The organism is Streptomyces sp. NPDC032161, assembly GCF_040636995.1.
In the GTDB taxonomy this organism is placed as follows: Bacteria; Actinomycetota; Actinomycetes; order Streptomycetales; family Streptomycetaceae; genus Streptomyces.
Window position 1 is genome coordinate 171,477 of record NZ_JBEZVN010000005.1, and the last position, 230,686, is coordinate 402,162.

At 72.1% G+C, this 230,686-nt stretch carries 190 protein-coding genes, 2 tRNA genes, 7 pseudogenes and 1 riboswitch (2 of these 200 only partly in view); of the genes and pseudogenes, 114 read left to right on the forward strand and 85 right to left on the reverse strand.

The window, feature by feature from the left end; all coding sequences use genetic code 11:
* Positions 1-253: the beginning of a hypothetical protein gene (locus AB0E67_RS14980; RefSeq protein WP_362025947.1), read on the reverse strand. Its footprint begins 680 nt before the window's first position; the window shows 253 of its 933 coding nt (coding positions 1-253); it begins with the start codon at positions 251-253; its stop codon lies off the left edge, out of view.
* Between the two features lie 738 nt (positions 254-991).
* Here AB0E67_RS14980 and AB0E67_RS14985 point away from each other — a divergent pair.
* The 14 genes from AB0E67_RS14985 to AB0E67_RS15050 all read left to right on the forward strand — a co-directional run bounded on the left by AB0E67_RS14985 (position 992) and on the right by AB0E67_RS15050 (position 14,609).
* Positions 992-1,987, forward strand: coding sequence for an ATP-binding cassette domain-containing protein (locus tag AB0E67_RS14985; protein ID WP_362025950.1), 996 nt, complete (start codon positions 992-994; stop codon positions 1,985-1,987).
* Positions 1,984-2,838, forward strand: coding sequence for an ABC transporter permease (locus AB0E67_RS14990; protein ID WP_362025953.1), 855 nt, complete (start codon positions 1,984-1,986; stop codon positions 2,836-2,838). The genes AB0E67_RS14985 and AB0E67_RS14990 overlap by 4 nt, the downstream gene beginning before the upstream one ends.
* A 6-nt stretch (positions 2,839-2,844) precedes the next feature.
* Positions 2,845-3,648: an ABC transporter permease gene (locus AB0E67_RS14995; protein WP_362025956.1), complete on the forward strand. Its 804-nt coding sequence runs from the start codon at positions 2,845-2,847 to the stop codon at positions 3,646-3,648.
* Positions 3,645-4,961, forward strand: a complete 1,317-nt coding sequence (locus AB0E67_RS15000) for an MCE family protein (RefSeq protein WP_362025958.1) — start codon at positions 3,645-3,647, stop codon at positions 4,959-4,961. Before AB0E67_RS14995 ends, AB0E67_RS15000 begins: the two co-directional genes overlap by 4 nt.
* Entirely contained in the window at positions 4,958-5,989 is a 1,032-nt protein-coding gene (locus AB0E67_RS15005) for an MCE family protein (protein ID WP_362025961.1), read from the forward strand. Before AB0E67_RS15000 ends, AB0E67_RS15005 begins: the two co-directional genes overlap by 4 nt.
* The gene (locus AB0E67_RS15010; protein WP_362025963.1) at positions 5,986-7,005 is read left to right on the forward strand and encodes an MCE family protein; all 1,020 of its coding nucleotides are present in this window, start codon (positions 5,986-5,988) and stop codon (positions 7,003-7,005) included. Before AB0E67_RS15005 ends, AB0E67_RS15010 begins: the two co-directional genes overlap by 4 nt.
* Before the next feature lies 1 nt (position 7,006).
* The gene (locus AB0E67_RS15015) at positions 7,007-8,149 is read left to right on the forward strand and encodes an MCE family protein (RefSeq protein ID WP_362025966.1); all 1,143 of its coding nucleotides are present in this window, start codon (positions 7,007-7,009) and stop codon (positions 8,147-8,149) included.
* Positions 8,146-9,450 carry an MCE family protein gene (locus AB0E67_RS15020; protein WP_362025969.1) on the forward strand — a complete coding sequence of 435 codons (1,305 nt, stop codon included), beginning with the start codon at positions 8,146-8,148 and terminating at the stop codon, positions 9,448-9,450. The genes AB0E67_RS15015 and AB0E67_RS15020 overlap by 4 nt, the downstream gene beginning before the upstream one ends.
* Positions 9,447-10,703, forward strand: a complete 1,257-nt coding sequence (locus tag AB0E67_RS15025) for an MlaD family protein (RefSeq protein ID WP_362025972.1) — start codon at positions 9,447-9,449, stop codon at positions 10,701-10,703. Before AB0E67_RS15020 ends, AB0E67_RS15025 begins: the two co-directional genes overlap by 4 nt.
* Entirely contained in the window at positions 10,700-11,218 is a 519-nt protein-coding gene (locus tag AB0E67_RS15030; RefSeq protein ID WP_362025975.1) for a hypothetical protein, read from the forward strand. Before AB0E67_RS15025 ends, AB0E67_RS15030 begins: the two co-directional genes overlap by 4 nt.
* A 19-nt stretch (positions 11,219-11,237) precedes the next feature.
* Positions 11,238-11,897 carry a hypothetical protein gene (locus tag AB0E67_RS15035; RefSeq protein WP_362025978.1) on the forward strand — a complete coding sequence of 220 codons (660 nt, stop codon included), beginning with the start codon at positions 11,238-11,240 and terminating at the stop codon, positions 11,895-11,897.
* 76 nt (positions 11,898-11,973) lie between these two features.
* Positions 11,974-12,504 (forward strand): hypothetical protein, encoded by a 531-nt coding sequence (locus AB0E67_RS15040; RefSeq protein ID WP_362025981.1) that lies wholly within the window; start codon positions 11,974-11,976, stop codon positions 12,502-12,504.
* Positions 12,505-12,544: 40 nt separating this feature from the next.
* Positions 12,545-13,351, forward strand: a complete 807-nt coding sequence (locus tag AB0E67_RS15045; RefSeq protein WP_362025984.1) for a nuclear transport factor 2 family protein — start codon at positions 12,545-12,547, stop codon at positions 13,349-13,351.
* A gap of 37 nt (positions 13,352-13,388) precedes the next feature.
* Positions 13,389-14,609 (forward strand): lytic transglycosylase domain-containing protein, encoded by a 1,221-nt coding sequence (locus AB0E67_RS15050; protein WP_362025986.1) that lies wholly within the window; start codon positions 13,389-13,391, stop codon positions 14,607-14,609.
* A 64-nt stretch (positions 14,610-14,673) separates the two neighbouring features.
* Here the strand turns inward: AB0E67_RS15050 and AB0E67_RS15055 are convergent, their stop codons facing one another.
* On the reverse strand, positions 14,674-15,741 hold the full coding sequence (locus AB0E67_RS15055; protein WP_362025989.1) for an ATP-dependent DNA ligase: 1,068 nt from the start codon (positions 15,739-15,741) through the stop codon (positions 14,674-14,676).
* 97 nt (positions 15,742-15,838) lie between these two features.
* On the opposite strand from AB0E67_RS15055, the gene ligD reads away from it, so the two are divergent.
* From ligD to AB0E67_RS15070, 3 genes and pseudogenes are all read left to right on the forward strand, one after another.
* Complete coding sequence (gene ligD / locus AB0E67_RS15060; RefSeq protein WP_362026452.1) at positions 15,839-16,849, forward strand: non-homologous end-joining DNA ligase; 1,011 nt, start codon at positions 15,839-15,841, stop codon at positions 16,847-16,849.
* Positions 16,846-17,925, forward strand: coding sequence for an ABC transporter permease (locus AB0E67_RS15065; protein WP_362025992.1), 1,080 nt, complete (start codon positions 16,846-16,848; stop codon positions 17,923-17,925). Before ligD ends, AB0E67_RS15065 begins: the two co-directional genes overlap by 4 nt.
* Positions 17,926-18,345: 420 nt before the next feature.
* Positions 18,346-19,296: pseudogene (locus AB0E67_RS15070) on the forward strand (multicopper oxidase domain-containing protein); the annotation flags it as partial.
* A gap of 317 nt (positions 19,297-19,613) precedes the next feature.
* Here AB0E67_RS15070 and AB0E67_RS15075 read toward each other — a convergent pair.
* Both AB0E67_RS15075 and AB0E67_RS15080 read right to left on the reverse strand, forming a co-directional pair.
* Positions 19,614-21,884, reverse strand: a complete 2,271-nt coding sequence (locus tag AB0E67_RS15075; protein ID WP_362025995.1) for a DEAD/DEAH box helicase — start codon at positions 21,882-21,884, stop codon at positions 19,614-19,616.
* Between the two features lie 208 nt (positions 21,885-22,092).
* Entirely contained in the window at positions 22,093-22,875 is a 783-nt protein-coding gene (locus AB0E67_RS15080; protein ID WP_362025998.1) for an IclR family transcriptional regulator, read from the reverse strand.
* A gap of 117 nt (positions 22,876-22,992) precedes the next feature.
* Here AB0E67_RS15080 and AB0E67_RS15085 point away from each other — a divergent pair.
* Both AB0E67_RS15085 and AB0E67_RS15090 read left to right on the forward strand, forming a co-directional pair.
* Positions 22,993-23,190, forward strand: a pseudogene (locus AB0E67_RS15085) (hypothetical protein); the annotation flags it as partial.
* 23 nt (positions 23,191-23,213) lie between these two features.
* Positions 23,214-23,327: pseudogene (locus AB0E67_RS15090) on the forward strand (alkanesulfonate monooxygenase); the annotation flags it as partial.
* Between the two features lie 37 nt (positions 23,328-23,364).
* Here the strand turns inward: AB0E67_RS15090 and AB0E67_RS15095 are convergent.
* The gene (locus AB0E67_RS15095) at positions 23,365-24,231 is read right to left on the reverse strand and encodes a hypothetical protein (protein WP_362026000.1); all 867 of its coding nucleotides are present in this window, start codon (positions 24,229-24,231) and stop codon (positions 23,365-23,367) included.
* 417 nt (positions 24,232-24,648) lie between these two features.
* Between AB0E67_RS15095 and AB0E67_RS15100 the strand changes: the two genes are divergently transcribed.
* Both AB0E67_RS15100 and AB0E67_RS15105 read left to right on the forward strand, forming a co-directional pair.
* Positions 24,649-24,903 (forward strand): WhiB family transcriptional regulator, encoded by a 255-nt coding sequence (locus tag AB0E67_RS15100; RefSeq protein ID WP_360110945.1) that lies wholly within the window; start codon positions 24,649-24,651, stop codon positions 24,901-24,903.
* Positions 24,904-24,985: 82 nt separating this feature from the next.
* The gene (locus tag AB0E67_RS15105) at positions 24,986-25,492 is read left to right on the forward strand and encodes a tetratricopeptide repeat protein (protein WP_362026003.1); all 507 of its coding nucleotides are present in this window, start codon (positions 24,986-24,988) and stop codon (positions 25,490-25,492) included.
* Positions 25,493-25,604: 112 nt separating this feature from the next.
* Here AB0E67_RS15105 and AB0E67_RS15110 read toward each other — a convergent pair whose 3' ends face one another.
* The 4 genes from AB0E67_RS15110 to AB0E67_RS15125 form a co-directional block, all read right to left on the reverse strand.
* Positions 25,605-26,579, reverse strand: a complete 975-nt coding sequence (locus AB0E67_RS15110) for an acyl-ACP desaturase (RefSeq protein WP_362026006.1) — start codon at positions 26,577-26,579, stop codon at positions 25,605-25,607.
* 141 nt (positions 26,580-26,720) lie between these two features.
* Entirely contained in the window at positions 26,721-29,072 is a 2,352-nt protein-coding gene (locus AB0E67_RS15115; RefSeq protein ID WP_362026009.1) for an excinuclease ABC subunit UvrA, read from the reverse strand.
* Positions 29,073-29,265: 193 nt separating this feature from the next.
* On the reverse strand, positions 29,266-29,457 hold the full coding sequence (locus AB0E67_RS15120; protein WP_362026012.1) for a hypothetical protein: 192 nt from the start codon (positions 29,455-29,457) through the stop codon (positions 29,266-29,268).
* A gap of 25 nt (positions 29,458-29,482) precedes the next feature.
* A complete protein-coding gene (locus AB0E67_RS15125) occupies positions 29,483-30,334 on the reverse strand; it encodes a helix-turn-helix transcriptional regulator (protein ID WP_362026014.1) in 852 nt (283 codons plus the stop codon).
* A gap of 222 nt (positions 30,335-30,556) precedes the next feature.
* Between AB0E67_RS15125 and AB0E67_RS15130 the strand changes: the two genes are divergently transcribed.
* Positions 30,557-30,961 (forward strand): ATP-binding protein, encoded by a 405-nt coding sequence (locus AB0E67_RS15130; protein ID WP_362026017.1) that lies wholly within the window; start codon positions 30,557-30,559, stop codon positions 30,959-30,961.
* Between the two features lie 131 nt (positions 30,962-31,092).
* Here AB0E67_RS15130 and AB0E67_RS15135 read toward each other — a convergent pair whose 3' ends face one another.
* The gene (locus AB0E67_RS15135; protein ID WP_362026020.1) at positions 31,093-31,506 is read right to left on the reverse strand and encodes an SsgA family sporulation/cell division regulator; all 414 of its coding nucleotides are present in this window, start codon (positions 31,504-31,506) and stop codon (positions 31,093-31,095) included.
* 184 nt (positions 31,507-31,690) lie between these two features.
* Between AB0E67_RS15135 and AB0E67_RS15140 the strand changes: the two genes are divergently transcribed.
* Positions 31,691-32,860 carry an oxidoreductase gene (locus tag AB0E67_RS15140; protein ID WP_362026023.1) on the forward strand — a complete coding sequence of 390 codons (1,170 nt, stop codon included), beginning with the start codon at positions 31,691-31,693 and terminating at the stop codon, positions 32,858-32,860.
* Positions 32,861-32,938: 78 nt separating this feature from the next.
* Here the strand turns inward: AB0E67_RS15140 and AB0E67_RS15145 are convergent, their stop codons facing one another.
* Positions 32,939-33,235 carry a YciI family protein gene (locus AB0E67_RS15145; RefSeq protein WP_351519968.1) on the reverse strand — a complete coding sequence of 99 codons (297 nt, stop codon included), beginning with the start codon at positions 33,233-33,235 and terminating at the stop codon, positions 32,939-32,941.
* A gap of 74 nt (positions 33,236-33,309) precedes the next feature.
* On the opposite strand from AB0E67_RS15145, the gene AB0E67_RS15150 reads away from it, so the two are divergent.
* Together AB0E67_RS15150 and AB0E67_RS15155 are read left to right on the forward strand one after the other, a co-directional pair.
* Positions 33,310-33,987 (forward strand): endonuclease V, encoded by a 678-nt coding sequence (locus AB0E67_RS15150; protein ID WP_362026026.1) that lies wholly within the window; start codon positions 33,310-33,312, stop codon positions 33,985-33,987.
* A gap of 102 nt (positions 33,988-34,089) precedes the next feature.
* Positions 34,090-34,233, forward strand: a complete 144-nt coding sequence (locus tag AB0E67_RS15155) for a hypothetical protein (RefSeq protein WP_199883095.1) — start codon at positions 34,090-34,092, stop codon at positions 34,231-34,233.
* A gap of 30 nt (positions 34,234-34,263) precedes the next feature.
* Here AB0E67_RS15155 and AB0E67_RS15160 read toward each other — a convergent pair whose 3' ends face one another.
* On the reverse strand, positions 34,264-35,286 hold the full coding sequence (locus tag AB0E67_RS15160) for a peptidoglycan-binding protein (protein ID WP_362026029.1): 1,023 nt from the start codon (positions 35,284-35,286) through the stop codon (positions 34,264-34,266).
* Between the two features lie 281 nt (positions 35,287-35,567).
* Here AB0E67_RS15160 and AB0E67_RS15165 point away from each other — a divergent pair, with 281 nt between their 5' ends.
* From AB0E67_RS15165 to AB0E67_RS15190, 6 genes are all read left to right on the forward strand, one after another.
* Positions 35,568-36,371: a GH25 family lysozyme gene (locus tag AB0E67_RS15165; RefSeq protein ID WP_362026032.1), complete on the forward strand. Its 804-nt coding sequence runs from the start codon at positions 35,568-35,570 to the stop codon at positions 36,369-36,371.
* A gap of 183 nt (positions 36,372-36,554) precedes the next feature.
* Entirely contained in the window at positions 36,555-37,580 is a 1,026-nt protein-coding gene (locus AB0E67_RS15170) for a peptidoglycan-binding protein (protein WP_362026035.1), read from the forward strand.
* A gap of 486 nt (positions 37,581-38,066) precedes the next feature.
* A complete protein-coding gene (locus tag AB0E67_RS15175; RefSeq protein WP_362026037.1) occupies positions 38,067-39,212 on the forward strand; it encodes a CaiB/BaiF CoA-transferase family protein in 1,146 nt (381 codons plus the stop codon).
* Positions 39,213-39,292: 80 nt separating this feature from the next.
* Positions 39,293-40,435: an acyl-CoA dehydrogenase family protein gene (locus tag AB0E67_RS15180; RefSeq protein ID WP_360110989.1), complete on the forward strand. Its 1,143-nt coding sequence runs from the start codon at positions 39,293-39,295 to the stop codon at positions 40,433-40,435.
* Between the two features lie 80 nt (positions 40,436-40,515).
* Entirely contained in the window at positions 40,516-41,730 is a 1,215-nt protein-coding gene (locus tag AB0E67_RS15185) for an acetyl-CoA C-acetyltransferase (RefSeq protein ID WP_362026040.1), read from the forward strand.
* A gap of 32 nt (positions 41,731-41,762) precedes the next feature.
* The gene (locus tag AB0E67_RS15190; RefSeq protein WP_362026043.1) at positions 41,763-43,970 is read left to right on the forward strand and encodes a 3-hydroxyacyl-CoA dehydrogenase NAD-binding domain-containing protein; all 2,208 of its coding nucleotides are present in this window, start codon (positions 41,763-41,765) and stop codon (positions 43,968-43,970) included.
* A gap of 34 nt (positions 43,971-44,004) precedes the next feature.
* On the opposite strand, the gene AB0E67_RS15195 is transcribed toward AB0E67_RS15190, so the two are convergent.
* The gene (locus AB0E67_RS15195) at positions 44,005-44,739 is read right to left on the reverse strand and encodes a MerR family transcriptional regulator (RefSeq protein ID WP_362026046.1); all 735 of its coding nucleotides are present in this window, start codon (positions 44,737-44,739) and stop codon (positions 44,005-44,007) included.
* 181 nt (positions 44,740-44,920) lie between these two features.
* On the opposite strand from AB0E67_RS15195, the gene AB0E67_RS15200 reads away from it, so the two are divergent.
* Entirely contained in the window at positions 44,921-45,397 is a 477-nt protein-coding gene (locus AB0E67_RS15200; RefSeq protein ID WP_362026049.1) for a macro domain-containing protein, read from the forward strand.
* 54 nt (positions 45,398-45,451) lie between these two features.
* On the opposite strand, the gene AB0E67_RS15205 is transcribed toward AB0E67_RS15200, so the two are convergent.
* Positions 45,452-45,880, reverse strand: a complete 429-nt coding sequence (locus AB0E67_RS15205) for a hypothetical protein (protein WP_362026050.1) — start codon at positions 45,878-45,880, stop codon at positions 45,452-45,454.
* 294 nt (positions 45,881-46,174) lie between these two features.
* Positions 46,175-47,428 carry an MFS transporter gene (locus AB0E67_RS15210; protein WP_362026455.1) on the reverse strand — a complete coding sequence of 418 codons (1,254 nt, stop codon included), beginning with the start codon at positions 47,426-47,428 and terminating at the stop codon, positions 46,175-46,177.
* A 314-nt stretch (positions 47,429-47,742) separates the two neighbouring features.
* On the opposite strand from AB0E67_RS15210, the gene AB0E67_RS15215 reads away from it, so the two are divergent.
* Complete coding sequence (locus AB0E67_RS15215; protein ID WP_362026053.1) at positions 47,743-48,681, forward strand: oxygenase MpaB family protein; 939 nt, start codon at positions 47,743-47,745, stop codon at positions 48,679-48,681.
* 101 nt (positions 48,682-48,782) lie between these two features.
* Here AB0E67_RS15215 and AB0E67_RS15220 read toward each other — a convergent pair whose 3' ends face one another.
* The gene (locus tag AB0E67_RS15220; RefSeq protein ID WP_362026056.1) at positions 48,783-50,270 is read right to left on the reverse strand and encodes a M1 family metallopeptidase; all 1,488 of its coding nucleotides are present in this window, start codon (positions 50,268-50,270) and stop codon (positions 48,783-48,785) included.
* A gap of 214 nt (positions 50,271-50,484) precedes the next feature.
* Here AB0E67_RS15220 and AB0E67_RS15225 point away from each other — a divergent pair, with 214 nt between their 5' ends.
* The 3 genes from AB0E67_RS15225 (at position 50,485) to AB0E67_RS15235 (ending at position 55,658) form a co-directional block, all read left to right on the forward strand.
* The gene (locus tag AB0E67_RS15225) at positions 50,485-52,425 is read left to right on the forward strand and encodes a Xaa-Pro dipeptidyl-peptidase (RefSeq protein WP_362026059.1); all 1,941 of its coding nucleotides are present in this window, start codon (positions 50,485-50,487) and stop codon (positions 52,423-52,425) included.
* A 143-nt stretch (positions 52,426-52,568) separates the two neighbouring features.
* Entirely contained in the window at positions 52,569-53,888 is a 1,320-nt protein-coding gene (locus tag AB0E67_RS15230) for a M14 family metallocarboxypeptidase (RefSeq protein ID WP_362026062.1), read from the forward strand.
* A gap of 132 nt (positions 53,889-54,020) precedes the next feature.
* Positions 54,021-55,658, forward strand: coding sequence for an ABC-F family ATP-binding cassette domain-containing protein (locus AB0E67_RS15235; RefSeq protein WP_362026064.1), 1,638 nt, complete (start codon positions 54,021-54,023; stop codon positions 55,656-55,658).
* A 112-nt stretch (positions 55,659-55,770) separates the two neighbouring features.
* Here the strand turns inward: AB0E67_RS15235 and AB0E67_RS15240 are convergent, their stop codons facing one another.
* Complete coding sequence (locus AB0E67_RS15240) at positions 55,771-58,161, reverse strand: Tex family protein (RefSeq protein WP_362026067.1); 2,391 nt, start codon at positions 58,159-58,161, stop codon at positions 55,771-55,773.
* Between the two features lie 296 nt (positions 58,162-58,457).
* Here AB0E67_RS15240 and AB0E67_RS15245 point away from each other — a divergent pair, with 296 nt between their 5' ends.
* Complete coding sequence (locus tag AB0E67_RS15245; protein WP_362026069.1) at positions 58,458-59,420, forward strand: GlxA family transcriptional regulator; 963 nt, start codon at positions 58,458-58,460, stop codon at positions 59,418-59,420.
* A 155-nt stretch (positions 59,421-59,575) separates the two neighbouring features.
* Positions 59,576-60,211 (forward strand): DJ-1/PfpI family protein, encoded by a 636-nt coding sequence (locus AB0E67_RS15250; protein WP_362026072.1) that lies wholly within the window; start codon positions 59,576-59,578, stop codon positions 60,209-60,211.
* 49 nt (positions 60,212-60,260) lie between these two features.
* Here the strand turns inward: AB0E67_RS15250 and AB0E67_RS15255 are convergent, their stop codons facing one another.
* Positions 60,261-61,055: an enoyl-CoA hydratase-related protein gene (locus tag AB0E67_RS15255; protein WP_362026075.1), complete on the reverse strand. Its 795-nt coding sequence runs from the start codon at positions 61,053-61,055 to the stop codon at positions 60,261-60,263.
* Between the two features lie 84 nt (positions 61,056-61,139).
* Here AB0E67_RS15255 and AB0E67_RS15260 point away from each other — a divergent pair, with 84 nt between their 5' ends.
* Entirely contained in the window at positions 61,140-61,853 is a 714-nt protein-coding gene (locus AB0E67_RS15260; protein ID WP_362026078.1) for a DUF308 domain-containing protein, read from the forward strand.
* 131 nt (positions 61,854-61,984) lie between these two features.
* The gene (locus AB0E67_RS15265) at positions 61,985-62,440 is read left to right on the forward strand and encodes an ATP-binding protein (RefSeq protein ID WP_362026081.1); all 456 of its coding nucleotides are present in this window, start codon (positions 61,985-61,987) and stop codon (positions 62,438-62,440) included.
* A 99-nt stretch (positions 62,441-62,539) separates the two neighbouring features.
* On the opposite strand, the gene idi is transcribed toward AB0E67_RS15265, so the two are convergent.
* The 4 genes and pseudogenes from idi to galE form a co-directional block, all read right to left on the reverse strand.
* Positions 62,540-63,133 carry an isopentenyl-diphosphate Delta-isomerase gene (idi, locus tag AB0E67_RS15270; RefSeq protein WP_351525772.1) on the reverse strand — a complete coding sequence of 198 codons (594 nt, stop codon included), beginning with the start codon at positions 63,131-63,133 and terminating at the stop codon, positions 62,540-62,542.
* Positions 63,134-63,279: 146 nt separating this feature from the next.
* Positions 63,280-63,786 (reverse strand): annotated as a pseudogene (locus tag AB0E67_RS15275) (N-acetyltransferase); the annotation flags it as partial.
* A 129-nt stretch (positions 63,787-63,915) separates the two neighbouring features.
* Positions 63,916-64,857: a cation diffusion facilitator family transporter gene (locus tag AB0E67_RS15280; protein WP_362026084.1), complete on the reverse strand. Its 942-nt coding sequence runs from the start codon at positions 64,855-64,857 to the stop codon at positions 63,916-63,918.
* Between the two features lie 167 nt (positions 64,858-65,024).
* Positions 65,025-66,014 (reverse strand): UDP-glucose 4-epimerase GalE, encoded by a 990-nt coding sequence (galE, locus tag AB0E67_RS15285; protein WP_362026087.1) that lies wholly within the window; start codon positions 66,012-66,014, stop codon positions 65,025-65,027.
* Positions 66,015-66,533: 519 nt separating this feature from the next.
* On the opposite strand from galE, the gene AB0E67_RS15290 reads away from it, so the two are divergent.
* The 18 genes from AB0E67_RS15290 (at position 66,534) to AB0E67_RS15375 (ending at position 86,582) form a co-directional block, all read left to right on the forward strand.
* Positions 66,534-68,216, forward strand: a complete 1,683-nt coding sequence (locus tag AB0E67_RS15290) for a DUF5941 domain-containing protein (RefSeq protein ID WP_362026457.1) — start codon at positions 66,534-66,536, stop codon at positions 68,214-68,216.
* The gene (locus AB0E67_RS15295; protein WP_351525151.1) at positions 68,213-68,950 is read left to right on the forward strand and encodes a phosphocholine cytidylyltransferase family protein; all 738 of its coding nucleotides are present in this window, start codon (positions 68,213-68,215) and stop codon (positions 68,948-68,950) included. The genes AB0E67_RS15290 and AB0E67_RS15295 overlap by 4 nt, the downstream gene beginning before the upstream one ends.
* A complete protein-coding gene (locus AB0E67_RS15300) occupies positions 68,938-69,999 on the forward strand; it encodes an iron-containing alcohol dehydrogenase family protein (RefSeq protein ID WP_362026090.1) in 1,062 nt (353 codons plus the stop codon). Before AB0E67_RS15295 ends, AB0E67_RS15300 begins: the two co-directional genes overlap by 13 nt.
* Positions 69,977-70,756: a CDP-alcohol phosphatidyltransferase family protein gene (locus AB0E67_RS15305; RefSeq protein ID WP_362026092.1), complete on the forward strand. Its 780-nt coding sequence runs from the start codon at positions 69,977-69,979 to the stop codon at positions 70,754-70,756. The genes AB0E67_RS15300 and AB0E67_RS15305 overlap by 23 nt, the downstream gene beginning before the upstream one ends.
* 8 nt (positions 70,757-70,764) lie before the next feature.
* Positions 70,765-71,637 (forward strand): glycosyltransferase, encoded by an 873-nt coding sequence (locus AB0E67_RS15310; RefSeq protein WP_362026459.1) that lies wholly within the window; start codon positions 70,765-70,767, stop codon positions 71,635-71,637.
* 121 nt (positions 71,638-71,758) lie between these two features.
* A complete protein-coding gene (locus tag AB0E67_RS15315; RefSeq protein ID WP_362026095.1) occupies positions 71,759-72,688 on the forward strand; it encodes an ABC transporter permease in 930 nt (309 codons plus the stop codon).
* Positions 72,681-73,466, forward strand: a complete 786-nt coding sequence (locus AB0E67_RS15320; protein ID WP_362026098.1) for an ABC transporter ATP-binding protein — start codon at positions 72,681-72,683, stop codon at positions 73,464-73,466. Before AB0E67_RS15315 ends, AB0E67_RS15320 begins: the two co-directional genes overlap by 8 nt.
* Positions 73,467-73,918: 452 nt before the next feature.
* Positions 73,919-74,839, forward strand: coding sequence for a squalene synthase HpnC (hpnC, locus tag AB0E67_RS15325; RefSeq protein WP_362026462.1), 921 nt, complete (start codon positions 73,919-73,921; stop codon positions 74,837-74,839).
* A complete protein-coding gene (gene hpnD / locus AB0E67_RS15330; protein ID WP_362026101.1) occupies positions 74,836-75,789 on the forward strand; it encodes a presqualene diphosphate synthase HpnD in 954 nt (317 codons plus the stop codon). Before hpnC ends, hpnD begins: the two co-directional genes overlap by 4 nt.
* A 112-nt stretch (positions 75,790-75,901) precedes the next feature.
* The gene (gene hpnE / locus AB0E67_RS15335) at positions 75,902-77,290 is read left to right on the forward strand and encodes a hydroxysqualene dehydroxylase HpnE (RefSeq protein ID WP_362026103.1); all 1,389 of its coding nucleotides are present in this window, start codon (positions 75,902-75,904) and stop codon (positions 77,288-77,290) included.
* On the forward strand, positions 77,287-78,390 hold the full coding sequence (locus tag AB0E67_RS15340; RefSeq protein ID WP_362026106.1) for a polyprenyl synthetase family protein: 1,104 nt from the start codon (positions 77,287-77,289) through the stop codon (positions 78,388-78,390). The genes hpnE and AB0E67_RS15340 overlap by 4 nt, the downstream gene beginning before the upstream one ends.
* Before the next feature lie 108 nt (positions 78,391-78,498).
* Entirely contained in the window at positions 78,499-80,499 is a 2,001-nt protein-coding gene (gene shc, locus AB0E67_RS15345) for a squalene--hopene cyclase (protein ID WP_362026109.1), read from the forward strand.
* Entirely contained in the window at positions 80,499-81,158 is a 660-nt protein-coding gene (locus AB0E67_RS15350; RefSeq protein WP_362026111.1) for a 1-hydroxy-2-methyl-2-butenyl 4-diphosphate reductase, read from the forward strand. Before shc ends, AB0E67_RS15350 begins: the two co-directional genes overlap by 1 nt.
* 5 nt (positions 81,159-81,163) lie before the next feature.
* Entirely contained in the window at positions 81,164-82,183 is a 1,020-nt protein-coding gene (gene hpnH, locus AB0E67_RS15355; RefSeq protein ID WP_351525453.1) for an adenosyl-hopene transferase HpnH, read from the forward strand.
* 183 nt (positions 82,184-82,366) lie between these two features.
* Complete coding sequence (gene dxs, locus AB0E67_RS15360) at positions 82,367-84,268, forward strand: 1-deoxy-D-xylulose-5-phosphate synthase (protein ID WP_362026114.1); 1,902 nt, start codon at positions 82,367-82,369, stop codon at positions 84,266-84,268.
* Complete coding sequence (locus tag AB0E67_RS15365) at positions 84,265-85,662, forward strand: aspartate aminotransferase family protein (protein ID WP_362026116.1); 1,398 nt, start codon at positions 84,265-84,267, stop codon at positions 85,660-85,662. The genes dxs and AB0E67_RS15365 overlap by 4 nt, the downstream gene beginning before the upstream one ends.
* Positions 85,663-85,770: 108 nt before the next feature.
* On the forward strand, positions 85,771-86,379 hold the full coding sequence (locus AB0E67_RS15370) for an XRE family transcriptional regulator (RefSeq protein WP_362026119.1): 609 nt from the start codon (positions 85,771-85,773) through the stop codon (positions 86,377-86,379).
* Between the two features lie 35 nt (positions 86,380-86,414).
* Positions 86,415-86,582 carry a DUF6126 family protein gene (locus AB0E67_RS15375; RefSeq protein WP_351525450.1) on the forward strand — a complete coding sequence of 56 codons (168 nt, stop codon included), beginning with the start codon at positions 86,415-86,417 and terminating at the stop codon, positions 86,580-86,582.
* Between the two features lie 26 nt (positions 86,583-86,608).
* On the opposite strand, the gene AB0E67_RS15380 is transcribed toward AB0E67_RS15375, so the two are convergent.
* A complete protein-coding gene (locus AB0E67_RS15380; protein ID WP_362026123.1) occupies positions 86,609-87,418 on the reverse strand; it encodes a tyrosine-protein phosphatase in 810 nt (269 codons plus the stop codon).
* Between the two features lie 227 nt (positions 87,419-87,645).
* On the opposite strand from AB0E67_RS15380, the gene AB0E67_RS15385 reads away from it, so the two are divergent.
* From AB0E67_RS15385 to AB0E67_RS15395, 3 genes are all read left to right on the forward strand, one after another.
* A complete protein-coding gene (locus AB0E67_RS15385) occupies positions 87,646-89,742 on the forward strand; it encodes an alpha-galactosidase (protein WP_362026126.1) in 2,097 nt (698 codons plus the stop codon).
* A gap of 296 nt (positions 89,743-90,038) precedes the next feature.
* Positions 90,039-90,193: riboswitch (cyclic di-AMP (ydaO/yuaA leader) on the forward strand.
* A 5-nt stretch (positions 90,194-90,198) separates the two neighbouring features.
* Positions 90,199-91,113, forward strand: a complete 915-nt coding sequence (locus AB0E67_RS15390; RefSeq protein ID WP_362026129.1) for a LysM peptidoglycan-binding domain-containing M23 family metallopeptidase — start codon at positions 90,199-90,201, stop codon at positions 91,111-91,113.
* Positions 91,114-91,325: 212 nt separating this feature from the next.
* On the forward strand, positions 91,326-92,171 hold the full coding sequence (locus tag AB0E67_RS15395) for an SGNH/GDSL hydrolase family protein (RefSeq protein ID WP_362026132.1): 846 nt from the start codon (positions 91,326-91,328) through the stop codon (positions 92,169-92,171).
* Between the two features lie 175 nt (positions 92,172-92,346).
* Here the strand turns inward: AB0E67_RS15395 and AB0E67_RS15400 are convergent, their stop codons facing one another.
* The 6 genes from AB0E67_RS15400 to AB0E67_RS15425 are packed head-to-tail and all read right to left on the reverse strand — an operon-like array spanning position 92,347 to position 98,535.
* Positions 92,347-93,225, reverse strand: coding sequence for an STM4011 family radical SAM protein (locus tag AB0E67_RS15400; protein WP_362026134.1), 879 nt, complete (start codon positions 93,223-93,225; stop codon positions 92,347-92,349).
* An 8-nt stretch (positions 93,226-93,233) separates the two neighbouring features.
* Positions 93,234-94,610, reverse strand: a complete 1,377-nt coding sequence (locus tag AB0E67_RS15405; protein WP_362026137.1) for an STM4012 family radical SAM protein — start codon at positions 94,608-94,610, stop codon at positions 93,234-93,236.
* Positions 94,607-95,422 (reverse strand): STM4013/SEN3800 family hydrolase, encoded by an 816-nt coding sequence (locus AB0E67_RS15410; protein ID WP_073781544.1) that lies wholly within the window; start codon positions 95,420-95,422, stop codon positions 94,607-94,609. Before AB0E67_RS15410 ends, AB0E67_RS15405 begins: the two co-directional genes overlap by 4 nt.
* A 37-nt stretch (positions 95,423-95,459) precedes the next feature.
* The gene (locus AB0E67_RS15415) at positions 95,460-96,620 is read right to left on the reverse strand and encodes an STM4014 family protein (RefSeq protein ID WP_362026140.1); all 1,161 of its coding nucleotides are present in this window, start codon (positions 96,618-96,620) and stop codon (positions 95,460-95,462) included.
* Entirely contained in the window at positions 96,601-97,572 is a 972-nt protein-coding gene (locus AB0E67_RS15420; protein ID WP_362026143.1) for an STM4015 family protein, read from the reverse strand. The genes AB0E67_RS15415 and AB0E67_RS15420 overlap by 20 nt, the downstream gene beginning before the upstream one ends.
* A gap of 6 nt (positions 97,573-97,578) precedes the next feature.
* Positions 97,579-98,535 carry an STM4015 family protein gene (locus tag AB0E67_RS15425; protein ID WP_362026146.1) on the reverse strand — a complete coding sequence of 319 codons (957 nt, stop codon included), beginning with the start codon at positions 98,533-98,535 and terminating at the stop codon, positions 97,579-97,581.
* A 198-nt stretch (positions 98,536-98,733) separates the two neighbouring features.
* Here AB0E67_RS15425 and AB0E67_RS15430 point away from each other — a divergent pair, with 198 nt between their 5' ends.
* Positions 98,734-99,060: a hypothetical protein gene (locus AB0E67_RS15430; RefSeq protein WP_362026149.1), complete on the forward strand. Its 327-nt coding sequence runs from the start codon at positions 98,734-98,736 to the stop codon at positions 99,058-99,060.
* Positions 99,061-99,262: 202 nt separating this feature from the next.
* Entirely contained in the window at positions 99,263-100,264 is a 1,002-nt protein-coding gene (locus AB0E67_RS15435; RefSeq protein WP_362026152.1) for a DUF6745 domain-containing protein, read from the forward strand.
* A 197-nt stretch (positions 100,265-100,461) separates the two neighbouring features.
* Here the strand turns inward: AB0E67_RS15435 and AB0E67_RS15440 are convergent, their stop codons facing one another.
* Positions 100,462-101,073, reverse strand: a complete 612-nt coding sequence (locus AB0E67_RS15440; protein WP_242433792.1) for a TetR/AcrR family transcriptional regulator — start codon at positions 101,071-101,073, stop codon at positions 100,462-100,464.
* A 116-nt stretch (positions 101,074-101,189) separates the two neighbouring features.
* Between AB0E67_RS15440 and AB0E67_RS15445 the strand changes: the two genes are divergently transcribed.
* From AB0E67_RS15445 to AB0E67_RS15475, 7 genes are all read left to right on the forward strand, one after another.
* The gene (locus AB0E67_RS15445) at positions 101,190-101,639 is read left to right on the forward strand and encodes a TIGR03618 family F420-dependent PPOX class oxidoreductase (protein WP_362026156.1); all 450 of its coding nucleotides are present in this window, start codon (positions 101,190-101,192) and stop codon (positions 101,637-101,639) included.
* A gap of 130 nt (positions 101,640-101,769) precedes the next feature.
* Positions 101,770-103,077, forward strand: a complete 1,308-nt coding sequence (locus tag AB0E67_RS15450) for an MBL fold metallo-hydrolase (protein ID WP_362026159.1) — start codon at positions 101,770-101,772, stop codon at positions 103,075-103,077.
* Positions 103,078-103,486: 409 nt separating this feature from the next.
* The gene (locus AB0E67_RS15455) at positions 103,487-105,517 is read left to right on the forward strand and encodes an ATP-binding protein (RefSeq protein ID WP_362026162.1); all 2,031 of its coding nucleotides are present in this window, start codon (positions 103,487-103,489) and stop codon (positions 105,515-105,517) included.
* 7 nt (positions 105,518-105,524) lie between these two features.
* Positions 105,525-105,959, forward strand: coding sequence for a roadblock/LC7 domain-containing protein (locus tag AB0E67_RS15460; RefSeq protein WP_362026165.1), 435 nt, complete (start codon positions 105,525-105,527; stop codon positions 105,957-105,959).
* A gap of 2 nt (positions 105,960-105,961) precedes the next feature.
* Positions 105,962-106,333, forward strand: coding sequence for a DUF742 domain-containing protein (locus tag AB0E67_RS15465; RefSeq protein ID WP_107430453.1), 372 nt, complete (start codon positions 105,962-105,964; stop codon positions 106,331-106,333).
* A 463-nt stretch (positions 106,334-106,796) separates the two neighbouring features.
* Positions 106,797-107,363 carry an ATP/GTP-binding protein gene (locus tag AB0E67_RS15470; RefSeq protein WP_362026466.1) on the forward strand — a complete coding sequence of 189 codons (567 nt, stop codon included), beginning with the start codon at positions 106,797-106,799 and terminating at the stop codon, positions 107,361-107,363.
* Positions 107,360-107,947 carry a GAF domain-containing protein gene (locus AB0E67_RS15475; protein WP_362026167.1) on the forward strand — a complete coding sequence of 196 codons (588 nt, stop codon included), beginning with the start codon at positions 107,360-107,362 and terminating at the stop codon, positions 107,945-107,947. The genes AB0E67_RS15470 and AB0E67_RS15475 overlap by 4 nt, the downstream gene beginning before the upstream one ends.
* A gap of 12 nt (positions 107,948-107,959) precedes the next feature.
* Here AB0E67_RS15475 and AB0E67_RS15480 read toward each other — a convergent pair whose 3' ends face one another.
* The 5 genes from AB0E67_RS15480 to AB0E67_RS15500 all read right to left on the reverse strand — a co-directional run bounded on the left by AB0E67_RS15480 (position 107,960) and on the right by AB0E67_RS15500 (position 116,115).
* Complete coding sequence (locus AB0E67_RS15480; RefSeq protein ID WP_362026170.1) at positions 107,960-109,870, reverse strand: DUF2264 domain-containing protein; 1,911 nt, start codon at positions 109,868-109,870, stop codon at positions 107,960-107,962.
* Between the two features lie 64 nt (positions 109,871-109,934).
* A complete protein-coding gene (locus tag AB0E67_RS15485; protein ID WP_362026173.1) occupies positions 109,935-112,361 on the reverse strand; it encodes a polysaccharide lyase 8 family protein in 2,427 nt (808 codons plus the stop codon).
* Positions 112,362-112,383: 22 nt separating this feature from the next.
* Complete coding sequence (locus tag AB0E67_RS15490; protein WP_362026176.1) at positions 112,384-113,817, reverse strand: M60 family metallopeptidase; 1,434 nt, start codon at positions 113,815-113,817, stop codon at positions 112,384-112,386.
* A gap of 154 nt (positions 113,818-113,971) precedes the next feature.
* Positions 113,972-115,066 carry a LacI family DNA-binding transcriptional regulator gene (locus tag AB0E67_RS15495; protein ID WP_362026179.1) on the reverse strand — a complete coding sequence of 365 codons (1,095 nt, stop codon included), beginning with the start codon at positions 115,064-115,066 and terminating at the stop codon, positions 113,972-113,974.
* Positions 115,067-115,128: 62 nt separating this feature from the next.
* On the reverse strand, positions 115,129-116,115 hold the full coding sequence (locus AB0E67_RS15500) for a hydroxyacid dehydrogenase (protein ID WP_362026182.1): 987 nt from the start codon (positions 116,113-116,115) through the stop codon (positions 115,129-115,131).
* Positions 116,116-116,456: 341 nt separating this feature from the next.
* On the opposite strand from AB0E67_RS15500, the gene AB0E67_RS15505 reads away from it, so the two are divergent.
* The 6 genes from AB0E67_RS15505 (at position 116,457) to AB0E67_RS15530 (ending at position 124,725) form a co-directional block, all read left to right on the forward strand.
* Entirely contained in the window at positions 116,457-117,467 is a 1,011-nt protein-coding gene (locus AB0E67_RS15505; RefSeq protein WP_362026185.1) for an ABC transporter permease subunit, read from the forward strand.
* A gap of 85 nt (positions 117,468-117,552) precedes the next feature.
* Positions 117,553-118,413, forward strand: coding sequence for a carbohydrate ABC transporter permease (locus tag AB0E67_RS15510; protein ID WP_362026469.1), 861 nt, complete (start codon positions 117,553-117,555; stop codon positions 118,411-118,413).
* Between the two features lie 51 nt (positions 118,414-118,464).
* Entirely contained in the window at positions 118,465-120,138 is a 1,674-nt protein-coding gene (locus AB0E67_RS15515; protein WP_362026188.1) for an extracellular solute-binding protein, read from the forward strand.
* Complete coding sequence (locus AB0E67_RS15520) at positions 120,135-121,601, forward strand: M1 family metallopeptidase (protein WP_362026190.1); 1,467 nt, start codon at positions 120,135-120,137, stop codon at positions 121,599-121,601. The genes AB0E67_RS15515 and AB0E67_RS15520 overlap by 4 nt, the downstream gene beginning before the upstream one ends.
* A complete protein-coding gene (locus AB0E67_RS15525; protein WP_362026193.1) occupies positions 121,598-123,814 on the forward strand; it encodes a right-handed parallel beta-helix repeat-containing protein in 2,217 nt (738 codons plus the stop codon). Before AB0E67_RS15520 ends, AB0E67_RS15525 begins: the two co-directional genes overlap by 4 nt.
* Positions 123,815-124,035: 221 nt before the next feature.
* On the forward strand, positions 124,036-124,725 hold the full coding sequence (locus AB0E67_RS15530) for a hypothetical protein (protein ID WP_362026196.1): 690 nt from the start codon (positions 124,036-124,038) through the stop codon (positions 124,723-124,725).
* Positions 124,726-124,901: 176 nt separating this feature from the next.
* Here the strand turns inward: AB0E67_RS15530 and AB0E67_RS15535 are convergent, their stop codons facing one another.
* Positions 124,902-125,804: a transketolase gene (locus AB0E67_RS15535; protein WP_362026199.1), complete on the reverse strand. Its 903-nt coding sequence runs from the start codon at positions 125,802-125,804 to the stop codon at positions 124,902-124,904.
* A gap of 53 nt (positions 125,805-125,857) precedes the next feature.
* Positions 125,858-126,559, reverse strand: a complete 702-nt coding sequence (locus tag AB0E67_RS15540) for a transketolase (protein ID WP_362026202.1) — start codon at positions 126,557-126,559, stop codon at positions 125,858-125,860.
* A gap of 126 nt (positions 126,560-126,685) precedes the next feature.
* Between AB0E67_RS15540 and AB0E67_RS15545 the strand changes: the two genes are divergently transcribed.
* Positions 126,686-126,762, forward strand: a tRNA-Pro gene (locus AB0E67_RS15545).
* Between the two features lie 415 nt (positions 126,763-127,177).
* The gene (locus tag AB0E67_RS15550) at positions 127,178-130,192 is read left to right on the forward strand and encodes a BTAD domain-containing putative transcriptional regulator (protein WP_362026205.1); all 3,015 of its coding nucleotides are present in this window, start codon (positions 127,178-127,180) and stop codon (positions 130,190-130,192) included.
* A 79-nt stretch (positions 130,193-130,271) separates the two neighbouring features.
* On the opposite strand, the pseudogene AB0E67_RS15555 reads toward AB0E67_RS15550, so the two are convergent.
* Positions 130,272-130,848: pseudogene (locus tag AB0E67_RS15555) on the reverse strand (GTP-binding protein); the annotation flags it as partial.
* Between the two features lie 520 nt (positions 130,849-131,368).
* Here AB0E67_RS15555 and AB0E67_RS15560 point away from each other — a divergent pair.
* Positions 131,369-132,001 carry a class I SAM-dependent methyltransferase gene (locus AB0E67_RS15560; RefSeq protein ID WP_362026208.1) on the forward strand — a complete coding sequence of 211 codons (633 nt, stop codon included), beginning with the start codon at positions 131,369-131,371 and terminating at the stop codon, positions 131,999-132,001.
* 57 nt (positions 132,002-132,058) lie between these two features.
* Here the strand turns inward: AB0E67_RS15560 and AB0E67_RS15565 are convergent, their stop codons facing one another.
* Positions 132,059-132,364 carry a hypothetical protein gene (locus AB0E67_RS15565; protein ID WP_362026211.1) on the reverse strand — a complete coding sequence of 102 codons (306 nt, stop codon included), beginning with the start codon at positions 132,362-132,364 and terminating at the stop codon, positions 132,059-132,061.
* Between the two features lie 157 nt (positions 132,365-132,521).
* The gene (locus AB0E67_RS15570) at positions 132,522-133,409 is read right to left on the reverse strand and encodes a DUF2510 domain-containing protein (protein ID WP_362026213.1); all 888 of its coding nucleotides are present in this window, start codon (positions 133,407-133,409) and stop codon (positions 132,522-132,524) included.
* Positions 133,410-133,547: 138 nt separating this feature from the next.
* On the opposite strand from AB0E67_RS15570, the gene AB0E67_RS15575 reads away from it, so the two are divergent.
* The 5 genes from AB0E67_RS15575 to AB0E67_RS15595 all read left to right on the forward strand — a co-directional run bounded on the left by AB0E67_RS15575 (position 133,548) and on the right by AB0E67_RS15595 (position 138,267).
* A complete protein-coding gene (locus AB0E67_RS15575) occupies positions 133,548-134,327 on the forward strand; it encodes a crotonase/enoyl-CoA hydratase family protein (RefSeq protein ID WP_362026216.1) in 780 nt (259 codons plus the stop codon).
* A gap of 103 nt (positions 134,328-134,430) precedes the next feature.
* Complete coding sequence (locus AB0E67_RS15580) at positions 134,431-135,165, forward strand: FCD domain-containing protein (RefSeq protein WP_362026219.1); 735 nt, start codon at positions 134,431-134,433, stop codon at positions 135,163-135,165.
* 167 nt (positions 135,166-135,332) lie between these two features.
* The gene (locus tag AB0E67_RS15585) at positions 135,333-136,100 is read left to right on the forward strand and encodes a (Fe-S)-binding protein (protein WP_362026222.1); all 768 of its coding nucleotides are present in this window, start codon (positions 135,333-135,335) and stop codon (positions 136,098-136,100) included.
* Positions 136,097-137,638: a LutB/LldF family L-lactate oxidation iron-sulfur protein gene (locus tag AB0E67_RS15590; RefSeq protein WP_362026225.1), complete on the forward strand. Its 1,542-nt coding sequence runs from the start codon at positions 136,097-136,099 to the stop codon at positions 137,636-137,638. The genes AB0E67_RS15585 and AB0E67_RS15590 overlap by 4 nt, the downstream gene beginning before the upstream one ends.
* Entirely contained in the window at positions 137,635-138,267 is a 633-nt protein-coding gene (locus AB0E67_RS15595; protein ID WP_362026228.1) for an LUD domain-containing protein, read from the forward strand. The genes AB0E67_RS15590 and AB0E67_RS15595 overlap by 4 nt, the downstream gene beginning before the upstream one ends.
* 119 nt (positions 138,268-138,386) lie before the next feature.
* Here AB0E67_RS15595 and AB0E67_RS15600 read toward each other — a convergent pair whose 3' ends face one another.
* The gene (locus AB0E67_RS15600) at positions 138,387-140,288 is read right to left on the reverse strand and encodes a DUF2264 domain-containing protein (protein WP_362026230.1); all 1,902 of its coding nucleotides are present in this window, start codon (positions 140,286-140,288) and stop codon (positions 138,387-138,389) included.
* A 247-nt stretch (positions 140,289-140,535) separates the two neighbouring features.
* Here AB0E67_RS15600 and AB0E67_RS15605 point away from each other — a divergent pair, with 247 nt between their 5' ends.
* Positions 140,536-141,354 carry a sulfite exporter TauE/SafE family protein gene (locus tag AB0E67_RS15605; RefSeq protein ID WP_362026233.1) on the forward strand — a complete coding sequence of 273 codons (819 nt, stop codon included), beginning with the start codon at positions 140,536-140,538 and terminating at the stop codon, positions 141,352-141,354.
* 140 nt (positions 141,355-141,494) lie between these two features.
* On the opposite strand, the gene AB0E67_RS15610 is transcribed toward AB0E67_RS15605, so the two are convergent.
* Positions 141,495-143,024, reverse strand: coding sequence for an amino acid permease (locus AB0E67_RS15610; RefSeq protein ID WP_362026236.1), 1,530 nt, complete (start codon positions 143,022-143,024; stop codon positions 141,495-141,497).
* 122 nt (positions 143,025-143,146) lie between these two features.
* A complete protein-coding gene (locus tag AB0E67_RS15615; RefSeq protein WP_362026239.1) occupies positions 143,147-144,154 on the reverse strand; it encodes a hypothetical protein in 1,008 nt (335 codons plus the stop codon).
* 476 nt (positions 144,155-144,630) lie between these two features.
* On the opposite strand from AB0E67_RS15615, the gene AB0E67_RS15620 reads away from it, so the two are divergent.
* On the forward strand, positions 144,631-146,085 hold the full coding sequence (locus tag AB0E67_RS15620; protein WP_362026242.1) for an FGGY family carbohydrate kinase: 1,455 nt from the start codon (positions 144,631-144,633) through the stop codon (positions 146,083-146,085).
* A 337-nt stretch (positions 146,086-146,422) separates the two neighbouring features.
* Here AB0E67_RS15620 and AB0E67_RS15625 read toward each other — a convergent pair whose 3' ends face one another.
* Positions 146,423-147,025 (reverse strand): hypothetical protein, encoded by a 603-nt coding sequence (locus AB0E67_RS15625; RefSeq protein ID WP_362026244.1) that lies wholly within the window; start codon positions 147,023-147,025, stop codon positions 146,423-146,425.
* 80 nt (positions 147,026-147,105) lie between these two features.
* Between AB0E67_RS15625 and AB0E67_RS15630 the strand changes: the two genes are divergently transcribed.
* Positions 147,106-147,900: a cobalt-precorrin-6A reductase gene (locus tag AB0E67_RS15630; protein WP_362026247.1), complete on the forward strand. Its 795-nt coding sequence runs from the start codon at positions 147,106-147,108 to the stop codon at positions 147,898-147,900.
* Here AB0E67_RS15630 and cobF read toward each other — a convergent pair.
* Positions 147,869-148,624, reverse strand: coding sequence for a precorrin-6A synthase (deacetylating) (gene cobF / locus AB0E67_RS15635; RefSeq protein WP_362026250.1), 756 nt, complete (start codon positions 148,622-148,624; stop codon positions 147,869-147,871). The two genes, AB0E67_RS15630 and cobF, sit on opposite strands and share 32 nt — an antisense overlap.
* A gap of 285 nt (positions 148,625-148,909) precedes the next feature.
* Positions 148,910-149,446 (reverse strand): DUF309 domain-containing protein, encoded by a 537-nt coding sequence (locus AB0E67_RS15640; RefSeq protein ID WP_362026253.1) that lies wholly within the window; start codon positions 149,444-149,446, stop codon positions 148,910-148,912.
* A gap of 108 nt (positions 149,447-149,554) precedes the next feature.
* On the opposite strand from AB0E67_RS15640, the gene AB0E67_RS15645 reads away from it, so the two are divergent.
* Entirely contained in the window at positions 149,555-152,188 is a 2,634-nt protein-coding gene (locus AB0E67_RS15645; RefSeq protein WP_362026256.1) for an AAA family ATPase, read from the forward strand.
* A gap of 49 nt (positions 152,189-152,237) precedes the next feature.
* Positions 152,238-152,311, forward strand: a tRNA-Pro gene (locus tag AB0E67_RS15650).
* A 611-nt stretch (positions 152,312-152,922) separates the two neighbouring features.
* Here AB0E67_RS15650 and AB0E67_RS15655 read toward each other — a convergent pair.
* From AB0E67_RS15655 to AB0E67_RS15670, 4 genes are read right to left on the reverse strand one after another with little or no spacing between them, the layout of a single operon-like run.
* Positions 152,923-154,623, reverse strand: a complete 1,701-nt coding sequence (locus tag AB0E67_RS15655) for an ABC transporter family substrate-binding protein (RefSeq protein WP_362026258.1) — start codon at positions 154,621-154,623, stop codon at positions 152,923-152,925.
* A gap of 14 nt (positions 154,624-154,637) precedes the next feature.
* Positions 154,638-156,764 carry an ABC transporter ATP-binding protein gene (locus AB0E67_RS15660; protein WP_362026261.1) on the reverse strand — a complete coding sequence of 709 codons (2,127 nt, stop codon included), beginning with the start codon at positions 156,762-156,764 and terminating at the stop codon, positions 154,638-154,640.
* Positions 156,761-157,717 carry an ABC transporter permease gene (locus AB0E67_RS15665; RefSeq protein WP_362026264.1) on the reverse strand — a complete coding sequence of 319 codons (957 nt, stop codon included), beginning with the start codon at positions 157,715-157,717 and terminating at the stop codon, positions 156,761-156,763. Before AB0E67_RS15665 ends, AB0E67_RS15660 begins: the two co-directional genes overlap by 4 nt.
* Position 157,718: 1 nt before the next feature.
* The gene (locus AB0E67_RS15670; protein WP_362026267.1) at positions 157,719-158,702 is read right to left on the reverse strand and encodes an ABC transporter permease; all 984 of its coding nucleotides are present in this window, start codon (positions 158,700-158,702) and stop codon (positions 157,719-157,721) included.
* A 703-nt stretch (positions 158,703-159,405) separates the two neighbouring features.
* On the opposite strand from AB0E67_RS15670, the gene AB0E67_RS15675 reads away from it, so the two are divergent.
* The 3 genes from AB0E67_RS15675 to AB0E67_RS15685 all read left to right on the forward strand — a co-directional run bounded on the left by AB0E67_RS15675 (position 159,406) and on the right by AB0E67_RS15685 (position 162,353).
* The gene (locus tag AB0E67_RS15675) at positions 159,406-159,633 is read left to right on the forward strand and encodes a hypothetical protein (RefSeq protein WP_362026270.1); all 228 of its coding nucleotides are present in this window, start codon (positions 159,406-159,408) and stop codon (positions 159,631-159,633) included.
* Positions 159,634-160,142: 509 nt separating this feature from the next.
* Positions 160,143-161,978, forward strand: coding sequence for a glycoside hydrolase family 15 protein (locus AB0E67_RS15680; protein ID WP_362026272.1), 1,836 nt, complete (start codon positions 160,143-160,145; stop codon positions 161,976-161,978).
* Between the two features lie 219 nt (positions 161,979-162,197).
* Positions 162,198-162,353 carry a hypothetical protein gene (locus AB0E67_RS15685; RefSeq protein WP_362026275.1) on the forward strand — a complete coding sequence of 52 codons (156 nt, stop codon included), beginning with the start codon at positions 162,198-162,200 and terminating at the stop codon, positions 162,351-162,353.
* A gap of 22 nt (positions 162,354-162,375) precedes the next feature.
* On the opposite strand, the gene AB0E67_RS15690 is transcribed toward AB0E67_RS15685, so the two are convergent.
* From AB0E67_RS15690 to AB0E67_RS15700, 3 genes are all read right to left on the reverse strand, one after another.
* The gene (locus tag AB0E67_RS15690) at positions 162,376-163,182 is read right to left on the reverse strand and encodes a hypothetical protein (RefSeq protein WP_362026278.1); all 807 of its coding nucleotides are present in this window, start codon (positions 163,180-163,182) and stop codon (positions 162,376-162,378) included.
* Between the two features lie 205 nt (positions 163,183-163,387).
* Positions 163,388-163,621, reverse strand: coding sequence for a hypothetical protein (locus tag AB0E67_RS15695; protein ID WP_362026281.1), 234 nt, complete (start codon positions 163,619-163,621; stop codon positions 163,388-163,390).
* On the reverse strand, positions 163,618-164,175 hold the full coding sequence (locus tag AB0E67_RS15700) for a TetR/AcrR family transcriptional regulator (protein ID WP_362026284.1): 558 nt from the start codon (positions 164,173-164,175) through the stop codon (positions 163,618-163,620). The genes AB0E67_RS15695 and AB0E67_RS15700 overlap by 4 nt, the downstream gene beginning before the upstream one ends.
* Before the next feature lie 211 nt (positions 164,176-164,386).
* Here AB0E67_RS15700 and AB0E67_RS15705 point away from each other — a divergent pair, with 211 nt between their 5' ends.
* Positions 164,387-165,538, forward strand: coding sequence for an oxygenase MpaB family protein (locus tag AB0E67_RS15705; RefSeq protein ID WP_362026287.1), 1,152 nt, complete (start codon positions 164,387-164,389; stop codon positions 165,536-165,538).
* Here AB0E67_RS15705 and AB0E67_RS15710 read toward each other — a convergent pair.
* The 3 genes and pseudogenes from AB0E67_RS15710 to AB0E67_RS15720 all read right to left on the reverse strand — a co-directional run bounded on the left by AB0E67_RS15710 (position 165,486) and on the right by AB0E67_RS15720 (position 166,565).
* Positions 165,486-165,782, reverse strand: a complete 297-nt coding sequence (locus AB0E67_RS15710) for a hypothetical protein (RefSeq protein WP_362026290.1) — start codon at positions 165,780-165,782, stop codon at positions 165,486-165,488. The two genes, AB0E67_RS15705 and AB0E67_RS15710, sit on opposite strands and share 53 nt — an antisense overlap.
* A gap of 157 nt (positions 165,783-165,939) precedes the next feature.
* Positions 165,940-166,230: pseudogene (locus tag AB0E67_RS15715) on the reverse strand (DNA-binding response regulator); the annotation flags it as partial.
* Complete coding sequence (locus AB0E67_RS15720) at positions 166,218-166,565, reverse strand: ATP-binding protein (protein ID WP_362026293.1); 348 nt, start codon at positions 166,563-166,565, stop codon at positions 166,218-166,220. The gene AB0E67_RS15720 and the pseudogene AB0E67_RS15715, both read right to left, overlap by 13 nt.
* A gap of 520 nt (positions 166,566-167,085) precedes the next feature.
* Between AB0E67_RS15720 and AB0E67_RS15725 the strand changes: the two are divergent.
* The 3 genes and pseudogenes from AB0E67_RS15725 to AB0E67_RS15735 form a co-directional block, all read left to right on the forward strand.
* Positions 167,086-168,060, forward strand: a pseudogene (locus AB0E67_RS15725) (ABC transporter ATP-binding protein); the annotation flags it as partial.
* Between the two features lie 142 nt (positions 168,061-168,202).
* Entirely contained in the window at positions 168,203-169,162 is a 960-nt protein-coding gene (locus tag AB0E67_RS15730; protein ID WP_362026296.1) for an ABC transporter ATP-binding protein, read from the forward strand.
* Positions 169,163-169,440: 278 nt separating this feature from the next.
* Complete coding sequence (locus AB0E67_RS15735; RefSeq protein WP_362026472.1) at positions 169,441-170,448, forward strand: PP2C family protein-serine/threonine phosphatase; 1,008 nt, start codon at positions 169,441-169,443, stop codon at positions 170,446-170,448.
* Positions 170,449-170,501: 53 nt separating this feature from the next.
* Here AB0E67_RS15735 and AB0E67_RS15740 read toward each other — a convergent pair whose 3' ends face one another.
* From AB0E67_RS15740 to AB0E67_RS15760, 5 genes are all read right to left on the reverse strand, one after another.
* Entirely contained in the window at positions 170,502-171,002 is a 501-nt protein-coding gene (locus tag AB0E67_RS15740) for an NUDIX domain-containing protein (RefSeq protein WP_360110072.1), read from the reverse strand.
* A gap of 172 nt (positions 171,003-171,174) precedes the next feature.
* Positions 171,175-172,074: a hypothetical protein gene (locus AB0E67_RS15745; RefSeq protein WP_362026300.1), complete on the reverse strand. Its 900-nt coding sequence runs from the start codon at positions 172,072-172,074 to the stop codon at positions 171,175-171,177.
* Positions 172,071-173,084 (reverse strand): SPFH domain-containing protein, encoded by a 1,014-nt coding sequence (locus AB0E67_RS15750; RefSeq protein WP_362026303.1) that lies wholly within the window; start codon positions 173,082-173,084, stop codon positions 172,071-172,073. The genes AB0E67_RS15745 and AB0E67_RS15750 overlap by 4 nt, the downstream gene beginning before the upstream one ends.
* 113 nt (positions 173,085-173,197) lie before the next feature.
* Entirely contained in the window at positions 173,198-174,022 is an 825-nt protein-coding gene (locus tag AB0E67_RS15755) for an SDR family oxidoreductase (protein ID WP_362026306.1), read from the reverse strand.
* Between the two features lie 221 nt (positions 174,023-174,243).
* Positions 174,244-174,903 carry a TetR/AcrR family transcriptional regulator gene (locus AB0E67_RS15760; protein WP_362026309.1) on the reverse strand — a complete coding sequence of 220 codons (660 nt, stop codon included), beginning with the start codon at positions 174,901-174,903 and terminating at the stop codon, positions 174,244-174,246.
* A gap of 163 nt (positions 174,904-175,066) precedes the next feature.
* Here AB0E67_RS15760 and AB0E67_RS15765 point away from each other — a divergent pair, with 163 nt between their 5' ends.
* Positions 175,067-175,945 (forward strand): phosphatase PAP2 family protein, encoded by an 879-nt coding sequence (locus AB0E67_RS15765; RefSeq protein ID WP_362026312.1) that lies wholly within the window; start codon positions 175,067-175,069, stop codon positions 175,943-175,945.
* Here AB0E67_RS15765 and AB0E67_RS15770 read toward each other — a convergent pair.
* Together AB0E67_RS15770 and AB0E67_RS15775 are read right to left on the reverse strand one after the other, a co-directional pair.
* Positions 175,934-176,560 carry a PadR family transcriptional regulator gene (locus AB0E67_RS15770; RefSeq protein ID WP_362026315.1) on the reverse strand — a complete coding sequence of 209 codons (627 nt, stop codon included), beginning with the start codon at positions 176,558-176,560 and terminating at the stop codon, positions 175,934-175,936. The genes AB0E67_RS15765 and AB0E67_RS15770 overlap by 12 nt on opposite strands.
* Before the next feature lie 62 nt (positions 176,561-176,622).
* Entirely contained in the window at positions 176,623-178,638 is a 2,016-nt protein-coding gene (locus AB0E67_RS15775) for an NADPH-dependent 2,4-dienoyl-CoA reductase (RefSeq protein WP_362026318.1), read from the reverse strand.
* Between the two features lie 244 nt (positions 178,639-178,882).
* On the opposite strand from AB0E67_RS15775, the gene AB0E67_RS15780 reads away from it, so the two are divergent.
* Positions 178,883-179,413, forward strand: a complete 531-nt coding sequence (locus AB0E67_RS15780) for a DoxX family membrane protein (RefSeq protein ID WP_362026321.1) — start codon at positions 178,883-178,885, stop codon at positions 179,411-179,413.
* A gap of 99 nt (positions 179,414-179,512) precedes the next feature.
* Here AB0E67_RS15780 and AB0E67_RS15785 read toward each other — a convergent pair whose 3' ends face one another.
* Positions 179,513-181,018: a metallophosphoesterase gene (locus AB0E67_RS15785; RefSeq protein ID WP_362026324.1), complete on the reverse strand. Its 1,506-nt coding sequence runs from the start codon at positions 181,016-181,018 to the stop codon at positions 179,513-179,515.
* 36 nt (positions 181,019-181,054) lie between these two features.
* Between AB0E67_RS15785 and AB0E67_RS15790 the strand changes: the two genes are divergently transcribed.
* On the forward strand, positions 181,055-183,418 hold the full coding sequence (locus tag AB0E67_RS15790) for a hypothetical protein (RefSeq protein ID WP_362026327.1): 2,364 nt from the start codon (positions 181,055-181,057) through the stop codon (positions 183,416-183,418).
* A 111-nt stretch (positions 183,419-183,529) separates the two neighbouring features.
* On the opposite strand, the gene AB0E67_RS15795 is transcribed toward AB0E67_RS15790, so the two are convergent.
* Entirely contained in the window at positions 183,530-183,802 is a 273-nt protein-coding gene (locus AB0E67_RS15795) for a twin-arginine translocase TatA/TatE family subunit (protein ID WP_362026330.1), read from the reverse strand.
* A complete protein-coding gene (locus tag AB0E67_RS15800) occupies positions 183,802-184,866 on the reverse strand; it encodes a sporulation protein (protein ID WP_362026333.1) in 1,065 nt (354 codons plus the stop codon). Before AB0E67_RS15800 ends, AB0E67_RS15795 begins: the two co-directional genes overlap by 1 nt.
* A 445-nt stretch (positions 184,867-185,311) precedes the next feature.
* Between AB0E67_RS15800 and AB0E67_RS15805 the strand changes: the two genes are divergently transcribed.
* A complete protein-coding gene (locus AB0E67_RS15805) occupies positions 185,312-186,307 on the forward strand; it encodes an ABC transporter substrate-binding protein (protein WP_362026336.1) in 996 nt (331 codons plus the stop codon).
* Between the two features lie 127 nt (positions 186,308-186,434).
* Here the strand turns inward: AB0E67_RS15805 and AB0E67_RS15810 are convergent, their stop codons facing one another.
* Positions 186,435-187,610, reverse strand: a complete 1,176-nt coding sequence (locus tag AB0E67_RS15810; protein ID WP_362026339.1) for a M20 family metallopeptidase — start codon at positions 187,608-187,610, stop codon at positions 186,435-186,437.
* Positions 187,611-187,760: 150 nt separating this feature from the next.
* Between AB0E67_RS15810 and AB0E67_RS15815 the strand changes: the two genes are divergently transcribed.
* The 3 genes from AB0E67_RS15815 to AB0E67_RS15825 are packed head-to-tail and all read left to right on the forward strand — an operon-like array spanning position 187,761 to position 196,790.
* Positions 187,761-195,020, forward strand: coding sequence for an amino acid adenylation domain-containing protein (locus AB0E67_RS15815; protein ID WP_362026342.1), 7,260 nt, complete (start codon positions 187,761-187,763; stop codon positions 195,018-195,020).
* A 7-nt stretch (positions 195,021-195,027) separates the two neighbouring features.
* The gene (locus AB0E67_RS15820; protein ID WP_351520932.1) at positions 195,028-195,240 is read left to right on the forward strand and encodes an MbtH family protein; all 213 of its coding nucleotides are present in this window, start codon (positions 195,028-195,030) and stop codon (positions 195,238-195,240) included.
* Positions 195,241-195,299: 59 nt separating this feature from the next.
* Complete coding sequence (locus tag AB0E67_RS15825; protein WP_362026475.1) at positions 195,300-196,790, forward strand: DHA2 family efflux MFS transporter permease subunit; 1,491 nt, start codon at positions 195,300-195,302, stop codon at positions 196,788-196,790.
* A gap of 200 nt (positions 196,791-196,990) precedes the next feature.
* Here the strand turns inward: AB0E67_RS15825 and fes are convergent, their stop codons facing one another.
* Both fes and fhuB read right to left on the reverse strand, forming a co-directional pair.
* Positions 196,991-198,250 carry an enterochelin esterase gene (gene fes / locus AB0E67_RS15830; protein WP_362026345.1) on the reverse strand — a complete coding sequence of 420 codons (1,260 nt, stop codon included), beginning with the start codon at positions 198,248-198,250 and terminating at the stop codon, positions 196,991-196,993.
* A gap of 301 nt (positions 198,251-198,551) precedes the next feature.
* The gene (gene fhuB, locus AB0E67_RS15835; protein WP_362026478.1) at positions 198,552-200,864 is read right to left on the reverse strand and encodes a Fe(3+)-hydroxamate ABC transporter permease FhuB; all 2,313 of its coding nucleotides are present in this window, start codon (positions 200,862-200,864) and stop codon (positions 198,552-198,554) included.
* A 178-nt stretch (positions 200,865-201,042) separates the two neighbouring features.
* Between fhuB and AB0E67_RS15840 the strand changes: the two genes are divergently transcribed.
* The 5 genes from AB0E67_RS15840 to AB0E67_RS15860 all read left to right on the forward strand — a co-directional run bounded on the left by AB0E67_RS15840 (position 201,043) and on the right by AB0E67_RS15860 (position 205,947).
* Positions 201,043-201,942, forward strand: a complete 900-nt coding sequence (locus AB0E67_RS15840; RefSeq protein WP_362026348.1) for a 2,3-dihydro-2,3-dihydroxybenzoate dehydrogenase — start codon at positions 201,043-201,045, stop codon at positions 201,940-201,942.
* Between the two features lie 135 nt (positions 201,943-202,077).
* On the forward strand, positions 202,078-203,292 hold the full coding sequence (locus tag AB0E67_RS15845) for an isochorismate synthase (protein WP_362026351.1): 1,215 nt from the start codon (positions 202,078-202,080) through the stop codon (positions 203,290-203,292).
* Positions 203,289-205,067: a (2,3-dihydroxybenzoyl)adenylate synthase gene (locus AB0E67_RS15850; RefSeq protein ID WP_362026353.1), complete on the forward strand. Its 1,779-nt coding sequence runs from the start codon at positions 203,289-203,291 to the stop codon at positions 205,065-205,067. Before AB0E67_RS15845 ends, AB0E67_RS15850 begins: the two co-directional genes overlap by 4 nt.
* Before the next feature lie 11 nt (positions 205,068-205,078).
* Complete coding sequence (locus tag AB0E67_RS15855; RefSeq protein ID WP_362026356.1) at positions 205,079-205,711, forward strand: isochorismatase family protein; 633 nt, start codon at positions 205,079-205,081, stop codon at positions 205,709-205,711.
* A 5-nt stretch (positions 205,712-205,716) separates the two neighbouring features.
* Entirely contained in the window at positions 205,717-205,947 is a 231-nt protein-coding gene (locus tag AB0E67_RS15860) for a phosphopantetheine-binding protein (protein WP_362026358.1), read from the forward strand.
* A gap of 132 nt (positions 205,948-206,079) precedes the next feature.
* On the opposite strand, the gene AB0E67_RS15865 is transcribed toward AB0E67_RS15860, so the two are convergent.
* Genes AB0E67_RS15865 through AB0E67_RS15875 form a run of 3 tightly spaced genes read right to left on the reverse strand, consistent with a single transcriptional unit; the run spans position 206,080 to position 208,473 of the window.
* The gene (locus AB0E67_RS15865; protein ID WP_362026361.1) at positions 206,080-206,883 is read right to left on the reverse strand and encodes an SDR family NAD(P)-dependent oxidoreductase; all 804 of its coding nucleotides are present in this window, start codon (positions 206,881-206,883) and stop codon (positions 206,080-206,082) included.
* 59 nt (positions 206,884-206,942) lie between these two features.
* Complete coding sequence (locus tag AB0E67_RS15870) at positions 206,943-207,764, reverse strand: SDR family NAD(P)-dependent oxidoreductase (protein WP_362026364.1); 822 nt, start codon at positions 207,762-207,764, stop codon at positions 206,943-206,945.
* Complete coding sequence (locus AB0E67_RS15875) at positions 207,682-208,473, reverse strand: GntR family transcriptional regulator (protein ID WP_362026367.1); 792 nt, start codon at positions 208,471-208,473, stop codon at positions 207,682-207,684. Before AB0E67_RS15875 ends, AB0E67_RS15870 begins: the two co-directional genes overlap by 83 nt.
* 352 nt (positions 208,474-208,825) lie before the next feature.
* Here AB0E67_RS15875 and AB0E67_RS15880 point away from each other — a divergent pair, with 352 nt between their 5' ends.
* The 3 genes from AB0E67_RS15880 (at position 208,826) to AB0E67_RS15890 (ending at position 213,922) form a co-directional block, all read left to right on the forward strand.
* Positions 208,826-211,012, forward strand: coding sequence for a thiamine pyrophosphate-dependent enzyme (locus AB0E67_RS15880; protein WP_362026370.1), 2,187 nt, complete (start codon positions 208,826-208,828; stop codon positions 211,010-211,012).
* 37 nt (positions 211,013-211,049) lie between these two features.
* Positions 211,050-212,411, forward strand: coding sequence for a 2-oxo acid dehydrogenase subunit E2 (locus tag AB0E67_RS15885; protein ID WP_362026373.1), 1,362 nt, complete (start codon positions 211,050-211,052; stop codon positions 212,409-212,411).
* A 179-nt stretch (positions 212,412-212,590) separates the two neighbouring features.
* Complete coding sequence (locus tag AB0E67_RS15890) at positions 212,591-213,922, forward strand: MFS transporter (RefSeq protein ID WP_362026376.1); 1,332 nt, start codon at positions 212,591-212,593, stop codon at positions 213,920-213,922.
* A gap of 133 nt (positions 213,923-214,055) precedes the next feature.
* Here AB0E67_RS15890 and AB0E67_RS15895 read toward each other — a convergent pair whose 3' ends face one another.
* The 13 genes from AB0E67_RS15895 to AB0E67_RS15955 all read right to left on the reverse strand — a co-directional run bounded on the left by AB0E67_RS15895 (position 214,056) and on the right by AB0E67_RS15955 (position 228,025).
* Positions 214,056-214,718, reverse strand: coding sequence for a dienelactone hydrolase family protein (locus AB0E67_RS15895; RefSeq protein WP_362026379.1), 663 nt, complete (start codon positions 214,716-214,718; stop codon positions 214,056-214,058).
* A 72-nt stretch (positions 214,719-214,790) separates the two neighbouring features.
* Complete coding sequence (locus AB0E67_RS15900) at positions 214,791-215,507, reverse strand: DUF6390 family protein (RefSeq protein WP_362026382.1); 717 nt, start codon at positions 215,505-215,507, stop codon at positions 214,791-214,793.
* A complete protein-coding gene (gene hypE / locus AB0E67_RS15905; RefSeq protein ID WP_362026385.1) occupies positions 215,508-216,611 on the reverse strand; it encodes a hydrogenase expression/formation protein HypE in 1,104 nt (367 codons plus the stop codon).
* Positions 216,608-217,711 carry a hydrogenase formation protein HypD gene (hypD, locus tag AB0E67_RS15910; RefSeq protein ID WP_362026388.1) on the reverse strand — a complete coding sequence of 368 codons (1,104 nt, stop codon included), beginning with the start codon at positions 217,709-217,711 and terminating at the stop codon, positions 216,608-216,610. The genes hypE and hypD overlap by 4 nt, the downstream gene beginning before the upstream one ends.
* Positions 217,708-218,004 carry a HypC/HybG/HupF family hydrogenase formation chaperone gene (locus AB0E67_RS15915; RefSeq protein WP_362026391.1) on the reverse strand — a complete coding sequence of 99 codons (297 nt, stop codon included), beginning with the start codon at positions 218,002-218,004 and terminating at the stop codon, positions 217,708-217,710. Before AB0E67_RS15915 ends, hypD begins: the two co-directional genes overlap by 4 nt.
* Positions 218,005-218,051: 47 nt before the next feature.
* On the reverse strand, positions 218,052-220,631 hold the full coding sequence (hypF, locus tag AB0E67_RS15920) for a carbamoyltransferase HypF (protein WP_362026394.1): 2,580 nt from the start codon (positions 220,629-220,631) through the stop codon (positions 218,052-218,054).
* A 2-nt stretch (positions 220,632-220,633) separates the two neighbouring features.
* Positions 220,634-221,161, reverse strand: coding sequence for a hydrogenase maturation protease (locus AB0E67_RS15925; RefSeq protein ID WP_362026396.1), 528 nt, complete (start codon positions 221,159-221,161; stop codon positions 220,634-220,636).
* Between the two features lie 146 nt (positions 221,162-221,307).
* Positions 221,308-222,780: a hypothetical protein gene (locus AB0E67_RS15930; protein ID WP_362026399.1), complete on the reverse strand. Its 1,473-nt coding sequence runs from the start codon at positions 222,778-222,780 to the stop codon at positions 221,308-221,310.
* A complete protein-coding gene (locus AB0E67_RS15935; protein ID WP_362026402.1) occupies positions 222,777-223,463 on the reverse strand; it encodes a DUF6084 family protein in 687 nt (228 codons plus the stop codon). The genes AB0E67_RS15930 and AB0E67_RS15935 overlap by 4 nt, the downstream gene beginning before the upstream one ends.
* A complete protein-coding gene (locus AB0E67_RS15940; RefSeq protein ID WP_362026404.1) occupies positions 223,460-224,158 on the reverse strand; it encodes a DUF5947 family protein in 699 nt (232 codons plus the stop codon). Before AB0E67_RS15940 ends, AB0E67_RS15935 begins: the two co-directional genes overlap by 4 nt.
* Positions 224,155-225,135: a NifU family protein gene (locus tag AB0E67_RS15945; protein ID WP_362026407.1), complete on the reverse strand. Its 981-nt coding sequence runs from the start codon at positions 225,133-225,135 to the stop codon at positions 224,155-224,157. The genes AB0E67_RS15940 and AB0E67_RS15945 overlap by 4 nt, the downstream gene beginning before the upstream one ends.
* A 1-nt stretch (position 225,136) precedes the next feature.
* Complete coding sequence (locus AB0E67_RS15950) at positions 225,137-226,909, reverse strand: nickel-dependent hydrogenase large subunit (protein ID WP_362026409.1); 1,773 nt, start codon at positions 226,907-226,909, stop codon at positions 225,137-225,139.
* Between the two features lie 60 nt (positions 226,910-226,969).
* Positions 226,970-228,025: a hydrogenase expression protein HypE gene (locus AB0E67_RS15955; RefSeq protein WP_362026481.1), complete on the reverse strand. Its 1,056-nt coding sequence runs from the start codon at positions 228,023-228,025 to the stop codon at positions 226,970-226,972.
* 251 nt (positions 228,026-228,276) lie between these two features.
* On the opposite strand from AB0E67_RS15955, the gene AB0E67_RS15960 reads away from it, so the two are divergent.
* The 3 genes from AB0E67_RS15960 to AB0E67_RS15970 all read left to right on the forward strand — a co-directional run.
* Complete coding sequence (locus tag AB0E67_RS15960) at positions 228,277-228,597, forward strand: hydrogenase maturation nickel metallochaperone HypA (RefSeq protein ID WP_362026412.1); 321 nt, start codon at positions 228,277-228,279, stop codon at positions 228,595-228,597.
* Between the two features lie 4 nt (positions 228,598-228,601).
* The gene (gene hypB / locus AB0E67_RS15965; RefSeq protein WP_362026414.1) at positions 228,602-229,594 is read left to right on the forward strand and encodes a hydrogenase nickel incorporation protein HypB; all 993 of its coding nucleotides are present in this window, start codon (positions 228,602-228,604) and stop codon (positions 229,592-229,594) included.
* Between the two features lie 900 nt (positions 229,595-230,494).
* On the forward strand, positions 230,495-230,686 hold the 5' end (the start) of the coding sequence (locus AB0E67_RS15970; protein ID WP_362026417.1) for an extracellular solute-binding protein. It continues 1,137 nt past the right edge of the window; 192 of the gene's 1,329 nt are visible here — the first part of the coding sequence; its start codon is at positions 230,495-230,497; its stop codon lies off the right edge, out of view.

The window sequence follows — 230,686 nt, forward strand, 5'->3', positions numbered from 1 at the left end:
TGGCGCCCACCGGCACGGTCGTGCTGCCGAGCTTGATGGAGCCGCTCGCGGAGTGCGAGGAGACGCAGACCGCAGTGTCGTTCAGCCCGTCGGCGGCCAGCATGGCCGGCGCGTCCACCGGGCACCGGGTGAAGGGTGCCCAGTGGCCGTTGAGGCCCGTGGCGGCGGTGGCCGATCCCACGGACGCGAAGGCGGCGAGTGCGGTGAAGGAGGCCAGCAGCCCCAGGCGCGCCCGTCTCGAACCAGATCTCATGTCGTCCCCTTTTCGGGCAGCCGCCACCGGGCGGCCACATAAGCGGAGTTGCTCGGGTCTTTCTGTGACACACCCAAACCGGCACCTTTTCGGGCCAGGTGTCACGGGTGCACAGACCATCGGTGTGCGGTACGGGTGCCGGAGTCCGCGGCGAACAATGCCGAAACGGACGTCCCTTTCACCGAGCCGTGAGGTTACTGGCGGGAAACACCGCCGCACAATCCTGTTGTCCGAGATTGTTGCCCCGTGACCGATTCCTCGTTCCCGGATGAGTGCGCCACGAGGGCGACTTGTCATTCGGTGCGCACCCGTGTGATGGCAGAACCGGCCATCGAGACGGTCTTTCGCCGGTGCGGAGAACTTGTCATCCCGTGACAGTTCCCCCCGGTTTCCTGCTCAATTCGTGCGAAGAACACGAGGGGGGTGGCGCGGGCCGGCGAAAACTTGGAGAGCCGGTATTGCCCGGTCAGGTTACCCAGCCGTAACGTCGCCCCCGTAGGCAACTCGGCCACGATGTCCGACGGTTGCTCCCTCTCGGAACGCGCGGGCCCGGCCCGGTCCCGCCGCTGGGGTTGCGCATCCGTCGACAAGGCGTACGCGGGAGTTTGTCATCGCATGACAAACGGGCCGGCTCCTGAAGAAATGGCTGTTCAAGGGCTTGTCCCGGCGGTCCTGATGAACTTAACGTGCGCCCCTCGGTGCACTTCTGTCACTTCGTGAGTGCATGCAGGAGGTGGGATGGGAATCGAAGTCGTCGTCGAGGGCCTTACCAAGTCTTTCGGCAAGCAGAACATCTGGCAGGACGTGTCGCTCACACTGCCTGCCGGTGAGGTAAGCGTGATGCTCGGCCCGTCCGGCACCGGAAAGACGGTTTTCCTCAAGTCCATCATCGGACTGCTGAAACCGGAGCGGGGACGCGTCCTCATCAATGGTGTCGACATGGTGAACAGTCCCGAGCGGGACATCATGGAGACGCGCAAACTGTTCGGGCTCATGTTCCAGGACGGCGCGCTTTTCGGCTCGATGTCGCTGTTCGACAACATCGCCTTTCCGCTGCGCGAGCACACTCGCAAGAGGGAATCCGAGATCCGGCGCATCGTCATGGAACGGATCGACGTCGTCGGTCTGCTGGGCTCCGAGGGGAAACTGCCCGGAGAGATCTCCGGAGGGATGCGCAAACGCGCCGGGCTGGCCCGGGCCCTCGTGCTCGACCCGCAGATCATCCTGTGCGACGAGCCGGACTCAGGACTCGACCCGGTCCGCACCGCCTATCTCTCCCAGCTCCTCATCGACCTGAACGCGCAGATCGACGCGACGATGCTGATCGTCACCCACAACCTCGACATCGCGGCCACGGTCCCCGACAACATGGGCATGCTCTTCTGCCGCAACCTCGTCACCTTCGGTCCGCGTGAGGTCCTGCTGACCAGCGACGAACCGGTCGTCTCCCAGTTCCTCGCGGGGCGCCGGGAAGGGCCCATCGGCATGTCCGAGGAGAAGGACGCGGCCACCCTCGCCGCCGAGCGACGGGGCGCCGAGGGCGGCGGATCCGCCCCGGCGCCGGGACCGCGCACCGTGGTGCCGCAGTTGGAGCCCTCGCCCGGGATGCCGGTCCGCCGGGCCGTCCAGCGCCGCCGCGAGCGGGTCCTCGGCATGATGGGCCAGCTCCCCGAGGCCGCCCGCACGGCCATCATGAACAGCTACGCCCCGGCCGCCGGCGGTGCCAGGCCATGACCGCCGACCTTCCGGTGCGGCCCCCGGGGCCGCCCGCCACCGACGCCCCGCCGCCGGACCCGGTGCCGGTGCGCAGACCGCCGACACGGCTGCTGGCGCCGCTGCGCGAGACCGGGAAACTCTTCGCGCTCGCCCTGTCCGTCACCCGGTCGGTCTTCCGAAGGCCGTTCCAGGTACGGGAGTTCGTCGAGCAGTTCTGGTTCATCGCCAGCGTCACCATCCTGCCCGCCGCCCTCGTCTCCATCCCGTTCGGCGCGGTCATCGCCCTCCAGGTCGGGTCGCTCACCCAGCAGCTCGGCGCCCAGTCCTTCACGGGCGGCGCCAGCGTCCTCGCCGTGATCCAGCAGGCCAGCCCGCTCATCGTGGCCCTGCTCATCTCCGGCGCGGGCGGCTCCGCGATCTGCGCCGACCTCGGCTCGCGGAAGATCCGCGAGGAACTCGACGCCATGGAGGTCATGGGCGTCTCACCCGTCCAGCGCCTGGTCGTCCCGCGCGTCCTGGCCACCATGGGCGTGGCCGTCCTGCTCAACGGACTGGTCTCCGTCGTCGGCACCCTCGGCGGCTACTTCTTCAACGTGATCATGCAGCACGGCACGCCCGGCGCGTACCTCGCCAGCTTCTCCGCGCTCGCCCAGCTCCCCGACCTCTACATCAGCGAGGTCAAGGCGCTGATCTTCGGCTTCATCGCGGGCATCGTCGCCGCCCACCGCGGCCTGAACCCGCGCGGCGGGCCCAAGGGCGTCGGGGACGCGGTCAACCAGTCCGTCGTCATCACCTTCATGCTGCTGTTCTTCGTGAACATGATCCTCACGGCGATCTATCTCCAGATCGTCCCCGCGAAGGGGAGCTGAGAGACGATGTCCATGCTCGGCCGGCTGGATCGCTCCGGCGACCAACTCACCTTCTACATACGGGCGTTGATCTGGATCCCGCGCACCCTGCGGCGCTACCTCAAAGAGGTGCAGCGGCTCCTGGCCGAGGTCGCCTTCGGCAGCGGCGGACTCGGCGTCGTCGGCGGGACCATCGGCGTGATGATCGCCATGACCCTCTTCACGGGGACGGTCGTCGGCCTCCAGGGCTACGCCGCCCTCAACCAGATCGGCACGTCCGCGTTCACCGGCTTCATCTCCGCCTACTTCAACACCCGCGAGATCGCCCCGCTCGTCGCCGGACTCGCGCTCTCCGCGACGGTCGGCGCCGGGTTCACCGCCCAGCTCGGCGCGATGCGGATCAACGAGGAGGTGGACGCCCTCGAAGCGATGGGGGTGCGCTCCATGCCGTACCTCGTCACGACCCGGGTCATCGCCGGAGTGGTCGCGATCATCCCGCTCTACGCCATCGGGCTGCTCTCGTCGTACGTGGCGTCCCGTTACGTCACCGTCCTGTTCAACGGACAGTCGGAAGGCACCTACGACCACTACTTCAACCTCTTCCTCTCCCCGGACGACGTGCTGCTGTCCGTGTTCAAGGTGCTCGTCTTCAGCGTGATGGTGATCCTCGCCCACTGCTACTACGGCTTCCGCGCCGAGGGCGGGCCCGCAGGGGTCGGCATCGCCGTGGGCCGGTCGGTGCGCAACGCCATCGTGCTGATCAGCGTCACCGACTTCTTCCTCTCGCTCGCCATCTGGGGCGCCACGACGACCGTGAAGGTGGCCGGATGACGAAGACGACGCAGACGACGAAGACAGGGACGACCCGCCGCCGGATCGCCGGGATCGGCTTCCTCCTCGTGCCCGTCGCGCTCGTGTGGACCTCGGTCGCGGTGTACAACAAGGACTTCACCCACGACGCCACCGTGACCGTGCGCACCGGCACCGTCGGCAACGAGATGCACCGGAACGCGGACGTGAAACTGCGCGGCGTCGTCGTCGGACAGGTCCGCGCCATCGACGCGGACGGCGAGGGGGCCCGGCTCACCCTCGCCATCCGGCCCGAGGAGCTGGACCGCATCCCGGCGGACGTCACCGCCCAGATGCTGCCCACCACCCTCTTCGGCGAACGATTCGTGGCCCTCGTACCGCCCGAGACCCCCTCCGCGCGGAGCCTGAAGGCGGGCGACACCATCCCGCAGGACCGCTCCGGCAACGCCATCGAACTGGAGCAGGTCCTCGACAACGTCCTGCCGCTGCTCACCGCCGTACAGCCGCAGAAGCTCTCCGCCACCCTCACCGCCGTCTCCCAGGCGCTCCAGGGCCGCGGCGAGAAGCTGGGCGAGACCCTGGTCACGCTCGACGCCCACCTGAAGAAGCTCAACCCCCAACTGCCCACGCTCAATGCCGACATCAAGGAGCTCGTCAGGGTGAGCGCCGTGTACGCGGACGCCGCCCCGGACGTCCTCGACGCACTCACCGACTTCACCACCACGAGCGGCACCCTCGCCGAACAAGAGGCCGGACTCGCCGACCTGTACGGATCGACGACCGCCTCGGCCCAGGACGTCACCGCCTTCCTGAAGAAGAACAAGGACAACCTCATCCGGCTCTCCGCGACGAGCCGGCCGACACTGGAGACCCTCGCCACGTACTCCTCCGAGTTCCCCTGCACCCTGCGCACCCTCGCCACCTTCGTCCCGGCCATGGACAAGGCCCTCGGCAAGGGAACGAACCAGCCCGGACTGCACGTCACGCTCAAGACCGTGCCCTCCAAGGGGAAGTACGTGGCGGGCAGGGACACCCCCGTCTACGACGCGACCGGCGGACCGCACTGCTACTCCCTGCCCTACATCGGCGACACCGCGCCGACCGCGGACGTCCGCACCGCGCACCGGGACCCGTCGGCCCGCTCCGGCCCCCGAGCCCCCGAAGAGGTCCCGGCGGCCGACGCGTCGCTCGGCATGCCCAACTCCCGGCAGGAGAGCCTGCTCGTCAACGAACTGGTCGCTCCCACACTGAAGGTCCAGCCGCGGGACCTGCCCGAGTGGAGCAGCGTGCTCATCGGCCCGGCCTTCCGCGGTGCGGAGGTGAAGCTCAAGTGAAGCGCCGCTCCCTCGCGGGACCGCTCGCGAAATCGATCGTCTTCGTCCTGGTGACGACACTGGCCACCACCGTGCTGGCCCTGTCCGTCGCCAACACCGGCGTCGGCGGGACCAGTTCGTACAAGGCCAGGTTCACCGACGTCACCGGGCTGGTCGTCGGCGACAGCGTCCGGATCGCCGGGGTCAAGGTCGGACAGGTCGAGTCCATCGAGGTCGCCGACCGCAGGCTCGCCGAGGTCGGTTTCACCGTACGGAAGGGGCGCGGGCTCCCGGCGTCGGCGACCGCGTCGATCAAGTACCTCAACATGGTCGGCCAGCGGTACATCGACCTCGACCGGGGCGCCGGGCCGGTGGGCGAGAGCCTCGCCGCCGGCTCCACCATCCCGGTCTCCCGCACCACGCCCGCCCTCGACCTCACCCAGCTCTTCAACGGCTTCCAGCCGCTGTTCGAAGGGCTCTCCCCGCCCGACGTCAACGAACTGGCCGGTTCCATCGTCCAGGTGCTCCAGGGCGAGGGCGGCACCGTCGACAGCATCCTCCAGCACGTCGGGTCGCTGACCGGCACCATCGCCGCCAAGGACAAGGTGATCGGCGAGGTGATCGAGAACCTCAACACGGTCCTGAAGACCGTCAACGACCGGGAGGCGGGCTTCGACGACCTCGTCGTCACCCTCCGCAAGCTCGTCAGCGGATTCGCCGGGGACCGCCAACCGCTCGGCCGCGCGGTCACCGCCATGGGCGCCCTGACCACCGTCACCGCCGACCTGCTCGACGACGGCCGGGGGCCCCTCAAGGACGACATCCGGCAGCTCGGGCGCCTCTCCGACCGGCTCGCCGACAACACCCCGCAGATCGAGAACTTCCTGCGCAGGACGCCCGCCAAGATGGCGGCCATCAGCCGCACCGCCTCGTACGGCTCCTGGCTCAACCTCTACCTCTGCGAGGCGAGGGTCACCGGTGTGACGACCAGCGACGGCAGCGCACCGCCCACCGGCATCGCCATCACCCAGCCGAGGTGCCTGTCATGAGGATCAAGCCCGTGCGCGAACGCAACCCCGTCCTCGTCGGCGCCGTCGGGCTGCTCGTCCTGGCCCTCGTCGGGCTCGCCGCCTTCCGGGCCGACTCGCTGCCGTTCATCGGCGGCGGCACGACGTACACCGCCGCGTTCACCGAGTCGGCCGGTCTGACCGAGGGCGACGAGGTACGGATCGCCGGGGTCAAGGTCGGCGAGGTCACCGGAGTCGCCCTCGACGGCGCCGAGGTGAAGGTGACCTTCCGGGTGCGGGACGCCTGGATCGGCGACTCCAGCACCGTGGGCATCGCCATCAAGACGCTCCTCGGCGAGAAGTACCTCGCGGTCGACCCGCTCGGCGACGGGCCGCAGGACCCGCACGAACGCATCACGACCAGCCGCACCACCTCCCCGTACGACGTCACCCAGGCGTTCGACGGCCTGGGCGAGACCATCGGGGAGATCGACACCCGGCAGCTCGCCAAGAGCTTCGAGACGATCTCGGCCACGTTCAGGAACTCCCCGCCGAACGTCAAGAGCGCCGCGAACGGACTCTCCGCGCTCTCCAGGACCGTCTCCGAACGCGACGCGCAGCTCGCCACCCTCCTCAGGAGCAGCAAAAGGCTGACGAAGACCCTCGACGGCAAGAAGAGCAGCTTCGAGACCCTGCTGGAGGACGGCAACCTGCTCCTCGGCGAGATCCAGGCCCGCCGCGACTCCATCCACCTGCTGCTCACCGGCACCCGCGACCTGGGCACCCAGCTCACCGGTCTCGTCGCCGACAACAAGAAACAGCTCGGGCCGACGCTCCACGCGCTCGGCCGGGTCACCGCGGTCCTGCAGAAGAACCGCAAGAGCCTCGACAAGGTGCTCGCGCTCGCCGGTTCGTACAACCGGCTCGTCGGCAACACCCTCGGGAACGGCCGCTGGTTCGACAACTACGTCTGCGGCGTCGTCCCGAAGAACTACCTGCCCGCCGGCACCCCGCCGGCCACCGGATGCATGCCTCCCCGGCAGGAAGGCGGCCACTGACATGAGACCGACCCGCATCGTCGGCGTCGGCGCCGGGCTCGCCGTCATGGCCGTCGCCGCCACGACCGGGGTGATGGCCCTGGACGACCGGGGCGGCACCACCGTCACCGCGTACTTCGACCGGGCGACCGGCGTCTACGCCGGATCCGACCTGCGGATCCTCGGCGTGAAGGCCGGCCGGGTCCAGTCGGTGCGGCCACGCGGCAAGGAGGTCGAGGTCGTGCTGCGCGTCGACAAGGGCGTCAAGGTCCCGAAGGACGCCCATGCCGTCGTCGTCGCTCCCAGCATCGTCGCCGACCGGTACGTCCAGCTCGCCCCCGCCTACACCGGCGGACCGCTGCTCGCCGACGGCACCGAACTCCCCGCCGCGCACAACGCCACCCCCGTCGAGGTCGACCAGCTCTACGCGTCCATCACCGAACTGGCCGACGCGCTCGGCCCGGACGGCGCCAACGCGCAGGGCGCGCTCGCCGGACTCCTCGACACCGGGGCCAAGAACCTCAAGGGCAACGGCAAGGACATCGGGAACTCCATCGAGCAGTTCGGGAAGGCGACGAAGACCCTCGACAAGAGCAGCGGGGACCTCTTCGAGACGCTGTCCTACCTTCAGTCGTTCACCACCATGCTGAAGGACAACGACGGCGAGGTGCGCGACGCCGAACGCCAACTGAACTCCGTGACCGGCTTCCTGGCCGACGACAAGAAGAACCTCGGCGCCGCGCTCAAGGAACTCGGCACGGCGCTCGCCCAGGTCAAGACCTTCATCCAGGACAACCGCTCCGCGCTCAAGAAGAACGTGGACGCGCTGGTGCCGCTCACCCGGACCCTCGTCGACCAGCGCGCCTCGCTGGCCGAGTCCCTCGACGTCCTTCCCCTCTCGGCGGGCAACGTGCTGAACGCGTACGACCCGAAGAACCGCACGCTCAACGGCCGCACCGACCTCAACGAACTCAGCATGGGCGGTCCCCTCACCCAGCCGGCCGCCGGTCTCCGGGGGCTCTCCCCGGTGGGCACCGAACGGCAGCGGGCGCTGCCCTCGCTGCCGCTGCCCGCGGTGGGCACGGTCTACGGCACGCCCGACAAGAACGGGAGCGCCGATGCGTCCGTTCACGACGCGGGGAAGCGGAAGGGGACGGGCCGATGAGCGGAGGACTCCGCGGATCCCGGACCCCCGCGGCGGCCCGGGCCACCACACTGGGCGTGCTCGGAGCCGTCTGCGCCCTCGTCCTCACCGGCTGCGCGGCTCCCCGGTTCCCGGGCATCGAGCAACTGCCCCTGCCCGGCGGCGCGGACCTCGGCGACCACCCGTACGAGGTCACCGCCGACTTCGGGGACGTGCTCAGCCTCGCCCCGCAGTCCTCGGTGAAGGTCAATGACGTCTCCGTGGGCCGTGTCACCAGGATCTCGCTCGTCCCGGGCAGCTGGCACGCGAGGGTCACCATGCGGGTCAACGGGGACGTCGAACTCCCCGCCAACGCCTACGCGCACCTCGAACAGTCCAGCCTCCTCGGCGAGAAGTACATCCAGCTCTCGCCGCCCGCGCGAGGCACCGCGCGCGGCACCCTCGCCGACGGCGACCGGATCCCGCTCACCCGCACCAATCGCAACCCCGAGGTCGAGGAGGTGTTCGGCGCCCTGTCGATGCTCCTGAACGGCGGGGGCATCAACCAGCTGAAGACCATCACCACCGAACTCAACAAGGCGATGGCCGGGAACGAGCCCAGGATCCGCTCGATGCTCCACCGGGTCGACACACTCGTCACCGACCTCGACGCGCACCGGGAGGACATCACCGAGGCCCTCGACGGCGTCAACCGGCTCTCCACCACCCTCGCCACCCGCAAACAGCAGGTGGGCAAGGTCCTCACCGACCTCAGCCCCGGCATGAAGGTCCTGGAGAAGCAGCGCGGTTCCCTGCTGACCATGCTCCGGGCCCTCGACACCCTCTCCACCGTCGCCGTCGACACCATCGACAGGAGCAAGGACGACACGATCGCCGACCTGAAGGCCATCGCACCCACCCTCAAGGCGCTCGCGGACTCCGGGAACGACCTGCCCGACTCCCTCCAGGTCCTGCTCACCTACCCGTTCACGGACGAGGTGCTGCGCGGGGTGAAGGGGGACTACCTCAACGTGTACCTGGACCTGACCGCCGTGCCCGGCACACAGATCATCCCGGCGTTCGACCCGGACGCGGTGACGGCACCAGCGGCGAGGGCGGCCGTGCCGTCGGCCGACGCGGCACTGCCACTGCCGCTCCCCTCGGTCACGGCACCGGCCACGGTCTCCGGGACACCGGCCCCGGGCAGGCCCGGCACGACCGCCCCGACCGCGACGGCCCCGGGCACGCCCCGGACAACGGCGCCCGGCACACATCCGCCGGCGTCGCCGGACGGCCCGTCGGCCTCGGACGAGGCGTCGCCCTCGGAGGGGAGCAACCGGTGATCACCCTCGCCATCAGGCTGAAGAACATCGCGTTCCTGATCATCGCGGTGCTGGTGCTCGGCTACCTCGGGGTCCGGTACGCCGGCCTCGGCCACTACGTCGGCCTGCGCGACTACTACACCGTCACGGTCCAACTCCCCAGGACGGGTGGCCTGTTCACCCACTCCAACGTCACCTACCGAGGAGTCTCCGTCGGACGGGTCGGTCCCATCGAACTCACCGACGACGGCGTCGCGGCCGAACTGCGCATCGACAACTCCGCACCGCCCATCCCCGACGGCCTGAAAGCCGTAGTGGCCAACCTGTCGGCGGTCGGGGAGCAGTACGTCGACCTGCGGCCGACCCGCTCCGGCGGCCCCTACCTGGCGAACGGCTCGGTCATCCTGCAGGCCGACACCACCGTCCCGGCCCCCGTGACGAACGTCCTCACCAGCATCGACGGCCTCGCCGGATCGGTCGACCTGGAGTCGCTGCGCACCGTGGTCGACGAGTTCGGCGCCGCGTTCACCGGCCGGGGCGACGACCTCCAGGTCCTTCTGGACACCGGGAGCGACTTCGTACGGGCGGCCGACGACGCGCTGCCCACCAACACGAAGCTCATGGCCGACGGACAGGTGGTACTGCGCACACAGGCCGAACAGGGAGAGGCGCTCAAGGGGTTCGCCTCGGGTGCCGAGGAACTGGCGGCCCAGCTCAAGGGGTCGGACACGGACCTGCGGAAGCTGATCGCCGCCGCCCCCGACGCCACCGGGCAGATCAGCGGCCTGCTGCGCGATCTCGACCCCGCCTTCGGCGTCGTCGTCGCGAACCTCCTGACCACGTCCGAGGTGGCGGTGACCCGGCAGCGCGGCATGGAGGAACTGCTGGTGAAACTGCCCGCGGTGGTGGCGGCCGGGGCCAGCGCGATCGACGAGGACGGCGCCAGGTTCGGCATGTCCGTCACCTTCTTCGAACCGCTTCCGTGCACCGCCGGATACGGCGGCACCACCTACCGCAACGGTCTCGACACGTCGAAGGGCCCGGCGGTCAACACCAAGGCGCGCTGCACCGCCTCACCGGGCACCGGCATCAACGTGCGCGGCAGCGCGAACGCGCCGAAGGGCGGTCCGCTGCCGAAGCCCGCCAGACCCGGCTCGCTGCTCCTCGGGGCCGATGCCGGAGGGGCGCTCCCCGGCGCGCTCGGGTCCGTCGGGGACCCGGAGCCCGCCCCGAGGGGCTTGGCCGGGCTGCTCGGACTGGAGGCCGGCCGATGAGCACGCGTGCAAGGACCATGACCGCCTGGGCGGCCGTACTCGTCGCCGCGCTGGTCTGCGCGCTCGGCGGCTGGTCGTACGCACGGGCGCGGGGCGACGACACACTCGCGTACGCGAAGAACCGCGATGCCGCCCTGGCGGCGGGCAGACACCACCTCGCCCGGCTGAACAGCCTGGACGGCAAGGACGCCCGGAGCGTGGACGAGGGATTGCGGCAGTGGCTCGACGCCACCACCGGCCCCCTGCACGACCAGCTCGCCCGTACCCGGAAGAAGGACGCGAGCGAGCTGCGCAGGAGCGGTGGCACGGCGCGCGGCACCGTCACCGACGCGGCGCTCACCGCCCTCGACGAACGGGCCGGCACCGCCGAGCTGATCGCGACCGTGGACGTCCGGATCACCCCGCGCACCGGTCGGCCGGGCACCGAACGCAAGCGCTTCGAGGCCACGCTCGCCCGGACCGGGGGCGGCTGGAAGGTCAAGGCGCTGACGGCGATCGCGGCCGGTGGCGCATGAGGAGCGGGGGAGGACGGCGATGGTGAGCACGGACGAACGGGTCGGGAACCGGGACGCGGACGTGGATGACGGGAGCGCGGCGGGCGCGGACGCGGCGCCGGGGAACGCGTCGGACGAGACGGCCGGTGCGGACGAGGCGGACGACGCGAAGGGACCGGACGGGGCGCCCCGGTCCGCCCGCCGCCGGATCCTCGCGGGCTCGGCGGTGCTGCTGACCGTCGCCCTGCTCGCCGCGGGCGCCGGGCTCTTCGTCGAGGCCCGGCAACTGCGGGACACTCCGGCCACCGACAACCTCGCGCTGACCGACTCCGCGGCGACCACCAGGGTCATCGGTGACGTCAGCAACGCGCTCGGCACGGTGTTCTCCTACGGTCCGCGGGAGACCGACGCCACCAAGGAGTCCGCGAAGCGGTACCTCGACGGGAAGGCGCTCCAGCAGTACGCGGCGTTGTTCGGCCAGGTCGAGAAGCAGGCCCGGGACCAGGAACTGACCCTCACCACCCATGTCGTACGGGCCGGGGTCACCCGGCTGACCGGCACGGGTGCCCATCTGCTGGTCTTCCTCGACCAGGTCTACGAGCGCCGGGGGAGGGCCGCCACCACGGCCGCCGCCCAGCTGTCCGTCACCGCCGAACTGCGGGGCGGGCACTGGCGGATCGTCGACATCGCCGCCAGATAGCCGCCGGACGGCCACCGGGACGGCACCGCGTGGCATCCACCGCTCAGCTCAGTTCAGCCGCAGGGGAGAGACAGCAATGGCACGGGTACGGACGAGGAAGAACCCGCTGGTGATGGCGGCGCTCGCGCTCGCGGTCGTGGCGGCCGGGGGCGCGGTCCGGGGCGGCTGGTCCTGGTACGGGGCCGCGCACGAGGAGTCGGTGGCGTACGCGAGGACGCGCGACGACGCCCTGGCCGCGGGGGAGCAGGCCGTGCAGAACATGAACACCCTCGACCACCGGAAGCTGAACGAGGGGCTGGACGGCTGGGAGGACTCCACCACCGGCGATCTGCACAAGCAACTCGTCGACGGGCGGAGCGGGTTCGAGAAGCAGATCCGGGCGGCGGAGACCGTGAGCACCGCGAAGGTGCTGTCCGGCGCGGTCACCGAACTCGACGAGCGGGCCGGCAAGGCGTCGGTGATGGTCGCGTTGCGGATCACCGTGACCGCCCCGAAGGCCGAGCCCGCGGTGAAGGAGAGCCGGATGCTCGGGCAGCTCACCCGCACGCCCGAGGGGTGGAAGCTCAGCGCCCTCGGCCAGGCACCGGTCGGCAACACGGCCGGCTGACGCCCCGGCTCCCCACCCCGTCACCGAGAGGACCCCGGACATGTCGACCACCCGTCACCTCGTCAACCGCCGACGCCGTCTGGCCGCCGTCGCCGCGGAACGCGGGGGAGCCATCGCCCCGCCGCGCGGGCCCGCGGGCCCGGACGCGCCACGCGCCGATCCCGACCGCCTTCCGGTCACGGAGGACACCGGCGCGGACGGCGTGCCGGACGACACCGATCCGGACACCGCCACCACGGACGACGCCTCTCCGGACGGCACGGGGACGAGGGAAGCGCGCCGGGGAGGAACGAGCCGGGAGAGCAGAGGACCGGGATCCGGCCGGGTGCCCCGCCTCCGGGTCGGTCTCCCCGCCGTCCTCTGCGCCCTCACCGTGCTCCTCGGAGCCTTCGCCGCCTGGGCCTTCGGCCAGGCCGCGAGCCTGCGCGACGAACCCGCACGGCAGAACACCGCCCTCACCGACATCGGCCGCACCAGTGAGGTGAAGGGGCAGATCGCCGAGGCGGTCGGCGCGGTCTTCTCGTACAACTACGCCGCCACCGCCAAGTCCGAGCAGGCGGTGCGGACCTACCTGGTCGGCAAGGCGGTCCAGCAGCACCGCGACATGCTCGCCCAGGTCCGCGCGCAGGGACCGAAACAGAAGCTCGTCCTGACCACCACCGTCACCGACAGCGGTGTGGAAGTCCTCGACGGCGACCGGGCCAGGCTGCTGATCTACGCCGACCAGAGCAACACCCGTACCGGCACGTCGGAGGAGAGGACCTATGCGGCGGCGATGTTCGCCGTGGACGCCGTCCGCCGCGACGGCACCTGGCGGATCTCCGCCATCGACACCTTCGCGCAGTGACTCGGCGGCTCATCGATCCGGGGAGAGGGGAGCACACATGAGGTTCACCGGCACCACCCGCCGCAGGATCGGCGGCACCGCGGCCGCGGTCGCCGCCATGGCCGCGCTCACCGCGTCCCAGGCGCCGACGGGCGTCCGTCACGAACACACCGCGAAGGAGCGTCAGGAGACCACCGAGGAGGTCAGATGGTCCCAGGCGCCCAACGACGACTCCTACCACACCGAACTCCCGCCGCTCGCGACGCCGCAGCCGCCGGTGCCCGGCGCGAAACGGAGCCCGGCCGCCGCACGGACCTGGGCCGAGGCGGGCATCCCCACCACGGTCCTCGCCGCCTACCGCAAGGCGGAGAGCACGCTGCGCCGCACCGAGCCCGGATGCCGTCTGCCGTGGCAGCTGCTCGCGGCGATCGGCAGGGTCGAGTCCGGGCACGCGGGCGGCGGGCGGGTCGACGTGCACGGCACGACCCTCACCCCGATCCTCGGACCGGTGCTCGACGGCGCGGGCTTCGCCGAGATCCGGGACACCGACGACGGCGTCTACGACGGCGACCGCAGGTACGACCGCGCGGTGGGACCGATGCAGTTCATCCCGTCCACATGGGCCCACTGGGGCAGGGACGGGAACGGCGACGGCCGCCGCGACCCGAACAACGTGTACGACGCCGCCCTCGCCGCCGGGGCCTACCTGTGCGCCGGTGCGCGCGACCTGTCCGTGAAGGCCGACCTGGACCGTGCGGTCCTCGCCTACAACCACTCGGACACCTATCTGCGCACCGTGCTGTCCTGGCTGGAGTTCTACCGCAAGGGCGTCCACCCGGTGGCCGACGGCAAGGGCGTCGTCCCCCGGAGCCCCGGCGCGGGCGGCCCCGAGAAGCCGAAGCGGCCGGTCGGCGGACCCGGGTCCCCGGGCGGCGGCATCGTCGTGGGCCCGCAGCCCGGCGGCTCGCCCGGTCCCTCGTCGTCCGCGTCCCCGGGACCGTCCGTCACCCCGACCGGCTCACCCGGACCCACCGGGAGCCCGGACCCCACCGGTCCGACCGCGTCGCCCCGCCCCACCGACGGCGGACCGTCCTCCCCGGACCCCGGCACCACCCCCGGCCCCGGCACGACGGACCCCGGCCCCGGCTGCCCCACCGGCTCGGCCTCACCGGACCCGGGCGAATCGCCGGAGGCGACGCGGAGCCCGTCCCCGGATCCCGGGTCCGGTCCCGGCGAGGAACCGTGCCGCACCCCGTCGGACCCGCCCTCCGCCGACTGACGGCACCTCGTCCCCTCCCGGGGACGTTCGCCCCGAGGCGAGCGTGGCCGGGAGGGCAACGGGCTCACCGGCCACGGGCCGGCAGCACCTCGGCCAGGTCGTACCGCACCACCTCCTCCAGCTGCGCGTACGTGCAGCTCTCCGGAGTGCGGTCCGGCCGCCACCGGCGGAACCGGGTGGTGTGCCGGAAACGGTCGCCCTCCATGTGGTCGTACGCCACCTCGCAGACCCGTTCCGGCCGCAGCGCCACCCAGGTCCGGTCCTTCTTCCCCGACCAGCGGCTCGGCGCCCCGGGCAGTCGGGCGGTCTCGTGCGCCTCGGCGTCCGCCCACGCCGCCCACGGGTGTCCGGCGAAGCCGACGCGCAGCGGCTCCAGCTCCTCGACCAGTTCGGCGCGGCGTCTCGCCGAGAACGCCGCGCAGACCCCGACGTGCTGCAGGACGCCGCCGGAGTCGTACAGACCGAGCAGCAGCGAGCCGACGACCGGTCCGCTCCGGTGGAGGCGGTACCCCGCCACCACGCAGTCGGCGGTGCGCTCGTGCTTGATCTTGTACATCACGCGGGTGTCGGGGCGGTACGGCAGGTCGAGCGGTTTGGCGACCACGCCGTCGAGCCCCGCGCCCTCGTACCGCTCGAACCACACCTCGGCGACCGCGGGGTCCCTGGTCACCGGGGCCAGATGGACGGGCGGTTCGGCGGCGGACAGCGCGGCCTCCAGCACGGTGCGCCGGTCGGACTGGGGCAGGGAGAGCAGCGAGTCGTCGCCCGCAGCCAGGATGTCGAAGGCGACGAGACTGGCCGGGGTCCGCTCGGCGAGCAGCCGCACCCGGGAATCGGCCGGATGGATCCGTTCACCGAGCCGGTCGAAGTCCAGCCGGCCCTCGTACGCGACCACGATCTCGCCGTCGATGACGCAGCGCGGCGGCAGATTGTCCCGGACGGCCGTGACCAGCTCGGGGAAGTAGCGGGTGAGCGGCTTCCCGGTGCGGCTGCCGATCACCACCTCGTCGCCGTCACGGAACACGATCGCCCGGAAGCCGTCCCACTTGGCCTCGTACTGCATGCCCGGCGGAATCTTCGCGACGGACTTGGCGAGCATCGGCTTCACGGGCGGCATCACCGGCAGGTCCATGGTCCGATTCTCACCCGGGGGTGGCATTACTTCTCCCGATATGCGGCATAAGTGACCCCCGCCTACCGTGATCGTCATGGGCGCAGCGGGCAGAGCGGTGGAACTGGAAGCCGGGGGACGGACCGTACGGCTGTCCAGTCCGGACAAGATCTACTTTCCGGAGCCGGGCTACACCAAGAGGGACGTGGCGGAGTACTTCCGCGCCGTGGGCCCGGGCATCACCCGTGCCCTGCGGGACCGGCCGACCACGCTCCAGCGCTTCGTGGACGGCGTCGAGGGCGAGTTCTTCTACCAGAAGCGGGCCCCGAAGAACCTTCCCGACTGGATCCCCACCGCCCGGATCACGTTCCCCAGTGGCCGCCACGCCGACGAGATCTGCCCGGCCGGACCCGCCGCCGTCCTCTGGGCGGCCAACCTCGGCACGCTCACCTTCCACCCCTGGCCGGTCCGGAGCGCGGACACCGACCATCCGGACGAACTGCGCATCGACCTCGACCCGCAGCCCGGAACGGACTACGCCGACGCGGTGCGGGCCGCCCACGAACTGCGCTCCGTCCTCGACGACCACGGCCTGCGCGGCTGGCCCAAGACCTCCGGCGGCCGGGGCGTCCACGTCTTCGTGCCCATCGCGCCGCGCTGGACCTTCACCGAGGTCCGGCGTGCCGCCATCGCCACCGGCCGCGAACTGGAACGCCGGATGCCGGACCGGGTGACCACCGCCTGGTGGAAGGAGGAGCGCGGGGAGCGGATCTTCGTGGACTTCAACCAGACCGCCCGCGACCGCACCATCGCCTCGGCGTACTCCGTGCGCCCCCACCCGCACGCCCCGGTCTCCGCCCCGCTGCGCTGGGACGAGATCGACGACGCCGAACCGCGCGACTTCGACATCCGGACCATGCCGAAGCGCTACGCGGAGGTCGGCGACGTGCACGCGGACATGGACGAGCACGCCTTCCGGCTCGACGCCCTGCTGGACCTGGCCGACCGGGACGAGCGCGAGCGCGGCCTGGGCGACCTGCCGTACCCGCCGGAGTACCCGAAGATGCCCGGCGAGCCGAAGCGCGTCCAGCCGAGCCGGGCCCGGAGCGACGAGGACGGCGCCGCATGAGCGCACCCGACCTGGAGCCCTCCGCACCGCACGGGGCACATGGCCGGCCGCTGAGTGCCCGTCAGAAGTGGGCCGTGTACAAGAAGTCCCCGTACCTTCCCGCCACCGTGCTGCTGCTCATCCTCGCGGCCGCCGCCGGGCTCTTCGCGGGTTCCTACAGCTACGCGATGGCCAACCCGACCCCGCACCGGATCCCGGCCGCGGTGGTCAGCCGTCCCGAGCCGGCGCGGGGCGAGGCGTTCGTGGCCGCCATGAACAAGGCGCTCGGCGCCTCGCTCGTCATCCACACCTACCCGACCCGGGCACGGGCCCAACAGGCGCTGGAGCGCCAGGAGGTCTTCGCGATCATTCGCGCGGGCGGCCGGGGAGTCGCCCTGGACGTGGCCGGTGCCGCGGGAGCCTCCGTCGCCGAGCTGCTCACCGAGGTCGCGGCGAAGGCCGGCGCCGAGACCGGGGTGCCGATCACGGTCCGGGACGTCAAACCGTTGCAGAGGGGCGATCCGCGCGGTCTCGCCCTCTTCTACATCTCGCTGGCCGCGGTGATCGTCGGCTTCGTCGGCGCGATCCAGCTGAGCGTGCACGCGCAGGCGCTGGTGCCGCTGGAGCGGATCGCCTTCACCGTCGCGTACTCGCTGCTCGGCGCCTTCGCGATCGCCGCGGTCGTCGACTGGCTGATCGGCGCCCTGGACCTGCCGTTCCTCCACTCCTGGCTGATCCTGGCGTTCACCATGTTCACCTCGGGCATGGTCTTCAACATGTTCAACACCCTGATGGGGCGTTGGGCGATGCTGCCCACCTGGGGCGTGATGGTCCTGCTGGGCAATCCGTCCTCCGGCGGCGCGGTCTCCTGGCCGCTGCTGCCGTCGGTCCTCGGGCACATCGGCCGCTGGCTGCCTCCCGGGGCCTCGGTCAACGCCCAGCACACCGCCGTCTACTACCGGGGGCACCAGTTCCTCTTCCCGTATCTGGTGCTCGGTGGCTGGACGCTGGTGTCCTGCACGGTGTTCTGCGTGTGGCGCCACCGGCATCCGGCCGCCCGCGACCACATGCCCCGGCACGCGGCCACGGGCGGCTGAACCCGTCCGGCGACGCGTACGGCGGCTCCCGCCCCGGCGCCGCCGTCCGGCCCGGCCCGGCCGGGCCCCGGCGTGCCGCGCGGGAGCCGTCCGCACGCGTCGGGCGTCGTGCCGGCGGACGAGGCCGGGAGTGTCGCAGGCCGCGGTGGCGGACGGTGCGCGCTCCGTCCGGGTGCGTACGAGCGGGAGATCCCCGGGAAACGGTGTGGGCCGTCCGAGGGGCAGCCGCGCCCCGCCTACCACGGCAGCCCTGGAAGCCGCCGCACGCCCCGTAACCTCCGTTGTCTCCGCACTTTCCGCGGTTCCCCGATCCGGGCCGGTTCCGGGCCGGGGCCGTTCCCCTGCGATCCGGGGCGGCCCCGCGATCCGGCCACGTTTGCACACACTTCGTAAATTCCGTAACGCAGTGGGGAGTTCGGCATGGACAGAAGGAGCTTCAACCGGAGGTTCCTGGTGGGCGGCGGGGTGGCGGCCGCAACCGGGGCGGCATCGTTGTCCCTCGGCGCGATCGAGGCGAGCCCGGCGCAGGCCGTGCCGCGGACCGCCCCGCCCGGCGGCGCCACACGCCGCCTGCGGATGTACGCGGAGAAGCTCCCGGACGGACGGATGGGGTTCGGCCTGCGGAAGGGCAGGGCCACGGTCCCCGGACCGCTCGTCGAGCTCAACGAGGGCGACACCCTGCGGATCGAGCTGCACAACACCACGGACGTGCCGGTCAGCCTCCACCCGCACGGCGTGGACTACGACATCGCAAGCGACGGCACCCGGCTGAACAGGAGCATGACCGGACCGGGTGGCACCCGTACCTACATCTGGCGCACCCACGCCCCGGGCAGGCGCCGGGACGGCACCTGGCGGGAAGGCAGCGCGGGCTACTGGCACTACCACGACCACGTCGTCGGCACGGACCACGGCACCGAGGGCATCCGGAAGGGACTGTACGGTCCCCTGGTCGTCCGCCGCAGGGGTGACGTCCTGCCGGACAGGACCATCACCATCGTCTTCAACGGCACGACGGTCAACAACGGCCCGGCCGGTCAGGCCCCCGACTTCCGTGCCACGTTGGGGGAGCGGCTCGAAGTCGTGATGATCACCCACGGCGACTACTTCCACACCTTCCACCTGCACGGACACCGCTGGGCGGACAACCGGACCGGCCTGTTCACCGGCCCGGACGACCTGAGCCGCGTCATCGACACGAGGACCGTCGGCCCGGCGGACTCCTTCGGCTTCCAGGTCATCGCGGGCGAACGGGTGGGAGCGGGGGCCTGGATGTACCACTGCCACGTGCAGAGCCACTCGGACCTGGGCATGGCCGGACTGCTGCTGGTCGCCGAGCCGGACGGCACGGTTCCGGGCTACGATCCGCACGGCCCGGGGCCCCACAGCACGCCCGCACCGGAGAAGACCCCGTCGGGCGCCGCTCCGGGCAAGGGCGCACCGGGCACGGCCACGCCCGGCAGCACCGCCACCCCTGGCAAGACCGCCGCCCCTGGCAAGACCGCCGCCCCCGGCAAGACCGCCGCCCCCGGCAAGCCGGACACCGGCGCGGCGGGAGCCGCCGCGGCCACCCCCGGCGCGGCCTCCGGCACGGCGGCCCCCGGTGGGCCGACCGCGGGCGGGGCCGCCCACGCCCCTGCCGCGCACGGCTCCTGACCAGGCGTCACACGGCTTCTGACCCGGCCAGGTCAGCCGACTCCCGTCGCGGGGCCGGTGGTGTCGACGGCCTCGGCCGTCCCGGCCGGTGAGGAGGCTTCGGCGGTGTTCGCCGGGTCGGCCGCCCGTGACGCCAGACGCCGCTGTTCCTCCTCGACGATGCGACGGGCGAGCGACCCGTCCGACACGTCCACGGCGTCCGGCGTCGTCTCGGCGACGTCACTGCGCCGCGCGTACAGGTCGAAGAGCCGCTCCTTGCGGGCCAGGATGTCCAGCATCCGCTCGTCGACGCTGTCGGTGGCGAGGAGGCGGTGCACCCGGACGGTCCGTATCTGCCCCATCCGGTGTGCGCGAGCCACCGCCTGATGCTCCATCGTCGGTTTGATCTGCGGTTCGCAGAGGATGACGACCGACGCGGCCTGGAGGTTGAGGCCCGTGCCACCGGCCTGGATCTGGCTCAGCAGGACCGCGTGGCCGTCGGCGGCGGTGAAGCCGTCGACGATGTCCTGCCGCCGGGCCGCCGGGACACTTCCCGCCAACGGTCCGAACACCTCCCCTCCCAGGGCCTGCCCGACCGTGCGGAGCACCTCGCCGAAGTACGAGAACACCACGACCTTGAGCCCGTTCTCCGCCGCCTCGGCGACCAGCTCGCGCAGCCGGTCCAGCTTCGCGGAGGTGCCGGGCCGGGCGTACGCGGCGCGGCGCATCCGCATGAACTGCCCCGTGTCCACCGCCTCGCGGTAGGCGGCGAGGTCCTCCTCGCTGAACTCCTCCCACTCGTCGACCTGCACCAGGGCGGGCAGTTCCGTGAGCACGTCCTCCTGGTTGCGTCGCAGGTAGGCGGGGGCGACGGCCCTGCGGAACGCCTGCGAGCCCGCGGCCCCGTGCGTGGTGCGGACCGAAGGGGCCAGTTCGGGCTGGAGATGGCGGACCAGGCTGCGGAACTCCTCGACCCGGTTCTCCATCGGCGTACCGGTCAGGAACAGCACCCGTTCCGTGCGTCCCGTCCAGCCGGACACGGCCCGGGAGCGGCGGGTCTCCGGATTCTTGACGTAGTGTGCCTCGTCGACCACCAGCATGCCGGGACGCACACCGCAGTCCCGGGGACCCGGCAGGGTGTGGAGGGCGTCGAACGTGGTGACGGCGACGCCGCCGCTCTCCCGCCACTCGGCGAAGGCGCCGTGCCGCTCGGGGCCGTGCACCGGCAGGGCCCGCAGGGTGGAGCGGGCCCTGACCTCGCGCGCCCAGTTGATCAGCACGCTCGCCGGGCACACCACCAGGAAGTGCGTCTCGCCGTGCGCCGCGAGATGCGCGAGCGCGGCGATGGCCTGCACGGTCTTGCCCAGCCCCATCTCGTCACCGAGGATCACCCGCTTCTGAGCCAGCGCGAACCGGGCCCCGAACGACTGGTAGCCGCGCAGCGAGACCCGCAGACGGGCGTCGTCCAGCCGCAGACCGCGCACCCGGTCGGCGATCCCCGCCGGGATGAAACCCTCCGCCGCGTCCCGGTCGGGGCCGCTGCCCGACAGCTCGGCGATCAGGCTGTAGTACTCGGCGGACCGCAGCTCGAAGTCGACCCAGGCCGCGAGGCCCGTGTCGGCCTCTCGCAGCAGATCGGCCGACACCTGCCCGAACAGCAGGGGCAGTCCGCGCGCCGCAGCCTCGTCGACCTCGTCCCGTACCGAGACGGCGGCCGCCAACGCGCGGGCACGGGCCTCCCGTCCGCCCAACAGCAGGCGCAGCCGCCCCCGCGTGGGCCCCGCCGCGACCGTCAGAGGCTCCAGCCGCGCGATGAGCCGCCCCGCCGCGTCCACCGCCCGACGGACGTCGGGACCGGCCTCGACCAGCCGGTGCAACGCGGTGACCAGCGCGGTCGTGGGCTCGTCCGGGGTGTCCACGTCGATCCGCACCGCGACGGTGTCCCGTACGGCGTGGGCGATCTGGCCGGCCGCGGCCAGCGCCTGATCGGCCGTCTGCGCGCCTACGCCGGAGATCTGACGCAGCTCGTAGCGGTTCGCCTCGTGGACCTCGCCGACGGTGGTGAAACCGGCCTGCTCCACGGCGCCGAGCCGCAACCGGCCCTCGGTGACGTCCTTCAGCCGGGAGACCGGGATGGCGGACAGTTCGCGACGGACGAGGCCGTCGAGCAGCGGGTTCAGCGCCGCGCGCACGGCGTCGACGGCGCCCGCGTGATCGGCCAGCACCGCGCGCGCCGTGACCAGCAGTCGTTCGGCCCGCTCCAGCAGTTCCCGGGCGGACCGCCCCGTGGGTGCCCCGGCCTGTGCCGGTCCGGCCTCTGTCATCTGCGTCGTTCCTCTGTCCGCGCGGCCGGGCCGCCGTCCCGCCCGGTACCTGCCCCGGCGCCTCATATCGTGCCACGCGCCGCCGACAGGGCCCCGGCCCCGGTGGGGACGACGCCCCGGCGAGCGGGAGGCCGTCAAGGGCACGAGGGCCCGGCGGCTACGAGGCTCTGTCGGGTCCGAGGCCCCGGTGGGCACTAGGCCGAGGCGCTCAGGAGGCGGGCGGGCGCCGTTCCGCCGGGGACAACAGCAGCACCTCCAGCGCCCGCGCGCAGGACCGCGCCCGCGACAGGAACCACTCGATGCGCGCGTCCGTGATCAGCGACGGAGTGGCCCGGACCGCGAGCGCGAAGCGTGCGTACCCGGCACCGTCCAGCACCGGGACCGCCAGCGTCCGGACCCCGTACGCCGACTCGCCGTCGTCGAGCGCGTGGGCCGCCGCCCGCACCTTCGCCAACTCGGCCTCCAGTGCTGCCGGTTCGACGATCGTGCGATCGGTGAACGCGGGCAGCGGGGGCAGGGACCCGGGCCCGCCCTCGCCCGGCCGCGCCCACGCCAGCAGCACCTTGCCGAGCGCGGTGGAGTGCAGCGGCCTGCGCAGCCCCGTCGACGGCGTGACCGAACCACCGGCGACGATCACCGCGTGCGGGCCGCTGCGCAGCGCCAGGTCCGCGGTGGCGCCCGTGCGCTCGGCGAGATCCGCCAGCTCGGGGGCGGCCAGATGCAGCCCCCGGCGGTGGTACGAGAGCCGTCCCAGCTCGGTCACGGCGGGGCCGAGCCGGTATCGGGACGTGCGGGCGTCCTGCTCCAGGAATCCCGCACCGAGCAGGGTGCGGGCCAGCCGGTGCGCCGTGGAGACGGGGAGCCCGAGACGGCGGGCGAGATCGGAGGCGCTGAGATCGGGACCGTTGTCGTGGAAGCAGTGCAGCACGTCCAGGGCGCGTCGCACCGCCTGCGCACCGCCGGGAGCACGCACTGCCGCGGCCTCTTCCATATCGGTTCACACTCCGTTCGTCGCACGGATCGGGACGGGGTGGGGGACGGGACGGGATCGGTCGGGGGGAGGGAGCATAAAGTTGCCACATTACGGGATTTGAATGTGCGAGTCCCACTGCCTCGAAACACCACGTTCACACCAAATCCCACATCGTGGGAAGCGAGTGGTGGCCCCGCCGAGGTCCGTGGCACGCTCTGGTTCACCCGCTGCCCCGTACCCACCGCGACCGGCATCGCCGCCGACCGGTGCCGCCTCACCGAGGAGTTCGCCCCCGACGGCATCGAGGCGCGCTCCCTCCAGGACGCGGCCCCCGCCGCCTGTCCGGCCGTCCCCGTGCACACGAACACGTCGACGTCTTCCTGACCTGGGGCGAACCCCCGCACCTCCGCAAGGAGAAGCCGGCCGAGTCGCGGGCCCGTGCCGCCGCACACGGCGCCCACAGGATCGGACCGGCGGCCGATGCCGTGGGGCATGGGCCGCCGGGAGTCACTCGGCCGCGAGATCCAGCACCGACCAGTCCGTGCCCCTCCGCTCCCGGACGTGGATGCGCGAGCCGCGGCAGATCGTGGTGAAGCGCGCCAACGGGACCCCGTCGGACCGGACCAGCCGCGCGGTCCCCGGTTCCGGCTCGACGGCGGTCTCCGTGATCCTGCCGCGGGTCAGCCCGTCGTCGCCGTGCAGGAACATGACGCTGTCACCGTGCAGCGCGAGGGCCCACACCCTGCTCATCCCCGTCGGCCGCACCCGCACCCGGCCGTCGGAGCGGACCTCGACGAGCGGGTGACGTGTGTGCGGGCAGGCCCACGCCGTCGTGCCGTCCACATTGAGGGCGACGCAGTCCGACATGTCCATCAGGCCGGGTCCGGGGCGGAAGGCCCAGAGCGGCTCGCCGGTGCTGCCCCACCGTCGCAGACCGGGATGGCTCAGCGGATCGTCCCCGTACACCCCCTCGTCGAAGTGGCCCACCCACAGCTCCCCGGACGCGTCGGCCATCAGGTGCTCGATGGCGTCGCCCAGGCGGAACGCCCACGACGGCCGCCCCAGTGCGTCGAAGACCTGCGCCTGTTGTTCACCGGGTCGGCTGCGGGCGTCCGCGAGCACGAAACCGCCGTCCGGCAGGACGTCCAGCATCGGCCGGCGCGGTCGCACCGCACTGAGGCGGGTCTCGTACACCCGGCCGTCGGCGGCGGTGACGACAACGGCGTCGTACGGATCGTCAGTTCCGTTTCCCGGCGCGCGTTCGCCCAGCAGCCAATGGACATGGCCACGGGCGTCGACGGTGCTGTGGAAGAGGGGGAGACGTGCGTATGCGCGGGGCAATCGGGCATACGGGATCAGGCGGACGGAATCCATGGTGCTCCTCGGCGAATGGCGCGAACAGGTCGGCAGCGGGGGATCAGCCGGGACCGGTGGCGCGTTGGCCGGGGGCCGTGACAAGGAGCGCTTACGCGGCATGAGCCTTTCTGCTGGTCATGGGGAAGATCATCCACGGGACCGCGCACCCGTGCAACGCGGTGGCTCATACGCGCCGTTCGTGCGTCGTCGCCGCAGGCTCTCGGCCCGGGTGCGACGTGTCGGGGGTTTTTCCGGGCCGGGCCGGGCTGTACCCTCCGGAGGGCCCGACGGCCGACGCGCGACCGACGCGGATGCGGCCGGGCCCTCGGTCCGGGCGCAGTTCGCGAAAACCGGAAGGTCGGCCGGAAAGCACCGGCGCGCCGCATTGATGGCGCGTTGATCGGTTGTTTATCGGGGTCGGGCACTGTGGGTGCCATGCTGATCAACACCGCTTCCGACCCCGCACTCGCCTGGCAGGAGACAGCGTTGTGCGCGCAGGCGGGACCCGAGTTCTTCTTTCCCGCCCCCGGCAGCTCCACCCGCGAGGCCAAGCAACTCTGCAACGCCTGCGAGGGACGGGTGGCGTGCCTGGAGTACGCCCTGGCCAACGACGAGCGTTTCGGCGTGTGGGGCGGCCTCTCCGAGAAGGAGCGGGAACGGCTGCGCAGAAGCGGACGCAGGCGGGCCTGAGCACGCCCGGCCCCGGCTGCGGGGCGGGGCGCGCTCCCGGGCCGGTGGGCCGCTTTCCCGAACCGCCTGCGAAGGTGGGCGCATGAACGGGAACGAACACGACCGGGACACCCTGCTCGCCACGGCCGTACGGCTGCGCGTCGAAGGCCGCCCCGAGGAGGCCCGCAGGCTGCTGCTGGCCCTCTGCACCGCCCACCCCGCCGACGCGGAGGTGGCCTACCAGACGGCGTGGGTCCACGACGTGCTCGGTCTGGAGGCCGAGGCCGTGCCCTTCTACGAACGTTCCCTGCGCGGCACCGGGCTGTCCGAGGAGGACCGCCGGGGCGCGCTGCTCGGGCTGGGCAGCACCTACCGGGTGCTCGGCCGGTACGACAGGGCCGTGGAGGTGCTGAGCGGCGGCGTCGAGGAGTTCCCGGACGACGGGGCGCTGCGGACCTTCCTCGCCATGGCCCTGTTCAACACCGGCGAGCACGACGCGTCCGCGCGCCTGCTGCTGGAGCTGCTGGCCGCCACCAGCGAGGACCCGTCCGTACGGCAGTACCGGAGCGCGATCGAGCACTACGCGCGCGATCTGCGCGCGACGGTGTGAGCCCGGTGCCGGGGACCGGCCCCGGCCGCCGGGGGCCGACCGGGGCGGCACACCGTCCCCCGGGCCGCCCCCGAGGAGGCCGGGACGGACGGGCGGAAGGACCGGCCGGGGATCAGGCCCCGGCGCGCGTGGCCATCCGCGCCTTGCGGGCGGCGAGCTTCTCGTCGAACTTCGCCGCCTCGTCGTCCAGGCCGCCCATGTACAGGCCCAGTTCCTCCTGCGCCCGCAGGCCCTCGGGGCCCAGACCGTCGATCTGGAGCACCTTCAGGTAGCGCAGCACCGGCTGCAGCACGTCGTCGTGGTGGATGCGCAGGTTGTAGATCTCGCCGATCGCCATCCGCGCGGCGGCCCGTTCGAAGCCCGGGATCCCGTGGCCCGGCATGCGGAAGTCGACGACGACGTCGCGCACGGCGCGCATCGTCTCGTCCGGGGCGATCTCGAACGCGGCGGCGAGCAGGTTGCGGTAGAACACCATGTGGAGGTTCTCGTCGGTCGCGATGCGCGCCAGCATCCGGTCGCAGACCGGGTCGCCCGACTGATGGCCCGTGTTGCGGTGCGAGACGCGGGTGGCCAGCTCCTGGAACGCGACGTACGCCACGGAGCGCAGCATCGAATGGCGGTTGTCGGACTCGAAGCCCTCCGACATGTGCGCCATCCGGAACCGCTCCAGCTCGTCCGGGTCCACGGCCCGCGAGGTGAGCAGGTAGTCGCGCATCACGATGCCGTGCCGGCCCTCCTCGGCGGTCCAGCGGTGCACCCAGGTGCCCCAGGCGCCGTCACGGCCGAAGAGGGAGGCGATCTCGTGGTGGTAGCTCGGGAGGTTGTCCTCCGTCAGCAGATTGACGACGAGGGCGGTCCTGCCGATGTCGGTCACCTTGGACTGGTCGGCCCGCCACTCCTCGCCGTCCTCGAAGACGCCCGGGAAGTTCCGCCCGTCGGAGAACGGCACGTACTCGTGCGGCATCCAGTCCTTGGCGACCTTGAGGTGGCGGTTGAGCTCCTTCTCGACCACCTCTTCCAGGGCGAACAGCAGCCGGGCGTCGGTCCACGCCTTGGAACTGCCGAGGTGGGGAGCGGTGATCGTCACGGGGGACTCCTGGGGACGGGAGGTTTACCTACGGATACGTAGGTTACGAGACCGTAGGTTAAAGCGGCGGTAAGGCTGTCGCCAAACTCGCCCCCCGAAGCCCCCGCGAAGCCTCTCCTCGAACTCCCTTCCGACCGCTGGTCAGGAGGCGGGCGTCCCAGTCGCGTCGGCCGGCGCGGGGCCCGGGAGAGGCCCCGCACCGCGGCCCGGATCCAGGCCCGGGTCCCGGCGCAGATGGGCTGCGGTGAACGAGGTGGGGTGGTCGAGCAGTCCCGCGGGCGTTCCCCGGTAGAGGATCTCGCCCCCGCTCCGTCCGCCGTCGGGCCCGAGGTCGATCACCCAGTCCGCGCGCCTGAGCACGTCCAGGTCGTGTTCCACGCAGATCACGCTGTTGCCCGCGTCCACCAGCCGGTCCAGCAGGTCGACGAGTGTGCCGGTGTCCGCCATGTGCAGCCCGGTGGTCGGCTCGTCGAGTACGTACACGACGCCGGTCCGGTGCAGTCGGGTGGCGAGTTTGATGCGCTGGCGCTCGCCGCCGGAGAGCGTGCTGAGCGAACGGCCCAGGGGGAGGTACGCCAGGCCGACGTCGTCGAGCGCGCCCAGTCTGCGCGCCAGGGCCGGGTCGTCGAAGAGGCGGGCGGCCGGTGCGGCCGTCATCTCCAGCACGTCGACGATGGACGCGCCGCCGACCCGGTACCGCAGCACCTCGTCGTCGAAGCGCCGGCCCTCGCACACCGCGCAGGTGGTGGTCACCGGGTCCATGAACGCGAGATCGGTGGTGATCACCCCCCGGCCCGAGCAATTCCCGCACGCCCCGGATGAGTTGAAGCTGAACAGGCCCGGATCGACGTCGTTCTCCCGGGCGAAGATCCTGCGGATGGGGTCCAGTGCGCCGAGGTACGACGCCGGGGTCGAACGCGACGACGCGGTGATCGCGCCCTGGTCGACGACCACCGCGTCCGGGTACGCCCGTGTGAACACCTGCGAGACCAGTGTCGACTTGCCGGATCCGGCCACTCCCGTCACCACCGTCAGTACACCTCGCGGGAACGCCACGTCCACGCCCTTGAGGTTGTGCAGTCTGGCCCCGGTCACCGGCATCCATCCGGTGGGGGACCGGAACGTGTCCTTGATCCGTGCCCGGCGGCGCAGGCAGCGTCCGGTGAGCGTGTCCGCTTGGCGCAGCCTTTCCACCGGACCCTCGAAGACGACGCGTCCGCCGTCGGCGCCGGCCCGCGGGCCCATGTCCACGACGTGGTCCGCGACGGCCAGCACGTCCGGGTCGTGCTCGACGACGAGGACGGTGTTGCCCCGGTCGCGCAGCCGGACCAGGAGGTCGCACAGTCGGCCGACGTCGCGCGGGTGCAGGCCCACGCTCGGCTCGTCGAGGACGAAGGTCAGTCCGGTCAGCGAACTGCCCAGGTGCCGGACCAGCTTGAGCCGCTGCCCCTCGCCGCCGGACAGTGTGGAGGTCTCGCGGTCCAGGCTGAGGTAGCCGAGACCGATGTCCACCAGTTGCTCCAGCCGTTCGCGGGCGGCCGAGGCCACCGGGCCGGCCACCGGATCGTCGATCGCGGCCAGCACCTTCACCAGGTCGGCGACCTCCATCCGGCCGTAGTCGGCGATGGAGAGGCCGTCGATCCGAGTGGCGAGCGCCGCCGCGCTCAGCCGGGCGCCGTCGCAGGAGGCACAGACCGACTCCGTGGTGAAGCGCGCGGCGGCCGCGCGCCGCCGCTCCGAGAGTCCCTCGGTGTCCCGGTTCAGGTGGAGCCGGGTGAAGCGCTCGACGATGCCCTCGAACCGCACCTCGGCCTCGGACGACTTCACCTCCACCCGCACGGTGAACCCTTGGCCGTGCAGCAGGAGCCGCATCTCCTCCTCGGTGAAGTCGCGGAGCGGTTTGTCGTTGTCGAAGGCTCCCGACCTGGCGTACAGCTGCCACTCCCAGCCGCCCACCGAAAGTCCGGGCAGCAACAGCGCGCCCTCGTTGAGGGACCTGCTGGGATCGATCGCCCGGTCGATGTCGAGACGCACCGTGCGTCCGACGCCGTCGCACTCCGGGCACATGCCGTCCGGTTCGTTGAAGGAGTACGCGGTCGCCGGGCCCGCGCTCGGTGTCCCGTGCCGGGAGAACAGCACCCGGATCACCGACCAGATGTCGCTCGCCGTGCCGACGGTCGAGCGGACGTTGCCGCCGATCGGCCTCTGGTCCACCACGATCGCCACGGACAGGTCGTCGATCGAGTCCACCCGGGGCCGCTCGTACTTCGGCAACCGGTTGCGGATGAACGAGCCGAAGGTCGCGTTCAGCTGGCGTTGGGACTCCACGGCGATCGTGCCGAAGACGAGCGACGACTTGCCCGACCCGGAGACTCCGGTGAAGACGGTGATGCGCTCCTTGGGAATGGAGAGGGAGACATCGCGCAGATTGTTCGCGCGTGCTCCGGTGACGACGATGTGCCGGTCCGTGTTCCGGCGGGCGGGGTGATCCATGCGGCCGAAGCTAACCGCGATACCGGACATCTACTGTCTGGTTTCCGGGGAGATCGGCGTCGGTGTCCTCCCGGAGGCCCGGCCGGCCCCGCGGGAGGGGTGCTCAGAGCTGTCGGCGTACTCGGAGCGATCGTGCTCGCCACGGGGGCGCCACGCGGTGCCGCGGTACGGGCGGGGCGGACGGGCCGGAGGGTCAGAGCAGGTGGTCCGCCGCCCCCGACTTGACCGCCGCGATCAGCGCCCGCAGCGCCTCCACGGAGTCGGTGACATGGACGTCGGTGTCCGTCGTGGAGCCGATGTACGCGCGGCCCCGGTCGTCGAGTCCGAAGCGGAAGCAGTTGGCGCCCTCGCTGCAGAAGGGGTCGTCCCAGTGGATCTCGGTCATGGTCTGTCCTCTCGGCGGTGCCGGGTCAGAGGTCCCGGGCTATGGTTCGGATGAGGTCGCGTGATTCCCCGACCGGGAGCGCGAGTGCTCGCAGGCGCTCCAACAGGCCGCGATATCGGCGTAGTTGCATGTCGGAGTCCAACAGCGTCGAGCCGTGCGAGGAATCGAGCTGCACAGTATCGAGCTGGGGTACCCGGGCGCCCGCGTAAGTGAACGACTGTCCCGCGCCGGGCAGTCCGCCGGCGGTGAACGGGATGACCCGGACCGTGATCAGGTCCCGCTCCGACTGATCGAGGATGTGGTCCAGTTGTGCGCGGGCCACCTTCGGGCCGCCGAACTGCATGCGCAGAGCCGCCTCGTGGATCACCGCCTCGTACGACGGGGGCCGGTCCCGGTTCAGCACGTCCTGACGGCGCAGCCGCAGGGCGAGCCGGGCGTCCAGATCCGGTCCGGGCAGCGGGGGGTCGGCCATGGCGAAGAGCGCCCGTGCGTGCTCCTCGGTCTGCAGCAGGCCGGGGACGTGGGTGGTGGTCGAGGTGATCAGCTCGACCGCGTGGTGCTCGAGTTCGGCGATGTCGAGCAGCCCCGGGAGCAGCAGTCCGCGATGCTCCTCCCACCAGCCCCCGGCCCGCTCCCGGGCCATCTCGGCGAGCAGATCGACCAGAGAGGTGTCGGGGCAGCCGTAGTTGAACGCCAGGGTGCGGACCCGTTCGGGGCTGATGCCGAAGCGGCCCGATTCGATGTTCGGGATGCGGGTGCGGTCGACGCCCAGCAGGGCGGCGGCCTGCTGCACCGACATCCCCGACTGTTCGCGCAGCTTGCGCAGTTCGGCCCCTAGGCGTTGCTGTCGCGCGGTCGGGGTGCTTCTGGGTGGCACGGTGGAGGTTCCTTTCAGGGGGAGCGGTTGAACGAAATGACTGGAACCGGGCAAGTGGTAGCACTGTGCTCCAGTGTGCGCTACCGTCGGTAGTGCAAGTCTCACACGGGGCTACCGACCCCGGTTGTGATCGTCAGCGCAATTACCGGAAATGTGAGCATCTTGATGAAGGGCGCATCGCGTTGCCTCCCGGCTCCCGTACCGGTCGGCCCTCGACCGCCGATGGTGGACAACCTCAGTTACTCGTTCGCATTGCCGGGCGGCGCGTTCTGCGCCGGCGTCGCACGCGGAGCCGTGGGCGAACTCCTCGAACGGCACGGCCTCGCGGAACTCCGTGAGACGGCCGTGCTCGCCGCCTCCGAGCTGGTCGCCTCCGCCTACCGGTTCACCCCGGACCAGGAGATGCTGCTACGGGTCCACTGGCAGTTCGACGCCCTGCGCGTGATCCTCTACGACCAGCATCCGCCCCACGGCTCGGTCGAGAAGTCCGAGAAGTGCCGCGAGCGCCGCAGCGAGAGCATGTGGTTGCTGGCGGCGGCGGTCGACTCGCACGGAGGAGACTGGGGGCTCGCTCCCGCGCTGACCCCTTCCGGCGGCTGCAAGGCGTGGGCGTTACTCCAACGCTGACGGCACGTCGACCGCCCCCGCCCCCGCCGTCCGGATCCGGTCCGGACTCCGAGGGCCGGTGGGACCGCGCGCGACGGGACGGCCGGGCGACGCGGTGGAACGAGGCGCCCGGACGACGAGGGCCGAACCGGTCAGGTTCCGTCGAACAGATCGGTCAGGTCCCGGTCGAGGTCCAGGAACCGGTGCTCGTCGCCGGCCGGCACCAGCTGCTGCGCGCGTTCGAGGAACAGCCGCAGCTCCGCGGTGCGGACGTGGACCATCGCGATCCCCTCGACGGCGTGGAACTCCAGCACCGTGCGGTCGTATCCGTACGGCCTGATGCGCACGTCCCCGAGCCCGGCGGCCCCGTCCATGCCCGCGGCGAGCAACTCCCGGGAGAACTCCCAGGAGACGTCGGCGCCCTCCAGGGTCGCCTTCGCCGGGAACGCCATGCTCACGGCGAACGGATCTCTCCGGTCGTACCGCAGAGTGGCCGGAAGGGTCTCCATCCGCGGAGCGGAAGCGACCATGCGGGCCTGCACGGACTGTTCGATGACGGTGGACAAGACCTTGCTCCCTTTCTCGGCCAGATGAACGGTTCCCGGCACAGACAGAGACGGCGGATCACATGACCGCGTGCACAGAACGGCGGGGTGAGTTGTGTCACTGGGCGCCGGGCACCGGTCGGGTACCCGATTCGCGGCTCGGCACCCTGGACGGAGTGCGGCCCGCGGGTTAGCTTCCGGCGCCATGAGAGCCGAAGGAACGACGAGACGACTGATGTCATGGGGACTGTGCGTGGCGGCGCTGGCCGCCGCCCTGGCCGCACCGGAGGCGGCCGCCGCACCGGAGGCGGCCGCACGGAACGCCGGGGCCGTGCGGGGAACCGCGGCCACGCCGGATCCCGAGGCGTCGCCCGGGGAGCGTCGCCGACCCGGTGAACGGCCCGTCTGGACGCTCACCGCCACCGGAACCGATGCCCGCTTCCGCGGTCTCGCCGCCGTGAGCCGACGTACCGCCTGGGTCGCCGGATCCCGGGGGACGGTGTTGCGGACCACCGACGGCGGGCGCCACTGGCACGACGTGTCACCGCCCGGCGCGGCGGGGGAGGGCCTGGAGTTCCGCGACATCGAGGCGTTCGACGCCCGGCGCGCGGTGGCCCTGTCCATCGGGGAGGGAGAGGCGTCCAGGGTGCTGCGCACGGACAACGGGGGAGCGACCTGGACGGAGTCGTTCCGCAACACCGACGCCCGCGCCTTCTACGACTGCCTCACCTTCTTCGACAGGCGGCACGGACTGGCGATGAGCGATCCCGTCGACGGGAAGTACCGCATCCTGTCGACCGAGGACGGCGGCCGGAACTGGCGGGTGCTGCCCACCGAGGGCATGCCGCGGGCCCAGGAGAGCGAGGCGGCGTTCGCCGCCAGTGGCCAGTGCCTGGTCGCGTCCGGTCCCGAGGACGTCTGGCTGGCGACCGGGGGCGCCGCCACCGCGCGCGTGCTGCACTCCGCCGACCGGGGCCGGACCTGGACCGCGACCGGGGCGACGATCCCGGCGGGCGATCCGGCGCGCGGCGTGTTCGGGCTGGCGTTCCGGGACCGCCGCCACGGCATCGCGGTCGGCGGCGACCACCGCGCGGGACAGCCGTCGCCCGACGCCTCGGCCGTGACCGGCGACGGGGGCCGCAACTGGCGGCGGTCCGTCCTGCCCCCGGCGGAATACCGCTCGGGCGTCGCCTGGCTGCCGCACAGCAGATCGCACGCCCTGGCGGTCGGGCCGACCGGAACGGATCTCACCCCAGACGGCGGACGCACCTGGCGCACGGTCGACACGGGGTCGTACGACACCGTCGACTGCACACCGGACGGCGGCTGTTGGGCCGCGGGCGAGCAAGGTCGCGTGGCGCGCTCGGGGACGTAGGCCCCCTCCTCGTACCGCCGCCCGCCACCCTCCGCGCGGGCGTCCGGCATCCGGCCGCGGGTGGCGGGCGGTCCTCCGTTACGGCAGCTCCTGCCGGTACGGGGCGAGTTCCTCCGAGGTCTTCGTCGCGATGAACTCGGTGATCCGGTACGCGCACACGTCCCCCGCCACGAACGGGTCCTCCGCCGCGATCTCCTCGATCCGGGCGACGTCGTCCCCGACCGCCAGGATCACACCGCCGTCGCGCGGGTTCTTGCGTCCCGAGGCGATGAACACCCCGGCCGCGTACTGCCGCTCCAGCCAGGCGACGTGGTCCGCCAGCAGTGCGTCCACGCGTTCCAGCGGGGCGGTGTAGGTCAATTCGAGTATGAACATGATCGCCAGGCTACGGGACGACCGCCGACGGGGCCCGGCCGTGCGCCGGGGCGGCTCGTACACTCGACAGCACCATGACAATGTTCCCGACACCCGTCGGCGAGACCGAGGCCCGAGCCGTCCAGGACGCGCTGCGCGCCCGGGTGGTGCTCGACGAACCCGGACCCCGGCCCGGGACCGGCCACGTGACCGGAGTCGACGTCGCCTATGACGACGAGCGCGACGTCGTCGTGGCGGCGGCGGTGGTGCTCGACGGCGCGACGCTCGACGTGGTCGCCGAGACCACCGCCGTCGGCCGGGTCGCCTTCCCTTACGTCCCCGGGCTCCTGGCCTTCCGCGAGATCCCGACCGTGCTCGCCGCGCTGGAATCGCTGACCGTCGATCCCGGGCTCGTGATCTGCGACGGGTACGGCCTGGCCCACCCGCGCCGCTTCGGTCTCGCCAGCCACCTCGGCGTGCTCACCGGACTCCCCGTGATCGGTGTGGCCAAGAACCCGTTCACCTTCACGTACGAGCAGCCCGGGCCCCGCCGGGGCGACTGGTCGCCGCTCCTCGACGGCGAGGAGGAGGTGGGCCGGGCGCTGCGCACCCGGGACGGCGTCAAACCGGTCTTCGTCTCGGTCGGACACCGCACCGGCCTGGACAACGCCTGCGCCCACACCCTGCTCCTCGCCCGTGACTTCCGTCAGCCGGAGACGACGCGCCGTGCCGACGCGCTGTGCCGTCGGGCGCTGCGGGAGGCAACTTCCTGACGCCGTGTCATATGGCTGAGGCGGCACACCGATCGCACGTGGACGCCGGTTGAGTACGCGTACGGATGTGGCCCGGCGATCATGACGGGCAGACTGGTACGCGTGACCGAACATCGAACGTCTACGCGACCAGGGACCGTGTACCTCGCCCAGCGCCGGGTCGCGGTGGGCATGACCCTCGGGATCGTCGCGGGGGTGGTCTGGGCCGTCTCGATGATCTGCACGCTGGTGACCTGGGCGCTGTGACACGCACGGTGTCCGCCCGTTCCGGCGCGGCTACTTGTGCAGATCCGGGCCCTGGGCGTTGAGCAGGGCGCGCCAGGTGGCCTCGTCGCCGACGCCCGTCACGGGCAGGTTCCGGGATGCCTGGAACTCCTTCAGCGACCGCATCGTCGACAGGGTGTACGTGCCGGTGCTGTCGGTCGCCACCCCCGCCCGATGGAGCAGGTACTGCACCGCCATGACGGCCTCGGGCTCCCGCGCGCGGGAATCGACCGTGGTGATCAGCAGCGGCCAGGTGTCCTTCCCGACCTTGCCGTCCGCCGTCAGGGCGTGGGCCGTCTGGAAACTCTTGACCGCCTCCGCGGTGGCCGGTCCGTAGTCGGCGTCGACCTTCACGTCGTAGCCGTGCGCCCGTAGCAGCAACTGCACCGTGCGGGCCTTCCACAGCACGTTCCCCTTGCGCGCCAGCGGCCAGTCCGTGCCCTCCGACGGCTGGTCGGACACTTCCGCGACCGCCTTGGCGTCGCCGCTTCCCGCCGTCGGCCCCGGCCACCACGCCGTCCAGCCCACGGCCAGCAGCAGAAGGAGCGCCGAGGCCGCCGCGACGGTCCACGCGACGCGGGAGCGGCCCCACCGGCCGGTTCCCGAACCGCGCCCGGGGGCCGGTGCGGTGCCCGGACCGCCGGACGCGGGCTCCGCGTCCTTCCTCTCCGCCGGTGTGTACCCGCCCGTGGCGGTGGTCGCCGGGGCGGGACGGGTCCCGGCCCTCGGACGCCTCCTCGGCGACGCGGAACCGGCCGCCGCTTCGGCCAGGGCATGGGCCCGGACCAGTTCGTCGGCGGGTGCCCCCAGCGCCGTGTGCAACTGCTCGACGATCCGGCACGGGGCGTTGGAGGAGTGTGCGGGATTCAGATACCGCGACAGGGTGGTCTGGTCGATCCTCAATCGCCTGGCGAGCGACTGCTGGGTGGGCTTCTCGCGGCCGTCGCGCGCGGAGGACTCCCACCAACTCCTCAGCAACTCCGCGAGATCCCGCCCCGGATGTTCGTCGTCGTTCGTCACGGTGCTGTCCGTCATCGGCACTTCCCGACTCTCTGTGTGCATAACCGCAGTTCAGTGGCGCGCATGGTGGCTCTGCATAGGCGCATCGATTCGCGGGACGCAGATCGTAGTGAAACGCCCGGGCGGTGCTGCACAGTTGAGGAGCGGCCGGCCCGGCGGGCGCCGCGACCCCACCCCGTCATCGGCCCCTCGAAGGGCCGCTCCCACCTGTGCGTTCGTGGCCGACGGGGGTGCCCGAGGTCTTCTCATCCGACGAACATGAAGGTCTGAATATGCCTCAGTCATCACCCGTTCGAGTGCGTCTCGCACTGACCGGAACCCTGGTGGGAGCGGCTCTCGTCGCGCTGGGGCTGATCACCCCGGCCGTCGGTGCCGCACCGCCGTCCGCCTATCCGGTCGACGGGGTGGACACCAGTCACCACAACCACGAGTGGAAGGGGCGGGGCGGGCCGACGGAGATCGACTGGCGCCAGGTGGCAGCCGCGAACGACTTCGCCTTCCTCAAGGCCACCCAAGGGGTGTCGGGCAAGGACTCGTGGTTCGCCCGCGACTACGCCTCGGTCTCCGGGACCTCGTTGTTCCGCGCCCCGTACCACTTCTTCCACCCGAGGAGCACGGCCGACGGGGCGGCCCAGGCGAGGCACTTCGTCGCGACCGTCCGGGCGGCCGGCTACCGGGGGGACCGGGCGGGCGAACTGCCGCCGGTGCTGGACGTCGAGAAGCTGCCCGCAGGCGGCGGCAGGGAGGTGTGCCCGCAGCACCTCCGTATCCAACAGGTGCGGATCTTCCTCCAGGAGGTGCGGAAGGCATTCGGCGTCACCCCGATCGTCTACACCCGGGCGTCCTTCGTGAAGGAGTGCATGGGCGACAAGGGGGAGGTGTTCGCCGGTCATCCGCTGTGGCTCGCCCGCTACGGCAGCGGCTCCGACGAACCGCGGCAGGTGCCGGGTGCCGGGCGCTCGTGGTCCTTCTGGCAGCACACGCGGACGGGAACCGTTCCCGGGATCGAGGGGCCGGTGGACCGTGACGTCTTCCGCGGCGGCCGGTCCGAACTGACGGCGCTGGCGAAGGGCGGCGCGCCACGGACGGAAGGCCGCTGATCCCGGCACAAGCGGTTCGCTGGCCACCAACCGACGGCGCAGGTACGGGAAGTGACGGATCATCACATTCGTCGGCCGCAGTCCTTGCGCCGCTGTCCCCCGTGCGGCACACCAGGCTCGTCCACCCGCACGACATCCGTCTCCGGGCCCTTCCGGGCCGCCTCGTCATCCAAGGAGTGACCCATGAACGCACCGTCCACCCGCACCCGTCGTGCTGCCGTCCGGCTCGCCGCCGGCATCGCGGCCCTGGCCGTCCTCACCGGACCGGCCGCCTCCCTCGCCACCGCGGGCGACCGCCCGGTGGCGGCCCGGGGCGGCGGAGAAGCGGCGTCGCAGCCGGCCGCGGCCGACTGGCCGATCCTGAAGGCGGGGAGCAAGGGCGCGGGCGTGACCGCGCTCCAGCACCTGCTCACCTTCCGGGGCCAGGCCGTGGCCGCCGACGGGAACTTCGGACCGGCCACCACGACCAGGGTGAAGGCCTTCCAGAAGGCGCAGCGGCTCACCGCGGACGGCGTCGTCGGGCCCGCCACCTGGACCAGACTCGTCACCACCCTGCGCGGCGGCGCGAAGGGCGCGGCCGTGAAGGCGGCCCAGACCCTGCTGAAGGCGTGCGGTCAGGCGGTGACCGTCGACGGCACCTTCAGCGCGACGACGACGGCGAAGGTGAAGGCGTTCCAGAAGGCGGCCGGTCTCACGGCCGACGGCGTCGTCGGCCCCCGGACCTGGGCGGGCCTGCTGAACGGCGGAGCGCCGGCCGGTGACCGGGCGGGCCTCGCCAAGCAGATCCTGGCCCAGAAGCAGATCACGCTGGCCACCGTCCATCCGGGCGGCAGGCACGCCGGGTCGACGGCGCGGCAGAACATCGTCGACACCGCCGACGGCAAGGGTGCGCTCACCAGCCCGTGGGGCGACAAGCCCAACCGGCGGGTCCCCCTCGACCCCCGGATGCTGGGCGGGCTGCTGAAGCTGCGCACCCAGTACGGCTACCGGCTGTCGGTCTCCGAGATCGTCGGCGGCGACCACAGCGGCAACTCCCGGCACTACGCCGGGATCGCCTTCGACATCACGCACATCAACGGCCGCCACGTCGGCAGCGGCGCTCCGCACAAGCAGTTCATGGCCACGTGCAGGAAGCTCGGCGCACAGGAGGTCCTCGGCCCGGGCGACCCCGGGCACGGCCGCCATGTGCACTGCGCCTGGTCCCGCTAGGGCGTGTTTCGAAAGTAGCGTCGTCCGCCCGAAGGGCGGGGCCTGCGGCGTCCGGTGCGGTGCATCGCAAGGCGGAGGGTCGTCCTCGTACTGGGCGTACGAGGACGATCCTCCGCCTCGCGATCAATGGGGTCTTCCCTGTTCGGGCGGAGCCGAGAACTGGGGAAGCGCCGGACGCCGCACGGCCCGGCCCCCGGCCGGACGACGGCACTTCGAGGACACGGCCCAGGAGGAAGCCCGGACCCGCCGGGACGGAGGCCGCGGCCCACTGGGAGCGAACGGTGTCCGGCAGCCCGCCGCGGGGCTGCCGGACACCGGCATGCCGTCGGGGTGGCGGTGGTCGTGGCGATGTGCGGCCGGGCGGTGTCCATGAGGGAGGATCCGGGGAGGACCAAGCGCTTGCTCGGCCGGAGGGCTTGTGCGCGGAGTGGTGCGTTCTTAGCATCATCGCTGTTACATCAGTTGTGTCATACCGCTGGGGGCCCGATGGCGACGACCGGGTACGGATCACACGGCCCATTGACGGGCGTGCGCGTCCTGGAGCTCGCGGGCATCGGGCCCGGGCCGTTCGCCGCGATGCTCCTGGCCGATCTGGGGGCCGACGTCGTCCGCGTGGACCGGCCCGGCGGGCCGGGGCTCGGCATCGACCCCGCGTACGACCTGACCAACCGCAACAAGCGGTCCGTCATCGTCGATCTCAAGGCCCCGGACGGGCCCGGGACGGTGCTCGACCTGGCCGCGCGCGCCGACATCCTGATCGAGGGGTACCGCCCGGGCGTCGCCGAACGCCTCGGGGTCGGCCCGGACGCCGCGCTCGCGCGCAATCCGAAACTCGTCTACGGACGGATGACGGGCTGGGGGCAGGAGGGTCCGCTCGCCGAACGGGCCGGGCACGACATCGCCTACATCGCCCTCACCGGCACCCTTTCCCTGATCGGCAAGCCCGGCGAGCCGCCCGCCGTCCCGGCCAACCTGGTCGGTGACTACGCGGGCGGCTCGCTCTATCTCGTCGTCGGTGTCCTCGCCGCGCTCCAGCACGCCCGTACCCCCGGCGGCCGGGGCCAGGTCGTGGACGCGGCGATCGTGGACGGCGCCGCCCACCTCGCCACGATGATCCACGGCATGCTGGCGGCGGGCGGCTGGCAGGACCGGCGCGGCTCCAACCTCCTGGACGGCGGCTGCCCCTTCTACGGCACGTACGAGACCGCCGATGGCGAGTACATGGCGGTCGGCCCCCTGGAGCAGCGGTTCTACGACGAGTTCAGCACGCTGCTCGGCATCGACGGGGAGGCCCCGGAGCGGTCGGACGTCACGCGCTGGGACGAACTGCGCGCCCTCGTCGCCGATCGGTTCCGGGCCCGCACCCGCGCGGAATGGACCGAGGTGTTCGCGGGCACCGACGCCTGCGTCGCACCCGTCCTCTCGCTCCGCGAGGCCCCGCACCATCCGCACCTGGCCGCCCGCTCCACCTTCGTCGAGCACGAGGGCCTCACCCAGCCGGCCCCCGCGCCCCGCTTCTCCGCCACACCCGTCGCCGTACACCGCGGGCCCGCGCGGCCCGGCGCGGACACCGAGGCCGTCGCCGCCGACTGGGACGTCCCCGGGCTCGGCGGGGGCGCGCCCCCGGCCTGACGGGACGACGACACCCCGGCCCCGGCGGAGCCGGACGGCCCGGCCGAACCACGACCACCACCGGCCCCAGGAGGCCCGCAGTGCAGCGGCAGATCTTCACCGAAGAACACGACGCGTTCCGCGAGACCGTCCGCACCTTCCTCGACAAGGAGGTGCTCCCGCACTACGAGCAGTGGGAGAAGGACGGCATCGTCTCCCGCGAGGTGTGGCGGGCGGCCGGACGGCAGGGGCTGCTCGGCCTCGCCGTGCCCGAGGAATACGGAGGCGGCGGCACCACCGACTACCGCTACAGCGCCGTCCTCGCCGAGGAGTTCACCCGGGCCGGAGCCCCCGGCCTCGCCCTCGGACTGCACAACGACATCGTGGGCCCCTACCTCACCGGCCTGGCCACCGACGAACAGAAGCGGCGCTGGCTGCCCGGCTTCTGCAGCGGCGAGACCGTCACCGCCATCGCCATGACCGAACCCGGGGCGGGCTCCGACCTCCAGGGCATCCGCACCACCGCCGAGGACAAGGGCGACCACTGGCTGCTCAACGGATCGAAGACGTTCATCTCCAACGGCATCCTCGCCGACCTCGTGGTCGTCGTCGCGAAGACCACCCCCGAAGGCGGTGCGAAGGGCCTCTCGCTGATCGTCGTCGAGCGTGGTGCCGAGGGCTTCGAACGGGGCCGCAACCTCGACAAGATCGGGCAGAAGTCCCAGGACACCGCCGAACTCTTCTTCAACGACGTCCGCGTCCCCAAGGAGAACCTGCTCGGTGAACGCGACGGCGCGTTCATCCACCTGATGACCAACCTGGCCCAGGAACGGCTGGGCATAGCGGTCGCCGGGATCGCCGCCGCCGAACATCTGCTGGAGATCACGACCCGGTACGTCAAGGAGCGCGAGGCGTTCGGCCGGCCGCTCTCCAAGCTCCAGCACATCCGGTTCGAGATCGCCGAGATGGCCACCGAGTGCGCCGTCACCCGCACCTTCGTCGACCGGTGCGTCGTCGACCACTCCGACGGCGGGCTCGATGCCGTGCATGCCTCGATGGCCAAGTGGTGGGCCACCGAACTCCAGAAGCGCGTCGCCGACCGCTGCCTCCAACTCCACGGCGGTTACGGCTACATGGCCGAGTACCCGGTCGCCAGGGCGTTCACCGACGGCCGCATCCAGACCATCTACGGCGGCACCACCGAGATCATGAAGGAGATCATCGGCCGGTCGCTGCTCGCCTGACCCGCCCCGTCCGACCTCCCGACGGCCTACCGGCCGCCCCTCGGTCCCCGTCGACCGACCACCCTCGAAAGGCTGCTGACTTGAGCACCGAAGCGTACGTCTACGACGCGATCCGCACCCCGCGCGGCCGCGGCAAGGCCGATGGAGCCCTGCACGGCACCAAGCCGATCGACCTCGTCGTCGGCCTCATCCACGAGATCCGCGCCCGCTTCCCCGGCCTGGACCCGGCGGCCGTCGACGACATCGTCCTCGGCGTGGTCAGCCCGCTCGGCGACCAGGGCTCCGACATCGCCCGCATCGCCGCCATCGCCGCCGGACTCCCGGACACCGTCGCGGGCGTCCAGGAGAACCGGTTCTGCGCCTCGGGCCTGGAAGCCGTCAACCTGGCCGCCGCCAAGATCCGCTCCGGCTGGGAGGACCTCGTCCTCGCGGGCGGTGTCGAGTCGATGTCCCGCGTCCCGATGGGCTCCGACGGCGGCGCCTGGGCCATGGACCCGATGACCAGCTTCCAGACCGGCTTCGCCCCGCAGGGCATCGGAGCCGACCTCATCGCCACCATCGAGGGCTTCTCCCGGCGCGATGTCGACGAGTTCGCCGCGCTCTCCCAGGAACGCGCCGCCGAGGCGTGGAAGGAGGGCCGGTTCGCACGCTCCGTCGTCCCCGTCAAGGACCGCAACGGTCTCGTCGTCCTTGACCACGACGAGCACATGCGGCCCGGCACCACCGTCGACACGCTCGCCGGCCTCAAGCCGTCCTTCGCCACGATCGGCGAGGCGGGAGGCTTCGACGCGGTCGCGCTGCAGAAGTACCACTGGGTCGAGAAGATCGACCACGTCCACCACGCGGGCAACTCCTCAGGCATCGTCGACGGCGCCGCGCTCGTCGCGATCGGCAACAAGGAGGTCGGCGAACGGTACGGGCTCACGCCACGCGCCCGGATCGTCTCCGCCGCCGTCTCCGGCTCCGAACCCACCATCATGCTGACCGGTCCCGCGCCCGCCACCCGCAAGGCCCTCGCCAAGGCCGGACTCACCATCGACGACATCGACCTCGTCGAGATCAACGAGGCGTTCGCCGGTGTCGTCCTGCGCTTCGCCCGGGACATGGACCTCTCCCTCGACCGGATCAACGTCAACGGCGGGGCCATCGCGATGGGCCACCCGCTCGGCGCCACCGGCGCGATGATCCTCGGCACCCTCATCGACGAACTGGAGCGCCGCGACCGGCGGTACGGGCTCGCCACCCTGTGCGTCGGGGGAGGCATGGGCATCGCCACCGTCGTCGAACGTCTCTGACCGTCCCTCCTCTCTTACGGAGAAGAACCGCAATGACCGAGAGCACGACCATCCGCTGGGAACAGGACGAGACCGGCGTCGTCACCCTGGTGCTGGACGACCCCGACCAGTCGGCCAACACGATGAACCGGGCGTTCAAGGACTCCATCGCCGCCGTCGCGGACCGCGCCGAGGCCGAGAAGGACTCCATCCGCGGCATCATCTACACCTCCGCGAAGAAGACCTTCTTCGCGGGCGGCGACCTCAAGGACATGATCAAGGTCCGTCCCGAGGACGCCCAGCGGGCGTTCGACACCGGCACCGCCATCAAGAACGCGCTGCGCCGCATCGAGACCCTCGGCAAGCCCGTCGTCGCCGCCATCAACGGCGCGGCGCTCGGCGGCGGCTACGAGATCGCGCTCGCCGCCCACCACCGCGTCGCCCTCGACGCCCCCGGCTCCCGGATCGGCCTGCCCGAGGTCACCCTCGGCCTGCTGCCCGCGGGCGGCGGTGTCACCCGCACCGTACGCCTCATGGGCATCACCGACGCGCTGCTGAAGGTCCTCCTCCAGGGCACCCAGTACACCCCGCGGCGCGCCCTGGAGAACGGTCTCGTCCACGAGGTCGCCACCACCCGCGAGGAGATGCTCGACAAGGCCCGTGCCTTCATCGACGCCCATCCCGAGTCCCAGCAGCCCTGGGACGTCAAGGGGTACAGGATCCCCGGCGGCACCCCGTCGCACCCGAAGTTCGCCGCGAACCTCCCCGCCTTCCCGGCCAACCTGAAGAAGCAGCTCGCGGGCGCCCCGATGCCCGCGCCCCGCAACATCCTGGCCGCCGCGGTCGAGGGCTCACAGGTCGACTTCGAGACCGCGCTGACCATCGAGGCCCGCTACTTCACCGAACTGGTCACCGGCCAGGTCGCCAAGAACATGATCCAGGCGTTCTTCTTCGACCTCCAGGCCGTCAACTCCGGCGCCAGCCGCCCCAAGGACGTCGAGGAACGAAAGGTCCGCAGGGTCGCCGTCCTCGGCGCCGGAATGATGGGCGCCGGCATCGCCTACTCCTGCGCGCGCGCAGGCATCGACGTCGTCCTCAAGGACGTCTCCGCCGAGGCCGCAGCCAAGGGCAAGGCGTACAGCGAGAAGCTCCTCGACAAGGCGCTCTCCCGGGGCCGCACCACCGAGGCGAAGCGCGACGAGCTGCTGGCCCGCATCACCCCGACCGCCGACCCGGCCGACCTGGCGGGCTGCGACGCCGTCATCGAGGCCGTCTTCGAGGACACCGCGCTCAAGCACCGTGTGTTCCAGGAGATCCAGGACGTCGTCGCACCGGACGCCCTGCTCTGCTCCAACACCTCGACCCTGCCCATCACCGTCCTCGCCGAGGGCGTCGAGCGCCCCGCCGACTTCGTCGGGCTGCACTTCTTCTCGCCCGTGGACAAGATGCCGCTGGTCGAGATCATCAAGGGCGGGAAGACCGGCGACGAGGCCCTGGCCCGCGCCTTCGACCTGGTCCGGCAGATCGGGAAGACCCCGATCGTCGTCAACGACTCCCGCGGCTTCTTCACCTCGCGCGTCATCGGACAGTTCATCAACGAGGGCGTCGCCATGGTCGGCGAGGGCGTCGAACCGGCGTCGATCGAGCAGGCCGCCGCGCAGTCCGGCTACCCGGCGAAGGTCCTGTCCCTGATGGACGAGCTGACCCTCACCCTGCCCCGCAGGATCCGTGACGAGACGAGGAGGGCCGTCGAGGAGGCCGGTGGCACCTGGGACGCGCACCCGGCGGACACCGTGATCGACCGCATGGTCGACGAGTTCGGGCGCCCCGGACGCAGCGGCGGCGCGGGCTTCTACGAGTACGACGAGAACGGCGGGCGCATCCGCCTGTGGCCCGGACTGCGGGAGCACTTCGGCCGCCCCGCGGATCCGGCCGCGGGCGGGTCCGACGCCCGTCCCGGCACCGACGTCCCCTTCGTCGACATGCAGGAGCGGATGCTGTTCTCCGAGGCGCTGGACAGCGTGCGCTGCCTGGAGGAGAACGTCCTCACCTCCGTCGCCGACGCCAACATCGGCTCCATCATGGGCATCGGCTTCCCGCCGTGGACCGGTGGCGTGCTCCAGTACGTCAACGGGTACGAGGGCGGCCTGCCCGGCTTCGTGGCCCGCGCCCGGGAACTCGCCGAACGGTACGGCGACCGCTTCCTGCCGCCCGCGCTGCTCGTGGAGAAGGCCGAGAGGGGCGAGACCTTCCACGACTGACCCGCCGCGCGGGTCCCGCCCCCGCGGGCCGTGTTCACTCCGCCGTGAACGCGGCCCGCAGCTCCTCCTTCAACGACCGCTGGAACGCGGTCACCAGTGCCTGGATCACCATCGGCTGCATATGGGCGGACAGCGACTTCATCGCCGCCACGTGCTCCGGATCCGACTCCCGCTCCCGGTACGGGCCCCACACCTCGTCCCGGAACAGCCGGGTCAGCTCCTGCGCGGCGGACCGGGAGTGCTCCAGCAGCACCGTCCGCGCGGCCAGGATCGTCTCGTGCGCGATCGGCACCCCGAGCAGTTCGACCCCGAGCCTCAGCAGCCCCGGGTCCACCCGGTACCCGCCGTCGACCGGCTCCGCGCGCTCCAGCACCCCCATCGCCGCCAGCCGCGCGATGTCCTGTTCGTCCAGTGCCCGGCCCGCCCGGCGCTCCAGCTCCGCGCGCGTCGCGTCCTCCGCCGAGTCCGGCGCCCAGGACGCCACCAGCGCCCGGTGGATCGCCAGGTCCTGGGCACTGAGGTCGGGCGGCAGCTGTTCCAGGTAGCGTTCGATCGCGGCCAGCGTCATGCCCTGGTGCTGGAGCTCCTCGATGAGCGCGAGCCGGGACAGGTGCTCGGCCCCGTAGCGCCCGACCCGGCGCGGCCCGATCACCGGGGGCGGCAACAGTCCCCGGGTGCTGTAGAAACGTACGGTGCGCACGGTGACACCGGCGCGGGCCGCCAGCTCGTCGACGGTGAGCGTCGTCGGATCCTCGGTCCCGGTCGCCATGTCTGCTCCTCGCACTCCGGCCCGGCGGTGAACGGCCGAACCCGCCCGCAACGGTTCAACAGTATTGCTGTCTCACCATCCTTGTGAAAGTGCCCGGTGGCCGTGTGGCGGGTGGTGCGCGGGCCCGCGGCGCTCCCGCCGCCCCGCGTGCGATGTCGGTGCCGGCCCGTATGGTGCCCCCATGTCGGAGATCACGTACATCCGGGGCGACGCCACCGCGCCGCAGGGCAGCGGCGTCAAACTGATCGCGCACGTCTGCAACGACCTCGGCGGCTGGGGCAAGGGCTTCGTCCTGGCGGTCTCGCGCCGCTGGCCCGAACCGGAGGCGGCCTACCGCCGCTGGCACCGGGAGCGGGCGGGCAACGACTTCGCGCTCGGCGCCGCGCAGTTCGTCCAGGTGAGCCCGTACATATGGGTGGCGAACATGGTGGGCCAGCGAGGGATGCGCAGGGGCAGCAAGGGAGTTCCGGTGCGCTACGAGGCGATCGACACGGCGCTGGGGTCCGTGGCCGACCGGGCGATCGCACTGGAGGCGTCGGTCCACATGCCCCGGATCGGCTGCGGGCTGGCGGGCGGCACATGGTCCAGGATCGAACCGCTGCTGGAGAACCGCCTGCTGAGCCGGGGCATAGCGGTCACGGTGTACGACCACGACTGAGCCACCGGGCCCGGCCCCGCCGCGGCGGGGCCGGGTGCCGCGCCATCGGCCGGTTCAGCGCTCGGGGCGCAGACCGAGGACGATCGGCCAGTCGTCCCCGTCGGCGGCCACGTCGTCGGGCGCGCGGTCCGGGCCCGCGGTGAACACCGCGGTCAGCGGAGGCGTCAGCGCGTACCGCTCGGCGTCCACCGCGCATTCCGCGCGCAGGACCATCGCCGCCTCGGGGTCGACCGCCGAGCGGTCGGGAAAGGCCGACGCGTCCACGTCGACCTGGCCCAGCGCGAACGGGTACACGGCGACGGCGACCTCCAGGCGGTCGCCGTCCAGTACGTGCTCGACCCAGCCGTCGGTCGGCAGCAGGTGGAAGGCCCCGTCGCCCTCGTAGCAGTAGTCGCCCAGCCGTGCGACGGCGCGCTCGCCGGGCGTGCCGTCCGGGTCGACGACGAGCGTCACGACGGGCACGTCCGGCTCGTCGGGATTCACGCCGGAACGAACGAGGAGCCGGGCCACGGGACGACCTCCGAAGACGGGTGCGGCGTACGAGCCCTCAGTAGAACACGGCGGTCCGGGGGCGGGGCCGGTGGCCGGGGGCCACGGCCCGTCAGGCCAAGGGCTGTCCCGTAATCCCTGGCGGGCGTGCGACGACAGCTGCGGCACCTCGCCGTGTTGTCGGAACGCCCGCATACATCCAGTGTGCGGGCGCCTACATCCAGTGTGCGGGCGCCCCTCCGCCTTGCGATGCACCGCATCCGACGCCGCGTGCCGATTCGCCAGGGATTACGGGACAGCCCTTGGGCTCGCGGCCCGGTCGCCCGTGTTCCGGGGCGCTTTCCCACGGCGCGGGAGCAGCAGCGGGGTGGCCAGCAGGAGCACTCCGGCGAGCGCGATCGCGGTGCGGGCACCGGCGACGGCGGCGAGCAGACCCCACAGGGCGGTCAGGGCCGCGATGACGCCGCTGCTGCTGACCGACCACGCGGACAGGGTGCGGGCGACCCGGTCGGGGGCCGCGTGGTCGAGCCGGTGGGTGGCCAGCACCGGATTGAACAGCCCGCAGCAGGTCACCAGGCCCAGTTGGACGCCGATGACGAGCACGATCCCGGGGGCGCCGGGCTGGACGAAGGCCAGGCCGGCCGGCCAGACGGCGCGCAGCGTCCCAGCGGTGAGGAGCACCCCGTGCCGCCCGAAGCGGGCCACGAGCCGGGGCGCCAGGCGCGAGCCGACCAGGCCACCGACGCACGGGGCCGCGAACGCCAGGCCGTACTGCCAGGGGGCGAACCCGAGGCGGCCCAGCAGCAGTACGGCGAGCACCGGCTCGGTGGCCATGATCAGGCCGTTGACCACGATCGTGTTGAAGAACAGCGGGCGCAGCACGGGGTGGCCGAGGATGTGCCGCCAGCCCTCGACCAGGTCGCCCGCTCGCGGGCGTGGCGCCCCGACCCGCGCGATGTGCGGTTCCGTCCCGCCGATGGCGCGGATGCAGAGTGCCGAGAGCAGATGGCTGACCGCGTCGGAGACCACGGTCACCATCGGGCCGAACAGCCCGATCGCGGCCCCGCCGAGCGGTGGTCCGACCACGGTCGCGGTCCACGTCGTGGACTCGAACCGGCTGTTCGCGACGAGCAGGTCCTCCCGCGGCACGAGCACCCTCAGATACGCGCCGGCGGCCGCGTTGAACGCGATGCCGGACGCCGCGACGACGACGGAGACGACGAGGAGCTGGGCGAAGCCGAGCAGGCCGAGCGCGAACGCGACGGGGACGCTCAGCAGCGCCGCGAACCGGGTCAGGTCCATCGCCACCATGACGGGACGCTTGCGGCGGAACTCCACCCACGGACCCAGCGGCACCGCGACCACCGCCCCGACGGCCCGGCCCGCCGCGGACAGCGCCGCCACCTGGGTCGGATCGGAGTGCAGCACGAGAACCGCGATCAGGGAGAACGCCCCGAAGCCGAACCCCGAACCGTACGAGCTGACGGCGTACGCCGCCCACAGCCACCCGAAGCGCCGCCCCAGCGCCCGCCCGTGCACCATGCCCACATGCCTCTCGTCGATCCGCACAACCAGACGTTGACGACCGGAATCCAAGCGGGAGGCGAACGAGGAGATCAAACAACCGGGGAGCTGGACGACACAACCGAAGGTTGTGCCGTCCATGACCGGCGTGGATCCCCGAGCCGTGCGCACCGTCGCGGACGCGGGGCGCTTCCGGCACGCCCTACGCGTCGACGGCCCGTGCCCGTCGCGTGTGCACCCGGGAGGGGGCCACCCCCGGGGGGACCGCATACTGGTTCGTACCGGGACCGGGCGCCCCAGCCGTACGCCCGGCCGACCGCCGGGAGCACCGTATGAGCACTTCGCCGGCACGCGGCGCCGACCCCGCCCCCGCGCCGCACGACCCCCTCCCTCCGCCGCCCGGGGGCGTGCTCTGGAGCATCTCCGGGGACGTCCGCACCCTGCTGATGCTGCCCGCCGCCCTTGCCCTCCAGGTCGCCCATCCGGCGGTCGGCGCGGGCGTCGACGAGTACTCCGTCTTCCGCACGGACCCGTGGGGACGCGGTGAGAGGTCCCTGCGCTCGCTCCAGCTCTGGGTGTACGGGGGAGAGGAGGCCGCCGAGGAGGGGCGCAGGCTCCGCCGGCTGCACCGGACCATCCAGGGGGTCGACAGCCGGGGCCGCCGCTACCACGCGCTGTCGCCCGCCACCTACGCGTGGGTGCACGCCACCGGCTTCCCCGTCTACCGGCATGCCGCGCGCTACCTGCTGAGGCCGTTCACCGAGGCGCAGGAGCGGGCCCTGTACCGGGAATGGCTCCAGGTGGGCAGGGTTCTGGGCATCCACGACCGGGACATGCCACAGACGATCGAGGAGTTCTGGCCGTACTTCCGCAAGACGCTCGACGAGGAGATCGAGCGGACCGTCGTCGTCGACGATCTGCTCGCGACCGACCGGCCCGTACCGCCGCCGGACCGGGGGCCGTTGCCGCTGCGGCCGGCGCTCCGGGCGCTGTGGCCGGTGCTGTTCCCGCCACTGGCCCGGTTCCGCCGCTTCGTCACCGTCGGCCTGATGCCGCCGGAGGCGCGGGAGGCGATCGGACTGGAATGGACGGACGCGCAGGAGCGGAGGCTGCGGAGGCTGGGCGCGGTGGTGCGGCGCGTCGTGCCCGTGCTCCCCGAGAGTCTGCGCTATCTGCCGTACGCGCGCCGGGCGCGGGCGGCGCACCGGGCGACCGTGCGCGGTGACCGGGCGCATCTCGGACAGCGGGTCGCGCCGCATCGGCCGACCTGATCACGGGCCGGTCCGGTCCGTTCCGTGCGCGGGTTCCGTCGCCCACCGGGAGGAAGAGGGCGACGGAACCCGGAGCACGGTTCGGGCGGCCGGACGGACCGTCAGCGGTGGTCGTGGACCGTGTTCGTCGCGGCGATCTTCTTCCACGACGCGGGCCGCTCGGCCTTCGTGGGAGCCTGCGCCAGGCGCGTCCCGGCCGGGGCCCCGGGCCGCGACGGCTGGTACAGCCAGGTGTCGAAGAAGCCGGCGAGGGGCGTGCCCGAGACCCGCTCGGCGTAGGCCACGAAGTCGCCCACGGACGCGTTCCCGTACGCGTGCTCGGCGGGCCAGCCCTTGAGCAGTTCGAAGAACGTCTCGTCGCCCAGCTTGTCGCGCAGCGCCTGGAGCGCCAGCGCCCCGCGGTCGTAGACGGCTCCGTGGAACTGGTCGTCGGGGCCCGGGTCGCCCGGCTTCACGGTCCAGAAGGGATCGTCCGCGGGGTGCAGGGCGTAGGTGTGGTCGGCCAGTTCCCGCGCGGTGCCCTCGCCCTCCTTCTCCGACCACAGCCACTGGCTGTACCGGGCGAAGCCCTCGTTGATCCAGATGTCCTTCCAGCCCTTGACGGACACGCTGTCGCCGTACCACTGGTGCGCCAGTTCGTGGACGACCACCGAGACGTTGGAACCGTTCGAGAACTGCTTCGGGCTGTAGAACGGCCTGGTCTGCGTCTCCAGCGCGAATCCGCTCGTCACGTTGGGGGAGTAGCCGCCGAGCGCGTCGAACGGGTACGGACCGAACACCTCCGTCAGCCACTCGGCGACCTCGGCGGTCCGCTCGATGCTGGCGCGCGCCGCACCGGCGTTGGCGCCGAGGTCCTTGCTGTACGCGTTGACGACCGGCAGCCCGTCCGTCGTGGTGTCCGTGGTGATGTCGAACTTCCCGATCGCCAGTGTCGTCAGGTACGTGGCCTGCGGCTTGCTGGAGCGCCAGTTGAAGCGGGTCCAGCCGAGCTTCGAACTCTGCGACTGGAGCGTGCCGTTGCTGATCGCCTGGGTGCCGTCCGGCACCGAGACCGAGATGTCGTACGTCGCCTTGTCCAGCGGGTGGTCGTTGCTGGGGTACCACCAGACGGCCGACTCCGGTTCCTGCGCGGCCACCGCGCCGTCCGGTGTACGGACCCAGGACGTCCAGCCGTTGACCTTCGCCTCGGAGGGCTTCCCGGCGTACCGCACGACCACCGAGACGGCCCTGTCCTTCGCCAGCGGCGACGCCGGAGTGATCTCCAGCTCCTGTTCGCCGCTCCTGGCGAACGCGGCCTTCCTGCCGTTCACCCGCACCTCGGACACGTCCAGCGCGAAGTCCAGGTTGAAGCGGGACAGCGCCTGCGTGGTCGTGGCGAGGATCGTCGCCGTGCCCTCCAACAGGTCGGTGGCGGGCTGGTACTTCAGCCGCAGGTCGTAGTGGGACACGTCGTAGCCGCCGTTGCCGCTGGCCGGGTAGTAGGGGTCGCCGATGCCCGGGGCGCCCACGGTTCCCCCGGCGGCCGAGGCCGGGACCGCCAGCAACAGGGAGGCCGCGAGGGCGCCGGGGGCGATGAGTCTGCGGTGCACGAATGCTCCAAGTCGTCGGTTCCGGACGGTTTTCTGAGTGCTTGCCAGGACCCTAAGCAGGGACCTTCCTGTTAGTCATGTCCATGGTCGCCGTTGTCACACGTTCGCCATTCCGCCGACATGCCGGCCCGGCGGCGTCCCCGGCCCGGTCACGCCAGGCTGATCAGCGATCGCCCTCTGTCGCAAGGGAGTTGACCGAGGGTACCTTCCGCCCATGCCGATTCGTGCGCGGGGCACCCGCTTGACGTACCGATCGCTGATGGTGGCGGCCCTCGCCGCCCTGACGACCACGCTGCTCGCACCGGCGGGCGCACAGGGCGCCGAGGCCGGCGCCGTCACGGGCCGGGAGGCCGGACCGGCCGCCGACGGACACCCGCGGAGCGGATCGCCGGTGAGCAGGCCCGTCCACTCGTACGAGAACGCCGTCCGCGAGTCCGTCTGGGTCGACACCGGACTCGACGGCGACGGGGACGGAAGGAACGACCGCGTCGCCGTCGACATCGTCCGGCCCCGCGAACCCGCCCGGCAGGGCCGCAGGATCCCCGTCATCATGGACGCCAGCCCCTACTACTCCTGCTGCGGCCGGGGCAACGAGAGCCAGCTCAAGACGTACGACGCCGACGGCAGGCCCGTGCAGTTCCCGCTGTACTACGACAACTACTTCGTGCCGCGCGGCTACGCCTTCGTCGCCGTCGACCTGGCCGGCACCAACCGCTCCGACGGCTGCGTCGACGTGGGCGGCCCCTCCGACGTCACCTCCGCCAAGGCCGTCATCGACTGGCTGAACGGCCGCGCCCGCGGCTACACCACCCGCACCGGCCAGCGGCGCGCCACGGCCGACTGGTCCAACGGCCGCACCGGGATGATCGGCAAGAGCTACGACGGCACCGTCGCCAACGCCGTCGCGGCGACCGGGGTGGACGGACTGCGGACCATCGTCCCGATCGGCGCCATCTCCTCCTGGTACGACTACTACTTCTCCCAGGGCGCCCCGCTGTACGACGGCGGACCGGACCGGCTCGCCGACGGGGTGGAGAGCCCCGAGGCGCGCGGCCGCTGCGCCGCCGTCCAGCGCCGGCTCGTCGAAGGCGCGCCCCGCACCGGGGACCGGACCCGGCTGTGGGCCGAACGCGACTACGTGAAGGACGCCCGCAAGGTACGGGCCAGCGTCTTCGCGGTGCACGGCATGCAGGACCTCAACGTCCGCACCAAGCACCTCGGTCAGTGGTGGGACGCGCTCGCGGCCCGGGGCGTGGAACGCAGGATCTGGCTGTCGCAGACCGGACACGTCGACCCCTTCGACTTCCGGCGGGCCGAGTGGGTCGACACGCTGCACCGCTGGTTCGACCACTACCTCCTCGGTTACGACAACGGCATCGAACGCGAACCGATGGCCGACATCGAACGCAGTCCCGGCCAGTGGTCCACCGACCGGGTCTGGCCGCCGCGCACCACCCACGCAGTCACCGTGCGCCCCGGCCCCGGAGCGGCGCCCGGCGTCGGCACCCTGGGGCTGCGCCCCGCCCGCCCCGGCGCCACCGAGACGTTCACCGACGACCCCGCGCTGAACGAGCTGGAATGGGCCGCCGACGCGGACCGCCCCACGGCCGCCAAGGCCGCCTTCCGTACCCCGCCACTCTCCCGGGACCTGCGGCTGTCCGGATCGTCCACGGTGACCGTCACCGCCACCCCGACCACGTCGAGTGCCCATCTCTCCGCCGTCCTCGTGGACCTCGGCCCCGACACCATCCGCGACTACGGCGCGTCCGGAGAAGGCATCACCACGCTCCCCGGACGCACCTGCTGGGGTGCGAGCACCACCGGCGACAGCGCCTGCTTCAAGGAGACCCGGGCCGACACGGCCACCGTCGACCGGACCGTGTTCAGCCGGGGCTGGGCCGACCTCGGCACCCACGCCTCCGCCGGGCACGGCCGCCCGCTCACCCCGGGCCGGGCCCACACGATCACCCTCCGCCTCGCCGCCACCGACCACGTCGTCCCGGCCGGACACCGCCTCGCCCTGATCGTGGCCGGAACCGACCGGGGCCTCATCGAGCCGCCGGACTCCACCCCCACGCTCACCCTCGACCTGGCCCGTACGTCCGCGTCGCTCCCGCTCGCCGGCGGCACCGCCGGCCTCGGGGCCGTCCCGTAACCCGCCGATCCAGCACGGAGCGCAGGACAGCCCCCCGTACGCGCCACCGCGGGTCCCGACCCGTGGCAGCCACCCCCCGCAGCCCGCCCCGAAGGCGTGACGCCACCGCGTCCCGCCGGCCGCACCCAGGGAGGAAGCCGCCCATGACACCCCGTATACCGACCGCGCGCCGACTCGGCCGCCGACACCTGGCCCTGGCCGCCGCCGCGGCCCTGCTCGCCACGCCCCTGGCCGCCGTCCCCGCGGCGGCCGCCCCGAGCGCCCCGGCCGCTCCGCCCCGCACCGGATTCGAGACCAGCGGCGGGGCCCGGTGGACGAGCCGGGCGGAGGAGCAGTCCTTCCTGGCCGCCGTCGACCGCGACAGCGACCGGGTCTCCGTCGAACGGATCGGCACCACGCGGCAGGGCCGCCCGCTCCAGCTCGTCCGGATCGGGAACCATCGCCCCACGGCCCACACGATGCTGCTGATCTGCAGCCAGCACGGCAACGAACCCTCCGGCCGCGAGGCCTGCCTGACCACCGTCCGCGATCTGGCCCACGCCCGGGACCGGCGGACCCGCGCCTTCCTCTCCCGCACCACCGTCCTCGTCGTGCCCACCGCCAACCCCGATGGGCGCGCCGCCGACACGCGCGGCAACTCCGACGGCGTCGACATCAACCGCGACCACATCGCGCTGCGGACCGCCGAGGCCCGCGCCATGGCCGCCGTCATCCGCGACCACGAGCCGGACGTGATCTACGACCTGCACGAATACGGGGCCACCCCGCCCTACTACGACAAGGACCTCTTCGTCCTGTGGCCCCGCAACCTCAACACCTCCGACCGGATCCACGGCGAGTCGGGGATCCTGGCCGAGGACTACGTACGGCCCGCCGCGCTGAAGGACGGCTACAGCAGCGGCCTCTACGGCATCTGGACCGACCCGGTCACCGGAGATCCGATCAAGCAGACCGCGGGCGACGGACAGGAACGCATCCTGCGCAACACCTCCGGCATCAAGCACGCCGTCGGCCTGCTCATCGAATCCCGTGTCGACGCGCTCGACGACGCCGAGAAGGCCGACCCGGCACTCAACAAGCGGCGCCGTGTCGACTCCCAGCTCACCGCGCTCGGCGGCCTGTTCGCCTTCGCCGACGAACGGCGCGGCCGCATCGTGGCCGCCACCGCGGCCTCCCGCGCGGCGGGGTTCAAGGACCGGGGCCCGGTCTTCCTCGGCGGCGCCGACAACGAGACGCCCGACGCGGGCCAGGTCCTCCAGGACCCGCCGTGCGGATACCGGCTCACCAAGGACCGGTTCGACGAGGTCGAGGACGAACTCGTCCTGCACGGCGTCACGGCACGGCCCGACGGCGACGGAGCGTACGTACCGCTGAGACAGTCCGCCCGCAACCTGATCCCGCTCCTCCTGGACGAGCGGGCGGCCCACCACCTCACGGACGGACGGCCCGACACCAGTTGCTGACCCGGCCCCGGGGGGACGCACCTCGTCCCCGTTATGTTCTTCGCGGTCCTGCAAGAGGGCCGCTGGCCTCCGGGCCCCGCCCGCGGCCGAACGACGGCAGTGTCGAGGACAGCCCTTAGGATCGGCATCCTGATGACTGCCACACTCGTCGCCAAGGACCTCACCGCCGCGCACGGCGACCGCACCCTCTTCGCCGGGCTCGACCTCGTCGTCGCGCCCGGTGACGTGATCGGTCTCGTCGGAGTCAACGGCGCCGGCAAATCGACCCTGCTCCGGCTGCTCGCCGGGCTCGACCGACCGGAGCGGGGGGAGCTGCGGCTCTCGCCGCCCACCGCCACCGTCGGCCACCTCCCGCAGGAGCCGGAGCGGCGTCCGGGCGAGACCGTGCGGGAGTTCCTGGCCCGCCGCACCGGCGTCGCCGACGCCCAGCGGGCGATGGACGAGGCGACACAGGGCCTCGTCGACGGGGCGCCCGGCGCCGACGACGCGTACGCCGAGACGCTGGAACGCTGGCTGGCGCTCGGCGGCGCCGACCTCGACGAGCGCGCCGAGGAGGTCGCCGCGGACCTGGGTCTCGCCGTCGGCCTCGACCTGCCGATGACCGCGCTCTCCGGCGGCCAGGCGGCCCGCGCCGGCCTGGCATCCCTGCTCCTCTCCCGCTACGACGTCTTCCTGCTCGACGAACCCACCAACGACCTGGACCTCGACGGTCTGCAACGGCTCGAACGCTACGTCTCCGGTCTGCGCGCGGGCACGGTCGTCATCAGCCACGACCGCGAGTTCCTGACGCGCACGGTCACCAAGGTCCTCGAACTCGACCTCGCCCAGCAGGCGATCAACCTGTACGGCGGCGGATACGCGGCCTACCTGGAGGAGCGCGAACGGGCCCGCAGGCACGCCCGTGAGGAGTACGAGGAGTACGCCGACAAGCGCGCCGCCCTGGAGGACCGCGCCCACACGCAGCGCACCTGGATGGACAAGGGCGTGAAGAACGCCCGGCGCAAGGCCGGCGACAACGACAAGATCGGCCGCAAGTTCCGCAGCGAGGCGAGCGAGAAGCAGGCGGCGAAGGCCCGGCAGACCCAGCGCATGATCGAACGGCTCGACGTCGTCGAGGAGCCGCGCAAGGAATGGGAACTGCGGATGGAGATCGCAGCCGCGCCCCGGTCCGGCTCGGTCGTAGCGACCCTGCGCGAAGCACGCGTGGCACGGGGCGACTTCGTCCTCGGCCCGGTGTCCCTCCGGATCGACTGGGCGGACCGGGTCGCGATCACCGGCGCCAACGGGGCGGGCAAGTCCACCCTCCTCGCCGCCCTCCTCGGACGCCTCCCGCTGGACTCCGGGCACGCGGCGCTCGGCTCGGGCGTGGTGGTCGGCGAGGTCGACCAGGCGCGCAAGCTGTTCCACGGCACGGAGTCGTTGCTGGACGCGTTCCGCGCCGCCGTACCCGACAGCGAACCGGCCGAGGTCCGCACGCTGCTCGCCAAGTTCGGTCTGCGCGCGGACCATGTGCTGCGCCCCGCGACGACCCTCTCGCCGGGGGAGCGCACCAGGGCCGCGCTCGCCCTCCTCCAGGGCCGGGGCGTCAACCTCCTCGTACTCGACGAGCCGACGAACCACCTCGACCTGCCCGCCATCGAGCAGCTGGAATCGGCGCTGGACTCCTACCCGGGCACGCTGCTCCTCGTCACGCACGACCGGCGGATGCTGGAGGCGGTGCGGACGACACGGCGCATCGAGGTGGTGGACGGCAGGGTGAAGGAACTCTGACCGTCCGGCCCCGGGGCCGCCGCTCCCGACCCCGCTCCGACGGGGCCCGGGCGGCGGGCCGGGGCGGAGGCGGGAGCGTGCGGGACCGCGCGCCCCGCCCCTGCCCGGGGCATCAGCGCTTGCGGCCGCCGTCCCGGTCCGGACCGGTCAGCCCGGCCCGCCGCAGGGCGTCCGCCATCGCGCTGTTCACCGGCGCCGGCGCCGGGCGGGCGGAGCCGCCACCGCGCCGGTCGCGGTCCTGACCGCCCTGACGTGGGCGCGGCGGCCGGGCACCCTGGCCACCCCGCTCGCCGCGTTCCCGCCGGGACCCGCCGCCCTGGCCGGACGCCCCCGCCTCGTCGTCGAGCCGCAGCGTCAACGAGATCCGCTTCCGCGGAATGTCGACGTCCATGACCTTGACCTTGACGATGTCGCCCGGCTTCACGACATCCCGCGGGTCCTTCACGAACGTCCGCGACATCGCCGACACGTGCACCAGACCGTCCTGATGCACCCCGATGTCCACGAACGCGCCGAACGCCGCGACATTGGTGACGACACCCTCCAGCACCATGCCGGACGCCAGGTCGCCGATCTTCTCGACGCCCTCCTTGAAGGTGGCCGTCCTGAACGCGGGCCGCGGGTCGCGCCCCGGCTTCTCCAGCTCCTTCAGGATGTCGGTGACCGTCGGCAGACCGAACTTCTCGTCCACGAAGTCGTCGGCACGCAACGACCGCAGCATCCCCGTGTTGCCGATCAGCGAGGCCACCTCACCGCCCGTCCGCTTCGCCATCGCCCGCACCACCGGGTACGCCTCCGGGTGCACGCTCGACGCGTCCAGCGGGTCGTCGCCCCGGATGCGCAGGAAGCCGGCGCACTGCTCGTACGCCTTCGGGCCCAGCCGCGCCACGTCCTTGAGCGCCCTGCGCGACCGGAAGGGCCCGTTCGCGTCACGGTGCGCGACGATGTTCTCCGCCAGCCCCGCGCCGATCCCCGAGACCCGCGAAAGCAGCGGCGCCGAGGCGGTGTTGACGTCCACACCGACACCGTTCACACAGTCCTCGACGACCGCGTCCAGCGACCGCGACAGCTTCACCTCGGACAGGTCGTGCTGGTACTGGCCGACCCCGATCGACTTCGGGTCGATCTTCACCAGCTCCGCGAGCGGGTCCTGGAGGCGCCGCGCGATCGACACCGCGCCGCGCAACGACACGTCCATGTCGGGAAGTTCCTGCGAGGCGAAGGCCGAGGCCGAGTACACCGACGCGCCCGCCTCGGACACCATCACCTTCGTGAGCTTCAACTCCGGGTGCTTCTCGATCAGTTCACCGGCGAGCTTGTCGGTCTCGCGGGACGCCGTGCCGTTGCCGATCGCGATCAGCTCGACGTCGTGCGCCCGCGCCAGCTGCTCCAGCCGTGCCAGCGCCTGGTCCCACCTGTTCGCGGGGACGTGCGGGTGGATGACGTCCGTGGCGACGACCTTGCCGGTCGCGTCGACGACCGCGACCTTCACGCCCGTACGGAAACCGGGGTCGAGCCCCAGCGTGGCGCGCGTCCCGGCCGGTGCGGCGAGCAGCAGGTCGCGCAGGTTCGACGCGAAGACCCGCACCGCCTCGTCCTCCGCCGCCGTGCGCAGCCGCAGCCGCAGGTCGATGCCGAGGTGCACCAGGATCCTGGTCCGCCAGGCCCAGCGCACGGTCTCGCCCAGCCACTTGTCGCCCGGGCGGCCCTGGTCGCTCACTCCGAAGCGCCGGGCGACGACACCCTCGTACGACGACGGTCCGGGCGTGTCCGAGGGCTCCTCCGGCTCCATGACCAGATCGAGCATGTCCTCCTTCTCGCCCCGCAGCATCGCGAGCACCCGGTGCGAGGGCAGTTCGGTGAACGGCTCGGCGAAGTCGAAGTAGTCGGCGAACTTCGCGCCCGCCTCCTCCTTGCCCTCGCGCACCTTCGCCGCCAGCCGGCCACGCGTCCACATCCGCTCGCGCAGCTCGCCGATCAGGTCGGCGTCCTCCGAGAACCGCTCGGTGAGAATGGCGCGGGCGCCCTCCAGCGCGGCGGCCGGGTCCGCGACGCCCTTGTCCGCGTCGACGAAGGCCGCGGCAGCGGCGAGCGGCTGCACCGACGGGTCGCCGAGCAGCCCGTCGGCGAGTGGTTCGAGTCCCGCCTCGCGGGCGATCTGCGCCTTGGTGCGTCGCTTGGGCTTGAACGGCAGGTAGATGTCCTCGAGGCGCGCCTTGGTGTCGGCGGCCCTGATCCGGGCCTCCAGCTCCTCGTCCAGCTTGCCCTGCTCGCGCACGGAGTCGAGGATCGCCGACCGGCGGTCCTCCAGCTCCCGCAGGTACCGCAGCCGCTCCTCAAGGGTGCGCAGCTGCGCGTCGTCGAGCATCTCGGTCGCTTCCTTGCGGTAGCGCGCGATGAACGGCACGGTCGATCCGCCGTCGAGCAGCTCGACGGCCGCCTTCACCTGCCGCTCGCGTACGCCGAGCTCCTCGGCGATCCTGCCTTCGATGGACGTCGTCACGGTTCTACCGACTCGCCTTCTCGTACGGGCTGTACTGGTCGCACGGACTGTGCTCACGGGGCCGGGGCCCCTTCGTCTGCATTGTGCCGGGTGGCCGGGCGCCGTGTCGCCCGGCCACCCCCGACGCGCGTCGGCCGGTCGTGTCCGGCGCCTGCCGATGAGTGCGGGCAGACCGCGAGGGCGGGAGAACCGTACGGCCGAGGAGGACCGGGGGAACCGGGGACGTCCGGGCCATGGCAGGAAAGGTGGGGGATATGTCATTGCGGTCATGGGAGCTGCCGCGAAGGATGGTGGGCATGACGCAGCGATCCGTACTCGTCGTCCTCTTCGACGGCGTCCAGAGCCTCGACGTGACCGGCCCGGTGGAGGTCTTCGCCGGGGCCTCCCGCTTCCTCGGGGCCATGTACGACCTGCGCACCGCGTCCGTCGACGGCTCCCCGGTCCATACGAGCAGCGGCCTCGTCCTCGTCCCGGACACCGCCCTCGCCGACGCGGAGCCGCCGCACACCCTGCTCGTCCCCGGGGGCGAGGGCACCCGCGTCCCCGCCCCGGCTCTCGTCGGCTGGCTCCGGGAGCACGCCCCGCGCGCCGAACGCCTCGTCTCCGTCTGCACCGGAGCGCTGCTGCTGGCCGAGGCCGGACAGCTCGACGGGCACCGGGTCACCACCCACTGGACCGTCTGCGAGCACCTGGCGCGCACCCACCCGGCCGTGGAGGTTGACCCGGACCCGATCTTCGTCCGGGACGGCAGGCTGGCCACCTCCGCCGGGGTCACCGCGGGCATCGACCTCGCCCTCGCGCTCGTCGAGGAGGACCACGGCCGGGAGGTCGCCCTCACGGTCGCCCGCCATCTCGTGGTCTTCCTGCGCAGACCCGGCAACCAGTCCCAGTTCAGCGCGCAGCTCACCGCCCAGACCGCCCGGCGCGAGCCGCTGCGCGAGGTACAGCACTGGATCACCGAACACCCGTCCGCCGACCTCACCGTCGAGGCCCTGGCCGCCCGTGCCCGCCTCTCGCCCCGTCACTTCGCCCGCGCCTTCCGGGCCGAGACGGGCCTCACACCGGGCCGATACGTCGACCGGGTACGTCTCGAACACGCCCGCCGACTGCTGGAGGACACCAGCGACGGAGTCGCGGGCATCGCGCACGCCTGCGGATACGGCACCCCGGAGGCCATGCGCCGCGCCTTCGTCAAGGCGCTCGGCACGGCACCCGCCGAGTACCGCCGACGCTTCCGGCCCGGGCCCGGCACGGACTGAACGACTTCCCGCACACGACCGCGCGGGCCCGGCTGACGCTCCACCAGCGGCACGGCCGGCCCGCCGCGCACCGACCCCCGTGCGAGCGGCGGCGCGCTCCCGGGCCACCGCCACCCGCCCGACGACACCGACGACACCGAAGTCAAGGAGCACCCATGCAGATCGCCATCGTCCTGTTCGACCGCTTCACCTCGCTCGACGCCGTGGGCCCCTACGAGATGCTCCAGCACCTCCCCGGCGCCGAGACCGTGTTCGTCGCCGAACGGACCGGCCCCGTGCGCAACGAGAGCGGCAGCATCGCGCTCGTCGCCGACCGGACGCTCGCCGATGTGCCGTCGCCGGACGTGGTGGTCGTCCCCGGCGGTCCCGGCCAGACCGGCCAGATGGACAACGAGGCGCTGCTGGGCTGGCTGCGCGCGGCCGACGCCACCAGCACCTGGACGACCTCCGTCTGCACCGGGTCGCTGCTGCTCGCCGCGGCCGGACTGCTGAGCGGCCGCCGCGCCACCTCGCACTGGCTCGCGCTGGACACCCTGAAGGAGTTCGGTGCCGAACCGACCGGCGAGCGCGTGGTCTTCGACGGCAAGTACGTCACGGCGGCGGGCGTCTCCTCCGGCATCGACATGGGGCTCGCCCTGCTCGGCCGGATCGCGGGCGACGAGCACGCCATGTCCGTACAGCTGCTGACCGAGTACGACCCCCAGCCGCCGTACGACGCGGGCTCGCCGGCGAAGGCCCCGGCGGCACTGGCCGACCAGTTCCGTGCCCGGCGCGCCACCCTCCTCCGGTAGCCCCCCTCTCCGGTGGGGGCGGCCCGGCCCGTCCCGGCGGCCCGCCGGGTCAGTCCACGCCCTCGGGCGGCCCGAAGCGCGGCGCCCGCCGTTCCAGGAACGCGGCGACACCCTCGACGGTGTCGCCGCTGCGCCGTATCCGCTCCGCCCAGTACGCGTCCCGGTCCCGGCGCCCGTCGGCGAACTCCTTCGCCGCCGCCTGCGTGATCCATGAGCGCGCCGCCAGCGTCCGCGTGTACGCGCCGACCCGCGCGTCCAGCCCACCGGCCGGGAGCACCTCGTCCACCAGCCCGCACCGCAGCGCCCGCGCGGTGTCGATCAGTTCGCCGGAGAAGAGCAGGTGCTTCGCCGTGGCGGGTCCGGTCAGCGCCACCAGCCGCCGGGTCGACGACGCGGGGTAGACGATGCCGAGCCTGGCCGGGGTGACCCCGAACTCGGCGCCCTCCTCGGCGAACCGCAGATCGCAGGCGGCCGCGAGCTGACTGCCGCCGCCCACGCAGTAGCCGCGGATCGCCGCCAGCGTCGGCCGGGGAAACGCGGCCAGCGCCTCCTCGGCCACCACGGTGAGCGGCTGCGGATCCGACGGCGTACCGCCGGGCGAGGACGGCTCCCGGGGCGGCACGTCCCTCAGCGAGGCGATGTCCGCCCCGGCGCAGAAGGTGTCCCCGGCGCCCGTCAGCACCAGGGCCCGTACCGAGGGATCGGCCGCCAGCCGGGCCAGCAGCGGGGGCAGGGCGATCCACATCGAGACCGTCATCGCGTTGCGTTTGGCCGGGTTGTCGATGACGACGGTGGCGACACCGTCCGCGACGGTGTGCGTCAGCCGGGGTTCCGTACGGTCCATGCGCCGGATGCTATCCGCACGGTTCGAACCTATGATCAAAAAGGGGTGGGTGGCCGTGCATGTACGCACCGTGAGGAGCTTTCCGTGGCCGATCCCGCAGTCGAGGGCAGAAGGCTGAGCCGGAGTTTCGGCCGGCTGGCCCTGCTGGGCATTCTTCTCGCCGTGGCCGGTCTGGTCGGCCTCGTCTACACCGGGGTCGCGACGCTGACCTCGATGCTGCTCTTCGGCTGGTTGCTGCTGGTCGGCGGCCTCGTCGGTCTGCTCCACGCCATCGAGTCCCGGGGCAGCAACTACTTCTGGCTGGCGGTCGTGGTGGCCGCGCTGAACATCGCCGCCGGGGTCGTCGTCATCCGGCATCCGCACGGCACGGCCGAGGCGCTGACCATGTTCGCCGCGCTGCTCTTCCTGACCGGCGGGGTGTTCCGGCTGGTGGGCAGCGTCGTCGTGCGCGGCCCGCAGTTCGGCTGGACGCTGCTCCAAGGGGCCTTCGGGCTGCTCCTCGGGCTGCTGGTCCTCTTCGACTGGCCGCACAGCAGCCTCTACGTCCTGGGTCTCTTCTTCTCCCTGGCGCTGCTCTTCGACGGCCTCGGCCTGATCACGATCGGAGTCGGCGGCCGACGCATCGTCTCCCTCGTCTCGGACACCTCGGACCGGGCAGCGGACCCCGGGCGTCGTCACCCGGACCCGGACCCGGACTCGGACCGGCTCCTGCACCGGTACACGGAGCCCGACGGCCCGAAGCCGGGGCAACAGCCCGACACGTCCATCGGAGAGAACCAGGGTCAGTCAAAGAGTTGATCGAATCGTGCGGTTTCGATCAAAATTTGTCGATAGAGGTCGACTTTTATTCACTGGTCCGGTGCGGCGGCCACGCCGCGCACTCTGTACTCGACGTGCAGTCACCGACGAGTCGAGGGCGGTACCGGACTATGGAGAGCCGCGGGAGTGTCCCCGCTCGGCCCATGTCGTACGAGGGAGTCTGGCGGTTCACCGCCCCGGCCGTGGACGTCTCCGTCCCCCGGGCCAGGCGCGCCGTACGCGACCTGCTGGACCGCCAGGGCGTGCCGATCGGCACCGACATCACCGAAGGGCTGCTGCTCATCGTCTCCGAGCTGGTCACCAACGCGGTGAAGCACGCCGCGCTGCTCTCGCCGGAGCTGGCCGTCGAGGTGGCCGTCGGCGCGGACTGGGTCAGGGTGTCCGTGGAGGACAACCACCCCTACCGGCCCACGGCCCTGGAGACGGACCACGGACAGACCGGCGGCCGCGGGCTGCTCCTGGTCCGGGAGATCACCCGGGAGGCGGGCGGCGCCTGCGACGTGGAGCACACCGCGGGCGGCGGGAAGATCATCTGGGCCGCGCTGCCGCTGAGCGCGGGATTCTGAACCGGCCTGCGCCGGCACCGGGCGGTCCCGCAGCCATCCGGGCCGACCGGCGTGGGCACCCGGTGACACGGCTCGCACGAACACCGGGTGCCCCGTCCGCTACCAGCCGGCGGACGGCCCGGTCAGTTCCCTGATGGCCGGGCGGGCGGCGTCCAGCACCGTCATGAACCACGCCGAGAACGGTGCCTCGGCATGCCGTTCGGCCAGTTCCTCGGCGGTGACGAACGCGGTCTCGCCGACCTCCTCCGGGTCCGGCCGCAGCCGGTCCTGCACCATGCCGACGAAGAGATGGTTGAACTCCTGCTCCACCAGTCCGGAAGCCGGGTCGGGGTGGTTGTAGCGGACCGTGCCGGCCTCGGCCAGCAGCGAGGGCGAGACGCCGAGCTCCTCGTGCGTACGCCGGGCGGCGGCGGCGAAGGGCGCCTCACCGGGGTACGGGTGGCCGCAGCAGGTGTTCGACCAGACGCCGGGGGAGTGGTACTTGCCGAGCGCGCGCCGCTGGAGCAGCAGGCGGCCCCGCTCGTCGAAGAGGAACACCGAGAAGGCCCGGTGCAGCTGACCCGGCGGCTGGTGGGCGGAGAGCTTCTCCGCCGTACCGATGGTGGTGCCGTTCTCGTCGACCAGTTCGAGCATGATCGCTTCTGCTGTGCCGTTCGACGAGCTGTGCGCCGCGGTGGCTGGTGTGGTCGGCATACCCATCCTTCGCTATGGTCCCGGCCCGGTGCGCCGGTCCCGTCGAGTCCGCTCAAGTCTGCCGTACAAAAGCCGCTTGTCCGCACTTCGGGTCCGACATGTCCGGACCCGGTGCCGCCCCGTCCGCGGGCGGCACCGCAAGGCCCTCAGACGCCGAACGCGGCCGGGTAGCGGATCGTGCCCCGCGGCGCCGGCGCGGACGGGTCGAGGACCAGGGCCATCATCGCCTCGTCCGGGACGTCGAAGGCCGGCCGGATTCCGTACCGGGACGCCGGTACGAAGCCGAAGCGCGGGTAGTAGGCGGGGTGGCCGAGCACCAGGACGACGGACTCGGCCCGCGACCGGGCGGCGTCGAGCGCGGCGCGCACCGCGGCCTGCCCGGCGCCCCGCCGCTGCTGCTCCGGGGCGGTCGCCACCGGTGCCAGGGCGAGGGCCGGGGCGTCCCCGACCCGGCACCGGGTCAGCAGCGCGTACGCCGCGACGGCACCGTCCCCGCCGAGGGCGACATGTCCGAGACCGGGCAGCCAGGCCGACGGATCGGCGCGCAGCGCGTCGACGAGAGCCGCCTCGGCCGGCGTCGGGAAGGCGGCGGTGACGACCGCGCGCACGGCCCCGGCGTCCGCCGGGGCCTCCGGCCGGGCCGTCCAGCGGGGAACGCCCCGCCCGTCGCTCCCCGCCGCGCCGGAGGCGGGGGAGCGCGGCTCGGGACGGGCGGCGTGATCGTGGTCGTTCATTCCTTGCCCCTTCGCGGTCGGCGGCTCCGGCTGTCGGCCGGCCGTTCCTCAGTGACACAGTCCCGCTTCGTGTTCGGCGTGGCCGCTCGGTTCCAGCTGGAACGTGCAGTGCTCGACGTCGAAGTGGTCGCCGAGGCATCCCTGGAGTTCGTGGAGGAGCTTCTCGTGGCCGACCGAGTCCAGCACGTCCTGGCTCACCACCACATGGGCCGAGAGCACCGGCATCCCCGAGGTGATCGTCCAGGCGTGCAGGTCATGGACGTCCAGGACGCCGGGCAACGCCGTGATGTGGGCCCGTACCTCACCCATGTCCACGCCCTTCGGAGCCGCCTCCAGCAGCACGTTGAGCGTCTCCCGGAGCAGTTTCACGGTACGCGGGACGATCATCAGGCCGATCACCAGCGAGGCGATCGGGTCGGCCGCCTGCCAGCCGGTGGCCAGGATGACACCCGCCGAGACCAGCACGGCGACCGAGCCGAGCGTGTCCGCGAGCACCTCCAGATACGCGCCGCGCACGTTGAGGCTCTCCTTCTGCCCGCGCAGCAGCAGCGACAGGGAGACGATGTTGGCGGCCATGCCGATCAGTGCGAAGACGATCGTCAGCCCGCCCCTGGTCTCGGCGGGGGTGACGAAGCGCTGGATCGCCTCGAAGAGCAGGAAACCGCCCATGCCGAGCAGCAGCAGACAGTTGGCCAGGGCCGCCAGGATCTCGGCGCGGGCGAAGCCGAAGGTGCGGTTGAGCCCGGCGGGCCGGTTGGCGAAGTGGATCGCCAGCAGGGCCATGCCCAGTCCCAGGGCGTCCGTCGCCATATGGGCCGCGTCGGCGATCAGGGCGAGCGAGTCGGCGAGCAGCCCCCCGACGATCTCCACGGTCATCACCGTGAGCGTGATGCCCAGCGCGATCCGCAGCCTCCCTCTGTACGCGGCGGCGGCCGTGCCGGTGGGCGGCGGCCCGCCGTGAGTGTGTCCGTGATCGTGCCCTGCCCCCATGGGGACGCCTCCCGATCGTCTCGCGGACTCGGGCGCGGTCGGGCCCGAGCACTGTCAGTGAACTACGGGTGGGGGGTATCGGGCAACACGGCACTGAACACCGTTGTCATGTGCCCTGACCTGCGGAAATGCTTGCAGGTCAGGGCTGTGGAGCGATCACCGGAAGGTCAGTTCGCGCGCGCCTCGGGATGCTGGAGGCACCAGCCGGCCCAGGCGGATTCGATCATTTCGCGCACGTCGTGCCGGGCCGTCCACCCGAGGTCCCCGGACATCCGGGCGGCGGACGCGACGGCCTTCGCGCCGTCGCCGCGGCGGCGCGCCTCGACCACGGCCGGCGTGTGCCGCCCGGTGACCTCGCTCACGAGATCGGCGATCTCCCGCACCGACACCCCCTCGCCGCGGCCGATGTTCACGGTCAGGTCACCGGCGTCGCCTTCGGCCCGTGCGGCCAGGCTCCGGGCGACGGCCAGATGCGCCTCGGCGAGGTCGGCGACGTGGATGTAGTCGCGGACTCCGGTCCCGTCGGGGGTGGCGTAGTCGTCACCGAAGATCCGGGGGGCCTCGCCCCGGGTCAGCCGTTCGAAGAACATCGGGATCACGTTGAAGGCGCCCGTGTCCGCCAGTTCCGGCGCCGCCGCCCCGGCCACGTTGAAGTAGCGCAGACAGGCGGTGGACAGCCCGTGAGCCCGCCCGGTCGCGCGGACCAGCCACTCCCCGGCGAGCTTCGTCTCGCCGTACGGGCTGATCGGGGCGCACGGCGTCTCCTCGGTGATCAGTTCCACATCCGGCACGCCGTAGACGGAGGCTGAGGAGGAGAACAGGAAGCTCCGCACCCCGGCGGCGACGACCGCCTCCAGCAGCGTGGTCAGCCCGGCCAGGTTCTCCCGGTAGTACAGCAGCGGCCGCTCGACGGACTCCCCGACCTGCTTCTTCGCCGCGAGATGCACCACACCCGTCACCGCGTGCCGCTCCAGCACCTCGTCGAGCAGCGCACGGTCGGCCACCGAGCCCTCGACCAGCGGCACAGCGGCCGGGAGCCGTCGGGCGACGCCGGTCGACAGGTCGTCGAGGACGACGACCCGCTCACCGGCTCCCGCCATGGACCGCACCACATGTGCGCCGATGTACCCCGCCCCGCCTGTGATCAGCCATGTCATACGGACCAGCCTAGGGTGTGCCCCGGCGGCGGCACCGTCGTCCCCGGAGCGGCCGGGCGGTCCCGCGCACCGCGACGGGCAAGGCCCGGGGCGTCGCGGCCGGGCTGCTTCGTCCCCGGTGGGAGCGTTCCCGCCCGATCCGGGCGGGAAGGCCCGGATCCGTGCCACCGCGTTTTGTCAGTCGAGGCGGGGATCGACGATGATGATCTCGGGCAGTGCCGGATGATGCCGGTCCGCCCCGAACGGAGCACGAACGGGCGGTGAACTCCCGCTTCCGTTCATCCGATAGCCTCTGCCGACGTGCCGTCGGCCCGCTTCCGGGCCGCGTTGCAGCGCGCCGACCCCGTCAGCACCAAGGAGTGAGTTCGTCTGTCGACCGCCATCCTCACCGGTGCTCCGGTACCCGGATCCTCGCTCGCGGACGATCTGCGGTCACTGGGCTTCGACGTACGGGCCGCCGCCGACGCGACCGAGGCCGCACGGCTTCTCGCGGCCGTTCCCGCCGACCGCCGCGTCGCCCTGGTCGACCCGCGCCTCGTCGGCCACCTCCACGCCCTCCGGCTCGGACTGACCGACCCGCGCTTCCCCGCGGCCGCGGTCCCCGGAGCGCTCACCGCGCAGCCGGAGGCCCGCTCCGCGCTCGTCCGGGCCCTGGGGACCGCCGCCGCGTCCGGCGGCGCCGCGGCCCCCGGCGCGACGGTCGCGACCGTGACGACGGTCACCGACCACACCCTGCCGGGCCGCGTCGCCGGCCTCCTGGACGCCGAGGGCACGCCCGTGCAGCGCCCCGAGCTGGGCTCGCTGGTCGCCGCCGTACCGTCCGACGCGTTCGCGCGCGCCGAGGCGGAGAGCGCCGTCGCGGCCGTCGACGACGAGGCGGTGCGGCTGCGCAGCGCCGTGAAGTCCCGCGACGGCTTCTTCACCACGTTCTTCATCAGCCCCTACTCCCGCTACATCGCCCGCTGGTGCGCGCGGCGCGGGCTCACCCCCAACCAGGTCACCACGGCGTCCCTGCTGACCGCCCTGATCGCGGCCGGCAGCGCGGCCACCGGCACCCGCGCGGGCTTCGTCGCGGCGGGGGTGCTGCTGCTCCTCTCCTTCGTCCTGGACTGCACCGACGGGCAGCTCGCCCGCTACTCGCTCCAGTACTCGACGTTGGGCGCCTGGCTGGACGCCACCTTCGACCGGGCCAAGGAGTACGCGTACTACGCGGGGCTCGCCCTCGGAGCCGCCCGGGGCGGGGACGACGTCTGGGCGCTGGCGCTCGGCGCCATGGTCCTCCAGACCTGCCGGCACGTCGTCGACTTCTCGTTCAACGAGGCCAACCACGACGCGGTGGGCAATTCCAGCCCCACGGCCGCCCTCTCCGACCGGCTCGACAGCGTCGGCTGGACGGTGTGGCTGCGCCGGATGATAGTGCTGCCGATCGGGGAGCGCTGGGCCATGATCGCGGTGCTCACCGCGGCGACCACCCCCCGGATCGTCTTCTACGCCCTGCTCGTCGGCTGCGCCTTCGCCGCCTGCTACACCACCGCGGGCCGGCTGCTGCGCTCGCTGACCCGCAGGGCCGAGCGCACCGACCGGGCCGCCCGGGCCCTGGCCGACCTCGCCGACTCCGGCCCGCTCGCCCAGACCGTCGCGGCGTTCGGTCCCAGGCTCGGCGGCAGCTGGAACGCCCCGGTCACGGCCCTGCTCGCCGGAGTGCTCATGATCGCCTCCGCGCTCACGCAGCCCTTCGGGAGCTGGCACACCATCCTCGCGGCCGTCGTGTACGCGATGTCGTCCGGCATGGCCGTCTCCAGCTCCCTCAAGGGCACCCTGGACTGGCTCGTACCCCCGATATTCAGGGCGGCCGAGTACAGCACCGTCCTGATCCTCGCCGCCCGCAGCGACGTCCCCGGAGCGCTTCCCGCGGCCTTCGGGCTGGTCTCGGCCGTCGCCTACCATCACTACGACACGGTCTACCGCATTCGCGGAGGCACTGGCGCGCCGCCCCGATGGCTGGTGCGCACGATCGGCGGGCACGAGGGCCGGACCCTGGTGGTGGCCGTACTCGCCGCCGTACTCACCCGGCATTCGGCGTTCACCGCGGCACTCACCGCGTTCGCGGTGGCTGTGGCACTGGTGGTGCTCGTGGAGTCCATCCGCTTCTGGGTCTCCTCCGGAGCACCCGCCGTTCACGACGAAGGAGAACCCGCATGATCGGCCTCGTACTGGCAGCCGGTGCCGGACGGCGACTGCGCCCCTACACCGACACGCTCCCGAAGGCCCTCGTGCCGGTGGACGGCGAGAAGACGGTCCTGGACCTCACGCTGGCCAACTTCGCGGAGATCGGCCTCACCGAGGCGGCCGTCGTCGTCGGCTACCGCAAGGAGGCCGTGTACGCGCGCAAGGCCGAGTTCGAGGAGAAGTACGGCCTCGCCCTCACCCTGATCGACAACGACAAGGCCGAGGAGTGGAACAACGCCTACTCCCTGTGGTGCGCCCGCGACGTCCTCGCCCGCGGCGTCATCCTGGCCAATGGCGACACCGTCCACCCGGTCTCCGTCGAGAAGACCCTGCTCGCCGCCCGCGGCAACGGGCAGAGGATCATCCTGGCGCTCGACACCGTGAAGCGCCTCGCCGACGAGGAGATGAAGGTCGTCACCGAGGACGGCAGGGGCGTGCGCTCCATCACCAAGCTGATGGACCCGGCCACCGCGACCGGCGAGTACATCGGCGTCACCCTCATCGAGCCGGAGGCCGCCGCGGACCTCGCCGACGCCCTGAAGGCGACGTATCTGCGCGACCCGGACCTCTACTACGAGGACGGCTACCAGGAACTCGTCAACCGCGGCTTCACCGTCGACGTGGCCCCCATCGGCGAAGTGGCGTGGGTCGAGATCGACAACCACGACGACCTCGCGAAGGGCCGTGAGATCGCGTGCCAGTACTGACCCGGCTCATTCCGTCCCCGGTCGTCGTCGACATCAGCTGCGGCGCCCTGGACGATCTGGCCGGCCTCCTCGCCGACCAGCGGATCTCCACCTCCGGCGAACTCGCCGTCGCGATCAGCGAAGGCTCGGGGCGCGCGCTGCGCGAGCGGCTGGCGCCCGCGCTGCCCGGTGCCCACTGGTACCCGGTCACCGACGGCACCATCGACTCGGCGGTCAAGCTCGCCGACGACATCAAGGGCAACCGGTACGACGCCGTGGTCGGCCTCGGCGGCGGCAAGATCATCGACGTGGCGAAGTACGCCGCAGCGCGCGTGGGGCTGCCTCTGGTCGCGGTGGCCACGAACCTCGCCCACGACGGGCTCTGCTCGCCGGTCGCGACCCTGGACAACGACAACGGCCGGGGCTCCTACGGCGTCCCCACCCCGATCGCCGTCGTCATCGACCTCGACATCGTCCGCCAGGCACCGCCCCGCTACGTGCGCTCCGGCATCGGCGACGCGGTCTCCAACATCTCCTGCGTGGCCGACTGGGAGCTCGCCCACGACGTGCGGGGCGAGGAGATCGACGGCCTCGCCGCGGCCATGGCCCGGCAGGCCGGTGAGGCCGTGCTGCGCCATCCCGGCGGGATCGGCGACGACGGCTTCCTCAAGGTGCTGGCCGAGGGCCTCGTGCTGACCGGCATCTCCATGTCGGTGGCAGGAGACTCCCGGCCCGCCTCGGGCGCCTGCCACGAGATCAACCACGCCTTCGACCTGCTGTACCCCCGGCGTGCGGCCAGCCACGGGGAGCAGGTCGGCATCGGCGCCTGCTTCGCCATGCACCTGCGCGGCGCGCGCGAGGAGTCGCGGCAGATGGTGGCCACCCTGCGCCGCCACGGCCTGCCCGTGCGGCCCGAAGAGATCGGTTTCACCGCCGACGAGTTCGTCCGGGCCGTCGAGTACGCCCCGCAGACCCGTCCGGGGCGCTTCACCATCCTCGAACACCTCAACCTGTCCACCGACCAGATCAGGGACGCGTACGCCGACTATGCAAAAGCCATCGATAGCTGAACTCCGCCCGGTCGTGCACCCCCCGGGCGTGAAGGACCGGCGCAGCGGTGAGCACTGGGCGGGGCGGCTCTACATGCGCGAGATCTCCCTGCGCGTGGACCGGCACCTGGTGAACACCCGGGTCACGCCCAACCAGCTGACCTACGTGATGACCGTCGCGGGCGTGCTCGCCGCGCCCGCCCTGCTCGTCCCGGGCATCCCCGGGGCGCTGCTCGGCGTGCTGATGGTCCAGCTCTACCTGCTGCTCGACTGCGTCGACGGCGAGGTGGCCCGCTGGAAGAAGCAGTTCTCGCTGGGCGGGGTCTACCTGGACCGGGTCGGCGCGTACCTCTGCGACGCGGCCGTCCTCGTCGGCTTCGGTCTGCGCGCCGCGGACCCGTGGGGCCACGGACGGATCGACTGGCTGTGGGCCTTCCTGGGCGCCCTCGCGGCCCTCGGCGCCATCCTGATCAAGGCCGAGACCGACCTCGTCGGCGTCGCGCGCCATCAGGGGGGACTGCCGCCGGTCAAGGAGGCCGCCTCCGAGCCGCGCTCGTCCGGAATGGCGCTCGCCCGCCGGGCCGCCGCCGCGCTCAAGTTCCACCGGCTGATCCTCGGCGTCGAGGCGTCCCTGGTGGTCCTGGCGGCGGCGGTGTTCGACGCGGTCAGGGACGACCTGTTCGTCAGCCGTCTCCTGGTCGCGGTCCTGGCCGGCATCGCGTTGCTGCAGACCCTCCTGCATCTCGTGTCGATCCTCGCGTCGAGCAGGTTGAAGTGAGCACATCCATGAAACTCGGCGCGGTCGTCATCACGATGGGCAACCGCCCCGAGGAGCTGCGGGCCCTCCTGGATTCGGTCGCCGAGCAGGAGGGCGACCGGATCGAGATCGTGGTCGTCGGCAACGGCGCCCCCGTGCCCGACGTCCCCGCGGGCGTACGCACCGTGGAGCTGCCCGAGAACCTGGGCATCCCCGGCGGACGCAATGTCGGGATCGAGGCGTTCGGCCCGTCCGGTGCCGATGTGGACGCCCTGCTCTTCCTCGACGACGACGGGCTGCTGCCGCTGACCGACACCGCCGAGCTGTGCCGGCAGGCGTTCGAGGCCGACCCCCGGCTGGGGATCATCAGCTTCCGCATCGCCGACCCGGACACCGGCGTCACCCAGCGGCGCCACGTGCCGCGCCTGCGCGCGTCCGACCCGATGCGCTCCTCGCGGGTGACGACCTTCCTCGGCGGCGCCAACGCCGTGCGCACCAAGGTCTTCGCCGAGGTCGGGCCGCTTCCCGGGCAGTTCTTCTACGCGCACGAGGAGACCGACCTCGCCTGGCGGGCGCTGGACGCCGGCTGGATGATCGACTACCGCGCGGACATGGTTCTCGACCACCCGACGACGGCCCCCTCGCGGCACGCCGTGTACCACCGGATGGTGGCCCGCAACCGGGTCTGGCTGGCGCGCCGCAATCTGCCCGCGCCCCTGGTCCCGGTCTACCTCGGCGTGTGGCTGCTGCTGACCCTGGTGCGCAAGCCCTCCGGCCCGGCCCTGAAGGCGTGGTTCGGCGGCTTCAAGGAGGGCTGGTCCACTCCGTGCGGCACCCGTCGTCCGATGAAGTGGCGCACGGTATGGCGGCTGACCAGGCTCGGCCGACCTCCCGTGATCTGAGAGTCTCCTCTCTGAGAGCATGGGGGGCGACTCCTCATGTACCTCCGTCTCCACGGGACCTGTCCGCTCCGAGCCGCGCCCGCGACCGGCCGCGCATGTTGAATACGAGAGTTTCATTCTGGTGAGTGACACAACCCACGATGGTGCGGTCGCCCTGGGCGCCGCACCATCCGCCGACGACGGCCTGAGCGCGGCCGAGAGGGCCGCCAAGCACGGCCTGACGGTGAGCGGCGCCCGGCCAGGGCTCATCGAGTACATCCGCCAGCTCTGGGGGCGGCGCCACTTCATCATGGCGTTCTCCCGGGCCAAGCTGACCGCCCAGTACAGCCAGGCGAAGCTGGGCCAGCTGTGGCAGGTGGCCACACCGCTGCTCAACGCCCTCGTCTACTACCTGATCTTCGGGCTGATCCTGGGGACCAGGAGGGGAATGACCCAGGAGGTCTTCATCCCGTTCCTGGTGACCGGCGTCTTCGTCTTCACCTTCACCCAGAATTCGGTGATGGCCGGTGTGCGGGCGATCTCCGGCAACCTGGGGCTGGTCCGGGCCCTGCACTTCCCCCGGGCCTCGCTGCCGGTCTCGTTCTCGCTCCAGCAGCTCCAGCAGCTGCTGTACTCGATGATCGTGCTGGCGGTCGTGGCCGTCGCCTTCGGCAGCTACCCGGGCCTGTCCTGGCTGCTGGTCCTTCCGGCGCTGGCCCTCCAGTTCGTCTTCAACACCGGACTGGCGCTGATCATGGCCAGGCTCGGGAGCAAGACCCCCGACCTCGCCCAGCTGATGCCGTTCATCATGCGGACCTGGATGTACGCGTCGGGTGTCATGTTCTCCATCCCGGTGATGCTCGCGGACAAGCCGGCCTGGATCGCCGACGTGCTCCAGTACAACCCGGCGGCCATCTACATGGACCTGATGCGCTTCGCCCTGATCAAGGGCTACGGCGCCGAGAACCTTCCGGCGCACGTCTGGATGGTGGCGCTCGCCTGGGCGGTCGTCGCCGGCGTCGGGGGCTTCGTGTACTTCTGGAAGGCGGAGGAGCGGTACGGCCGTGGCTGAGGACAACACTTCCGGGCGCGTCCCCACCGTCATCGCCGACGACGTGCACATCGTGTACCGCGTCAACGGTGGTGGGGGAGGCAGGGGCAGTGCCACCGCGGCGCTGAGCCGGATACTGCGCCGCGACAAGGGCGAGGGGCGCGGGGTGCGGAAGGTGCACGCCGTGCGCGGTGTCTCCTTCACCGCGTACCGGGGCGAGGCGATCGGTCTCATCGGGACCAACGGCTCCGGCAAGTCCACCCTGCTGCGGGCCGTCGCCGGCCTGCTCCCGACCGAGAGCGGCAAGGTGTACACCGACGGCCAGCCGTCGCTGCTCGGTGTGAACGCGGCGCTGATGAGCGATCTGACCGGGGAACGCAACGTGGTGCTCGGCGGCCTGGCCATGGGCATGTCGCGCGAGGAGATCCGCGAGCGCTACCAGGAGATCGTCGACTTCTCCGGCATCAACGAGAAGGGCGACTTCATCACGCTGCCGATGCGGACGTACTCCTCCGGCATGGCCGCCCGGCTGCGGTTCTCCATCGCCGCCGCCAAGAACCATGACGTCCTCATGATCGATGAGGCGCTGGCGACCGGCGACCGCAAGTTCCAGATCCGCTCCGAGAAGCGCATCAGGGAACTCCGCAAGGAGGCGGGCACGGTCTTCCTGGTCAGCCACAGCAACAAATCCATCCGGGACACCTGCGACCGGGTGCTGTGGCTGGAGAAGGGCGAGTTGCTGATGGACGGTCCGACCGACGAGGTCCTCAAGGCGTACGAGCGCGAGACCGGCAAGTAGCCCCTCCCGCGGCCCAACGAATCGGCCTCCGCCGGAGCCCTCCGGCGGAGGCCGATTCGTTGTCCGGATCGTGGACCCGCCGGGGCGTCCTGCACACCCGGCGGTATGCGCAGGACAAGATCTCCTCCCGTCGGATGACGTCAAAATCCTTGAGCGCGGGGAAGGTTGGCGGAGCGGGATGTGGTGTGCGCCGGTGCGCGACACCCCGTCCGTGCCGGCGGGCTCGTACAACGTAAGCTGTACCGGTGCTGATTCGTGGCAAGTGGGGCGATACCGCCTGGCCGTACGGGCCGCAGGCGTGCTCCGCACTCGGCAGAGCGGGCGGCGTGTCCGGAATGGGATGTTTTGGGTCAGCAGTGTAGAACGGGAGATGTGACGGCAATGACGGAAGATCTCCAGCTCCGAGGTGTCCGCGCCGTCCCAGCGCCCCTCCCGGCATCGGGCGGTCCGTGGTGACCCCCACCCGGCAGGCCCGCTCCGCGGCGGCCGTGCCCACCACTCTCGACAAGGCCGCGGACGAGAACTTCCCCGTGGCCCCCTTCTTCCTGCCGCGAGCCTGGCGGGACGACCTGATGGCCGTCTACGGCTACGCCCGGCTCGTCGACGACATCGGCGACGGGGACCTCGCACCCGGCGGCGCGGACGCCCGCCACCTCGGGCTCGCCCCCGAGCAGGCCGACGACCGGCTCGCCCTGCTCGATGCCTTCGAGGCCGACCTGCGCCGGGTCTTCGCCACCACCGGGGACGGCCCGCACCACCCCCTGCTGCGCGCGCTGCGCCCCACCGTGCGGCGCCGCGCGCTCACCCCCGAACCCTTTCTCGGCCTCATCGAGGCGAACCGCCAGGACCAGAAGGTCCGCCGCTACGGGACGTACGAGGAGCTCGCGGCCTACTGCGAGCTCTCCGCCAACCCCGTGGGCCGGCTCGTCCTGCAGATCACCGGCACCGCCAGCCCCGAACGGATCCGCCGCTCCGACGCCGTCTGCACGGCCCTGCAGATCGTCGAGCACCTCCAGGACGTCGCCGAGGACCTCGGGCGCGACCGGATCTACCTGCCCGCCGACGACATGGCCCGGTTCCACGTCCGTGAATCCGACTTCGCCGCCCGCTCGGCGGGCGCGTCGGTGCGTTCGCTGGTCGCCTACGAGGCGGAACGCGCCCGGGAACTGCTGAATGAAGGCACCCCCCTGGTGGGTAGCGTCCATGGCAGGCTCAGGCTGCTCCTCGCCGGATTCGTGGGAGGCGGGCGCGCCGCTCTCTCCGCGATCGCGGCCGCCGGGTTCGACGTCCTGCCCGGCCCCCCCAAGCCCACCAAGCCCAGCCTGCTGCGCGAAGTGGGAGTTGTCTTGCGAAGAGCGCGTGGAGAGGGGTGAGCCGGACCGTGGAGGCACAGACGACGCCCATGTCGGCACCGGTACAGGCCGCATACAGATACTGTGAGGCGGTCACCGGACAGCAGGCGCGCAACTTCGCGTACGGCATCAGGCTGCTGCCGGCCGAGAAGCGCCAGGCCATGTCGGCGCTGTACGCCTTCTCCCGGAGGGTCGACGACATCGGTGACGGCGACCTCGCGCCGGAGACGAAGCGGGAGCGCCTGGAGAACACCCGCGAGGTGCTGGACCGGATCCGCGGCGGCGCGATCGACGAGGACGACACCGATCCGGTGGCCGTCGCGCTCGCCGACGCCGCACGGAGGTTCCCGCTCCCGCTCGGCGGGCTCGACGAACTCATCGACGGCGTGCTGATGGACGTGCGCGGCGCGACGTACGAGACCTGGGACGACCTCAAGGTGTACTGCCGCTGTGTGGCGGGCGCCATCGGCCGCCTCAGCCTGGGCGTCTTCGGCACCCAGCGGGGCGCCCCCGGCGCCGACCGGGCCGCCGAGTACGCCGACACGCTCGGGCTCGCGCTCCAGCTGACGAACATCCTGCGCGACGTCCGCGAGGACGCCGGCAACGGGCGCACCTACCTGCCAGCCGACGACCTCGCCAAGTTCGGCTGCTCGGCCGGCTTCCACGCGGCCACCCCGCCGTCCGGCGCGGACTTCGCGGGGCTGGTGCACTTCGAGGTCCGCCGGGCCCGCACGCTGTTCGCCGAGGGATACCGGCTGCTGCCGATGCTGGACCGGCGCAGCGGCGCCTGCGTCGCGGCCATGGCAGGCATCTACCGGCGGCTGCTCGACCGCATCGAGCGCGACCCCGTGGCAGTGCTGCGAGGCCGGGTGTCGCTGCCCGGCCACGAGAAGGCGTACGTCGCGGTGCGCGGGCTCTCCGGACTCGACACGCGGCACGTGTCCCGACGGACGGTCAGGAGGCGCGTCTGATGCGGAGCACGGACATCTCGCGCACCATGTGCATCACGGACAGGCTTCCGTGCTCAACCCTCGGCCGTACCGACGCGTCCCTGACTGAAGCGACCCGACGAAAGGAGGACGCATGACGGACGACGCCCTGCGTTCCTCCCGCGCGGTGGTGATCGGCGGCGGACTCGCCGGCATCACCGCCGCTCTGCGACTGGCCGATGCCGGGCTCGATGTGACCCTGCTCGAAGGACGGCCCCGGCTCGGCGGACTCGCCTTCTCCTTCCGGCGCGGTGAACTGACGGTCGACAACGGACACCATGTCTACCTGCGCTGCTGCACCGCCTACCGCTGGTTCCTCGACCGCGTCGGCGGCACGAGCCTCGCGCCCCTGCAGAACCGTTTGGACGTGCCCGTTCTCGACGTCGGCCGACCCTCGGGGCCCCGGCTGGGACGACTGCGCCGCAACGACCTGCCGGTGCCGTTCCACCTCGCGGCAGGACTCGCCGGCTACCCCCACCTCTCGCTCGCCGAACGCGCGAGCGTCGGACGCGCCGCGCTCGCGCTGGGCCGCCTGGACCCGGAGGACCCCGCCCTCGACACCATCGACTTCGGCAGCTGGCTCGCCCGGCACGGTCAGTCGCCGCGCACCGTCGAGGCGCTGTGGGACCTGGTCGGCGTCGCCACGCTCAACGCCACCGCCCCGAACTCCTCCCTGGCCCTGGCCGCGAAGGTCTTCAAGACCGGCCTCCTCTCGGAGCCCGGAGCCGCCGACATCGGCTGGGCGGGCGTACCCCTAGGCGAGATCCACGACACCCTCGCCCGCGTGGCCCTCGACGCCGTCGGAGTCCGCGTCGAACTGCGCACCAAGGCGACCTCCCTCACCCGTACGGAGCAGGGCGGCTGGAGTATCGGCACCGACGGCGAACGGATCGACGCGGACGCCGTCGTCCTCGCCGTCCCGCAGCGCGAGACCCACGGTCTGCTGCCCGCCGGAGCGATCGACGCACCGGACCGGCTGCTCGACATCGGCACCTCACCGATCCTGAACGTGCACGTGGTCTACGACCGCAAGGTGCTGCGCCGCCCGTTCTTCACCGCGCTCGGCTCCCCGGTGCAGTGGGTCTTCGACCGTACGGAGGCATCCGGCCTCACCGGCCCCGGGCAGTACCTCGCGGTGTCCCAGTCCGCGGCGGACGAGGAGATCGACCTCCCCGTGGCCGAACTGCGAGGGCGCTACCTGCCCGAGCTGGAGCGCCTCCTCCCGGCCGCCCGCACCGCGGGGATCAGGGACTTCTTCGTCACCCGGGAACGCGCGGCGACCTTCGCCCCCGCGCCCGGCGTCGGCCGGCTGCGGCCCGGTGCCCGCACCCGCCTGCCCGGCCTCGGCCTGGCGGGCGCGTGGACGGCCACCGGCTGGCCCGCGACGATGGAGGGCGCCGTCCGCAGCGGGTTCAGCGCCGCGGACGTCGCGCTGAGGGCGCTGGGCCGCTCCCATGAACATCCGCTGCAGGAGGCGGCATGAGCAGTACCACCGGAACAAGAGGAGAGTCAGTGACCCCGGCGAATCCGGCTTTCGACACCGTGGCCGACACCACGGACGTCACCGCGCTTCTGGAGCGCGGACGGGCCCTTTCCACGCCGGTGCTCCGGGCCGCTGTGAACCGGCTCGCACCGCCCATGGACACCGTCGCCGCCTACCACTTCGGCTGGATCGACGCCCAGGGACAGCCCTCCGCCGGCGACGGCGGCAAGGCCGTCCGCCCGGCGCTCGCCCTGCTGTCCTCGGAGGCGGCGGGCGCCGCGCCCGAGGCCGGCCTCCCCGGCGCCGTGGCCGTCGAACTCGTGCACAACTTCTCGCTGCTGCACGACGACCTGATGGACGGCGACGAACAGCGCCGCCACCGCGACACCGTCTGGAAGGTGCACGGCCCCGCCCAGGCGATCCTGGTCGGCGACGCGCTGTTCGCGCTCGCCAACGAGGTCCTGCTGGAGCTCGGCACCCCCGAGGCGGGCCGCGCGACCCGCCGGCTGACCGTCGCCACCCGCAAGCTCATCGACGGACAGGCCCAGGACATCTCCTACGAGCACCGCGAACGGGTCACCGTCGAGGAGTGCCTGGAGATGGAGGGCAACAAGACCGGCGCCCTGCTCGCCTGCGCCTGCTCCATCGGTGCGGTCCTCGGCGGCGCCGACGACCGCACCGCCGACACCCTGGAGGCGTACGGCTACCACCTCGGCCTCGCCTTCCAGGCAGTCGACGACGTGCTCGGCATCTGGGGCGACCCCGAGTCCACCGGCAAGCAGACGTGGAGCGACCTGCGCCAGCGCAAGAAGTCCCTCCCGGTCGTCGCCGCGCTCGCGGCGGGCGGACCGGCCTCGCGGCGGCTGGGCGAACTGCTCGCCGCCGACGCCAAGAGCACCGATTTCGACAGCTTCTCCGAAGAGGAGTTCGCCGCCCGCGCGGCACTCATCGAGGAGGCGGGCGGCCGCGAATGGACCGCCCAGGAGGCGCGTCGCCAGCATGCGGTCGCCGTCGAGGCACTGCACCGCGTCGACATGCCGGAAACCGTGCGGGCGCAGCTCACGGCGCTCGCGGACTTCGTCGTCGTACGAAAGAGATGATCGCCATCTGCTCCATATGACTCGCAGTCGCCGGCCGGCGCCCCCACCGGGCGCCGGCCGACGGAGACCCCAGCACAGCAGAGGACAAGACTGCACGAAGGGGAAGCCATGACAGCGACGACCGACGGAAGCGCAGGGGCCATGAACCCTCGCGCGGCCACGGCCACCAATCCGACCGATACGACCATCGCCGCGGAAGACGTGCTCGAAGCCGCGCGGCGCGCCGCGGAACGCTCGGTGGAGCACCTTCTCGGCAGACAGGACCAGCAGGGCTGGTGGAAGGGCGACCTCGCCACCAACGTCACCATGGACGCGGAGGACCTGCTGCTCCGCCAATTCCTCGGCATCCAGGAACCGTCCGTCGTCCGGGCGGCCGCCCGCTTCATCCGCGGCGAACAACTCGGCGACGGCACATGGGCCACCTTCTACGGCGGCCCCGCGGACCTCTCCGCCACCATCGAGGCGTACGTGGCCCTGCGGCTGGCCGGGGACGCCCCCGACGCACCGCACATGGCCCGCGCCGCACGCTGGGTCAGGGAACAGGGCGGCATCGCCGAGAGCCGCGTCTTCACCCGCATCTGGCTCGCCCTCTTCGGCTGGTGGAAGTGGGAGGACCTTCCCCAGCTCCCGCCCGAGCTGATGTTCTTTCCCACGTGGGTACCGCTCAACATCTACGAATTCGGCTGCTGGGCCCGCCAGACCATCGTGCCCCTCACCATCGTCTCGGCGAAGCGGCCGGTACGCCCCGCGCCCTTCCCGCTCGACGAGCTCCACACCGATCCGGACAGCCCGAACCCGCCCCGGCGCACCGCCCCCGCGGCCAGCTGGGACGGCCTCTTCCAGCGCCTCGACAAGGCGCTGCGCCTCTACCACCGGATCGCACCGCGCAAGCTGCGCCGGGCCGCCATGAACAACGCGGCGCGCTGGATCGTCGAACGCCAGGAGAACGACGGCTGCTGGGGTGGCATCCAGCCTCCCGCCGTCTACTCCGTCATCGCGCTGCACCTGCTCGGCTACGACCTGGACCACCCGGTGATGCGGGCCGGTCTGGCCTCCCTCGACCGGTTCGCCGTCTGGCGCGAGGACGGCGCGCGGATGATCGAGGCCTGCCAGTCCCCGGTCTGGGACACCTGCCTCGCCACCATCGCGCTGGCCGACGCCGGGGTCCGCCCCGACCACCCGGCGCTCGTGAAGGCGGCGGACTGGATGCTCGGCGAGCAGATCGACCGGCCCGGCGACTGGGCCGTACGCCGTCCCCGGCTCGCGCCCGGCGGCTGGGCGTTCGAGTTCCACAACGACAACTACCCGGACATCGACGACACCGCCGAAGTGGTCCTCGCGCTGCGCCGGGTCCGCCACCCCGACCCCTCGCGCGTCGAGGACGCCATCGCGCGCGGGGTGCGGTGGAACCTCGGCATGCAGTCCCGCGACGGGGCATGGGGGGCGTTCGACGCGGACAACACCAGCCCGTTCCCCAACCGGCTGCCCTTCTGCGACTTCGGCGAGGTCATCGACCCGCCGTCCGCCGACGTCACCGGACACGTGGTGGAGATGCTCGCCGTCGAGGGCCAGGCCGGCCGGCCCGCCGCCCGGCGCGGCATCCAGTGGCTGCTCGCCCAACAGGAGGCGAACGGTGGCTGGTTCGGCCGCTGGGGCGTCAACTACGTATACGGCACGGGGTCGGTGGTGCCCGCGCTGGTGGCCGCCGGACTGCCCGCCACCCATCCGGCGATCCGCCGGGCCGTCGCCTGGCTGGAGTCCGTGCAGAACGACGACGGCGGTTGGGGCGAGGACCTGCGCTCGTACCGCGAGGAGAAGTGGATCGGCCACGGCGCCTCCACCGCCTCCCAGACCGCGTGGGCCCTGCTCGCCCTGCTCGCCGCGGGACAACGGGACACCGAGGCCGTACGGCGGGGCGTCTCCTGGCTCACCGCGGCGCAGCGGGCCGACGGCTCCTGGGACGAGCCGTACTTCACCGGCACCGGGTTCCCGTGGGACTTCTCCATCAACTACCACCTCTACCGTCAGGTCTTCCCGCTGACCGCGCTCGGGCGGTACGTGCACGGCGAACCGTTCGCCGACCGCGCGGCCGGCCGCAAGGGGGCCTGATGGGTGACGGCCCCCGGCCGGCCGGTCCCACGGCGCCGCTGCTGATCGCCTGCGCGCTCGGCATCGAGCGTTTCGCGCTGCGCAGCGGCAGGGGCAGGGCCGGCGGGGCGCCGGGACCGGTGTCCGTCCTGTGCACGGGCATGGGTCCCAGGGCCGCCGACGCGGCCGTGACCAGGGCGCTCGGCGCGGGCCGGGCGCCCGGCACGGCCGTCCTCGCCGCCGGGTTCTGCGCCGGACTGTCACCCGGCATGCACCCCGGGGACCTGGTGGTCGCCGACGAGACCCGGGGCACCGGAGACCCGAGCGTCTGCACCGGCTCGGGGCTGCTCGCCGAGGCCCTCGCCCGGGCGGTACCCGGGCGCACCGTCCACACCGGTCCGCTGACCGGCTCCGCCCATGTCGTACGCGGACACGAGCGGGCCGAGCTGCGGGCCACCGGAGCGATCGCGGTGGACATGGAGTCCGCCGCCACCCTCGGTGCCGCGCTGCGGTCCGGGCCGCGCCCCGTTGCGGCCGTACGGGTGGTCGTCGACGCCCCGGAGCATGAGCTCGTCCGTATCGGCACGATACGCGGTGGAATATCGGCTTTCCGCGTACTCCGTGCCGTCCTGCCTGCACTTTATGAATGGCACCGATCTTTGCCGCTCCCCAGGAGGTGAGCCAGATGGCCATGCCGCTCCGTCAGTCCATCAAGGTTGCGACGTATCTCATGGAACAGAAGCTCCGCAGGCGGGACAAGTTCCCGCTCATCGTGGAACTGGAGCCCCTGTTCGCCTGCAACCTCGCGTGCGAGGGCTGTGGGAAGATCCAGCATCCGGCGGGAGTGCTCAAGCAGCGCATGCCGGTCGCCCAGGCCGTGGGCGCCGTGCTCGAATCGGGCGCTCCGATGGTCTCCATCGCGGGCGGCGAGCCGCTGATGCATCCGCAGATCGACGAGATCGTCCGGCAGTTGGTGGCACGCAAGAAGTACGTGTTCCTCTGCACCAACGCCATGCTGCTGCGGAAGAAGATCGACAAGTTCTCGCCCTCCCCGTTCTTCGCCTTCGCCGTGCACATCGACGGACTGCGCGAGCGCCATGACGAATCGGTCGCCAAGGAAGGCGTCTTCGACGAGGCGGTGGCGGCCATCAAGGAGGCCAAGCGGCGCGGCTTCCGGGTCACCACGAACTCCACCTTCTTCAACACCGACACCCCGCAGACCGTCATCGAGGTCCTCAACTACCTCAACGACGACCTGAAGGTCGACGAGATGATGATCTCGCCCGCCTACGCCTACGAGAAGGCGCCCGACCAGGAGCACTTCCTCGGCGTCGAGCAGACTCGCGAACTCTTCAAGAAGTCCTTCGCGGGCGGCAACCGTTCGCGCTGGCGGCTCAACCACTCGCCCCTCTTCCTGGACTTCCTGGAGGGCAAGGCGGACTTTCCCTGCACCGCATGGGCGATCCCGAACTACTCGCTGTTCGGCTGGCAGCGCCCCTGCTACCTGATGAGTGACGGATACGTCCCCACGTACCGCGAACTCATCGAGAAGACGGACTGGGACAAGTACGGCCGCGGCAAGGACCCGCGCTGTGCCAACTGCATGGCGCACTGCGGCTACGAGCCGACCGCCGTCCTCGCCACCATGGGATCGTTGAAGGAGTCCCTGCGCGCCGCGCGCGAGACCGTCGCCGGGAGCCGGTGACACCGCGGCCGCGACGGAGCCGGGCCGCGGCGGGCGGGTACGCGTCCGCGCGTCGACGGCCGCGGCGCGTACGGCCGGCCGCGGGCGCGGCCTGGGAAGCGGACGGGCAGGGACGGCTCGGGGACACCACCACGGTCGTCCCCGTCGGCGTGAGCCGAACGGAATCAGAGAGGGGGCCCGGGCGTGACGATTCTGGAGAGGATCCGGGAACCGCGCGACCTCAAGGCGCTGAGCGAGGCACAACTCGGTGAACTGGCCGGGGACATCAGGGAGTTCCTCATCCGGGCGGTGGCGAGGACCGGCGGCCATCTGGGGCCCAACCTGGGTGTGGTGGAGCTCACCATCGCCCTCCACCGGGCCTTCGACTCGCCCGCCGACCGCGTCCTGTGGGACACCGGTCACCAGAGCTATGTGCACAAACTGCTCACCGGACGCCAGGACTTCTCCAAACTCCGCGGCAAGGGAGGCCTGTCCGGCTATCCGTCCCGCGAGGAGTCCGTGCACGACGTCATCGAGAACTCGCACGCCTCGACCGTGCTCGGCTGGGCCGACGGCCTCGCCAAGGCCGACGAGGTGCGGGGCCGGAGCGACCACGTCGTGGCCGTCATCGGCGACGGCGCCCTCACCGGCGGCATGGCCTGGGAGGCGCTCAACAACATCGCGGCGGCGCGGGACCGGCCGCTGATCATCGTCGTCAACGACAACGAGCGCTCCTACGCCCGGACGATCGGCGGCCTCGCCGACCACCTCACCACTCTCCGCACCACCGACGGCTACGAACGCTTCCTCGCCTGGGGCAAGGAGGTCCTCCAGCAGACCCCCGTCATCGGGCAGCCGCTGTACGAGTCGCTGCACGGCGCCAAGAAGGGGTTCAAGGACGCGTTCGCCCCGCAGGGCATGTTCGAGGACCTCGGCCTCAAGTACGTCGGGCCGGTCGACGGCCACGACATCGCGGCGGTCGAATCCGCCCTGCACCGGGCGAAGCGCTTCCACGGACCGGTGCTGGTGCACTGCATCACCGAGAAGGGCCGCGGCTACCCGCCCGCGCTGCTCGACGAGGAGGACCGCTTCCACACCGTGGGTGCCATGGACCCGCTGACCTGTGCCCCGCTGGTACCGGCCGAGGCGCCGTCCTGGACCTCGGTGTTCGGCGACGAGATCGCCGCGATCGGGGCGCGGCGGCCGGACGTCGTGGCCCTCACCGCGGCGATGCTGCACCCCGTCGGCCTGACGAAGTTCGCGCAGGCGTTCCCCGACCGGGTCTGGGACGTCGGGATCGCCGAGCAGCATGCCGCGGTCTGCGCTGCGGGCCTGGCCGCCGGCGGACTCCACCCGGTCGTCGCCGTCTACGCCACCTTCCTCAACCGGGCCTTCGACCAGGTGCTCATGGACGTGGCACTGCACCGGTGCGGGGTGACGTTCGTCCTCGACCGGGCCGGGGTCACCGGCCCCGACGGGCCGTCGCACAACGGGATGTGGGACATGTCCGTGCTCCAGGTCGTCCCCGGCCTGCGGATCGCCGCCCCGCGCGACGCGGACGAACTGCGCGCCCAGCTCCGCGAGGCCGTCGACGTCGACGACGCACCCACCGTGATCCGGTTCCCCAAGGAGTCGGTGGGGGAGCGGATCGACGCCGTCGGCCGGATCGGGGGCATGGACGTCCTGCACCGGGCGGACGACCCCGACGTCCTGCTGGTGGCCGTCGGGGTGCTCGCCCCGGTGTGTCTGGGCGCCGCCGACCTGCTGGCCGGACGCGGCATCCGCTGCACCGTCGTCGACCCGCGCTGGGTCAAACCCGTCGACGCGCATCTCGCGCCGCTCGCCGAACGGCACCGGCTGGTCGCCGTCGTCGAGGACAACAGCCGGGCGGGCGGCGTGGGCTGGGCGGTCGGCCGGGCGCTGCGGGACGCCGGGGTCGACGTACCGCTGCGGACGTTCGGCATCCCCGAGCGGTTCCTCGCCCACGGCAAACGCGCCGAGGTGCTGGCGGACATCGGGCTCACGCCGGTCGAGATCGCCGGACGGATCAGCGCCGCCCTGGCCACCAGGGGCGCGGCCGGACGGGTCGAGGAGGGCACGGAATGAAGGACAACGGATCCAAGGGCTTCGACCTGGCGCGGCTCCTCGCCGAGCGCGGCGCCGAACGCTACGAGCTGCACGCTAAGCACCTGAATCACCAGCTGCCCCGCATGCTGCGCACCATCGGCTTCGACCAGGTCTACGAACGGGCCGAGGGCGCGTACTTCTGGGACGCGGACGGGAACGACTACCTCGACATGCTCGCCGGGTTCGGGGTGATGGGCCTCGGCCGCCACCACCCCGTCGTGCGCAAGGCGCTGCACGACGTCCTCGACGCCTCGCTCGCCGACCTCACCCGCTTCGACTGCCAGCCGCTGCCCGGACTGCTGGCCGAGCGGCTGCTGGCGCACAGCCCGCACCTGGACCGGGTCTTCTTCGGCAACAGCGGTACGGAGGCCGTGGAGACCGCCCTGAAGTTCGCCCGGTACGCCACCGGCAGGCCCAGGGTCCTCTACTGCGCGCACGCGTTCCACGGGCTGACGACCGGCTCGCTGTCGGTCAACGGGGAGAGCGGCTTCCGGGACGGCTTCGCGCCGCTGCTGCCGGACACCGCCGTCCCGCTCGGCGATCTCGACGCGCTGGGCCGCGAGCTGCGGCGCGGGGACGTCGCGGCGCTGGTCGTCGAGCCGATCCAGGGCAAGGGCGTGCACGCCGCGCCGCCCGGCTACCTGAGGGCCGCGCAGGAGCTGCTGCACCGGCACGGGGCGCTGCTCATCGCCGACGAGGTGCAGACCGGACTCGGCAGGACCGGCGACTTCTACGCGTACCAGCACGAGCAGGGCGTCGAACCCGATCTGGTCTGTGTCGCCAAGGCTCTCTCCGGGGGCTATGTGCCGGTCGGGGCGACGCTCGGCAAGGACTGGATCTTCAGGAAGGTCTACTCCTCGATGGACCGGGTCCTGGTGCACTCCGCGAGCTTCGGCTCCAACGCGCAGGCGATGGCCGCCGGGCTCGCGGTCCTCGCGGTGATGGAGGACGAGGACGTCGTCGCGGGCGCGCGCCGCACCGGCGACCTGCTGCGCGAGCGGCTGGCCGCGCTGATCGACCGGTACGAACTGCTGCACGAGGTGCGCGGGCGCGGGCTGATGATCGGCATCGAGTTCGGCCGGCCCTCGTCACTGAAGCTGCGCGGCCGCTGGACGATGCTGCAGACCGCCCGCAAGGGCCTCTTCGCACAGATGGTCGTGGTGCCCCTGCTCCGCAAGCACCGCATCCTCACCCAGGTGTCGGGCGACCACATGGAGGTGATCAAGCTGATTCCGCCGCTGGTGATCGGGGAGCCGGAGGTCGACCGGTTCGTCACGGCGTTCACCGCCGTCATGGACGAGGCGCACAGCGGCGGCGGACTGATGTGGGACTTCGGCAGGACCCTGGTGAAACAAGCCGTAGCCCACCGCTGACCCCGGCCCCGGTGCCCTCGTCCGGACGGGTCCGGTGGGCCGCGCCCAGCGGTTTGCCTCTGAGGCAAGAAACTTGCCCGAGAGGAAAGTTTTCGGCCCAATAGGTACATGAACACTCCGGACGGAGCGGCGGCCGACGAGCTGCCCGAGGTCGCGCCTCGCCTGCGCGACCTGCGCCGTGGCCGCGGTCTCACCCTGGAGGCCGCCGCCCAGCGGGCCGGGCTGTCGCCCGCCCATCTCTCCCGGCTCGAGACGGGCCGTCGGCAGCCGTCGCTGCCGATGCTGCTCGGTCTTGCCAGGATCTACGGTACGACGGTTTCCGAGCTGCTCGGCGAGCGGCCCCCCGAACGGGAGGCGATCATCCGTGGCGGGGCGTTCGAGGGTGCCGAGGCCGACGGCTGGCAGTACCGGCGGGCGGGCGGCCCCGGCCGGGCGATGCAGGCGCTCAGGGTCCGGGTCCCGCACGGCGCGCAGGGCGACCTGGTGCGGGTGCATCCCGGTGAGGAGTGGCTGTACGTGCTCGCAGGCCATCTGCGGGTCACGCTCGGGGACACCGTGCACGACCTCGCCCCCGGCGACAGCGCGCACTACGACTCGCTCACCCCGCACCGCCTCACGGCCCTCGACCGTGACGGCGCCGAGCTCCTCTTCGTCCACACCCTGCTGCAGAGCCCCGCCGCCGAGCTGTGCCTCGGCGACGGTATCCACCGCCGCTGAGACCGGCCCCCGGCCGGTCACCAGAGAGGACCGCCATGTCCGATTCAGAGAACTTCGACCCACTGGGGTCGAGCAAGAAATACGAGGCCCAGGAGCGCAAGTTCCCGCGCGGCGTCGTGATCCGGCTGATCGCCTATCTCATCGCCGGGCACGTCTTCGCGGCCTTCCTCTACATCCTCTTCGCGGTGGCCGGCAAAGGCTGACCACCGCGGCCGAAGGGCGGCTGCCGTCAGACCGATTCGAGGAGCCGGGCGCGCAGCCGCTCACGGGTCTCGGGGGACAGCCCCAGACCCTCCTCCAGATAGCGCTCCGTGCCGCCCCAGGTCTCCTCGATGGTGGTGAACGCCGCGGAGAGGTAGTCGCGGTGCGCGCCGAAGAGCGGATTGAGCAGTTCCAGCACCTCGGCCGACATGCCGTTCGCCGAGGTGTCGCTGCGGCGGATCCGGTAACGGCGGTGCGCGTCGTTGGACTTCAGGTAGTCGGCCTCGATGGCGTCGCGTTCGACGCCGACCGCGAGCAGTGACACGGCGATCGACAGACCGGCCCGGTCCTTGCCCGCCGCGCAGTGCATCAGCGCCGGAACGCTGTCCTCGGCCAGTGCGTGCAGCACCCGGCTGTGCTCGGTGGTGCGCTCCAGGACGATCGAGCGGTACGAGGCGATCATCCGGTCCGCCCCCTTCCCGTCGGCGAGGAGCGAGCGCAGCTGGTCCAGGTCGCCGTCGCGGACCATCCGCCAGAACTCCGCACCGTCCGCCGGGTCGGAGAGCGGGATGCTGAGATTCCGTACACCCGGCAGCTCCACGTCCAGCCCGTCCAGCCGGCGGTCGGCGGCGTTGCGGAAGTCGAAGACGGTGTGCAGCCCCAGACCGGCCAGGAAGGCGGTGTCCTCGGCGGTGGCGTGCGCGAGATGCCCGCTGCGGAAGAGCCGCCCGTACCGCACCCGCCGGCCGTCCGCGGTGGGCAGGCCGCCCACGTCACGGAAGTTGCGGACGCCCGCGAGCTCGGGTTCCGTCGGCGGGATCTGCGGCAGCTGCGTCACAGTGACTCCTGGGGTGTCCGGCCGTCGGTGCGAGTCGCCGACAAGGCCACTCCTGCGACGATACGACATCGGTTCCTCAGGCAATCATTTCGTCCTCCTCGCTGTCGAGACCCGTGTCAAGCACCGTGCCTCCGAGGCGAATTCGCCCCGATTCTCTGTCACTGGACGTTGCCCGGCCGCTCGGTGATGGTTGATGATGTGCGGAACTGTTCGAATGTGGGGATTTCATGATCGAGACGGGCGACACGGGCCGGACCTGGCTGCTCTCCGGGGCGAGCAGCAGCTACGCACTGCGGCTCACCGAACGGGACGAGCTGCTCCATCTGCACTGGGGGCCACGGATCCCGCTCGCCGCGGCCGAGGCCCTGGCCGCCGCGCCGGAACCACCGGTCAGGGGGTTCGAGTCGCCGCTCGACGGACGCGAGGAGTACCCGGTCGAGGGCGGTCCCCGGTTCGTGCGGCCCGCCCTCTCCGTCCGTACCGCCGAGGTCCGCGGCACCGAATGGGTCTTCGCCGACGCCGCCGTGGACGGCGACGAACTCCGCGTCGGCTTCACCGACCCGGTCCACCGGCTGGCCCTCACCCTGCACTACCGGATGCGGGACGACTCCGACGTGATCGAGCGCTGGGCCACCGTCGCCCAGGCCGGGCCCGACGGCCCGCCGCTGGAACTGCTGCGCGCCGATGCGGCCGTCTGGACGCTCCCCGCCCGCGACGGCTGGCGGATGAGCCGGCTGCACGGCCGGTGGGCGGCCGAGTCGCGGCTGGTGCGGACGGAACTGACGTACGGCGAGAGCGTCGTCTCCAGCAGGCGCGGCCACACCGGCCACGAGCATCTGCCGTGGGTCGCGCTCGACGCGGACGGCGCGGCGACCGAGGAGAGCGGCGAGGTGTACGGCTGCGCGCTCGGCTGGTCCGGGTCGTGGCGGATCGGCGTGCAACAACTTCCCGACGGAATCGTGCAGATCGCCGGAGGCGCCGGTCACGACGACTCGGGACTGCAGCTGCTCGCGCCGGGGGAGTCGTACGTGACCCCCGTCTTCGCCGGGCTGTGGAGCGATGCGGGCTTCGGCGGCGCGAGCCGCGCCTGGCACGCCTGGCAGCTGGCCCATGTCGTCCCGGACGCCGGGAAGGTGCGTCCGGTGCTCTACAACTCCTGGGAGGCGGCCGGATTCGACGTCACGCAGGAGCAGCAGCGCGTCCTGGCGGGGCGTGCCGCGGCGCTGGGGGTCGAGCTGTTCGTCGTGGACGACGCGTGGTTCGGCCGACGCACCAGCGACCGGGCCGGACTGGGGGACTGGACGCCGAATCCGGATCGCTTTCCCGACGGCCTGAAGCCCCTGGCCGACGAAGTGCACGCGCTCGGCATGCAGTTCGGAATCTGGGTCGAACCGGAAATGGTCAATGCCGACAGTGATCTTTATCGCGCGCATCCCGACTGGGTGCAGCATTTCCCGGGAAGGACGCGGACGGAGTTCCGCCATCAACTGGTTCTCAATCTCGCCCGGAGCGATGTACGGGAGTATCTCTGGGAGCAACTCGACGCGCTGCTCTCCGATACACCGATCGACTATGTGAAATGGGACTTCAATCGCAGTTTCACCGATGCGGGATGGCCGGGCGAGGACTATCCGCGGAAACTCCGGGTCGAGCACGTCGACGGTCTGTACGCGCTGATCGACCGGCTGCGGGCGGCGCACCCCTCGGTGGCCTTCGAGTCCTGCTCGGGCGGCGGCGGCCGGATCGATCTGGGCATCCTCTCCCGTACGGACCAGGTGTGGACCTCGGACAACACCGATCCCCTCGACCGCTTCGCCATTCAGGAGGGGTTCAGCCAGATCCATCCGGCCCGGGTGATGGCCGCGTGGGTCACGGACAGCCCGAACGTCCAGTTCAACGACAGGGTCAGCTCGTTGCGGCTCCGTTTCGTGAGCGCGATGGCCGGGGTGCTCGGGGTGGGCGGGGATCTCGCCGAATGGAGCGAGGCGGAACTGGCCGAGGCGCGGAACTGGGTGGATCTCTACAAGGAGATCCGGCCGGTGGTGCAGCTCGGGGCGCAGTACCGGCTGCGTTCCCCGCGCGGCGGCCTCGGCGCGGTCCAGTACGTCCGCGGGGAGGAGACCGTGGTCCTGATGTGGCTGGACAGGCAGCGGTACGAGGAGCGGCCGCCGGCCCTGCGGCTGCGGGGGCTCGACCCGTCGGCGACCTACGTGTGCCGCGACACGGGGGAGGCGCACCACGGTTCGGTACTGCTCCACCAGGGGCTGCGGACGGGGTTGCGCGGGGACCTCGACGCGCGGGTGCTGAGGCTCCGACGCGCATGACATCGGCCGAATGTCCGTATTGAGGGCATTTGTTGGCGTGTGCCCAAATTCATTCCGCCGAGAGATTCCTCCTCGTGAGCGGAATCATATCCGTGACCGAGCGTACCGGCGGGCAGATCCGATATTCCGTACGCGGCGCGGAAATTCAAGATCCCGGATCCACGGAGGGTGACCGGAATTCCGCGCCGAATTCTCGGCGCGGATTCCTCTCCGGAATCGGCGGCTTGTTCTCGGTCTCCGGCTCGCCTACGGTCACCGTCAATCCGGACGGACCGCCCAATCCTGCCGCCGGCCGGATATCGCACTCACTCGACGCGTGGCAGGAGCGGGGGAACCAGGTAGTCCGCCGACCGGCGAAGACCGGTCGGCTCGGGGTGAAGTCGCGCTCGCCGCGGCCGGGCATCTCCAGCCCGAACCCGACAGCTCACCTCGCAGGCGCCGGAGAGGAAGCGCATCATGCCCATCTCGGGTAAGCACCGTCGTACCAAGTCCAGCGTGATCGCCCGCGGTGTCGCCGCCGTGAGCACCGGCGGCGCCGTCATCGCCCTGCCGCTGCTCGGCGCCACCGGCGCCCACGCCGCGCAGCCGGCCGCCCCGGCCGCCGCGCACACCGTCCCGGTCCAGCGGGTCGCCCAGGAGCCGGCCACCGCCACGACGTACTCCGTCGTCCCCGGCGACTACCTGTCGAAGATCGCCGCCGAGCACGGTGTCGAGGGCGGCTGGCAGAAGCTCTACCAGGACAACCGCGCGGCCATCGGCGCCGATCCGGACCTGATCCGCCCGGGCACCGAGCTGGCGCTCGGCGGCGAGGCGTCGGCACACGGCGCGCCCACCGGCGCGGGCGCGGGCTCCGTCCTTCCGTCGAAGGTCCCCGCGGTGCCGTCGAAGCTCGTCCAGAAGTCCGCTCCGGCCTCGTCCGCCCCGGCGAAGGCGAAGACCTCCGCCCCGGCCGCCGCGAGCACCGCCTCCGGCTACGTCCACCCGGTCCCGGGCAACCACACCACCGGATACCGGGCTTCCGGATCCAACTGGTCCAGTGGCAGCCACAGCGGGATCGACTTCCCCGTCTTCACCGGCACCAGCGTGAAGTCCATCACCGCCGGCACGGTCGTCACCGCCGGCTGGGGCGGCGCCTACGGCAATCAGGTCGTCGTCAAGCACGCCGACGGGCGCTACTCGCAGTACGGGCACCTGTCCTCGATCTCCGTCTCGGCGGGCCAGTCCGTGAGCACCGGCCAGCAGATCGGCCTCTCCGGTTCCACCGGCAACTCCACCGGACCGCACCTGCACTTCGAGGTCCGCACCGGCCCGGCGTACGGCTCCGACATCGACCCGGTCGCCTACCTCGCGGCGCACGGCATATACGTCTGATCCACGCCGACCGCGCCCGAGCCGAACGGTCCGACGACCGGAGCGGCCGGGTCCGGCCCGGACAAGGCGGAGGGGCGGCGCGCCACGGCGCGCCGCCCCTCCGCGCCGGGTATTCCCCCGACAGCGAATCCGACCGGGTGGTCTATCTCACCACCCGTCAACCCCTTATTACGGTCGCGTAGGTCACATTCGTCGGTGCAGGATAAGCGTTCGTGGCAGACGATTCGAGAAATAATCAGCGTGGCGTCATCGACCGACAGGGCGTCATCGGGTCGTACGCGGCGATCGGCGACAGTTTCACGGAAGGGGTCGGCGACCCCGGCCCGGACGGGACCTACGTCGGCTGGGCGGACCGGTTCGCCGTGCTTCTCGCGGACCAGCTTCCGGAATCCGCCGGGGGCACGAGCGCCGAAGGCCCCACGCACGCGGGCTTCCGGTACGCCAATCTCGCCGTACGCGGCCGCCTCCTCGACCAGATCGTCGAGGAACAGGTGCCGCGCGCCAAGGAGCTGGCACCCGACCTGGTGAGCTTCTGCGCGGGCGGCAACGACATCATCAGGCCCGGCACCGACCCCGACGACGTGGCCGAACGCTTCGAGCGCGCGGTCGCCGAACTCACCGACTCGGTCGGCACCGTCATGGTCACCACCGGTTTCGACACCCGGGGCGTACCCGTGCTGCGCCATCTGCGCGGCAAGGTCGCCACGTACACCGCCCACGTACGGGCCATCGCCGACCGCTACGGCTGCCCCGTCCTCGACCTGTGGTCGCTGCGCTCCGTCCAGGACCGGCGGGCCTGGGACGACGACCGGCTCCACCTGTCACCCGAGGGACACACCAGGGTCGCGCTGCGCGCCGCCCAGGTCCTCGGGATCGAGGTGCCCGCCGACCCCGACCAGCCGTGGCCCCCGCAGGCCCAACGTGGCACGCTGGAAGTCCGCCGCGACGACATCCACTGGGCGCGCGAGCACCTGGTGCCGTGGATCGGCCGACGGCTGCGCGGTGAGTCCTCGGGCGACCACGTCGAGGCCAAGCGGCCGGACCTCCTGCCGCTCTGAGAAACGTCGCGCGGCGGCGTCGCCCGCCGGGAGGACGGCCCGGACCTCGCCGACGGGATCCGGCCGGCGTTCCCCGCCCCGCGCGCCCCTCCCACCTCGCCGCCGGCCCCGGCCCGGGCCGCCGGCGAGCGGGGCGCACCTGCCGGAGGTCGCGCGGATCCGGGCCGGCCCGCCCTCACGGACGCCCGGCGAGCGACGACGGCGGGGCCGCCGGTATCCGTTCCAGCACCCCGCCAGCGAACACGTCGTAGAGCGGCAGCGTCTCCAGGTGCACATAGCCGATGTGGCAGTCGCACACGGCCAGCGGGCAGGCGCGCGGACGGAGCGCCTCCCGGTAGCTCCCGTCGTAGAGGTTGCCCAGCTCCGCCCGGACGAAATGACAGCGTCGCACCGTGCCGTCGCCGTCCACGGAGATCACCGACTCGCCCGTCCGGCACGGCAGTCCGGCCGACCGGTGCGGATGCCTGCTGTACGGGAAGAGCGGGTCGATCGCAGTCCAGCGGTCCGCCTCCTCGTCCGTGTAGGTGTGCCCCTCCGCCGCGTTCACCCACAGGTACACCTCGTCCGGCAGCGCGGCACGCAGCCGACGCGCCTCGTCGAGGTGCTCGTCGAGCCCGACCACGCCGACGCTGTGGCGGATGCCGAGCGCGGACAGTTCCCGGCACTTGCCCAGGAACCGCTCGTAGGGCGTCTGCCCCGGGTGGTAGGTGCACCAGAGCGCGATCTTCTCGCGGCCGGCCTCACCCGCCTCGGCCAGCCAGGCCGTCCGGCCGCTGAGATTGGTCTGGATCGCCACCCGGCCGATGTGCGGCAGCCGGGCGAGATCGACCAGCGCCCGCCGGTACCAGGACCGGACCAGGCCCTCGCCCCACGGCGTGAACAGGACCGAGAGCCGGTCACCGGTCCGCTCCGCGACCCACGCCGTGAACCGCTCCAGCGCCGCGCGGTCGGCGCGCAGCTGGTCCGGGCTGTCCCGCCGCTTGGCGAACGGGCAGTACGGGCAGTCGTAGTCGCAGGACGCGAGCGGACCGCGATAGAGGATGGTCAGGTCCATGGGGGCGCTCACTTCAGCTCGTACGCGGCCATCGCGGCCCGTACGCCGGGGGAGAACATCTCGGGGCCCAGCGCGTCGGAATGGGCCAGGCCCTCGGGGGAGAGCCTCAGCAGACCGGACGCCCCGGCCCCCGTGTCGAGCCAGCCACGCTCCTCGAACCGGGCCAGCTCGGCGGGGAAGTCGTCGGCGGGGAGGCTGCCGAACCGTTCGCGGTAGTCGGCCAGCGCCATGCCCGCGGCCTGGAGCACCGACTGCAGGAGGTGGCGTCGGCGCGCCTCGTCGCCGTCGACGTACCGCCCCACCTCGGCGCGCGAGAAGTCCTCGGCGGCGGCGTAGCCGTCGATGATCGCCCGCACCTCGCGCATCTCCACCGCGTAGTCGAAGGAGTAGTGCAGCCGTGAGGTGTACGAACGGGCCCCGCACCCCAGACCGATCATGCCGTCCGTCTGGCAGGCGTGGTCGTCGGGTCCGTCCGTGCGCGGGGCGTCGGCGCGGCGGAACATCCGCATCGACACCTGCTCGTAGCCACGGGCGAGGAGATGGTCCCGGCCCGCGCGGTACAGCCGCAGCCGCTGCCGGTCCCAGGCGGCGTCCGCCGCTTCCTCCTCGTCCGCGCGCGCCTCCGCACCCAGCCGGCCGAGACCGGTCAGCGGGCGGACGTACAGCGGGTACAGGTACAGCTCCTCCGGCCGCCACCGCAGCGCCGCGTCCAGCGAGGTGTGCCAGCTGTCCTCGGTCTGCCCGTCGATGCCGTAGATCAGGTCGATGTTGAGGACCGGGACACCGGTGTCGCGTATCCGGTCCAGGGCGCTCTCCACATCGGCGCGGCGCTGCGGCCGGACGGCGGCGCGGGCCTCGGCCTCGACGAAGCTCTGCACCCCGATGCTGATCCTCGTCGTGCCCCGGTCCGCGAGGACGGCCAGCCGGTCGGCGGTCGCGGTGGACGGCGACGTCTCGACGGACAGCGGGACGGCCCGCAGGTCGGCGCCCATCCGCTTCTCCGCGATGTCGCACAGCCGTTCCAGCTCCGCCGCCGTCAGGAACGTGGGCGTGCCCCCGCCGAACGCCGCGGCGGCGAACCGTACCGGTTCCGCGTCGCCCAGTGCGTCCCGGACGGTGACGGCCTGCCGGTCCAGCGCGTCGAGGTAGCGGGTCGTCAGCTCGTCGGGAGCGCCGATCCGCGTGAACAGGTTGCAGAAGCCGCAGCGGACCTCGCAGAAGGGTATGTGCAGGTAGAGCGAGAGCGCGTCCTTGCGCTCCGACGCCCACAGCTCCCGCAGCGCCGGCCGGTCCGGCAGCGGGCGGTAGGCCGTCTTGTGCGGATAGGCGTAGACGTAGCTCCGGTAGGGACGGACGACCGGCGCGGCGGTGGTGGTGCGGTTCATGACGCGGTGGCCCCCGGTTCCAGGAAGAAGTGCGCGTACGGGACCGTCCACACGGACTCGTGGCCGATCCGGTGACCGGTGTAGCCGTCGTCCCCGTACGCCGTGCCGTGGTCGGAGCAGACGATGGCGAAGCAGCGGCGACGGCTGCTCGCGGCGGCGAAGAGACGCCCGATGTGGGCGTCGACGTATTCGAGCGCGGCGGCGTGGGTGGCGCGGGAGTCGCCCGCCTCGCGGGTGGCCCCCGGCGTGTGGAACCAGTTGGGCTGGTGCAGCGCGGACACGTTGACGAAGAGGAACAGCCGCTGCTCCGGGGCGAGGGAGGAGACCACCCGCTCCGCCCGGGCCACCTGTGCCTCGAAGGACGTGGGCGACGCGACACCGAACTCCGGCTCCCAGTGGCTCTCCTGGAACAGGCCGGGCAGCACGGAGCCCAGTGCCCCCTGCTTGTTGAAGAACCCGACACCGCCGATGCACACCGTGCGGTATCCCACCGAGGCGAGGCCGGACGGCAGGTCCGGCGTGTCGAAGACGAAGGTGCCCGACGCCGTGGACTCGCTGCCCGCGAACCGGGCCGCGAACAGCCGGGGATGGGGACCCGGGCCGACCGGGGTCGGCAGGAAACCCGCGAACATCGCCTGGTGCGAGGCGTAGGTGAAGCTGCCGGGAGCGTGGCGCGTCTCCCACGCGCCGCCGGGCAGATGGCGTGCCAGATGGGGGATGCGTCCCGCGGCGGCGAGCTCCTGCGCCACGTCGTGGCGCAGCGTGTCGAGGGTGACGAACAGCAGGTCGTGGCTTCCCACGACCCCGCTCATGTCCGGGTTCTCGCAGGCCACGGCGGCGGGCGCGGTGTCAGTGAGTGGGGGTTGCACGGTGGTTCCTTGCTCGGTTCAGTACGGCGGCGACCTGCGCCGCGTAGGTGTCCAGGCCCTCGGCACCGCTGCCGGGGAGCCCGGTCAGCCGCGGCAGCAGGTCGCCGAAGGCGTTGACCTCGCAGACGGCGAAGCGCCGCAGGTCGGACGAGGGCAGCAGATCGACGCCGACACACAGTGTGTCCGGGAAGCACGCGGCGGCCCGTTCGCACACGGCCAGGGCCTCGGCCCAGTCGCCGCCGGCGGCCGTGACGGCCGCGCGGAAGTCGTCGAGATCCCCCCGCGCGCCGCCGAGGTGGAGATTGGTCATGGGGGAGCGGCTGGTACGCACGACGGCGTGGGTGGCGCGGCCCGCCACTACCACGACCCGCAGGTCCGCCGCCCTGCCGCGCCGGGTCGCCTTGGGCAGCCAGCGTTCCACGTGCAGCCCGTCCGGAGCGAGCGCGTCGACGATCGCCGCGACCTCCCGCTCCGTCGCGCAACGGCGCACCCGCAGCGAATTGAAGAGCCGGCCGGCCGCGTCGCGCTCCACCGATGTGGTGGCCCGCACCCGGCCGGGTCCGGCCGTCTCTACGGCCAGGACCCCCGAGGCGGACGAACCGTGCGCGAGCTTCACGAAGGCCCTGGGCATCCCGTGGGCCGCCATCCGCTCGCGCACGTCCGCCCAGTCGCGCACCGCGGGGGCCGCGGCCCCCGACGTCGGCGAGGCGGGCACCGGGATCCCGGCGCCGTCCAGCACGGCGTGACACAGCCGCTTGTCGAACAGCACCGCGATGTCGCCGGGGGCGTCGAGCAGCACGGCACCGGATTCGGCGGCGTCCCGCGCCACCGACCGCAGGGCGGCGGTGAACCGGGCGTACCACAGGGCTGATCCCTCGACCCTGGTCGGATCGTCGACCGCCCGGAGCAGCCGCTCCACCTCGGCGTCCTCCCCGGGCGAGTCCATGCGCACGGTCTCGCCCGGACGGAACACGGCCTCGCCGCGCAGCACGTCCGGCCAGGGGACGACCCGCGCGGGCGGCAGCCCGGCGGCGCGCACGGCGTCCTGGAAGAGCGTGACCCGGCGGTTGCCGGGCACCCCCACGACGGCGAGACGCGGCGCCGGACCCGCCGGACCCGGACTATTCGCTGACGGCGACATAGCGGAACTCGTCCTCGTCCGGATCCCAGTACGCGACCTCGTCCACGTCGCGGATCACCCGGTCGGGACCGAGCAGCTCTCCGAGACGGCCCATCAGCGCCGCGCCGGCGTAGTGGTGGTGCAGGTCCAGCGAGGCCAGATGGGTGAGCGGCTGGCCCGAGAGCAGCGCCTCGACACCCTCGTCGCCCAGGGTCCCCATCGCGAGGGACAGCGATTCCAGCTGCGCGACGACCGGGGCGGAGGCCACCGCGGCCGCGATCTCGTCCTGGATCTCGCTGTTCTGCAGTCCGAGATGGCGCAGGGCCGGGAACGACGCTCCGTTCAGCAGCGGTGCCAGGTCCTCGACGCCCGTGTCCCCGCCGTACTCGGAAACGCCGAGCCAGAGTTCCAGATGCTCCAGTGCGGGCAGCTCGGACGCGCCGACCGCGCGCACGATCTCGGCCGGCAGTCCGCCCGACTCGAACCGCAGCTTCCTGAGCGAGGTGTGCCGCACCGGGCGCAGCGCGAGCGTCGACCCGTCGCCGAAGGTGCTGCCGCACCCGCGGACCGTCAGCTCCTCCAGCGCGCCGAACGCCTCGACGACCGGGGTGATGTCGGCCATCTCCAGCCAGGACAGCTCGCACTCCTCACCGACGACGTCGGCGAGGAAGAGCGCCTTCAGGGCCGGGAAGCGGTCCGCGTCCCCGGCCAGCAGCTCGACGACGGGAGTGAAGGACACGTAGTCCTCCTGCCACCACGGACCGATCAGCAGGGCCCGGACCTTCGTCGTGTCGACCGTGTCGACGAAGTGCCGCCACAGCCCGGTGAACGTCAGATCGCCCTGCCAGGCGCTCTCCAGCCGCCATGCGACGGAGTCGGCCGCGGGAAGGGGATCAGTGCTCCGCGCGCCGGGCCCGGGCAGGGTGAGAACCGGAAGGCCGTGGAACGTCTCGGGGTGTTCGATGTCCGTCATCGCACGTCACTCCGACACCGCGGTGTACCGGCCCTCGACCCCGCGGTCGACCCACGGCTTCTCGCGCTCCGACACGTCGACCCGTACGCCGTGGGGCTTCAGCGCCTGGACGACCCGGCGCTCCATCGGCTCGGTCATGAAGTGGTGGTGCAGATCGAGGCATTCGAGATGGGTGAGCGGCTGGCCGTCCAGCAGCGCAGCCGCGCCCTCGTCGCCCAGCGTGCCGTTCGACAGGTCGAGGACCCGGAGCTGGGCGACGACCGGGGCGGCCGCGACGGCGGTCGCGATCTCGTTCTGCACCTCGCTGTTGCGCAGACCGAGGTGCGTGAGCCTCGGGAAGCGGGAACCGGAGAGCAGCGGGGCGAGGTCCGCCACGTCGGCGTCGCCCCCGTACGCGGAGACGCCGAGCCAGAGGTCCAGCCGCTCCAGCGCGGGCAGTTCACTGTCCAGGACGCCTCGGAGCGCACCGACCGGCAGGCCTCCGGTCTCGATGGTCAACGCGCGCAGCCGCTCGTGCTTGCAGGGGGAGAACTCCAGGTCCGTGCCGCCGCGCACGCCGAGCTCCAGCAGATCGGGGAAGGCGTCGAGCAGCGCCGTGACGTCGGACTGCTCGATCCAGGAGATCTCGTTCTCCTCCATGGTCATGTCGCCCACGAAGACGGCCTGGAGCGAGGTCAGCCGGTCGGCCGCGGCGATCACCAGACCGATCGGGTACGAGGAGGGCTCCTCGTAGGACTCGCCCCACTGACCGATGATCAGTGCACGGACCCCCGCCGGGTCGACGGTGTCGAGAAACGTCCGGAACGCCTCCTCCCAGGTCTTCTCGCACTCGTCGTCGTAGGGGTCGACCGAGATGCGCCAGGCCGCCGCGTCGGCTGCCTGGGCGGGTGCTTCGCCCGTCGCGTGCTGGAAGTCGACGGCGGGCAGGCCGAGCAACTCGTGCAGGTGGTCCACACCGGACATGGCCCTGAGCTCCTGGTACTGGGGAACGGCTGATGTCCGCAAGGTTTATCAAGCCCCACTGACAACGCCGTGACCGGGGACCGTCCGGCACGTGTCCGGTGATGCCGGCAGGCCGCCCGAGGACGCGTTGTCAGACCCTGCCCTTAGCTTCTTCCTCGTGGCCGGCACAGCGGGTGCGGCCGTCGAGGGGAGAGGTCTGTGTACCGACAGGGCGATGTACTGATCATGTCGTTGGCGGAGTCGGCGGTGCCCGCGCATCTCGTGGAGGCTCCGGGCGAGCCGAGGGACGGCCGGGGCCGGATGGTCCTCGCGCTGGGCGAGGTGACCGGGCACGCCCACGCGGTCCAGGGACCGGGCCGGCTGATGCGCGAGGCCGGAGCGTTCGGGCCGATGCTGCTGCACCTTCCCGAGGGCGGCCGGGTGGTGCACGAGGAGCACGGGGCGATACCGCTGCCCAAGGGCTGGTACCGCGTGGTGCGTCAGCGGGAGTACGCGCCGGGCGCGGTCCGCATCGTCGCGGACTGATTCGGCCGGGCGGGCGGCGGCCGGAAGAGACACCGGTGAGCGGTGATCCGATCCAGCGCCGGATCACCGCGGCCTGCGGGGCACGCCGGGCAGGGGACGCGACGCGTACGACATGGCGTGCGGAAACACCTGGCATCGAACAATCAATACCGAACATCGAACACCTGACATCGAACACATATGCAGGGGACGGGGAAGACGGATGCAGTACGTGGACTCCTGGCGGGCCGTGGCGGCGGCGACGGGCGCGGCGGACCGGGCCGCGGCCGAGGACGGGGTGCGGCTCGCCTACCGCCGCGCGGGGCTCGCGGAGCCGGAGCGGATCGTCTGGGTCGACTCGCCCAGAGCCGCCGTGGAGGCGGTCGAGAAGATCGTCGACACCGGGCGTTCGGTGCGCGACGAGGTACGGACCCGACCCTGGGCCGAGGAACGGCGCCGGATGTACGACGAACTCGGCCCGGCGGGCTGGTCCGCCCTGTGGTCGGCCACGGGGGCGCAGCTCTGGGAGACGACGGCGGCGCTCGCCGAGCGGATCAGGGGCGGCATCGTCGCGGACCTCGCCCGGACCCCCGAGGAGGGGGCCGCTGTCCGACTGGTGCTGCTCGACGCGGTCCTGGGCCAGCACGACGCGGCCTGGCTCGCCGCGTTCGACGGCCGGGGCGACCGGCTGGACGGCCTGGCCGAGGTGGCCAGGAACGCGGGCTGGTGGTGGCCCTACGAGCGCGTGGTGGTGATCAGCGAGCGCCCGGAGGCGCTTCACCGGGACGAGGCGGGCCGCCTCGACCGCGGGGACGGCCCGGCGCTGGCCTACCGGGACGGCTTCGCGCTGCACGCCTGGCGGGGCATGCCCGTCCCGGCCGAGTTCCTCGCGGAGCTGAACACCCTGACGCCCCGACGGATACGCGAGGAGGAGAACGCGGAACTGCGCCGTGTGATGCTGGAGTTCTACGGCTACGACCGCTACCTCACCGAGTCGGGCGCCGAGCCCGTCCACCGCGACGAGACGGGGGTGCTCTGGCGGATCGCACTGGACGGCGACGAGGACGTGGTGATGGTCGAGGTGGTCAACTCCACGCCGGAGCCGGACGGCACGCACCGCACGTACTGGCTCCGGGTGCCGCCCGGGACGCGGACCGCGAAGGACGGGGTGGCCTGGACCTTCGGGCTCTCGGCGGACGTGTACGCGCCCGTGCGCCAGACCTGACCCCGTGGCAGGGCCGACGGCGCCGAACCGTTCGGTGCCGTCCCCGGGACGGCCGGAGCACCCATGCGCCGGTTTTCCCGGTCGGCGGGCGGTGTCGGGGATTCCTCCGGCAAGCGGTCGCGGGGGTCACGGACGGTGGAGCGGACATCGGCGGGCGGCGAAGGGCGACGGCGGACCGGTCCTGATCCGGTACGTGGTCAGGCCGTCAGCGCCGCGTGGTCGATGCCGAGTTCGCGGGCGAGGGCCTCGTCGGTCCAGGCCATCATGGTGGCCTGGGAGAGCGGTGCAGCGTACGACGTCATCTGCACCGTCAGGCCGTCCAGCAGTGCGGTGAGCCGCCACGCCACGGACATCGGGTCGTCGCAGTGGAACTCACCGGCGGCGGCGCCCTCCTCGATGACCTCGGCCAGTTCCGCCTTCCACTGCTGGTCGAGGTCACCGGCCACGTTGCGCAGGGCCGGGTCGCGCAGGGAGGCGGCCCACGCCTCGATCCACAGCCGCCACACCTTGGCGCGGCCTGTCGGCGCGTACCAGCGCACGGCCGCGCGCAGCCGCCGTACCGCACTGGTGCGGCGGCTCAGCAGCTTGCGCAGATGGGCGAGATCGGCTTCCGCGGCATGGGCGAAGGCGGCCGCGACGAGCTTCTCCTTGGTCGAGAAGTGGTAGAGCACGAGCGCGTTGCTCACTCCGAGCACGGAGGCCACATCGGCGATCCGGACCGCCGCGACACCTCTTACCTCGATCTGCTCGACGGTGGCGCGCAGGAGTTCCTCGCGTCGTTCCGCCACGCCCAGTCGCACTCTTGCCACGGCGTCACCCTAACGAATGCACGGGCCGCGGGCGGACCGGGGGCACGGTCGCCCGGTTTTCACACGCGTGCGCGACGGCGCGGAATCCTGTGGTGGCGACGGTCGTTGGACCCTGCATGACGGAAATCGACGAAGGAACAACGCCACAGGAAGCGCTGCTCGGTCTGCTCGGAGAGGTGGACGGCGGGGTGCTCGTGACGCTGGGGCGGGACGGCAGACCGCAGCTCTCCAACGTCAACCACCATTACTACGCCGGGGAGGGCGTCGTCCGTGTCTCGATCACCGAGGACCGGGTGAAGACGAGGAACCTCCGCCGCGACCCCCGGGCGAGCTACCACGTCACCAGCGCGGACCGCTGGGCCTGGACGGTCGTGGACGGCACGGCCGAGCTGACCCCGTCGGCGGCCGACCCGCACGACGCGACGGTGGAGGAACTGATCGCGCTCTACCGCGACGTCCGCGGCGAGCACCCCGACTGGGACGAGTTCCGCGACGCGATGGTCCGGGACCGGCGCCTCGTGCTGCGGCTGCGCGTCGAGCACGCCTACGGGCAGCCGCGTGGGTGACGGCTCCGGGGGCCGTCGGTCAGTCCATCGGGCGACCCGCTCTCGCGCGGTCCGCCGGAATGTTCCGCGCTCGCGCGGGCGTGCGGCCCGCCCATAATTGAGACGACACCGACTCCCCCCAGGAGATGATGTGACCGGCGCCGACCCCTTGCCTCCGCTCCGTGCCCGGATGCGCTCGCTGCGTCCCGCCGCATTCGGCGCCGAGCCGGAGGGCGCACGCATGGAGCGGATCCGCCGCTCGCCCCACTTCGTCGACGGCTCCTTCCGCAACCCCGTGGGCGCGCGGACCGGACCGTCCGGATCCGCGCTGGAATTCGCGAAGGTCTACTTCCGCAAGGAGGGACGGATACGCAGGGCCCCGGCCGGCACCGTCCCCGTCCACGCCACGACCTACGCGGACCTGGCCGAGCCGCCCGCCACCGGCCTGCGGCTCACCTGGATGGGCCATTCCAGCGTGCTCGCGGAGATCGACGGCAGACGCGTGCTGTTCGACCCGGTGTGGGGCGAGCGCTGCTCGCCCTTCGCCTTCGTCGGCCCCAAGCGGCTGCACCCGGTGCCGCTTCCGCTCGCCGCTCTCGGCCCGGTGGACGCGGTGGTGATCTCGCACGACCACTACGACCACCTCGACCTCCCGACGATCCGGGCCCTCGCGGGCACGGGCACGGTGTTCGTGGTCCCGCTCGGGGTCGGCGCCCATCTGGAGCGGTGGGGCGTGCCCGACGACCGGATGCGCGAGCTCGACTGGAACGAGACCGCGAGCGTCGCCGGAATCGCCCTCACCGCCACTCCGGCCCGCCACTTCTGCGGACGCGGCCTGCGCAACCAGCAGCACACGCTCTGGGCGTCCTGGTCCGTCGCCGGGCCCGAGCACCGGATCTACCACAGCGGCGACACCGGGTATTTCCCCGGCTTCAAGGACATCGGCGCCGAACACGGCCCGTTCGACGCGACGATGATCCAGATCGGTGCCTATTCCGAGTACTGGGCCGACATACACATGACCCCGGCCGAGGGGGTGCGGGCGCATCTGGATCTCCAGGGGGGCGAGCCGCTCGGCACGATGCTCCCGATCCACTGGGCCACCTTCAACCTGGCCCCGCACCCGTGGGCCGAGCCGGGGGAGGGGACCCTCGCCGCCGCGGAGGACGCGGGCGCCGCGATCGCTCTGCCACGGCCGGGCGAACCGTTCGAGCCCACGTCGCGGAGCCTCCCCACCGAGCCGTGGTGGCGTCCGGTGGCCCCGCAGCCGGTGGAGCACCGGCCCGCCGACGCCGCGCGGATCACGGATCTCGCCCAGGCTCCGACGGGAGTCATGTCCCCGGCGGGCGTGGGAACGACAGGCCCGGGAACGGCGGACGCGGGAACGGCGGACGCGGGAACGGCGGACGCGGGGACGGAGGACGGGAGCGGCCACTCCGAGGTGGCCCCGACGCCGTGACGGCACCCGGGGCGCCCGCTCACGTCGAGCGCGAGGGCGGCCCGGAGGGCGGCGGCACGACGGCAGACGGCCCGTCCGGTGCGACCGGACGGGCCGAGCCGTTCCATGCGCCGGGCGGTGCGTGCGGCACTGCGGCCCATGAGGCCGTTCGAGTGTCCGCCGACCGGAGGTTCCCCACGGAGAAATTCGGTCTTGTGTGCGAGGTGCCATACCAGAGCGGGACGGATGGCGGGCAAGTTCGACAACTGCCCGTCGCGCATACGCGAGGGGCAACTACGGTGTGTGTCCGGTGAGCAACGGTGGGCTTCCATTGCCGAGCCCGCCCGACCGCCGGACCGAGCCCGACCGAGCACCGTAGGGGGCCACGCATGGACGCCGATTCCTGGTGCCCCACGTACCGAGGACACTGATGTCTCAACTGCGCGCACCCGAGGCGCGACCGGAACGCCGCGAGGGCGGACGGCACGGCCGACCGGGTAGCCGCTCCCACGCGGCCTCCACGAGGGCACGCACCGCCCATCCGTCCCACGAGGCGCGCATACGGCCCCAGATGCTGCGTACCGCGGTGCTGCCGACCGTCGTCGCGGTGCTGAGCGGGGCCGTGGCGGTCATCTGCGCCATCCGCTCGTCCGGCGTCCGGCCGTCCGCCTCGCTGTGGATCGCGCTGTGCGGGGCCGGCACGATGGCCCTCGCCGCCGTGCTGGCCGCCTTCATCGCCGCCAACCGGGTCGTCACCACCGTCTTCGGACGCTGTCTCGCGCTCCGTCGCGCCAGTGCGCAGGGCCAGGCCGAACTGCAACGGATGGTGGAACTCCTGCGCAACGGCGAGTCCCTGCCCGCACGGAGGCCCGCGCGGTCCGCCGGCCCCGGCAGCGACGCCTTCGAGCTTCTCGCGCAGGAGATCGGCCGTCAGCAGGAGGCCGCCGTCGCCGCCGTCGTGGAGGTGTCCCGGCTCACGGACCACACGGGAGAGGAGCAGAAGGTCGAGGTGTTCGTGAACCTCGCCCGCAGGCTCCAGTCGCTCGTGCACCGCGAGATCCAGTTGCTCGACGAGCTGGAGCACGAGGTCGAGGACCCCGATCTGCTCAAGGGTCTCTTCCACGTCGACCACCTCGCCACACGCATCCGCAGACATGCGGAGAACCTCGCGGTTCTGGGCGGCGCGGTCTCGCGGCGGCAGTGGAGCAGCCCGGTCACCATGACCGAGGTGCTGCGCTCGGCGATCGCCGAGGTCGAGCAGTACCCGAGGGTCAAGCTGGTACCGCCGATCGCCGGCACCCTGCGCGGGCACGCCGTGGCCGATGTGATCCACCTGCTGGCCGAACTGGTCGAGAACGCCACGGTCTTCTCCGCCCCGCACACCCAAGTGCTGCTGCGCGCCCAGCAGGTGACCGCCGGGCTGGCGCTGGAGGTCGAGGACCGGGGTCTGGGCATGCCGGTCAACGAGCAGAGGCGGATGAACGCCCTGCTCGCCGACCCCGATCAGGTCAGTGTGGCCCGCCTCCTGCAGGACGGCCGGATCGGCCTGTTCGTCGTCGCGTCCCTCGCCCGTCGGCACGGCATCGCGGTACGGCTCCAGAGCAACATCTACGGGGGCACACAGGCCGTACTCGTCCTGCCCCGGACCCTGTTGGGCGTGGACGAGGACGCCCCGGCCGGGCCGGACGCGGTGCCGGCGTCGCCCTCCGGGCCCGTGCATCGTCCAACGGCCCAGCAGGGCAGGGATGTTCACCGTCGGCCGAACCCCCATCCGGCCCCGGACCCTCGCTCGAACCCGGACCCCGGCCCGAACCCGCATGCCATCGCGCCTCCGGCCCCGCTCGCGCACCGCGGCGCGGCTCCGGTCGCCGGCCCGGACGCCTTCCCGCCGCGCGACCCGGTCGTCGGACCCGCCGCGGACCCACGGCCGGGCGCCCGGCCGCAGCCGTACGTCCCCGGCCAACCGCTGAGCCCGTCCGAGCGCGGCGGCCCCGCCCCGGCCGGGCCCCCTCCTGGAGCCCGGCCCACGGGTGACGGACCACGGGCGCGCGACGGAGAGCACGACGGGTCCGGGGCCGCGCGCGGCGCCGCGGTGCGGCCCCGACTCCCCAGGCGCAGCACCCAGGAGCACCTGGCTCCTCAGCTCAGGCAGCCCCCGACCCCGCGCACCGAGGACGAACACGCCCTGCACGACCCGGGTCTCATGGCGGCCTTCCGGCGCGGCATCGATCTGGCCGAGGCCCGCAGCGAGTCCGAGGCCGACATCGACGGCCGGGGCACGGGTACGGACCCGGCCCCCGAACCGGTGGACCGGCCCCGGACCCCGCCGCAGCCCCTGCCGGTCCGGGTGCGGACGGCGCCCTTCGCCCCGCACCGGCGTCTCCCGGGCCAGGACGCGGGCCCGGCACCGGCCCCCGCGCCCGTAGACGACCCCCTCGAAGCGAACCCCCTCAAGGAGTAGATGCGCCATGGCGACCGATATGCCGTCCGGTCAGGTCTCGGACCTCGACTGGTTGTTGAGCGGACTGGTGCAGCGTGTGCCGTACACACGCAGCGCGGTCCTCCTGTCCGCCGACGGACTGGTGAAGTCCCTCCACGGCATGGATGCCGACAGCGCCGACCACATGGCCGCGCTGGCCGCGGGGCTGTACTCGCTCGGCCGCAGCGCCGGCGCGCGCTTCGGCGACAACGGGGACGTACGTCAGGTCGTGGTCGAGCTGGACTCGACCCTGCTGTTCGTCTCCACCGCCGGATCGGGTACCTGCCTCGCCGTCCTCGCCGGCCGCGAGGCGGACGCCGCGGTGCTGGGCTACGAGATGACCATGCTGGTCAAGAGCGTCCGGCCGTATCTGATGACCCCGACCCGACAGGCAGTCGCGGTACCGGGTGCCTCGGGGCTGTGAGCGTGTCGGTTCCGCAGGACGGGCCGTTGCTCGACGACGCCGCCGGGCGGCTCATCCGCCCGTACACCGTGAGCAACGGCAGGACCCGTCCTAGCACCGTGCTCGACCTGCTCTCCCTGGTGAGGGCCACGGGTGCCGAACCGCAGGCCCCGCTCGGTCCCGAGCACTCCGTCGCGCTGGGGCTGTGCGGCGGCCCCACGTCGGTGGCCGAGATCGCCGCCCATCTGCGGCTGCCCGCGGTCGTCACCAAAGTGCTCGTCTCCGACCTGGTGGACTGCGGGGCAGTCACCGCGCACCCGCCCGCCTTCCATGACACGCCCACCGACCGATCCCTGCTGGAGGCAGTGCTCGATGGCTTACGACGACAGCTCTGACGGCTTCGGCAGCTCCGCCGCGTACGGGAACAGCGAAGGTCCCGAGGGCTACGGGCTCCCCGAGGGGTACGGAGGGCACGGGCGGTCCGAAGGGTTCGGAACGTACGAACGTCCGGAGACCTACGAGAACCTCGCAGGCCATGAGACCGGCCAGGGACTCCACGCACGTCCCGCAGGTCCGGAGGACCGCGGCCGTCCGGAGGCGTACGGAGGCCCAGGCCCGGGGCACGGTTCCGGTGCGGGGCCCGGCTTCGACGGCACTCCCGGCTTCGAGGGCGGTCCCGGCGGGGGCCACGGCCCCGGCGCGCCGTACGCATACGGGGGATCCCACGGAGCGAGCGGCGGCCACGCCCCGGGGGGCACCCATCACCGGGGCCGGGACACCGACGCGTCGGCGGCTCCTGCCGGTTCCGTCGATCGACTCGATGCCGGAGGGCCCGCCGCCGAGGGGTTTCCCGTCGCGCTGAAGGTGCTGGTGGCGGGCGGGTTCGGCGTCGGCAAGACCACGTTCGTCGGCGCGGTCAGCGAGATCGCGCCGTTGAGCACGGAGGAACTGCTCACCCAGGCGGGTGCCACGACGGACAACCTCGACGGCATCGAGTCCAAGACGTCCACCACCGTGGCCATGGACTTCGGCCGCATCACGCTCGACGAGCAGCATGTGCTCTACCTGTTCGGCACCCCCGGGCAGGAGCGCTTCTGGTTCATGTGGGACGAACTCTCCCAGGGCGCGCTGGGGGCGGTGGTGCTCGCGGACACGCGACGGCTCGCCGAGTGCTTCGCCGCCGTCGACTTCTTCGAACGCCGCGGTATCGGCTTCGTCATCGCGGTGAACGAGTTCGACGGGGCCCACCGCTACGCGCCCGAGGAGGTACGGGCCGCGCTCGACCTGGGCCCCGACGTACCGGTCGTGCTGTGCGACGCCCGCATCGCCAGCTCGGGCACGGGGACCCTGGTCACGCTGGTCCAACACCTCATCAACGCCACCTCCGCCCCGGCCCCGCGGACCGCCTTCGGAGCCCGCGCGTGACGCGGCCCGCCTCCGACCGGCTGCTGCTCACGCCCATGGACCGGGACTCCGTCGTGCGTACCCATCGACTGCGGACCCTGGGGCTCGGGGAACGCGCCGACGCCTCGTTCGACAACTTCGACGCCTTCGCCGACCGGGTGGCCGAGGTCACCGACGTCCCCTATTCGATGGTCAACTTCATCGACGGCAACCAGCAGTTCTTCGCCGGGCTGCATACGCCGAGCGGCACGTACAAGGGATCCGACCTGGGTGCCGCCACCGCGGGCAGCAGCCGGGCCGGCCGGTACGTGGCCCTGGACCGCGGCTACTGCCCGCACGTCGTCGTGCGGCGCAAGGCGCTCGTGCTGGAGGACGTCTGCGACTATCCGCGCTTCGCCGGAAACCCGGTCGTCGACGACATAGGCATCCGCTCCTACCTCGGCGCCCCGCTGATCGACCGGACGGGCATCGCCCTGGGCGCCGTCTGTGCGGTCGACACGGTGCCCCGCTCCTGGGGCAGGGCGGGGCTCGACACGATCAAGTCGCTGGCCAGGGAACTCGTCGGCCACATCGATCAGCGGGAGGGCATCAGCACCGGAATCTGACCGCCCGGAGGTTCAGACCTCGATCGTCGTGCCGTCCAGGAACGTCAGCACCACCGAGTCCGCCCCCGTGTGCACCCGCACCGAGTCGCGCAGCGCCTCCGGATGCACGGCGTCCCGGGAGAGGACGACCAGCGAGACATGGATGCTCCGCCCTCCCGGGTGCGGCCGGCTGCGCAGGTACGGGATCGCGGAACGCGGACCGTGGGCGTTGGACTGGACGTCACGCGCCACGGCGGCCCCCTCGACGCCGCCGTCCCAGCCGTGCAGCGCGACCAGGGCGCTGCTCAGGCCGTCCGGCGTACGGGCGAGTGCCCAGTCGGGGCCCGCCTGGGCGAGAGGGCTCTCCGCGTGGGCGACCGCATGACCGCCCTCGCGCACCACCGCTCCCTCGGGCGCCTCGACCCGGTGCACCCGGACCTCCCAGGGGCCGTGCAGCACGCTCGTCGTCTCGATCCGGTACGTCCGGTCGTCACCGGGGAGCCTCGCCGCGTACCAGGACGAGGCCACCCGGCCCTCGCAGCGCAGAGGGTGGATCCGGCGGCGCGGCGACGGGGTGCCGTCCGGGGCAACGAGCGCCAGATGTCCGTCCACGGAGCGGGCCAGGGCGTGCGGGGCGGCTTCGGGGGCGGTGGCCGTCGAGTAGCCGAGCTTCGCGTAGTGCGGGTCGTGCGTGCCCTCGGAGGGGTCGGCGGTTTCGTCGTACGGCGGATTGTGGTCGCTGCCGTGGTTGACCAGCCGCACGATGCCGTCGTCACGGGTGCCGTGCAGCAGCCAGCCGGGGGCGGGCAGAGCCGTGTACTGGTCCGACTCCTCGACGGGCAGCGGGAGTTCGCGTGCCGTCCACACCGGATGGTCCGCCGGGAGCAGCAGCCCGAGGAAGCCCTTGCTGGCCCAGTACGGCGACGCGGGGCCGGAGTACGGCTGCGTGCTGGGCAGGAACGTGTCGTACCAGCCGAGCGTCAGCAGCCCCCGCTCGTCCGGCACGCCGCGCTCGGCGAAGTGCCGCATCGTGCCCGAGGCGAGGCGCCGGGTGAGCCCCGGCGCGAGCGGGGTGCAGTCGGCCAGCGCCCCCATCCACACCGGAGCCAGCGCGGCGAACCGGTACGTCAGCGAACGCCCCTGGTGGACCGGCGCCCCGTCGGCGCCGAAGAAGTGCGGGTAGTCCTCCAGGAACCTGCGCAGCCGCTGCCGGTAGACGTCGGTCCGGCCCCCGTCGTCGGCGCCCGCCATCCGCGACCACAACAGCGGGTACAGATGCATGGCCCAGCCGATGTAGTAGTCGAAGTTGCGACCGTCCCCGTCGGTGTACCAGCCGTCGCCGACGTACCAGTCCTCGATCCGGTCCAGGCCGTTCTCGATGTCGGAGCGGCTGTACGGGGCGCCGACCGAGGCGAGGAACTGCTCGGACACCACCTGGAAGAGGCGCCAGTTGTTGTCCCAGGTGCGGCCGCCGACGAACCCGGAGAACCAGTCGACGACCCGCTCCTGCACCCGTGCGTCGAGCCGGTCCCAGATCCACGGCCGGGTCTCGTGCAGTGCCACCGCGACCGAGGCCGCCTCCACCATCTGCTGCGAACAGTCGGTCAGCCCCGGCCACGCCTCGCCGCTGCCCGGGTCCGTGCCGGCCGCGAGCCCCGCCGCGTACCGCTCGACGAGCGCGGGGTCGACCGCCCCGCCCGCGCCCGCGATGCGGCAGGCGGCGAGCAGGAACGACCGGGCGAACCCTTCGAGGCCGTCCGAGACGATCCCCGACCAACTGGTGCGGCCGGGCAGCCGGTACTGGGCGAAGCCGGGTGTCGCGTAGGGCACCAGCGCGTCCAGCATCCGGTCGGCCACCGCCTCCCAGTGGTCCCGGGTCCAGCCGGTGCGCGACGACAACAGCCTGTCGGGCGCGGGGAGTCGCAGATACGGGGGGACGGACATGGTGGTGCTGCTCCTCGAAGGTGTCGCTGTGCGGTGGTGGGGACGGACGGTGGCGGGCGGGCGGCTACCGGACGAGTTCGGCCCGGTGGGTGTGGCCGCGCGATCCGCCGACGGCGACGGTGAGCACGGTCCTGCGGCCGGGGAGGACGTCCACCGTGTCGTCCTTCTGCGCCACCGATTTCGTACGGAAGGGAAGTTCGACCGAGACGGTGGTGAGCGTGCGGCCCGGGTCGGCGACCGCGACGCCGATGCGCGATCCCCGGCGTCGCACCAGCACCGAGGCCGGACCCGAGACGGTGATCCCGGCAGCGCTCCCCGCCGCCCAGAAGTGCGCCGCGACGAGCCCCGACCGGCGTACCTCCACGGCCTGCGCCGTGGTGTCGTCGGCGACGATCCGGACCGGCATGGAGTGCGACCAGACCGAGGTCGCCGCCGCGGACGCGCCGGGCAGCAGCACGTACGCGTATCCGGCATCGACGGGGGAGACGCCGTGGTCGATGCGGAGCGTGAGGTAGCGGCGGGTGACGGGGTCGGTGCTTCCGCCCGTGTCCGCACCGGAGTTGATGGCGCGCCAGGTCCCGGTGCGCTGCTCGCGCAGGACGGTCAGGGGGGATCCCCCGGGGAAGACGTAGCCGCCGACGCCGTCGACATGCGCCCAGCGTGCCCGGTCGAAGACCTCGGATCTGCCCTGGTCGACGGGGCGGGCGGCACCGTCGACCAGCAGGCGGTGCCGCCCGTCCGCGCCGAGGTTGCGGTTCTCGACGACGGTCTCGACCCCGTGGCCGTCGTGCGAGGTGATGCCCGCGCCCAGCGCGACCACCGCGTTGTCCAGCAGGAACCACGACTTTCTGGCCCGCAGCGCGGTGCCGGGTGCGCCGACCAGCTCCATGGCGGCGACCGTGTATCTGTTGTCCAGTACCGCGCCGCCCGCGACGGCGTTCGCCGGACGGTAGGTGGACGTGCCGGCGCCCGTGCCGAGATCGGCGCGCGGGCGGGTGTCGACCGTGGTGCCGGGCAGCCGGTACGGGTCGACGGTGGGCCAGAAACCGTCGTTGAACTGCCCCAGGTCGTCGCCGTCGTACAGGTACGTCATGCCGTCGCCTGTGTACCAGCCGTGCAGGTTCTCGCCGTTGCCCGCCTCGTACGCCGAGATCCGCTTCGACGACAACGACAGCGCGCAGGCCCAGCCGGGGCGGCGGTGCACCACGCGGTCCATGTCGGCGAAGACGAAGCTGCCGGTGGTGCGTGTCCCGGCCGGCACCGAACGGTCATCCAGAACGGCCTTGGCCAGGGCGAGCCGGGGAACGGAGGCGAGCGAGGCGAACGGGGTGGTGCGGTTGCGGGTCAGCCACCCCTTGACCAGAGCCCGCCAGCGTCCGGAGTACTCCGGGGGTGCGCCCGCCGCGAGCAGCAGGATCGCGCCGATGGCCGTCGCTCCGTCGCGGTGGTCACCGGCGCGTTCCCGGGAGACGGCCCGGCCCCGCACCGAATCCATCATCAGGCCGTCGAAGACCACCGGGGCGAAGGTCCGCTCGACGGCCTCGTACATCACCGACACCTTCGGATCGGTGACCGCCCACGCGGAGCCCGCCAGCAACGCCAGCAGATACGCCGTGCCGCCCAGGAGCACGACGCCGTACGAACCGGTGTAGGCGACCACGTCGTGCTGGACGAACGAGCCGTCCTCATAGAAGCCGTCCCCCGAAGTCGTGTACCGGAAAAGGCTGTTGCGGCCGGAGTCGCGTACGTCGGACAGCGCGTCGCGCGCCGACTCCAGCTTGGCGGCGTCCTGTCCCAGCAGCCCGCGCAGGGCCACGACGACGGCCTTGTCCGTGCGGTTCGCGCCGGTCTCGGCGAGCGTGGGGGAGTTGGTGCGGCGGTCCGCGTCGGGGCAGAACCGGTCGACCACCGCCAGATAGTCCGCCAGATCCGCCGCCGGGAGCAGTTCGCGCAGGACGACGCAGCAGTCCATCAGGGCGCGCGGCGCGCCGATCTCCCAGAACCACCAGTTGCCGGTCTCGCGCCGGTCCGGGTTGTAGGCGGTGTCGTGGAGGAAGCGGAGTGCTGCGACGAGGGCGTCCGCGACCTCCCGGTCTCCGGCGAGCGAGGTGCCCTCGGTCGCCCACGCGGTCGCGAGGGTGCGCAGCCGGGTGTAGCTCTGGCCGAAGTTGCCGGGCTCGGTCGGCGGGGCGAGGTCGGGCCACAGCGCGGTCCGTCCGGCACTCCGGTCGAGGGTGTCCCGGAGGCCCCGGGCCGTGGCGTCCAGGGCGGCGACCGCGGCCGTGAAGTCGGGGTCGTCCGGGTCGAATCCGCGCCCGGTGAGCAGGGTCTCGGCCCGCTGGAGGAGGGCGTCGAAGCCGAGGTCCGCGTCCGCCCCGGCGGAGGCGGGGGCCGTGACGGGGTGCGCCCGCGCGGTCCCGGCCGATGTCATGAGCGCGGTGACGGCCGTGGCGCCGCCCGCCGCGATGAGGTCTCTTCTGCTGAGTTCCATGATGGCTCCCGGTCGGCCGGCGTCAGTCGGTCAGCGTCGACGGGTCGACGGGCGGCTCCGGCAGGTTCAGCGCCGCCAGTTCGGCCCTGCCGACGGCGTCGACCGGGAACGCCCAGGTGTTCACGAAGAAGTCCGTGAGGTCGTACCCCGCCACGCGACTGGCGTAGGTGGCCAGGGCCCGGTACCGCTTGTCGTTCTCCGTGTAGTCGGACCACGGGTTCTCCTCGCGCACCAGCTTGTGCAGCCGGGGCCAGAAGTCCTCGCCGAAGGCCAGCTCCAGCTGACGCAGCGGGACGAGCTTCTCGTACGCGCCGAAGGACTTCTCGTACGTCAGGCCGGCCGTGCCGAACTTCTGCCGCGCGGACTGGAAGTACGTGAGCCCGGTCGTCGGGTCGACCGTGAGGAGGTTCGACGGCTGCCCCAGTGTGCGCTGTGCGGCCAGCGAGTAGATGTTGACGGTGACCTCGGTCAGACCTGCGGGCTTGTAGGCGAACTGCTGGTGCAGATGGCCGAGTTCGTGGTAGAGACCCCACCCCCGGGTGCGGAGCCCCGTGACGGTGGTCGCACGGTCGAGATAGGCGCGGGGGAAGCCGTTGTAACCGTGCGTCGCGTACGCGCCGACACCGGACGGCACCTTGCTCACCTCGGTGAAGTGGTACGGCCCGGCCTTGCGCCGGTGCGCCGGCCGGGAACCGTCGTGACCGCTGATCCGGGCGTGGGAGTCGATGATCGTCTCCACGAGTCCGAGGAGCGCGGCGTGGTCCTCGTCGCGGTACAGCAGAGCGCCCTCGCGGGTGAGCGTCATGATCGTGTGCGGTGCGTGCAGTTCGACGTACGGCGAGGCCGTCAGCGTGTCCAGCTGCCGCTGGAAGTCGGACTCCGTGGTGCGGCCCAGCGCGAAGACGGGCATGGCCGTCGCGCCGGAGCGGATCAGCACACCGGCCCGCTCGCCGTCGCCGGTCAGGGTGAGGTAGACGGGGCCGCCGTGGGGATCCGTGACCGTGTTCGCGCCAGGGGTCAGCGGATAGGCGCGGGGTTCGGTGATCTCCCCGTAGTAGTCCCAGGCGCCGATCCAGAGGGTGGGCAGCACGCCGTCGTACGGCTGGACGGTCAGGGAGACGGGGGCGCCGGGCGGGGCGTACAGGCCGGTCGGCCGGAACTCCGAGCCCCGCAGCGCCTGTCCGAGCCGCAGCCGCTCGGCCTCGGCGGCGGGCAGGGCGGTCAGCCGCAGAGCGACCGGGCGGCCACCGCGCCCGCCGGGGGAGGGGGCGGTCGTGGCGGCCCGGGCCGTTCCCGCGCCCAGGGCGAGCGCCGCGCCCGCCCCGGCCGCGGCGGCGAGCACGGAACGCCGCCCGAGGGGCGAACCGGTGGCCGAAGGGGCGGGAGCCGCGGGACCGGTGGCCGAAGGGGCGACGGAGGCGGTGGCGGAGCCGGCGGGGTCTGTGGGCATACGCATGCGGAACTCTCCCTGCGAAACGAGTGAGGGGCGAAGGCGTGCGGAACGATCCTGCTCGGCGTCAGCATGTAAGCGGTTGCTACACAGTGGCAAGAGGGGGTGGGAAGTTACTGTGTTTTTCTATGGTCGGGGGTGGCCCGGATGGAGTAATCGGTCAGCTGCGAGCGGGTCGTCCGGGCCGCGGTGCGACGGAATCGCGTACCACGATGTGCGTGCCGAGCCGCAGTGTGCCCGTGGTCGGCTCGCGCCAGTCGTCCTCGTCCTCGCCGCCGACGGCCAGCCGCACCGCCTGCCGTCCCAGCTCCTCCAGCGGGACATGGACGGTGGTGAGCCGGGGCCGCAGTTCCTGGGCTACAGGGATGTCGTCGTACCCCACCAGCGACACGTCGTCCGGCACCCGCACCCCCGCCTCCTCCAGGGCCTGCGCCGCGCCCGCCGCGACCATGTCGTTGGCGGCGAAGACGGCGGTGAAGTCCACTCCCTCCCCCAGGAGTTCGGCCATCCGCCGATGTCCGAAGCCCCGGCTGAAGGCGCCGGGGTGGACCAGTCCCGGATCCGGGGCCACGCCGCGCAGCTCCAGGGCGCGGCGGTGGCCGGCCAGTCGGTCGCGGGTGGTGGAGAGCCTGGGCGGGCCGCCCAGGTAGACGATCCGCTCGTGCCCCTGCATCAGCAGATGGTCGGTGATGGCGAACGCACCGCCCTCGTTGTCGTACTCGACCGAGGCGGTGGGGACCCGGTCGCCCAGCGGCGGCCGGCCGCACAGCACGAGCTTCGAACCACCGGCGTCCAGGTCGCGCGCCCTGCGGGCCAGTTCGGTGGTGTAGCCGCGGTCCGCGATGGAGCCGCCGACCACGACCACGGCGTCGGCCCTGCGTTCGTGCATCAGGTCGATGAAGGCCAGTTCGCGCTGTGGGTCGCCCTGGGTGCAGCAGACCAGGCAGAGTCGCCCGCCGAGGGCCGCCTCCCGTTCCACGCCGCGCGAGATGTACGCGTAGAACGGGTCGACGAGCTCGTTGACGATGATGCCCACGGTGCGGTTGGAGACCCCGGCCAGCGCGCGGGCGTGGGCGTTGACCACGTAGCCGAGTTCGCGCATCGCGCTCTCGACCCGCTCCCGGGTCGCCTCGGCGACCGGGTAGTTGCGGTTGAGTACGCGGGAGACCGTGGCCGTCGAGACGCCCGCGCGCCGGGCGACGTCGGTGACCGTCGCGCGGCGTTGCCCGTCCGCGGCTGAACCCTGCCGGCGCATCCGGCTCACCCCCTGGTCGTTGTGGTGTGACGCCGAGCCTAGAGCCTGCGGGGGACGCGGACTCACGCGATCCTCCCGAGATCGCCCCGCTGCACCGGGTGCTCGAACGCCGAGCCCTGCGCGTACCGGGCCAGTTCGTCGACGGCGAGCGTCCCGAGCCGCCCCACCTCGTTGCCCTGTGCGCCCGCCAGGTGCGGGGTGAGGAACACGTTCGGCAGGTCCCACAGGGGGTGGTCGGCCGGCAGCGGCTCCGGCGAGGTCACGTCCAGCACGGCGTCCAGCCGCCCGCCGACCAGGTGCCCGGTCAGCGCCTCGGTGTCCACCAGCGGACCGCGGGCGGTGTTGACGAGCAGGGTGCCGGGGCGCATCAGGCCGAGGCGCCGGGCGTCGATGATCCCCCGGGTCTCGGCCGTGTCCGGGGCGTGGAGCGTCACCACGTCGCTGGTCGCCACCAGGGTGTCCAGGTCGGTCGGGGTGACGCCGAGAGCCGCAGCCTCGGCCGCGTCGACGTAGGGGTCGTACAGCAGGACCTCGACGTCGAGGACCCGCAGCAGGTCGATGACCCGTCGGCCGATCCGGGAGGCGCCGACGACCCCGATGGTCAGACCGTGCGTGCCGAGCCAGCGCTGGCGGTCGAGGTCGGCGCCGGTGCGGTGGGTGCGCCGGGTCCGGAAGAGTCCGGCCAGCGGGAAGACGCGCTTGGCGCCCATGATGATGGCCGCCAGGGTGAACTCGGCGACCGGCAGGGCGTTGGCGGCGGCCGCCGACGAGACGACGATCCCGCGGTCGAACGCGGCGGGGGACAGGAACGTCTTCACCGTGCCGGCCGCGTGGATCACGGCACGCAGCGACGGTGCCCGGTCCAGCAGGGCGGCGTCGACGGGCGGGCAGCCCCAGCCGGTGAGCAGGACCTCGGCCCCGGCCAGTGCCGCGGCTGCCTCCGGCGAGTCGAACTCGCCGAGCGGGGACGGCCGGAGGAGGTCGGCCGTCTCCTCCAACCGGGCCCGTACCGGCGGCGGGAAGACGTCGTCGAGCAGTCCCGGGCTCATGACCAGGACGGTGCGGGGACGCCGCGGGGGTGGTGCCGCGGCTTCGCCACCGGAATGAGCCGGTGCCTCTTCGGTGGTTCGCACCCTGCCTCCGGATAGTAATCGTGTTCTATGGGATGACTGGAACGCTAGGAGTGTGGTGGCCGACCGTCAAGCGCATCCCGGGGTTAAGTGCCCGACTGTCGCTGAATTCTGGGGATTCATCACCCGGTATCGTGTCGACATGGGTGAGTGCGACCCAGATGACTTTCAGCCGATCTCTTGACGCTTGGGTTAACCGCTTACTAACTTGCCGCCCCAGAAGGCCCACCATGCGCCACCCAGCCGAACAGGACGCCCCCATGGCTGAATCAGCACCCTCTTTGCCGCGGGAGAAGCGGCCCGAGGCCGAAACACCCCCGCCGCCCGCCGAACGGGCCGTCGTCACGCAGCACCGGCTGACGCTCCGGCAGCGGCTCAAGCGGGACCGGGTGATGCTCCTGCTCACCCTGCCCGGCCTGCTGTACTTCGTCGTCTTCCACTACGTGCCGCTGCTCGGGTACGTGGTGGCCTTCCAGGACTACCAGCCGTACCTCGGCTACATGCACAGCGCCTGGGTGGGCTTCGCCAACTTCACCGCGGCGTTCAGCGAACCGGCCTTCTGGACCGCCACGTTCAACACGCTGGAGATCGCCCTCGTCCAGCTGGTCTTCTTCTTCCCGATCCCGGTCGCCCTGGCCCTGCTGCTCAACAGCATCACCAGCGACCGTGTCCGGCGCTTCGTGCAGAGCGTCGTCTACCTGCCGCACTTCATCGGCTGGGTCATCATCGTCTCGATCTTCCAGCAGATCCTGGGCGGCGCCGGGCTCCTGCCCGACGTGCTCGACGGACTGGGACTGCCGCGCTACGACATGATGAGCGACCCCGACGCCTTCCCCTGGCTGCTGACCCTCCAGGTGGCCTGGAAGGACGCAGGCTGGGGCACGATCATCATCCTCGCCGCGCTGCTGAACATCGACCGACAACAGTACGAGGCCGCCGCGATCGACGGCGCGGGCCGGGCCCGCCGCCTGTGGCACGTGACGCTGCCGGGCATCGCCCCCGTACTCATCCTGCTGCTGATCCTCAACCTCGGGCAGATCCTCTCCGTCGGCTTCGAGCAGATCCTGCTCCAGCGCGACGCGGTCGGCCCGGACGCCGGAGAGGTGCTCGACACCTACGTCTACTACCACGGCATCAAGGACAACGACTGGGGCGTCGCCGCCGCCGTCGGTCTCGTCAAGGCGGTCATCGGGACCGCACTCGTCCTGGGCGCCAACAAGTTCGCCCACCGCCTCGGCCACGAAGGGGTGTACCGCGGTGCTGACCGCTGAGAAGACGCGCGCCACGACGCGCCCCACCACCACACCGCGGCCTCCGGCCGCCCCCGCCCGCTCGTCCGAGGGCCGGCCCCCGTGGATGGAACGCCCGACCCGCCTCGGACAGGCCGCCAAGGCCGTCGCCGTCGTCGTGGTCGTCCTCGCCGTCGCCTACCCGCTGGTCGGCGTCATCGGCACGAGCTTCGCCTCGCAGACCGACATCATCAAGAGCTCCGGCCTCGTCCTGTGGCCCGACCACCCGACCCTGGACGCCTACCGCACCATCTTCACCGGCGGAGTCGTCACCCGGGCCCTGGTCGTCTCCGTCGGCATCACCGTCCTCGGCACCCTCGCCAGCCTGCTGGTCACCATCGGCATGGCGTACGGACTCTCCCGGCGCGACGTCACCGGCTCCCGCTTCATCCTGATGACGGCCCTGTTCACGATGCTCTTCAACGCGGGCATCATCCCGAACTTCCTGCTGGTCAAGGGCCTCGGCCTGTACGACACCTACGCGGCGCTCGTCATGCCCACCCTGGTCAGCGCCTTCAACCTGGTGGTCCTGCGGTCCTTCTTCATGAACCTGCCGGAGGAGCTGTACGACGCCGCCAAGGTCGACGGTGCGGGGGACTTCCGCATCCTGGTGCGGATCGTCCTTCCGCTGTCCAAGGCCGTCCTCGCCGTGATCAGCCTCTTCTACGCGGTGACGTACTGGAACGCCTTCTTCAACGCGCTCCTGTACCTCAACGACTCCGACAAGTGGCCGCTGCCGATGGTGCTGCGCACCTACGTCCTGCAGGGCCAGAGCCTGAACGCGGCCTCGGCCGGCGAGGTCCTCGCCCCGCAGCAGGCCGTCCAGATGGCGGTCCTGGTGATCGCCGTCGTACCGATCCTCTGCGTCTACCCGTTCCTCCAGCGCTACTTCACCAAGGGCGTCCTCACCGGCGCCGTCAAGGGCTGAGCGCAGCCACCTCCCCCCACTCCTTCCTTCCCCTCTCCCAAGGAGATCCAGGTGTCGAGCTCCACCCCCATCAACCGCAGAGCACTGTTCCGCATGGGCGCCGGTGTCGGTCTGGGACTGGCCGCCGCCCCGCTGCTCAGCGCCTGCGGCGACGGCGGCACGACCGCCAAGGCCGAGGCCAAGAGCGCCTCGCTGCTCCCCAACACCGCCGTGCGCAACATCGGCCTCGCGCCCGACCTCCAGGGCACCGCCGCCGGGGTCCCGCAGGGCTTCTTCCGCTACCCGGCCAAGCCGCTGCGCGCCACGAAGGGCGCCCCGCTCAAGGGCGCGCAGCCGATCAGCGCGACGATGGAGACGTTCTCCCCGCCGCCGCCCGCACGGGGCAAGAACGCCGCCTGGCAGGCGATCGAGAAGCTGCTCGGCGGCCGGGTGGACATCACCGCCGTCCCCGCCGACGACTACAGCACCAAGTTCTCCACCATGGTCGCCAGCGACAGCCTGCCCGACCTCTTCATGTACCCGGAGAGCGGCGGCGTCGACAACAAGGCCGCCTTCCTCCAGGCCACCTGCGCCGACCTGACCCCGTACCTCGCCGGGGACAAGGTCAAGGACTACCCGAACCTGGCCGCGATCCCGAAGGCCGCCTGGCAGTCCGCGATCTTCGGCGGGAAGCTGTACGGCATCCCGATCGCCCGCACCGGCACCGGCGGCGCCGGCTTCTACCGCCACGACCTGTTCGCGGAGGCGGGCGTCACCAGCCTCGACCAGATCACCGACCTCGACCGGTTCGTCGAGCTCTGCAAGGAACTCACCCGGCCGAAGAAGGACCAGTACGCCATCATCGCGGGCGCCACCACCATGCTCGCCATGTCCGCGGGCGCGCCCTCGTCCTGGCGCCTGGACGAGAAGTCCGGGAAGTTCACCCTCGACCTGGAGACGCCGGAGTACCGCAAGGCCGTGGAGACCGCCCGGCTGCTGTACAAGGCGGGCTGCTACTACCCGGGCACCCTCCAGATGTCCGGGGCGCAGAAGGCCCAGTACACGGACATGTTCAAGAACGGCAAGGGTGCCTACGTCTACGACGGCATGCCCACCTACCTGGCGCCGGGCGTCGGCTACGTCGCCGCCATGAAGGCGATCGACAAGACGTACGACCCGCGCCCGTTCGTCCCGGTCGGCAAGGACGCGGTCGCCTGGATGGACAACGTCAAACTGGAGAACACCCACGTCAAGAAGGCGTCCGAGGAACGCGTCAAGCAGATCCTCGCCCTGGCCGACTTCGCCGCCTCCCCGTTCGGCAGCCAGGAGTACACGCTCATCAACTACGGCGTGGAGGGCACCGACTTCACCCGTGACGCCAAGGGCAACCCGGCACTCACCAAGCAGGGCACCCAGGACGTCACCGTGCCGTGGAAGTTCATGGCCTCCGCGGTCCCCGCGATCTTCAGCGCCGACTCGGAGCAGGGCGTCCGGCACGTCCACGACACGTTCACGAAGATGATCCCGATGATGGTGACCGACCCGGTGCTCCAGTACTCGTCACCCACCTGGGACTCGAAGGGCACCGGCAGCCTCTACACGCTCAAGCAGGACGCGCTCAAGGACATCATCGCCGGGCGCAAGCCCATGTCCGCCTACGACCAGCTCATCAAGGACTACCTGGCCAAGGGCGGCGAGAAGGCTCGCGGCGAGTTCGAGGAAGCCGTCCAGAAGGGGAAGAAGTGACGACACGACGCGCGGTTCTCCGGCTCGGCGGCGCGGCGGTCGCGGCGGCGGCCGCCGTACCCGCCCTCGGCTCGCCCGCCGCCGCGCGTTCGCGCGGCTTCGACCCGAAGCCCGGCTCCGACGGCGTCGGCGACCCGCTCTTCCCGACCCTCGGCAACGGCGGCTACCAGGTCGTCCACTACGACCTCACCTTCGACTTCACCCCGGTGACCTACGACTTCACCGCAGTGGTGAAGATCCACGCCAAGGCCGCCCAGGACCTCTCCGCGTTCAACCTGGACACCGACGGCCACACCATCGACTCCGTCACCGTCGCCGGCCGCCCCGCCCGATGGGAACTGGCGCCCGGACAGAGCGGCCAGGAACTCACCGTCACCCCCGCCCGTCCCCTCCACCGAGGACAGGCGTTCACCACCGAGATCCGTTACCGGGGCAACGGAAAGGACCCCCGACTCGGCCTGACCGGCTGGAAGTTCGGCAGCGACGGCGGGTTCGCCTCCGCCGCCCAGTCCTCCCGCGCCGACACCTTCCTGCCCTGCAACGACACCCCGTCCGACAAGGCCACCTGGACCTTCCACATCAGCGCCCCGCCGGGCTACGTGGCCGCCGCCAACGGCGAACTCCTCCACAGGACGCCGCGCGCCGACGGTTCCGCCGTCTGGCACTTCGCCCTGCGCGAGCGGATGGCGACCGAACTCATCGGCATCGCCGTCGTCAAGGGCACCTATCTGTACGGCACCAGCCACCGCGGGCTGCCGCTGCGCCACATCGTCCCGCAGGGCCAGGAGGACAAGTACGCGCCCATCGTGGCCCGCACCCCCGACCATCTCGCCTGGCTGGAGCAGAAGTTCGGCCGCTACCCCTTCTCCGTCTACGGCGTCCACATCTACGACGGCTACACCGACGCCCTGGAGAACCAGACCCTCTCCCTGTTCTCAACCAACTGGTTCAAGCTCAACGCCCAGGGACAGCCGGGCTACGAGACCACCATGGTCCACGAGCTCGTCCACCAGTGGTTCGGCGACTCCGTCACCCCGAACGACTGGCAGCAGGCGTGGCTCAACGAGGGCCCCGCCGTGTACTACGCGGGCCTGTACGGCGAGGAGCGCGGCTGGTCGGTCCTCGACGACAAGATGCGTGCCACGTACGCCAAGCTCGACGCCGTCCGCGCCACCGACGGCCCGCCCGGCCTCCCCAAGGCGCTCGGCGGCATGAACATCTACGACGGCGGCGCACTGGTCCTGTACGCCCTCCGGCTCCGCACCGGGCAGCAGAGGTTCGACCGCGTCATGCGCGAATGGGTGCGGCGCTTCAAGGACTCCACGTACACCAGCGAGGCCTTCATCCGGCACACCGTCGACGTCACCGGCGACCGGTCCCTCGACCCGTTCCTGCGCGACTGGCTCTTCGGAGCCGTGAACCCGCCCATGCCCGGCCGGCCCGACTGGAAGGCATCCGCGTGAAACGCCGTCCCCCGCACGTCGTCCGAGGAACCGCCGCCACCGCCACCGCCGCCCTTCTGACCGCCCTCCTCGCCGCCCCGACGGCCCTGGCCGCACCGGGCGCCCGCACCCTGTACGCGGCCCCCGACGGAAACGGCACCGCCTGCACGGCCGCCCGCCCCTGCACCCTCGAGGGCGCCCGCGACCGGGCCCGCACCGAGACCGGGCGCGACGTCCGCGTCCTGCTGAAGGACGGGACGTACCGCCTCACCGAACCCCTCCGGCTCGGCGCCGCCGACTCCGGGAAGAACGGCCACACGGTCACCTGGACCGCGGCGCCCGGCGCCCGCCCCGTCCTCTCCGGCGGCCGGGACATCACCGGCTGGCGGCCCGGCGCCGACGGCACCTGGACCGCCGACGTCCCGGCCGGGGTCACCCCCCGGCAGCTCTTCGTCGACGGCGAGCGCGCCGTCCGGGCACGCGGCGAGGCATGCCCGGCGAGCGTCTGCGACGCCACCGCCGACGGCATGACCGGCGCCACCGCCACCGGCATCGACCGCTGGCGGCGCCCCACCGACGCCGAGGCCGTCGTCCGGATCCGCTGGCGCGACTACCACTGCCGGATCACCGGGGTCGACGGCGACACCCTGTCCTTCGCCCGGCCCTGCTGGACCAACGCGTCCAGCGGCACCGACCGCACCGGCCCCTCCTGGGACACCACCACGGTCGACTCCGCCCGCTACACCGGTGTCGCGTTCTTCGAGAACGCTCGCGAACTCCTCGACGATCCCGGCGAGTTCGTATGGGACTCGCGGGCCCGCACGGTCACGTACCTGCCGCGCGCGGGCGAGGACATGCGCCGCGCCCGGACCGTCACCCCGCACACCGAGCGGCTGCTCCTGATCGAGGGTGCCCACGACATCACCGTCAGCGGGATCGGCTTCGCGTACGCGGCGTACCACCAGCCCGGCACCGACGAGGGCTACGCGGGCACACAGGCCGGCCTCACCCTGACCGGCGCCACGGGCCCCGTCGACCACGCGGGCCGCTTCTACACCAAGCCGGCCGCCGCCGTCACGGTCCGCGGCGGCCGGCACATCCGCCTCGACGACACGAGGTTCGCCCGGCTCGGCGGGGCGGGCGCGATCCTGGAGGCGGGCACCAAGGACAGTTCCCTGACCCGCTCCTCCTTCAGCGACCTGTCCTCGGGCGCGGTGTACGTGGGCGACACCGAACCCCTGCCCGGCGCGGCACTCGCGGGCGAGCGCAACACGGTCGCGCGCAACACCATCACCCGCACCGGCGTCGAGTACACCGACTCCGTGGGTGTCTGGGCCGGCTACGAGGCCGGGCTGACCGTCGACCACAACACGCTGGAGCACCTCCCGTACTCAGGGATCTCCGTCGGCTGGGGCTGGAACCAGCCCGAGGCGCAGAAGTCGGTCCTGCGCGACAACAAGGTGACGAACAACCGCATCACCGACGTCATGGAGGTCGACAAGGCCCAGCACGACGGCGGAGCGATCTACACCCAGGGCGCCCAACCGGGCACGGTCGTCTCCGGCAACTACATCAACCGTTCCGCATTCGGCAACACCGAGCGCGACGGCAACGGTGTCTACCTCGACGAACAGTCCTCGCACATCCTCGTCGAGCGCAACGTCATCACCCGCGTCGGGTACAAGTGGGTCTCCAACTGGGCCGACTACGGCATCCACAACACCGTCCGGGGCAACTGGACCGACACGGCCGCGCCCCCGCTCGGCGGCGAGGGCTCGGTCATGACGGACAACCGCACCGGACTGGACCGGCTCCCGGCCGAAGCCGTCTCCGTCGCCGCCCGGGCGGGAGCCCGCGGCGGCCCGGTCGAGCGGCTGCGCACGGACCTGGCCCGCGCCGGAACGGCCACCCAGTCCTCCACCGAAGGGACGGCGGTCGCGGCCCTCGCCCTGGACGGTGACACCACCACGGACACCCGCACCCTGTCCGAGGCCGGTGCCCGGTGGGAGGTCGACCTAGGCGCCAGGAAACACATCCGGCGGATCGAGATCTGGAACGACTCGTCGTCCACGACGGGGGACTTCGACGTCGTCACGGACGACGCCACGGTCCACGTCGGCGGCAAGGCGTCGCGCCCGACCGTCCTGGACCTGGACAGCCGGACCCGTACGGTGCGGATCGTGGCCTCCGGCACGGGACGCGTGGGCCTGTCCCAGGTGCTCGTCCACCCGTGACGGCCCGCTCTCCGCGGGCGCCGGGCCGCCCCTCGTGCCGGACGAGGGGCGGCCCGGCGCGTGGCCGGCGCGGCCGGGCGACGGGGAGCGCCGGCGGGAGCGGTCGCGTACGACGACGCCATGGCGGGTCCGGCGCCTGCGCCCATAGGATGCCCCGCACCATGGGTGATTGGGCGATCACGACGCTCTGGGGGCACGGGCCGCGGCCGCCCCCCCGATCCGTGCTTTCCGGTGACAGGGGGCTCCTGGCGGCCCGCGTGGGCTGGGTGGGCACGGGCGGACTGTGGCAGCTGGACGTGCTCCGCAAGTACGGCCGCGTCGCCCCCGTCCTGGAGTCCCGCCGCCGTTCGGCCGGGACGAAACCGGTCCCCGCCCGCCCCCGCACCGACACGTGGGCGCGGCCGGGATGGAACTACGTCCTCTCGGAGAGGCCGGAGGCTTCGGCGCTGTTCCGCGCCGCGGTGGACCTTCTCGGCCCGGACCGGGGCACCGTGGCCTGCGACGGACACCGCCCCGTGCTCTGGCTGGCCGAGGCAGTCCCGTGCGACGAGCTCGACACGGGCTGGGAGCTGGGCAGCAGCCACCGGGACCCGACGCCGGAAGCCCGCCTGATCGAGGCCCTGGCGCTGGCCGGTGCCCGGACCGGCGCACCGGCCAGGTCGTCCTATGTCCTGGGGCTGCGCACCGACGCGTACGGCTGTGTGCACACTGGGCGGCTGACCCTCGACCTGGACCACTCGCTCATGTGGTGCAGCGGCGCCGAACGGTCCGTGACGGGGGAGTGCAACGCGCTCCACGGGGAGCAGGTCGCGGGTGAGTACGCGCACTCGGCGTACTTCGGCCGAGGCCGCCCCGTTCCCGCCCCGGCGGTGCCGTGGCCGTACGCCGCCGACAGGGGCACGTCGCCCTGATCACGACCGTGCGCGGGCACCCGTCCCCGCGCCCCGGCTCGTGGACGGCGACGCGCATCCGGCCCCGGCCGTGACCGGAGCGGTTGCCTCCGGGTCCCGCAGGCAACCGCTCCGGTCACCTCACCGCCTTCCGGTCACCGCACCGGCCTCCCCCCGTCCCGTCCGCCCCGGCCCCTTCACCGGCCCAGGAAGGCGCCGATCCGCTCCCGCAGCCCCCGCGCGTCGAGACCGTGCGCGGCCAGGTGCTCGTCCATCTCCCCGTACTTGCGCAGCTCGGCCCGCCCCACCCCGAGCCCCAGCACCCGGTGCGGCATGTCGGCGAGCGCGTCGTTGGCGGCGGCCGTGGACGTCCCCGCCAGATACGGTTCGACGACCACCACGTCGGCGGCGCGGTCGGCGCCGACCGCCCGCCTCAGCCCGGCCCCGTCGAACGGGCGCACCGTCGTCGCGTACAGCACGGTCACGTCGAGCCCCTCGGTCGCCGCGAGCACGTTGTCGAGCATCGGCCCGACCGCGACCACGACCCCGCCCGTGCCCTCCCGCACCGGGGTGAAGCCGGTGCCCGCGCCGACCGGCCGCGCGCGGTCGTTCGACTGGAGCGACAGCCGCACGTACACCCGGTCGTCCCCGGCCGCCGCCTGCCGCAGCAGCGCCTCCGCCTCGTCCGGGTGGCCCGGGACATGGACCGTCCAGCCGTCGAGGGTGTCCATGAGCGCGACATCGCCCGGCGCCATATGGGTGAAGCCACCGGCCGGCCAGTCGTACGAGGCCCCGGCACTCACCAGCACTCCGCCCACCCCCTGATGGCCGAAGTCCAGTTTGACCTGCTCGAACGGGCGCTCCACCAGAAAGCTGGCGAAGGTGTGCACGATCGGCCGCAGGCCGGTGAGCGCCATCCCGGCACCGGCACCGACCAGCAGCTGCTCCCTGATCCCGACATTGACGACCCGGTCCGGATGGGCCCGCTCGGCCGGTCCGAATCCGTCCCGGCTGATCTCCGCCAGTACGAGCGCGAGACGGGGGTCCTCGTCCAGCATCTGCGAGACGGTCGAGATGAACCGGTCACGCATCGTGTCCATGTGAAATGTCCTTCTTTCGTTTCGTGGCGTCCTCGTCGGTTCCGCGCGTCCGGTCAGCTCTTGGGATCGACGTGCGCGACCACCGCGTGCGGACGTCCGGGGTGCGGCGCGGTGAACGCCGCGAACAACGCCTCGTGGTCGCGTCCGTCGACGGACGCGACCGACCAGCCGGCGGCCTCGAACCGGGCGGCGATCCCGCCGGGCCGCGCGTGCGAGGCCGACGCGTTGTCGACCACCACGGTGTGCAACTGCTCCAGCCCGGCCGGGCCCGCGTACGCGATCGCCTCGTGATTGCTGCCCTCGTCCAGCTCGGCGTCCCCGACCAGCACCCATACCCGGGGGCCGGTCAGACCCTGTGCCCGCAGACCCAGCACGCTCCCCACGCCGAGCGGCAGCCCGTGCCCCAGCGACCCGCTGCCGATCTCCACCCCCGGTACGAGCGTCCCGTCCGGGTGGTGTCCGAGCGGCGAGTCGTACGTGCCGAACCCGGGCAGCAGTTCCTCGCCGAAGAAGCCGTGCGCGGCCAGCACCGCGTAGTACGCCATCGGCCCGTGCCCCTTGGACAGCAGGAACCGGTCACGGTCGGGAGCGTCGACGGTGCTGGGCGTCACCCGCAGCACCTTGTCGTAGAGCACCCAGAGCACGTCCAGGGTGGAGGTCGCGGCGGGGCCGTGCTTCTCGTCCCCCGTCATCAGGCTCATCAGCCGGTTCATGTCGCCGTAGTGGCCGGTCGTCGTGACTGTGGTCCTCTTCATGTATCCAGCCTTGAACATCAAGCGTGGTTGAGGTCAAGGCAGGAAAGGTGTTCGTGACCACCCTCCTGAGTGCGGTATTGTTCTCATGCGCGTTCGGCCAGGGGAAAACCCAGGTCAGACGGGTAGCGGGACGTGGCGCAGCTTGGTAGCGCACTTGACTGGGGGTCAAGGGGTCGCAGGTTCAAATCCTGTCGTCCCGACCACGCGGAGACGCAGGTCGGAGGCCGTTCTCTCATGACGAGAGGGCGGTCTTTCGTGCGTTCGGGGGCGTGGGGATCCCCGTGCGGTCGCACGCCTGGAACACGGACGGGCCGGCCGACCGAAGGCGACGCATCGCGACGGTCCGCGCACGGACGGTGGGCGGACCGTCGTGAGCCCGGGAGAAGCCGCCACGCATCGCGTCGACCACCCGGCGGCTCGAAGCGCGCATCGAATCACCGGCTGTCGTAGTGGTGCTGTCCGTCGGGAGCGTCGCCGTCCGATGCGAGGGCCGTACGGTCATGGTGCGGGGGTGGCCGTCGGTGAACCTTCGGAAAAGCTTGAATCCGTCTTGGCCCGGCCGACCGGCGGCACCCAGAGTGGCCGTGGGGGTTGTCGGTCGGCTCAAGGGGGGTGTCGGTGGCCACGTTCTTCGGGATTCTCGGGACCATCGAGGTGCGGCGGGACGGTGTTCCCGTCGACGCGGGGCACGCGGTGCAACGGCGGGTGCTCGCGGCGCTCCTCGTCGACGCGGAGCGGGTGGTGTCGGCCGACACGCTGGTGGACCGGGTCTGGGGCGACGCCGGGACGACGAACGGCCGCACGAAACTCTATGGATACGTCTCCCGGCTGAGGCAGGTGCTGGCGGGCGAGGCCGCGGCCCTCACCCGGGAGCGGGGCGGCGGCTACCGGCTGGCCGTCGAGCCCGCGTCGGTGGACGTCCACCGCTTCCGGGAGCTGTCGGGCCTGGCCCGGAAGGCGGGCACCGACGAACGGGCCGAGGCGCTCTGGCGAGAGGCCCTCGACCTGTGGCGGGGCAGCGCGTTCGACGGCGTGGACACTCCCTGGTTCAACGCACAGCGCGATCTCCTCGACGGCGAGCGGCTGGCCGCGCAACTGGAGCTGGTCGACGTCCGGTTGCGCCTGGCGCAGCACGGCCGGCTGGTGACCGAGCTGCTCGCCCGGGCGGCCGAGCGGCCACTCGACGAACGAGTGGTCGGGCAGCTGATGCTGGCCCTGTACCGCTGCGGGCGGCAGGCGGAGGCGCTGGACGGGTACGAGCGCGCCCGGCGGCTGCTCGCCGACGAGCTCGGGGTCGACCCGGGTGCGGAACTGCGGCGGCTGCACGGGCGGATCCTCGCGGCGGACCCCGAACTGGCCGTGGTCCGCCCCGTCGCGCGGCTCGACGCGGCGAAGCCGGCCCACGAGTCGGGCGCGGCGGTCCCCCCGGGCAACGCCGCGGGACGGCAGCTCGTCCCGCGTCTCCTGCCGCCGGACCTGTCGCTGTTCGTCGGCAGGGAGGCCGAGCTGAACGAGGCGCACCGGCTGTTCGACGGGGACACTGCCGGTCCGGTGACGCTGCTCGTCACGGGACCCGCCGGGGTGGGCAAGACGGCCTTCGCCGTGCGCACGGCGCACGGGCTCGCCGCCCGCTTTCCCGACGGACAGCTCCACGCCGACCTGCGAGGCTTCGGCGACGAGCCGGCCGAGCCGTTCGCGGTCCTCGGTACCTTCCTCCGCGCCCTCGGCACGAGCGGCGGGAGCGTCCCCGGCGAACTGGCCGACCGCGTCCACCTCTACCGGACCCTGCTGGCCCGGCGCCGGGTGCTCGTCGTCCTGGACAACGCGGCCGACGCGGAGCAGGTACGGGACCTCATGCCGAGCGGCGGGCACTGCGCCGCCCTCGTCACCAGCCGGACGACGCTGGCGGAGATGAGCGGCCGTCGCATCGCGCTCGGTGTGCTCGGCTCCGTGACGGGACTCGCCCTGCTGCGCGAGATGCTGGGACCGGAGCGGACCGGGGCGGAGCCCGAAGCGGCCCGCTCCATCGTGGAGACCTGCGGAGGTCTGCCCCTGGCGGTGTGGGTGGCCGGGGCGCGCCTGGCCGCACGACCGCACTGGCCCCTGAACAGGGTGGCCCGCGCCCTCGCCGACGAGCAGCGCAAGCTCGACGAGCTGGCCGTCGGCCACATCGCCGTACGGGCGAGCCTCGGACTCACGTATCGGGGGATGGCCGAGGCGACACAACGTGCGCTGGGGATGCTGGCCCTGCTGCCGGGACCGGACTTCGCCCCCTGGGCGCCGGCCGCACTCCTCGACGTGGACCTGTCCGAGGCGGAGGCCGTTCTCGACGATCTGGTCGAGGTGCACCTGGTGCAGACCGGAGCGGTCGGCGCCACCGGAATCCGCTACCAACTGCACGATCTGGTGCGGCTGTTCGCCCGGGAGCACGCCGAACGGAGCCTCTCGTACCGCGACCGTGCGGGCGCGCTGGACCGGTTGCTCGGGGCGAGTCTGCATCTCACCGACTTCGCGGCCGGCACCCTCAGCGTCGACTTCCAGGGAATCCCGCAGAAGGACCTGGCCTCGTGGCGGCTCCCCGAGGCCGACACCGGCGCCCTGCTCGCCGACCCGTTGGCGTGGTTCGACGACGAACGCCAGTTCCTCGTGGGCGTCACCGAACAGGCCCTGGACCGGGGTGAGACCGCGCCCGCCGCCGGCCTCGCCACCGCGCTCACGGCCTTCTTCCAGGTCGGCAGCCACTTCGACGACTGGGAACGGCTCCAGAGCCGGGCGCTCAAGGCGACGCTGAGCAGCGGCGACGAGCACAGCGCCTCGAAACTCCACCGGTGCCTCGGAGAGCTCACCACCATCCTCGACCGGTACCCGGAAGCACTGCACCACTTCGAGCAGGCCCTCCTGCTCGCCGAGGGGCAGGAGCCGACGTACCGGGCCAGTGCGACGGCCGGGCTGGCGTACGTGTACCGACTGCTCGGAGAGTACGACTCCGCCGTCCTCCACTTCGAGGCGGCCGTCGAACTGGCCGGCTCGGCGGGGAACGTCAACTGTCTCGTGTACGCGACCAACGGGCTCGGCGTGATCGACCTGGAGCGGGGGCATGTCGAGGCCGCGGTGGCGCGGTTCACCGAGTGCCTGCGGGCCAGTCGGCTGGCGGGCTACCTGCCCGGGGAGGCGCAGGCCCTGCGCTGCCTGGGCCAGAGCCACCGGTCTCGCGGGGCCTACCGGGAGGCCGCCGACGCCTACCGGCAGGCGGCGGTGATCAGCGAGAACCTCGGCGACCGGCTCACCGCCACCCACGCCACCTGCTGGCTCGGCGACGTCCTGGTCCGCCTGGGCGAGCACCACGAGGGGCGCCGCCTGCTGGCGAAGAGCCTGTGGACCTACCGGGAGTTCGGCAACCTCTGGGGTGAGGCGGCGACCCTGTACGCGCTCGCGGAGGCACAACTCGCGGCCGGCCGCGCGGCGCCCGCCCGCAGACGCGCCGAGGCCGCCGTCAGGATCTGGCGGCACATCGGCTCCAGCACCTGGCTGGCCGTCGGCCTCGACACACTGGCCCAGGCCCACGGCCTGGCAGGCGAGCGGGAAGCCGCACTGCGGGCCCGTGCGGAGGCCGCGGCCCTGCGCACGGTGTGAGCGCGGGCCGACGCCGGCCCCCACCGGACCGGCACGGTCGGGGAACCGGCCCCTCCTCGTACCGGCCGCGGTCGCCTTCCCAGACCAGGGACCGCATGCGCGGCAGGTCGACCACTCCGGTGAATCCGTCCTCCGCACCGATCGGCATCTGCGCGACCAGCGGCACCGTACCCAGTCGCTCGCGTATCGAGGGCGACCGCGGCGTCGAGGTCGGCGCCGGTGCGGTCCATCTTGTTGACGAAGGCGATCCTGGGCACACCGTGCCGGTCGGCCTGCCGCCACACCGCCTCGCTCTGCGGCTCGACCCCGGAGACGGCGTCGAACACCGCGATCGCCCCGTCGAGGACGCGCAGTGAACGTTCCACCTCGTCGGAGAAGTCGACGTGTCCGGGGGTGTCGATGAGGTTGATGCGATGGTCGTCCCAGGTGCAGCTCACCGCGGCGGCGAAGATGGTGATGCCGCGGTCGCGTTCCTGGGGGTCGAAGTCGGTGACCGTGGTCCCGTCATGCACCTCGCCCCGTCTATGGGTGGTGCCGGTGAGGTGGAGGACGCGTTCGGTGACGGTGGTCTTGCCCGCGTCGACGTGGGCGAGGATGCCCAGGTTGCGGATGCGGTCGAGCGGGCTGGTGGAACGACGGTCGGGGTTGGTGCGCACGGCCCATGGCCTTTCGGGAGTCTCCTGATCGGGGCGGCGCGATTCCCGGACGGTCCGGCCCGTGACCGGGCCGGGCGAAGACCCCCGGCGCGGCACGGCGTGGCGCCGCGCGGTCACCCGGAGGGCGATTCGCCTCGGGCGGGGGTCAGTTGCTCGCCACGGGCATCCGGTGCCGGCCGCGCAGCGGGCACCGGGAACACGAGGACACCAGGATCACCTCGAACCGTGAACCGGGACGACGACGGCGGTGCGGTGACGCATGGCCGCTCTCCCCTCGTCCTTCACGGCGTGCGCCGGAACGACGTGCACGGCGCGTGATCGACGGCGAGTGTAGTGACGCACCTCGTCGGCACGGAACCGGTTTATGGACCCGGAACCGGTCCCGTCGGCCCGGGGCCGGAGCGGCGCACGACGCGATACGCGCTGACGCGACGTCATGCGCAGGTGCGCCGGGACCCGTTAGACATCAGGAATGATGGCGATCACGAAGAGGTGCCGGAGCAACGGAAGGGCCACAACGATGGACGACGACCACGGCCGGTCGGCCGCCGCAGTGTTCGACGCGCTGGGGGAGGAGTACGAGCGGGCGTTCGCCGGCTCGCCCGCCCGCCATGCCTCGCTCCAGCGCCTGCTGGAGGAACTCCCGCCGCATGGAAGGGTCCTCGACGTCGGAAGCGGCACGGGGCGGCCGACGGCATCGGCCCTCGCCGAAGCCGGGCACGCCGTCCTGGGCGTCGATGTCTCCCCCGTGATGGTGGAACTGGCGTCCCGTCAGGTTCCGAGCGCCACGTTCGTCTGCGCCGACATTCGCGAACTCGACCTGGAAGAGGGCGGGTTCGACGCCGTGTGCGCCTATTTCTCGTTGCTGCAGATGCCCCGGGAGGACCAGTCGAAGGTGCTGCGGAAGCTCGGGCGGCTTCTGGCACCGGGGGGCGTGCTCGCCGTCGCGACGGTGCCACTGGACGTCGAGGACGCCTCCGTGGTCTTCATGGGTCAGGAGATGCGGGTGTCCAGCTTCGACGCCGCGTCGTTCACCGAGACGGTCACGGCCGCCGGGTTCTCGGTCCTGTGGGAGCGCAGCGATCTGTTCACCCCGGCGCACGAAGCGGCCGTGCCGGAGCCGGAGCTGTTCCTGCTCTGCCGTCGAGGCTGACCGGGCCGCCCCACAGGGACGGCCCACCGGGGACTGCCTGGCGGGGGCGGTGCTCCCTCAGCGCTCGCGCGTGATCCGCGTGCTCGCGCGCAGCCGTGCGCGCGCCGCCGCCCGTCCGCGACCGCCGAGCGGAACCCGCCACCCGCGCAGCGCCCGGGCACCGCACCCGCGCCACTGCGCGGGCGAGAGGGGAACGGGCTGCCCGCCCCTGGTGACCAGCGCGTTGACCGGTGTCATCGGGTCCGCGGCCATGGCCTTCGCCAGGAGCACGCCGATGACCAGCGGGGCCAGGGTCACGGCGAGGGCCGTACCGGCCGTGGTCACGTGCTGGAGGCGGGGGCGGTGCGGTGTGTCGGGAACCATGACCGTCATTCGACCAGCCGCGCGCGGACGGGGGACCGGTCCGCGTACTCAGCCCGATCGCCTCTCGTACTCAGAGCCGCACGCGCCTGGGCCGTGTCCCCGAACTGCCGTCGTCCGGCCGGACGACGGGTGGCGGTTCGAGGACAGGGCCGGGAGGCTACGCGGTGGTGCCCGGGCCGGAGCCCGTCGTGGCGGCCGCCTTGATGCCCTTGGTGATGTCGTCCATGACGGAGAGTGCGGGCGCCTGCGGACCGATGTCGAACCCCGAACGGACGACGACCATCGTGTCCTCGTCGCGGGGGGACGGGAAGGCCAGCGACTGCACGTACCCGTCGTCGCCGTTCTTCGTCACCACCTTCCAGCGCACCAGGTAGCCCTGACGGCCCGCCACCGTGACCGCCCCGGACTTCAGTTCCTCGTGCGAGGTGATGCCGCCGTAGATCTTCTCACCGTAGGACTCCGTGGCGTTGGCGGAGATGTCCCGCGTCGCCGTGGCCTTCGCCGTCCCCGTGTCGAGCTTCAGGGCCTTCGCCGGCGCGGAGAACACCCCTCCGCGCACGCACTGCTGAGACGCGTCTCCCGGGCAGGGGTACTCGCCCGTGGTCACGTCGGCGCCCGACACTCCCGACCGGCCCGTCCAGCCCTTCGGCACCGGAAGGCTGATGCCGCTGAGCAGGTCCGTGGCGTACCCGTCCTCCACCCGGGGCCGTTCCCGCCCCGGCGTACGGTCCTCGCCGCCCCGGTTCTCCCCGCCACGCCCTCCGGGGGCGCCGTCGGGCCCGGTGGACGGTGCCCTGGCCGCGTCCCGCCCCGCAGGCGCGTCGTCGGAGTCGTTCAGGAGGAAGAGGCCGCCCGCGACGGTGGCGAGCACCACCACTCCGGCGGCGACGCCGATGCCGATACGCCTCCGGCGCCGCCGGATGGCGGCGGGCGGCACGCGCAGATGGTCCGTCCATCGCGTGCCGTCCCACCAGCGTTCGTGAAGGGGGCCGATTCCTGTATGCCCGGGGTCGGGATGCCAGCCGGGCGGGCTCGTCTGGGTCACAGGGCCCACCGTAGAGCGATTGCCTGAGAATCAGATGAATCCGTTGGCGGGGGGCGTGTGCGACGGGCACCATCGGGGTACTTCCCGGCGGCGGAATCCCCCGCCGGGCAACGGCGGTCCGTCGCGGGAGGACGAACCATGGACGAGCGGTCTGCGGTACGGATCGAGCGCGACGGGCCCGTGTTCACCGTGATCCTGAGCCGGCCCGAGGTGCGCAACGCGGTGGACGGCCCGACCGCCGGGCAACTGGCCGATGCCTTCCGAGAGTTCGACGCGGACCCGGACGCGTCCGTCGCCGTGCTCTGGGGCGAGGGCGGTACGTTCTGCGCCGGTGCCGATCTGAAGGCGATCGGCACCGAACGGGGCAACCGGGTGCGGGCGGAGGGCGACGGACCGATGGGCCCGACCCGGATGGCCCTGGGCAAGCCGGTCATCGCGGCGGTGGCGGGGCACGCGGTCGCCGGGGGACTGGAGCTGGCCGTCTGGTGCGATCTGCGGGTCGTCGAGGACGACGCCGTGTTCGGGGTGTTCTGTCGCCGTGGGGGAGTGCCGCTGGTGGACGGCGGAACCGTGCGGCTGCCTCGGCTGATCGGCGAGAGCCGGGCCATGGACATGATTCTCACCGGGCGCCCCGTAACGGCGTCCGAGGCGTACGCCATCGGGCTCGCCAACCGGATCGTCCCGCCCGGTGGGGCCCGTCGCGCCGCGGAGCGGCTGGCCCGGGAGATCGCCGCGTTCCCGCAGCTGTGCCTGCGCCACGACCGGCTCTCGGTGCGGGAGCAGCACGGTCTGGACGAGCGGGACGCCCTGGCCGCCGAGCACCGGCACGGCCTGGTGCCGCTCGCCGCGGGGGAGACGCGGGCCGGGGCCGCCCGGTTCGGCGGCGGTGCGGGGCGGCACGGAGTCGTCGGTGACTGACTCCGCTCTTTGGTCCGACCATACGTTATATGTGACATAGTGGGAGGCGGAGCAGAGGACGCGACGGCGGCCGGACGACACCGGCCGGGGCAGGGGGTGACGGATGCCGGTCGAGTGGCAGCCCGTACGGCAGTCGCGCACGCATGAACTCGTGCTTCAGAGCATCGAACAGCGGGTGTTCGCCGGTGAGCTCAAGGCCGGTGACCGCCTGCCCCCCGAGCGGGAGCTGGCACCGGTGCTCGGGGTCAGCCGGTCCGCGTTGCGCGAGGCGCTGCGGGTGCTGGAGACCATCGGCGTGCTGGTCGCCCAGCCGGGCCGGGGGCCGGACGCGGGGGCGCGGATCGTGCGCAATCCGGACGACGCCCTCGGGCGGCTGCTGCGCCTGCACTTCGCCCTCGGCAGCTACGGGCTCCATGACGTCCTGGAGGCGCGCGTCGCGCTGGAGCGGTCCAGTTTCGAGGCGGCCGCGCGGCATGCCTCGAAGGAGGACCTCGACGAGGCGGAGGGCCTGGTCGAGCGGATGAGGGAGCCCGGAATCGAGGTCGCCGAGTTCAACGACCTGGACACCCGGTTCCACGTCCACATCGCCCGCAGTTCGGGTAACGAGCTGACCTCCACGCTCACCTCCGCCGTGCGCGAGTCGGTGCGCCCGCTGATCCTGCGGGCGCTGGAGCGGGCCGAGGACTGGCCCGCCACGGCCGCCGCGCTCGACGCGGAGCACGCCGAACTGCTGGGGCTGGTCCGGGCCGGGCGGGGCGCGGACGCGGCCGACCTGGTCGAACGGCATATCCGCAACCTCCACGGCACGCTGGTCGACGAGGGTGCCGGACAGGTGTGAGGCCGTCGGCCGATCTGTTCCGGGCCGGTCGGCTGCACCCCATTTTGTCAGGTGCATGACTTTCAAGTGTGGATCGGCCCCTGAATATGCGCCGCACCCTTCGCGTTCTGGACGGAGGCTAGTATGGTCGGACCATAAAAGAATCGGAGAAACGATCGGAGAGGTTCATGCGCATCGGACTCTTCGCCACCTGTCTGGGAGACACGCTCTTCCCGGAGGCGGTGAAATCGACCGCGGTCCTGCTCGCCCGTCTCGGCCATGACGTGGTGTTCCCTCCGGGGCAGACCTGCTGCGGACAGATGCACGTCAACACCGGCTACCAGCGCGAACCCGTGCCGCTGGTGCGGAACTTCGCCGAGCAGTTCGGCGACGCGTCCATCGACGCCGTCGTCATGCCGTCCGGTTCGTGCGTCGGAACGGTCCGCCACCAGCACGACCTGGTCGCCCGGCGGTACGGTGACGCGGCGCTGCGCTCCGGGGTCGCCACCGTCAAGGACAAGACGTACGAGCTGTCCGAACTCCTCGTCGACGTCCTGGGCGTCACCGATGTCGGGGCCTACTTCCCGCACCGCGTGACCTACCACCCCACCTGTCACTCCCTGCGCATGCTCCGGGTCGGCGAGAAGCCGCTGAAGCTACTCCGCGCCGTCGACTCCATCGACCTCGTCGAACTCCCCGAAGCGGACGCGTGCTGCGGGTTCGGGGGCACGTTCGCCCTCAAGAACGCCGACACGTCGACGGCGATGCTCCAGGACAAGATGCGCAACATCGCCACCACCGGCGCCGACGTCTGCAGCGCCGGCGACTCGTCCTGCCTGATGCACATCGGCGGCGGTCTCTCCCGCATCGGATCGGTCACCCGCACCCTGCACCTCGCGCAGATCCTCGCCGCCACCCGCACCGCGCCGTACGCCCCGACGGAGGCCCTCCGATGAGCAGCACCTTCCTCGGCATGCCCGCGACCCCGCCCCGCTCCCCGTACGGAACGGGCAATCTGCGCGGCGACCGGACGTTCCCGAAGGCGGCCCACGACGAACTGCGCGACGAACAACTGCGCCGCAATCTCGGCAGGGCCACTCGCACCATCCGCGCCAAACGCCTCGACGTCACCGGTGAGCTGCCCGACTGGGAGGCGCTGCGCGACGCCGGATCGGCCATCAAGACCGACACCATGAACCGGCTCCCCGAACTCCTGGAGGAACTGGAGCGCAAGGTCACCGAGCGGGGCGGCACCGTCCACTGGGCGCGCGACGGCGTCGAGGCCAACGAGATCGTCACCCGGCTCGTCAAGGCGACCGGCAGCACCGACGTCATCAAGGTCAAGTCGATGGCCACCCAGGAGATCGGCCTCAACGAGCACCTCGAGTCCGTCGGCATCACCGCCTACGAGACGGACCTCGCCGAACTGATCGTCCAACTCGCCCACGACAAGCCGTCGCACATCCTGGTCCCCGCGATCCACCGCAACCGCGACGAGATCCGGCAGATCTTCCTCAAGGAGATCCCCGGTGTCGACCCGCGTCTCGACAACGTGCCCGCGCATCTCGCCGCCGCCGCCCGCGCCTATCTGCGCGAGAAGTTCATGACGACCAAGGTGGCGGTCTCCGGCGCCAACTTCGCCATCGCGGAGACCGGAACGCTCTGCGTCGTGGAGTCGGAGGGGAACGGCCGCATGTGCCTGACCCTGCCCGACACCCTCATCACCGTCATGGGCATCGAGAAGGTGCTGCCGCGCTACCAGGACCTGGAGGTGTTCCTGCAACTGCTGCCGCGCTCCTCCACCGGGGAGCGGATGAACCCCTACACCTCGATGTGGACCGGGGTGACACCGGGCGACGGGCCGCAGGAGTTCCACCTGGTCCTGCTCGACAACGGCCGCACCGCGGCGCTCGCCGACCGGATCGGTCGCGAGGCCCTCAACTGCATCCGCTGCTCGGCCTGTCTCAACGTCTGTCCGGTGTACGAGCGGGCCGGCGGCCACGCCTACGGATCGACGTACCCCGGACCGATCGGCGCGGTCCTCACCCCGCAGCTCGCCGGGATGGACGCGGCCAAGGGCGACCCCAACGGCTCGCTGCCGTACGCCTCCAGCCTCTGCGGTGCCTGCTTCGACGCCTGCCCGGTCAAGATCGACATTCCGTCGCTGCTGGTCGAACTGCGCCATCAGCACACCGAGCACGCCGGGACGACGGCGGAGAAGCTGGCCATGAAGGCCGCCGCCACGGTGATGCGACGGCCCGGGCTGTACACGACCGCGCAGAAGGGCGCCGCCCTCGGCCGCGTCCTCGCCGGACGGGACGGCAGGATCAGACATCTGCCGCCGCCGTTCGACCACTGGAGCTCCGGACGCGACACCGCCGCGCCGCCGAAGCAGACCTTCCGCGCCTGGCTGGCATCGGCCGAGGGAGCCGCGACGATGCGCGCGGCCGCGGCCGAGCACACGGACGACCCGCGGAAGGAGGAGGAGAAGTGACGACCGCACGCGAGACCGTGCTGGGCCGGATCAAGGACGCCCTGACCCTCGCCCCCGTCCAGGACACCCCCGTGGACCGTGCCTACCGCACCGGACGCACCCTTCCCGACGACGAACGCCTGGCCCTCTTCACCGATCGCCTCGTCGACTACAAGGCCGAGGTGCGCACCTGCACCGCCGACCGTACCGCCGCGACCGTCGCCGAGGCGCTGCGGGAACACGACGCCCGGCGGATCGGGGTGCCGGCCGGACTCGACACGTCGTGGCTCGGCGCGTACGACGGCGAGGTCCGGGTGGACTCGGCCGATCTTCCGGCACCGCGCCTCGACGCGCTGGACGGCGTCGTCACCGCCTCGGCCGCCGGCTGCGCCGAGACGGGCACGATCTTCCTGGACGGATCGCCGGACCAGGGCAGGCGGGCGCTCTCCCTCGTGCCCGATCTGCATGTGTGCGTCGTCGACCTGTCGGCGGTCGAGGTCGGTGTGCCCGAGGCGGTGGCCCGGCTGGTGCCCGACCGGCCGACGACGCTGATCAGCGGGCCGTCCGCCACGTCGGACATCGAACTGGAACGCGTGGAGGGTGTCCACGGACCGCGCACCCTGGTGGTGGTGATCCGCACCGACGCGTAGGGCGGGCAGGGCCCAGGACACGGGCGCGGGCCCGCGCGGGACCCATGGGCGGGGCGGCGCGGGGTGCGTGGCCCTCCCCGGCCGCGCACCCCGGTCCCCGGGCCGTGGTCCGCCGGTGCTCAGCCGTGTGTGATGGTGAGCGGCTCGAAGCGGACACGGGTGGTCGTCGCGTCGTCCGCCCAGGACACCGCCACCGTGTCCCCGTCCACGTCGACATCGCTCACCACGGCGTCGAGCGGCGCCGCGCCCGGATCCGCGGTCAGCGAGGCGAGTGCCACCAGCAGCACCGTTCCCCGCGCCGGACCGGACAGCCGGGGCACCTGCGCCCACGGCGTGTACGCGGTGCCCTCCGGTGCCCGCACCACGTCCTGCCTCTCCCAGCCGTGCAGACCGTGCAGCGCCGACACCACCGTGTCGTCACGGCCGGTCGCCCATCCCGTCTGCTCCACCCGGGCCCCGTCCGGCGCGCCGAGCACCCGGTGCACCCGCAGCTCGTACCGGCCGCGCACCACCGTGACACTCTCCACCCGCATCCCCGGCGCCATCGGCTGCCCGGAGGCGAACACGGGGCGGTGCCAGGAGGCGGCCCACCCCCAGCCGTCCCCGTCGCCCGCACCCAGCGGACGGATGGCCCGGCGGCCGCTGCGCGCCCCGGCGACGACCACCGCCAGATGGTTGTCCGCTACGTTCCCGCCCGAGGTGGGACCGGTCACCGTGGAGTACGACTGACGGCTGTACAGCGGATCGGCCGGGGCACCGGCCTCGCCCTCGTGCGGCAGCACGTGGTCGCTGCCGTGGTTGTGCAGCCGTACGATCCCGTCCGCACCCGTGGACTGCACGAGCAGCCCGGGCGCGGGCAGCGCGAGCACCCGGTCGGGTCCCTCGCTCGGCGCGGGCTCCTCGGTCGCCGTCCACAGCGGATGATCCTCCGGGGCCAGCAGCGACACGAACGCCTTGGACGCCCAGTACGGCGACGCGGGGGCCGAGTAGTTCTGCAGACCGGCCGGGTGCGGGCCGTGCCAGCCCAGGCTCAGCAGCCCGTCCGCGCCCACCGCGCCGCGGTCCAGGAAGTAGCGCAGCGCACCGTCGATCACCCGTCGGGAGACGCCGGGCGCGAGCGGGGTGTGCCCGGTGACGGCACCGAGCGCGACCGACGAGGCGGCGGCGAAACGGTAGGTCAGCGACCGGCCGAAGTGGATCGGCGCGCCGTCGCCGCCGAACAGCAGCGAGAACCCCTCCAGGTGTTCGCTCAGCCGCGCGCCGTAGTGCGCGGACAGACCGGCGTCGCCCGACAGATGGGCGTCCAGCACGGGGTAGAGGTGCAGCGCCCAGCCGTTGTAGTGGTCGAAGGCGCGTCCGTCGCCGTCCGAGTACCAGCCGTCGCCGCGGTACCAGCCCTCCAGCAGGTCGCGGGCGCGTTCCTTCGCGCGGGCCGTCTCCGCGTCGCCGCGGCCCACGGACTCCAGGAAACCGGCCACCGCATGGGGGAACAGGTACCAGTTGTTGGGCGCGGGGCGGTGTCGCAGGGCATCGCGCAGCCACGCCTCGGTCCGGTCCCGCACCCCGGCTTCCAGCCGGTCCCAGAGCCACGGACGGGTGAGCCGCAGCCCGATGGCGACGGAGGCGGACTCCACCATGGGCTGGCCGAGGGCCGGGTGGTCGCGGATCAGCGGCCATGATTCGGCGTCGTCCCGGCCCGGGGTGAGCGTGCCGGCCGCGAGCCCGTCGGCGTAGCGGCCGAGCCAGCCGTGGGGGTCCTCGCCGTCCGCGCCCGCCACCCGGAAGGCGGCGGCCAGGAAGGTGCGCGCGTACCCCTCCAGACCGTCGGAGCGCACCCCGGACACGGAGGGCCTGCCGGGCAGGTCCAGCAGGGCGCCGCCGGGAGTGGCCCACTTCCATGCGGCCGCCAGCAGCCCGTCGGCCACGGCCTCCCAGTGCGCTCGGGTGTAGCCGGTGCGCGGGCTCAGCACCGGGTCGTCGGAGGGGAGTTCGAAGGGAGGGCGCGGGTGGGGTGCGGTCATGCGAGGAAAGCCGGCCTTTCACGTCGTACGCGGTGGGCGAATCCGTCGCCTGCGGCTCGTCTCCCGGGTCGGACGTCCGCGCCGCCGACGCGGCTCCTGGTTCGGGTCACGGGGGAATTCTGATCGATTGATCGTTATTGGGTCAAGAGATCGATCGCGGGGGCCGCGAAAGTGATCGAACGATCATTTCGCGACGTATCGAGGGTGCGCCCGAGGTGTTAGCGTGCATCTATGATCGTCATTTGACATGGACACCCTCACGCTCTGGCAATGGGCGGCGCTCGCCGCGGCATCCGCTCTCGTCGGCTTCTCCAAGTCGGCCGTCAGCGGCGCCAACACGATCAGTCTCGCCGTCTTCGCGGCCGTACTCCCGGCGCGCGAGTCCACCGGGGTGCTGCTCCCGATCCTCGTCGTGGGCGACGTGCTCGCCGTTCTCCTCTACCGGCGACACGCCCACTGGCCCACTCTGCTGCGGCTCTTCCCCGCCGTCGCGGTGGGCGTGGTGGCGGGATGCGCGTTCATGATCTGGGCCGACGACGCGGTGATCCGTGTGTCGATCGGCGCGATCCTGCTGTTCATGGCGGGCGTCACCGTGTGGCGGCGGCGCCCGCACCACGGGGCGCGCGAGGGGGCCGGAGCACCGCCGACGAGCGGCGAGGACGTCGTCGAGGGTACCGGCGGGGGCGGGGCCGAAGGGACGGCCCGGCGCGGGAGCGGGCTGAAGGCCCGTTCCTACGGCGTGCTCGGCGGGTTCACCACCATGGTGGTCAACGCCGGAGGACCCGTCATGTCGCTCTGTCTGCTTTCCACCGGCTTCCGGAAGCTCGGCTTCCTGGGAACATCGGCGTGGTTCTTCCTCATCGTGAGCGTGTCCAAGGTGCCGTTCAGCGTGGGCCTCGGGCTCATCGACGCGCGTTCGCTGCTGCTGGACGCCTGCATGCTGCTGTTCGTGATCCCCGGTGCCTGGATCGGTCGTGCCTGCGTGGACCGGATCGACCAGAAGCGCTTCGAGCAACTGGTGATCGCGGCGACCGTCCTCGGCGGACTGCAACTGCTGCTGCGCTGAACGGCGCGCGACGGCTCACGACCACGGGCGCACGGGCGGTGCGGTGGCCGTCCGCGCGCAACGCCCCGGCCCTCCCGGTCGCCGCTCGTGGCGGCGGGGGAGGGCCGGGGCGTTGCGCGCGGACGCGTGGGCGAGCCCGGTCAGATGACGTCCTCCTCGATCTGCGCCTGCTCGCGCGCGGTCCCGTACGCCGAGGGCGTGCTGTACGAGCGGCGTGCGACGAACCACCACACGGTGGCCAGGACCAGCACCGCGATCAGTGCGATCGACGCGTAGTTCATCGAGTCGATCGTCACCGGCGACGACTGCGGAAGCAGGAACAGCACGGTGACGAAGGCCACCCACACCACGGCGATCCAGCCGATGGGCTTGCTCCAGCGGCCCAGGTGCCACGGACCGCGCTCGAAGCGGTCGCCCGAGCGCAGCTTCAGGAAGATCGGGATGGCGTAGGCGGGGGTGATGCCGATGACGTTGATCGCGGTCACCGCTCCGTACGCGGTGGCCGAGTACAGCGACGGCAGGGCCAGCACCGCGGCGACGGCAACCGACAGCCACACCGCGTTGACCGGCGTCTGGGTGCGCGAACTCACCTTGCGCCACAGGGCCGAGCCCGGCAGGGCGTTGTCACGGCTGAACGCGAACACCATCCGGCTGGCGGCGGCGACCTCGGCGTTGCCGCAGAACAGCTGCGCCGCGATCACGATGAGCAGCAGGGCGGTGGCCCCGGAGGTGCCCAGCGCGTCGATCATGATCTGGGCCGGCGGCACATTGGTCGCGGTCTCCTGAGTGCCCTTGTAGTCCTGGATGGCGAAGGTCAGCCCGGCCAGCAGGACGAATCCGGCGATCCACGACGCCCAGATGGCGCGGACGATGCCCTTGGCGGCCGTCACCGAGGCGTTGGACGTCTCCTCCGACAGATGCGCGGAGGCGTCGTAGCCGCAGAAGGTGTACTGGGCGAGGAGCAGACCGATCGCCGCCACGTACAACGGGTTGTCCCATCCGGTGTCGTTGACGAACTCGGTGAAGACGAACGACGGGGACTGGTGGTGCGAGGGCACGACCGCCAGCACGACCACGATCACCGCGACACCGGCGAGATGCCACCACACACTGATGGAGTTGAGCACGCTGACGAGACGGACACCGAAGAGGTTCAGCACCGCGTGCAGCAGCAGGATGCAGACAAAGATGATCATTGTCTTGCCCGGGGTGGGGGTGAAGCCCCACTGCAGGTTCATGAACGCGCCGGTGAACAACGCGGCACCGTAGTCGATGCCGGCGATCGCGCCGAGCAGGCCGAGCAGGTTCAGCCAGCCCGTGTACCAGCCCCACTTGCGGCCGCCGAGCCGGTCGGCCATGTAGTAGAGCGCCCCCGACGTCGGGTAGGAGCTGGTGACCTCGGCGAGCGCCATGCCGACACAGAGCACGAAGAGCCCCACACCCGCCCAGCCCCAGAGCATCACCGCCGGACCGCCGGTCGACATGCCGAAGCCGTACAGCGTCATGCAGCCGGACAGGATCGAGATGACGGAGAAGCTGATGGCGAAGTTGCCGAACCCGCCCATGCGACGGGCGAGAACCGGCTGATAGCCGAGTTCGCGCAGTCGCTGCTCCTCGTCGTGCGGTGGGGCGGCCTCCGCGCCCGAATGGGTAGGGGTGGATATGGACATGGGAAGACCTCCGTGAGCGGTGGACAGGGAACGGACGGACAGGGGAACGGCCGGACCGCGGACGCGTGCGCGAGGTCCGGTCCGGAACGGGGGAGCGCGGTGCGACTGCGCGGCGTACCGGCTCAGCCGGGCGGACCGTGCCCGGGTTCGCGGGGCGCGGCCAGGCAACGGCTCCGGGCGCGCAGGAAGACCTCCTCGGCGCCCCCCGGGGCCTTGGGGTCACGCGTCCGGTACATCCAGGGGACCGAGGTGAAGTACGGCCCGAGCTCCTCGAACACCGGCGCCGCCTCGGCGAATTTGAGCGCCCCCCACAGCGCGTGGGCCAGATGGTTCAGATCCGGCAGGGAATGGGACAGCGGGGGAGTGCGGTGGAACCACAGCCGCGAGGCCCGCATCGCGTCCCGTTCGGCGTCCTCGGTGACCCAGTGCAGGTCCAGGGCCTTCTCGTGACCGTGTTCCCGCCGGTACCGCTCGACCCGTACGTACAACGGAAGCACATGCAGCGCGGAGCCCTCCGGGGCCGAAGAGGCCGCCCACTGGACGAAGTTGAATGCCTCCGAGAGCGTCCCGCCCGCCTTGCGCGCGTACACGAACTGGAGCATCCGGTGGTACGCCTCGCGGTTGTACGGGTCACGCCTGTCGGCCTCCGCCAGCAGCCCCCACGGGCCGGGGAAGAGCATCGGTCCCGGCGGGTGCATCCGGTGCTCCTCCAGTTGCTGGCGCTCGTCCAGCTGGGACAGGGCGAGCAGACACACCCACGGCACCGGATCGGCGGGCGAGGCGTGCGCGGCCGTCCGGCAGGCGCCCCACGCTTCCTGCCACAGCTCCCGGGCCCGGTGATGGCCCTCGCGGTGGGCGCGGACGGCCCGTTCCACGACGACCCGCGCGCGCATCACGGCGGCGGCCACGCTGTGCGGCTCCTCGGCCAGCCACGCCTGCACCGCGTCCGAACCGGCGGCGACCGCGCCCAGCACCTGCGTGCGCTGCGTCCACAGGGACCAGTCCGGAGTGCTCTCCAGCAGATTCCGCATGGACAACCAGCGTCCGGTGCGCAAATCCTGTAACGCGGACCGTAAATCGTTGTCATGGCCGGCCGGGTGATAGACCGGCCGGAATTCACTGTTGGCCATCGACGTTCCCTGCTCCCGTGCGACGGGACGGAGAGCGGGGCACGGAGTGTCTCCTCAGCACGTCGCACAACCCCGTGGCGGAGTGGAACCCGTGGTACGGCGGAGTGCCCGGGAAGCCGGGTCCCGGCGCTCGGGGCGGTGTTTCGGTCTCATGAATCCTCGGGGGCGTGGGGGGTGTACTGCTGTTGAATGCCGAACTGCTTTAAGGTGTCAGGGTGTTGCTCGGCGGTGAGTGTAAGGCCAGTCGCCCCGAACTCCCGACCGATTCGCGGATCTTACGGCCTGGAGGCGGCAACTCAAGTCCGCTGATGCTTACGCGGGTTGATTTACCGACAACGATTGCGCGCCCCTGCCCGGACGACCCTTGACGTGGGCGGTGGTCTGCATCACGCTGGGCGTCGCAGACCAATGATCACGATTCCGTTCGAACCGCAGATCCGTTCAAGCCGCAGAGCTTCCGCCCCGATGGAGTGTCGATGACAGGCCCGGTACTCGCCGTGGACCAGGGCACATCGGGCACCAAGGCGTTCGTGGTCTGCCCCGAACGCGGCGTGATCGGTTCCGGGTCGGCCCCGGTCCGGCCGCGGCACGGCAGCGGGGGAGCCGTCGAGGCCGACCCGGCGGAACTGCTCGAATCGGTCCTCCTCGCCGGGAACCGGGCGATGGCGCAGGCGGGTGAACCCGTGTCGGCCGTCGGCCTGGCCAACCAGGGCGAGACGGTCCTCGCCTGGGATCCGGACACCGGGCGGCCCCTCACCGACGCCATCGTCTGGCAGGACCGCCGCTCCGCGCCGATCTGCTCCGAACTCGAACCGTACGACGACGAGTTGAGGCACCTCACCGGCCTTCCGCTCGATCCGTACTTCGCCGCTCCCAAAATGGCCTGGATCCGTCGGGAACTCACCCGCGAGGGCGTGGTCACCACCAGCGACTCCTGGCTCGTCCACCGGCTGACCGGTGCGTTCGTCACGGACACCGCGACCGCGGGCCGCACCCAACTGCTCGATCTGGAACGGGCCGAGTGGTCCCCGCGCGCCCTGGACCTCTTCGGACTCGGCGGCGAACGCCTCCCCGTCGTCGTCGACTCAGACACGGACGTCGGCACGACCACCGCCTTCGGCGCCGAGATCCCGCTGACCGGACTCCTCGTCGACCAGCAGGCCGCGCTGCTCGCCCAGAACGCGCTGGACCCGGGCGACGCCAAATGCACCTACGGAACCGGCGCGTTCCTGCTCGCCCAGACCGGGCCCGCCCCGCGCCGTGCCGCCACCGGACTGGTCAGCTGTGTCGCCTGGCGGCTGGGCGGACGCACGCACTACTGCCTCGACGGACAGGTCTACACCGCAGCGTCCGCCGTCGACTGGCTCGGTGACATCGGGGTCATCTCCGGCGCCGCCGACCTCGATCCCGTCGGTGCCACCGTCCCCGACTCCGGCGGTGTCACGTTCGTACCGGCGCTCGCCGGACTCGCCGCCCCCTGGTGGCGCGGCGACCTGCGCGGATCGGTGACCGGCCTGGGCCTCGACACCACCCCCGGCCACCTCGTGCGCGCCCTGTGCGAGGGCATCGCGGCGCAGGTCGTCGAGCTCGCCGAAGCGGTCGCGGCCGACCGGCGCTCCCCGCTCACCTCGCTCCGCGTCGACGGCGGGCTGACCCGCTCGGCCCTGCTCATGCAGACCCAGGCCGACCTGCTGCAACGTCCGGTCGAGGTCTCGGCGCTGCCCGACGTCACCGCGCTCGGCGCCGCCGCCGTCGCCCGCCTCGGCCTCGATCCGGGACTCCCGCTCCGGCAGGCCGTACCCGAGTGGAAGCCCGCCGCCGTGTACGAACCCCGCATCGGTGCCGACGAGGCGGCGGAACGCCTCGCCGGGTTCCGCGCGGCGGTGCGGACCCTGCTGGACCACGCCCGACACGTCCGAGAGTCCCGATGAACCGTACGCGGCACACGGCGAACGACGGGGCCGAGGACGCGGTCACCCGGACCGGGCCCCTCACAGCCGCCCCACCGGGCCCGCACGACGCACCGGCCCTGGACATGACCGTCGTCGGCGCGGATGCGGGTGCCGGTGCGGGCTCGGCCGACGTCGTCGTCGCCCGCGATCCGGTTCGACCGGGTCGATCCGCATGGCACGACGGTACGGATCACATGTCCTGACCCGCGCTCCGCGCCCGGGCCAGGGTCGGGCCCGGCGTCCAGGCCCACGGCACGATCGCGCGTTCCGTGCACGTGCTGCGATCGCGGGTTCCGCCGAGGACGCTGACGGGACGTCAGGGAATCAGCAGCCAGTCCGAGCCGATCGCCGCGACCAGCCCCACCACGAGCAGCCACGTGCCGAGGCGAGTGCGGCCGTTCCTGCTGAGCTCGATGACGATTCCGCACAGGATCAGCGCGAGCCCGTACACCCCGACCACGAGTACGGAAGACCTGCTGGCGATCCGCAACGCGAGCACGACGGCCATCGCGGCCATGCCGACCGAGGACAGAGCGATGCGGAGCCGTCTCGCCTGACGTGGCGTCAGCCGTCGTTCCTCGGACCCGGGTCCGAGCTGCGCGACGTGCTCCGGACGCGCCTGGTCGGCGGTGCCGGTGCCGCGCGTACCGGCGACGCCCGTGTCGGCCGCGTCGGCGACGGATTCGGCGGAGGACCCGTCGGCAACGGCCGCCTCGGAGGTTGCGACGGGGGTGCCGGAAGCGTCCTCGGCGTCGGTTCCCGTGGCCGGCCCCCCGTCCGCCGACCGCGCCGGTTCCCCGTCCTGCCCGGCCTGGGCGCGGCGTACCTGCTTCGTCTCACCCTCCGGAACGCCGTCGGAGGCCGCCCCGGGAGCCGCTATCGGGGCGTCCGCGGCCTGGTCCTGGTCAGAAGTGCTCATGACGCCGGATCGTAATGGCTGCGGGCCCGCCCCGTTCACCGCTCGGGCGGACGGACGCGAACGTGACGTAGGTTCGACGCATGCCCGGCCACATCCTCGTCCTCGGTGGTACGACCGAGGCCCGGCAGCTCGCCGCCGAGCTGACCGCGCCCGGCCGCCCCACCACGATCCGCGTCACCACGTCACTGGCCGGACGGGTGGCCCGGCCCCGCATGCCCGCCGGTGAGGTGCGTGTCGGCGGCTTCGGCGGGGCGCGCGGCCTCGCCGACTGGCTGCGCACCCATGACGTGGACACCGTCGTCGACGCCACCCACCCCTTCGCGGACACCATCAGCGCCCACGCGGCGCAGGCGGCTCAGGCCACCGGCACCGCGCTGTTCGCGCTGCGCCGCCCCGGCTGGACGGCGGGCCCCGGCGACCGCTGGTACCAGGCCCGAGACCTCGCCCACGCCGCCGAGCGACTGCCCGGCCTGGGGGAACGGGTATTCCTCACGACCGGCCGTCTGGGCCTGGCGGCCTTCGCCACGGCCGCCGGCGCCGACCGGCTCCACTTCCTCGTCCGGTCCGTCGAACCCCCGGACCCGCCGCTGCCCCGGCACACCGAGGTGATCCTCGACCGCGGCCCGTACACGGTCGAGGGCGAGACGGAACTGTTGCGCGCGCACGCCGTCGACGTCCTCGTCACCAAGGACAGCGGCGGCCCCGCCACCGCCGCGAAACTCACCGCGGCCCGGCACCTCGGCCTGCCCGTGGTCGTGGTCCGCCGCCCACCGGCACCCGACGGTGTGCCCGTCGTCCACGACGTGCCGTCGGCGCTCCGGATCCTGTACGCGGAAGACGGGTTCAGCCGCGACGCAGGAGATACGTGTCCATGATCCAGCCCTTGCGGGCACGCGCCTCGGCCCGCAACTCCTCGATCCGCTCCGCCACCTCGGCGAGGCGTCCGGAGACCAGGATCTCGTCCTCGGTCCCCACGTACGCCCCCCAGTAGATGAACAGGTCCTGGTCGAGATGGCGGGTGAACGCCTGCCGCGCGTCCAGCATCACCACCACGTCGTCGACGCCCTCGGGCCAGCCCTCGGCCAGCCGCCGCCCGGTGGTGATCTGCACGGGACGCGCCACCCGGTTCAGCCCCGTGCGGTGCTTGGCCAGCAGCGCGGACACACTGCTGATCCCGGGCACCACCTCGTGCTCGAAGGCCACGGAACCCCGGCCGGCGATCTCCTCCAGGATGCCGAGCGTGGAGTCGTAGAGCGCCGGATCGCCCCACACCAGGAACGCCCCGCACTCGTCCTCGCCCAGCTCCCGCGCGATGAAGTCCTCGTACAGATCCGCGCGACGCCGGCGCCAGTCGTCCACCGCGGGCGAGTAGTCCGACGCCACGCGGTCGCGCTCCGGGTCCCGGGCCTCGACGAGCCGGTACGAGCGGTCCTTCGCGTGCGCGTCCAGGATGTCCCGCCGCAACCGGGTCAGATCGGACTTCTCCTCGCCCTTGTCGAGGATGAAGAACGCATCCGCCCTGTTCAGCGCCTTGACGGCCTGCAGGGTCAGATGGTCGGGGTCGCCCGCGCCGATACCGATGACATAGATCTTTCTCACCGCACCGAGTCTGCCCGATGCCCCGGCGCCGGGGGAGCCCGGGCCACCGGCCCCGGCCGCCGCCCTCCCGTGCGCGCGGGCCGCGTCCCGTGCACACGGGACGGTGGATCTTTCCGGTCGCGGTACTCAGGGCGTGTTTCGAGAGCGCCGTCCGGCCCGCGACGCCTGGCACGGCGCCTCTCCATGCTGTCGGGGTCGTCCACGTACGCCCGGTACGAGGACGACCCTCCGCCCTGCGACGCACCGCACCGGACACCGCGGGCCCCGCCCTTCGGGTGGACGGCGCTACTTTCGAAACACGCCCCAGCGGCCTCCGCCGAGCAGGCGGGGTGCCTCAACGGCCGCGTCGACGGGCCGCGCCCCGCCGCCCGGTACGCCTTCGTCCTCCCCGGCCTCCACCCGACGTGCCAGGTCCCCGGCCCAGCCGATCAACGTGTCGACCGCGATCCCGTGCGGCCGGGCGGTCCCGAACCCGGCGAGCGCCGCCGCTCCGCGCCGCAACAACCGGGCTCCGCCGGTGGCGTTGCCGCGCGCCGCGTGCGTCAGCCCCACGGCCAACTGAGCCAGCCCGCGCCACAGTTCCCGCTCCGAGGGCGGCCCGGACTTCCACGCGTCCTCGAACACCTCGTGCGCGTGGAACGGCATTCCCGCGTCCAGCAGCCGCTGCGCCTCCCGCACCGTCTCGTCGGGAGTGCGGGTCACCCCCTCGGGCTGCCGCTCCACTCCCGGGGCCCCGTACGGCAGGGGGCGGCCCAGTCCGTCACGCGGGCGCGCGTTGCGCGCCCGGCCCTCGGCGTCCCGGTCCCTGCTGGTGGCGTCCATCATTCGATTGTGCCCCGCACCTGCGATGAAGTGTACGAACCACTGTCCGTGGACCCGGGTTCACGACTAGTGTCGACACTCGTCCGCACCACTTTGGGGAGGGTAGGGATGAAGCAGTCCCGGCCACTGTACGAGCGCGAACCGGAACTCGCCGCTGCCGCACAAGCCGTGGATGCCCTGTGCGGCTCCCAGGCCGCCGGAGGACTGCTGGTCTTCAGCGGCGAGGCGGGCATCGGGAAGACGGCACTGCTCGACGAGATCCGTTCGATGGCCGCCGCCCGCTGCACGGTCTGGTCCGCACGTGGTGGTGAAACGGTCACCTCCGTCCCCTTCCACGTCGTACGGCAGTTACTGCAACCGGCTTTCGACGAGTTCCGGCCCGACGAGGTGCGGGACCTGTTCGGTCCCTGGTACGAGATCGCCGCGCCCGCCCTCGGGCTCGCCGAACCGAGCGGACCGCAGGCCGACCCGCAGGGTGTCCGGGACGGCCTCGACTTCGTCGTGGCCCGGCTCGCCACCCGGCTGAGCCACCGTCCGCTGCTGCTCATGATCGACGACGTCCACTGGGCCGACGGCGAAACCCTCGCCTGGCTCGACTCCTTCACCGCGCGCCTCGCCGAACTGCCGGTCCTCGTCGTCCGTGCCCACCGGCCGGAGGAGATGGCGGCGCGGCACCAGGACGCCGGAACGGGCGACGCCCACCCGCGCCAGACCCGGGTGGCCCTGCGCGCCCTCACTCCGGACGCCACCGCCGAACTGGCCCGCGCCGCCCTCGGCGAGCACGCCGACGACCCGTTCTGCCGCGAGGTGTGGGCCGTCACCGGAGGCAATCCCTACGAGGCGGTCGAGCTCGTCGCCAAGGTCCAGGACCGTGAACTGGCACCGCTGGAGGAGTCGGCCGGTCTGCTGCGCGAACTCGGCGCCTCCGCCCGGGGCAGCGGTCTCGTCGCCCGGCTCGAACGGCTCGGCACCAACGCCACCCGCTTCGCCTGGGCCGTGGCCGTCCTCGGCACGGACATCTCGCAGGACCTCGCCGCCACGCTGGCCGGGATGAGCCAGGCCGAGGCCGCCGACTGCACGGCGCTGCTGCGCGAGGCCCGTATCGTCACCGGGTTCGATCCGCTGGAGTTCGTCCATCCGCTGATCGCCTCCGCCATCTACCGCTCCATCCCGCCGGCCACCCGCACCGCCTTCCACGGACGGGCCGCGTGGGCCATCACCCGTGCGGGGCTCGGCGCCGCCGCGGCCTCCCGGCACCTCCTCGAAGTGCACCCGGACGACGATCCGGAACTCGTCGAGCAGCTCCGCGAGGCGTCCCGGCAGCACCTCGCCGTCGGCGCCCCGGAAGCCGCCCGCCGCTGTCTGGAGCGTGCTCTGGAGGAGCCCCCGCATCCGGACATCAAGGCGACCCTGCTGTACGAGCTGGGCTGCGCCACCCTGCTCACCTCCCCGGCCACCACGGTCCAGCACCTGCGGGCCGCTCTCGACATGCCGGGTCTGGACGAGACGCAGCGGATCGACGCCACCTACCGGCTGGCGGCCGCGCACTCCCACAACAACCAGCTCAAGGAGGCGGCGAGCGCGCTCGCCGCCGAGGTCGCGCGCACTGCGCCGGGTCCCGGCCTGATGCGACTGCAGGCCGCCCACTTCCTCTGGGAGGGCATGCAGGCCACGGAGGACGACGGGCCCGCCAGATCCGAACGGCTCGCCCGGAACGCCGACCATCTCACCGGCCGGGACAACGCCGAACGGGCCCTGCTGACGCTGCGGGCCTTCGACGCCATGATGCGCGGCGAGAACGCCCAGCTGATCGTCGACCTCTGCGAACGCGCCCTGGTCGACGGCCACCCCGCCCGGGGTCTCGGCTGGACCGACACCGAATGGGGCTTCGAGCTGCCCACGCTCGTCGGCATCACGTACGCCTTCACCGACCAGGTCGACCGGGCCGAGGCGCTGTTCGGCGAGGCCGTCCGCGCCTTCGAGATCTCCGGGTGGAGCGGTGCGCACCTCGCGTTCGCGCATACGCTGCTGGGCCTGGTCCACCGCCGTCGTGGCCGACTCGCCGAGGCCGAGGGCTTCCTCCGCGAGGGACTGCGCCTCGCCGACCGCGTCGGCAGCGGACTTCCGGTCCACTGGGACGCGGCCTGCCTGCTCATCGACACCCTGATCGCCCGGGGCCGCGTCGCCGAGGCCCGACAGATCGCGGACCGCTACGACTTCGGTCCGCCCTACCCCAGCGCGATGGTGCTGCCCGACGCACCCTGCCTGCGCGGCAGGCTGCTGCTGGCGGAAGGCCGTACCAAGGAGGCCGCCACCGAACTCGAAGCGGCCGGTCAGGCACTCGAGGCACGGGGCAGGTTCAACGGCGTGTGGGCACCCTGGGCCGGTGACCTGGCCCGCGCCCTGGCGGAGGAGGATCCGCAGCGCGCCGCCCAACTCGCCACCGCCGCCCGCGTGCACGCCGAACGGTTCGGCACGGACACCGCGATCGGCGAGGCCCTGCGCTGTGTCGCCCTCTTCGCCCGTCCCGAGGACTCGGTCCATCTGCTGGCCGAGGCGGTCCGTCACCTGGAGGCGTCCCCGGCCGCGTACGAACACGCCCTGGCGCTCGTCGACTACGGCATCGCGACCCGCTCCCCGCGCGAACTCGCCAGGGCTCACAAACTGGCCACCGCGTGCGGCGCGGAGATGCTCGCCGACCGCGCGCACCAGGCACGTGCGTCGATCCGGTCCTCGGAGTGAGGTAATGTTTGTCCTGCGCGGTCACCCGGAACAACGGGAGGAACCGTAGCGGGACGTGGCGCAGCTTGGTAGCGCACTTGACTGGGGGTCAAGGGGTCGCAGGTTCAAATCCTGTCGTCCCGACTTGTGAGAGTCTCAGGTCAGGGCCGGTTTCGGAACAATCCGAAACCGGCCCTTGATCATTCTTGGGGACCGGCTGGGGACCGGCCCGGCGTGCTTGACCGGCGTCAGCGGGTCCTGACGATCGGGCTCGGCAGGGCGCGCGGCGCAAGGAGGGCATGGCCTTGCGTATGTCCGGGTGGCGGTAGCGCCGGGTGGTGCTCAGCGAACTCCGGACTCGGGCGAAAGCGAGGCAGGTCGTGGCGCGGAGAGCCCGCTACGGGCATCCGGGCACCTGGCCTGCCAGGCGGTTGGTCCCGGTCAGGTGCATCAGCACGGTGAACGCCTCCTTTGCTGTCGGTCCCGCAGCGGGTCCACCGCCGTCTCGTCGAAGACACCGCACACCGGGCAGGGCACGGGAGCATCCCGGGTCCGGGCCACGACACGGATCACCTCGCCGTCGTCCGCCACATCATCGATGGCCAGTGCCGACCGCCCTGAAAACACCGTTGCCACATGGACGTTGACGAACCCCGTCACCTGCCGTCACCACCGATCACGCAACAGGGCCCAGTGCACGCCGGGGGGCTCCGCCGCATCGATGCTGCGGCGGAGCCCCCTGGCAGGGCGGCTTACTACTTCTGCCAGCCGATCAGCCCGGGCGGGCCCATGACGCCGTAGTTGCCGTAGAACTGGGCCGCCCCGTAGTTGGCGAGACCCTTCTTGACGGCCCAGATGGTGGAGCCGTTGTGGGTCGGCATGATGCCGTAGGTCTTCATGGCTTCCAGCTCGACCTTGTTGCCGACGTCGAGCTGCTCATCCAAGGTCGGCAGGTTGGTGACGGCCTTGACCTCCTTGTCCATGCTCTTCGGCACCGAGCGGGAGACGTTGAGAGTGGAGTCGGAGCAGTACATCTGGCAGAAGTAGAGCATTCCGTTCGGGTCGCTCGAAATGAAGCCCATCCCGAAGATGTCGAAGGCGCGCTCGGTGAACACCTTGTTGAAGTCGGCGGAGGGGTGCGCCTCGATCTCCAGCTTGACGCCGATGTTCTTCATCATCTGGGCGAGCGCAGTGGCACGGGCCTTGGTGGTGGACCTGTCACCGATGGTGGGGTAGGTCAGCTCCAGCTTCTTGCCGTCCTTGGCACGCACACCGTCCGAGCCGACCTTCCAGCCCGCGGCATCCAGATCCTTCTTCGCCGTGGCGGCATCGAACTTCACGAGTTTACCGAAGTTGTCCTGGTACCCCTTCTGGAAGGGGTAGAGGTTGAAGGATCCAGGCAGGGGCTCGGTGTAGCCAAGACCCTGGAACGCGATCTTCGCGAGCTGGGAACGGTCGATTCCCTCCATCACGGCCTTGCGCACCGCCGGGTCCTTCAACTGCGGCGAGGTGCTGTTGAAGACGAGGAGGTTGTTGGAGGTGGTCGTGCCGCGGCGAAGCTCGGTCCCCTTCACCGACTTCACCTGGTTGAGCTGCTCGGCGCTACTTGCCTCTACCGCGTCGATCTGGCCGTTCTTGAAGGCGTTGATGCTGGCGCTTTCCTCCATCTGTATGAAGGTGAGCTCGTCCAGATGCGGATCGGCGCCCCACCACTTGGGGTTGGGCTTGTAGGAGACGGTGCCGCCCTTGGCGTCGAACTTGGAGATGGTGTAAGGGCCTGCGCCCCACTCCGGGCGGGGGTTGTTCACGTAAGCCTTGTTGAAGTCCCCGGCCTTGGTGATGTGCGGGTTGACGACCTGGGCGAAGAGGGACTTCCAGTACACGAACGGGCCGTCGAAGGTGACGATCGCCTGCTTGGCGTCCTTGCCCTTCTTGACCGAGGCGATGCTGGAGTAGCCGTCGGTGGAACTGACGTCGTACTCCTTGTCCTTCCCGTTGAGCGCGTTCCAGGTGTCCCGGAACGTCGTCCAGTCCATGTCCTGGCCGTCGTTCCACTTGGCCTTCGGGTTGATGTCGTAGGTGACCTGAGTGTTGCCGTCCACCGTCGTCTGCTTGACGTCGGTGAGGTAGTCCTCGTTGTAGGTGACGTTGCCCTTGGGGTCGTTGAAGGACAGCTGCGGCTGGTAGAACCAGGCGATCTTCGATGTGTACAGCGATGCGTTGCCGTGCAGGGTGTTGAGCTGATCGGGAATCTCCACGATGGGAAGCGTCAGCTTGCCCCCCTGCTTCAGGTTGCTCGCAGGCTGGGGGTTGTACGAGGTCAGCACCTCGTTCTCCGAGGTGGCGCCCTTGGACTTCTCCTGCCCGGAGTTGTCGGTGTCACCACCGCCGCACCCGGAGAGGACGAGGGAAGCGGCGGCGGCGAACGCCAACCCGCTCAGAGTGGTTCTTCTCATGACAGCCTTTCAGTTCAGTTGTCGACAGACGTGGTCGTGTCCGCGAAATGGCATGCGGTGCGGTGGTCCCGGTCTCCCCTCCCCGTGAGCTGCGGAGTCGCCCCGCGACACTGCTCCTTCTGCGGCTCCGACAGCGTCATGTGGAGCGGACACCTGGTGACGAACCGGCAACCCGGCTGATCATCGGTCGGACTGGGAAGGTCGCCCTTGAGCAGGACTCGTTCCCGGGTGCGTTCCGCGACCGGATCGGGCAGGGGGATCGCGGAGAGGAGCGCCTTGGTGTAGGGGTGCCTGGGGTCGTCGAAGACGGAGTCGGTGGCGCCGATCTCGACGATCCGCCCCAGGTACATCACCGCCACGCGGTCGGAGATGTGGCACACCACCGACAGGTCGTGGGCGACGAAGAGGTAGGACAGGCCCAGCTCGGCCTTGAGGTCGTTGAGCAGATTGATGACGCCGGCCTGCACCGAGACGTCGAGAGCCGAGACCGGCTCGTCGAGAACGAGCAGCCGCGGCTTCGTGGCGAGCGCCCGGGCGATGCCGATGCGCTGCCGCTGCCCGCCGGAGAAGGCCGCGGGGAAGCGGTCGCGGTGCTCGGGGTCGAGTCCGACCAGCTCCATGAGCTCCGCCACCTGGGTGCCGAGCACCTCACCGTCGCGTTCACCGACCGCGCGGAGGGGTTCCGCGAGGATGTCGAAGACCGTCATGCGGGGATCCAGTGCCCCCATGGGGTCCTGGAACACCATCTGCATGTTGCGGCGGACGGAGCTGATGTCCTGCTTCCGTTTCAGGTCCGCCGTGTCCTGGCCGCAGACGGCGATGCTGCCCTGCTCGGGCGGCTTCAGCCCCATGATCTCCAGCAGTGTGGTGGTCTTGCCGCACCCCGACTCGCCGACGAGTCCGAGCGTCTCTCCCTCGCGAATGTCCAGGTCGATGCCGTTGACGGCGAAGACGGTGCCCACCCTGCGTTTGAGCAGGCCGCCCTTGGTGAGCGGGAAGGTCTTGGTGACACCGGAGAGTTCCAGGACCTGCGGTCGGTCCTCGCGGGGGGTGGCCGGGGCGCGGTTCTCCCTGAGGGCCGGGACGGGGTAGATCGGCTCGCCGCCGATGGCGCCGTCGTCGATCTCGCCGGCACGTCGGCAGGCGGCCGAGTGCTCGTCGCCGGTGTCGCTCTCGGCGATCGCCAGCAGGGGCGGTTCGGCCTCCCGGCAGGCGTCCTGTACCACGGGGCAACGCGCTGCGAAGGGGCAGGCGTCGGGGAGGTCCACCAGGAGCGGCGGAGTCCCCGGGACCGGGGTCAGGGCGTCCCTGTCGCGGTCGTCCAGGCGGGGAATCGCACCCATCAGGCCGATGGTGTACGGCATGCGCGGTCGCGAGAAGAGTTCGTCCACCCCGGCACGCTCGACCGGCCGACCGGCGTACATCACCATGACGTCGTCGGCCGAGCCGGCCACCACCCCGAGGTCGTGGGTGATCATGATGACCGCGGCCCCGGTCTCGCGCTGGGCGGTCTTGAGGACATCGAGGATCTGCGCCTGCACGGTGACGTCGAGAGCGGTCGTCGGCTCGTCGGCGATGATCAGGTCGGGGTCGTTCGCGATCGCCATGGCGATGACCGCCCGCTGGCGCATACCGCCCGAGAACTCGTGCGGGAACCCCTTGGCGCGGCGGTCGGGGTTGGGGATGCCGACCAGGTCCAGCAGTTCGACGGCCCGTTTCCAGGCGGCCCCGGACGAGATGTCCTGGTGGATCTGGAGGGCCTCGACGATCTGGGCTCCGATGCTGAAGATCGGAGTGAGCGACGAGAGCGGGTCCTGGAAGATCATGCCGATGCGCCGACCGCGCACCTTCGACATCCGTCGGTCGTCGAGGTCGAGGAGGTTCTGCCCGCCGAGCGTGACTTCGCCGGTGACCGCGGCGTAGTCGGGCAGCAGCCCCATGACGGCCATGGACGTGACGGACTTGCCCGACCCCGATTCGCCGACGATGCCCAGGGTTTTGCCGCGGTGCAGGTCGAAGGAGACGCCGCGGACGGCTTCCACCCGGCCTGCTTCCGACGGGAAGGCCACCTTCAGGTCACGCACGGACAGCAGTGGCTGCTGGGTGTCGGGCTTGGTCGTGACAGTGCGCTGCTCGATCATGCGCGGCCTCCAGACTGCGAGGTGGGGTCGAGGGCGTCCCGCAGACCGTCGCCGATGAGCGCCATCGCCACGGTGAGCAGCACCACCATGGCTGCGGGCAGGTAGAACAGCCAGGGAGCGGTGGACAGAGTGCTCTGCCCGTCGGCGAGCATGGAACCCAGCGAGACGTCAGGCTGCTTGACACCGAAACCGATGAAGGAGAGCGCCGTCTCGGCCTGCACGGTCGAGGCGACACCGAGGGTGAACGTCACGATGAGCAAGGACCCGATGTTCGGTACCAGGTGGCGGACGACGGTGCGCATCGGACTGACGCCCATGAAGCGGGCCGCCATCACGTACTCGCGCTCCCGCAGGGAGGTGGCCAGGGACCAGATGACCCGGGCCGTGAGCATCCAGCCGAACAGCGTGAGAACCACGACCAGAACCTGCCACTCGCCGCGGTAGTGCGTACCGACCAGGGCGATGATGAGGAACGAGGGCAGGATGAGCAGGAAGTGCACAAGACCGAGCATCGCCCGCTCGACCTTGCCGCCGAAGTAGGCGGCGGTGGTGCCGAACAGTCCGGCTATGGCGGTGGTCAGCAGCGACACCGTCACGGCGATGATCAGCGATCTGCCGAGGCCGTGCACGAGCTGGGCGTAGACGTCGTTGCCCGCGCCGTTGGTGCCCAGCAGGTGGCCGCCGACGCCGGGGGCGACGGAGAGCGCGGTGAAGTCCGCCTCCACGTGGTCCCAGTGGGTCAGGTACCGGCCGAACAGCGAGAAGAACATGAGAAGGGCGAAGAGGACCAGACCGCCGAGCGCCGCCTTGTTGCGCGCGAAGCGCCGCATGTAGAGCTTGGACGGGGAGAGGCGCTTGCCACCAGGGCCGGTCCTCCCCGGTCCCCGCGCTTCAGCCTCGTCGGGGCGCACCTCTTCGTGGGCGGATCCGGCACCGGGCATGTTGATGGCCATGTCAGCTCACCCTGATCCTGGGGTCGAGGGCCACGACGACGAGGTCGGCGAGAATCGCGCCGATGGCCGTCATGAGGGCACCGAAGGCTGCGACAGCGACGACGCCGTGCACGTCGTTCGTGCTGATGGTCTTGGTGAAGTACTCACCCATTCCGTGCCAGGCGAAGACCGTCTCCGTGATCACCGCGCCGGTGAACAGCGCCGGCATCGCGAACGCGACCTGAGTGGCGACGGGAATGATCGAGGTCCGTAGCCCGTGCCGGTAGACCGCCTGCTTCTGCGTCAACCCCTTGGCCCGTGCGGTACGGACGTAGTCGGAGTTGATCTGATCCAGCAACAGCGATCGCTGCAACAGGTGGTATCCGGCGTAGGAGATGAACGTGAGCGAGATCGTGGGCAGGATCGCGTGCGTCGCTCTGGACCCGAAGACCGACCAGAACCCGGAGGCGTCGGGGCTCTGCGCTCCGGCGACAGGCAGCAGCGTGCTGCCCAGGGCCTGGTTCAGCGCGATGGCCGCGAGCACCACCGCAAGGGAGGCCACCGCGGAGGGCGTGTTGAAGGAGAGCACGGAGACGCCCTGCCACACCCGGTCGGCGGCCTTGTACTGGCGCGACGCGGTGTAGACGCCCAGCCCGACTCCGATGATGATGGACAGGATCGTCGAGCCCAGGACCAACTCGCCGCTGACGAAAATCCGATAGCCGACCTGTTCGTTGACGCTGCCCCCGGTCGGCGACTGGCCCCAATCGAAGTGAGTCACGATCTGAGATATCCAGTGCCACCACCGATCCGTGATCGGTTTGTCTGGATTGAGATTGTAAAGCGCCAGCGAATGGTTGATCTGGGCTGGAGTTCGAGGCGGTCGCAACGCGGTGTAGTTCGACGCAGGTTTGAGGAATGCGTTAGCGAGGAAGTACGTGAGGTTGGTCGCGATGACGATCATCAAAAACCAGCCGACTGCTTTGCGGGCGATGTAACGCAGCACTATTAGCCGGCCTTTCGTGATGTGGGGCGTATCGGCCCGCAAATCCGGTGAGTGACTGGACGCTTGGCCGCGTTGACCGGGCACCGGGTCGCGAGCGCTCGGACAGGGCGTGCGGATCCTCGAGGGGTCAGAAAATGATTGGCGTGGAACCGTTCCGGTGTGCGAGCCTGGGGTGCGCTGACGGAGCTGCACGGATGGGCGGAGCAGGAGTGAGCAGTGCGCCGGGCATGAAGCGACAACCTCGCGTGGGAGTAAGCCAGTTCAAGGCGGCCGCATGAGTCGGCAGCGCCGCTGCTGACGATTTCAACCGCCCGTGTGGCACGTCAAGGCTGGTCAGGTCGCGATCCGATTAAGCCGAAGCCGCATATCGGTCATTCTTTGTGAAAGTTTCACCGTCGTGGCGGATGTACGATGAAGCACTGGAGGCCCAAAAGGTGCGAAATGAACCTTCGGGCACATTCGCCCCTTCGTGTTTGATCCAGGACTGGGGTTCTTCTGCGAAGTGTTGTTCTGGGAGCGCTGTTGGCGATCGGCCGCACGCGCAGCGTCGCCCTCCTGGTGCTCCAGCCGTGGGTTGTGGCTGGTGGGGCTGTAGCTCGTTGTCTTCGGTGTGACGACGGAGTGTGCCGTACAGGCGTGGGTGGATAGTTCGACTATTTCTTCGTCTGACTGACGGGGTGTTCGGGCGGTCGAGCCGCGTCGAATGACGATGGCCCATATCAAGGCGTTGACCGCTCCGGTGGAGCGGAAGAAGGGATGGCAGATCGCGGAGCACGCCGCACATGTCCCGCTGGACCGGGTGCAATGGTCCCTGGCCCGCTCCGTGCGGCGCGCGGATCATCTCCATGACCGCGTAGGGGAGTTCGTCGTCGCCCGCCTCGGACAGGCGGACTGGTCCTGGATGAGACCGCCTTTCTCGAGGAGCGGGTGAAATCGGCCGGGATGACAAGGCAGTACGCCGGCAGCACCGGGTAGATCGAGAACTGTCGGGTCGCGGTGTCTACGCCCAAGCTGCCGACACGACCGGTGTGCCGAAGCGAGGGTCCCCGGGCTCCGGGGCGGCGGGCTGATCAACGGGACCGAGCTCGGTCGCGGATGGTCGAGCGGGCCGGTCGCGCCTCGGTACCCTTGGAACGGGTCGCCGCGAGCAGCGCCACCGCTTGCCGAGCCGACTCGCCCCCGACGCCCGGAGGGCGGCCGCCGTCCGAGACATGGATGTGGCCCCGGCACGACCAGGGCAGCAGTCACCGCTGTGATTCCGGCACTTCTCGTGGGTGAGGCGGTCCGGGAAGGAGCCGGATCCTGGTGCCGTTCGGCGGTGGTTCGCTTCGTACACAAGGCGCTCGTGAGGCAGTGGGCGGATGGCGCGTTCGCTGCCCGCAAGGGCTCGGAGGTAGCCTGAAACCAACCGCTCCCGCTCCCCAGCACCGGGGAGGTCACATGGCCACCGGTGACAGCCTCCGCCCCCGCAGGGCCGATGCGCCACGCTACATGCCCATCGCCGAGCACGGCCTGATCGGTGACCTGCGCACCGCCGCCCTCGTCGGTACGAACGGCACCATCGACTGGTACTGCTGCTCACGTTTCGACGCGCCCAGCGTCTTCGCGGCGATCCTGGACGCCGACCGCGGTGGGGCGTTCGAGCTCGCACCGGACGTACCCGCTCGGACGAAGCAGTTCTACTTTCCCGATACCAACATCTTGATCACCCGGTTCTTCGCGGACAACGGTGTCGGCGAGGTCCAGGATTTCATGCCGATCGTCGACGACTCGCGCGAGGCCGGCCGCCACCGTCTGATCAGGCGGGTTCTCTGTGTGCGCGGGTCGATGCCGTTCACCGCTCGCGTGGCTCCCCGGTTCGATTACGGCCGGCGTACGCACACAGTGAGTATGCAACGGGGCCACACAGTGTTCGACTCTCCGGATCTCACGCTGGCACTGACCTCCAGCGTTCCTGTCGGAATCGACGGTCGGGACGCTGTTTCGGCTTTCACGCTGGACGAGGGCGAGGCCGCGGTTTTCGCGCTCGACAGGATAGGCGGCAGGGTGGAGCCGCGGTCCTGTCCCGTGCAGGAGGCGGAGGAACTGTTCGGCGCCACGGTGCGCTACTGGCGCGCGTGGCTGTCGCACTCCCGTTACCGGGGGCGCTGGCGGGAGATGGTGCACCGCTCCGCGCTCACCCTCAAGCTCCTCACATACGCACCGACCGGCGCCATCGTGGCTGCCCCTACGACCAGCCTGCCCGAGCAGGTCGGCGGCGAGCGCAACTGGGACTATCGATACGTGTGGGTGAGGGACGCGGCGTTCTGCATCTACGCGCTGCTCAGGCTGGGTTTCACCGACGAGGCCGAGTCCTTCGTGCGCTTCCTGTCCGGAAACATCGCCCTGAAGGAGAGCTCCGGCGGCCCGCTGCAGATCATGTACGGCATCGACGGTCGCAGTGAACTTCCCGAGCAGGAGCTCCCCCACCTGGAGGGTCACCTGGGGTCGGCTCCCGTCCGGGTCGGCAACAACGCCGTCAACCAGCTCCAACTGGACATCTACGGGGCCCTCATCGACTCGCTCTACCTCTACGACAAGTGGGGACAGCCCCTGTCCAGTGAACACTGGGACGCCGTCGGCACCCTGGTCGACTGGGTCTGTGACAACTGGGACCAGCCGGACGAGGGCATCTGGGAGACCCGTGGCAAGATCCAGAACTTCCTGTACTCGCAGTTGATGTGCTGGGTCGCGATCGAACGGGCGATGCGCATCGCGACCCATCGGGGTCTGCCCGCGGACATGCCCCGATGGGCCCACGCCCGCGACGCGATCTACCGGCGCATCATGCAGCGGGGCTGGTCCACCGAGCGGAAGGCATTTGTCCAGCACGAGGGCGAAGACGTCCTGGACGCCGCCGTCCTCATGATGCCGTTGGCCAAGTTCATCTCTCCGACCGACCCGAAATGGCTCTCCACTCTGGACGTCCTCGGCGAGGAGCTGGTGTCCGACTCCCTGGTCTACCGCTACGACCCCCGCAGCAGTCCGGACGGACTACGAGGTGAGGAGGGGACGTTTTCGATCTGCACGTTCTGGTACGTCGAGGCGCTCACACGAGCCGGCCGCGTGGACGAGGCCCGGCTCGCCTTCGAGAAGATGCTCACCTATGCCAACCACGTCGGGCTGTACGCCGAAGAGATCGGCCGTACCGGCGAACAAGTGGGCAATTTCCCCCAGGCCTTTACTCACCTGGCACTCATCAGCGCCGCGTTCAACCTCGACAGGGCATTGGGCTGAGTCCTGCGGATTGATCCGGCGTGGGCCGCGGAACGCACCGAGCGCATCGGCCCGGGGCCGGGTGCGGTGTTGCCCAACCTTCGAGTGCGAAGCCCACGACCTGGGCCTGTCCCGGCGAGTACGGCCGCGCCTTGTCGCACGGCGATACCGTCGACCGGGTCGGCGGTCGCATGCTGCACCCGGTCGGCCTCGCCCCTGGCCCGCCCGATCGACGTGCCCGTGCTGATCCCGGTGCTGGATCCCAAGGGTTTCGTCGTTGCGAAGGAACTCACCGACGGGCCGGTCACCGTCAACGGCGAGACCGCGTTCGCCAATGGGTTCACCTGGCGGCTCTCGGCGTGCGCGGCACCGTGCTGTGGTGATCACTGGCGGTGATCCGTCGTGCCGGCCTGCCCGCTCACCCCCGCCGCCGGACGACACCTGCCACCAGCACGGCCAGGACCACACCGAATGCAACGACGATCGGCCAGACACTCCCGGTGAGCCAGTACACACCGATGCTGCAGACTGCGACGAGAACGCCCCACACCCAGCCCACAGCGGTGGACCGCTCGGCACTCCGGCCGGATGACCGTCCGACCGCAGTGGCGGCGAGGCGCTCCCGCAGCGCGACGCTCGGCCATCCGCCGCCGATCCCTGACAGCAGCCAGACCGGATCCGTGTGCTGCCACCGCTGAAAATACGAGATCAGTCTGTCCACTGGCCCGCCGGCCGCTGTGGCGTGACCGACGTCGAGGCGCTCCAAGTCGGCCAGGGTCTCCTCGAACTGCAGGCGGGTGCCGCCTTCAACGCCATCGGCCAACGCCTCGGTCCGCAGCAGCACGTAGGGGCCGAACCGGGCGTCGATGAGCGCGACGAACTCGTCGTAGAGGGGCGAGAACCGCGCGCCGAGCCGACCGGTCAGTCCCTGCCGCCGGGCGTGCAGTCGTGACAGTGCCGTCCGCTGGTCGACCACCAGGTACGGGTAGGTGGCCTCGCCCCACTGGCTCAGCAACTCCGCGTGCTCATCGGTACCGGCCTTCTCGGTGTCGGCGATCCTCGCCTCCACGAGGTCTCCGGTGCTGAACATCGCCCACCACAGCAGCGGCGGCCAGTTCTTGGCCTCCAGTTCCATCGCCCCGTCGAAGAAGTCGCCCCATTCACCCGCCGACCCGTCCGGTGTACGGGGCTCCTGGGCGCTGTCCAGATAGATGCGCACACTCATTTCGGTTCCCCACCTTCACTTGCGGATGCGCCGGCCATGGGGCACCGGTGGCCGCTGCAGTACCATTGCGCACTTTCACGGCTCCTTCCCTGTCGCCGACGAAGTCTTCCGCAGCTCGATCGTTCCGCCGCGTGAGGACTCACCTTCGCCGACCGCACCGCTCCGGTGCCAGCCGAAGCACTGGGGCGGGTTTCGGAAGTGCTGGTCACAGCCATTCGGCGATGGCGGCGACCAGCACTGTGGCTTCGTATCGGATGGCGAGCTCGTCGCATCTCGTGGCCACCGCCCGGTGGCGCTTGAGGCGGTCGATGCCGCACTCCACCGCGTGGGCGACCGGGTGAGCGTGGTTCCGCAGGATCCGGGCACCCGACATCCGCTCAAAGGAGGGGGTCCGGCCGAACACGGCCTGGCGATCCCGGGCGGCAGGCCGACGGGTCACGCGGGGAACTCCCGATGGTGGAGATAGCCCGTGACGAGCCGGGTGAGCTCGTCGACCACGGAAGCGCGGTCGATCCGCGGGGGATCCAGGACGTATCCGACGGTCACCGACTCGATGGTGCGCACGAGGACCCAGGCGATCGAGTCCACCGGCCGGTCGGCGGGGTGGTGCCGGAACAGGAGCGCGGTGGTGACCAGGTCGTCGATGCGCCTCACGAAGTCGGCCCGCTGCGGATCGGCGGCGCGCGGCAGCTGCTCGTAGACCACGCGGAGCAGCGGGGCGTCGACCTCCAGGGCGTCCAGCAGGGCCTCGATCGTCCCGCGGACGTGGTCCGTGGTGCCGACATTGGCCACGAACGCGTCGGTGATGCGACGCTGCAGTTGTTCGGTGTAGCGATCGAGCACCTGCGCCAGGATCGCTTCCTTGTCGGGGAAGTACTGGTAGACGGAGCCCGGACTGATCCCGGCGCGGCCCGCGATGCGGCTGGTGCTGGTGCGCTCGTACCCCCGTTCCAGGAGCACCTCGCGACCGGCCGCGAGGATCCGTTCGACCATGGCGCGGGAACGGTCCTGCCGGGGCGTTCTCCTGGCCGGATGCCGCGAGCCGAGGGTCACCCTTCCCTCCGGGAAACGCGAATTGAACGCGAGTAATCGGTCGTGTCAGCATCAAAACGTGATGCCATCCCATGCACAAGAGGCACGAGCGGCGTCGCCGTATCCACGCCGCTTCCGCAGGGCTCCGGAGCGTAGTCTCCGCATAGGCAGGGTGCTGCGCCGCGTCGCGGGCGTCCACGACATCGACGAGGACCTGCTCGATCTGATCGGCCGACGCATGTACGCCCGCGACGAGCCCGGGGCGGAACTGGCCCGCGCCATGCGCAGAAGCGGCGGCTCGGGTACCGGGCGGGTCACCATGGCCCAGTTCAGGAAGGCACTCGACGAAGGCGTCCGGGCCGTCCCCGACGCACCGCCGGAACTCGTGCGGTTCTTCGCGCTGGTCGACGACGTGCCCCCGTGGGTGGACTTCGATCTGATCGAGCGGGGCGCCGGCGTGGTCCGTCGCCTGGGCCGCACCACGACGGACGTGCTGCTGCAACTGTCGCTGATCGGCGGCTACCGGTTCGGCGGGCCCGCCGAACTGCTGGTCGCGACGGGCGCTCTGTCGGGTTCGACGGCCATGAGGCGGCTCGGGGAGACGGAGACATGGACCCACGCGATCACCCGTCCGGGCGGGCTGAGGAGGAACGGGGAGGGGTTCAGGCTCACGGTTCACGTGCGGGCGATGCACGCGCTGGTCAACGACCGCTTCGAGACCAACGGGCGCTGGGACGTGGGCGAATGGGGTCTGCCCGTCAACCAGTCCGATCAGGCGGCCACACTGGGCCTGTTCAACAGCACGCTCCTGCTGGGGGCCCGCTTCCTCGGCCGGCACGTGAGCGCCGCGGACTCCCTCGCCGTGATGCACCTGTGGAAGTACGTCGGCCTGCTGCTGGGGGTGAACGAGGACTGGCTCTTCGACACCGAACGCGAACAGAACGTCTTCAACTACCACGTGCTCCTCGTCCAGGACGGTCAGACACCGGCGGGCGGTGACCTCACCGCGGCGATCGTCGAAGGCGTGCGCCATCTGGACCACGGGCGGCCGAACGCACTCCGCGCGGCGTACGCGCGGGCGCGTCTGCTCAGCATGCTGAGGTACTTCCTGGGCAGGAAGGGGCTCGAAGACCTCCGTCTGCCCATCACGCCGCCGTGGGCGGTGCCGCCCGTCGTCGCGAAGAACCTCGCCGCGTCGCTGCTCCTCGACCGCTCCGCGTACGGACGCCGCCACCTCGAACGCGCCGGCGAGGCGCACCGGCAGAAGCGCATCACGATGCTGCTCGACGGCGCCCGCCGGCGGATCGGCGCCCTTCCGGCCTGAGCGCCCCGCCTTCCTCTCGACCCGGCACGGGGGGGCGTACCGGGGTCACGGATGAACGCCCGGGTGTGCCCCAACCGTCCTCCCGGACCCGCAGAGCCAGGTCGATCTTGGTGTAGGTCGGCCGCCCGGCGTCCTGGTACTTGGTCTTGACCCGGTCCAGGTAGTACTTCGCCGTGTTGACGGTGATGCCGGCCCGCCGGGCGGTGGCCTTCAGGGTGAGCCCGGAGGCGTAGCCGACGAGCACCTCGCGCTCCTTCGGGGACAGCTTCGGGCGGATCGTCCGGTCGCAGGCCCAGGCGGAGGCCAGCTCGGGGGAGTGCGGTGCCCCCGGCGGCGACCTCCTCGATCGCCTCGACGAGGACGGACAGGTCGTGGTCCTTGGTGAGATAGCCGTCGGCGCCGTCCGCCACGGCGGCCGCGATCCGTTCGCGGTCCGGCACCACGCTGATCATCAGCACCCGGCTGCCGGCCTCCCGCAGCCGACGGATGTTCTCGGCGGGCGGGCCTCCGTCGCGCAGAACCAGGTCCAGCAGCACGACGTCGGCCTTCTCCCGCTGCCCGTCGAGGAGTTCGTCCACGGTGCGGGCGCAGCCGACGAGACGCAGCCCCGGAACACCGGCGAACCAGGAACGGATTCCGTCGAGCAGCATCCGGTCGTCGTCCACCACGGCGACGTTGATCATCTCGGCCATCTCAGCTCCACGCTCACGCCCTCGCCGGGAGCGCTGTCCACGGTGGCGTGACCCCCCGCGTCGCGCATCCGCTGGTGCACGGAACGGGTGAGGCCGAGGCCCCCGACGGCGCCCGCCGGGTCGAAGCCGCGCCCCCGGTCGACCACCGTGACGACCAGTCGGCCGGAGTCCCCGGTGACCGTCAGGTAGGCGTGGCCGGTGCCCGCGTGGCGGTGGACGTTGTTGAGCGCCTCGGTCACGGCCTGGGCGAAGGCCAGGGCCGTGTCGCCGGGCACCGCGGGCGGCTCGTGGTAGCGGACGGTGACCCGCAGGCCGAGCGCCTCCGCGGCCCGCACCGACTCCTCTGTGACCGCTGATGGCCAGGCGCACTGTGCCGGTGGGCACTTCGCGGGGAGCACCACTCTCCTGCCAGGGATCGTCCAGGGCGTGCTGCACCGGCACAGCGCGACGGAATGGGCCGTCGAGCAGGGGGACTTCTGGTGTTCGGCCCGGCCCCGGGGCCACCGGAGCGCGGAGCAGGGCTGGAAGCTGCATCTGTCCGCCACGCCGTTGTCCGCCGCCCTGGTGCTGGCGGCGGCGGCCGACGTCCTGGTCGCGGAGCGGTCGTCGTTCAAGTTCGCGGGCACCGTCGAACGCGTCGCCGAGCTGACCGGAAGCCGGGCGGACCGGGGAAGCGGTGGCAAGTTCATCACCGTCTACCCCGACGACCCGGACCGGTTCCGGCTGCTCGCGCGGCGGCTGCACGAGGCGAACCTCGGGCTCCGGGGCCCCGGCATCCTCTCCGACCGGCGCTACTGTCCCGACAGCCTCGTCCACTACCGACGGGGTCGGGGGGGGACGTACGGCGCCGGGGTCGTGGCCACGCTGCGCCGGAATCTGGCCGTGCGCGCCCTGGACGCCGGGATCCCCGGGGCGGCGCGGTTCCCGGCGGGCGATCTCGCCGGCCGCCTCTCGGCGGGTTGCGCGCAGGCGGGCTCGGCCGGGTTCACCGTCGTCACGTCCGCCGCCTCCGTACTGACCTCGCTGGGCGGCGTGGTCGCGCTGTGGCTGCTGGACTGGCGCCTCGGCCTCTCCTTCCTGCTGGGCGTTCCCCCACTGGTGCTGATCGCCCGCATGTTCATGAACCGCAGCTCGGAACTGTTCCTCCACTACCAGGAGACGCAGGGCAGGATCTCCGCGCTGATGCTCGAAGCCCTGGGCGGGGCCCGGACCATCGGCGCGGGCGGCACGGCGGACGCCGAGATCTCCCGGATCCTGCGGCCGCTGCCGGAGCTGTCCAGGACCGGTCACCGCATCTGGCGCCTCCAGCGCGACACCGGCTGGCAGGTGCGTCTCCTCGTCCCCGCCGTGGAGGTGCTGGTCCTCGGCATCGGCGGCTTCGCCCTGGTCGACGGCGACATCAGCGCGGGACAGCTGGCCGCCGTGGTGGGCTACACCGCCGTCGCCATGTCCGCGCTCGACCAGCTCGACGCGCTGTTCGCCCTCGGCGTGTCCGCCGCCGGCGCGCGCCGGGTCGCCGAGGCCACCGACCAGCCGGTGGCCGCCCCCGGGACGCTGGAGGCCGACGGGCCCCGAGCGGGCGCCGTGACGTTCTCGGGGGTGAGCGTGCGCTCCGGCGACCGGGTCGTCCTCGACTCCGTGGACCTCGACGTCCCGGCCGGCAAGGCGCTCGCGGTGGTGGGCCGGTCCGGCTCCGGCAAGAGCACCCTGGCCGCGCTGCTCGGGCGGCTGCGGGAGCCTGACGAGGGCACGGTGTACGTCGACGGCCTCCCGCTGCGCGACCTCGCACCGCACGCGCTCCACGCGTCCGTCGGCTACGCCTTCGAACGCCCGGCCCTGCTCGGCGGAACGGTCCGCGGCGTGATCGCCTTCGCGCGCCCCGACGCCCCCGACGACACGGTGACGGGCCGCCGCGCGGGCGGCCCGTGCCGACGACTTCGTGAGACGGCTGCCGCACGGGTACGACCCCCCGGTGTCCGACGCCCCGCTGTCAGGCGGCGAGGTCCAGCGACTGGGCCTGGCCCGGGCCCTGGCGCCCGCCCTGCGGTCGCTCGTCGCCGTCCTCGGCTCCTGGGGGGTGCAGCTGGACACCGTGCTGCGCAGACTGGGCGGCGCCATGGCGCCCACCGCCCCCGCGCTCGCGCCGGGCCGTACCCCGCTCACGCCGGACATCTCGCTGAACGGCGTCACCTACGCGTACGGCCCGCGCGCCGCCCCGGTGATCAGCGCGCTCTCCCTCGACGTCCCGGCCGGGTCCCACCTGGTCGTGGTCGGCCCCAGCGGAGCGGGCAAGTCGACCCTGACCGCGCTCCTGGCGGGGCTGACACTCCCGGACAGCGGCCGTCTGACCGTGGGCGGAGTCCCCGTCGAGGAGATCGACCGTACCTGGCTCCGGCGCACGGTGACGCTGATCCCCCAGGAGGCGTACGTGTTCACCGGTACCGTCCGGGACAACGTGCGCCATCTGCGGCTGGAGGCGGGCGACGACGAACTGACGGCCTCATTGGCGGCGGTCGGCGCCCTCGGGCTGGTCGAGCGGCTGGGCGGACTGGACGCCTCGGTCGGACTGGACGGGCCGGAGCTGTCCGCGGGGGAGAAACAGCTCGTCGCGCTGGCCCGGGCGCACGCGTCGGCCGCCTCCATCGTGCTGCTGGACGAGGCGGGCTGCCATCTCGACCCGGCGGCCGAGGCGCGGGCCGAGGAGGCGTTCGCCGCCCGCGGCACCACGCTCGTGGTCGTCGCGCACCGCATCAGCTCGGCTCTGCGGGGCCGCAGGATCCTGGTGCTGGACGGGGAGCGGACCGCCGTCGGCACGCACGGCGAACTGCTCGCCGCGAGTCCGCTCTACGGCGACCTGGTCGGCCACTGGATGGCCGGCCGCGCCGTCGGGGCGGGGGCGGGCGCGCGTCGGCCGGGCCGCCCGGCGGGCTGATCCGGATACGCCGCGTCGGCCGTCGGGCGGCCCGGCCGGCGCACCGGTACCGGTGCGCAGCCCGCGCGGCTCCCGGCGGCATGTTCGCGGATCTCCGGAGTGATACGTTCTGATTCAGGACGTTTCGGGGCGTTTCGGGGTGTTTGGATGTGCTGGGAGAAGCGCGGGGAGCACGCGTGACGGCGGGACGCCGCCCACCGGTCTGGGTGGGCTGGCTGCTCACCGTGCCCGCCCTGGTGGTGGGCGTGCTGCTGAACGTCTTCGCGCCCGAGCCGTACATGGGGCTCCCACTGCTGGCCGCGGCCCCGCTGGTCGCCGGTGCCATGCTGTCGTTCCGGGCCTGCGCCGTCGTCGCCGCCGTGGCCTGCGGTTTCTCGGCGCTGCTGGATCTCGCGCAGCGTCGCCCCGTCTCGGCGAGCTCCGTCGACATCGCCGTGGTCGGCCTGATCGGCGTCCTGGCCCTCGGGGTCAACCTCCTGCTGCGGCGCCAGGGCAGGGACCTCGCGAGGGCCCGGGGCATCGCGGAGGCCGTACAGCTCGCGGTCCTGCCGGACCCGCCACCACGAGCCGGACCGCTCGGTGTCGCCGCCGGATACACCGCCGCGCAGGCCGAGGCCAGGATCGGCGGCGACCTCTTCGCCGTGCAGGAGACCCCCTACGGCGTCCGCCTGATCATCGGGGACGTGAAGGGCAAGGGGGTGCAGGCCGTCGCCTCGGTCTCGGTGGCCATCGGCGCGTTCCGGCAGGAGGCCGAGAACGCCCCCACCCTCGCCGAGCTGGCCCGGCGGCTGGATGTCGCGCTCAGCCGGGAGGCCGAACGCGGCGGGAACGATCTGGCCCAGGAGGACTTCACCACGGCGGTGCTGGCCGAGGTGCCCGGCAGCGGTGAGCTGGTGCGGCTGGTCAACCGCGGCCATCCGGGCCCCTACCTGATCCACGACGGCACGGTCGTACGGCTGGACGCCACCGCTCCGCAGCTCCCCCTGGGCATGGGCCTCGGGGCGGTCGCACCACCCGACGGGGCCACGGGCACCGACGTCGTCCCGCTGCCGCCCGGTGCACTGCTGCTCCTGATCACCGACGGGGTCACCGAGGCGCGCGACCGGACGGGCACCTTCTACGACCCCTGCGCCTCGCCCGTGCTCGCCGGCGCCGGTCCCATGGACGCGGACGACCTGGTCCGCGCGGTGATCGCGGATGTGGCCCGGTGGACCGGCAACGGCCAGCAGGACGACATGGCCGTCCTGGCCGTCGTGCGCCGCGGCTCCGGCCAGGGGCCCGGCTGAGCGACACCGGCCCCCGGCGGGCGGAGCGGGGCCGGTGCGGTCGCCGGGCCGGGCTACGCGTCGGCCGCGGTGGTCGCGATCGCCAGCCGGTGCGCCGGCGGGTGCTCGATCGCGAGGTCGGGGCGCCAGGCGGCGAGGACCTGGGCCGAGGGGCCGAACATCCGCTCCGGCAGCGCGTCGAGCGCGGTCCACTCCCAGGCGCTGATCAGATGCGGCTCCGTCACCCGCGGGCTTCCCGACTCCAGCGTCACCGCGGCGGCCATCGACACCCGGTTGATCCCCGCCACCACGTCGTGGAGCATGGCGAAGACCGTCACGTCGTCCACGCCGACCTCCAGCCCCGTCTCCTCGCGCAGTTCGCGTACGGCCGCCTCGGCGATGGACTCGTGCGTCGGGTCGACCTTGCCGCCGGGGAGCTCCCACGTGCCGCCGTGGCGCATGCCGAGCAGTACGCGCCCCCGGGCGTCCTGCACGACGACGCCCACGCCGAGCGCCGCCTGCGCCACCGGCGGGCGGGAGTCGCGGGCGGGGGAGTCGGCGGGGGTGGTGTGCATGGTGCTCCTCGGGGTCGTGCGCGGGATGGTTCGGGCAGGTCAGCGCGGGGCCGCAGTGCACGTCGGTCGTGCCGGGGGACAAGCCTACGTACATCGCCCGCGGCCCCGTGAACGGGTGGTGACCACGCGCGCGGTGACCGGTCGTACGGGCCTTCGCCCCGGTGGCGCGACCTCAGACGGCCAGCCGCAGCGACGTGGCGGCGATGCCGAGGCGTACGGACTGACCCCAGGTCAGCTCCAGTGCGTCCGCCTCCATCCCGTCGCCGAAGACCACCATCCGGTCGGACTCGACCGTGAGCCGCAGCCCGTGGCCCCGCCCCAGTTCACCCGCGACCAGTGAGGTGCCGGTCGCGGGCGACGGCCACGCCTCGCGGACGAACCAGAGCAGCCGGGCGTCGGTCGGCGCGGGGGGCCGCAGCCCGCTGCTGCGCTCCTGCCACAGCGAACGGATCCAGCCCGTGGCGCCGGTGCCGGTGCCGACCAGGACCCCGGAGGAGGCCTGCGCCTCGGTGGGCCCGCCGGGCGCGTCGGGGCCGAGCCGGTACCGGGCGGTCTGGTGGCCGGGCGGCCCGAGATAGATCTCGTTGAGGGCGAGGAGGCGCTGGGTGTCGTCGGCGACCGCCTCGACCATGGTCAGGTCGTCCGTCCTGCCGCCCGGCGACACGGCCGCGCGGAGCAGGGCGGCCGCGTCGGACGGGCGGTGCCGCACCAGCACCCCCGGATTGCGCCCGGGATCGGTGTCGATGCCCACGACGGGCTGGCCGGACAGGTACTTGGCGGTGTTGGCGACCAGCCCGTCCTGTCCGACGACCACCACCACGTCCTCGGGTCCGAACAGGAAACGGTCGAGATCGGCGCGCTCCACCCGGGACCGCCGCCACTGCAACGGCACGGCCGCCGCGACGTCGTCGAGCGCCCGCCCGGTGTGCCGGTGCCGCGCGACCACCTCGCCGATGGACCGGCCCCGGCTGGAGAGGAAGAACTGGGCCTGGCCGTGCGTGCCGTGCCGGGCCAGCAACTCCTCGTACTCCGTGGTGCGATGGACCAGCACCGCGCGCGGCGCCAGACTCATGCCCGCGGCTCCCGGCCGGTCCTGCCGAGCCTGCCGATCAGGTCGGTGAGCACGTCGGGGGAGAGGGTGAGGCTGTCGATGCGCGGCAGGTTCTCCGCCAGCCTCGTCGCCGTCAGGGCGTGCAGCGTCGCGGCCTCCACCTCGCCGTGCACCCGCAGCCAGGCGGCCTGCGACTCGGCGCGGGCGGCACCGACCTCGCGTGCCGCCTCGGCCTCCGCGCGGGCCAGCCGCACCTTGCGCGCCGCCTCGGCCTCGGCGCGCACCTTGTCGGCCGCCGCGTTCTCCTCCGCCTCGCGCCGGGCGTTGGTGCCCCGCTGTTCGACCAACTGCTCCTCGCGTCGGGCCAGTTCGATCTGGCTGGCCAGCTCGTTCTCGGCGATGGCCCGTTCCCGTTCCACGGCCACGGCACGGCGCTCGTACGTGGCCCGGTCGGCCTCCTGCTGGATCTGCTCGCGGGCGGGGGTGCGCAGGGCACGCTCCACCTCCGCCTCGGGGCGGATGGCGACCACCCGGACCGCGACCACGTCGATCCCCGTGGCGGGCAGCCGGGGTTCGGCGGCGAGGCCGGTCGCGACCCGGTCGCGTACGGCCGCGACGCCGTCGACCAGTGCCTCCGCCAGTGCCGTCCGGGCCAGCGCGTCCAGCGTGTGCTGCTGGGCGGTCTCCGTGAGCAGGGTGGCGATCTGCTCCAGCGGTGCGCCGCGCCAGGCCCCGGTGTCCGGGTCGATGGAGAAGTCCAGGCGGGCGGCGGCCTCGGCCGGGTCGCTGATCCGGTACGTCACGGTGGCCTGCACGGTGACGTCCTGGAAGTCCGAGGTGCGGGCATGGAAGGCCATCGCCAACTCGCGGTCGTTCACCGGTACTTCGGAGAGAGCGGCGGTCAGCGGCCGGTACCAGAAGCTCAGCCCCGGACCGTCGTGGGCGAGCCGTCCGCGCCTCTGGTGGCGGATGTGGGCGGTGGGCGCGGAACGCAGATGGCACCAGCCGAGGCGCCGGGTGATGTCGGCCATGTGGAGAACCCCCTAGATTTCGTCATGGAGACGATAAGGGGGTGGACTCGATATCGTCAAGCAGACGACAACGATCGTCGCCGCGCGTCCGTGAGGGCGGGTGACGACGTGCCCTATGCGCCGGGGAAGCCGCCCGCCGGGTCGCCCGGGGGCTCGCCCGGGAGTTCGCCCCGGACGGCGAGGAACCTGGCCGGTACCTCGCCTCCGCCGTGCACCGCCAGGTCGGCGCCGTTGACGTACCGGGCCAGGCCGCCCGCGAGATACAGGCAGGCGTGCGCCACGTCGTCCGGCACCGCCATGCGCCGCATCGGGATCACCCCGGCCACCGCGGCGCCCTCGTCCGCCCCGTACACCGACGCCGCGCTCCCGGTGCGGACCGGGCCGGTGGTGATGTGGTTGACGCGCACCTTCGGTGCCCACTCCAGGGCCAGCGCCCGGGTCAGCGCGAGGAGGCCGGCCTTCGCCGCGGAGTAGGCGGCCGTGCCCGGCTGCGGGGTGTGTGCGGAGACGCTGCCGATGTTGATGACCGAGCCGCCCGTGCGCTGCTCCCGCATGACCCGGTTCGCGGCCTGGGCCACGTAGAACGGTGCCAGCAGATTGAGGGCGACGATCTTCTCGACGAACCTCGGTGACACGGTGGCCGCGTCGGAGTCCGGGGAGCCGCCCGCGTTGTTGACGAGAACGTCCAGCCGGCCGAACCGCTCCACCGCCCCGTCGACCAGCGCTCCCGCGGCCTCCGGATCGCGCACGTCCGCCGACAGGAAATGCGCCCGGCGGCCCCCGCCCCGCGGCGGTTCGGGGGGTTCGGTGCGCCCGCAGACCAGCACCTGGGCCCCGGCGGTGAGGAACGCCCCGGCGATCGCGGCGCCGATGCCCTTCGTGCCGCCGGTGACGATCACCGCCCGTCCCGAGAAGTCGAAGGGTCCGTCGCTGTCCATGATCCGTCCGCCTCTGCCGATGGGGAGCGCCGATCGAGGGGCAATCTACCAATCGTTTGTTCGGTGAGCGAGGGGCGCGGGGGCGCATACGGGGAACGCGAGGTGTCGTGGAACCAGGAGCGCCGCCGGAACGCGGGCGGCCGGTGGCTCCCGGGGGAACCACCGGCCGCCCGGTTCGTACGCCGCCCCCGTCCCCACGGTGCGGCGCAAGTGGGCCGTCGTCATCCGCTCGGGCGACGGTCCACGTCCTCGGGGACCGGGGCGCCGGGGGCGCCCAGTCCGAGTGCGGGGAGAACGGCGCTCTCCACGAAGCGGACGAGATACGCCTCGTCCGCGAATCTCCCGTCCAGCAGCGGCCGTGCGCGCAGCACGCCCAGCAGCTGCGCGGAGACGTACTCCGCCGCCGCGCTGTCCGCCGGGATCTCGCCGCGCGCCGCGCCGCGCCGCACCATGGCCTCGATCGCCGCGATGTCCGGCGCGATCAGCGCCTCGCGCAGCGCGCACAACAGGTCGGGGTTCTGCAGTGCGGCGTGGCCCAGCGCATGCATCAGCTGGGTTTCGCGGCCCGAGCCCGCGCCGATGACGCGCGCGGCCTCACGGAGGTCCCCCGCCAGCGTGCCGGTGTCGATGTGCGGGAGCTCCGACCGCCGGGTGCCGCGCAGCGCCGCCACGACGAGCTCCGGCTTCGACCCCCACTGCCGGTAGAGGGTGGACTTGCCGCAGCGTGTCCGCGCCGCGACCCCCTCCATGGTGAGGGCCTCGTACCCGGACTCCCGGAGGATGTCCAGCACGGCCGCGTAGAACTCCCGCGCGCGCTCCGGCGTGATCTTCGAGCGGCGCGGCGGGTGCGCCGGTGCGTGCGCGGTGTCCTGCGACGTCATTGCGGCGTCCTCCCGGCGAGCTGCGACGAGGTCCATCGATACGCCAGTCTACCGAAACGCACGTGTACCGATACGTAATCGTATCGGTACACTGGCGTATCGATTGGGCGCGCGTCCGACCACGCCGCCGATACACACAGCTTCGTCAGCAAAGGGGCGCCGGGTGATGCATGCCGGTAGCGGGCCCGCGGACCGTGAGCCGGAGGGCTTCGCCCGGCCGTCGCTCGTCCGTGAGCTTCTGCTCGTCGTCGGGTTCTTCGTTCTCTACAAACTCGGCCGACGGGTCGCGAACGGTCACGTGGAGGAGGCGTTCCACAACGCCGGTCGTGTCTGGGACCTCGAACGGGCCGTGCGGCTGCCCGGCGAGGGCGCGGTCCAGGGCCTGCTGCTGCACGACGCGACGCTGGTCCGTCTCGCCGACACCTACTACGCGGTGGTGCACTTCCCGGCCACGCTCCTGTTCCTGGCGTGGCTCTACTGGCGCCGCCCGCGCCACTACGTGTGGTCGCGCCGGGTCCTCGTCGCGCTCACCGGCGCCGCGCTCGCGCTCCATCTGCTGTTCCCGCTCGCCCCGCCCCGGCTGCTGGCCGAGGCCGGACTCGTCGACACCGGCCAGGTGTACGGACCGTCGGTGTACGGCGCGGACCCGGCGACCGACACGATGGCGAACCAGTTCGCCGCGATGCCCTCGCTCCACTTCGGCTGGGCGGTCATGGTGGCCGCCGGGCTGATCGCCGCCACCCGCACCCGGTGGCGCTGGCTGTGGCTGCTGCATCCGCTCGTCACGCTTCTGGTGATCGTCGGCACCGCCAACCACTACTGGCTGGACGCGATCGTGGCCGGCGCCCTCCTCGCGGTGGCGTGCGCGGTCCTGCCGCTGCGCCGCGTGCGGTCGGCGCCGACGCGGCGTCCGTGGCGCGCTTCGGGCGGCACGCCGGCGCCCGCAGCCGTGCCCCGGTCCGCCGGACCCGTCGCGCCCGAGGTCCACGCCGCCGTACCAGGGGCCCGTACCGAGCCCCCGTACGTCTCGTCAGGGGTGTGAGGCGTCCGGCCACGGCGCACACCGCGGGCCTGACCGCCCAGCGCCGTCTCGGACGTCCGACACCGCCGGGGTCGTATCCGGCCCTTCGCACTCGCTTTCGCCCAGGGCCCGGGTGAGCCACCCGATCCAGAAGTTCTCCAGATCGATCCCGCCGCGCAGCACCAGATGCCGCAAGCGGTCCGGCTCGGAATCCCGCCCGGGCGGGAAGTCCCGCTCCTCGATCTCCAGATACTCCGCCAGCTGCCGTCGGTGCAGCTCCAGATGGCGGCGCAGCTCCGCGTCCAGCCCCGGGGCGCCGACGACCGCCGCCGCCCGGATCCGCAGCAGCAACGGGTCGCGGACCTGTCTGGGGTCCTCGGAGCGGGCCACCCACGCGGCCAGCTCCGCACGGCCCGCGGGCAGCACCTCGTACTCCTTCCTCCGACCACGGGCCGGCTGCTCCGACGGCAGTGTCCGGATCTGCCCGGCCCGTTCCAGCTTCCCCAGCTCGCGGTAGATCTGCTGGTGCGTGGCGGACCAGAAGTAGCCGATCGACCGGTCGAACCTGCGGGTCAGCTCCAGCCCCGACGAGGGCTTTTCGAGCAGGGCGGTCAGGATCGCGTGCGGGAGTGACATGGGGTGCATCCTAGGGAGTGCCGCCCGGGCCCTCCCGCCCGCTCATGGCGCGGCCGGCTCCGTCAGAGCGCGGCCGCGACCTCGGTGCCCTGGCGGATCGCGCGCTTGGCGTCCAGTTCGGCGGCCACGTCCGCGCCACCGATCAGGCGCACCCGACGGCCCGCCGCGAGCAGTTCCTCGTACAGCTCGCGGCGCGGCTCCTGGCCCGCGCAGACCACCACGGTGTCGACCGGCAGGACGCGCCGCTCGCCGTCGACCGTGAGGTGCAGGCCCTCGTCGTCGATCCGGTCGTAGGCGGCGCCCGCGATCATCGTCACGCCCCGGTGCCGCAGCTCGGTGCGGTGGATCCAACCGGTCGTCCTCCCCAGCCCCGCACCGACCTTGCCGGGCCTGCGCTGGACGAGGTGGACGGTGCGCGCGGGTGCCGCGCGTTCGGCGGTCCGCAGACCGCCCCGCTCCCGGAGGGCGGTGTCGACGCCCCATCGCCGGAAGAACGCCTCGGGGTCGGCGCTCGCCCCGTCGCCCGGGTCGGTCAGGAACTCCGCGACGTCGAAGCCGATCCCGCCCGCCCCGATGATCGCGACACGGTCGCCGACCGGCGCCCCGTCGCGCAGGACGTCGAGGTAGCCGACCACGCTCGGATGGTCGAGGCCCGGTATCGCGGGGGAGCGGGGCGTGACGCCGGTGGCCAGGACGACCTCGTCGAAGCCTTCGAGCATCTCGGCCGTGGCCCGCGTGCCGAGCCGCAGCTCGACCCCCTCCTCCGCGAGCCTGGTACGGAAGTAGCGCAGCGTCTCGTCGAACTCCTGCTTGCCGGGAACCCTGCGCGCCACGTCGAGCTGTCCGCCGATCCCGTCCGCCGTGTCGAAGAGGGTGACCCGGTGGCCGCGCTCTGACGCCGTGACGGCGCAGGCGAGACCGGCGGGTCCGGCGCCCACCACCGCGAGCCGCCTGGCCGTCCGGGTCGGCGAGAGGACGATTTCGGTCTCGTGGCAGGCGCGCGGATTGACCAGGCAGGAGGTGACCCGGCCGCCGAACACGTGGTCCAGGCACGCCTGATTGCAGCCGATGCACGTGTTGATCGCCTCGGGGCGCCCCGCGGCCGCCTTCGCCACGAAATCGGGGTCGGCCAGGAACGGCCGGGCCATCGAGACCATGTCGGCCCGGCCCGAGGCCAGGATCTCCTCCGCGAGTTCGGGCGTGTTGACGCGGTTGCTCGTGATCAGCGGCACGGACACGGCCCAGCGCAGCCGCTCGGTCACCCAGGTGTAGGCGCCGCGCGGCACGGACGTGGCGATGGTGGGGATGCGGGCCTCGTGCCAGCCGATCCCCGTGTTGATGATCGTGGCCCCGGCCGACTCGATCGCACGCGCCAGACGCACGACCTCCTCCGACGAGGAGCCGTCGGGCACCAGATCCAGCATCGAGAGCCGGTAGATCAGGATGAAGTCGTCGCCGACCCGCTCGCGGACCCGGCGCACGATCTCGACCGGGAACCGCATCCGGTTCTCGTACGAGCCGCCCCAGCGGTCGGTGCGGTGATTGGTGGCCGCGACGACGAACTCGTTGACCAGGTAGCCCTCGGAACCCATGATCTCGACGCCGTCGTACCCGGCGTGCCGCGCCAGCTCGGCGGCCCTGACGAAGTCCTCGACCGTCTCCTCGACCTCGTCGTCGGTCAGGGCGTGCGGTGTGAAGGGGCTGATCGGTGCCCGGAGCGCGCTCGGCGCCACCAGATCGGGGTGGTGCGCGTACCGGCCGAAGTGCAGGATCTGCATGGCGATCCGGCCGCCCGCCGCGTGCACGGCGGAGGTGACCACGGCGTGCCGCTCGGCCTCCGCCTCGGTGGTCATCCTGGCCCCGCCGGGCGCGGAACAGCCCCGGGCGTTCGGGGCGATGCCGCCCGTGACGATCAGGCCGACGCCGCCCCGGGCGCGTTCCGCGTAGAAGGCGGCCATCCGCTCGAAGCCGCCCTCGGCCTCCTCCAGGCCGACGTGCATGGACCCCATCAGCACCCGGTTGGGCAGGGTGGTGAACCCGAGGTCGAGCGGGCTCAGCAGATTCGGGTACGGGCTCATGCGGCGGCTCCTCGCGCGGTGTCGTTGCGCCAGTTGTAGACCACCGGGATGTCATTGTGCAACAAGTTGCATAATGGCGTTCGTCGCAGAGCGGTCCGCGCGCGTCCCCCGGACGGCGTAGCACCGGGTCACACCGGCGGCCCGCACCACGGAGAGTGGGAGCCGGGGCGGCCGTCCCGCCCGGGGGCCACCGGCCCCGCTCCGGACTGCCGGACGCCGAACCCCGAGCCCCGCGGAGAGTGCCATGTCCCGTCCCGACCGGCGTGACCTCGGTCTGCTCGCCCTGCGCGTCGGCACCGGCGCGGTACTGGCCGCGCACGGCACCCAGAAACTGGCCGGCTGGTTCGGTGGCGGAGGCATCGCGGGAACCACCGCCGCGATGGAGGCCATGGGGTTCCATCCGCCGAAGCACAGCGCGGTCGCCGCGGGGCTCGGCGAGGCGGGCGGCGGAGCGCTGCTGGCCCTGGGCCTCGCGACACCGGCGGCCGGTGCGGCGGCGGCCGGGGCGATGGCGGGAGCCGTGGCCGTCCACGCCCCGGCGGGGTTCTTCGCGCAGGTCGGCGGTTACGAGTACCCGGCCTTCCTCGGGTTCACCGCCGCGGCGATCGGTCTGGCCGGCCCCGGCCGGTACTCGGTCGACCACGCCACCCGTCATGTCTTCGACCGGCCGTGGACGGTCGCCCTGGCCTTCGTGGGCAGCGCGGTCGCGGCGGCGGCCGTCGTCGGCAGACGCGCCAGGGGGCGGCGGGCCGTGATCGACCCCGACACGACCTGACGCCCCGTCCGCCCGCGGCGCCGGACGCGCTCGGAGGGGCCGGGCGCGTCCGGCGAGGAGCCGGGCGGCCCGGGGAAGGAGCCGCCCGGCCCGGCGGCCTTACTTGCGGAACGTCAGCGACGCGGCCGGGGAGGCGTTCCCGTACGCGTCGACCGCGACGACCCGGGCCGCGTACCGCTTGCCCGCGACCGCGCCCGGCACCGGGATGTCGAGGCTGTTCGGACGGGGCATGAAGTAGAAGTCCGAAAGGACCTTGGACGAGACGACCGGGGCGCCCGTCGAGGCGTCGGTGATGTCGACGTCGTAGTGGTGGACCATCTGGTCGTCCCGGGCCTGCGCGATCCGCAGGGCCGTACCGCCCTTCTCGTCGGTCGCCCGGGACAGCGGCCGATGGGTGGTGAACTTCGGCGCCACGGTGTTCCGGGTGGCGGCCGTGTAACGGAAGCCGTCCTTGATCTGCTGGTTCGTCGAACCCTTCAGGCGCACCGTCCAGGTGTCCCCGCTCAGGGTGCCGGCGCTGGCGTACGGCGGCTGCCAGTCGGCCGTCCACTTGCCGTCGGTGTAGATGTCGTGCTTGTCCGCGGCCATGTTCACCCGCGCGATCTCCGTGCGGTCCCTGTAGACCTCGACGAAGAGGGCCTGCGCGGTCGGCGACTCGAACCGGTCGGCCAGGCCGTCGGCGGTGACCATCTGGTAGCCGTGGTCGATCTCGACGTAGCTCATCGAACCGTCGTTGACCGACGTGAAGTCGCGCTGGTGGATCGAACGGTCGTCGTTGATGTTCAGGTGGGAGTGGCCCGAGAACAGGATGGCCTGCGGAAAGGCGCCGAGGTCCTCCGCGAGCCGGGGGTTCGCCGCCTGCTGACCGTCCATGGTGGTGCCCGTGGTGGGCCGGTGCCCCTGCACCAGGACGGGCCTGCCCGCGTTGGCCGGGTCGGCGGTGATCGCGGTCAGCCGCTCCTTGAGCCAGGCACGCTGGGCCGAATCGGAGTTGTAGGTCTCGGTGTTGACGGTGAGGATGTGCAGGCCCTTCACCACGGACTCGTAGTAGCCGCCGCCCGAGTCGGGGAACCACTCCCGGGGGTACCCGGCGCGTATCGCGGCCAGGCTCGCGTCGTGGTTGCCGTTGGAGATCAGCAGTTCGGTGTTCTTCATGCCCTTGCGGCCGAGGTTGGCCCGGAGGATCTCGGAGACGGTCCGGTGGTCGGGGCCCTTGCCGTCGCCGTTGTCGTTGATCATGTCGCCGTTGGACAGGATCGCGTCGGGCCGGGGGAAGATGGACCCGATGGTGTCGAAGAAGCTCTCGTACTTCTTGTCGGCGCTCGCGTGGCTGCCGACGTGCACGTCGGACATGACGATGAGTTCGGCCAGCGGCTTCTCGCGGGTCCTGATCAGATACCCGTACGACACCGGCACGCTGCCCCGGTTGCCGTGGAACGCCACCGCCGTGACGTTGGTGTCCTTCGTGATCCGCAGCGGACGGCCGGGGGAGTACACGCGGCTGTCGCGGGTCGGGGTCGTGCCGTCGAGGGTGTAGCGGACCGGCGCCGCCGCTCGCCCCGGTGCCTTCCTGGCGCTCGTACTTTCGTTCGTATCCCACCTCATCAACGGCTTGTCATACTTCGCTGGCATAATCCCCGCATGTACAAGGGCGAGCCGATCGAATACCTGCGGGACGAGGCGATGGTGGTGATCCCGCCCGGCGACCCCGGGGTGTCGACGGCCTTCGCCGTCTTCGACGACTCGGTGGAGGCGCTGCGCACGTTCGTGCTCGGCCGGCTGGAACGGCGCGGGAGCATGGTCCCCGCCCCCGCGGGTGTGAAGTGCGACGCGCTGGTCCCCGTCGTGGTGAGCCTGGTGCCGCGGCCGGACAACTCGTACGACCGGCGGGCCGTCTCGGTCGCCGCGCCGCCCCGGCAGGGCGGTTCGGTGCTGGACCGTCACATGGGCTATCTGTACGACAGTTTCCTCCACCACCAGGGGGCGGACATCCACCGCCTCGCGGGGGCCGCCGGCGCCGCCGTGGGCTGCCACGGCTGGATCGAGCTGCACCGCGTCGGGCCGTACGAGTACGAGGAGGACGACGACCACGCCTCCGACGGGGAGGAGGACCGGCTCCCCGACCGGCACCAGCCGTTCACGCGCGCCGAGCAGCTCGCCGCGGGCCACTGGATCGGGCGCGTGCGGCTGAACCTGCCGGACGCCGACGAACTGCGCTCGCTCGTCACGGACTTCCTCGAAGCCGGGCCCGGATCCGCGGACACCGATCCGCAGAGGGGGCCCTCCGGCACCGACGTGTCCTCCGGTACCGAAGCGCCCGCCGGGCCTGCCGCCCGTGTGCCCGCCGACGTGTCCACCGGGACATCGGCGGACATCCCGGGGCCGGGCGCCGAGGCGGCGGATTCCGGCCTGCGGGAAGCTCTCCACGGGCGCCTGGCCGCACAGTTGCGCGCGGCTCTCGCGGCCCGGGCCGAGTCCGGCACCTGGGGGCGGGAGACCGCCCGGGACCGGGCGCAGGACCTCCGCGACGAACGGGCGGAGGCCGAGCCGCGGGCCTGGGCCCGCTACCGCCGACGCCCCCACACGTACGAGGATCTGCGGGCCGTCAGCCGTACCGTCTACGGCACGCACAAGGTCCTCGTACTGGACCGCACCGGGCTGGAGGTCGGGGAGTACCGCCTGCCGGACGGGCCGTTGACACTCATCGACGAACGGGCACGCCCCGAGGCGCTCGTCGCGCTGCGCCGGCACGGCGTCGAACCGGGGGAGCCGTCGGCGCTCGCGGGACTGGACGGGTACCCCGACGCCACCGTGCTCCCCGGAGAGATCTGGTCGATCCGGCTGATCGAGGACGCGGTGGCCGTGCGCGACCTGCCGCAGGCCGGTACCTACGACCCCGCCACGGGAACCCTGACCGTCCACGCCCGCCCGTACGCCGAGCCGATGACCGTGCTGCTGCGCCGGCACGGTGTCGAGCCGTCGTGGGTGACCTGGGCGGCGCCGGACGCGGAGACCGAGCGGCTGAACCGCCGTGCCGCGTCGGGGGCGGGGAACGCCGGGCCGTTCCGGTCGCCCTGCCTGCTCACGTCCCGGGCACTGGAACTCGTCCCGCGGCCCCACCGGCAGTGGCTCAACGCGCGGACGGTGGACCCGGCCGTCGTGGCGGAACGTGCCACCGGCCCGGCGGGCGGCGAGGACCCGTACTACCGGCGGGAACTGGAGGCGATGTTCGGCGCGCCCGTCGTGTCGGGCCGGACGGCGCCGTGCAGGCTCTGCGGGCGGCCGGCCCTGGAGACGCGCGACAGCCTCGCGTACTGCTTCGGGTGCTGTCGGCTCGCCCGGCGCGGCGTGCTCAGGGACAACGGCACGGACGGGCCGTGGACCGACGCCGTCATCCACGCCCTGCGGCGCCTGGTCCGGATCGAGTTCTCGGGGCCGCCGTCGCTCGCGCAGCTCGACCGGGTGACCGTCACCGATCCCCGGGCGGTCGACGAGGCCATGCTGTGCCGGTTCCTGATCCCGCGCCCGGTCACCGGGCTGCTGACCGCCCGTCCCGCCCGCGCGGCGCGCTCCTGGGTGCAGTGGCTGCAGTTGGCGGGGGTGCTCGACGACGGTGTGCGCCGGGCGCGCGGGACGCTGACCGTCGCCACCGACGGGCACCTGTGCCGCTCCATGCTGGAGCGGCACATCGACGACTTCTTCCACCACCGGGGTGTGGAGCACGAACCCGAACCGCACTACCCCCGCCACCTCGAACTGAACACCACGGGGCTGCGGGCCGACTGGCGGCTCGGCGACGGCACGTTCGTGGAGGCGCTGGGGCTCATGGAGCAGCGGTCGTACTACGAAAAGGTGCAGCGCAAGACGGAGTTGGCGCGGGAGGCGGGCATCCGCCTCGTCACCCTCACGGCCGCGGACCTGGACCGGCTCCCGGAGATCTTCGCGCCCTGGCTCCCGGCCGACCGGGAGGACCCGGCGCGGCGGGCCCCGGTCCGGGAGGACTGACCGGCCGGGGGCGGGGGGCGCCGCCGTCGGTGCCCGCCGGGCGCCACCGGCTGCCGATGCCCGCCGGGAGGGGCGGACCGGCGGGCGCGGACCTCGCCCGGCCGGTCCGCCCTACGTGTGGTCCGGGGCGTGCCCCGTGTCCGGCTTCGATCCCTCGGGCCCCGTCCGGGCGACGGTCTCCCCGCGGATGACGCGACCGCCGTGGGCGTCCGCCCCGGTGTCCGCGGGCGATCCGGCGTGCCGCTCCTCCTTCATCGCCCTCGCCTCGGCCTTGAGGATGCGGGCCGACTTGCCGGCGGACCGGGCGAGTTCGGGGAGCCTCTTGGCGCCCAGGACGCATATGACCACGATCAGGATGATCGCGAGCTCGCTGATTCCGAACATCAGTCGTCACCCTCGTCCTCGTCGCCTTCGAAGAAGTCCCCGACCTCGTCGACGACCTCGGCGGCGACCATGCCGCCGACGACGCCCACCGCGAGCCCGGCGGCGCCCGCCGCGACGGCGGTGCCGATGCCCGGTCCGGAGCGGTGACCGCCGTCGTGGTGATGGCCGCCGTCGTGATGGTGGGCGCCGTCGTGATGGTGGGCGCCGTCATGGCCGTAACCGCCGCCGTGGTGCGGGGCGTACGGGTCGCCGTGACCGTGGGCGCCGTACGCGGGGGCGGGCGCGTGCGTGGAGCGGTGCTCGACCAACTGCCGCAGCCAGCTGTCGACCAGTGCCCGCCAGTCCTGCTGGTGGACGGTGTCATGGGCGACCGTGAACCGGGTGAGCGCGTCGTGCCCGGAGGAGAAGAGGCCGCCGCGCTTGTCGGCCTCCAGCACCACGTCCATGCCGCCCGGAGTGGCGAGGAAGGTCACCTCGATCTCGTTGACCCGGTCCGCGTACTGCGGCGCCGGAGTCAGCTCGATCTCCTGGTAGAAGGGGAGTTGCTGGTGGGTGCCGCCGATGCGGCCGTACTCCAGGTCCGCGGACCTGAAGCCGAAGCCGAGCTGCCCCAGCGCCTCCAGGACGGCCTCCTGGGCCGGCAGCGGGCGCACGGCGAGCTGGTCGAGGTCGCCCTTGTCCTTGGCACCGGCCACCGACAGTTCGGTACGGACACCGAGGACGATGCCCAGGGCCTGCCCGTACAGTTCGGTGATCGGCGTCTCCCAGGGGAGGGCGATCGTGAAGGGAACGGTGCGCTGTTCGCCCTCGTGCAGCCGGAAGCCGCCGCCGACGGTGAAACGCTCGAAGACCACCACGCCTTCCCGTTCCCCCTCCTCGAACTCGGCCTCCACCCGCGCGACGAGTTCCAGCGCGATGTGCTCGATGTCGAAGCCGGCGCTGCCACCCTGGAGGTGGACCCGACCGGACAGGGGGCCGCCCGGCACGGCCGCCCCGGCGTCGAGGATCGTGTCGACGGTGGGGCCGCCCACACCGAGTGAGCCGAGCAGTCGTTTGAACACCATCGAGGCGTCCACTCCCTTACACGCGTACGAGGTTGCGCGGATGTCCGGAACACTGGGACGGACATCCGCGCTCTACAGGCGTGTAGAAGCATAGAGCCGCTGACGGGGCTTCGGGGCGCACGCGGCCGTGCGGAGCGGGAAAGTCCGAAACGGATCGCCCCCTCGTCCGTGCGGGCGCTTGACGGGTCCGTTCCGTCGTGCCTTCGGTGCTGATGGTGCGGCCCGTCGCGGAGTCGGGCGGCGGTCCGCGACCGGGAGGTCGGCGTGTTCGGTGACGGTGTCCGGCGGGTCGCACCCGTCGGCCCCCGTGCGAACGGGGCATCCCCTTGCTCGAAGGGTATGAGGTAAGGCTAACCTTAGTCACTGCGGCCGGGTGGTGAGGCGATCGCGAGTCGTCGGCCTGCCCCCGCACTGTTTGCACGTCCCCGTGAACCATGGAGTCCCCATGACCCTGCCCAGTCGTCCTTCCCTGTTGCTGTCGCGCCGCGCGGTCCGGGCCGCCGCGGTGGCGGCGGCGGCCACGCTGCTCATGACCGGTTGCGGGACGGACTCCGACGACGCCAAGGGCGATGCGGGCAAGGAGTCCGCGGCATCGGCCACCCGTACCGTCAAGGACGCCACCGGCCGGGCCGTCAAGGTTCCGGCCGACCCCAAGCGGATCGTGACGCTCACTCAGGAGGACCTGGACGCCGTCCTCGCGCTCGGCCTGAAGCCGGTGGGCATCACCAACGGGCAGGGCCTCGACAAGCCGCCCGCCTACCTCGCCGACAAGGTCCAGGGCATCGACATCGTCGGCAATCTGCTCCAGCCGGTGATGGACAAGGTCGTCGCGGCCAAGCCCGACCTGATCCTCGCCGGTGACATGCAGGACGAGCAGGTCCTGAAGCAGCTGCGCGAGATCACCCCGGCCACGCTCGTCACCACGGCGCCCACCGACGACTGGAAGCTGTCGCTCCGGGGCATCGGCAACGCCGTCAACAAGCTCGGCGCCGCGAACGAGGTCATCACCGAGCACGAGAACGCCGCCAGGGCCGCGGGCGAGAAGCTCGGTGCGAACAAGGGCGCCGAGGTGTCCATCGTCCGCTGGAACCCGGACGGCCCCAGCTGGATGGAGAACAAGCAGTTCGCCAGTGGCATCGCGCTGGAGATGGGGCTGAAGCGGCCCAAGGCGCAGAACAAGGACGGCAACGCGCACACTCCGTCGCTGAGCCTGGAGAAGATCAACGAGATCGACGGCGACTGGCTGTTCCTCTCGACCCTCACCTCCGACGGCGAGAAGGCGCTCAAGGAAGTCGAGACCAAGCCCGCCTACAAGGAGCTGAAGGCCGTGAAGACCGGCCACGCCGTGACGGTCGACGGCTCCGTCTGGTCGACCCGCGGCGGCCCGCTCGCGGCCGATGTGGTCATGAACGACATCAGCAAGGCGCTGAGCGCCTCCTGACGCCCCCTCCGGTCGGGCGGACCGGGCGGTGCGGGGTGCGGGTCGGGTGTCCCGCACCCCGTGCGTGTTCCGGGGCGCCCGCGGCTGCCGGATGTCCGCCGGCCATCCCCCGGCCCGCCACCGTCCGTCAGGCGGGCCGGTGTCCGGCCCGGCGGGCCCATGCGAGGTCGGCGGCCGTCCAGGCCATCGCCGTCGCCCCGTCCAGCAACGCTTGTTCGGCCCTGGCCGATACGGCCGCCTCGGCGAAGGCCGCCTCGTGCGGGCCCGAGCAGCCGTCGCTGATGTCGAGCACCGGGTGGATGGACGGCACCACGTGCGAGACGTTGCCCATGTCGGTGCAGGCGAACGGCGGCCGTTCCACGGGCTCCGGACGGCCCAACGCACGGGCGTTGGCCGTCCACAGCCGGATCAGTCCGGGGTCGCCGCGGAAGTCCAGGTAGTCGGGCTCCGGGCGCTCCAGGGCCACCTCGCAGCCGGTCGCCAGCGCGCCCGCACGGAAGCACGCCTCCACCCGGTCGCGCAGTTCGGTCAGGTCCTCGGCGGCCAGCGCCCGCAACTCGTACTCGGCGCGGGCCCGGTCGGGGATCGCGTTGGGCGCGCTGCCGGCCTCCGTGGTGATGCCGTGCACCCGCCACTGCGGCGGCAGTTGCTGGCGCAGCAGCCCGATGGCCACCTGGGCCACGGTCAGCGCGTCGGCGGCGTTGCGGCCCTCGTGCGGGTTGAGGCTGGGGTGTGCGGCGCGGCCGGTGTACGTCACCGAGAGGGTGCCGAGCGCGAAGGAACGGAAGTCCGCCATCTCGAACGGGCACGGGTGCACCATCATGGCCGCGTCCACGCCGTCGAAGGCGCCCTGACGGAGCATCAGCTCCTTTCCCGCGCCCCGTTCCTCCGCCGGGGTGCCCAGCACCCTTACGCGCAGGCCGAGTTCGTCCGTCAGCGGGGCGAGGCCGAGCGCGGCGCCGATCCCGGCGGCGGCGATGAGGTTGTGGCCGCAGGCGTGCCCGAGCTCCGGCAGGGCGTCGTACTCGCAGACGATCGCCACCGTCAGCGGGCCGCCGCCCGTGACGGCCTCGAAGGCGGTGTCCAGCCCGTGGGCCGGGGCGGTCACCGCGAAGCCCTGGTCGCCCAGGAGTTCGGCGCACCAGGCGGCGGCACGGTGTTCGGTGAACGCGGTCTCGGGATGGGCGTGGATCCGGCGGCTCAGGTCCAGCAGGGCATCGCGCCGCTCCTCGATCCGTTGCCGTATACGGGACTTGACGGCCTGGGGGGCGGGTGCGGGGGTGTCGTCGTGCGGGTCGGTCATCGGCTCCTCTTCCGGTGGGTGTGATCGCGCCGCCCTCCGTCGTGAAGTTCGCACGGCGGGCACACGGTGCAAGTATTTAGCTTAGGCTTGCCTAAGTCGTTGGCGGTCCAGTGCGCGGCAAGGCTTTCACAACCGAGGAGTTCTCCCCACATGAACGAGCGTCCGGAGTCGTTCCCCCTGCTCACCGCGCAGAGCGGCATCCACTACGCGCAACAGCTCGCCCCGGGCGGCACCGAGTTCCACACGGCGGACGTCGTGGAGATCGAGGGAGCCCTCGACGAGGACCGCTTCGAGCGCGCCCTGCGCCGTACGGTCGAGGAGGCCGAGACCCTGCGACTCCGGTTCACCGAGAAGGACGGCACGCCCGCCCAGTACGCCGACCCGCACCACGTGTTCCGGCTGCACCGGGCGGATCTGCGGGACCTCGCGGACCCCGCCGGGGAGGCCGGACGCCGCATCAGCGCCGACCTGTCCCGGCCCGCCGACCTCGCGGCCGAGGACGGGCTCATGGGCCAGGCGCTGCTGCGGGTCGGCGACAGGCGGTACTGGTGGTACCAGCGCGTCCATCACATCGCCGTCGACGCCTACGCGCTGACCCTGATCGGCCGCCGGGTCGCGGAACTGTACGCGGCCGACGGCGACACGGCGCCGGAGTGCCGGTTCGCCCCGCTGCGCGAGCTCGTCGACGAGGAGCGGGACTATCTGGCGGGCGAACAGTACGCCGCCGACCGGGAGTTCTGGACCGGGCGGATGGCCGGCGCCGTCCCCGTCACGCTCGCACCGCCCACCGTGACCGGTAACGGCAACGGGACCGCGACCGGCAACGGCTCGCTGCGGCACGTCGCCGACCTTCCCGCCGGCGCGCTGGACCGCCTCACCCGCGCCGCCGGGGCCGCCAAGGCCACCTGGGCCGAACTCGTCGTCGCCGCCACCGCCGTCCACCTGCACCGGCTCACCGGGACCGAGGACGTCGTCCTCGGACTGCCCGTCACCAACCGCCGCGGTCCGGCCGCCCTGCGCACCCCTGCCATGGCCGTGAACGTGCTCCCGCTGCGCGTCGCCGTCCGCCCGCGCGACACCGCCGCCGAACTGCTGCGCCGCATCGTGCTGGAGATCCGCCGGGTCCGCCGCCACCAGCGCTACCCGCAGGCCGACCTGCGCCGCGACCTGGGCCTGACCGCCCCGATCGCCCCGCTCACCGGCCCGATGGTCAACATCAAGCCCCACGACGGCGGCACGCTGGACTTCGGCGGCCCGACCGGCACCGTCCGCAACCTCGTCGCGGGGCCGGTCGAGGACCTCGCCTTCGGCGCCTGGCCCGGCCCCGACGACGGCCTCGCCCTCGTGCTGGACGCCAACACCGACCGCTACACCGGCGCCGACACCGAGCGGCACGCGGCCACCTTCCGGCGCTGCCTGGACGGGCTGACCGAACTGCTGCTCACCGACCCGCACCGCCCGGTAGCCGCCCTCGACCTGCTCACCGGCGACGAGACACGCCGCGTCACCGCGGGCCGCTCCGAACCGCCCCACACCGCCACCGTGCCCGAGGAGTTCGCCGCGCGCGCCGCACGCCTCCCGCACGCGACCGCCGTCCGCTGCGGCAACGACACCCTCGCCTTCGCGGAACTGGACGCCGCCGCCAACCGGCTCTCCCACCACCTCGCCGCCCACGGCGTCGGCCCCGAGACACCGGTCGCGCTCGCCCTGCCCCGCTCCACCGGCACGGTCACCGCCCTGCTCGCCGTCCTCAAGGCGGGCGGGGTCTGCCAGCCCCTCGACCTCGGCCACCCGCCCGCCCGCACCCTCGCCGTCCTGGAGGACGCCCGCCCGGCCTGTGTCCTCGGCACCGCCGAGGCCCTGGCCGGGCTCCCCGAGCACGGACTGCCGGTGATCGCCCTCGACGACCCCCGGACGCTCACCGCCCTCGCGCAGGCGCCCGCCGACCGTCCCGCCGCCACGCCCGGCCCGGACGACGCCGCCTACATCATCCACACCTCCGGCTCCACCGGCCGCCCCAAGGGCGTGGTCGTCACCCACGCCTCCCTCGCCAACCTGTACGCCGGCCACGGCACCGACCACATCGCCCCCGCAGTCGCCCGCACCGGACGCGCCCGGCTCAAGGTCGCCCACAGCGCCTCGTTCGCGTTCGACGCCTCCTGGGACCCGGTGCTGTGGATGGTCCACGGCCACGAACTGCACCTGCTCGACGACGCCACCTACCGCGACCCGGCCGCGCTGACCGCCTACGTCGACGAGCACCACGTCGACTACCTCGACGTCACCCCCTCCTACGCCGAGGCCCTCCTCGCCGAGGGGCTGCTCGACGACGGCCACCACAAGCCCGCCGTGCTCGTCGTCGGCGGCGAGCACGTCCCCGCGCCGCTGTGGGACCGCCTCGCCGCCACCGAGGGCGTCCACCCGCTCAACCTCTACGGACCCACCGAGACCACCGTCGACGCCTGCCACTGGACCGGCCCCGGATCCGACGGCAGCCCCGTGCGCGCCACCCGGCTCTACGTCCTCGACACCGCCCTGCGGCCGTGCCCCGACGACGTCCCCGGCGAGCTCTACGTGGCCGGTGCCTGCCTCGCCCGCGGCTACCTCGGACGGCCCGACCTGACCGCGCAGCGGTTCGTCGCCGACCCCTTCGGCGCCCTGCACGGCGATCCGGGCGGCCGGATGTACCGCACCGGCGACCTGGTGCGGCGCCGCGCCGACGGCACCGTCGAGTTCCTCGGCCGCACCGACGACCAGGTGAAGATCCGTGGCTTCCGGATCGAACTCGGCGAGATCCAGGCCGTGCTGGCCGCGCACCCCGCCGTCGACCGGGCCGCCGTCATCGCCCGTGACGCGGCCGGCGGCAAGCGGCTGCTGGCCTACGCCGTGCCCCGTCCCGGTGCGGACACCGACCCGGCCGTCCTGCGCGACCATCTCGCCGCCGCGCTGCCCGCGCACATGGTCCCGGCGGCCGTGACGCTCCTCGACGAACTGCCCCGCACCGCCAACGACAAGCTCGACCACCGGGCCCTGCCCGACCCCGCCCCGCTCGCCCCGCCGCCCGCGGACCCCGCCGAGGCACCCGATGACCCCCACACCGACGTCGTCGCCGGACTCTTCGCGGACCTGCTCGGCCTGGACACGGCCCCGGCGCCCGGCACCTCCTTCTTCGACCTGGGTGGCCACTCACTGCTCGCGGCCCGTCTCGCCGCCCGGCTGCGCGAGACCTTCGGCGTACCCGTCTCCGTCGCCGACGTGTTCCGCGAGTCCACCCCGGCCGCGCTCGCCGCCCTGGTCCGCGCCCGCGACACCGACCCCTCCGAGGCCACGACCACCCGGGCCACGGCGCCGGACCCGGAACCCGGCACCGGCGAGGCGCCGTTGTCACCGGCCCAGCAGCGGCTGTGGTTCCTGCACCGGCTGGAAGGGCCCAGCCCGACCTACAACATCCCGCTCGTCCTCACCGTCGAAGGACCGCTGGACGAGAACGCGCTCAGCGCCGCCATCGCCGACCTGACGGCACGCCATGAAACCCTGCGGACCATCTATCCCGTCCCCGACGACGGCCCGGACAGCCTGCCCCGCCAGCACGTCCTCGCCCCCGACGACCCGGCCGCCCGGCCCCGACCGCACCGCGCCGCCGACGGCGAGGACCTGACGGCCGCAGCCCGTCACACCTTCGACCTGGCCCGCGAGATCCCGTTGCGCGCCACCCTGTTCACCGAGGACGACGACCGGCACACCCTGCTGCTGGTCCTGCACCACATCGCCGGGGACGGCGCCTCCACCACCCCGCTGGCCGACGACCTCGCCACCGCCTACCGGGCCCGACTCGAAGGCCGCGCACCGCAGTTCACCCCGCTGCCCCTGCGGTACGCCGACCACACGGCCCGGCAGCTGCGCCGGCTCGGCACCCCCGCCGCGCCCACCCCGCTCGCCACCGCCCGACTGGATTACTGGAAGGAGGCGTTGGCCGGGCTGCCCGACCAGCTCGACCTGCCCACCGACCGGCCCCGCCCGTCCGTGGCCGGAACCGACGGCGACACCGTCCCCTTCGCGGTGGACGCCGCCGCCCACGCCGCGCTCGCCCGGCTTGCCCGCGCCACCGGCGCCAGCGTGTTCATGGCCGTGCAGGCGGGGCTGGCCGCCCTCCTCACCCGGCACGGCTGCGGCACCGACATCCCGCTCGGCACTCCCGTCGCCGGACGCGACGACGACGCCACCGCCGCGCTCGTCGGCTTCTTCACCAACACCGTCGTCCTGCGCACCGACACCTCCGGCGACCCCACCTTCCGCGAACTGCTGGCGCGTGCGCGGACCACCGCGCTGGCCGCCTTCGACCACGACGACCTGCCCTTCGACCACCTCGTCGAAGCCCTCAACCCGCCCCGGTCACTGGCCCGCCACCCCCTCTTCCAGACCATGCTGGCCTGGCAGTCGGTGCCGGACGCCGCGTTCCCGCTCGGCCCGGACGCCACCGCCCGGCTGTCCACCATGACCTCCGGCACCGCCAAGTTCGACCTCACCCTCAACGCGGGCGAACTGGCGGGCGGCGGCATCGGCGGCTTCCTGGAGTTCCGCACCGACCTGTTCGACCGCCCCACCGCCCAGGCCCTGGCCGACCGCCTCGGGCGGCTGCTCACCGCCGCCGCCGAGGCCCCGGACACCCCGCTCGGCCTGCTGCCGCTGCTGAGCGCCGACGAACACCACCGCGCACTCGTGGACGCCAACCTTCCCGCCGCCGCGGCCGACGGCGAGCACCCCGCCCCGGCCGCGACCACCCCCGCCACGCTCGCCGACCGCTACGAGGAGGCCGCCCGACGGCACCCCGACCGGATCGCCGTCAGCCACGAGGGCGCCACCCTCACCTACACCGAACTCTCCGAGCGCGCCCACCGGCTGGCCCGGCTGCTGACCGACCGCCGCATCGGCCCCGGCTCCGTCGTCGCCCTCGCCCTGCCCCGCTCCCTCGACCTGGTCACCGGCCTGCTCGCGGTCTCCCTCGCGGGCGCCGCGTACCTGCCGCTCGACCCCGACTACCCGGCCGACCGACTGGCGTACATGCTGGCCGACGCCCACCCCGCCGCCGTCGTCACGGACACCGCCACCGCGCCCGGACTGCCCGAGCACGATCTGCCGCTGATCACCGTGGACGGCGACGCCGCCGAGGCGTACGACGGCACCCCGCTGCGCCAGGAGGACCGGGTCCGCCCGCTGACCCCCCACGACCCCGCGTACATCATCTACACCTCCGGCTCCACCGGCCGGCCCAAGGGCGTCGTGGTCACCCACCACAACGTCACCCGGCTGCTCACCGCCACCGACCACTGGTTCGGCTTCGGACCGGACGACGCCTGGACCCTGTTCCACTCCTACGCCTTCGACTTCTCCGTCTGGGAACTCTGGGGCGCCCTGCTGTACGGCGGCAAGGTCGTCGTCGTACCCCACCTGACCAGCCGCGACCCGGGCGCCTTCCTGAGGCTGCTGGCCGCAGAACGGGTGACGGTCCTCAACCAGACACCGTCCGCCTTCCACCAGCTGGCCGCCGCCGACCGCGAGGAACCCGGACACGAACTCGCCCTGCGCCACGTCGTCTTCGGCGGCGAGGCGCTGGAACCCGGCCGCCTCGACGACTGGTACGCCCGGCACGCCGACGACGCGCCCCGGCTGGTCAACATGTACGGCATCACCGAGACCACCGTGCACGTCACCCACTTCCCGCTGGACCGGGCCACGGCAGCCGCCGCCACTTCCTCCACCATCGGCGTCAACATCCCCGACCTGCGTGTCTACGTGCTCGACGAACGGCTCCAGCCGGTGCCGCCGGGCGTGACCGGAGAGATGTACGTCGCCGGGCAGGGCGTGGCCGCCGGATACCTCGGCCGGCCCGACCTGACCGCGACCCGCTTCGTCGCCGACCCCTACGCCCGTCTGTTCGGGGAGAGCGGCGCCCGGATGTACCGTTCCGGCGACCTCGCGCGCAGGCGAGCGGACGGCACCCTGGAGTACTTCGGCCGCGCCGACCACCAGGTCAAGATCCGTGGCTTCCGCATCGAACTCGGCGAGATCGAGGCCGTGCTCGCCGCCCACCCGCGGGTCGCGGACGTGGCCGTCGCGGTCCGCGAGGACGTCCCCGGCGACAAGCGGCTCGTCGCCTACGCCGTACCGGCGCCCGACGCCCCGGAGGGCGCGGATCTCGCCGCGGCGCTGCGCGAACACGCCGCCCGCGACCTGCCCGTCCACATGGTCCCGTCCGCCGTCGTCGCCCTGGAACGGCTTCCGCTGACCGGTAACGGCAAGCTGGACCGCAAGGCCCTGCCGGCCCCCGGCCGCCCCGCCGCCACCGACTCGCGCGCCCCGCGCGGACCGCGCGAGGAACAGCTGTGCGCGATCTTCGCCGAGGTGCTCGGCGCGGAACGGGTCGGCGTCGACGACAACTTCTTCGACCTCGGCGGCCACTCGCTGCTCGCCGTCCGCCTCGCGGCCCGCGTCAGGGCCGCCCTCGGCGCGGACGTCTCCATCGGCACCGTCTTCCGCTCCCCGACTCCCGCCGCCCTGGACGGCGCGCTCGAAGCGGCGGCGGACGGCGGACGTCGCGACGACCCGCTCGACGTGCTCCTGCCGCTGCGCCCGGCCCGCGAGGGCGACCGCGCTCCGCTGTACTGCGTCCACCCGGCTGGCGGGCTGAGCTGGTGCTACGCCGGACTCATCCGCCACCTGCCCGCCGACGTGCCGATCTACGGCCTCCAGGCACAGGGCGTCGGCCCCGCCACCTCGGGCGAACCGCTGCCCGCGACGCTGGAGGAGCTCGCCGCGCACTACGCGGCCCGGATGCGGGAGGTGCAGCCCGCCGGACCGTACCGGCTGCTCGGCTGGTCCACCGGCGGCATCATCGCGCAGGCCATGGCCACGCACCTCCAGGACCGTGGCGAGGACGTCGAGCTGCTCGCCGTGCTCGACGCCTACCCCGCCGAGGGCTTCCGCGAGCTGCCCGTGCCCGACCACGCCGAGGCGATGGAGTCCCTGCTGGCGATGGGCGGCTACGGCCCCGACGTCCTGGACGGCGAGGAACTCACCACCGCCCACGTGATCGAGGTGCTCCAGCGCGAGGGCAGCCCGCTCGCCGCGCTGAACGCCCCGACGCTGGAGGCGCTGGCGGAGATCTACCTCAACACCAACCACCTCGTGCGGGGCTTCGACCACCGGTGCTTCGACGGCGACGTGCTGTTCTTCCGGGCCACCGTCGACACCATCGACGACGAACTCACCCCCGACACCTGGGCCCCGTACGTGGGCGGGCGCATCGACAACACGGACATCGCCTGCTCCCACAAGGACATGACCCTGCCCGAACCGATCGCGCACATCGCCCGCGTGGTCGCCGACCGCCTGAACGACCTGGAGAAGTGACACCACGATGGCTGTGAACGACGACGCCCCCGTCAACCCCTTCGACGCCGACGGGGAGGCCGACACCTTCCTCGTCCTCGTCAACGAGCGGCGTCAGCACTCGCTGTGGCCGGACTTCGCCGACCTGCCGGCCGGCTGGACCGCGGTGCACGGTCCGTGCCCGCGTCAGGAGGCACTGGAGTGGGTGACCGCGCACGACACCGGACTGCTGACCCGGTGACCGCGTCCGACTCCCGTACCGGACCGAAGTCCCGTACCGGACCAAGCCGTCGGCCGTCGTTGCCGCGCATCGGTCCGCGGCTCGCCGTGGTCCTCGTCTATGTGGCCGCGATGTGCATGAACGGCCTCGACTCCACCATCGTCAACCCGGCCCTCTACACCATCGCCGAGGACTTCGGACGGCCCGTCGGTGCGGCCAACACCGTCGAGACGGCGTTCCTGGTCGCGCTGGCGCTCACGCTGCCGGTGGCGGGCTGGCTCGGCGACCGGTACGGCACCAAGCGGGTCTTCCTCGGTTCGCTGGCCGTCTTCACGGCCGCCTCCGCCCTGTGCGGACTGGCCTGGAACCTGCCCGTGCTGGTCGTCGCGCGGGCGGTGCAGGGGCTGGCGGGCGGCCTGCTGACCCCGGTGGGGATGACGCTGCTGTTCCGGGCGTTCACCCCGCCGGAGCGGGGCGGGCTGGCGAAGGTGCTGATCGTGCCGACGGCGCTGATGCCCGCCCTCGGCCCGCCGCTCGGCGGTCTGCTCACCGAACACCTCTCCTGGCACTGGCTGTTCTTCGTCAACGTGCCGGTCGGCGTGGCAGCCGTGCTGCTCGGCGCGGCCGGGCTGCGCGAGCACGTGGAGGGCACCGCGGGGCCGTTCGACCGGGCCGGGTTCTGGCTGGCGACGCCCGCCCTGGGGCTGCTCACCTACGCGCTCGGCTTCGGTCCGGCGCGCGGCTGGTCCGACCCCGTCATCGCGGGCTGCGCGGTCGCGGGCGGTGCCCTGCTGGTGGCGACCGTGATCCAGCAACGCCGGGCCCCCGCACCCCTGCTGGGGCTGCGGTTGTTCGCCGACCGGTACTACGGCACGGCCGCCGCGCTGGCCGCCCTCACGGCCGCCGGGCTCATGGGCGTGCTGTTCGTGGTGCCGCTGCTGTTCCAGGCGGCACTCGGCGGCACCGCGCTGGACGCCGGACTGAGCGTCTTCCCCGAGGCGTTGGGCCTGATGCTGGCCTCGCAGATGGTGGACCGGCTGCTGCCGCGTCTGGGCCCGCGCCGGCTGGCCGCGACCGCGCTGGTCGCGGCGGCCGTGGTGTTCGGCGCGCTGGCGGTGCCGGGCACGGCGGAGAACGCCTGGGCGGTGCGGGCCCTGATGTTCCTGATCGGGCTGGTGCTGGGCACGGCCGTGCTGACCGTGCAGCTCGCCGGGTTCGAGACCGTCACCCCGCCCGACATGGGTCAGGCGATGGGCCTCTTCCAGATCGTCCGCACCCTGGGCGGCGCGCTCGGCATCGCGCTGTGCGCGGCGCTGGTCGGCGGCGGCGCGCACCCGGCGGGGACGGCGATGGACGCCGGGCCCTTCCGTACCGCGGTGTGGGCCTCGGCCGTACTGGTGGCGCTGTCGGCGGTGCTCGCCCTGCGGCTTCCGCGCACCGCGTCCCAACCGCCGCCGCTGGACGAGGGCATGGCGGAGGACGGGGGACCGGGACCGGAACCAACCGGGGGCGCGGAGCCGCCGGAGCGGCCCCGGGGAGCGGAGGCCCGGGACCGCGACACCACGCCCTGACGGACGGACCGAAGGCGCCACGCGGCGGGATGCGCGTGGCGCCTTCGGCATGCCCCGGGAGAGGGCGGAGGCGTGGACGGGCGCTTGGACGCACGAGGCGCCTTACGGGGCGCGGGCCGCACGGCACGGGTGTCCGGTGTGCGGCGCGCGACCCGTGGTGCGTACGGGCGTGCGGCGCGCCCCCGCCCCGCCCCGCGCCGTCAGTCGCCCGCGCGCCCCAGCAGCGCCGAAAGCGCGTCGGCCAGGCCTCCCCGCCAACAGGCGTAGTCGTGACCGCCGTTGAACTCCCGGTAGACGACGTCGTAGCCACGGGCCCGCAGGACATTGCGCAGCCGCCGGTTCTCCGCCAGCAGCATCCACTCCTGGAGACCCACCTCCAAGTACAACCGGACGGGCCGCCGTTCGCCGCTCGCGTACTGCCGGGTGAGCCATTCCTCGCCGCGCTCCGGATCGTTCTCCGGCCACCAGAAGGACCCCGACTGCGACACGGCGAGACCGAACCGGTCGGGGCGGCGGTGCGCGGCGAACGCGGCGGTCAGCCCGCCCGCGCTCTGCCCGGCGACGAGGGTCCGCTCCGGGCGGGCCGTCGCACCGAACTCGGCCTCCGCCCACGGCAGCAGGGCGTCCGCGAGCCAGTCCACGAACGCCCCGTTGCAGCTCAGGTCGTCCATCCGGCGGTCCATCGTGTCCACCAGCAGGGCCACCGTGGGCGGCAGGGCCCCCTCCGTGTGCATCCGGTCCAGCATCCCGCCGGCGTCCAGCACCGGCCCCCACATCTCCCCGTCGAGCAGCACGGCGACCGCGTACGGCGTCGCCGACGGACCGTGCCCCGGCGGGAGATGGACGGTCACCCGCCGTCCGCCCACCTCGCGCTCCAGGGTCCTCCCGCGCGGCGGGGGAGGACCGTCACCGTCGGCATCGACGTAGGGTTGCGGCGGCGCGTCGGGCAGGGACAGGACCGAGGCGGGTGCGCGTCCCCCGTGCGCGGGCAGGACGGCCGCACTGTTCAGCGGGTCCGGCAGCGCCCGGTCCAGGGCGGCCCGCCAGGAGACCCGGTCGGTGCGCAGCAGCTCCTCGCGGGTGCCGTGGCCGGGCAGGAACTGGTACGAGGCGCGGTGGTCGGCGCGCAGCCGGTGGGAGAGCGCCCAGACGCCCGTGCCGTCGACCCGGTGCATCAGATGGCGGGTCAGGTCACCGGAGTGGCGGTCGCGGTCGGTGACCGTGTGCACCAGGAGCAGGACGTCCGAGGTGGGAAGGTCCGGGGCGTCCCGCCAGAGGAAGGTGACCAGGCGGTGCGCCGGGTCGCCCTCGGGGTCGGGCTCGACGAGTGGTGTGCCCCTCCGCTCGGCGCGCAGCCAGAACTCGGCCTCGGCGCCCGGGATGCGGGCCCGGACCCCGTCGCGCAGGGCGCTCAGGACGGGGCTGGGGAGAGCGGTCACGGTCGTCCGCCTTTCGTACATCGGTCGGGAGGGGGCCGGCCCGAGGGAGGGCCGGGGGAGTGCGCGCGGTCGGCACGTGCCTAGGTGGCGTGGATCCGGCGGGTCGCCGACCCATGTCTCGGAGCGTGTCGGGTGACTTTCGATCGGAAGGCGGACGCGGCATGGTGCGCGCGACCCAAGGCGCCGGGATGTCCTCGGACGGGGTCTCCCCTGCTCGAACGGGGTCGAGAGCTCGGGGAAGGCGCCACGAGGGCATTGCGGCAACGCCGCAGGCGTGCGTGCCGGGGCGTGGCCGCCCGGTCGGAGGTCACCCGACAGGCCCTCAGACGCGGGTGGCGGCCGAACGGCCCAGCAGCACCCACAACAGGAAGGGACCGCCGAGGACGGTGGTCACCACGCCGACCGGGAGTTCGGAGCCGGAGAAGGCGATGCGCCCCACGGTGTCGGCGGCCACCACCATCACCGCTCCGGTCAGCATGGACCCGATCAACGGCACCCTGAGCGGACCGGCGAGCCGCGCGGCGATGACGGGGGAGGCCAGCGCGACGAAGGCCACCGGCCCGCACACGCCCACCGCGAGACCGGCCAGGGCCACGGCGAGCAGCATGCACACCAGCCGGACCCGGTCCGGGCGGATGCCCACGGAGGCGGCCGTCGCGTCGTCGAAGCGCAGCACGGACAGGTGCCGGGCCGTGGCGAGGGCCGCGGGAACGAGCACGGCGAGCCCGATCAGCACGGGCACCGCGACGGAGTAGCCGCGCCCGTTGAGGCTGCCGGAGGTCCACACGTACAGGGAACCGGCCGAGCTGAGGGACCGCCGGGACAGCACCACCTGGGTGACGGCGGAGGCCAGGGCCGACATGGCGAGGCCGACCACCAGCACGCGATAGCCGCGCTGTCCCAGCCCGCCGGAGACGGTCGTCACGACGACGACGGCGGCGAGGGCGCCGAGGGGTCCGGCCCACCAGGCGCCGAAGGTGCCGGTGGCGCTGAGGGTCACGGACAGCAGGACGGCCGCGGTGGCACCGTCGTTGACGCCGAGGAGCTCGGGGGTGGCGAGCCGGTTGCGGGCCAGTGTCTGGGTCAGACAGCCGGCCAGTCCCAGGGCCGCCCCGGCCGTCAGCCCGGCGACGATCCGGCCGAGCCGGAACTTCTGCACGAGCAGCACGTCGAAGCGGTCGCCCTGGCCGAACACGGCACGGAACGTACGACCCACGCCCATGTCGCTCTGGCCCGCGTACGCCGAGAACACCACGGCCGCCACCGCCAGCGCGGCGAGCGCGAGCGCGGCGAGGGCCGGCCGGCGGTGCACCAGCAGCGAGAACGGGCCGCGCCGCAGCACGGCCGTCCCCGCGGAAAGGGCCTTGGTCGCCGCCGGACCGTCCTGCGCCGTCGTCCCGGTCGTTTCCGCGGGCCCGGACGGGGTGGTGTCCGCCGTCCCGGCCGCCTCGTGGACCGCACGGCGGCGCGGCAGAACTCCCGCCAGACGGGCGGGGAGCGGTGTCCGGCCCCGTCCGGGCGGGGCGGTGTCGGCGGCCGGTTCGGTCATGCCCATCGCGGCCAGCTGCCGCGAGCGCACGATGCCGATGAGGACCGGTGCGCCGATGAGCGCCACGATCACCGACACCGGCGCCTCGAAGGGGCGCGACACCACCCGGGCGGCCACGTCCGCGACCGTCAGCACCGCGGCGCCGACGAGCCCGGCCAGGACCAGCCGCGCCGCCGCCCGGGTACCGGCCAGGGCGCGGGCCACGAATCCGGAGAGGAGCCCCAGGAAGGAGATGGGGCCGGCCAGCGCGACGGCCGCGGCGGTGAGGAGGGTCACCGCCACCGCCACCGTGGTGCGGATGACCGACGGCCGGTGGCCGAGGCTGCGGGCGAGGTCGTCGCCGAGCGCGAGCGCCGACAGCGGGCGGGTGACCAGCAGCGCGACCACGAACCCGACGACGAGCACGGGCAGCAGGCGGGACAGTTCGCCGAAGCCCTCCGTGCCCGCGAGGGAGCCCAGCACCCAGAACCGGAACCGGTCGTAGGTCTCGGCGGAGTTGACCACGATGACGCTGGTGAGCCCGCCGAAGGTCGCGCCCAGCGCGGAGCCGGCGAGCACCAGCCGCATGGGGGAGCCGCCGCGGCCCCGCCCGGCGATGAGCAGGACCAGCCCGCTGGCGGTCACGGCGCCGACGAAGGCGCACACCAGATAGGCGTAGCCGGAATCGAGGCCCAGCAGCCCGATCCCGGCGACCACGCCCAGCGAGGCACCCGCGTTGACGCCCAGCAGCCCGGTCTCGGCCAGCGGGTTGCGGGTGACGGCCTGGAGCAGGCTTCCGGCGATGCCGAGTGCGGCGCCCACCAGAACGGCAGTCAGCGTACGGGGCAGTCGCAGATCGCCGATGACCAGGGCGAGCCGGCTGTCCGTCCGGGCGCCGTGACGATTCAGCAGATAGTCCAGCGCCCCGCCCGCGCCGACCTCGCCCGCACCGACGCACAGCGAGACGCCGCAGAGCAGCACGACGACGGCCGCGAACCCGGCGACGAGCAGCCAGGTACGGCGACGGGTCGGGTCGGCCGAAGGACGGCGCCCCGGTCCGGTTTCGGCCACGGCGGCGGGGGCTTCGTCGGCCTCGGCCGTCAACATCCCCGTGTTCTCGCGCACTTGGCCGTGGGGCCTTCGGGCATCGGAATCCCACATCTGCATGAAGTGAGGTTAGCCTAACCATAGGTCGGTGGAGTCGCGCCCGTCGCTGCCGAGCTGCGGGTGGCTGTCGACCGGGGCCGAATAAGGTTAGGCTTACCTAACGAATTGGGGGTCAGGCATGTCCGACGTCATATCCGACGATTCCGCGTCCACGGCCGCACCGACGGTCCGGGACCGCTACGAACTCCTCGGCAGGGGCGGCCTCCTGGCCGACCGCCGAGCCCTGGTCACCGGGGCGGGGCAGGGCATCGGCGCCGCCGTCGCCCGCGCGCTCGCCGCCCAGGGAGCCCATGTGGCGGCGACCGACCGGCGCCCCGAGGGCGTCGAGGCGCTCGCGGCCGAACACGCCGGGCCCGCCGCGCTCGGGGTATCCACCGCGACGGCCGACGCGTCGAAGCGGTCGGGAGTCATCACGCCGTACGCCATGGACGTCACCGACGCCGCGGCCGTGCGGGACGTGGTGGACACGGTCACCACCCGGCACGGCCCGCTCGACATCCTGGTCAACGTGGCCGGGATCCTGCGCCCGGGTCCGGCGGCCGAACTGTCCGATCAGGACTGGGCGGACACCTTCGCCGTGAACGCCACGGGCGTCTTCCACACGGCCCGCGCCGTCGCCCCCGGCATGGTGGCCCGAGGCTGCGGCAGCATCGTCACCGTCGGCTCCAACGCCGCCGGCGTGCCCCGGGTCCATCTCGGCGCCTACGCCGCCTCCAAGGCCGCCGCCGCGATGTACACCAAGTGCCTCGGCCTGGAACTGGCCCGCAGCGGCGTCCGCTGCAACGTGGTCGCGCCCGGATCCACCGACACGGCCATGCAGCGCGCGCTGTGGCAGGACCGGGACGCCCCGGCCCGGGTCCTGGACGGCGACCCGGCGGTCTACCGCACGGGCATCCCGCTCGGCCGGATCGCCGAACCGTCCGACATCGCCGACGCGGTCCTCTTCCTCGTGTCGGACCTGGCCCGCCACATCACCATGCAGGAGCTCTACGTGGACGGCGGCGCCACCCTCCGCTGACCGGAACGGCCGCCGCGGCGGCCGCCACCGATCCGTCCGTACCCCGTGCACCCCACCCCTTCCCCGCACACACTCCCCGCTCACCCGCACCGCACGCCCGCACCCACCGCCGGACGTGCGAGAAACGGAGCCACCGTGTCGACGGCACCCCAGGTCGCCGCACCCCGTACCACCGCCGAGCCGGCCCACCCCGCCGTGGGCGTGGCCACCGGCCTGCTCAACTCCTTCGTCCCGGGCGCCCGGTTCCTCGGCACCCCGACACGCACGCTCCTCGGCGAGGGAGTGCACAGCGAGGTGCCGCACGACGAACGTCCCCTCCCCCTGCGGGTGGCCGCCGCCCTCGCCGCGGCCCGCGCCGCCGGACACGCCGCCCCCGTCGTCATGGGCGCCATACCCTTCGACCAGGACGCCCCCGCCGCGCTCGCCGTGCCGGACGTGCTGCACACCGCGCCCCCGCTGACCTCCGACCCGCTGGTCGCCCTGCCCGCCGACCCGCCCTCCCCGGCCGACACCAGTGACCTGACGGTCCACCAGGAGCCGGTGCCCGAGGAGTACGGGGCGTCCGTGGCCGCCGCCGTCGGGCGCATGTGGAAGGGCGAGTTCAGCAAGGTCGTCCTCGCCCGCACCCTCCGGCTCGACGCCGTCCGTCCGTTCGACCTCCCGGCGATGCTCCAGCGGCTGGCCCGCCGCGACCCCTCCGGCTACACCTTCGCCCTGCCCACCGGCCCCGACCGCACCCTGCTCGGCGCCAGCCCCGAACTGCTGGTATCCCGGCACGGCACCCGCGTGGTCGCCAACCCGCTCGCCGGATCCGTACCGCGCAGCGACGACCTCGCCGAGGACGTCCGGCGCGCCGCGGCCCTCCTGGAGTCGGCCAAGGACCTCCACGAGCACGCGGTCGTCGTCAACGCGGTGCAGGAGAGCCTCGCCCCCCACTGCACCGGCCTCACCGTGCCCGCCAAGCCGACCCTGGTCCGCACCGCCACCATGTGGCACCTGTCCACCACCGTCACCGGCACCCTGCGCTCCCCGGACACCACCGCCCTCGAACTGGCCTGCGCGCTGCACCCGACCCCCGCCGTCTGCGGCACCCCCACCGACACCGCCCGACGGGTCATCCGGGAGAGCGAACCCTTCGACCGCGGCTTCTTCACCGGCATGGTCGGCTGGGGCGACGCCGACGGCGACGGCGAATGGGTCGTCACCATCCGCTGCGCCGAGGCCGGACCGACCTCGCTGCGCCTGTACGCGGGCGCCGGGGTGGTGTCCGCCTCGGAGCCCGAGGCGGAGACCGCCGAGACCGCCGCCAAGTTCCGTACCTTCCTCGGCGCCGTGGGGGCCCAGCTGTGACCGCGACGACGACCCCGGCCCAGGGCCCGACGCCGACCGCGGCCGGGACGACCGTCCCGGACCCGACCCCGACCTGGCCCGCCGCGTTCGCCGAGCGCTACCGGGCCGCGGGGTACTGGCGCGGCGAGACCTTCGGAGCCATGCTCCGCGAGCGGGCCGCGGCCCATCCCGACCGCGTCGCGGTCGTCGACCCGGGCGGCGACGCCGACCGCCGCTGGACCTATGCCGAACTCGACGCCCGTGCCGACCGGATGGCCGCCGGGCTGCTGGCCCGGGGCATCGCCAAGGGCGACCGGGTGGTGGTGCAACTCCCCAACATCGCAGAGTTCTTCGAAGTGGTCTTCGCCCTCTTCCGGATCGGCGCGCTGCCCGTCTTCGCGCTCCCCGCGCACCGGGAGACCGAGATCCGCTACTTCTGCGAGTTCACCGAGGCCTCCGCCTACGTGGTCGCCGGAGTGCACGGCGGCTACGACTACCGCGAGCTGGCCGCCGCCGTCCGCGCCGAAGTCCCCGCTCTGCGGCACGTGTTCGTGGCCGGTCCGGACGCGGGCGCGTTCGAGGCGCTGGACGCGGTGCACGCCGAGCCCGTCGACGTCGACGGCCCCGAACCCGGCGATCTTGCCTTCCTGCAGCTGTCCGGCGGCAGCACCGGCATCCCCAAGCTGATCCCGCGCACCCACGACGACTACATCTACTCGCTGCGCGGCTCCAACGAGATCTGCGCGGTGGACGAGCACAGCGTCTACCTGTGCGCGCTGCCCGCCGCCCACAACTTCCCGCTCTCCTCGCCGGGCACGCTCGGCGCGCTGTACGCGGGGGCCCGGGTCGTGCTCTGCCCGCAGCCCAGCCCCGAGGTGGCGTTCCCCCTGATCGAACGGGAACGGGTCACCATCACCGGTCTCGTGCCGCCGCTGGCCCTGGTCTGGACCGAGGCCGCCCCCGGCACCGCGTACGACCTGAGCAGTCTGGACGTGCTGCTGGTCGGCGGCGCCAAGTTCAGCGAGCAGGCCGCCCGCCGGGTCCGCCCCGCCCTCGGCTGCACGCTCCAGCAGGTCTTCGGCATGGCGGAGGGGCTGGTCAACTACACCCGCCTCGACGACCCCGCGGAGACCGTCGTCACCACCCAGGGCCTGCCCATCTCCCCGGACGACGAGATCCGTGTCGTCGACGACGCCGACGACGACGTGCCCCCGGGCGAGTCCGGGCACCTGCTGACCCGTGGGCCGTACACCATCCGCGGCTACTGGCGCGCGCCCCAGCACAACGCCCGCGCGTTCACCGAGGACGGCTTCTACCGCACCGGTGACATCGTCCGCCGCACCACGACCGGACACCTGATCGTCGAGGGCCGGGCCAAGGACCAGATCAACCGGGGCGGCGAGAAGATCGCCGCCGAGGAGGTCGAGAACCACATCCTCGCCCACCCCGCCGTGCACGACGCCAACGTGGTCGGCGAACCGGACCCCTACCTCGGTGAACGCAGCCTCGCCTACGTCATCCTGCGGGACGGTGCCGGACCGCTGAAGCCCGTGGAGATCAAGCGTTTCGTACGCGGCCGGGGCCTGGCCGGCTACAAGGTGCCCGACCGGGTCGAGTTCGTGTCCGAGTTCCCGCAGACGGGCGTCGGCAAGATCTCCAAGAAGGACCTCCGGGCCGCCGCCGTACGGAGCGAGCCCGCCTCGCCCGAGGACCCCGGTCCGGCGGCACCCGCCGGACCGGCCCCCACCGGCCCCGAAGGCGCCGACCACCGGCGACCCGCCCCCGCACAGGACTGAACGGACACCCCATGGCCCTGCCCGAGATCACCTCCTACCCCATGCCGGACGCGGCCGACCTGCCCGCGAACCGGGTCGACTGGAAGGCCGACCCGGCCCGCGCGGTCCTGCTCGTGCACGACCTGCAGAACTACTTCCTCTCCGCCTACGACGAGAGCACGGACCTGATCCCGAGACTCCTGGCGAACGTCGCCGCCCTGCGGGCGCGCGCCCGGGAGCTGGGCATCCCCGTCCTCTACACCGCCCAGCCCGGCGGGCAGACCCCGCCGCAGCGCGGTCTGCAGCAGGACTTCTGGGGACCCGGCCTGCCCGCCGACCCGGCGGCCGAGGCGATCGCCGACGCCGTCGCCCCCGGCCCGGACGACACCGTCGTGACCAAGTGGAAGTACAGCGGGTTCGCCCGCACCGATCTGGCCGACCGGCTGTCCGCGCTCGGCCGCGACCAGATCGTCGTCACGGGCGTCTACGCCCACATCGGTGTGCTGATGACCGCCTGCGACGCGTGGATGCGGGACATCGAGGCGTTCGTCGTGGCCGACGCCGTGGCGGACTTCTCCGCCGAGGAACACGCCATGGCCCTGAAGTGGGCCGCCGGGCGGTGCGCCGTCGTCACCACCACCGACACCGTCCTGGAAGGGATCTGAACATCGTGGCACTCACCCTGGAAGAGATGCGCAATGACATCGCCGACGTCCTCGGCGAGTCCGTCGACGACATCCCCGACGACGAGAACCTCGTCGACTACGGCCTCGACTCCGTCCGGCTGATGACCCTGGTCGGCCGCTGGCGCGAGGCCCACGGGGCCGACATAGCCGTCGCGGACCTCGCCGAGCGCCCCGCCGTCGAGGAGTGGGCCGTGCTGCTGAAGGTCACCGTCTGACCCGGCCGAGGAGGACGGCCCGGGCCCGGGGCGCGCGGTGAGGAAGCCAGTACCGCGCCCGCGGGCCCCGGGGCCGGTCCCCGCGGGCGGCCCGGGCCGGCCTGTCGGCGGCCCGGTCGAAGTGACGTGACGTCAGCCGGACGTCACGGCATAGCCGTCGGCCGTCCAGCCGCCGTCGCTGACCATCACCTGACCCGTGATGTTCGCGGAGACCTCCGACGACAGGAACAGCGCCAGGTGGGCGATGTCCTCCGGGCGGCCGAGGCGGCCACGCGGGGTTCGGCGGCGCAGCGCCTCCGTGTCCAGCCGCCCGTCCTCGGCGAGCCGGGCCACCAGATCGGTCTCGACATACCCGGGCGCGAGCGCGTTGACGCGGATGCCGTACGGGGCCCACTCCACGGCCAGGACCTTGGTGAGGGCGGCGACGCCCGCCTTGGTGGCGCAGTAGGCCGCGCGCTCGGGCCCGGCGGTCACCCCGTACATCGACGAGGTGGTCAGGACGACACCCCCGTCGCCCTCGCGCATGACGCGGGCGGCGGCCCGCGCGCAGACGAAGACGCCGGTGAGGTTGACGTCCAACGCGGTGTTCCAGCGGCCGAGTTCGACATCGAGGGAGGGGGCGTTGGCGGACACGCCGGCATTGGCGACCAGCACGGACAGTCCTCCCGTCCGGGCCGTGAAGCCGGCGAGCGCCTCCGTCACGGCTTCCTCGTCGCTCACCGGGGCCGTAGCCGTCGCGATCAGCTGGTCGGGCCGTCCCGCCTCCAACCCGGGCCGGATCCGTTCCAGTTCGTCGCCGTCGATGTCCAGCATCAGCACATGGCACCCCGCGCGTGCGTATGCCTCGGCCATCGCCAGGCCCAGGCCGCGCGCGGCGCCGGTGACGCACACCGACCTGCCGCGCAGGTCGGGGTAGATCGCCGCTCGTGTCGTCATCTTCTCGTCCGTTCCGTTCCTGCTCGCGCGTTTCCCCCGCCGGTGTGTGCCCTGCCTGATCAGGCCATGTGCATGCCGCCGTTGACGTGGATGACCTCGCCCTGCACGAAGCTCGCGGCGGGAGAGCACAGGAAGGTGACGACGGAGGCCACCTCCTCCGGCCTGCCCAGACGGCCCAGGGGAGTGGTGGCGAGCGCGGTGTCGCCGCGGTCGGCCACGTAGTCGCGGGTCATGGGGGTCTCGATGATCCCGGGCGACACCATGTTGATCCGTGCCCGGGAACCGAGTTCCCAGGCGAGGCTGCGGGAGAAGGCGAGCAGCGCGCCCTTCGTCGCCGCGTAGTGCGCGTGCCGGACGCTGCCGCGGTGACCGGCCATGGACGTCAGATTGACGATGCTGCCGCCCTCGTTGAGGTGGGGCAGGACGGCGCGGGTGAGGTAGAAGACACCGTTCAGGTTGACCGAGATGACGGTGTTCCACTGCTCGTCGGTCATGTCGGCGACCGCCTGCTCGGGGTAGATCCCGGCGGCCGGCACGAGGAAGTCGACCGAGCCGAACGCCTCGACCGCGGCGGCGACGAACGCGTTGTTGCTCTCCGGCGATGCCGCGTCGAGCACCCGGGTGATCACGCTCCCGCCGGTCGGGTCGAGCGTCGCGGCGAACTCCTCCAGCACGGCGGCGTTCAGATCGCCCAGCACCAGGTTGGCGCCCAGGGCGTGGAACTGACGGGCCACCTCGCGGGCGATGCCGCCGCCCGCGCCCGACAGGAGGAGGGTCCGGCCCTCGAAGGGGCGGGCGTCAGTCGGCCGGGCGTGCCGCGTCTCCTCGGACGTTCCCCGCGTTCCCTGTGCCCGCTGCGCCTGCTGTGTGGTCGGTGTCATGGTCGTCCTCGTTGAACAGTTCGGGATGTTGGGCCAGTTCCAGCCGGGTGCGGCGGAGGTGGCCGGTGAGAAATCGTTCGGCGTCGACGGTGTCGCGTCGTTCGATCGCCTCGATGATCAGGCGGTGCTCGGCGTGGATCAGCTCCCAGCCGCTGTCGCCCGCGAGCCGGGTGAAGGCGCGCCGGTAGTGCTGGGTGGTGTTCCAGAACCGGTCGACCATGTCGGTGATCTGGGCGACGCGGCAGCCGGCGTAGGTGAGCAGGTGCAGCTCGCGGTCGAGCGCCAGGAACCGGTCCACGTCGGTGGTGAGCTCGATCTGCCGCGCGATCGCCGCCAGCTCGGCGACCTGCTCGGCGGAGAGGTTCGGAATGCTCTCGCTCAGGGCGAGCGGTTCCAGGCGTTCGCGGATCTTGTAGACGCCCTCGCACTCCGCCATGTCCATCCGGGAGACCCAGGCGCCGCTGTTGGACTTGACCACGGTCAGGCCCTCGGCCGCCAGTATCCGCAGTGCCTCGCGGACCGGCAGCCGACTGGCGCCGAGCTGCGCGGCGACCTGCTCCTGCATGATCCTCGCGCCGGGGCGCAGCTCACCGCTCAGGATGGCGGCACGCAGGTGGTCCGCGACGCGCTGGCTCGCGACGGCGGCGGCGCTGGACCCGGACGAACCGGCGCCCGGCGTGCGGGATCCGGTGGACGGCTTCAGTGACATGGCTCTCCCTGGTGCGGTGCGGCGATGCGTTGAAGGACGGCGCGGCGTCTGCGACGGCGTGTTCAGACCGAAGGCTGCCACAGCCGTACCGCCGCACCCGATCCGTACCGCTGCCCGCCGGGGCGGACGGATGGCGGGCCGATGTGTTCCGGGTCGGCCGGGTCGGGGAGAGCCTGCCCCCGATCCGCTACCGAATGGATCCATTTGCTTGCCATGGGTCTCACAGTGCGTCGCTGCAAGGGGCCTAGTCAATGGAAATGTCGGAAACTTGAACATAACGTTCCAGTAACGGGTATTGGTTATGGATCCATTCGCTGCGACAGTGCTCACCGAATCACACAGGAGAGTGCTCATGCCCACACATCGGAAACTGGCCCCCGCGTCCCCCTGGACCGAGGTGACGGCGACCAAGAAGGACTGGCACGGCGCGGATCCGCGGCTGCTGACCTCGATGTTCACCCAGACCCTGCTGATCAGGGCCTTCGAGGAGTACGTCCTCGACCTCGCGGGACAGGGCCTGGTGCACGGCCCGGCGCACTCCAGCATCGGCCAGGAGGGCGGCGCCGTCGGCTCCGTGCTCCCGCTGACCGGCGCCGACTTCGTCGGCGGCTCGCACCGCGGCCACCACCAGTTCCTCGCGAAGGCGCTGGGGTACGTCGCACCCGGCGGCATCGACCTGCGCGGTCCCGTCGACGAGGAGGTGCGCACCGTCCTGCTCCGCAGCCTGGCGGAGATCTGCGGTCTGGCCAGGGGCTTCTGCCGGGGCCGGGGCGGATCCATGCATCTGCAGTGGGCCGAGGCCGGGGCGATGGGCACCAACGCCATCGTCGGTGGCGGCGTGCCGCAGGCAGCCGGGTTCGCCTGGTCGGCGCGGCAGGCCGGCACCGACGCGGTCTCGGTGACCTACTTCGGGGACGGCGCGGTCAACATCGGCTCGGTGCTGGAGACGATGAACCTCGCCGCGGCCTGGAAGCTCCCGGTCTGCTTCTTCATCGAGAACAACAAGTACGCCGTCTCCACCCACGTGGACGAGGCGACGGCGGAGCCCCGGCTCTCGGCGCGCGGTCTGGGCTTCAACATCCCCAGCTGGCGCGTGGACGGCATGGACCCGCTCGCCGTGTACCTGGCCATGAGCGAGGCCGTGGACCACATGCGGGCGGGCAACGGCCCCACCATCGTCGAGGCCGAGGTCTACCGGTTCTTCCACCAGAACGGCCCGTTCCCCGGCAGCGCCTTCGGCTACCGGACCAAGGACGAGGAGAAGGAGTGGCGGTCCCGCGACCCGCTGGCCCTCCTCTCCCGGCAGCTGGTCGAGAACGGGATCCTCGGCGCCGACGAGATCGAGGAGTGCACCGCGCGCGCCAAGGCGCTCATGGCCGCCGTGGGCGACGAGCTGCTGGAGCCCGACCCCGACGGCAAGCCGGGCAGCCGCCGCATCAAGCCCTCCGAATGGCCCGACCCGTCCTTCCGCGACGTCGGGATACGCGGCGACCTCGGCGAATTCGACGGCGTGCGCCTCGCCGACACCGACACCTTCCAGGGACGCCTGGAGCAGCGCAAGTTCATCGACGTCGTGGCCGAGGTGATGAGCCACCGCATGGCCGAGGACGACTCCGTCGTCGTCATGGGCGAGGACGTGCACCGCCTCAAGGGCGGTACCAACGGCGCCACCAAGGGCCTGGCCGAAGCCCACCCGGACCGGGTCCTGGGCACGCCCATCAGCGAGAACGCCTTCGCCGGTCTCGCCGGGGGCATCGCGCTCGACGGCCGCTACAAGCCCGTGGTCGAGTTCATGTACGCCGACTTCATGTGGGTCGCGGCCGACCAGATCTTCAACCAGATCGGCAAGGCCCGGCACATGTTCGGCGGCGACGGGCAGGGGACCGGCGTACCGCTCGTCCTGCGCAGCAAGGTCGCCATGGGCACCGGGTACGGATCCCAGCACTCGATGGACCCGGCGGGCGTCTTCGCCACCGCCCCCGGCTGGCGGATCGTCGCGCCGTCCACGCCCTTCGACTACGTCGGCCTGATGAACAGCGCGCTGACCTGCAAGGACCCGGTCGTCGTGCTGGAGCACACCGACCTGTACAACACGGTCGGCCAGGGTCCGGTCGACGACTTCGACTACTGCCTGCCCGTGGGCAAGGCGGCCGTGCGCCGCACCGGATCCAAGATCACCGTCGTCACGTACCTGGCGATGACCAACTACGTCCTGGAGGCCGTCGAACAGCTGGGCCTGGACGCCGAGGTCATCGATCTGCGCTGGCTGGACCGCGCCAGCCTGGACTGGGAGACCCTGGGCGACAGCATCCGCAGGACCAACAACGTGCTCATCGCCGAACAGGGCCCCGTCGGCACCTCCTACGGAGGCTGGCTGGCCGACGAGATCCAGCGGCGCTGGTTCGACTGGCTCGACCAGCCCGTCCAGCGCGTCCACGCAGGTGAGTCCTCGCCCAGCATCAGCAAGGTGCTGGAGCGGGCCGCCATCGCGCGGACCGAAGAGGTCGTGGCCGCGCTCCAGCGGGTCACCGAGAACTGACCCTCCCCGTACGACACGACACCCAGGAGGGTTGATCATGGCTGAACTGTTCCGAATGCCCGCGGTGGCCGCCGACTCGCCGACGGCGGTGCTGTCCGCCTGGCTGGTGGCCGAGGGCGCGGCGTTCACGAAGGACGACGCGCTGGTCTCCATCGAGACGGACAAGGCGGAGGTGGACGTCTCCGCCGAGCGTGACGGCGTGCTGCTCAAGGCGCTCTACGAAGCCGGTGTGGAGATCGAGGTCGGCGACCCGATCGCCGTGCTCGGCGCCGTCGGCGAGCAGGCCGACGGCCTCGACGCGCTGCTCGCGGAACTGGGCGTCGCCGTCGCGGCGCCCGGCGAGGCCCCGCAGGCGGTCCGCCGCGACGTGCCGGAGGAACCGGCCGCCGCATCCCCGGCGCCGACCGCATCCCCGGCCCCCGCGGCTCCGCGGCCCACCGCCGCGGCGGCGGCCGAGCCGGAGCGCGGCGGGCGCGTCTTCAGCAGCCCGCTGGCCCGCAGGCTGGCCCGGGAGGCCGGGCTGGACTTCACGGCCCTCACCGGGACCGGCCCCGGCGGCCGCGTCGTGCGACGGGACGTCGAGGCCGCCGTCGCCGCCCGCGACACCCCCCGGGCGGCGCCGCAGGCCCCGGCCACCGTGCAGCCGCCGGCCCCGGCCGAACCCGTCGGCACCACCGGCACGACCGGCGCCACTGGTACCGTCGCCACCACCGGCACCGGCGACCACGAGGACATCCCGCACAGCCGGATGCGCCGGGCCATCGCCAGGCGTCTGACCGAGAGCAAGCAGCACACCCCGCACTTCTACCTGCGGGCGACCTGCGCCGTGGACGAACTGCTCGCCCTGCGGCAGCGGATCAACGCCGTCGGCCCGGTCAAGGTCTCGGTCAACGACCTGCTGATCAAGGCCGTCGCCACGGCACACACCCAGGTGCCGGAGATGAACGCGATCTGGACGCCGGACGCCGTCCGCCGCTTCCGTACCGTCGACGTGTCGGTCGCCGTCGCCACCGAGACGGGACTGGTGACCCCGGTGCTGCGCGGCATCGAGAACCTGTCGGTCTCCGCGATCGCCGCCCGCACCCGCGCGTACGCGGAACAGGCGCGTTCCGGGGCGCTGCGCCCCGCCGACCTCGAAGGCGGCTCGATCACCGTGTCGAACCTCGGCATGCACGGGGTCGAGGAGTTCGCCGCCATCATCAACCCGCCGCAGGCCGCGATCCTGGCGGTCGGCGCGGCACGCGACGAGGCGGTGGTCCGCGACGGCGCGGTCACCGTGGCCAAGGTGCTCGGCGTGGTCCTGTCCGTGGACCACCGTCCGGTGGACGGCGCCGTGGCGGCACGCTGGCTCGCGGCCTTCACCGAGGCCGTGGAGAACCCGCTCCGGCTCCTCGTCTGAACCCTTCCCGGCCGCCGTGGGCCCGCCCGTGACGGCATCGCCCCACGGGCCGCCCGCGGCCCCGTCGCCCCACGGGCGGCCCGTCGGCCCCGCTGCCACGGGCCGCCCTTCTCCCGGCCCCGCCCGCCTCGGCCGCAGCCCGCGCCCGTAGGCTGCCAGAGCAACCCAAGAGGACACCGATGTCTTTGATCCGCGGATCCCGCACCCCAGATGCGGCCACACCATCCGAGACCCCGAGCGACGCGCTCGGCGAGCTGGACCGCCGCAATTTGCGGCGGCTGATGCCGCTGCTGCTGGCCGCCTACATCATGTCGTTCCTCGACCGGACCAACATCGGTCTCGCCAAGGAGCGCCTGGAGGTCGACCTCGGCATCTCCGCCGCGGCCTACGGGCTGGGCGCCGGGCTGTTCTTCCTCACCTACGCGGCGTCCGAGGTGCCCAGCAACCTGATCATGCACCGGGTGGGCGCCCGCTGGTGGATCACCCGGATCATGCTGACCTGGGGCATCATCTCGGCGTGCATGGCCTTCGTGCAGGGCGAGAAGTCCTTCTACGCCATGCGGCTGCTCCTCGGCGCGGCCGAGGCCGGGCTGCTGCCGGGCATCCTGCTCTACTTCACGTACTGGTTCCGCTCCGAGACCCGCGGCCGGGCCATCGGCCTGCTCCTGCTGGGCGCCTCCATCGCCAGCGTCGTCGGCAACCCCCTGGGCGGACTGCTCATGGAGATGGACGGCATCGGCGGCTGGCACGGCTGGCAGTGGATGTTCGTGATCGAGGGCGTCCCCTGCGTCTTCCTGGCGTTCGTCGTCTTCCGGTTCCTGCCCGACGGCCCGGCCAAGGCGCCGTGGCTGACGGCCGAGGAGGCCCGGCTGGTCCAGGACGCGGTCACCCGCGAGCAGAACGAGGGTGCCAAGGCGGCCGGCAACGACTCCGGCTCCCTGCTGACCGTGCTGCGCGACAAGCAGATGCTGCTGGCCATCTTCGCCAACTGGACGCACCAGGTCGCCCTGTACTCCGTGGTCTACTTCCTGCCCGGCATCATCGGCGGCTGGGGCCACCTCTCGCCCTTCACCATCGGCCTGCTCACCGGGCTGCCCTGGCTCACCGCTGCCGTCGGCGCCATCTTCGTGCCGCCCCGCGCGACCACGCCCCGGCGCTCGCGCAACTTCGTGGTCGTCGGCCTGCTGATGATGTTCACCGGGCTCGTCGTCGCCGCGGTCGCGGGCCCCGTGATCGCGCTGCTCGGCTTCTGCTTCACCGGCCTGGCGTTCTTCGTCGTCCAGCCCCTGCTGTTCAACTTCCCCGCCACCCGGCTCGCGGGCAAGACCCTCGCGGGCGGCCTGGCGCTGCTCAACACCATCGGCATCACCGGTGGCTTCGTCGGCCCGTACATCATGGGCTACGCCGAGGACGCCACCGGCAACCACCTGTCCGGACTGTGGGTGTCCGTCGTGCTGCTGGCACTCGGGGCCCTGGCGGCCACACGGCTGCGCTTCTCCCCGAAGTCCTGAGGGACCGGCCCCCCCGAAGTCCTGAGCGGACGGCTGTGTCCGGGCCACGACAAGGCCCGGACACAGCCCTTCATGGACACGGACCGCCGCGCACGACGGTCCGGCCGGGCGGGGCGCGGCGCCGCGCCCGCTCTCAGCCCGCTTCCTCTTCCCCTCCCGGGCGCAGGAACCAACGGCGTGCCGCCTCGGCCACCTCTTCCAGGGCTCCGGGTTCCTCGAAGAGATGCGTCGCCCCCGGGACCACGTGGATCCGGTGCGGAGCGCGCAGCCGCCCGGCCGCCTCCTCGTTCAACCGCAGCACCTCCTGGTCGGCGCCGCCCACGATCAGCAGCACCGGGGCGCGCACCCGGTCCAGGGCCTCCTCGGCCATGTCGGGGCGGCCCCCGCGGGAGACGACCGACCGGACGTGCCCGGGCCGCTCCGCCGCGGCCAGCAGCGCGGCCGCCGCCCCGGTGCTCGCACCGAAGAGACCCAGCGGAAGTCCCGCCGAGTCCGGCCGGGCCGCGAGCCAGTCCACCGCCGCCACCACCCGTCGGCCGAGCAGGCCGATGTCGAACCGGTACTGCCCGGTCACCACGTCCTCCCGCTCCTCCCGGACGGTCAGCAGGTCCAGGAGCAGCGTGCCCAGCCCCGCCTCCCGCAGATACGCGGCCACCGCCCTGTTGCGCGGGCTGTGGCGAGAGCTGCCGCTGCCGTGGGCGAAGAGCACCACACCCCCCGCCTCCGGTCCGAGCGCCAGGTCACCGGCGATCACCGATCCGTCGACGGGTACGGAAACAGCCTCCGAGGTTGCCATCGTCACCCACTCCTTCCCGGGAGGACCGTCGCGCCCGTCCCGTCCCGCCGCCCGTCCGCCGGACGGCGCGAGTCAGCCGGCGGTCAGCCCCTGCGCCGTCAGCTGACGCGCCTCCGCCGCTTCGATGCGTGCCGCCTGCGGCTCCGTGAGGACGTCGCACACCCAGTCCCAGTGCAGCGCCACCAGATCCCCGGGGCCGAGCCCCGGGACCAGTGAACGGCCCCCTGTGGACCAGCGTACGGACTCCCGGCGCGGAGCCCCGTGGACCAGACGGCCGCCCGTCCAGAGCAGCGGCCGGGACTCGACCTCGGCCCGCTCGCCGCCGACCGAACGCACCACGCCCGTGCGGATGCGGCACCGGTCGAGGACGGACAGCGCCGTCGGATGGCCCGAGGCCACCAGGAGACGCGTCCAGGGGTACACCTCGAAGACCTGGAAGCTGTGGTGGGCGCGGGCACGGCCGGACGCGTCCTGCCATGTGCCGCCCTCCTGGCCGCGGAAGCGTTCGCGCAGCCGGGCCAGCAGTACGGCGGGGTCGGCGCGTTCCAGGAGCTCGTTGCCGATCCAGTACGCCTCGACCACCCGCTCGTCCAGGGGGTCGGGGAGCCCGGCCGCCTCGGCGAGCAGTTCCAGGTAGCACCAGGCGCCCTCGAACCTGCGTGCGTGACGCTCGACGACCGCGGTGTCCTCGGGACGGAGCAGGGCGGAGGGGTCGGCGGGGCCGCAGTAGCCGAGCTCGTTGGGCGGGTAGGCGTACCGGGCGAACAGGGCGGCGCCGTGCGCGCTCACTCAGCAGATCCTCGGGAGCTGCTCGCCGACCGGCAGGCCGACCACCCGGGAGCCGCCGAGGCCGGTCCTGGCCACCACCATGCCGGGATGGTCGGCCACGCACGTGCCGATCCGGCGGGCCGCGCGGCCCAGCGGGTGCGACGTGAGGGCCGACAGCACGGTGTCGGCGGACTCGGCGGGCACGAAGGCGATCAGCTTTCCCTCGTTCGCCACCTGGAGCGGGTCGAGTCCCAGCAGACCGCACGCGTCACGCACCGCGTCCGGCACGGGCAGCTCGCGCTCGACCAGTTCGACGCCGACGTCCGAGGCGCGGGCGATCTCGTTGAGCGAGGCCGCCACCCCGCCGCGCGTGGGATCGCGCAGCACGCGTACGTCGGCCCCGGTGGCGAGCATCGCGGCGACCAGGCCGTGCAGGGGCGCGGTGTCGCTCTCCACCGCCGTACCGAACTCCAGGCCCTCCCGGCAGCTCATCACCGCGATGCCGTGCACCCCGATGTCGCCGCTGATCAGTACGGCGTCCCCCGGGCGCGCGCGACCCGGACCGATGTCGACGCCGTCGGGGATCACGCCGATCCCCGAGGTGGTGACGTAGACCCCGTCGCCGCTGTGGCGGTCGACGACCTTGGTGTCGCCGGTGACCAGCCGGACCCCGGCCGCCCCGGCCGCCGAGCCCATGTCGCGCGCGATCCGTCCGACGTCGGTCAGGGCGGTGCCCTCCTGGAGGATGAACGCGCAGGACAGGAACAGCGGTACGGCGCCCGACATCGCCAGGTCGTTGACCGTTCCGTTCACCGCGAGGTCTCCGGTGGAACCGCCGGGGAAGAACATCGGCTTCACCACGAACGAGTCGGTGGAGAAGGCCAGCCGTGTGCCGTGGCCGACGGTCAGCACCGCGGAGTCGCCCATCCCGGAGACGGCCGCCGGGCCATAGGACGGGAGGAACAGGTGCTCGATCAGTTCGGCGGACATCGCCCCGCCACCGCCGTGGCCCATCACGACCACGGGCGTCTCACGCAGCGGGGCCGGGCAGACCCACCCCTCGAAGTCGAGGCCGGTGTCCGGGGCAGGGGCAGGGGCAGGGGCGTGCTTCGTCGTCTCGGTCATTTCGCGTCGACCAGTTCCAGTCGGCGGTACGCGTAGTAGGCGGAGCAGGCGCCCTCGGAGGACACCATCGTGGCGCCCAGCGGATTCCTCGGGGTGCACTCCTTGCCGAACGCCTGGCACGCGTGCGGCTTGATCAGCCCCTGGAGCACCTCGCCCGACCGGCACAGCGACGACTCCGACGTACGGATCGCCGCCACGTCGAACCGGCGTTCGGCGTCGAACTCGGCGTACTTCTCGGCCAGTCGCCAACCGCTGCCGGGGATCATGCCGATGCCGCGCCACGTCCGGTCCGTGACCTCGAAGACGTCCCGCAGCATCTCCATGGCGGGGAGGTTCCCCCCGGCGGGCACGGCGCGGGGGTAGGCGTTCTCCACCTCGTGACGGCCCTCCTCCAGCTGGAGCACCACCCTGCGGATGCCTTCGAGGATGTCGAGCGGTTCGAAGCCGGTGACCACGATGGGGACGCGGTACTTCTCGGCCAGCGAAGGGTACTGCGAGGTCCCCATCACGCTGCACACGTGCCCGGCGGCCAGGAACGCCTGTACCCGGCAGGAGGGGGACTCCATCACGGCTGCCACCGCGGGCGGCACGAGGACGTGCGAGACGAGCAGCGAGAAATTGCGCACGCCCAGCCGCCGTGCCTGATGCACCGTCATGGCGTTGGCGGGGGCGGTGGTCTCGAAGCCGATGCCGAAGAAGACGACCTCCCGGTCGGGGTTCTCCCGGGCCAGTCTCAGCGCGTCGAGCGGGGAGTACACGACGCGCACGTCACCGCCCGCGCTCTTCACCGAGAACAGGTCCTGACCGCTGCCCGGTACCCGCAGCATGTCGCCGAACGAGCAGAAGACGACCTCCGGGCGGGCGGCGATGGCCAGCGCCCGGTCGATGATCTCCAGCGGCGTCACGCACACGGGGCAGCCGGGACCGTGGATCAACTCCACGCAGTCGGGCAGCAGTTGGTCGATACCGTGCCGAATGATCGAATGGGTCTGGCCACCGCAGACCTCCATCATCACCGCGGGCCTGGTGGCGGTCGCGCGGATCTGGTCGAGCAGTCGCTCGGCCAGCCGGGGATCGCTGAACTCGTCCAGGTACTTCACCGGTCGGCTCCTTCCTTCGGGGGCTGCTGTGCGGCGGCCGCTTCGAGGCCGTCGCCGAACTCCTCCTCCAGGAGCCCGAGCCGCTCGAAGTCGGCCAGGGTCGCCCGGGCGGAGGTCTCGTCGAGCCGCTGGATCGCGAAGCCGACGTGCACGATGACGTACTCGCCGCTCACCGCGTCGGGGACGTACTGGAGACAGACCTCCTTGCGTACGCCGCCGAAGTCGACCTCCGCCATCGGGACGCCGTCGACCTCGGCGGTATGGAGCACACGCCCCGGTACTGCCAGACACATGGTGTCTTCCTTCCCTGCGGGTCATGGGTGGGATTCGCTCGCGGACGTCAGCAGGACGACGCCGCGACCAGCAGTTGCCCGAACGCGAGTCCGCCGTCGTTGGGCGGCAGCAGACGCGGACGCAGGACGATGAAGTCCCGTGCCGACAAGGCGGTCCGGGTCGCCTCCAGGAGAACGGCGTTCTGGAAGACGCCACCGCCCAGCGCCACCACACCGATCCCGGTCCGCTTCCGGCACAGCTCGGCGAGACCGGCGACGAGAAGGGCCACGGCCGTGTGGAAACGGGCCGCGACCACCTCCGCGGGCACACCCGCCCGGACGTCGGACACCACCGCGCGGATGACCGGACCGGGGTCCGCGAGCAGCGGTTCGCCGCCTCCCGGCACGGCCCGGGTACCGAAGGTGTAGGCGTGTCCGGCGGGCTCGGGCGATGCCGCCCGTGCCAGCCCCTCCAGCGCGATCGCCGCCTCGGCCTCGTACGCCACCTCGTGCCGCACGTCCGCCAGCGAGGCCACGGCGTCGAACAGCCGGCCCATGCCGGAGGTCGGGACACAGCCGAGGCCCGTCGTCAACTGGTGGGCCAGTACCCCGCGTTCGTCCTGCGGGCAGGCCGCGACCGACGGAATCCCCTCGTCCCAGGGGACACCCGCGGCGTGCAGGTGGGCGAGTGCCATCCGGTACGGACGCAGTACGCTCGCGTCGCCACCGGCCAGGGGCACGTACGCCAGGTGCGCCGCCCGCCGGTACGACGCGTACCCGGCGATCAGCACCTCGCCGCCCCACATCGCCCCGTCGGTGCCGTGGCCGGTGCCGTCGAAGGCGAAGCCGATGACCTCGTCCTCGGGGCCGAGGCCGTGCTCTCCCATCACGGACGCGATGTGCGCGTGATGGTGCTGCACGGTGTGCACGGAGCGGGCCCCGGCGCGGGTGCGGGCCCAGGCGCCGCTGCGGTAGCCGGGGTGCCGGTCCGCGGCGAACCGCTCCGCCTCGACGCCGGTCAGCAGCGCGAGATGGTCGGCCGTGCGGGACAGGGCATCGATCGTCGAGAGGTCATCCATGTCCCCGATGTGCTGGCTGACCCAGGCGTGGGAGCCCTCGCCCAGTGCGCAGGTGTTCTTGAGGTCGGCGCCCGCGGCCAGCAGCGGCGGCACCTCGAAGGGGAGGGGGAGGGGGAGCGGCGCGTATCCGCGCGATCGGCGCACGGGCAGTTCGGCACCCGCGACGAAGCGGCTGACCGAGTCGTCGCACGGCACCCGGATCGGCCGGTCGTGCCGCAGCCAGGCGTCGACCAGCGGGGCGAGCTCGGTCAGTGCCTTCGCGTCGTCCGTGACGATGGGCTCCCCGGAGCGGTTGCCGGACGTCATCACCAGTGCGTCGGGGCCGGGGGCGTCGCCGTCGAGGCCGAGGAGCAGGACGTGCAGGGGGGTGTACGGAAGCATGATGCCGAGGTCCGGGCTGCCCGGGGCCACGGCGTCCGCGACCCCGACGGCGCCCGCGCGCGAGCGGCGGGGAAGCAGCACGATGGGCTTCACGGCCCCGCTGAGCAGACGCTTCTCGTCCTCGGTCATGGTCACCAGTTCCTCGGCCACATCGAGGTCGGCGACCATGACGGCGAAGGGCTTGCCGCCCCGGCGCTTGCGGCGGCGCAGCCGGTCGACCGCCGCCTCGTCACGGGCGTCGCAGGCGAGGTGGTAGCCGCCGATCCCCTTGACCGCGACGATCCGCCCCCCGGCGAGCAACTCCCGGGCGCGGCGCAGCGCTTCGTCGCGGTGCAGCGGTGACCGGCCGTCCTTCCGGACCAGTTCGAGCCGCGGACCGCAGGCGTGGCAGGAGATCGGCTGGGCGTGGAAGCGGCGGTCGCGCGGGTCGTCGTACTCCGCGCGGCAGGTCTCGCACATCGCGAAGTCCGCCATGGTGGTGGCCGCCCGGTCGTAGGGCAGGCCGGTGACGATCGTGAACCGCGGACCGCAGTGGGTGCAGGTGATGAAGGGGTGACGGTGGCGGCGGTCGTCCGGGTCGCGCAGTTCGGCCAGGCAGTCCCGGCAGGTCGCGGTGTCGGGGGAGACGAGGGTGCGGGCCCGGCCGGTGGCGTCGGAGTCCGCGATGGCGAACCCCTCGCCCCCGCGGAGCGGCCGGTCGGTCTCCGTCACGGACTCCACCATGGCGAGCGGCGGCGGTCCGGTCCGCAGCCGGTGCCCGAACTCCGCGACCGCGTCGGCGTCCCCCTCCACCTCGGCGACCACCCCGTCGCCGGTGTTGGCCACCGATCCGACGAGGCCGAGGCCGGTGGCGGTGACGTGGACGAACGGACGGAAGCCCACGCCCTGCACCACGCCGCGCACCTCGAAACGACGGCGGACCCGCTCCTGGCGACGGTCCGCCTCGCCGTCCTCCCGGGGGCCGCTGCCCATCAACTCCAGCCCCGACAGCGCGGCCGCCGCCTGGGCCTCGTCGATGACCTGCGTGGCGAAGCCCATGTGGAGCAGTACCCAGTCGTCGGTGGCCGGCGGCGCGTCGAGCATGCCGATGTTGACGCGGCGCCGGGCCCCCTCCACGTCGACGAGGGCGAGCTGGCCCGCGTATCCCTCGACGATCTCCACGACGCGTCCGGGAATGCCGAGACACATGATCAGGACCTCCGGAGCGGGTCGGGCGCGGTGGCCGGTTCCTGGCAGGGCGCGGTCGCGGACAGCCGATGGACCAGCGCCCGTACGGCTTCCACCGCCCGGGGGACGGCCGCGGCGACGGCCTCGCTGAGACCGATGCCCTCGTCGACGTCGGCGGGCGTGCAGCCCACGACGTGAGTCAGCGGAAGCGTACCGCCTAGTTGGTCCAGATTTGCCAGCACCGCAACCGGATTCATGCCATGTGCGTCGAATTCACCGGATCCGAGATCGTCCGGACCGACCTCCAGAACCGTCAGCTCACCAGGCGCTCCGCCGCCAGGACAGGCGTCGACCAGCACCAGCGCGTCGTATCCGTCGAGCAGGTCGTACGCGAGGTGCATCCCCCGGATGCCGTAGTCGACGACCCGGACCCCGGCCGGGAGCGGCTCGCCGCAGGAGCCGGCGGTGAGCCGGCGCACGACCTCCGGGCCGAAGCCGTCGTCGCCGAGGAAGAGGTTGCCGACGCCGGCCACGAGCACTCCTGCGGACACGTCAGAACCCCTCCCCGGCACGTGACGCACTCACATGGAGCGCATTCTGAGATACCTGCGGATGTCGGGGATCGACCGCACGCCGACGACGACGGCGACCACGGCGAGCGTGGCGACCACCCCCGTGGTGACCAGTCCGAGCGATTTCACGATGGGTTCTCCTTTGGGGACTCCGATGGACCGGGGACGCCCCGTCCGGGGCCGCCGACGGGCAGCGGCTCCAGTTCGTCGGGGGCGAAGTAGAAGGAGCGGCCGTACCATTCGTGCAGGTCGGCCGCCGGGTCGTCGACGAGGACGAGGGCCACGTGCGTGCGTTCGTCGACATCGCGCAGCACGGCCGTCACCCGCGCCACCCGACCGGCGAAGAAGAGGTCCTGGGCATCGGCGCGGCGGGCCGGACGCACCCGCACGAGGCTGTCCCTGGCGACGCGCACCCCGTCGATCACGACAGTCTCGGACCCCGGCGGCGCGCCGGCGCCGGCCGTCGGATCCCACCACGGCGCGCCGCCGCCCGCAGGACCGGCCGGCACGGTCTCCGGCCTCCTTCCGAACCGGCCCGGGACGGGCACCTCCCGGCACGCAGCCGGGGCGTCGGACGGCCGGATCAGGCCGTGCAGCTGCCGGAGGTCCTCCGGCGCCATCGCGTCGCAGCGGTCCACGATCTCGCGGGCCCGGGGATCGGTGGCCCGGGCCTCGGCCTTCTCCTCGTCCGTCATCGTCATGATCCGGAGCGTCAGGAGCTCGTCGATCTCGGTCGAGTCGAACAGGGCGCCCGGGCTCTGCTCGGCGATCTCCGGATGGTCGTAGAGGATGATCGGCGCGCCGAGCACCGTGTCCGTGGAACCCTTCGGCCCCGCCAGGACCGGCCAGCACCGCCGTTGCTCGCACCGCGACACCGCGGCGGCTGCCGCGTCCGGCGGCTCGCGCAGGGAGACGAACTCCGCGCCGTGCGGGGCCCGCAGCAGCAGGTGCGTGCCGAGCAGCGAGGCACGGACCGCGGACTCCTTGTCGGCGGCCGTCATGGCGTGCTCGTTGTCCACCGACACCGACAGCCGCAGGAATCCGTCGTCCTCGGCCGTACGGGTGCGGACCCTGGCCAGCAGCGGCTCGCGGCGGCGAACGATCTGACCCACCGTCACTCCCCGTGCGTCCGTGATCGGTTCGCGCTCCTCGCCGCCGGGCACGGAGCAGAGCCGATCGGTCGAGCCGGTCAACGGGACCGGCCCCGGGTCCACCTCCCGCTCCACCGCCTCGTCCCAGCTGAGGAACGCCACGCCGTCCACGGTGAGTCCATCGACGTCGGTGTGACCGCCGTCCGCCTCCCTCCTGCGCACCTGACGCACCTGGTGCTGGAGGAAGCGCAGCCGGACCGTCACCGCGCCCGCGGGCGACGGACCGGGCGGGACGGACAGCAGACACTCCATCGCCATGCCCGGCTCCTCGGCGAAGCTCGTGGGCGCCGCCGAGGGCGGCCCGAGCACACCGAACTGCCAGCGGGACCGGTTCTTGTGGGAGCCGGCGCGGTACGGGTACAGCAGATAGCCCTCGTACAGCACCGCGTCGGCGATCCGGCGCACCGGATCGTGATCCGCCGGAGCCGTGGGATTCGTCCGGGTCACTGGACCACCTCGTCGAGGTCATCGGCGGCGCCGCCGCCCGCTTGCGACAACAACGTGCGAACCGTCTCGTCCCAGCTGATCAGCCCGCGCCGCTCCCGGAAACGGGCGAAGTCGGCGAGGACGTCGTGATCCAGCCTGATCCAGCCGGAATGCGGGAAGTGGGACGCGATCACCTGACGCCATACGTCGACCGGAAGGTGATAGCGCGCCTCGCAGTCCCAGGGAACCTGCCGTACGCCGAATCCGGCGCGGCCCCCTCCCGAGGTGAAGACGGTGCCCGAGAAGAGCAGACTGAGCGGCACCGCCCCGTCCCCGAGCGCATGCAGATAGCGCGAGCCCACGACGTCGAAGTCGTAGCTGCACGGCAGCGCGAGGTCGGTCTCGGTGGAGCCGGTGAACCCCTGCACCGTCGTGTCGCACCGCATCCACAGGAACGGGCGCAGCGTGCCCGACCACCGCTCCCGTCCGCCGAACAGGCCCAGGAGCGCGTCCTGTTCGGCCCGGTCGTAGGGGCGGCGCTGCGGTTCGATGCGGACCTGGCAGCGCAGCACGATCGCGTGGATCCGCTCGCCCGTGCCGTCCTCGATCCTCAACCGTGCGGTCAGCTGCGGCGCCGCCGTGTACGGCTCGGCGGCGATGTCGCGTACCGAGAACTCCAGTCCGCAGGACGCGGGCCCGTTCACGAGCGACCACCCCTGCCGGCGGGCCCGGAGGCCGTCCGCTCCGTGCTCACCGGCCTGCTGCGGGCGTCGACCCGTTCGAAGAACGCGTCGAGCGCGGCATGCGCCTCCCGGCCGCCGTCGAATCCCCGCCACAAGGTGCGCAGCCGGCCGGCCAGTTCGTAGCAGGCGTCGATCGGCACCAGGTGGCACGAGGACACGCCCTCACGACCACCCTCGTCGTTCCGGCGGACGAGGAGCGCCTCCACGTCGGGACGCACCGTCGACAACGCGGGGTCGGCCTCCACCAACGCCGCCCAGGCGTCCAGCGGCAGTTCGGACTCCGTCGCCCCGGCCGGGCCGGGATAGAAGGCGACGGTGCGGTCCCGCCTGGAGTCACGGAACAGGAAGGCCAGGCCCACCGGGATCCGCGACGCGTCCCACACCCGCGCGTCCGGCGAGAACCCCTCGAAGCGCAGATACCGGTCGGGGACCGCGCGATAGCGCTGCTGTGCCCCCTCGTCCGTGAACAGCAGATGGCAGGACCGGCAGCAGCACATCAGGGCGCGGCTCTTCAGGTCCACCACGTGCCGGTGCTCCTCGGCGGCCGGAGCCGCGCACATCTCGCAGCGCTCGCCGGTGACCGGCTCGGGACGGTCACGGCCGATCCGGAGCAGCACCGCGGCCGGGGACCCGGAACGGCCCGCGGGCGCGCTCACGGGGCGGCCACGGGTGCGGACGGCACGGCGACCGAGGCGGAGGCACCGTCCACCAGCAGGGGCAGCGGGTCCAGATGCGCCCCGTCGGCGTCCGCGTCGAGGCAGGCGCCTGCCCGCCGGACGTCGTAGTGGGCGCGGCAGGCGGCACAGCGCAGGACTCCGTCGTCCGGGCCGCCGCCCAGGCGCCGGGCCAGCGTCGCACCCTCCATGGGCCGCTCGCACCGGGCACACCGGTCGTGGAACGCGAACAGTTCGGTGCCGATCCGGCAGGCGATCAGGGGGAATCCGCCGACGCTGAGCCGTTCGGCCTCGCCGGAGCCCAGCGCGACCAGGGCCGGGGCCGGTTCCCAGACCGCGCCGGCGTCCTCGCCGCCGCCCTCCGGCGGCCCTGCCTCGCGCAGGCGGGAGTACAGCGAGTCCACCGCCACCAACGGCCCAGGAGCAGCGGTGGTCCCCGCGCTCCCGGTCGCGGGATCGACCTCGATCGTGATGATCTCCGGTGCCGCCGCCTCGACCGCGCCGCGCACGGCGAGCGCGAGCGTGGCGGAGGACGACGGGCAGCCGTCGCAGGTGCCCAGCAGCCGCAGCCGTACGGCCCCGTCGTCCGTGACCCCGAGCAGTTCCACATCGCCGCCGTGCGAGCCGAGATACGGACGCACGCTCTCCAGCGCGCTCTCGACCCGGTCCTCCACACCGTACGGGTGCAGCCCGTGCACCAGGAGCATGCCGGCCACCAGGTCGTCGGCGGCGAGGGCGGCCAGGAGCGGGTCGTCCAACCGGCCGTGCGCGTGGACCAGGTCGAGGAGCCGTTCGAGTCCGGCGCCGTAGAAGTCGGTCACGAGCCGGACCAGTTCCTCGCCGCGCTCACGGGCCGCGGTCCCTCCCGCCGCACAGGCGGTGAGCAGGCTCTCGATGCGCTCGCCGGTCGTCCGCCAGTGCTCGGAGGCCGGGGGAGGGGACGTCTGCAGCTCCGCCACGTCACTCACTGCCCGCGGACTGGGTGGGGGAGTGCAGCAGCTCCAGCTTCTTGCCCTTGCCGAGGTACATGTGCACGCCGCACGGCAGACAGGGGTCGAAACTGCGCACCGTGCGCATGATGTCGATGCCCTTGAAGTTCTCCCGGTCGTTCTCCTCGAAGATCGGTTGGCCCTGCACCGCGTCCTCGTAGGGCCCGGGCGTCCCGAACGTGTCGCGCGGACTCGCGTTCCACGGGGTCGGCGGGTACGGGTGGTAGTTGGCGATCTTGCCGTCCCTGATCACCATGTGGTGCGACAGCACTCCGCGCACGGCCTCGCTGAAGCCGCAGCCGATGCCCTCCTCCGGCACCTCGAACTTCTCCCACGTCCGGGTCCGGCCGGCCCGGATCTCCGTGAGCGCCTTCTCGGCGAAGTGCAGCGCACAGGCGGCGGCGTACGCCTGGAAGTAGGTGCGCGCCCGGTTGCGTTCGAGGGTGTTGCTCCATCGCGGGATGTGCCACTCCAGCTCGACCGGGCCCTTGAGCGCGGTCTTCGGGAGGTTGATCTTCACGCTGCTGCCGGTGGCCCGGACGTATCCGATGTCGACGAGGCCCGCGAGGGCGGTGACCCAGAGCCGGGCCAGCGGACCGCCGCCGGTGTCGAGCGCGAGGTAGTCCTTGCCGTCGAACCAGCGCGGCGACATGACCCAGCTGTACTTGCCGTCCAGATCGCGCTTCTGGGGCTGCGGGTTGGTGTGCTGGTTCCAGGGGTGGCGCCGGTCGACCGGATTGCCGAGCGGGTCGTTCGTCACGAACATCTCCTGCTCCTCCCAGTCCCGGTAGTAGGAGGAGCCGAGCAGGATGCGGATGCCGAGGTTGATCTTCACCAGGTCGGTGGTGACGAGCTTCCCGTCGACGACGACACCGGGGGTCACGTACATCTTCCGGCCCCAGGAAGTGATGTCCCCGTACGAGAAGTTGCAGTGCTCCGGGTCCTGGAACGATCCCCAACAGCCGAGCAGGACACGGCGGTTGCCCACCTGCTCGTAGCCCGGCAGGGCCTCGTAGAAGAAATCGAAGAGGTCGTCGTGCATGGGCACGACCTTCTTCATGAACTCCACGTACCGCTGGAGCCGGGTCATGTAGTCCGTCATCAGCTGGACGGTCGCGACCGTGCCCACACCGCCCGGGTAGAGCGTGGACGGATGGACATGACGCCCTTCCATCAGGCAGAACATCTCGCGGGTCATCCGGCTGACCTGGAGGGCCTCGCGGTAGAACTCACCGGTGAAGGGGTTCAGCGAGCGCATGATGTCGCCGATGGTCCGGTACCCGTGGTCCCCCGCGTGCGGGGAAGGCGTGCGGTTGGCCTGTTCGAGCACGCCGGGATTGGTCTCGGCGACCATCTTCTCGCAGTAGTCGACCCCGACCAGGTTCTCCTGGAAGATGTTGTGGTCGAACATGTACTCGGCGGCCTCGCCGAGATTCACGATCCACTCGCCGAGGTTCGGCGGCTTCACCCCGTACGCCATGTTCTGCGTGTAGCAGGAACACGTGGCGTGGTTGTCGCCGCAGATTCCGCAGATCCGACTCGTGATGAAGTGGGCGTCGCGCGGGTCCTTGCCCTTCATGAAGACCGAATAGCCGCGGAAGATCGAGCTGGTGCTGTGGCACTCGGCAACGGTCTTCTGCTTGAAGTCGATCTTCGTGTAGATGCCCAGACTTCCGACGATCCGGGTGATGGGATCCCACGCCATCTCCACCAGTTCGTCCTTGCCCTGGCTGATCGCCGTCATGGGGCCGCCTCTTCTTCCGTTTCGGTGCGTTTCCGGCCGGGCCGGTTCGTGCATACGCGGTCACCAGGTGCGCGTGGCTCCGGTCGTCAGTTTCTTGCCGCGCTTGCGCCACTTGGGCTCGCGGTCGAGCGTGTGTGTGGTGATGCCCCGGAGCCGCCGCATCGTCGAGCCGTACGGCTTCACCGTATTCGACGAGAGCCGGGCTCCCGGCGGCTCGTCCATGAACGGCATGAATTTGTCAGGGAATCCCGGCATGGTGCAGCCGATGCAGATTCCGCCGACATTGGGGCAGCCGCCGATGCCGTTCATCCAGCCCCGCTTGGGCACATTGCATTTCACGGCGGGGCCCCAGCAGCCGAGTTTCACGATGCATTCGGGTGAGCCGTATTCCGTCGTGAAATCGCCCTGCTCGTAGTAGCCGGCCCGGTCGCATCCCTCGTGCACTGTGCGGCCGAACAGCCAGACCGGGCGCAGCGCCTCGTCGAGGGGGATCATCGGGGCCTGGTCGGTGGCCATGTAGAGCAGGTAGGTGAGTGTCTCCGAGAGGTTGTCCGGCTGGATGGGGCAACCCGGGACACACACGATCGGCACCCCGGCCCGGGACTTCCAGTCCCAGCCCAGGTAGTCCGGCACCCCCATCGCGCCGGTCGGATTGCCTGCCATGGCGTGGATCCCGCCGTACGTGGCGCAGGTGCCGGCCGCCACGATCGCGGTGGCCTTGGGGGCCAGCCGGTCGAGCCATTCACTGGTGGTCACGGGCTGTCCGGTGGCCGGGTCGTTGCCGAAGCCGCACCAGTACCCCTCGTCGTGCAGCCGCTCGTTGGGGATCGACCCCTCGACGACCAGGACGAACGGGTCCAGTTCGCCGCGATCGGCCTTGAAGAACCACTCCATGAAGTCGTCGGCGCCCTCGCGCGGCCCGCACTCGAAATCGATGAGCGGCCAGTGCACGGCGATCTGTGGCAGCCCGGGCAGCGCGCCGAGCGCGATCTCCTCGATGCTGGGCTGCGTGGCGGCGGTCAGGGCGACGGAATCCCCGTCACAACTCAGCCCCGCGTTGATCCACAGCACATGGATGAGAGTGTTCTCCGCTTTTATCGCTGCTTCTGTCGGCATGGCCCGCTGCCTTCCGGTCTCGAACCGCTCGCTGTCGGACATGAGGAATGTTGTCTCGGACGTGGGGATAGTGCTACCACACGTGATGAATGCGGCGTCACGCGAATTGTTACCATCTAGGAGCAGCCGCGATCTCCTGTCAACATAAGATTCTCCGGCGGGGAATCGCTTTCCTCTCGGTGGTCGCGTCCACGTGAGTGAATTCCGGAGAGTGAGGCGGAGTGAGGCGGAGTGAGGCGCTGATGCATGAATTGTCCATCACGCAAGGAATCGTCGAAGCGGTGTGCGAGCGCGCCGACGGAAGGCCGGTACGGGCCGTCAGGGTGAGGGTGGGGATACTGACCGCCGTGGTGCCCGAAGCGATGCGGTTCTGTTTCGACCTGACGACCGCGGGAACGGCAGCGGAGGACGCGCTCCTGGAGATCGATCACGTGCCCGGAAGGGCGCACTGCCGGGCGTGTGAGACCGAATTCCTCCTGAACGATCTTGTATTGCTGTGTCCGTGCGGCAGTTCCGACGTGGACGTCACGTCGGGCCGGGAGTTGCAGATCGTCTCTATGAGAGTGGGCTGACGGCATGTGCGGTACTTGCGGTTGTGCGGACGGTGGCGGCGAGGGCGGCGGAGGTACCCGGATCACCGGACTCACCCGACCGCACGCGCACCCGAACGGCGGGCACGCTCAGGGCGGTCATGACGGACACGGTCATGACCACGAGGCACGCGGTCATGACGGCCACGACCACGGCGGGCACGGCCACGGCCATGACGGCCACGGCCACGGCCACGGCCACGGCCACGGCCACGGGCACGGCCACGGCCACGACCTCGGGCGGGGACCCGCGCCGCTCACTCCGTCGGCCGCCGCCCACGGGACGACCGGGGGCGGCGGGACCACCACGCCCGACGGGGAGACCGTCACGCTCGAACAGAGGGTGCTCGCCAAGAACGAGGACCTGGCCGCACGGAACCGTGCCTGGCTCGCCGAACGGGACATCGTGGCAGTGAACATGATGAGCTCGCCCGGCGCGGGCAAGACCACCCTCCTCGAACGCACCGTCAGAGAGCTGACGGGCCAGGGGCGTTCGGTCGCGGTGATCGAGGGGGACCAGGAGACGACGCTCGACGCCGAGCGCATCGGGGCCGCGGGCGGTGACGCCGTACAGATCAATACCGGCGCGGGCTGTCACCTCGACGCGGAGATGACGCGGGACGCGCTCACGGCCCTCGCCCCGGGGGCCGGATCGCTGGTCCTCGTCGAGAACGTGGGAAACCTGGTCTGTCCCGCACTCTTCGACCTCGGGGAAGGCAGCCGGGTCGTGATCATCTCGGTCACGGAGGGGACGGACAAGCCGATCAAGTACCCCCATATGTTCGCGGTCGCGGACCTCGTGATCATCAACAAGATCGACCTGCTCCCGTACGTCGACTTCGACCCCGACCAGTGCGAGAAGTACGCCACGTCAGTCAATCCGGGCCTGCGGGTGCTCAGGGTCTCGGCGACCACGGGAGAGGGGATGCCGGACTGGTACGACTGGCTGGACGAGCGGCATCGTCAGACGGTGCGCTGACCCGGACTCCGTCGGACCCCGCTTCCGTGGTGGTCCGTTCTCATGAGCCTCGAAGCGAGGCGGACAGGCGCTCCGTGGTCTCCGGTACCGGGGCGGCGGACGAAGCCGGCGACCGGGCGTTCGCAGACCCGCTCCGTGAGCAAGGGGTCCATGGGGGCGAGCGTTTCACCGCTCGCCTTCACTTCCCACCAGCGCCACCATGACGCGGGACGGTGTTCTTCCGTGTTGCTCGGTCATTCGCGTTCGACGTGGAACGGGAGCCGGGTTCGGAGGCAGAACTCCGGCACGGCTCGGGGGCTTCCGCCGTGCGGTGCGCGTTCACCTTCCGGCGGGCGGCGGAAGGTGAACGGGACGGCCGACGTTGCCGCCGCGGAAGGTCGGCCGTACGGGGTGCTCGGTGGCGCGGGGCACGGGCGGCACCGGCGTCGCCGTGCGTACCCACCCCTTGAGCTGGCCCTTTCCCAGTGCGGCGCGAAGTACCGTGCTGCGCAAGGCGGTTGTGGTATGACATCGGCAGGGCACGGTCCCGTGACGCGCGGGGCACGCTCGGGCAACGGACGCTTCTTCGACTCTTGACACCTGCCCCTTGGAGGCAGGAACCTTCCGGCATCGGGTGTGGGAGCGCTCCCACGCCCGGCGATCCCCACGTGATCCCCGCGTGAACGGCTCGTCCGCGTTCTTCCCGTACCTCCTGGTGCCGCTCGGCACCACGCCCGCACCCGTCAGCGCACAGACACTCGCAACGTCACGCGTACGCGTCCTGCACAACGCCCGTACGCCCGAGCACGCATCGTATGCATCGCCCGCACACCGGGAGGCGCACCCCGGTACGCACGCCTGGCGCCACCTGTATGACGACCCCGCAGTCGTCCCTCACGCCCCCGAGCAAGGAGTAGTGGAATGCGCATCACCCGTACCGCCGTCGGCCGGAGCCGCAGGGCCGCGGTTCTCGTCACCATGGGGCTGACGGCCCCGGCCCTGCTGCTGACCGGTTGCGGCAGCGGCTCGGACTCGTCGGGCAGTAAGGGCCCCGACGAGAACGGGAACGTCACGCTGATCGTCGCCGACTACGGGCAGTTCGGCTACAAGGAG

Excerpts from the sequence above, each read along its gene's own strand:
- AB0E67_RS15655 (WP_362026258.1), bottom strand. The coding sequence starts at position 154,623 with ATGAGAAGAACCACTCTGAGCGGGTTGGCGTTCGCCGCCGCCGCTTCC.
- AB0E67_RS15620 (WP_362026242.1), top strand. The coding sequence starts at position 144,631 with ATGACAGGCCCGGTACTCGCCGTGGACCAGGGCACATCGGGCACCAAG.
- AB0E67_RS15305 (WP_362026092.1), top strand. The coding sequence starts at position 69,977 with ATGCAAAAGCCATCGATAGCTGAACTCCGCCCGGTCGTGCACCCCCCG.
- AB0E67_RS15375 (WP_351525450.1), top strand. The coding sequence starts at position 86,415 with ATGTCCGATTCAGAGAACTTCGACCCACTGGGGTCGAGCAAGAAATAC.
- AB0E67_RS15760 (WP_362026309.1), bottom strand. The coding sequence starts at position 174,903 with ATGACGTCGCAGGACACCGCGCACGCACCGGCGCACCCGCCGCGCCGC.
- AB0E67_RS15065 (WP_362025992.1), top strand. The coding sequence starts at position 16,846 with ATGAGCGCACCCGACCTGGAGCCCTCCGCACCGCACGGGGCACATGGC.
- AB0E67_RS15575 (WP_362026216.1), top strand. The coding sequence starts at position 133,548 with ATGGACGAGCGGTCTGCGGTACGGATCGAGCGCGACGGGCCCGTGTTC.
- AB0E67_RS15010 (WP_362025963.1), top strand. The coding sequence starts at position 5,986 with ATGAGGATCAAGCCCGTGCGCGAACGCAACCCCGTCCTCGTCGGCGCC.
- AB0E67_RS15565 (WP_362026211.1), bottom strand. The coding sequence starts at position 132,364 with ATGGTTCCCGACACACCGCACCGCCCCCGCCTCCAGCACGTGACCACG.
- AB0E67_RS15600 (WP_362026230.1), bottom strand. The coding sequence starts at position 140,288 with ATGACCGCACCCCACCCGCGCCCTCCCTTCGAACTCCCCTCCGACGAC.
- AB0E67_RS15075 (WP_362025995.1), bottom strand. The coding sequence starts at position 21,884 with ATGACAGAGGCCGGACCGGCACAGGCCGGGGCACCCACGGGGCGGTCC.
- AB0E67_RS15540 (WP_362026202.1), bottom strand. The coding sequence starts at position 126,559 with ATGAAGAGGACCACAGTCACGACGACCGGCCACTACGGCGACATGAAC.
- AB0E67_RS15875 (WP_362026367.1), bottom strand. The coding sequence starts at position 208,473 with ATGTCACTGAAGCCGTCCACCGGATCCCGCACGCCGGGCGCCGGTTCG.
- AB0E67_RS15800 (WP_362026333.1), bottom strand. The coding sequence starts at position 184,866 with ATGGTGTTCAAACGACTGCTCGGCTCACTCGGTGTGGGCGGCCCCACC.
- AB0E67_RS15015 (WP_362025966.1), top strand. The coding sequence starts at position 7,007 with ATGAGACCGACCCGCATCGTCGGCGTCGGCGCCGGGCTCGCCGTCATG.
- AB0E67_RS15425 (WP_362026146.1), bottom strand. The coding sequence starts at position 98,535 with ATGTCCGGTGTGGACCACCTGCACGAGTTGCTCGGCCTGCCCGCCGTC.
- galE (WP_362026087.1), bottom strand. The coding sequence starts at position 66,014 with ATGACATGGCTGATCACAGGCGGGGCGGGGTACATCGGCGCACATGTG.
- AB0E67_RS15310 (WP_362026459.1), top strand. The coding sequence starts at position 70,765 with ATGAAACTCGGCGCGGTCGTCATCACGATGGGCAACCGCCCCGAGGAG.
- AB0E67_RS15485 (WP_362026173.1), bottom strand. The coding sequence starts at position 112,361 with ATGGAACTCAGCAGAAGAGACCTCATCGCGGCGGGCGGCGCCACGGCC.
- AB0E67_RS15050 (WP_362025986.1), top strand. The coding sequence starts at position 13,389 with ATGAGGTTCACCGGCACCACCCGCCGCAGGATCGGCGGCACCGCGGCC.
- AB0E67_RS15510 (WP_362026469.1), top strand. The coding sequence starts at position 117,553 with ATGGAACGCCCGACCCGCCTCGGACAGGCCGCCAAGGCCGTCGCCGTC.
- AB0E67_RS15495 (WP_362026179.1), bottom strand. The coding sequence starts at position 115,066 with ATGCGCCGGCAGGGTTCAGCCGCGGACGGGCAACGCCGCGCGACGGTC.
- AB0E67_RS15130 (WP_362026017.1), top strand. The coding sequence starts at position 30,557 with ATGGTGGACAACCTCAGTTACTCGTTCGCATTGCCGGGCGGCGCGTTC.
- AB0E67_RS15490 (WP_362026176.1), bottom strand. The coding sequence starts at position 113,817 with ATGCGTATGCCCACAGACCCCGCCGGCTCCGCCACCGCCTCCGTCGCC.
- AB0E67_RS15880 (WP_362026370.1), top strand. The coding sequence starts at position 208,826 with ATGCCCACACATCGGAAACTGGCCCCCGCGTCCCCCTGGACCGAGGTG.
- AB0E67_RS15365 (WP_362026116.1), top strand. The coding sequence starts at position 84,265 with ATGAAGGACAACGGATCCAAGGGCTTCGACCTGGCGCGGCTCCTCGCC.
- AB0E67_RS15385 (WP_362026126.1), top strand. The coding sequence starts at position 87,646 with ATGATCGAGACGGGCGACACGGGCCGGACCTGGCTGCTCTCCGGGGCG.
- AB0E67_RS15045 (WP_362025984.1), top strand. The coding sequence starts at position 12,545 with ATGTCGACCACCCGTCACCTCGTCAACCGCCGACGCCGTCTGGCCGCC.
- AB0E67_RS14985 (WP_362025950.1), top strand. The coding sequence starts at position 992 with ATGGGAATCGAAGTCGTCGTCGAGGGCCTTACCAAGTCTTTCGGCAAG.
- AB0E67_RS15755 (WP_362026306.1), bottom strand. The coding sequence starts at position 174,022 with ATGGACAGCGACGGACCCTTCGACTTCTCGGGACGGGCGGTGATCGTC.
- AB0E67_RS15740 (WP_360110072.1), bottom strand. The coding sequence starts at position 171,002 with ATGCACACCACCCCCGCCGACTCCCCCGCCCGCGACTCCCGCCCGCCG.
- AB0E67_RS15410 (WP_073781544.1), bottom strand. The coding sequence starts at position 95,422 with ATGAGCGGGGTCGTGGGAAGCCACGACCTGCTGTTCGTCACCCTCGAC.
- AB0E67_RS15095 (WP_362026000.1), bottom strand. The coding sequence starts at position 24,231 with ATGGATTCCGTCCGCCTGATCCCGTATGCCCGATTGCCCCGCGCATAC.
- AB0E67_RS15000 (WP_362025958.1), top strand. The coding sequence starts at position 3,645 with ATGACGAAGACGACGCAGACGACGAAGACAGGGACGACCCGCCGCCGG.
- AB0E67_RS15750 (WP_362026303.1), bottom strand. The coding sequence starts at position 173,084 with ATGGCCGACATCACCCGGCGCCTCGGCTGGTGCCATCTGCGTTCCGCG.
- AB0E67_RS15625 (WP_362026244.1), bottom strand. The coding sequence starts at position 147,025 with ATGAGCACTTCTGACCAGGACCAGGCCGCGGACGCCCCGATAGCGGCT.
- AB0E67_RS15120 (WP_362026012.1), bottom strand. The coding sequence starts at position 29,457 with ATGACCGAGATCCACTGGGACGACCCCTTCTGCAGCGAGGGCGCCAAC.
- AB0E67_RS15855 (WP_362026356.1), top strand. The coding sequence starts at position 205,079 with ATGGCCCTGCCCGAGATCACCTCCTACCCCATGCCGGACGCGGCCGAC.
- AB0E67_RS15810 (WP_362026339.1), bottom strand. The coding sequence starts at position 187,610 with ATGACCGACCCGCACGACGACACCCCCGCACCCGCCCCCCAGGCCGTC.
- AB0E67_RS15865 (WP_362026361.1), bottom strand. The coding sequence starts at position 206,883 with ATGACGACACGAGCGGCGATCTACCCCGACCTGCGCGGCAGGTCGGTG.
- AB0E67_RS15585 (WP_362026222.1), top strand. The coding sequence starts at position 135,333 with ATGCGCATCGGACTCTTCGCCACCTGTCTGGGAGACACGCTCTTCCCG.
- AB0E67_RS15170 (WP_362026035.1), top strand. The coding sequence starts at position 36,555 with ATGAACGCACCGTCCACCCGCACCCGTCGTGCTGCCGTCCGGCTCGCC.
- AB0E67_RS15415 (WP_362026140.1), bottom strand. The coding sequence starts at position 96,620 with ATGTCGCCGTCAGCGAATAGTCCGGGTCCGGCGGGTCCGGCGCCGCGT.
- AB0E67_RS15145 (WP_351519968.1), bottom strand. The coding sequence starts at position 33,235 with ATGTTCATACTCGAATTGACCTACACCGCCCCGCTGGAACGCGTGGAC.
- hypE (WP_362026385.1), bottom strand. The coding sequence starts at position 216,611 with ATGACCGAGACGACGAAGCACGCCCCTGCCCCTGCCCCTGCCCCGGAC.
- AB0E67_RS15895 (WP_362026379.1), bottom strand. The coding sequence starts at position 214,718 with ATGGCAACCTCGGAGGCTGTTTCCGTACCCGTCGACGGATCGGTGATC.
- AB0E67_RS15225 (WP_362026059.1), top strand. The coding sequence starts at position 50,485 with ATGCCGATTCGTGCGCGGGGCACCCGCTTGACGTACCGATCGCTGATG.
- AB0E67_RS15420 (WP_362026143.1), bottom strand. The coding sequence starts at position 97,572 with ATGACGGACATCGAACACCCCGAGACGTTCCACGGCCTTCCGGTTCTC.
- hpnE (WP_362026103.1), top strand. The coding sequence starts at position 75,902 with ATGACGGACGACGCCCTGCGTTCCTCCCGCGCGGTGGTGATCGGCGGC.
- AB0E67_RS15020 (WP_362025969.1), top strand. The coding sequence starts at position 8,146 with ATGAGCGGAGGACTCCGCGGATCCCGGACCCCCGCGGCGGCCCGGGCC.
- idi (WP_351525772.1), bottom strand. The coding sequence starts at position 63,133 with ATGCCGACCACACCAGCCACCGCGGCGCACAGCTCGTCGAACGGCACA.
- AB0E67_RS15295 (WP_351525151.1), top strand. The coding sequence starts at position 68,213 with ATGATCGGCCTCGTACTGGCAGCCGGTGCCGGACGGCGACTGCGCCCC.
- AB0E67_RS15735 (WP_362026472.1), top strand. The coding sequence starts at position 169,441 with ATGGGGCTCCCACTGCTGGCCGCGGCCCCGCTGGTCGCCGGTGCCATG.
- shc (WP_362026109.1), top strand. The coding sequence starts at position 78,499 with ATGACAGCGACGACCGACGGAAGCGCAGGGGCCATGAACCCTCGCGCG.
- AB0E67_RS15870 (WP_362026364.1), bottom strand. The coding sequence starts at position 207,764 with ATGACACCGACCACACAGCAGGCGCAGCGGGCACAGGGAACGCGGGGA.
- AB0E67_RS15580 (WP_362026219.1), top strand. The coding sequence starts at position 134,431 with ATGCCGGTCGAGTGGCAGCCCGTACGGCAGTCGCGCACGCATGAACTC.
- AB0E67_RS15890 (WP_362026376.1), top strand. The coding sequence starts at position 212,591 with ATGTCTTTGATCCGCGGATCCCGCACCCCAGATGCGGCCACACCATCC.
- AB0E67_RS15615 (WP_362026239.1), bottom strand. The coding sequence starts at position 144,154 with ATGGCCAACAGTGAATTCCGGCCGGTCTATCACCCGGCCGGCCATGAC.
- AB0E67_RS15885 (WP_362026373.1), top strand. The coding sequence starts at position 211,050 with ATGGCTGAACTGTTCCGAATGCCCGCGGTGGCCGCCGACTCGCCGACG.
- AB0E67_RS15350 (WP_362026111.1), top strand. The coding sequence starts at position 80,499 with ATGGGTGACGGCCCCCGGCCGGCCGGTCCCACGGCGCCGCTGCTGATC.
- AB0E67_RS15115 (WP_362026009.1), bottom strand. The coding sequence starts at position 29,072 with ATGGATCACCCCGCCCGCCGGAACACGGACCGGCACATCGTCGTCACC.
- AB0E67_RS15815 (WP_362026342.1), top strand. The coding sequence starts at position 187,761 with ATGAACGAGCGTCCGGAGTCGTTCCCCCTGCTCACCGCGCAGAGCGGC.
- AB0E67_RS15700 (WP_362026284.1), bottom strand. The coding sequence starts at position 164,175 with ATGGTCGAACGGATCCTCGCGGCCGGTCGCGAGGTGCTCCTGGAACGG.
- AB0E67_RS15775 (WP_362026318.1), bottom strand. The coding sequence starts at position 178,638 with ATGAGCCCGTACCCGAATCTGCTGAGCCCGCTCGACCTCGGGTTCACC.
- AB0E67_RS15175 (WP_362026037.1), top strand. The coding sequence starts at position 38,067 with ATGGCGACGACCGGGTACGGATCACACGGCCCATTGACGGGCGTGCGC.
- AB0E67_RS15100 (WP_360110945.1), top strand. The coding sequence starts at position 24,649 with ATGCTGATCAACACCGCTTCCGACCCCGCACTCGCCTGGCAGGAGACA.
- AB0E67_RS15040 (WP_362025981.1), top strand. The coding sequence starts at position 11,974 with ATGGCACGGGTACGGACGAGGAAGAACCCGCTGGTGATGGCGGCGCTC.
- AB0E67_RS15590 (WP_362026225.1), top strand. The coding sequence starts at position 136,097 with ATGAGCAGCACCTTCCTCGGCATGCCCGCGACCCCGCCCCGCTCCCCG.
- AB0E67_RS15640 (WP_362026253.1), bottom strand. The coding sequence starts at position 149,446 with ATGGACGCCACCAGCAGGGACCGGGACGCCGAGGGCCGGGCGCGCAAC.
- AB0E67_RS15605 (WP_362026233.1), top strand. The coding sequence starts at position 140,536 with ATGGACACCCTCACGCTCTGGCAATGGGCGGCGCTCGCCGCGGCATCC.
- AB0E67_RS15460 (WP_362026165.1), top strand. The coding sequence starts at position 105,525 with ATGGCGACCGATATGCCGTCCGGTCAGGTCTCGGACCTCGACTGGTTG.
- AB0E67_RS15055 (WP_362025989.1), bottom strand. The coding sequence starts at position 15,741 with ATGGACCTGCCGGTGATGCCGCCCGTGAAGCCGATGCTCGCCAAGTCC.
- AB0E67_RS15915 (WP_362026391.1), bottom strand. The coding sequence starts at position 218,004 with ATGTGTCTGGCAGTACCGGGGCGTGTGCTCCATACCGCCGAGGTCGAC.
- AB0E67_RS15435 (WP_362026152.1), top strand. The coding sequence starts at position 99,263 with ATGCAGTACGTGGACTCCTGGCGGGCCGTGGCGGCGGCGACGGGCGCG.
- AB0E67_RS15245 (WP_362026069.1), top strand. The coding sequence starts at position 58,458 with ATGACGCAGCGATCCGTACTCGTCGTCCTCTTCGACGGCGTCCAGAGC.
- AB0E67_RS15680 (WP_362026272.1), top strand. The coding sequence starts at position 160,143 with ATGGCCACCGGTGACAGCCTCCGCCCCCGCAGGGCCGATGCGCCACGC.
- AB0E67_RS15195 (WP_362026046.1), bottom strand. The coding sequence starts at position 44,739 with ATGGCGACCGGGACCGAGGATCCGACGACGCTCACCGTCGACGAGCTG.
- AB0E67_RS15630 (WP_362026247.1), top strand. The coding sequence starts at position 147,106 with ATGCCCGGCCACATCCTCGTCCTCGGTGGTACGACCGAGGCCCGGCAG.
- AB0E67_RS15370 (WP_362026119.1), top strand. The coding sequence starts at position 85,771 with ATGAACACTCCGGACGGAGCGGCGGCCGACGAGCTGCCCGAGGTCGCG.
- AB0E67_RS15840 (WP_362026348.1), top strand. The coding sequence starts at position 201,043 with ATGTCCGACGTCATATCCGACGATTCCGCGTCCACGGCCGCACCGACG.
- AB0E67_RS15390 (WP_362026129.1), top strand. The coding sequence starts at position 90,199 with ATGCCCATCTCGGGTAAGCACCGTCGTACCAAGTCCAGCGTGATCGCC.
- AB0E67_RS15535 (WP_362026199.1), bottom strand. The coding sequence starts at position 125,804 with ATGGACACGATGCGTGACCGGTTCATCTCGACCGTCTCGCAGATGCTG.
- AB0E67_RS15660 (WP_362026261.1), bottom strand. The coding sequence starts at position 156,764 with ATGATCGAGCAGCGCACTGTCACGACCAAGCCCGACACCCAGCAGCCA.
- fes (WP_362026345.1), bottom strand. The coding sequence starts at position 198,250 with ATGTACGAAAGGCGGACGACCGTGACCGCTCTCCCCAGCCCCGTCCTG.
- AB0E67_RS14995 (WP_362025956.1), top strand. The coding sequence starts at position 2,845 with ATGTCCATGCTCGGCCGGCTGGATCGCTCCGGCGACCAACTCACCTTC.
- AB0E67_RS15255 (WP_362026075.1), bottom strand. The coding sequence starts at position 61,055 with ATGGACCGTACGGAACCCCGGCTGACGCACACCGTCGCGGACGGTGTC.
- AB0E67_RS15210 (WP_362026455.1), bottom strand. The coding sequence starts at position 47,428 with ATGGTGCACGGGCGGGCGCTGGGGCGGCGCTTCGGGTGGCTGTGGGCG.
- AB0E67_RS15445 (WP_362026156.1), top strand. The coding sequence starts at position 101,190 with ATGACGGAAATCGACGAAGGAACAACGCCACAGGAAGCGCTGCTCGGT.
- AB0E67_RS15560 (WP_362026208.1), top strand. The coding sequence starts at position 131,369 with ATGGACGACGACCACGGCCGGTCGGCCGCCGCAGTGTTCGACGCGCTG.
- AB0E67_RS15030 (WP_362025975.1), top strand. The coding sequence starts at position 10,700 with ATGAGCACGCGTGCAAGGACCATGACCGCCTGGGCGGCCGTACTCGTC.
- AB0E67_RS15675 (WP_362026270.1), top strand. The coding sequence starts at position 159,406 with ATGACGATGGCCCATATCAAGGCGTTGACCGCTCCGGTGGAGCGGAAG.
- fhuB (WP_362026478.1), bottom strand. The coding sequence starts at position 200,864 with ATGTTGACGGCCGAGGCCGACGAAGCCCCCGCCGCCGTGGCCGAAACC.
- AB0E67_RS15790 (WP_362026327.1), top strand. The coding sequence starts at position 181,055 with ATGTACAAGGGCGAGCCGATCGAATACCTGCGGGACGAGGCGATGGTG.
- AB0E67_RS15405 (WP_362026137.1), bottom strand. The coding sequence starts at position 94,610 with ATGAACCGCACCACCACCGCCGCGCCGGTCGTCCGTCCCTACCGGAGC.
- hypB (WP_362026414.1), top strand. The coding sequence starts at position 228,602 with ATGTGCGGTACTTGCGGTTGTGCGGACGGTGGCGGCGAGGGCGGCGGA.
- AB0E67_RS15035 (WP_362025978.1), top strand. The coding sequence starts at position 11,238 with ATGGTGAGCACGGACGAACGGGTCGGGAACCGGGACGCGGACGTGGAT.
- AB0E67_RS15645 (WP_362026256.1), top strand. The coding sequence starts at position 149,555 with ATGAAGCAGTCCCGGCCACTGTACGAGCGCGAACCGGAACTCGCCGCT.
- AB0E67_RS15690 (WP_362026278.1), bottom strand. The coding sequence starts at position 163,182 with ATGAGTGTGCGCATCTATCTGGACAGCGCCCAGGAGCCCCGTACACCG.
- AB0E67_RS15745 (WP_362026300.1), bottom strand. The coding sequence starts at position 172,074 with ATGAGTCTGGCGCCGCGCGCGGTGCTGGTCCATCGCACCACGGAGTAC.
- AB0E67_RS15665 (WP_362026264.1), bottom strand. The coding sequence starts at position 157,717 with ATGGCCATCAACATGCCCGGTGCCGGATCCGCCCACGAAGAGGTGCGC.
- AB0E67_RS15150 (WP_362026026.1), top strand. The coding sequence starts at position 33,310 with ATGACAATGTTCCCGACACCCGTCGGCGAGACCGAGGCCCGAGCCGTC.
- hypF (WP_362026394.1), bottom strand. The coding sequence starts at position 220,631 with ATGTGTCTCGGCATTCCCGGACGCGTCGTGGAGATCGTCGAGGGATAC.
- AB0E67_RS15950 (WP_362026409.1), bottom strand. The coding sequence starts at position 226,909 with ATGACGGCGATCAGCCAGGGCAAGGACGAACTGGTGGAGATGGCGTGG.
- AB0E67_RS15280 (WP_362026084.1), bottom strand. The coding sequence starts at position 64,857 with ATGGGGGCAGGGCACGATCACGGACACACTCACGGCGGGCCGCCGCCC.
- AB0E67_RS15160 (WP_362026029.1), bottom strand. The coding sequence starts at position 35,286 with ATGACGGACAGCACCGTGACGAACGACGACGAACATCCGGGGCGGGAT.
- AB0E67_RS15785 (WP_362026324.1), bottom strand. The coding sequence starts at position 181,018 with ATGAGGTGGGATACGAACGAAAGTACGAGCGCCAGGAAGGCACCGGGG.
- hpnH (WP_351525453.1), top strand. The coding sequence starts at position 81,164 with ATGGCCATGCCGCTCCGTCAGTCCATCAAGGTTGCGACGTATCTCATG.
- AB0E67_RS15955 (WP_362026481.1), bottom strand. The coding sequence starts at position 228,025 with ATGCCGACAGAAGCAGCGATAAAAGCGGAGAACACTCTCATCCATGTG.
- AB0E67_RS15820 (WP_351520932.1), top strand. The coding sequence starts at position 195,028 with ATGGCTGTGAACGACGACGCCCCCGTCAACCCCTTCGACGCCGACGGG.
- AB0E67_RS15215 (WP_362026053.1), top strand. The coding sequence starts at position 47,743 with ATGAGCACTTCGCCGGCACGCGGCGCCGACCCCGCCCCCGCGCCGCAC.
- AB0E67_RS15795 (WP_362026330.1), bottom strand. The coding sequence starts at position 183,802 with ATGTTCGGAATCAGCGAGCTCGCGATCATCCTGATCGTGGTCATATGC.
- AB0E67_RS15080 (WP_362025998.1), bottom strand. The coding sequence starts at position 22,875 with ATGGAAGAGGCCGCGGCAGTGCGTGCTCCCGGCGGTGCGCAGGCGGTG.
- AB0E67_RS15235 (WP_362026064.1), top strand. The coding sequence starts at position 54,021 with ATGACTGCCACACTCGTCGCCAAGGACCTCACCGCCGCGCACGGCGAC.
- AB0E67_RS15500 (WP_362026182.1), bottom strand. The coding sequence starts at position 116,115 with ATGAGCCCGGGACTGCTCGACGACGTCTTCCCGCCGCCGGTACGGGCC.
- AB0E67_RS15250 (WP_362026072.1), top strand. The coding sequence starts at position 59,576 with ATGCAGATCGCCATCGTCCTGTTCGACCGCTTCACCTCGCTCGACGCC.
- AB0E67_RS15805 (WP_362026336.1), top strand. The coding sequence starts at position 185,312 with ATGACCCTGCCCAGTCGTCCTTCCCTGTTGCTGTCGCGCCGCGCGGTC.
- AB0E67_RS15190 (WP_362026043.1), top strand. The coding sequence starts at position 41,763 with ATGACCGAGAGCACGACCATCCGCTGGGAACAGGACGAGACCGGCGTC.
- AB0E67_RS15140 (WP_362026023.1), top strand. The coding sequence starts at position 31,691 with ATGAGAGCCGAAGGAACGACGAGACGACTGATGTCATGGGGACTGTGC.
- AB0E67_RS15480 (WP_362026170.1), bottom strand. The coding sequence starts at position 109,870 with ATGTCCGTCCCCCCGTATCTGCGACTCCCCGCGCCCGACAGGCTGTTG.
- AB0E67_RS15265 (WP_362026081.1), top strand. The coding sequence starts at position 61,985 with ATGGAGAGCCGCGGGAGTGTCCCCGCTCGGCCCATGTCGTACGAGGGA.
- AB0E67_RS15455 (WP_362026162.1), top strand. The coding sequence starts at position 103,487 with ATGTCTCAACTGCGCGCACCCGAGGCGCGACCGGAACGCCGCGAGGGC.
- AB0E67_RS15340 (WP_362026106.1), top strand. The coding sequence starts at position 77,287 with ATGAGCAGTACCACCGGAACAAGAGGAGAGTCAGTGACCCCGGCGAAT.
- AB0E67_RS15780 (WP_362026321.1), top strand. The coding sequence starts at position 178,883 with ATGTCCCGTCCCGACCGGCGTGACCTCGGTCTGCTCGCCCTGCGCGTC.
- AB0E67_RS15770 (WP_362026315.1), bottom strand. The coding sequence starts at position 176,560 with ATGTCACTCCCGCACGCGATCCTGACCGCCCTGCTCGAAAAGCCCTCG.
- AB0E67_RS14990 (WP_362025953.1), top strand. The coding sequence starts at position 1,984 with ATGACCGCCGACCTTCCGGTGCGGCCCCCGGGGCCGCCCGCCACCGAC.
- AB0E67_RS15230 (WP_362026062.1), top strand. The coding sequence starts at position 52,569 with ATGACACCCCGTATACCGACCGCGCGCCGACTCGGCCGCCGACACCTG.
- AB0E67_RS15105 (WP_362026003.1), top strand. The coding sequence starts at position 24,986 with ATGAACGGGAACGAACACGACCGGGACACCCTGCTCGCCACGGCCGTA.
- AB0E67_RS15610 (WP_362026236.1), bottom strand. The coding sequence starts at position 143,024 with ATGTCCATATCCACCCCTACCCATTCGGGCGCGGAGGCCGCCCCACCG.
- AB0E67_RS15400 (WP_362026134.1), bottom strand. The coding sequence starts at position 93,225 with ATGGACCTGACCATCCTCTATCGCGGTCCGCTCGCGTCCTGCGACTAC.
- AB0E67_RS15200 (WP_362026049.1), top strand. The coding sequence starts at position 44,921 with ATGTCGGAGATCACGTACATCCGGGGCGACGCCACCGCGCCGCAGGGC.
- AB0E67_RS15505 (WP_362026185.1), top strand. The coding sequence starts at position 116,457 with ATGGCTGAATCAGCACCCTCTTTGCCGCGGGAGAAGCGGCCCGAGGCC.